We start from the raw sequence: 230,686 nt of genomic DNA, 5'->3' as shown, positions 1-230,686 counted from the left end.
ATACCAATGAAACGCTTTTTTACCGGTTAGTTTCCAACCATATTACCGAAATGATGCCCATCATCTATACTCCGACGGTAGGCGCAGCCTGTGAGAACTTCTCCAATATCTATCGCCGAGGCCGCGGGCTTTTCATTTCTTATCCTAACCGCGATCGCATTGATGATGTACTTAATAACGCCTCTCGTCATAACGTCAAAGTGATTGTTGTCACCGATGGGGAGCGTATTCTCGGACTCGGCGATCAGGGAATTGGCGGCATGGGCATCCCGATTGGTAAGCTGTCGCTTTACACAGCTTGTGGTGGGATCAGTCCAGCCTACACACTCCCTATTGTGTTGGATGTCGGTACCAATAACCCACAACGCCTTTCTGATCCCATGTATATGGGCTGGCGTCACACCCGCATCAGCGGACAAGAATACGATGCCTTTATTGAAGAGTTTATCCAAGCGGTTCAACGCCGCTGGCCAGATGCCTTGATTCAATTTGAAGACTTTGCACAAAAAAATGCTATGCCGATCCTGGAGCGATATAAGGATAGAGTCTGCTGCTTTAATGACGATATTCAAGGTACTGCCGCGGTGACTGTTGGCTCTTTGATTGCAGCGTGTAAAGCCGCAGGTACTAAGCTCTCCGAGCAACGCATCACATTTTTGGGCGCTGGGTCAGCCGGTTGTGGTATTGCCGAAGCGATCATCGCGCAAATGGTATCTGAAGGTATCTCCGATCAAGAGGCGCGCGCACGTGTCTACATGGTCGACCGTTGGGGGCTATTAATCGATGCCATGCCTAACTTACTCGACTTTCAGCAACGGCTGGTGCAAAAGAGCGAGGCGCTCAACCACTGGCAGTTAGAAGACAGTAACATTTCGTTGCTCGATGTCGTGCGGAATGCGAAACCGACCGTATTGGTCGGCGTCTCTGGCGCACCTGGATTATTTACCGAGGATGTGGTGAAAGAAATGCATGCCAATTGCCCACGTCCTATCGTTTTCCCTCTCTCTAACCCTACCAGCCGTGTGGAGGCAACGCCCTTTGATATTTTGCGCTGGACTGACGGCCAAGCGCTGGTTGCCACAGGGAGTCCGTTCGAGCCTGTTCGTTTAGACAATGGCAAGACCTTTCCTATTGCACAGTGTAATAACAGCTATATTTTCCCAGGCATTGGGCTGGGCGTGTTAGCGGTTGCTGCATCCCGGGTGACAGATGGCATGCTGATGGCCTCATCGCGCGCTTTAGCTGAGTGCTCGCCATTAGCCAAGCGTGGCACAGGCGCCCTGCTACCGTCGTTAGCACAATTTTAGAGACCAATGATGAATGGATTCGCTCACGCACAGGTATTGAAGCGCGCCGAGTGAGTCATGTAGAAACCTCAGAGCTCGCCACCGTTGCCGCTCAACGCGCATTAGCGGCGGCAGGCATTGAGGCAAGCCAGCTTGATCTGTTGATTGTAGCGACCTGCTCACCAGACACGCTGATCCCCAATATTGCCTCCAAAGTGCAAGGCAACTTAGGTGCACTTCGTGCCGCTGCATTTGATATGAATGCCGCTTGTACCGGGTTTTTATACGGATTAGAAACCGCAACCAAGATGCTCCAAGCTGGCCACTATCAGCATGCACTCATTATCGGCGCAGAGCATTTAACCTGGTATTTGGATTGGAGCAAACGCGATACCGCCGTGCTATTTGGTGATGGTGCCGGCGCGGTCGTGGTGAGCAAAAGCGAACAGGAAGTGGGGCTACTTGACGCGCAACTTGGTTGTGATCCAGCAGGCCGTGATGTACTCGCGATCCCTGCCTTTGGCACCGCAATGGATCGCTTCGACCCGGACAATGGCTATTTTGCGTTTGATTTTATCGGCCGTGACATTTTTAAACGCGCGGTTAAAGGCATGGGATCAGCGGCGAATCAGGTGTTAACACGGAATCAGCTCAATGCTGACGGTATTGATCTGGTCGTGCCACACCAAGCCAACAAACGGATTATCGAAACCTTATGTGAGCACGCTGGCATCGAGTTAGATAAGGCGTTTATTAATATCCAGCGCTATGGCAATACCTCAGCAGCCACGATTCCCATCGCTTTGTGCGAAGCAGTTGAGCAAGGGGCGGTCAAGCCACATAGCCAGCTACTCACCGCGGCATTTGGCGCTGGCCTGACTTGGGGCGCAGGCTTAATCCGTTGGGGCGAGCGTACAACGCCAATCGCTGAGTCTGACGCAGCGTTACCGCCAACCGATAAAACGGCACTTGAATTACTCGACAACGCCATTCGCCATTGTCAGCATAAAAAACCAGAATAAAATGTCTCACCACAAAGCCGACTTGCGTCGGCTTTGTTATTGGCATCAGGTTAGGTGTAGGAAGGCAGCGCCACGCACCCCTCCCGCATCACCGTGCTGCGCTTTGACAATATCAGGGGCGTTAGCCGCAGACAGTAGGTGTGCCGGTAAGCGTTCAGGAATCGCTTGATACAGCTCATCAAAGTTAGATAGACCGCCACCAAGCACGACCATGTCTGGATCAAACGCGGTTAATACGCCTCCCAGAGCCATGGCTAACACATCAAAGAAGCAGTCAACAAATGCCACCGCATCCGGTTCACCTTGGCGATACTGTTCGATGATTTCGATCGCTGACAACGGCTGATAAAAGTGAGCATAAAGCTGTTCAAACCCACGCCCAGATAAATAATTGTCCAAGCAACCTTTATTCCCACAACCACACGCAAACATCGGCGGGTTATCACCCAACCTTAGCCAGGCATCAATCGGCATGCGCATATGCCCGACTTCACCCGCCATTTGGTTTTTGCCATTAATGACTTTGCCATTGATCACCAAACCACCACCAAAGCCTGTGCCCAAGATTAGCCCTAACACGGTTTTCGCCGATTGCGCTTGCGCATCCCATGCTTCTGACAACGCAAAACAATTGGCGTCATTGCTAATACGCACTTCGCGCCCGACGCGTGCTTGTAGATCAGCCCGTAGCGACTGTCCATTTGCCGCGGGCACATTGACGGTCAGCACCGTTCCATCTTCTGCTTGAGAGCCTGGAATACCAATACCAATGGTTCCTTTTTGCCCTAACTCCGCATCATACTTTTCCACCAACCGCACCAATGTGTCGATTAATGCGGGGTAATCTTGCGTTGGTGTTGGGTGACGCTCGGTCGCAACACGATTGAGTTGTTTATCGAAGGCGCCAAATTCAATTTTTGTGCCGCCCACATCAAAGCCGTAATACATGGCTAAGCCACCTTAAATTGTCGTTATTTAACCAGATTATTCAGCAAACCAAGGCAAAAGTCCGTGATTAGCCCCAAGTTTCGTTGTTTTCCAACCAGACTTTTCACTCAGGGGTCGGCATCATTCACAAGGGGTCGGTCATCAAGAAAGCGCGTCAACGCATTGTCTTCCGCAAGGTGTTTTTGTCGTTTGCCTGCGAGGTATCGCTCACGAAAGACATCGAACCATTGGTTTAAGTAATCTGCCGCCTTGTGCTCTTGATTGACAGCAAGCACTTCCGCAGCCACTTCTGCTGTCGCCAGTTGGTTTTCACCGTGAGCATCGCGCACGCGATACCGAGATAATGCCTGAGGTTCAATACTTAAAACCGGAAAGTGATCAAGCCAAGGGCTTTTACGAAAGATTTTTTTCGCCTCCCGCCAAGTGCCGTCAATGATGATAAATAACGGCCGCTTCGCGCTGTCATGGATACGTGCTGGCGCCGTCATACGCGTCGGGGTTGTGTACTGAGCAGGAAAGACAATATAGGGTTGAAACGCTGAGCGGGATAACAACGCCAACATATCAGGATCAGGTTGCGTACGTGACCAGATAAACGCGTAGGTATCCGCGACGCAGTCAGCAATCAAACGTCCTGTATTACTGGGTTTTAGCACCTCATCATCGTACATGAGTAACATGAACGCGGCATGGGTCTGGCACGCTGCTCGGTACTCACACACACAGAAATGACGAACTAACATGCATGATGGGCAGCGGTCTACACCGGCGCCACGTGCGAGATAGGGACGCGTTGCACGAGCCAAACGGGCGGAATAAAGCGCATGAATAGCGTGACGCGGGGCGGATTGGCACATGGTAAAATCTGAGGTTGTAAATGGACCGCCTAGTATACCGAACTGAGGTTTGCTGTCAGTATCGCGCGGCCAAGATCACAAAAGCAGAGGAAGACAGGCATTAAACGGTAACCGTCAGGGCTTGTCACTAGCGCAGCTCGACCATGGCACCATCAAAAAGGTTTTTTACCAAGGCAACGTACTCTTCGAGAAAGCCTACCTGCTCTGCGGTCACTGGTTGCTCCCACCGACCCGCCAGCACTTCTTCCATATCTTCAACCACACGGTCAGCCTCTCGTAATATGGTGAAGCGCAATGCAGACGAAAGCCCAGGATTTTGCTCGCAAATGGTCATAATATTAGAGGCGACCAGATCGTGCACAATATCGGCAATGGTATCATCGCCAATGGCTTCACCCGGTTTTTCAAACACAGAGAGATTAAACGCAAAATGTTCGATCAGTGCTTGATACCCGTCTGAGTCTACTACCATGATTACTTGTCCTTAGACTATTCAACTATCGCTATTGTACCGTGCCCGTCGGCTATTTGCGCCTCTTGAAGGCGAAATTAGAAAGCGAGTCACGCTTCGCAGTGCTTAGTGCACTGTATACTATAAACTGATCATCGTTCTATGACATGGTGTCTGCTCACATCGTCCTCTTCCCTTTCAGTCTGGCTCGAATAAAGGGGCCGAGTGGCAACGTCAAATCATACAAACGACTGACGCCAGTCTCCTTGCAGTATAGTCTGGCTTCACTGTGATGAAAGCAAACAACACAACGCGCAATTTAACACGGATCACGCCCAAATCAATCGTTGACAAGGATGTAGGAATCGTCATGAAGGTAAATCACCCTCGCCCATTTGGTAAGAGTATCGTCAGCAAGATTGGGTTGATCATGACCTTCATCACCTTGATGGTGCTGGGCCTGTCAGTCTCGAGCTACATCATGCAGGAGCGCGTCAACCGCGATGTTGGCCGCGCTACTCATCAAGAAATCCCGAGTGCAATTATCACCATGCGCATGCAGCGTGCCGCCAGTGATATGAATGCCAGCATGCTCAAATATGTCATGGGCCGTCATGAATCGCTCGCGGTTTTTCTAGAAAGTCAGCAAGATTTTGAACAATTACTGGCTCGCCTGCGTGAGGTAAAACCCGACGCAGAGCAGCGACTTTCATTGATCAGCCAGCTTTATGAGCGCTTTCAACGTATCGCTCATCAAAAAGTCTTAACAGAGTTTGATCCGGTCGCTGAGCAATGGGCACGTAAACAGGTAATGCGACTATCCATTGATGTGGTGCGACCGATTGATAACTTGATTGCCGAATTAAAGGCCTCACAATCGCTCACACAGCCCGATAACCTGGCCGTGTTGCAATACCTTGATGAGCTGGTCGATGAAAATGGCGATATGCTGACTGAGCTTAACCAATATCTAGATGGGCGAGAAAGTAGCCGACAACGCTTTATGGAAGATATGGCAACATTCGAGCGCTATCTTTCCTTGGCGCAGTTCGAGCTCAACGACCCTGCCTCACTGAAAAAACTGTCCAACATCCGCCACCATTTCACCAGTTTAAAGCGCAGTGGTATCGCCATTTTTAATAACTATCAGCCCAGTGCCAAAGTCGGTGCCATGACCGCAGTGCGAACCTTGAGTGATCAAGAATACCAAGCGCTTGAGGATGCGCTCTCAACGTTCGCACAACAGACAGGAAAAGTGGTTACCCGCTCAATGGTTGATTTGCGTTCAATACTCCACTCAAATCAGCTCAACCTTGGCTATTTACTGATTTTTATCTTGTTCGTCAGTGGCGCGATGTACTTTTATATTTACCGCACATTCACTCAGCCGATTGCCAAACTCGCCGATTCCATGCAGCGCCTGGTGGCTGGCGATATGACCCCACCGGCCAGTAATTTTCAAGATCGGACGGATGAAGTTGGTAAGATCGCCCATGGTCTGGTGATATTTCGTGCGCATATCATTTCTCGTAATCAGGCTCGAGAGCAATTAATGGCCGAAAAAGAGCGCGCAGAAAGTGCCTCTCGCGCCAAAGCGCAATTTCTCGCCACCATGAGTCATGAAATCCGCACGCCAATGAATGGTGTGATTGGGATGCTCGATATGCTTCGTCGCTCGTCGTTAACGCCCTCTCAGCAAAGCCTGATTAGCACGGTGCGCGAATCCGCTCTTTCTTTGCTCTCCATCATTAACGACATCCTCGACTTTTCACGCACCGAGGCCGGAAAGCTGCAATTTGAACGTGTCACCTTTTCTTTGTCCGATACCGTAGAGCAAGTGATGGACACCGTCAGCCATCATGCCAATAAGCGAAAGGTGACACTGTCACTATTCATTAACCCTCACCTCCCCGATCAACTGGTGGGCGATCCCAACCGATTAAAACAGGTGCTGTTTAATCTGGTTGGTAATGCGATTAAGTTCTCTGGTGGCCAGCACCGTCAGCCTGGTTTTGTAACAGTTAATATTGACGCGATAGATAACCCACAGGCGCAAAAAGCACAGCTGGTGTTTACCATCACCGATAACGGGATCGGCATTGCACCAGATAAACTCGACACTATCTTCCAGCCATTCAGCCAAGCGGAGTCGTCTACCACCCGAGAGTTTGGAGGCTCAGGGCTCGGCTTAGCCATTTGTAAGAATATTATCGATCTCCTCGGCGGTGAGATTGACATTGAGAGTGAGCAGGGAAACGGCACACGATTTACCGTGCGTATCGATTATACGGTAAACCCATTGGCAGAACCTGCAGAGCGACCGATTAGTCGCGAGCATGCGCAACAATTATCGGTTGCAGTGGATATTCCTCAAGACGCACTCAATCACGCGGTGTGCCGCTATCTGGAGCACTTGCATATCGCTTATCACCATGATTCATCGCCGTCGAAAGTGGACAAGCAACTGGCCACACACCGGTTATTGATTACCACCCACGCCGAGCCAAGTACATTAATCGCTGAACGCGCGGTCGATCATGTGATTGCGCTCAAACATACCTTATCGCTGGCAACCCACCCTGATAAACGCATCGTAGAGCTGTTTGCCTCACCATTAACCTATCGTCGTCTGGTCCACGGTCTACGTGTATGCCTTGGGCTTGAAAGTCCCGATATCAGTATGTTGGCGGAATCTGACGCTATGTTGCCTCTTCCCGACGAGGCAGAAGCCAAAGCACGCGATCCCGAACGCACTCGCGGGTGTATTTTAGTCGCAGAGGATAACCCCACGAACCAACAGGTACTCACCCAGCAACTCCATTATCTTGGCTATGAGGTGGTGATGGCGGATGATGGTGACCAGGCACTCACAGCGTATCAACACCATCAGGTGGATCTTGTCCTGACCGACTGCCATATGCCCAACAAGGATGGCTATGCACTCACCGCGGCTTTACGCGAGATCCAAGGGGCATCGGGTTGGGTGCCTATTATCGCCATTACCGCCAATGCGCTCAGTGGTGAAGAAACACGGTGTTTTGAAGCAGGCATGGACGATTACATTACCAAGCCCATTGAGCTGGATCCGCTTGACGAACGCTTAACCTATTGGATTAACCGTCCACACGCGACGACGCGACCGACGCCACCCCCTGTGACAGCCAGCGCCGACGCGCCATCTATACTCGATCCAACGGTGGTTGATCGCTTATATGGCGGACAGCAACACGCCTATCAAGACATTGTGAATGTTTTCCTCAAACGTAGCGTCCCTGGCCTACGCGCCCTCGCGCAATCGCAAACGCCTTTTGAACACTGGCAAGCATTAAAAGAGGCGGCACACAAACAGAAATCTGCCGCAGGCAGCATTGGTGCGACAGCGCTTCACCAAGCCTGTCTTGAGGCCGAACAAGCCGCTAACAATCAGCAAACAGAAGCACTTGTTCAGGCATTAACCCGTATCAACACGGTACTTGATCATTTGCTGGAGGTATTACCGCGTGATCCTCAATGACCCAATATACGCGGTCACAGACAGATGAATGTGATCCCTTATCCGGATATCCGGAAAATCGGTGTACAAATCGCGCAATCCAGTGCCACACTGACAGTAAGTTTTATCAACCATGACGGTAGTGAATAATGAGAAAAACCAAAGTAGTCACCTCCGAGGACATTCTGCTCAAACTGTGTCAGTCCGCCACGGCAGTATTAACCAAAGCGACTGACTCTCCCGTACACCATGCTGCTATGGTACAAAAGATTGCCAAAACCAGCCTCAAGCCTGACCTCGGCTGTTTTGTACTGTTTGATGGTGGCTTCTCTGGCCTTGTTGTGATCAACTTCTCCTCCGCCGCGGCGTTAGAAATTTACCGCAATTACATGCAGCATATGGGGATCCCCGAAGAAGAGTTAGCCAGCTTACACACCGCAGATGAAGTGGGCGATGTGCTCGGTGAGCTCATGAACCAGATTATTGGCGATTTCACCGGTAAGATTAAGCGTTCAATCCAAACCTCTATCACCCAAAACCAGCCGAAGATGATGGCGGTTAACAAAAATATTACGGTGTCAGTCGATAGCAACATCGACAAGCCACAGGCGCGCCGCGTGAGCTTTACCACTGAGCACAACAATATCTTCTATCTTGAGCTTGCCATGGAGCGTACCGAGTTTATTCAGCTTCAGGACTTTGAAGAAGGGGAAGAGGTTGATCCTGATTCCATTCTGGAAGCAGAAACAGTACGCCAACTAGAAGAAAAGTCTAACGACAAAAGCGACAAAAAAGACAGCGGTAGTAATGACTTACTTGACGAACTAGGGATTTAAACCTCTCTCCTCTTACTGTCGCTAAGACATAAACACAAGTTGCTATCGATTTGTAACGCTTCGCTGCAAAGGCGCGTGTAACTTGTGTTTTTTTCTTCTTTGCTTACTTTTTTCTTGACGATTATTAAGGCAATTCAACGGACACAGCACTTCACAGTTATAAGTGCCCAATTTGATTTGTTTCATATGAGTTACAATCTTGATCACATTTGATAGATATTGTGGTCGTCGTTTCCCCACCTCTCGCCCTCATAAGTCTTTATCTCTGCCCACTTTTTTTTAGTAGGTGAATAATTCCGCATCATTTAGACTGCGCGGCAAAATCAAAAGGCTGGCGACGATCAGCCAAATACCCTACTGGGCACCCTGCCCACCCACTATCATTCGTGAAAAAGGTCGATTCATGAGTCCAGAAAGCTACCTACTCGATTGGCAAACCAGTCAAACTCACTCTGAAACCATGTATCCGCTGCTTAGCCAGCTTTACCGCCAAAAAGGCGTTGAAATTCAACTGTTCGGTCGTCAACTGATCAACGCTAGCACCATTGATATCATTAAGGCACACCGCGTTGCGCGCCGCTATACGGGGGGCACCTTATCGCCCAGCCAAACGTTGCCGTTGATCGAGGTGATGGCTGAATTAGATCTTGCTCCCAGTAAAATCGATATCGGTCAGCTCGCATGGACCTACTGGCAACAGCATGACAGTGAGAACGGCATTCCTGATTTTCTACATCACCAATTGGGGCATTTATTGGGAACGGGTAATCGAGTCGACCCTAAAGACGTAGTACTTTATGGCTTTGGTCGTATCGGTCGCTTACTCGCGCGCTTACTGATTGAAAAAAGCGGTCCCGGCTATCCCTTGCGTTTACGCGCTATCGTGGTGCGTGGCGGAAAAGAAGGCGACCTGGAAAAGCGCGCCAGCCTGCTGCGTCGCGACTCTGTACACGGCCCATTCAATGGCAGCATTACCGTTGATGAATCACGCAATGCGTTGATCGCCAATGGTAATTTTATCCAAGTCATTTATGCCAATAACCCAACAGAAGTCGATTACACCCAATTCGGTATTCATGATGCACTGGTGGTCGATAACACAGGCATGTGGCGTGATGAACAAGGCTTGCGTCAACACCTTGACAGCAAAGGCGCCAAGAAAGTGCTACTCACCGCGCCGGGCAAAGGCGAGCTTAAAAATGTCGTATTCGGTGTTAATCATGACGTGATTAACGAAGATGATCGAATTATTTCTGCCGCTAGCTGTACCACCAATGCAATCACACCCGTGCTCAAAGCCATGCACGATAAATTTGGTATTGATGGCGGACACATTGAGACAGTTCACTCGTTTACCAATGATCAAAACCTCATTGATAATTACCACAAGGGCGATCGCCGTGGTCGTTCTGCCTCATTGAATATGGTTCTCACGTCCACCGGTGCCGCCAGTGCGGTCGCGAAAGCTTTGCCCGCGCTAAAAGGTAAGTTAACGGGGAACTCTGTACGTGTGCCCACGCCAAATGTCTCCATGGCTATCGCCAACCTGAATTTAGATAACCCAACTCACAAAGACGAAATCAACGCCTATTTGCAAGATGTGGCCTTGTACTCACCACTCTCTGGGCAAATAGACTTTACCCAGTCGACGGAGTTGGTATCAAGTGACTTGGTGGGATCGCGCTTTGCCGGCGTGGTAGACAGCCAAGCGACGATCGCCGAGGGAAACCGTTGTGTGCTATACATCTGGTATGACAACGAATTTGGCTACAGCTGCCAGGTTGTTCACTGCATGGAACAAATGATGGGAGTACGCTATCCGATGGTTCCCGAGCCAGAAGCGCTTTCTTAACCCGTTTTACCGCCATAAAAAAGGCCCTGATGGGCCTTTTTTATTACGTGTCCGCCACTCAATGTAAGGTTAAGATTGTTCAGCCGCCGTCAAGGGTGACGGTTGGCTGACGGGCTTAAGCACCGCATAAACCAAACCAGTTACCAGCGTACCTGCGGCAATGGCGGCTAAATACATCAACACCGGACTGATTGCATTCGGGATCAACAGCACAAAGAGGCCACCGTGTGGCGCCATCAGTTTTGCACCAATTAGCATAGATATCGCACCTGTCAGTGCACCACCTGCGATGCACGATGGGATCACTCGCATTGGGTCTTTGGCCGCAAATGGAATCGCCCCCTCCGAGATAAAACACAGCCCAAGCACAAACGATGCTTTACCCGCCTCTTGCTCTGCATCATTAAATTTACGCTTGGCTAAGAACGTCGATAGCCCCATCCCTAGCGCCGGCACCATACCTGCCGCCATGATCGCTGCCATCGGCATATAGGTACCACTCTCAATCAGGCCGACGCCAAAGGTATACGCGGCTTTGTTGACGGGACCGCCAAGGTCAAAGCACATCATCGCGCCCAAAACGACGCCAAGGATCACCGCATTGGTCGAGTTCATACCCTGCAAGAAGCTGGTAAGACTTTCCATGGCAACAGAGACAGGCCCGCCCACGACATAGATCATCACCAAACCGGTAAACAAACTGGCTAATAAAGGGATCACGAGAATGGGTTTAAGGGCTTCCATTGAGGCCGGCAAACTGACTTTGTCTGCCACAAATTTAGCACTGTAACCGGCGATAAAACCTGCCAGTATCCCCCCTAAGAACCCAGCACCGGTAGACGCGGCAAGCATACCACCAATCAAGCCGGGCGCCAGACCAGGGCGATCTGCAATTGAGAAGGCTATAAACCCGGCCAATACCGGTACCATCAGCGCGAACGCACTGCCGCCACCAATTTGCATTAATGCCGCCGCAAGCGTCCCTTCTTCTTTGAACGCCTCGATGCCAAAGACGAACGAGAGCGCGATAGCCAACCCGCCGGCGACGACCAGAGGGAGCATGTGTGATACGCCTGTCATCAAGTGCTTATAGACACCGGTACGTTCACCTTGGTTAGCACTGCTGTTCGATGAACTCGCTTGCGTTGTTTGATAGACCTCTGCGTTAGCAAGCGCATCATCGATCGTCTGCGACGCTTTTTTCAACGCCGTCCCCGTACTGGTTTTGTATAAACGTTTACCCGCAAACCGGCTCAAGTCGACCTCAATATCCGCCGCGATAAAGACGAGATCCGCCGCTTCAATTTCCTGATCTGTTAATGCATTTTTCGCACCTACCGAGCCACGTGTCTCAATTTTGACCTGATAACCTTTCGCTTTAGCCGCTTCTTCAACCGCTTCTGCCGCCATAAAGGTATGCGCAACACCGGTAGGACACGCCGTAATACCCACAATGCTGACGGTGCTGCTTTCACTTTGCGTCTGCGCGTAATACGGCTGTGCATGATTCGCGGCGGCATCCAATACCGCTTGGGTATCGGCCATCACCTCATTCAAGCTTGCTTGATAGACAGGCTTGCCGTTAAAGCGAGCCGACTCTTTTGGCTCCCCCACTAAGAGAACACGGTCAGCGTTTTCAATATCAGTTGTCGATACCGCCTGGGTTGGTTGTACACTGGACTGACACTCGATCTGTGCCGTCCATCCTTTTAACATCACGGCCTTTTCTAACAGCCCAGCCGCGATAACGGTATTGGCGACGCCACTTGGGCACGCCGTCACAATCACCAGATTCATACCTTTTACCCCACTCATGGATTGGTTTTATTACGCGTGCACTGACAGCTCAACAGGCGACACGCTGATTTTTTCGATTAATTGGTTCACGTCTTTACGATTGCGCACACCGACCCCCACTTGGGTGACAGCAAGCGCAGAGATAGCGACCGCGCGACACAGCGCCGCCTCTTTGCTTAGGCCTGCCTGGCATCCTGATACCAGCCCTGCCACTAAAGAATCCCCCGCCCCAACGGTACTCACCACTGATTGCGCAGGCGCCACAGCCTTAAGCCAGCCTTCCTTATCGCGCCAAAGCACCCCATCGACGCCGCGAGAAATCACCACATTCGCGATCCCCTGGTTAAACAATTGCTCACCGCGTGCCAGCAACACGGCTTGCTCATTACTGATGGGCGCGTTGAGGCATTGAGCCAGTTCAGCTTCATTAGGCTTAACCAACCAAGGGGTTGCCTCAACGGCTGCGCGTAAGGCATGCTGGCTGGTATCGACAACCACTTTTTTCCCTGCATCGCGCAAGGTGGTTATCCAAGCGGTCAACTGCTCGGTCGAGACACCGGGAGGTAAACTGCCCGCAAGCACGATCCACTCATGGTGCTCAGCCAGACTAAGTAAGCGCGCCGTCAATGCCTCAATATCGGCCTGTTCAACCGCCATACCAGGAAAATTCAAATCAGTGACACGTCCCGCTTTTTCAACCAGCTTGACGTTGGTGCGGCTAACGCCCGGCACACGCAAAAAGTGATCGGCAATGCCGTGCTCGGTAAAAAGGTGGGCAAACGGGTCTTGGTTATCTGCGCCAAGAAAACCTGACGCTGCGACCGTCGCGCCCAAATCCGTTAAGACACGTGCGACATTGACGCCTTTTCCCGCCGGGTGCAGTGTATAGTTTTGCACCAAATTGACATCACCAGGCTGCAACGCACTCACTGAGCCTGTCATGTCGAGTGCGGGATTGAAGGTTACGGTCAGAATGGCACTCATGCGTTCTCTCCCAACCCATCTTTAATGGCATCACCCAGTGCCGCAATCGCTTGTTCGGCGTCGCTTCCTTGGGCGGAAAACTGTAACTGGTGCCCATGTTTCACCCCAAGCGCGATCACTTTCATCAAGCTTTTTGCGTTAACCGGCGCCGACTGGGTGGAAGCGTTGGCAACCTGTATATCAGCACTGAATTTTTTCGCCGTATTGACCAACATCGCCCCAGGACGAGCGTGCAAACCATGCGCATTCGTCACCGTATACAGCCCTGTTGGCCCCTCTGCGGTGGGCGCTTCAGACGGCGCCGCTGTATGAGGTTGTGCGGGGGCGGGTTCAGCAGACAACGCATCAACCAGCGCTTGTGGCGAGTAACGGCCAGATTCCGCCAGTTGTTTATCAAGCTTCCATTGCATCAAGGTATTGAGCACAGGAAGATGCGCACGGTTGTTGGCTGCGACACACCAAAGCGCACTGACCGACAGGGATTGGTGAGACAATGACGTCGCAGGCATCACCAACGACAATCCGCTCTGCAGTACACCGTCTCCCACACCGAGCAACCAATGCCCTTCACCAAGGTGCACCGGCTGGCCAGCGACGGCTTGGCTTACGCCATCGCTATCTAAACAGTGATGATTTTTGAGCAATCCCGCGCCCACGGCTTGCAAGGTGGTGATATCTGACGCTGGAAAGCCAGTTAACACCATGTCGCTGCTAAACGTGAAGGTCTGAGTATCCGCCGTTTGCCCATTGAGCAAAGCAACCAGTTGCTCTGCCGCCGACGCCGTTTTTAGTTGTTGCTCTATGCCGTCTTGTGACAGCACACGCGTCAACTGACGTAAGATACTCAAGTGTTCATCTGATTTAGCGGCGATACCAATGGCCACGTAAGCGAGGTTTCCCTCTCCCCAGTCAACACCCTGGGGAAAATGAAACACTTGTACCCCTGTTTGTTTAACTTGATCGCGGGTATCTGTGGTGCCATGCGGGATGGCAATACCGTTGCCCAGATAGGTACTGGTTTGGGCTTCTCGCGCCAGCATACCGTCTTGATAGCCCGCGTCGACTAGCCCTTTTTGGGTGAGTGCTGCGGCCATGGCTTTGATAGCCTCGTGCTTAGACGCCGCGTGTTGCTGCATATGAATATCGTGTACGTTAAGTGCCAACATGAGGTCGTTCCTCTTTTTTCAGTGCCGCGGCACGGGTTGATGTTGTCGTCGGCCATATCAGTATCACTGAGACATGGCGGACATATTGGTTGGTCGCAAGTCACCGGTCATTGGCCGTGTTCGCGTTTGACTTGCCACATTCGCTTTACCTAAAAACTGAAACGATTCAGCTTTTAGGTAAAGCGATAGACATTGCTCCCAGCGTTTGGTCAATCTCTTCCACTTATAAGCGCCGGAAGAGATAAGCCGCATCGTCTTTCCAGCATCTTGAGATCAGCCGCCAATAATTGACACAAGCTGAAACCTTTCAGCTTTAAGGCTGAATCGTTTTAGCTTATAATGCAAATAAATTATGGATCTGAAGTGCGTAAACTTTGATCGCATTCACAAAGCCATCAGTAACGATCGGCCTACTTAAGGATCGCTTTATGAAGCTTGATGAAATTGCCCGTCTTGCCGGTGTATCACGCACAACGGCAAGTTATGTGATTAATGGCAAAGCCGACCGTTATCGGATCAGTGAAAAAACGCGAGCACGCGTGATGGCTGTGGTCGAACAACACAATTATCAGCCGAACCGCGCCGCCACAGCCTTGCGTGCAGGCACCACACAAACGCTTGGTTTAGTCGTTCCTGACTTGGCGAACACCAGTTACGCCACGTTGGCAAAACTCTTTGAACGAAAAGCCCACGATCAGGGCTATCAGGTTATTATCACGGGCTCTGATGACGACCCAGAACGAGAAAAAATAGTGGCTGAGACCCTCGTCTCCAGGAAAATTGATGCGTTGATCGTCGCCTCTTGTTTGCCTGCAGATAATACCTTCTACCCCAAATTACAACAGCAAGGCACTCCCATCGTTGCCATTGACCGTGGGCTGGATGCCAACCAATTCGCGAATGTGCTGAGTGATGATGAAAAAGGCGCTTACCAGCTCACCGAGATGTTAATTGCCCCAACGGATGTCTATCAAGCAGGGCTGATTGGGGCCGTCCCATCGCTGGCCATCTCACAAGACAGGGAGAACGGCTTTCGTGGTGCATTAGCGGCACAAGGCGTAGATGGACAAGTGCGTTACGGCCAAGCTTTTAGCCGTGCTGAGGGACAAAGGCTCATGACAGAGTGGATTGAAGCCGGTGACTTACCCGATGCTTTGCTCACCACGTCCTTCACGCTGTGTGAAGGGGTGCTGGACGCCATTAGGCAAACAGGTATCGCCCCTACTGCACTGTATTTTGCCACCTTTGGTGATAGCCGAATCCTCGATTTTCTTCCTTTCGGCGTGCAGTCTCTCCCTCAACAATTTGAAGCAATTAGCGACGCGGCGCTCAGTCTCGCGGTGTCGGCCGCGCAAGGAGACAACCATCCTGGGGTTATCACGGTTGAACGCCAACCGATTTGGCGCCCCCATCAAACACAAGCCTGGGTCGGGCTGGGTTAATAGCCTGTCGCTTCCATAAAGCCTCGGCCTGTGGCACTGCCACGCACTTCCACAGGCCCTTCCCAATAGGGAAAACTCAAGTCCATCCAGCTCTGTGGATTAAGTGGTTGAGTGATAAGGCTAATATCCTCACTGGGCACTTTGATCTGCCAACGAATCGGCAAGTTAGCGCCCTCCGCCATCTTGGCATGACTGACCGGCAGCATACGAATATCATCCTGGCTCAGCGTCACGACTTGGCCATCAGGAAACAGTAACGATCCAAACATAAACGGCTCGGTGCCGCGTATTTGGGTAACCATTAACGCACGGCCATCATCTAAGTTAAGCCCAAACCAATCCCATCCCGTTTGTTCGGCGGCCATCGCGCCACTCGACCACTCCTTATCAAACCAACCTTTTCCTGTCACGGGAATGGTTTCACCCGCAATGGTTAGCACACCCTTGACGGTTAGCTGTGGCAAAGAAAAATAATACGAAGCCGACGGCTGGCTGGCATGACGGACACTATATCCCTCTTCACCGTGCTTGACCTGTTGTCCATTTTCGCGCACCTCCAACGTGAAGCCTACTTGCTTACCTTGCGCAGGCCACATTGCACGCACATTGGCAGGAAAAGGTTGTTTACCGCCCTGCCATTGCCAATCGTCTAACCAAGCCTCAAAAGGTGACAGCGTCACTCCTGCTTGATCAATCCCACCACGGGCAAAGCGCTCCGACTCCCATTGTTTATCATCGCTCGTGATAGCGACGTGCGCCATATACAGCTGCTGACTCGCCCATCCTTCTTTACGATCCGGTGCTAATGCGCGGCGAAACAATGTCCATTGCACGCCATACGCTTGTCCACTAGCGTCGGTTAAGGTCGCGGTCAAATACCACCATTCAGTGGCAAAGTCTGAGTGTGCCGCCATGTCTTGGGGATAGGAAGGCGTATGGTCTGGGGTGACAGGGGTAAAGCCACTTTGCGAATCAAAAACGGCAAAATTTCCACTGGTATCAGGAGACGATGCAGGCTGCTGACCCCACCATACCAGCGCGCCGAGCGCGATGATCACTCCGCCTCCTAACAATGAACGTATCATTTTCCGCTTCCATCGCTGAATCACTTCACTGCCTCTTTTTTACTGCGCATCACGCAACGACGCCGCCGCGGTGCGTTTTAGCATGCGATAAACAGGCCAAGCCCCTGCGACCATAAGCGCCAACATGGATAGCCCGATCGTGGTGGCATAGCTGATCGGGAAGACGCTCATGGTCATGGTCCACCCAAACGATGCTTTCAGGACAACATGGATCAACATGCCCGCCAGCACAAGCCCCAACGGGATAGCAATCAGCGCACTGGTGAGACCAAGCAACACTAACTGTCCTCCCCCGAGCGCAATGAGCTCACGCCCTGACAGGCCAAGGTAACGTAGCAAGCTGTATTGCCGTTGGCGCGATAGCTCGGTCGCCAAGGTCGAAAAGAACAACCCACATATCGCGACCACCAACATCAGTGCACACAAGCTTTCGGTCACAGTAAACGTACGATCAAAGATACGCATTGCATAACGCATGATATCCGCCTGGTTTTGCACCTGCCCGGTGGTCAGCGAAAAACGGTGATTGATGCGATCAACGAATTGCTCTGTTTGCGTGTCCTGATTCAAGACCACCGCCAGTGATGATCGGCCTTGCTTTAGCCATTGTCCCGCATCACTGCGTGTAGACACCACAAGCTGGCCGTAGGGGTTGCCATAATCGTAATAGATCCCAGCGACCTGCCAGCGCTCGCCCATCGGCGCGGGAAGGTTGATGGTCTCCCCCACGCCCACGCCAAATTTAGCCGCTAATGCCTCGCTGAGTAATACGGCACGTTCTTGGTGCACTTGTGCCCAATAATCAGGCTGAGCCGCCTTCATCGCCAACGTTTGTTTCTCAGACGGACGGTTTCCTACCGACAGCACTTCAAGCCGCCCTTGGTTTGCCGTCAGCTCCCGCCGGTAGCTGGTCCAAAATTGCGCCACGTCTTCATTGTTGACCAACCATGTTTCCATCTCATCGAGAGCGGCATGACTCGGCCGAACATAAACGTCCGCAGCCAAGCGCTGCTGTAGCCAAGTTTCAGTGCTGGTGCGAAAGCTACCGACCATGGTTTCCATACCAATATGCGCCGAAATCGCGAGCATAAATGCCATCGCCGCCACACCACGGTAACTTAAACTTGCCGCCGCATCGGTGAAAAACCATCGCCATCGCGCGCCCGTATAGGCTGCTGCGCTGGCATGAAACAGCCAGCCACACAAATAAGGCAGCGCTAAAGCAGCACTTAACATGGTAAAGGCAATCAAGGTAAAGCCTTGCCATTGGCTGGTCTCCCAATACGATACGCCCCACGCCGCCACGCCAAGCAACGCCGCTAAGATCGCCTGCACGGCATACTCTCGATGTGTGCCACGCATCAAGGTCATCCGTTGCGATAAGCGCCCTGGTGAGGTGTTGACTAAGCGCACCAGCGGCCAAGCGGATGCCATCGCCGCCCCCAAAATAGCGAGGAGTAAACTGTAGAGTCCCCATTGCCACTGCCAATGCATGACTAAAGTGATATCTGCGCCGTACAAATCAGACAAGGTCGTAGCAACCGCGGGGAGTAATTGGTTGGCAAGCAACATACCCAACACATTGCCACTAACCACGCCAAGTAGCACCCAAAGTAATAACTCTGTCGCCATAACACCAGAAAGCTGGCGTCCATCAACGCCTAGCTGCCGAAGGGTACCGACCAAGGGCTGACGCTGGGTCATGGAAAGGGAAATCGCCTGATAAAAAATAAACAGCCCCACCACAAAGGCCAATAATCCCATCGCAAGCAAATTTAAGTGAAAAGCGCGGGTCAGTGGGCCTAGTTGGGTTGATTGGGTTTTGGTCAGCGTCAAGGCTGAAGGTAAATTGTCACGAATCGTTTGTCGTTCCGCTTGAGACAAATCCCCGCATAACACCTCGGTAAACCCAGTACGAGGCGAAAGCTTACGCAGTAGCGCCATATCCGCCACCAAGTAGGTGCCCATACTCAGCGCATCATTATCGATAATACGCAAAGGGCCGATCGGCGGGTAATCCAGCAAATCGATCATTTGCCCCTCTTCCCAGCCTTTGTGCTCAGCCATGGCTTCGCCTACATAGACAGGATAAGGCACTGAAATGGCATCCATGGGAGACAATGAGGGGGCGTCATCTGTACGCTGATTCGCGATAAATGGCAGCATCGCGATCGCATCCACTCCCATCAGATGAATATCGCTAAGTGACGGTGTCACAACGTCGAGACGATCAATCGGCACACATTGCGTCAAGCCTTGACGGCGCAAGCCAATGTAAAAAGCATGCGGCACGCGCTGTGTTCGCTCGGTATGATGAATGCTAAACGGGTACGGATTACTAAAAAGCTGTGCACCTTGGCGATAGCTTTGCTGCGCATGCTGGTTTATCGATAACACGCCAACCAGCAAAGAGACACCCAGGGTTAACCCAAGCCAGACGAGAAAGACTTGAAACGGATGGCGGCGATAATGCCCCCATAAAGCGCTAGCGACGGGCCCGAACACTGAGCACGCCTCCTTGTAGCCCCACACTACCTTGCAAGTAGCTGGCCACGGTATCACTGTGTGTCACCAATAGCAGCCCAGCTTCCTGCTGACCGGTTAGCGTGATAAGCAGGCGCATCACCGCGTCCGCATTACGCTCATCCAAACTTCCCGTTGGCTCATCGGCAAGTAGCAGTTTGGGCGACATATATAACGCGCGTGCGATGGCGGCGCGCTGCTGTTGACCACCAGACACTTCTTCTGGGTAACGATTGAGCAATGGCATCAAATCAAGCTGAGAGACAATTTGTCGCCACAGACAACCGTCTTCTTTCAAACCTTTTAATTGGCGACAAAAGCGAATGTTATCCGCAATAGAGAGGGTGGGAAGCAGGTTAAATTGTTGGAAGATCAAGCCGATGTTTTGACGTCGAAACTGCGTGCGTGCCGCCTCGCTCAATCGGTGAAGGGGGGTATCGTCAAACCAGATCTCGCCACTGTCGGGCTTATCCAGTCCCGCAATCAAATTTAACAAGGTACTTTTACCCGACCCACTTTCGCCCATCAACGCCAATTGGCTAGTCGACGACAGCGACATCGCGGCGCCTTGTAGCACAGGGTGGAAATCGCTCCCATCCTGATAACCTTTACACAGCCCTTTAATTGCTAACATGCCAATGCACACCCTTATAGTGTCTTAAAAACAGCAATAAACGAGAACTAGGTCACACTGTTTGATTAATTTGGCAATGTACCCCAATTAAGAGGCTGAGAAAAGCGTTAAAACCGATGGGCAGCTTCCCAATTTATATTTCGTTTATCCTTAGCCATCATTAACAAGATTATTTAGCCAAACGCCTGACTTCACCCGAATCAAGGACCCTATCCATTTGACCACTTCTTCCACTCCCAGCAGCACATACACCCAATAAACCGGCCACTCAAAAACCGCCGCGGCGGCCAATACGACAGGAATGCCGATGAGCCACTGTGCAACAAAATCTTGCCCCAAGCAGTAGCGCACATCACCACCAGCACGCAGTACCCCAACAATCATCGCCATGGGGATCGTTTTCACCACAATCAACGCACACATCGCCCAATAAAAATAAGCCGTGATCTGTGCGGTCTCACCCGTTAATGCAGGGAAGAAACTTAACACCCAGGGCTGAATCATCAACATCAAACAGGCAATTGCCACGCCGGCAATAAAATTAAACACCGCCACCTGCCAGGCTTGATGGTAAGCGGTGTCCGTTTGTTGCGCCCCAAGGTTATTGCCGACCAAAACGGCGGCAGCATTGGCGGTGCCAATCAAAAACGACAGTGAAAGTGACTCGACGGGCGTGATAACCGCAATAGCCGCCAAGCCTGCTTCGTTAACGTGACCGATAATCGCGTGGTAAACGAACAAGCCTGACGACCACATTAAAAAATTAAATGCCGTCGGTAACGAAAGTGATAAAAAACGCTTTACGGCGAGTAGCGTTAATGACGCACGCCAATCAGCCAAAGAGAAGGCAACCAAGTGTTGACGGCGATACAAGTAGACATACAAGGCAACAACCTCAACCATACCGCTAAGTACAGTCGCCACCGCTGCCCCTTTCGAGCCCAGTTCAGGCGCGCCCAGATTACCGAAGATAAATACCCAGTTGAGCACCACGTTGACACTGATCCCGACCCCACTAAAAAAGGTGCTGATCCCTGGCTTGTGCATGGCACGAAGCCCGGCAGCCAACCCGGATACACTGGCCAGACAAAACAGGGATAAACCCGCAATTTGCAAGTAGTCTTGGCCCAGCGCAATAACGGTGGGATTATCACTGGCAAACCCCACAATGACATCTGCATAAGCCCAAAAGACAAACGCACTTAACGCCGCCGTGGCATTGGTTAAAGTCACAGTCAGCGCCGTTTTTTCACGAAAGCCTTGCCGATCACCCGCGCCCCAATATTGTGCCACCAGCATAGAGCCGCCGGTCATGGCGCCGAGAATCAGTAAGGAGGAGACAAACATCGCTTTACCGGCAATACCAATGGCGGCGACATCCGCTTCACTCAACTGTCCCACCATCAGGATATCGACCAAACTGCGGCTCGAAAACATCATGGTTTGCAGCGCAATCGGTACCGCAATTAAAAGTAAGCGTTTTAAAAACACAGGATCAAAGAAAGGACGGGAAAGTACGGTCACACACGACTCCAACCTATAGGTAACTTGGTTAGTTTACGTGCCTTTAAAACAGAAAAAAACGCCCGAGGGCGTTTTCTTATCTGCGAAGACATTCCGATTAATGTGGCATCACCATTAAGCCATCGGCTTGATTGTTCGGCCAAATACGGTACTCAGCATGGTATTTGACGATCGATTTATAGGCAGTCACTCTCGTCGGTGCTATCCATGCCTGATGCGCCCAGGCTACTACCGCTTGCTCAGGCCCCCGGACATAAACGCTCAGTGGTGAGACCAAGCGCTGCTCATCATCAAAAGCCGATTGCATCGCGTCTGGACACACGGCCATTGAATGCTGCCCACCTGATATGATTTTCACTTTTCGGTCAATCGTATCTTGTGTATGCACGCACCAACCCGCTTCAACCGCACAATCAATCCACTGCTGTAATTGCGATTTGTGGACAGGCTTGGCAGGTTCGCCAACCGGAAACCACTCGGCATACACTGTTTGGATTTGAGCAAATTCAGCGCCGAGACCCGCCTGCGTGCCGGCACTGCGGGCACGTTGAGTCCAACGTTGTAAGTCCGCTTTAACGCTGTGATGAAAACGTTGTTGCTTCACCGCTTGCGCCACCCAACGACCAAGAAACGCCTCACGCGCATGGGGCGCATCGGCCACTTTTTTGGCGGCGATCGCTGCCGCGAGATCGTCAAAGGCGGCGGCCATCACAGTTTGAATTTCGGTGACATAACTCATGGTTCTTTGCTTGCCATTAGCCAATAGAAAGCGGCAGAGAGTATCGCACAAAGGGCGATCGCGCCAACCATCCCCCAAGGCGTACCGTCTGAAGCAACGGCAACCCCTGCACCAACCAACGAGCCGATACCAAACCGCATTGTCCCCGCTAAAGAAGACGCGGTGCCTGCCATTTGCGGATAGCAGGCCAACAAGCAAGCCATGCTGTTGCTGCCGATGGTTGAAATTACCCCAACATACATCATCACTGGAATCACAGTGCCCCAAAGCCCAATATCTAACCATTGGAACACGGCAATGGCTATCCCCGCAGCCAGCTGCAACCCCAGCCCTAAGCGCAGCATCCAATGCGAGCCCATTTTGCGCACCAAACGGCCATTAATAAAGGTCATCACAATCAGACAGACAATGTTTAACGCGAACAAGTAGCCAAACATCTTCGCGCTCACACCGTAATAATCAATGTAAACAAATGAGCCTGCGGTTAAGAAAGAGAACATCCCAGCAAAGGAAAACCCTGAGCAGAAGATCATTCCTACGGCAAACGGTGTTTTGAGCATGCGGGCATAGTTACGCAATGACGCGCCAATACGCATAGGCGGACGATTGTGTTTAGGTAAGGTTTCAGGGATCCGGACAATGATGCAAAGCATCACAAAACACGCCCAACCGGCCAGTACCCAAAAGATCGCGCGCCAATCAAACCAAGTGAGCAAATAGCCACCAATCATCGGTGCCGCTAAAGGCGCAATCGTCATCACCAAGGTAATAAAAGACATGGTGCGCGCAAACTCTTCGCGCTCAAACATATCACGCACCAAGGCTTGAATAATCACCGCGGCAGCGGCCCCCGCAAATCCTTGCGTTGCACGCACAACAGTGAGTACGTCGATATCTTGGGCCATCGCACTGACCACTGCACAAACGAAAAAAAGTGCCACACCGGCCAGCATCACTGGTTTGCGACCATAACTGTCAGAAATCGGACCATGAAAAAGCTGTCCAATGGCAAAGCCGGCCGTGTACGCAACCAAGGTTGATTTCACCGCACTGCTTGGTGCATTTAAATCCGCGGCAATCGCTGGCATCGCCGGGAGGTACATGTCGATCGCTAACGGTGTCAACGCAGCAATCGCACCAAGCACCAAGATCAAAAGCCAGCTTAATTGAGTCGGGGACGACGTGACAGCCGATGATTGCGACATAACTCTCCTTAACGTAAAAGACAGGACAAAGGGAAATAACGTGAGCGTGGTCAAAGTGTAACAATTTATTGTGTCGCCGTGGGAAAGAATGTCTTTCTTTTGGTCACGTTGTCGTAACACATGCCTCTCGATGAGCAATAAAAAAGCACAGCCCATGCTGTGCTTACCGTTACTCACCGAGCGCCAACAATGACGGGGCTAACCAGTCACCTGCGTTAACCCAGTAACCCGATCTCTTCGTCTGTTAATGGACGATATTCACCAGGCTCTAAGTGTTCGTCTAAGACCAAGTCACCGATTGACTCTCGATGCAACGCATCGACTTTATTGCCCACTGCCGCAAACATACGTTTTACTTGATGATACTTGCCCTCTTGAATAGTGAGCAGTGCCTCATAATCATCAACTTTCTCGAGGGTTGCCGGTAGCGTGGGTTGCTTCTCGCCTCGTAGCATCACCCCTTCTTCAAAGGCTTTTGCCGTCTCCGCGCTGATCGGATCAGCCAGCCACACACGGTAGGTTTTGGTGCACTGATGTTTAGGAGATGTAATACGATGTGACCACTGACCGTCATCGGTAAACAACAGCAGTCCCGTTGTGTCCGCATCCAAGCGCCCAGCAATGTGTAACTTTTCCGCATTGACTTCATCGAGCAATACAAAGACCGTCGGATTAAACGCATCCTCATGCGAGCACACCACGCCAGCAGGCTTGTGCATCATAAAATAGCGCGGGCCTGACAACGTAAGGGCACGTCCCTCAAACGCCACTTCCACTTGATCGCTCACTTTGACGGCACCCGACTTGATCACCTCACCATCAACCGTCACCAGCTCGCTTTTAAGCACACGCCCTGCTTGCTTTCGTGTCACCCCTAAGGTTTCACATAAAAATTTATCTAATCGCATATTACCGCTTATTACACCTTTGTTTGCCGCGGATTATACGTCACATTGCGGCTCAGACACAGATCAAGTTTTACGAGATCTGACGGAAAAGCACGCCGTGATAGGATAAACTGATTGTCATCGTCCACGTGATGGACATATGACAATGCAAGCAAAACAAAACGCTTTTTGCTGAGACGCCGAGTCTGTCACAACCTGCCAATCAAAATATTGTTGGTGATTGAGCATGCCAATTTGGCGAGTATGATACGGTCGTCTTGACCAATCAGTGATAAAGAAGGAAACACCATGATTGTCTCTCTTCGCCGCCCCGACGCCGATGCCTTTGAAACCTTATTGACGCTGTCACACGAACAGCACGACCACGAAGCGCTGCCCTTTGATCGTACTCCCGTCGCGGCCACTTTCAACACCTTGCTCTCACAACCCGAGCGTGGTGATGTTTTTCTGATTGATGTTGAGCATGAGGGAGAAACCGAAACGATTGGCTTTTTAGTCGTCGCTTACAGCTTCAGCGTGGAAAACGGCGGTAGCGTCGGTGTGATAGACCAATTCTTTATCCAACAAAGATGGCGACGGCAAGGCGTGGGGTCGCAAGTGATCCCACACGTTGAAGCGCGAGCCAAAGAAAAAGAGTGTGTGGCCGTCATCCTTGAGGTCAATATTGGCAACAAAGGCGCTCGACTTTTCTATGAGCAGTTCGATTACCAGCCTCGCCGCCAGCACTGTATTATGACTAAACGACTTTAATTCTGTACCTGACGTCACAAGTCAGTAAACTAAACGGCCTCACTTAGGCCGTTTTTTCGTTATGTATACCCTACGCCCCTATCAATCTGACGCGGTTAAAGCCGTGCTGCATTATTTTCGCCGCCATACGTCTCCTGCTGTCGCCGTGTTACCGACCGGTGCGGGAAAAAGTTTGGTGATCGCAGAGCTCGCACGTATCGCCAAAGGTCGAGTACTGGTGCTCGCTCATGTGAAAGAACTTGTCGAGCAAAACCATGCCAAATATGAAGGCTATGGATTAACGGGCGGGATCTTTTCCGCTGGACTCGGCCGCAAAGACTCTGACGACAAAGTGGTTTTTGCGTCAGTTCAGTCAGTGGTAAGAAACTTGGATGCCTTTGCAGACCAGTTTTCCTTACTGGTGATAGATGAGTGTCACCGTGTTCCTGACAACCAAGACAGTAGTTATCGCCGCGTCATTGCGCATCTGCAAACGGTCAACCCTGGCCTCAAAGTGTTGGGACTCACTGCCACCCCTTATCGACTCGGACAAGGCTGGATTTATCAATACCATACCAGTGGCAAAGTGCGCACGACTGCTTCCCGGTTTTTCCGTGACTGTGTTTTTGAGCTGCCGATTAGTCACTTACTTGATGAAGGCTTCCTTACCCCTGCCCATGTTCTGGATGCACCGCTACTTAGCTATGACTTTTCCCAAGTATCACGCACCGCGAACGGTTATTATCGGGAAGCGGATCTCGAGAAGGTGGTTGCCAATGCCCCTCGCGCGACACCGCAAATTGTCGAACAAATTATTGCATATGCACAAGAACGCCAAGGGGTGATGATCTTTGCCGCCACGGTCAATCATGCGCAGGAAGTTCTCTCTTATTTGCCGGACGGTTCCGCCGCGTTGATCGTGGGTGACACGCCTGGTATCGAGCGAGATCGCTTGATCAGTGCTTTCAAACAAAAAGCGCTCAAATACTTAGTGAACGTATCGGTACTCACGACCGGCTTTGATGCGCCTCATGTGGACTTGATCGCGATTTTACGCCCCACGGAATCGGTCAGTCTCTATCAACAAATTGCCGGGCGTGGTCTTCGCCTCGCGCCAGGAAAGCAAGATTGTTTGATTCTCGACTACGCCGGGAATGTCTACGACTTGTACCAACCAGAAATAGGCATGCCCAAACCTGATAGTGACAGCGAGCTGGTGACGATTCCCTGCCCCGCATGCGGGTTTAATAACAGCTTTTGGGGAAAACTGGACGACAATGGCTTTTTGATTGAACACTATGGCCGCCAGTGCCAAGGCTATTTTGAGGATGAAGATGGCGAACGCGAGATCTGTGGTTACCGCTTTCGCGCCAAGTTTTGCGATGAGTGTGGCGCCGATAACGATATTGCCGCACGTCGCTGTCACCAATGTGACGCCCCCTTAATTGATCCAGACAAAACACTCCGTGAAGCACTCAAGCTCAAGGATGCACTCGTGGTCGCATGCACCGACATGACCCTCACCGCGGGCAAAAACCGCTATCAAAAACCACAACTTAAAGTGACCTATCACACCCACGAGGGCAACGATTTACACGAGGTGTGGCCGCTGGCCAGCAAAAAACAAAAACAAGACTTCCTGGCACGATTTGTCCGACCACACCTGGTCGATCGGCACCGCCCCTTCGACGCCACCGCCCCGACCAAAGTGGCCGCGTCACAGCACCGATTTCGTCCGCCCGACTTTGTGATTGCACGTAAACAAGGCCGATTCTGGCATCTGCGTCAGAAAATCTTTGATGTGGAGCGCTTTATTGGCCAAGACAGGCTAACGGCCATGTTAGCGCAAAGCCGAGGGCAAGCCTTCGCAGAATCCGACGCGAGTTGAAAGCACTAAGGGTCCATTCAAAGACGCCTCCACGAGCAAAAGGCACCGTGTGGGCGGCTTGGGCGGTGATGAATCCCGCCTATAAAGCTTGTTTTAGTGGTCAAGCAGTGCTAATATCCGCGCTCGTTTTTGGGTACTGAGTTAGGTCGCTACGCTCAGTACTGTGTTTTCACTCTAAAGAGAGTTATTAATTATGTTTAAGTTCGAAGCTGAAGTACGTACAGAAAAGGGTAAAGGTGCGAGCCGCCGCCTACGTCATCAGAAGAAATTCCCTGCGATCGTTTACGGTGGCAACCAAGAGCCTGTATCAATCGCACTTGACCACCCAGTGGTTGTTAACCAAATGGACAAGCCTGAGTTCTACGAAGGCATCATCCTGGTTATCGATGGCCAAGAAGTAAAAGTTAAGCCACAAGACATCCAGCGCCACGCGTTCAAGCCAAAAGTTGAGCACATGGACTTCATCCGCATCTAATCGCATTTGCGATCATGATGAGATGAGAGAAGGCGCCTTCGCGGCGCCTTTTTCATTGTGAGTTCTTCCTCTGCTTTTCCTTCCCTACCTCGTCATCTTCTTCACGAACACCACCACAAAGAGCGCCATGGTAAAGCTCCCCAGAAATGCCTCAAAAGCAGCAATAAAGCGAGCAAAGCCAGACGGTGTAATATCGCCATATCCTAGGGTGGTAAAGGTCACCACACTGAAATACAGCGCATTCAGCAACTCATAAAAGCGGGCTTCGACGCCAGTCAGATCCGGATAAATCGGGTTGGCTTGTGTGGTACCCAGCGCAAAATACGCCAGCGCACAAGACGCAATCACTAATACGGAAAAAATCACTACCCGTAACGGATCCTCACCGTAACCACAAAACAAATCGACCGTCTTCGATAGTGCGCGCTGAAAGCCGAGCTTCGGCATCTGATAACGGCGAAACCGCATTTCCTTTTTGAAAAAATATCCCGCTACATCAAACAGCCCTTGTTTTTCACATTGTTTGCGGATGTTGCGGCATACCTCTTCCGATTCCTGGAACAAAGATTGACGCCGAGACGGATCCTTTTCCAAAAAAGCCAACCGCTCTTGCTTAAGTTGCGCTCCCCAATCGACATTTTCGAGCCCCGTGCGCGCCATATCCGCCCCCAATAAATTGCTACCATCGAGACGGGTACAATTAAGGTTGGCGCGCAGTAAATTGGCTTTCATCAGGGATGCATTGCGTAAGTCCAGGCCAAAGCAATGCGCTTCGGTTAAATTCGCACGATAAAAATCCGCACCTTGGCACGAGTAACCTTGCTTGTTACCACGATTGACCAAATGAATGTCAGTCAAGTTGGTGCGCGCCAGCTGAAAACCATCCAGTGGCCGGCCCGAAGCTGCCCACGCTTCTACATCCGCTTTTACGTCATGGTGTCGCTTGTCAATGTTAGGATCATGCCACTAGCAAAGACCGGACTCACCCGCTTGCTGATCACATTGCCACCCATTACGCGCTTTAAACCCACATACTTTACCGCTCATCGCTCGCCCTCCTATTTCTATTTTAGAAAGGACGTGCCAACTCGCCAGCGAACATGCCGTTCAATCAAGGGAGAGGGAAAACAAATAACTAAGACGAGGAGTCGTCGTTTAGTTCATCGAACAAAGAAGGTTGGTAAGGCAGGGGCTCTGCGTCTAAAGCCGCGTCTTGCGCCTGTTTTCTTTTCGCGCGCAAGATGCGCAGGTAGCGCTGATGGCAAAGGCGGACGACATTGCGTTTTTGCTCGTTGGTAAACGCATACCAGTGAACACGCTCGTCGCGGCTGCGAAAGCATCCTTTGCAATAGCCTTTGTTGTTGACCTGACAGATGCCTTTACACGGGTTCGGCACCTCGAAAAAATCGAGCTGTTCCACGTCGACCTCCCTGCTGATTCTTTCATTCAAGCGGGTGGGCAACGAAATTGCAAATTTAGATTAAAACAACCCCAGTTGCGGCAGCGCCAACGTATCAAACTCTTTGCCGATAAAGGGCAAAATGCCGTCAGCAATCGGTTTTAACTGTTTATCAATATAATGATGGTAATCAATCGGGCTACGCAAATAATCGCAGGGTTCCGGGCCATTTACCGTGATCACGTATTCTATCCAGCCACCCCGCTGGTATTGCTCGGGACGCCCAAGTTTACGGTTTTCACTTTCTGCCATCCGCGCCGCGCGCACGTGCGGTGGCACATTTTTTTGATACTCTGCCAATGGTCGGCGCAGCCGTTTGCGATAGACCAATGCATCGTCATGCTCACCCTGGTTGGTACGCTCTACGATGTCGCGAATAAACCCGTCTACTTCGTCACCATCAAACACACGTTGGTACAACTGTTTTTGGAAGGTTTGTGCCAACGGGGTCCAATCGGTACGAACGGTTTCTAACCCCTTAAACACCAGTGTTGCCTCGCCAGACTGTCTGTCTACTACGCGGCCGGCGTAGCGCTTTTTACTACCCGTTTCTTGACCCCGAATGGTGGGCATGAGAAAGCGTTGGTAATGGGTTTCGTATTCGATTTCTAAGGCCGAGTCTAATCCATATGTGTCGCGTAAATGGCTTTGCCACCACCGATTGATTTCACTCACTAATTGCTGACCAATACGGTCCGCTTGTTCGCTCGATTGCTCACCGCCCAAGGACACAAACGTCGAGTCCGTATCGCCATATATGACCTCAAAGCCCTGCGCCTCAATCAATTCACGGGTGGTTTTCATGATTTCATGGCCACGCATGGTAATCGACGATGCCAAACGATGATCAAAAAACCGACACCCTTGTGAGCCCAGCACCCCATAAAAGGAATTCATTATGATTTTTATCGCTTGTGAAAAGGCTTTTTCACCGGCTTTTTTTGCTCGGTCGCGAGCTTGCCACAAATCATCAATCAAGGCGGGGAGGTAATGTTTTTCACGATGAAAGACGCCGCCTCGAAAGCCTGGCACCGTGTCCGCGTCCTGCCCTGCCTCTTGCGCTCTACGTCCTTCGATAAGCCCCAAGGGATCGATAAGGAAGGTGCGGATAATAGAGGGATACAGCGATTTGAAGTCCAAGACCAACACCGAGTGGTACAACCCAGGCTTTGAGTCCATCACATAACCGCCGGGGCTTGCTATCCACCCTTCACTGGCAAGGTTAGGCGCCACATATCCCGATCGGTGCAGGCGTGGTAAAAACAAGTTGGTAAAGGCCGCTACCGAGCCCCCTACACGGTCAAGCTCCACCCCGGTTAACCGCGATCGTTCAATGAGAAAGTCGAGTAAATGGGTGTGATCAAATATACGGTTGACTAAAACACAGTCTTGTAAGTTGTAGGTGGCCAGTGCGACTTTGTCGTGATGAAACATGCGATTGATGGAGGCCATGCGATCATGGGGATTATCAATCGCTTTTCCCTCTCCCAATAACGTTTGTGCAACCGCCTCTAGCGCCCATGAACGAAACCCATAAGTCGCGGTTTTTAGTGCGTCGATACCATCAATCACCACCCGCCCCGACAAACTGATAAAGCCAGGTTTATTGCTCCCCCCATCCCGCCAATAAGCTCGCTCTCCGCCGCGCCCAAGACGTAGATCACGTTGATAGATGTGGGCGCGCTTCACAAGCAAGCGAAAGTCAAAATCAATCACATTCCAACCCACCACAACGTCAGGATCGTAATAGGCAAACCATCTTTCTAGCGCGCTCAGTAATGCTTCTTCGTCATCGACCCACTCTATCCAATCAGGGGCATTGTCTTGCGGGCTGCCCACCATGATCACTCGGCTGTCTTTTTCACTCGCGAGCCCCACTGAATAAAGTTGCCCTTTTTGTGAGCATTCAATATCCAAAGACACATGATGCAATGCGGGGGTGTAGTCTGCTTGTTTCGCTTTGCCTTGCGTCACCTCTAGGTAACCTTGACGTTGACGTGCTTGACCGGTGAACAACAAGCTGCCACAAATGTACCGCTCCATTAAATAGCGGTCGGCGAGCCTAATATCCCCTTCATACAAAGGAATAGCCGCCCCGCTTATCACCCTCTGTCCCTCTTGCGCGCGCTTCACACTACTGAAATAACAAGCCGCCACGGGGGTGTGTTGAAAGGTGGATAATGACACCGCTTTACAGTAAGCGTGAGGATCAACCGATGGGAGTAAAGCATCCACTCGCGCTTTTTCTTCTTGAGGCACAAAAAACACGCTTTGCTGATCATCAATACACAGCTTTACGGGACCATCTGGCGTCGATAGCCACAGTACAATCGACGTGGTTTGGCCGCGATCACGCTGTTGGCGCGTGATCACGAAGCCTTGCTGCATGTAGGACGAAGAGAGTGAGGGCACAGGCGTTATCACGGTTGCATTGTGTAGGTCATGCGTTCAGTGTAACAAACCCCACCAACCACTGTATAGATAAACAGCCCTAAGTAAGTTGGTCGGGATCCTCAGCGCGCCCGGCAACGCCAATGACAACTACCCCAACCACCACGACCACAGCCGCGCTAGTGAGTCGCATATTCATCATGCTACTTTGATCCCAAGCCACCAGACCCATTAAGGCGAGCAAGACGGCCACCCAAATGAGCTGTTGTGCCAACAATCTCTGGGTTGACGCCATCATGCGCCAAAATACCCCAGCAGCGAACACAAACAATGCACCAGCAAGGACAGCAAACCCAACACCGCGCAGCGAAAGAAAACCATTGGGTAAGGTAAAGATGATTAGGGGCAACACCAACAATAAACTCATCCGTAAACTGGTCGCCACGATAACGTCGGCTTGATGAGCACCTTGGGTCACTTGCAGCCAAAAACTCGCCCATGCAGCACCACTAATCAGCCCTAGCACCATGCCTAACGGACTGGGGGCATACATGCCCGGCGCGAGTAAATATCCCAGTCCTGCGAAAATCAACATTAACCCCATCCACAACCAATGTTGATGCGTTGAACGGGATACCAGCCCCAAGACACCTTGCACACTCGCCACCACGACCAATCCCAAGGTGGCGATATCAAGTAATCGGCAGGCGAATACCGCGCTGGTCACCGCCAGGAAAAGCAAGCCTGCAAGGCGCCATGTGGTAAAAGGCGGCATTTGACGCGAGGCGAGAGCTTCCCCTTGCCAACGGTTGGCCACGTCCTTTAGCGGAGAAAATCGCTGCCCTACCAACGCCATGACGGCGGCAGATAACAACCAAAGGCCAATGTAACTGGCCGGATCAATCCATTGATTAATCACACGGCGGCCCACCTCGGCATTGATCACCGCAACCACAACCACCACTAACGCGCCAATGACACGATTCGCTCTTTTCATTCGTCCTCATACCTTATTACTGATTCTTTCAACAAGACCGAACGCAGCCACCCATTCTTTCAACCCTTTGTTGTCTCTTGCGGACGCGATACAATACGCGTTTGTTCGTTTCCGGGAAGTATGCATGTCAGATCCGAAAAGCAAAGCGCTCAAAAAAATTGCTAAGTGTCTCGAGCTCAGCAATTCCGCCAATGTGAATGAGGCAGCGCAGGCGATCAAAATGGCCGAGCGGCTGATGCGTAAGCATGGTCTCGACCAGGACGACATTGACTTCATCAGCATGGGCAAAACGCGCTCAGAAAAGCTATTACCCGCTTCAATTGGCCAATCGATCTTAAAAATCATTCGCGGTATCAATAGCCGGTTTGGGGTGGAGTGTGTGCTCGTCAATCACAAGGGGCTAAAGCAGGCCGAGTTTATTGGTGATGCAGACCGTGCCATCTTTGCGGCCTTTGCCTTCGATGTGGTCTATCGTGATATGAATGAACATATCGGCCAGTTTCGCAATAGCTTTGCAGGCACTGGCACCAGTACGCAAGAGGTGACGCGGCGCGTACAGTCATTTACCACAGGCTGGCTTGAGGGCGCGCTCGATAAACTTCCTCAGCTTGACGCGCGTGATAGCGACGACAAAATCAAAAGCTATATCGATAAAGAGTTCGCCAATATTGACCGCGAGACCTTTAAGCAGCAACTGAAAGAAGCCATGGCGGCCATGACCGATGATTACGAGCGTGGAATGAAAAAGGGCCGTGAAATCTCAGTCAGTCGTCCCGTAAGTGGTCAAGGCCCTCAAAAGCGTCTGACGGGAACCCGCAAGTCATAATCTTGTGGAGTGACAGGCCGGCTTATGTCCGGCCTGTGTCAACACTTTCCCATCGATAAGACACCTGTGTTAAACCTCGTCAAATCAAGGTTAAATCCCTTTTCTCCGGTTGAGTTACACTGCGCTGGCGTCTAGCCTAGGATCAGTGTCACGTTATCAATGGCTATTGGCGCTGCCCGCTGGCAGTCCAGTTGCTATGAGCTAATGTGAGCCTATAACAAGCAGCAAATGCGTAAAATAATTCTTCATATCCTTACTGAGGAGACAGTGGCATGAAAAAAATAGTGACAAGCCTAGGGTTATTAATCGCGGTGGCACCTACCGCCTATGCACAGCAAGACAGTGGCCTATATATGGGTGGCCGCATTGGTCCTTCGTTTTTAGAAGATAGCTGTGTGACTGACACCGATTGCGGAGATTCAGAGCTCGGCGCGGGGATAATCACCGGGTATGATTTCAACGATTGGTTTGCGCTCGAAGGCACCTATGATTACTTAGGCCGCTTTGATACCGCATTTGACCAATCAGGTACCACTGTTGGCGCCTCGGGCGATCTGACTGCGTTGACACTTGCGCCCAAGTTTTCTTATCACTTCAAACCTGATACGGCGCTTTACGGTAAGCTTGGTGGCGCCATGTGGGACTTTAATAGCAACGCCGGCGATCGTGATGATGTGTCACTGATGGGGGCGTTAGGTGTCGATCACCAAGCGACTGAAAAACTTAACGTTCGCCTTGAATATCAGCACATCAACGATATGGATGATGGCTACTTCTCAAGCGTCGATAACAATTTGGTCACTGTCGGTATGACGTATCACTTTGGACGCACTAACCACGAGCCAATGCCAGAGCCGATGGTTGAAGAGCCAGTGATGGAAGAGCCAGAGCCTGCACCAGAGCCACAACCCGTGGCTGAACCACAATCAATAGTGCTCTCGGAAGCCGGCGAAACCGAAATGTTTGGTTTTGATAAAGCCACACTCTCTGAACAAGCAGCGGCATCGTTACAGCCCTTAGTTGATCGCTTGCTTCGCCACGAAGAAGCCACCGCGACGATTGTGGGTCACACGGATAGCAAAGGCCCTGCGGCTTATAACCAGAAGCTGTCTGTTGAGCGCGCGCAAGCGGTGGCCGATGTGTTCTTGGATGCGGGTATCGATGCGAGCCGCCTCACCGTCGAAGGCAAAGGCGAAGCCGATCCCATCGCCAGTAACAACACGCCGGAAGGACGCGCACAAAACCGCCGCGTTGAGGTTACCTCGCCCGAGATCGTGTACGTGGAAGTCAATTAACGCCACCCGCGCTTAAAATGACTTAAACGCCCAACAGGCCACCGTTTGAGCGGTGGCCTGTTTTATTGTGCTCGCGAGATTAAAAATTGACGGAGGGCGCGACAACACCTTGTAAATGGTTCTGCATCAAACGGTCTATTTCGATTCTGTCTTGATCACTCACGCCCGCCACCCGCGGGTATCTTGGCGCTGAGCGATCGTTATGATAAGCGCCTTCCCATCCCTGAGTGGTGGTTAAAAAGGCGCGAGCAAAGTCCGTCGAATAGCGCAAACACCCTGCCATTACCGTATCCACATAGGATTGCGCAATCGGCTTATCTGCATCTGGGGCACGCCGTGCATCAGCAACGTATACATACACGGGACCATCCAGGATAACGTCTTCGGGCAAAACAATGTTTGATTCGGCTAACTGTAAACGCTGATAACCCGCTTCGCGCCGATCAAAATCGGGCAGTGATCCTGGGTCAATGTTTACCAATACCCCGTTGCATTCACCCTCCCCTTCAAGCACCACCAGCGGTGAGATAAATGCCTCACTCACATTGCTCCAGTGGCGGCTAAGTCCACTGACAGTCACCGGACAGGCCCACCCTGAGTCGCCTGTCAGCGCCCGTGAGGCTGGATTCATCAAACTCCCGTACCCAAATAGATACATGACGTTACAAACTCCTTTATTGCATTCGCTGGCAGAACCAGAGGCGCTGCCTTGCTTTTCTCACTGAAATTGCCAGAATATCCGGCAATGTTGTCAACAAGGAAGTGATAATGGAACCACTCGATAAGCTGGAAGCACATTTTAAGCGCCTTTCGCATTTTCAGCACCTTGCCGCAATCTGCGGTTGGGATCAAGCAACCATGATGCCAGAAGGCGGCAACAAGGCTCGCGCCGAAGCCATGGCAGAGCTCGCGCTGTATTGTCATCACCAACAGACACAACCCGAGCTGGGTGATTGGTTTGCAGATGTGGACGCAAAATCCTCGTCACTGACGACGACGCAAAACGTCAGTCTAGAAGAGATGAAGCGCGAGTGGCAGCAGGCCAGCGTGTTACCCGACACCTTGGTCAAAGCGAAGTCTTTGGCTGGGGCTAAATGCGAGCATGCTTGGCGCCAGCAGCGCCAAGACAACGATTGGCAAGGCTTCGCCAAAAACTTGAAAGAGGTGGTTGCGCTCGCGCGTGAAGAAGCTCATATTCGTGCCGATCAAAAGCTTTGCTCGCCTTATGATGCGCTGCTTGATTTGTATGAGCCGGGGATGACGGCAGAGCGTATTGATGAAGTGTTTGGTGCACTCAAACAATGGCTGCCGGAAACTATCCAAGCCGTGGTCGACAAGCAAGCCAAGCAGCCAGCCATCACGCCTAATGGCCCCTTCCCGCAAGCGCAACAAAAAGCCCTAGGTGAGCAAATCATGAAGCAGCTTGGGTTTAGTTTTGCCCATGGTCGCCTTGATGTCAGCACCCACCCATTCTGCGGCGGCGTGCCCTCCGATATACGGATTACCACCCGCTATGATGAGCAAGATTTTACCTCCGCCTTGATGGGTGTGATTCATGAAACCGGCCATGCGCGTTATGAGCAAGGACTACCTAAAGACCTAGCCGGTTTACCGGTTGGCCAAGCACGCTCAATGGGCGTACACGAAAGTCAAAGCCTATTTTTTGAAATGCAGCTCGCCCGCAGCGAACCCTTCGCAACATTAATCTGTCAGCAAGCCAAGCAGGCCTTTAACCGCCAAGACGATCCCGCGTTTCAGGTCGAAAACCTCCACCGCGTGCTCACTCAGGTATCACCTGGCTATATCCGCGTCGACGCCGACGAGGTCACCTACCCCGCGCACATTATGCTGCGCTATGACATTGAACGCGATCTGATCAGTGGCAAGATGGAGGTCGAGCATATCCCTGAGCGCTGGGACAACGCAATGCAGCAATACCTTGGCCTCAGCACCGCCGGGAATTTCAAAAACGGCTGCATGCAAGATATCCACTGGACCGATGGCAGCTTTGGCTACTTCCCAACCTATACGCTGGGGGCCCTCTATGCCGCACAATTGATGCAAGCGATGCGCCAGCAGTTGGACGTGGATGGCATTATCGCCAGCGGCAATCTGTCACCGATTTTTGATTGGCTGTCCCAACATATCTGGCAACGCGCCAGCACCACCTCAACCGATAACCTACTCAAAGACGCCACCGGCGAAGCCCTTAACCCCGCCCACTTTCGCGACTACATTCAAGGGCGGTATTTGTAAGCCTCTCTACATTCCCCACGCCAGCCCAGCTGGCTTGGGTTTCTTCAGGTTAATCTGTTAATTCCATCACATTTCTGTACAATGCGCGCTCAGTCATATTTATCTTTACACCCTCCTCGCTGGGCCGTGAATTTATCGCTTGTCATAAACGATACGGGCCTTGGTTGAGTACAGTCGCTAGGAAACTCTTTTGATTTCAATCGCCAATATCACCATGCAATTTGGTGCCGAGCCGCTATTCGAAAACATCTCTGCCAAATTTGGTAACGGAAACCGCTACGGGTTAATCGGTGCCAATGGTTGTGGCAAATCAACCCTGATGAAAATCATGAGTGGTGCCCTCACGCCTACCGCAGGCAATGTGTCCGTCACCCCAGGACAAACCTTGGGCGAGCTCAGCCAGGACCAATTTGCCTATGAGCAGTATTCAGTGATTGATACGGTGATGATGGGTGACCGCAAGCTGTGGGAAATCAAGCAAGAGCGAGAGCGCATTTATTCTCTGCCGGAAATGAGCGAAGAAGACGGTATGGCCGTGGCTGAACTAGAAAGCCAGTTCGCCGAAATGGACGGTTACACCGCCGAGAGCCGCGCGGGCGACATTCTGCTACAAGCGGGTATTGCCGAAGAGCTGCATTTTGGCTTGATGTCGCAAGTCGCACCGGGCTGGAAGCTACGCGTGCTGCTCGCGCAAGCGCTGTTCGCCAACCCTGATATTTTGCTGTTGGATGAGCCGACCAACAACTTGGATATTCACACCATCAACTGGTTGGCCGGTGAGCTTCAGCAGCGCCAGTGCACCATGATTATCATTTCTCACGATCGTCATTTCCTTAACGCCACGTGCACACACATGGCCGATATCGATTTTGGTGAGCTTCGTGTTTACCCCGGCAACTACGATGACTTTGTCGCAGCATCTAGCTTGGCACGCGAGCAATTACTGGCCAGCAATGCCAAAAAAGAAGCCGAACTGAGTGAGCTGCAAGACTTTGTGAACCGTTTTGGGGCCAATGCCTCCAAAGCCAAACAGGCCAGCTCTCGCGCGAAACGCATGGAAAAAATCCAACTTGATGAAGTCAAAGCATCCAGTCGCGTGCACCCGTATATCCAATTTACGGAAAGTAAAAAGCTGCATCGTCAAGCGGTCGAATTGCGCGAGGTAGGCCATGCCTTTGACGATTCTCCCCTGTTCCGCGGTGGCCACTTCTTACTGGAAGCCGGCTCGCGTCTCGCCATTATTGGCGAAAACGGGGTGGGTAAATCAACGCTGCTACGCTGTTTGGTCGGTGAGCTTGCGCAAAGCGAGGGCACGATCAAATGGTCAGAGAACGCATCCATTGGTTACTGTGCGCAAGATAACAGCGCTGAGTTTGATAACGATCTCACCGTGTTTGAGTGGATGTCGCAGTGGCGTACGGCCAAGCACGATGATTTGATGGTTCGTGGCATTTTAGGCCGATTACTGTTTTCGGCTGATGATGTGAATAAAAAAGCCAAAAGCTGTTCAGGGGGCGAGAAAAACCGCCTGATGTTTGGCAAATTGATGATGCAAGATATCAATGTGATTGTGATGGATGAGCCGACTAACCACATGGATATGGAAGCCATCGAATCTCTCAACAAAGGGCTAGAGCAATTCCCTGGCACCTTAATTTTTGTCAGCCACGACCGTGAATTTGTTTCCTCACTGGCCACCGACATTATTGAGATAAAAGATCAGCAATTGATCCACTTTAATGGCAGTTACGATGAGTACCTCGCCCATTTAGAAAAAGTGCGTGCCGTGGCTTAACGCTGAGACTCGCCAACACTTTGCCGCTGAGGTGCTTTATTTCAGCGGCGATCCTCGCTATACCTAGATCACGGTTCTCTTTTCTGCTTAATGGATGATCATGATGAAATACGCGGCGACCTTTCTGACGCTCTCAAGTCTTATTTTCGCAACACCAAGCTACGCACTGTTCGGCCAAGGCGATAAAACGACCGATGTGATGACGCAAATGGCGACGCAATTCGCGGATGACCAGGCCAGCCAATCTCCCCTTGTCCAGTCGATTACCGACCAAGTGGATGTAAGCTCAACGCAAGCCGCCGGCGGCGCCAGTGCATTGTTAGCGATGGCAGCTAATAACCTCACCGGTAACAACCAACAAGAGCTTGCCAATCTCCGCCCCGATTTAACATCACTGTCTTCGCTACTTGGCGGTTCAGGCGTCAGCAGCGGCATTGGCTCCATCAGTGCATTATACGACGTCACACAGCAGCTCGGGATTGACCCTGCAACGCTTCAACAATTTGTGCCCATTGTGCTTGAGTACCTTGGGCAACAAGGTGCCAGTCAAGGGTTGCTCAGTTCCCTTACCCAACTTTGGCCCTAACCTCACACTCGCTTTCCACACGCGGCCTTGAGGGTCGCGTGTTTATTTAACAAACCGGCAAGAAAAAAGCATCGAGACGCGTTATCATATCCGCCTTGTTGTTCAACGCCGTGTGATTATGCCTACCTTTTCTCTCTCTGCGATCCCCATCGGGATCCGCTATATGCTCCTCTCTGCACTCGGGTTCGCGCTCATGTCGGCCTGTGTGAAATATGTCAGCATCAACGGCATCCCAGTGTTTGAGATTGTGGCATCGCGAGCCTTGGTCTCGCTAATCATCAGTTATACCGATGTCAGACGCAAAGGCCTATCACCTTGGGGCAACAACAAACCGTTACTTTTATTGCGCGGCGTATTGGGAACCATGGCATTAATGTGTGTGTATTATGCGGTAACGACGCTGCCACTCGCCGAAGCCACCGTGTTGCAATACACCCACCCAGTATTTACCGCCATCCTAGGGCTCGTGCTGCTCAAAGAGCGTTTACAAGGGGCGACGTTAGTGTGTATCGCCCTGTGTTTAACCGGGCTCTATATTATGGTGCAACCTAACCTCAATGCATCCATTGACGATGCGCTTCCTACCTTTAGCGTGGTAGTGGCGTTAATGGGCGCATTCGGCAGCTCGATTGCCTATGTGATTGTGCGCAAACTCAGTCGCACCGAAGACAGCTCAGTGATCATCTTGTATTTCCCCATGATCGCCTTACCGGTTTCCACCGTGCTGATGTGGCCGTCTTTTGTACTGCCCAGCCTGTCACTGACCTTGCTGTTGGTGTTAGTCGGCGTCTTTACCCAAGTTGGCCAATACGGCTTAACTAAAGCGATGCAAACCCAACAAGCGGGACAAGCCTCTGCCTACGCCTATATTCAAATCGTCTTTTCGACATTAATTGGGGTATGGATATTTAACGAAGTGCCCTCGATCTGGACATATATCGGTGGGGGGCTAATTGTCTCTGGCGCGTTGTTCAATGCAATGGGGCATCGTCTCTTTAGAAGACGCGCGAGTGTTTAGTTTCGCGCCCGCTTAGAAATCAGATGACCGTGAGAGCGCGCTCTAAATAGACACCCGCTCCCTCGGGGTGAATGGCTGCTTGCCTGCCCCAGGCAAGCAGCCCAAAGTGCGGCTATTCCGTGCGAATATGTCGAATAGCGCCACTGAGCGAGTCAACATTCTCTTTCAAGTTAGAGACAATCGGGCCTAATTGCTCGATCGCCTCATTCATGTCACTCGACAAGTTCTTTATATTCGATAAGTTGCCAGAAATTTCGTCACTGACAGACAGCTGCTCTTCGGTCGCTGAGGCAATCGAGGTATTGAGACGATGTATTTCTATTGCCGACTCTTTGATTGTCCCCAAGGCGTCGTTCGCCGTGGTCATATTCTCACGTGTGGATGAGATCTTTTCAGCATTGATACGAATAGTTTGTGTCGACTGCTCGGCTTTACCTTGCAGACCACCGATCATTTCCTCTATTTCGCCAGCCGACTTTTGCGTGCGCTGTGCGAGTGATCTAACTTCATCCGCCACCACCGCAAAGCCGCGGCCTTGGTCACCTGCACGTGCCGCCTCAATAGCCGCATTAAGGGCCAACAAGTTTGTTTGCTCAGCGATGTCTTTAATCACGTCCAAAACATTACCAACATTGGTCGATTCATCAGCCAATTCTTGAATGACTTCCGAGGTTTTCTTGAACTCCGTTTCCAAGCTACCGAATTCTAGCATTGTTTTGTCAAACACCTCTTTACTCGAACCAGTTTCTTGCTCGGTATTGCCCGCATATTTTTCCGCCATCGACGTATTTTCCGCGACCGTTGATAATGCAGAGGTCATTTCTTCCATCGCGGTCGCAGCCATTTCCAATTCCTGATTCTGCTGGCTCGACACCTTAGCGTTTTTATCCGTGATGTTCACCAAGCTATCTGTGATCTGGGAAATCATATGGTTAACAGTATTGATTTTTTCAATGGTCGACGAATAGCTAGTGATAACTTTATTTACCGTGCTACCAATCGTGCCAATTTCATTATTTTTGCTATCATCAACACGCAACGTTAGATCTGAGTTGTCATCAACGCTTTTAAGGGTAGATGCCATTCTATCAATGGGGTTAACAACATTACGCTTGGTGACCACATAACCCAGTACAGCAATCACAACCACAACGGCCAACGAAATATTGCCAATGAGAACGGTTTTTTTCACGCTAGCCGCCGCCTGATTAAATTGCGCATTGGTTCGTGTTTCCAATGCCACAAAAAAACGCTCGATAGGCTTCATGATCTTTGCTTTTTCTTGGTGATATTGCGGGCTGTGTAACAAGTCGATCGCCATTTGCCTATCTGGCTCGCCACGAACGGTATAGTTACCGCTACTGTCCGGATAAAGCCCTTTGACCGCATTCATGGCTTTCACTTCCATATTCACCAATCCATCAGAGTTAGCCTGAGCTTTTTTAAGAAGATCAAACTCTTTCTCCGTAAAACCAAGCGCCTGCATACGCTGGTTTAACGCGATTTTCTCTCCATCAGGTTTTGGCTTTTGCCCATAATCTAATACTAAATCCCAATAAATGGTGTGATAATCTTCAGGGCGAGGTTTCTCTCCGTTGCGAATAGCGAGGATATCCATGTACATCTTTTCGTACTTTTCATCTCCCGTCACCACATACGTTCTACCCAAACGGGTTAAATCATCAGAGCTCTGCCTTAATTCATCGGCCGTTTGGTACGATTCATATCGCACCTGAGCCATTTCATCGACTTTATTCATCAGGCCGTTGAGTTGAATAATAGTTATAAAACTAACGACAATCCCTGCCCCAATAATAAAGAACACTAACTTCATGGTGTTATTGATGTTCATATCCAACTCCTGCCACTCAACAACAGACAACATCGACCAAAATGCCACTACCGTTTGATCGTAGAATAGATTCTCGCCATCAATTAAAAAAAGCTGGACAGAAAAAGTCTCGCTATCAATTAGTTTTTGATTACTCAATAGAAATAAACGCAACGATTAATGTAGGGCCATAAAGTTAAGTGGCTCAGAGATACATTAAACTAGTCATTTCAATGAAAAAGCCAGACAGGCAGCATCGCCAATGGCACCACCGACGTTAACGTTCACGTAGGTCGACAAGCGCCAGTATGATGTGAGTTATAGGTACCTGGCCGACGCGCACCCGTTGGCAATGTCCCCTATCCAACATAGTGCTGGGCTTGTGTCACCTACGCTGCCTATGCGGCAGTGAACACGGCGGAGATTAGCATTTACTTGGTCGGTCATTTCTAAGCTGCCTGTGCGGCAGTGAACCATCAAGCTGACCGCCGGATTAGACGGCGCAGTTTCTAAGCTGCCTATGCGTAGGTCGGACAAGCGCCAGTGCAATGTCAGCCATCTATTACCCAAGCGGACTACGCGCCTCCGACATCGGCGCCAACGATTAACCTCAACCGTGACAAGCGCGCGTTCATGAACGAATATCGGTGCTTTCTAAGCTGCCTGTGCGGCAGTGAACCAGCAGCGCACTGGTCATAACCTGATGAGCACTTTCTAAGCTGCCTGTGCGGCAGTGAACAATAGAATAACGTAATAATAGCTCGGAACAACAGGCTATTAGGATAAAAATGCTCTGTTACCCTTGTTTAAAATGGCCTTTCTTAACTAGCTGTATTTATTGTTTATTTTTAAATAGCCAAAAAATAAGGGTCATAAGGGGTTTAGGCATCCCCACTTATTGATCCGCGTTGCTCAACGTATACGTAATTATTAGTCCAATGCGAGGAGGAGACTATGCGACTGACTGAACCTGGTGACGTAGACCGGATTATTGAAATGGCGTGGGAAGATAGGACCCCGTTTGAGGCGATTGAAGCACTCTATGGGCTACGCCAAGATGATGTGATTGCTTTAATGCGACGTGAATTGAAACCGCGTAGTTTCAAAGTATGGCGTGCGCGTACACGTGGTCGCAAAACCAAGCACACTGCCCTGCGTTCAAAGAGCGTGATGCGTAGCCATTGCAAGACACAATACAAGCTTAAAGCCGCCAAAAAGTGACCATGTTGACGATAAGTGACAGCATCACCGCATCAGAATATGGGTGAATACAGTCTCTACGCGGTGTTAAACCAAAGTGACAGCCAATTTGTCACTTTCTTGTAACACTCACCTACCCCATCTCAAGCTCAACAGGTCCGTACTATAATCTTTATTTTCAATAATTTACCAAGTTAAACACCGACTAATCCAACCGGTTATCCACAGTTTCTGTTGATAGTAAACGCGGAACGATAAACTTAATTTTTACTTTATTATCAGAACTTTAAACACAAAAAACGGTTTTTTATAGAAAATTCTTGACGGCTGGGCGGATAAAGGTGCAATCCATACGGTTAATCGAGCCAACGGCGTGCTACTTCCATCAATAACTTATCTTTAAAAGGGTGAGCCAATAATGTCACGCCATAAGGTGTGTTTTGATGCTCAAATAACGGGATAGTGAGCTGGGGTAAGCCACATACATCCGCCAGCGCCATGAGTCGTCGCTGGGATAAGTTAAACGCATCACCGTCTGACGCATCCGCATCACGAGGTAAAATGGCGCCCGGTGTGGATGGGATCAGTAATACTTTATCACTTGGCCACATGGCACAAACGGTATCTCTCAACTGCTTGCGGGTTTTCTTCGCCTGATAATGCGCTTTGTAGGCGACAGCTTGTAAGCGGTCTAAATACTGTTGCGTTGAGGTGGGCAAATCAAGCTTGGCCTGTTTCAACCATGCGCCGTACATCAACAGAAATTCTTGGCTGGCAATTGACACCTGCGCATTTTCAAGCCGCGACAGCACCAGTTTGTTCATGGTCAACGTCGACTCTTGCGGTAAGCTTAAATGCTCAAGATGCTGATAAACCTGCGCCATCGCTTCATCACTGTAGAATAACGCAAAAACCGCTTCGGCGATGACCACGCCTTGGATATTCGTCACGGCGGAGGACGGCTTGGCCACCAGCTCTTGGAACTGACTTAGCGGGCCAAGCGCCGCGCTGCACACACCCACATTATCAAAGGTTTCTGCGACAGAGATGATCCCCTGGGTATCGATAAGGCTTGGCGTGGGACGATATCCGAACAGTCCACAGTGTGCAGCAGGGATCCGTACGCCGCCAAATGCATCGTTACCAATGCCCAAATCCGCCAGTTTTTTTGCCACCGCCACTGCGATACCTGCGTTTGCCCCTCCGACGCGGTATTGGCGGAAGTGAGGGTTGCGAAGCTCCGCATAAAACGGATTAAAACCGGTAATACTGAAGCCTAAAGGATCCATTTGCAGCTGCCCAATCAAGCTGGCGCCCTGGGCCATCATAGTTTTGACAACCGCAGCGTCTTGGCTGGCGGCGGTGCGTCCCTCAGACCATGAGGGGATCCCGATACCAGCGACATGTTCCTCAACAGACACCGAGTGGGACACTGCCAGTTTATAACGCCGAAATACCCCATTTAGGCTGTCTTGACGTGGTGGATCGAACGGGTGCGCAAACATCGCTTGATCGAGCATGTATACAGGCCTCATCAGTCACGCTTATTACTTATTGAACAGTGTAATACATGTGCGTGAAATCAGACGCTATTTCACGGTTTTCCGCTCTGATATCTTGAGCGTGTCCACTCGCGGTCTGCGATCTCGCTATCGATTTCCGTGCGAGGCAATGATTAAAGCGATGTGAGATGCGTGCCTAGTCACGATACTGTTTATAAGTTTACCGCGGTTAAACCTGGTACTTGTCGACAGGATTGTTCAAAAGCGCTGAGTTTGGGCGCCAAGTCAGCACTAACGAAGGTGTGTTCGAGTATTTGTACCTTACGTGCCAACTGCCAACTATCCACCGATGCCCCCTGCCCGTAAGGGATGGCATAAACATGAAAATGCTGACGCTGTGCCACGTAATCCAAGTTTGGTGGCACACGAAGCGGCTGATAGCCCTGATTAAGGTAGATATAAAACTCGCCCATACAATTCGCGACCACATATGACCCTTGCTCACTGCGTAAGGCCAAGTAAGGCCGTGCGGTCTCTGCATATTGATTGATATGCCACTGATTCGCGTCAGGGTTAAGCTGAATCATCGGGGCAACGGGTATCGCTGGTGCAGGCGCCGCCTGAGGCTGAGGCTCATTATTCGCTTGCGTGGGCTGAGACTCTGAGGGCGCTGGGTCGATAATACGTACACGTTGTGCGGTCTGGTCCTGATCTTGCCCCCAAAAGCGGTCAACCCATTGCTGCCATTGGCCCAATGGGCTTATCAGCAGCGCCATCATGGCCCAAGACACAAGCACCCAGCGCCAAGATAAACCAGGTTTGGCTGGCTTTAATGTCACTGGTGTCGCTTTGCGAGTGAGATCAGTTTCCAATTGCTCTGCGCGCGATAGCGCTTCTTTTAACTCACGGTTCACCTGTACCAGGTCTTTTTTACGTTGGTCCTGCTCGCGCTGTAACGCGTGATGCTGAGATTCCAATGAGTGATGCTGTCGCTCAAGCTTTTGGTATTGCTCGCGCCATTGGCGGTTATCAAATTCGAGTTTGGCAATTTTGGCTGTCAAGTGTGCGGGGATTTGAGTATTGGCTTGGCGAGACTTCAATGTCCGATTTTCTTGTTGTAGCGCCGCCAGTTCTTTTTGTAGATGCGCAATTTGGCTACGCAATGCTGCCTGACTGGCACCACTTAGCGACTGACCCAGCGCACTGCCCTCGCCTTTACCTGACTTAACCGCTTGATAGGCTTCACTGACCAGCTGCATTAGCCCCGTACTGCCTCCTTTATCTGGATGTACGCGGCTAGAAAGTCGCTTATAGCGCTGTTTTATTTGCTCGGCATTGTCGCCAGCGTTCACGCCTAAAAGTTCGTTCCACGTGGTCATGCTGCTGCTCGTTATCCTACTCGTTGCCTGTCCAGATTAGCCAATTTATCGGCCAATGTGGGAAAAAATTAACCCCTTTCATCTTGTTTTCAAGTTAACAAACTCGGCGAAGGCATACGTCGACATCTCTGTTGTTAGAAATAAATACTAAAAGTTTGTGTTTTTTGCCATTAAGAAAGAATTATTCCCCATTCACTGATTTTTGCATTGCATTCATATTTCTGTGATCTATCATACTTTCCGTCATAACGACGTTCCGATGAAGACAGCAGGAGAGAGGTGGCTGACGCCATCCGCCGAAGAAGTAAATCTTTCAGGCACTTAATTGTATGGACTGCTGTTGGAGGAGACTCTGGAGAGACCCGTTAGTTCGGGCGCCGAAGGAGCAAGCTTGTTTTCAAGTGAAACTCTCAGGCAAAAGGACAGAGGAGATACCCACCCCAATATGTAGCACTTTTGTTAATATTAGTGTGGTCTATCTCCTCCTTTGATGTTTAAAGGGGGAATGAATGCCATTTTTTTCGCAACTACCAGATATACAAACACTTCTAGCCACCATTGACGACTGGATATGGGGGCCACCGCTTCTTTTACTACTCACCGGTACGGGGCTCTTTTTTACAGTACGGTTAGGGCTACTCCAACTCCGTCGCCTGCCGTTTGCGCTCAAGCAAATCTTTAAGCCGTCGAACGCCAAAACCCAAGGGGATGTTTCAGGGTTTGCGGCACTGTGTACAGCCTTATCCGCAACCATAGGTACCGGAAATATCATCGGCGTGGCCACCGCCATTTCTCTTGGGGGCCCAGGGGCACTGTTTTGGATGTGGCTCGCCGCCTTTTTGGGCATGGCGACTAAGTACGCCGAGTGTCTACTCGCGGTGAAATACCGTGAGGTCGACCATAAAGGCAACATGCTTGGTGGACCCATGATGTACCTTTCTAAAGGTGCCGGTAAACCCATTCTCGCCAAGCTCTTTGCTTTATTTGGACTGGGAGTGGCATGCTTTGGCATAGGCACCTTCCCACAAGTGAACGCGATTAGCAGCGCGGCGACCCACCTATTTAATATCCCAACAGCCGTTGTCGCAGCTCTGTTAACCGTGCTCGTCGCCTCAGTTACCTTGGGTGGCGTCAAATCCATTTCCGCCGTCGCCGCCAAAATTGTGCCTGTTATGGCAGTGCTTTATGTAAGCGCGTGCTTATGGGTCCTCGTGGCAAACGCCGAACAACTACCACAAGCAGTCAGTCTGGTGTTTGAATCTGCTTTCAACGGCATGGCCGCAACTGGAGGCTTTGCGGGTGCCGGCATGATGCTTGCGATTCAATCGGGTATTGCACGTGGGGTATTCTCTAACGAATCTGGCCTCGGGAGTGCGCCCATCGCCGCGGCCGCAGCAAAAACAGACTCCTGTGTTGAGCAAGGCTTAGTATCAATGACTGGCACCTTTATCGATACGCTGGTGATTTGTACCATGACAGGACTGACCTTGATCCTAACGCAATCTTGGTCTGGGGAGCTCGCAGGCGCCGCCATGACCTCACATGCGTTTGCGGTAGGGATGGAAAGCAGTGTTGGTCCGGTGCTGGTCAACATTGGCCTATTGTTTTTTGCCTTCACCACCATTTTAGGTTGGCACTATTACGGCGAGCGCTGCGTCGCGTACCTGTTTGGCAAAAAAGCCATTTATATCTATAAGCTATTCTTTATCGGCTTAATTGCATCCGGTGCCTTTATTCAATTGAATACGATTTGGATACTGGCCGATATCGTCAACGGCTTAATGGCGATTCCTAACTTGATTGGTTTATTGCTGCTGCGCAAGGTGGTCATTGCGGAAACCCAAGCTTACTTTGCCACACTAGACAACCGGACTCGCGCAACCAATGTACCGAGCCAAGAAAACAACGCCGTTGTTGATGCACAGTGAAAGTGATTAGCGACTCGCTAAGAAGTTGAACAGCAAATAAAAAAGCCGACGTGTCAACACGTCGGCTTTTCTTTTCTGCTCATTGTTCGCGTTCACGCATTGCATCGCGTTTACGCATAAAACGGTTAGGCGTATTGACGCTGCGCTTCATCAATACCCAGTTTGCCTAAAATCGCACGCGGGTTGACGAAATTGCTCACACTTACGTCGTGTTCGACTTTATCGCCCACGGCGACAAATTCGTAATTTAGTGACTGCGTGGCTTGTTTATCCCACACCCCATCACCAAAATAAATGCGCCGTTCAAAATGGACACCGTAATCTTGTTTGGCGCGGAACGCAGCCAATGCCATCACTTCGCTACGACTCATCGCATCTGAACACGAAGAAAAAACAATGCCATCAATATTAAAACCAGCGGCTTTAAGCTTCATCCGTGCGGTTTCTTCCCAACCTCCTGTTGCTATCGCCAAGGCAACGGTCGGCATATGACGCATCTCATCAATAAATGCTACCGCACCTGGCAACGGCTTTAATCCGTGGTTAGCAATTGCGCTGGCCAGTTTATGCGTAAACACGCGCTTAATTTCTCGAAACAACATGATCTTTTCGCGCTGAAGATCATGACTATCAATCAGCTCTTCAATGATCCCCGCATCGGTGACATTGGTGTAGCCACCCCAATCATCCGGCACCGTTAAACCGGTAACTTCATAAACAGCTTGACTAAAACACTCGTGGTCCATTTGGCAGCTATCGACCAGCGTGCCATCCACGTCTAACATAAATAAATTTTTCACGCGCATTTCCTCAAACCCCGTTGCGTCCCACAAGCGACCGACTTGTGATTTGATCTGGCGCTTTGCCGTTCTTTGTCTTGGATCCCTAGCCAACACAACGGGCATTATAACATTATTTTTACATTTTGAACGACTATCGGCCGCTATCATACGCCCATGCTCACGCAGCGCAACTGACCACGCCACGTGCAGCGACATCAACAAAATTTTTGAACAAGTTTAACGAATCTGTACGCTGGTGTTCATTATGAAAGTCTCTAGACTACATCGAGTCAACAAAACAACCTCATGGGCAAAACGCCATAAACTGTAAGGAGAGACGCATGAAAGCGCTGGTACTGAAATCAAGTATTCTTGGCCCCTACTCAAGCTCAAACGCTGTGATTAACAGTGTGGTGGATGAGCTGTCTCCAGACACGCTGATTGAGCGCGATCTTGCTTCTACCCTATTGCCGGTTCTCACTGGGGACAATGTGGGCGGCCTACGCGGTACAGGTGAACTCACTGATGCCCAGCAGCAAGTTCAGCAAGCCTCAGATCAGTTGATTGAAGAAATTCAGCAAAGCGATACCCTAGTGATTGCTGCGCCTATGTACAACTTCACTATCCCCGTGCAACTCAAAGCTTGGATTGATCTCGTTGCCCGTGCGGGGGTGACTTTCCGTTACACTGAAAATGGTCCCGAAGGTCTACTGAAAGGCAAGCGTGCCATTGTGGTCACCACACGCGGTGGGATGCACAAAGGGGGCACGACCGACCATATCACGGGTTACATGCAGACCGTACTTGGCTTTATTGGGATCACCGACGTCGAGTTTGTTTACGCCGAGGGGCTGGCAATGGGCGAAGACACTGCAAGCCAAGCCATTGATGAGGCCAAGCAAACACTGAAACGCTTAGCGTCTTAGCGGCGGATAACGCATGCTTTTGGGTGTTCGCGCGACGTGAACGAACCGACCTTTCCACCTGCCTTATCACGATAGCCTGCCTGCGTGCAGGCTCTCATTATCGATCTTCACTGCTGACTGCCTGTTTTTATACGCACCAGCGCTTCAATATGGCGCCGGTTAGCTCAGGATTGGTGATACGCGATGCCAGTGTTACCATACTGGTTTATCGCAGGATTTTGCGCCTGCTTTCTTATTGACCAAGTTGGATTCGATTGTGACAGACGCCGACCAGCCAAGCTTTTTTTTCTACGATTTTGAAACATTCGGCACCCATCCAGGTAAAGACAGGCCTTGCCAATTTGCTGGCGTTCGTACCGACAGTGACTTTAATGTCATCGGTGAACCCTTAGTCCTGTACTGCCAACCACCCAATGACTACTTACCGGCTCCGGAAGCCTGTTTGGTCACCGGGATTACACCGCAGCTGGCACTGAAAAAAGGCTTATCCGAGCCGGAGTTCATCGCGCAGATCCATACAGCCTTCTCGCAACCCAATACCTGCATTGTCGGGTATAACAACGTGCGCTTTGATGATGAAGTCACGCGATACACGCTGTACCGCAACTTTTTTGACCCATACGGCTGGAGTTGGCAAAACGGTAATTCGCGCTGGGATTTGCTCGATGTAATGCGCGCCTGCTACGCACTGCGTCCGGATGGTATTGAATGGCCCCACGATGACAACGGTAAACCTAGCTTTAAACTAGAAAACCTTTCTGTTGCCAATGGTATAGAACATAGCGACGCACACGATGCGATGGCGGATGTGCACGCGACCATAGAGCTGGCGAAAAAGGTCAAGGCGGCACAGCCACGGCTATTTGATTATTTGTTAAAACATCGGAATAAAAACAAAATCAAGCACCTGATCGATGTGGTGAATATGACACCTCTCGTGCATGTCTCTGGCATGTTCGGCACCGAGCGAGGCAACACCAGCTGGATTGTGCCCGTTGCTTGGCATCCTGATAACCCTAATGCCGTGATTACTGTCGATCTGGCCCGTGACCCGGCCCCTTTGTTTGAATTGGACGCTGATACGTTACGCGAGCGCCTGTATACCCCGCACCAAGACCTCACGGAAGGACAGTTACCGGCACCACTTAAACTGGTGCATATCAATAAATGCCCCGTTCTCGCCGATGCAAAAACATTACGACCAGAGGATGCTGCCCGACTCGGTGTGGATCGCGAAGCGTGCTTACAACACCTAAAAGCATTGAAAGCCGCACCAGAATTACGCGAAAAGCTCGTTGCCGTGTTTGCCGATACCAAGCCTTTCAACGATCAGGACGTGGATACGGCCCTGTATGCGGGCTTTTTCTCGAAAAGCGACCGCAGTGCGATGGACATCATCCGTGCACGCGATCCTGAGAATCTTGCAGCCCTGGATCTCAGTGTTGATGACTGGCGCATTAAGCCGCTGTTATTCCGTTATCGCGCGCGCAATTACCCGTGGACACTCACCGAAGCCGAGCAGCAAAAATGGTTTATGCATCGACGTGATTACTTTGAAACACACCTTCCTGCTTATATGGATAACCTGCAGCATCTCGCTGAACAGCACCAAGCTGAGGAGGATAAAGTTCGCGTTTTAAAAGCGATTTACCACTATGTGGAATCACTGGTTGGCTAACACTGGCACGGTTGCTAAAGACGCATCGCGAATACACCGTCCGGTCAGTAAGGCGACCGACCATCACTCCGACCTTAGTCTACCTATCAGGTAGCGGTGGTGGACAGGTTTGGTCGCCTTTTATTTTTAACGTCATGTTTTTTAAGTTATTAACTAGCAATGCTGACACACTGCCCACTTTGTCCTACCAAAAAAAAGATAGCTTGACCAGTTGCAGTTCTGTGATTTGAGTCCACACTTTTAAAAAGGATGTTGTTTGGAGTGTGGGCAATGATGACAACAAAAGTAGATACGCGCTGTTACCGCTTTCCCGAGGTTGATTTTGAACCAGAAAGCCGTACGTTATATTGGGCCGATGACACGATGACGGTTCTCTCTTACGAAGAGTCTCGTTTACTCGAGATGCTTTGCTACTATGCCGGAGAGGTACTCTCTAGCCGCACCTTATTCAAACAAGTGGCCTTGCCCGACAGCTCATTTGCCCAGCATCAAAGTGTGGTGACATCATTAATGGCCAAATCCTACCGCAACGGCAAAAAATGCCTTCCCTTTGAAGTAGTCGGTGAATTTGGTTTTCGTGTGTCGCTTCCGCAGCAAACACTTGCCAAGCGTCCAGGACGAGCAGCAAACGCTGCATCGCAGACACCTCCACCGTCTTTAACGCACTCAACGACCATTGAAGAGTCGTCGTTTAGTATCGCTAAACCACTCACGATCCTGGTCACGGCAGCGGCGGTCATTATTGGCATGACAGCATTATTGACTCAAGCTTAGCGTGTTTGATGCCCGTGGTGCGCCACGGGCGTGTCGTGTTAGGTCGTCGTTTTTGCTTTGTCCATTGGCTTTAAAATCTGAGAGAGAGATAATGCCACGCCGCTATTTACCGCTTCTGTTGTTTATCACGCTGCTCAGCCTCTCCACCCCTACCCGAGCCACCATTGAACAAACCTATGTCGCACACCTTGGCGAACTACCTGGCTTGATCAATTTGGATGGTAGCGGCGCGTTTGTCGATTTCGTCCGCTACCTTGATGAGCAAGACCCTAGCACCAAGATTATTATCGAGGTTTTCCCTATTCATCGCGCGATAAACAGTGTCGCACAAGGGCGAGCCGACTTTGGTTTACCCGCGGTGCGTCCGACGCGGGAAGTGTCCACCTTGCCTTTCGACTTTAGCGAGGTGTCATTTGGCCAGGTCACACATGTCCTTTACACCAATAAAGCGCTCCCGCTCTCGGTCAAAGCGCTGTGGGCAACCCCCTCGCGCTATACCATTGAAGCCGTCCCCTACTATATGCCTTTTAAGGTGCAACGCTCGCACAGTATTAAACAATCTTTGTTGCGCTTGGCCGCGGGGAGAATTGATGGTTTCGTTTGGGCGCAAGAGGAAGCTGACATGGCACTTAAAGAGCTAGGTTTAACCATGATCAAACGCGCACACTTTGCTGACTTCCACGATGTCTTCATCATTCCTAAGGGCGAAGCGGGCCGAGAAATCGATGCGTATCTCACACGACTGATTACTCGCTTGCGTGACCAGGGCGATCTCGCGCGTGAGTATCGTAAGGTACATCGCCCCTATGTCGATTGGCAGCCATAATGCATCAACCGTCTTTCGGCTCGCGGACGTGTCTGCCTACGCACGTCGTCATGATGGCCACATTAAAAGGCATAAAAATATTGATGTCACTCTAACTTTCAGCAACAAATCCGCTCTTGCAAAACATGCGTGACATTACTCACACAATTATTGAAAAGGCTTCTCTACACTGTCCTCCCGTTAACGATAAAGAAGAGATGCTATGCGAACCGCACTAACTGACGCACTGACACAATTACCCGACGCCCTACAAAGCGTTGTCTCTGATTGGATAAATGACGCAAACTTTGGTGCTACCTTCACACCAGAGCAGGTGGCGCAGATGGAATCCGCCAGTGGCCTTAACGGCGCCGCACTGCGTCTTGCTTTATTGCCTTTGGCGGCGGCCTATGCGGTTACCCCCATTTCTCAGTTTAATGTTGGTGCTATTGTCCGTGATGAAAGTGGCACCCTGTATTTAGGCGCAAACATTGAATTCACCGGGGTGCAGCTAGGGCAGACAGTGCATGCCGAGCAATGCGCTATCAGCCATGCTTGGACAAAAGGGGCAAAACGCCTCACCGATATTACGATCAATTACAGCCCATGTGGTCACTGTCGGCAGTTCATGAATGAGCTCAATGGCGCTGAGTCCTTGATCATCCAGCTGCCACAATCCGATCCGAAAGATTTGCACACCTATCTACCCGAGCCGTTTGGTCCTGCCGATTTGGGGATTGACTCTCGTTTATTGACTGACGAGTCCAATCAATTATCAACGGATGATATCGATATCCCATTGCTAAAAGCCGCCGCTGACGCCGCTAACCGCAGTCACGCGCCCTACTCAGGTAACTATAGCGGGGCAGCGGTTGAAACCAATGATGGCGAATTTTTCTCTGGCATGTATGCCGAGAACGCGGCTTTTAACCCAAGTCTTCCGCCTCTTCAGGTTGCATTAATTGCGGTCAATATGGCGGGCTACCATTGGACAGACATTCGCTCTGTTGCGTTGGCCGAAATGGCAACGAGTACAGTCAGTCACCTAGCCGATACCCAGGCAACACTGGATGCCATTGACCCAGATATTCCCTTAGTGTATTCAACCCGCTAAGCGCGCTCCTTATTTGTCCGGCCCTCAGGGGATTTCAGGTCGCCCTGAGGTCGGATTTGCGCTACTATCCGTGCGTCTTTTTTCGGATAGTCACGGCAATGAAACAGATTCATAATCCACTCCAAGGTGCGGCCTGGATGCTGACCGCAGGCCTGTGTTTTGCCCTCGTTAACAGCCTGTCTCAGTACGTTAGTTTTAAAATGGGCTTACCCTCTACCACGGTTGCCTTCATTCAATACGCCATCGCCTTGGTTGCGATGATCCCCTGGTTGAAGCAACTCGGGATCCGTCAAGCACTCAAAACCCAACACCTTGGTCAGCATTGTCTGCGAGTGTTTATCTCCGTGATTGGCATTCAACTGTGGCTGTGGGCGCTGGCCTACCCAGTGCCCATTTGGCAAGGGATTGCGCTATTAATGACCTCACCGCTATTCGCAACGGTAGGCTCTGGGCTGTTTTTACGAGAGCGAGTGGGGATCGCGCGCGGTCTTGCGACGCTCGCTGGGTTTTGCGGCGCCATGATTATCCTCGAGCCTTGGTCAAATGCGTTCACTTGGGCAACGTTATTGCCTGTTGGTGCGGCGTTTTTCTGGGCCACCTACTCGCTGATGGTGAAACGTTTATCCGTTTATGACCCTCCCACCACCATGGTGGTATATCTACTTTTGTTGATCACGCCCTTTAATTTGCTACTCGCCGTGCCTGATTGGACGCTCCCTCAGACATCCACTGCTTGGTGGATGTTATTTGGCGCCGGCATACTGACCGCCCTCGCACAGTGGGCCATTGCCAAGGCATATGCTGTTTCCGATGCCTCTTTTGTGCAGCCTTTTGATCACGCTAAACTCCCTCTTAACGTCCTCTTTGGTTGGCTGGTGTTTAGTTGGGTTCCACCCGGCCGACTGTGGTTAGGGGCAGGTATTATTATTGCAGCGGTCTTTTTTATTACTCACTGGGAATCACGCCAATACACGCAGGCACAAAATAAGCTCGCATAGTCGGTTTGCCAGTTTCCACGCTTTCTTGCCCACTAAGACGGCTGCTTACGCCGTCAAAGAGCGTGCGACGTCAAAGAAAAGGGGCCGTCATGGCCCCTTGACACATTCTCACCCACATCGGCCACTACGACGCCGCTGCTTTGATTAACCACACTTGTTCACCACGCTCGCCGTCGGGTTCCGTGTGTGTCTCGAGCAAACTGATGTCTAAGCCTTGGAACGCCTCTTCTACCACCGACGCATCAATGGAAAATGGCGGCGTGTCATCCGTTTGCGGATAAAATAAGGTAATCAGCAGCAAACGCCCTCCAGGTGCCAGCAAGGTTCGAATATGGCTGACATACTGCGCACGCATAGCAGGCGGCATGGCCACCAAGGCGGCGCGATCATAAATCAATGGCATAGGACTCAGGCGCGCGGTAAAGAAATCGCCATTGATCAGCTCCAGTTCATCAAAACAATAGTGCATATGCCCTGACGGTGCGCGATAAACCTGAGGGGTATATAAGTTTTCCGAGAAAAACGCACGCACTGCGATCTCACTAAGCTCGACGCCAATCACATGCTGATGTTTTTCAGCAAGCCAGTTGAGATCGATCGACTTTCCGCAAAGGGGCACCAAAACCGTTTCGTCACTTTGTGGGGCCAGTGATGACCAGTGGCGGATAAGCATCGGGTGTACCGTATCGCGATGAAAGCCTATTTGGTTTTCAGCCCAGCGCTGATGCCAGAACGCTTGTTCCATGCTCTCTCCAACGTGATGAAAACGGTGATTTTAGCAAGTTATTTCCCCAAACTCACTAACGTCGAGACTCAGGCGCGTTAGACGCTATTATCGATCTTGATCACAAACTAGCCACTAAGTGACTTGCGAGTGACGCCACAAAACATTACTGTTTAAACATACAGTATTGATTATATATACAGGTTTTTTATGTACGTGACGTCTAATGTGTCAAATCAAGCTAAGGTTCAGTCTCCCGCGCGTGTCACGCCATCATCTTGCTATCATGCTGCTTTTACCGCCGCCACACAGGTAAACGCACACTGGCAAGCGACCTTACGCGCGATTGCACTGCAAGCACGCCAGCCCAAGTGGGTCACGATCATTAATCCACCTCGCGCTTTAAATGCGGCACAGCTTAGCCTCTGGGGCATTAATGCGAATCAAGTACGAGTGGTCCATCGCCAAGCAGGGTACGATGATGAAGCGCTTATTGATGCGGCGTTAGCGGCTGACACCTCATGTGCCATTATCGCCTTTACCCCAACAGACAAGCCGTTCAATTACTGTGAGCAAAACAAACAAGGGATCGCGCGCGTCGATCCCGCCTTTATCCAGCGTCACTAATTCACGCAGTATCAATAAGTTGGGATCATGGCTGGTTAGGATTGAGGATTAAGACCTGAGGGTAGCGTTAGACGAACCCATTCACGGTTCTCATTGCTGTACTCAATTTGCGCATCGGTTTGCTGGCTAATCGCCTCCATTTGTCGATATTCAAGGGCATAAGGCATTAAAATCGTTAGCTCTTCAATGCCTTGTTGACGCGCAAGACGTGCCAGCTGCACCAAATTGGCCGTATCGGTGTTACGCACCGACATCACGCGAGTGGCTTGCTGGTATAGCTGCTCTTGTGCAGAAAGCGGAGACGCTCCATCACTGGCTTGATGTTCAAGCACAGTCGTAAAGATGGGTAATAAACTGCGAAAAATATCGGTAAACGTCCAGTTTGGTTGCTGACTCTCACACAAAAAGTGGGTGTAGTCGAAAACGACTTCTGTGGGCGCTTTCAGCTGGGTTGACAGCACATCCATGGCTTACCTCCAGACAGAAAATGAAATAGACACTCCCACTATAGGCAGTTTTAAACGTATGTCTGGAAGATCGTACAGTATTTTGCGCTTGATCATGCTTTAGCTAAGGGAATGCGCAATAAAGACAAACTTTATTAACACAATAAAAACAAATAGTTGATAATAGAAAAGTTTGTTTACCCTAGCATCACAATGCGGGGAGAAAATCAGACAAGAATATTGGTGAGTCGAGTGAACATCCGCTTACGTATCAAATACCATCATCAAACACGTAAGCGGATGCGCAAAGGGATCAACAAGCTTTGTAAATCACCTTGTTGGCGGCGACTTGAACACGCTCAACGGCGCCTTCTTCAGTCAATTTTTTCAATGCGCCTGTCGCCCAAGAAGCCGCTTTCGTGTCTTCTTGACCAGCCGCAAGGCCAATCCCTTTTGGATTAATGCCGTCAGGGTTTGCTTGAACAATCTCGAGTACTTGCTGTTGCTTTGGCGTCAATGAAGAGGCTGAGCTCGCCACCGGTGCCTTAGCGGCTGGTTTTGCTGCTGGTTTCGCAGCGGCAACCGGTTTTGATTTAACCGGACGCTGACGTGCTGGCGATGATGCCTTAACACGCTTGTTGAGTTTAAGTTGTACCTTACGCTTGTGAGAGATTTTCATTCAATCATCCTACTCCGACGCACTACGTTCAGGCTTGCTGAATGCAGCGGGTGAAAAACAAAGCGCGTGTTATACCAAATTTCCAGCCACTTTTGTAGGTAACCGCCCCCTAATAGGCGCAAAGATCGTGATATTCAGCGATAAATGTTTACCAATCCAGTGATTCTTAGGCAAACTAATCAGACACTATGCGCGTATATTTAACGGGTAGTTTGTAAAAAAGACGGGGCGGTTTTGCCACCTCTTGCGAAGAATGGATGATCATGGATGCTTTAAAGACGATCAAAATCTATCCTCCTCAATTTGAAGCGGCGCGCTGGAGCATGTTAGCCGCCATGGCGGTGGCGTTTCTTTTGATCTGCTTTTTCCTCGTCCAACCGACGCTCTCGCTTGGCCAGGGCTTATTGGGCTTGGCGGCCATAATTGCCATTTTTTATGCCGTTAACCAGTTGCTTCAACGTGTTCAGCTCTCTTTTTCATTGTCATTTATGCACTTACAGCACCATAGTTTTCGTGGTGGCTGGGCGCTTAAGTGGCGAAACATTGAAGCCATTGGCATCCCGCACCTCCACCGGCAAGGATTAGGTGAACCGCTTCCATGGGTTGGAATAAAAATTAAGCGTTACGATGCGCTCTTAGACAGTATCAGCTTGCGAATGGTAACCCACATTATTATGACGCAACGCGCATTACTCATCACTGCGTATCGGCGTGGAGACCATAAACCCAGTAAACCGCTAGAAGACATGATGTTTGATGACACGCCGTATCGGGGAAGCAACGGCGTGCTATACAAAGGGTTGATGGCCATGCTGGCAAACCGTATGCGCTATACCAGAGAGTTACTCGGGTACGATTTGTTTGTCAGCGAAGACTTGCTCGATAGACCCCTCGAGGACTTTGTTGGCGTCGCCCGGCGCTATTTGGCCGCTGCCAGCGGTGATGACTAAAGACTAGCCTTTAGCATCAGATAGCAGCAAAAGGCCGGCTGTTCTCAACGGTAGGTTAGAACGCTCCCGTTAAAAAGGGGTTCGTTTTCCGCTCGTGACCCAAGGTCGATGTAGGGCCATGGCCAGGGATAAAGGTCACATCATCCCCAACCGGCAGCAAGGTGTGTTTGATGGCGTTGATCAAGGTGGCGTGATCCCCTTTGGGAAAATCAGTTCGCCCGATACCACCGTTAAACAGCACATCTCCTACCCAAGCGGTTCGCCCTTCCAGATCGACAAACACAATGTGGCCAGGGGTATGTCCAGGGGCAAACAACACCGAGAGCGTACTATTACCCACGGACACGGTGTCACCTTGTTGTAGCCACTGATCAGGGTCAAACGGCTCAGCGTGCGCGAAACCAAACATTTGGGCTTGTGCCGGCAACGCTTGTAGCCAGAAAGCATCTTCCTTGTGCGGTCCCACCACAGGGACATTTAACGCGCTAGCAAGCTCAACAGTGCCGCCAACATGATCTAAATGGCCATGCGTTAGGAGGATTTTCGTCACCGTCACTTCGAGCGAATGAATGACTTGGCGAATTTTAGCAATATCCCCACCGGGATCCACGACAGCCGCCTGTTGCGTTTGGTCGCACCAAATAATGGAGCAATTTTGCTGAAATGCCGTGACTGGCACAATTTCATAATGCAACGCCATGGAGTTAACCTTCTCTTTGTCTGTTCAGTGACGCAATAACACGTAATCCGTGACACGCCCTCAGGTTTTGAATCGTCAATATGCGCCTCACTATGCCACGCTGTCATCAGTTTGCAACTATGCTGCCAAGGAGGTGTCACTTTTACTATCTAGGCTAACGTCAGGATATCTGGATAAATCAGATGCGCATTTTTGCATGCAGGGTTGCTTATGTTAGATGTTGATAAAGTTCTATCGTCTCATTATCCCCAACTAGAACAGCGTGACTGGCTAAAACGTCCCGTCAGTAGAACCCTTAAACGGTTACTTCATGAGCAGGAGTTTCAAGCCTTTGCTGAGCGGTATCCTCATCTGCAAGGGTTTGAGTTTGTTGAACAAGTGCTCGACTACTTTAACTTTAGCTATCGGGTGAGTGATCGCGAGAAAGAGCGGATTCCCGAATCAGGACGTGTCGTGATTATCGCCAATCACCCTATCGGCTCGCTGGATGGACTGGCGCTGTTAAAACTGGTGCGCTCTGTCCGACCGGACGTCAAAGTGATTGCTAACGATTTATTAATGCAGGTTAAACCGCTCCACGTTTGCTTGTTGCCCGTCAACAATATGGGGGGATATACCCCGAAACAGAACCTACAAAACATGACTCAGTGGCTGGAAAATGACGGAGCAATCATCATTTTCCCCGCCGGTGAAGTGTCACGGGTGGCGCCAACCGGGATCCGTGATGGCGCCTGGCACCCTGGCTTTTTACGCATGGCAACCAAATCAAAAGCGCCCATTCTCCCGATTCACGTCCAGGGCCGTAATTCAGCCCGTTTTTATGGCGCATCCATGGTATATAAGCCGCTCTCTACCCTGTTGCTCGTCGAGGAAATGTTTCGCCAAGAGAACAATACCATTGCTTTTACCGTCGGCGAATTAATCCCACACCACAGTTACAGTGCTACTGCCTCCCTGCCCGTCAAAACACGCGTTAAGTTATTCCATAAGCACTTGTATCGTATTGCCAAACGCAAGCCTGGCTTGTTTCCCACAGAGACAGCCATCGCCTCTCCCGAGCCTCGTTTAGCGCTTAAACAAGCCCTCAATGCTGGCCAGCAACTCGGACAAACACCGGATGGTAAACTGATTTACTTACTCGACTATCAAGCAGACTCCCCTGTCATGCGCGAGATTGGACGATTACGTGAAGTCGCTTTTCGTGCTGTGGGAGAAGGCACAGGTCAGCGACGTGATCTCGATAAATATGATCAGCATTACTGGCATTTGGTCCTTTGGGATCCCGCCGAACTCGATATTGTGGGCGCCTACCGCTTATGTGACACCCAAGCGACGCTCACCGCCCAAGGGATTGATGGGATCTATAGCGCGAGTTTATTCGATTTTGAGCAAGGCATGCAGCCGTATCTTGCACAGGGGCTGGAGCTGGGACGTAGTTTTGTGCAACCTAAATATTGGGGCAAACGGAGTTTGGACTATTTATGGCTTGGTATTGGCGCTCTGCTCGCGCAGAAGCCACAATACCGTTATCTGTTTGGTCCAGTCACCATCAGCAACGCCATGCCACAGGCGGCTAAAGAATTACTCATTTTCTTTTACCGTACCTACTTTACTGGCGAGAGCGAGTGTGCACGCTCTAAACGCCCCTTTGAACTGGCAGACAGTAAAGAAAGTGAGCTTCTGGGTCACTTCTGCGGGAACGATTACGCCAAAGACCTTAAACAACTTAAAATGCTACTCGATCACTTAGGCGTTGGGGTCCCCACCTTGTATAAACAGTATAGTGAGTTATGTGAACCAGGTGGTGTCCAGTTCCTGGACTTCGGCGTGGATCCTGACTTTGCCGATTGTATTGATGGTCTTGTTTTGGTCGATCTTAAGCGCTTAAAACCCAAACGCTATCAACGCTACATTGCCCCTCACCTGAGCCACCAGCCTAACGCTGATACATCTCGTTGAGCTAACGACAATGGCGTGACTCGCCTATACCGACATGAAGAGAGAGCCGCGGTTATACGCGGCTTCCTAGTGACTATTGCGCTTGCATCTGCACAGAATGACGCTGCTGGGTTAAATAACTAGGCTCTTGTGTGGTGATCTTACGTTTTGCAGGGACATCATAGGCATACACGTCATCACGAAAGGCCAATTCCCCTTCATCAGTGACCCAAGCCGTCTGGTAAATGGTCTGTACCGCTAAACGTTTTTTGAGCGGTACCCACTTGGTCTGGGTTTTATCAATATAGTACTGGTAGTCGGTCAGCTGCTTACCCGATAAATCCAATAATAAGTCCGCCAGTTGCTCCGCTTGCTCGACACGGATACAGCCGGAACTAAATGCACGCCGTGACCGGCTGAATAAACTTTGCGCTGGCGTATCATGCAAGTAGATAGCATTACGATTGGGCGTGTTGAATTTGTATTTTCCGAGGGCGTTGCCTCGACCTGGTGCCTGCTGAAGCCGGTAGGGAAATCCGTCGACTGACACTTTTTGCCAATCAATCGAGCTAGGGTCAATCTGGGTGTCACTTTGCCAATTGGGCAAAATACGATATTGATGTTGAGACAAATACTCGTGCCCATCAACCAGCTTGGGCAAGATATCTTTTTGCACTATGCTCCGAGGCACATTCCAGCTTGGATTGAGTACCACAGAGTCGAGTCGTGACGAGAACAGGGGCGTGCGTCTCGATTGGCGTCCGACCACCACTTTGCTCTCGAACACATTCTGATCGTTAGCCCACAGGCGCATACGATAATCCGGGATGTTGACCACAATGCGATCCGGTTGTTGCTGGGGCCATAACCGTAACCGCTCCGCATTAAGCGCCAGCAGCCGGATCCGCGCCGACGCATCTAAATTAAGCCATTTCAACGTTGACGGGCCAATGATGCCATCCACACTGAGTCCGTGTTGTGACTGAAACCGTTTAACGGCATCGAGTAGATCGCCACCATATTGCACCGTTTTACCATCCAGTGCCTCTAACCGTTGACTGTCCCCCCAATATCCCTGCACCCGCAGATTATCAACTAAGTTGAGCGCCAAGGGGATCGCTACCGCTTGGTCAGGGTAAATCAATCCATCGCTGGTCACGCTGGGCCACACTGAGCGGGCTTGACGTTGCAAGCGAACAATCTGCTTAATCAGCGCGGTATATTGCGGATGCTGAGGCCGAAGCTTGCGCAGAAAAGCGGGCAACGCCGGCCCCAAACCTGCTTGAAAAAAGGACGCTCGCTGAGACTCGGAGGGCTCGGGCAGTGGCGTGTGATGCAAAGAGCCAAAAAACCAACGCATACCTTTATCGGACACCGCATCCAGGTAACTCATCAAGGCATACGCGGTGTCGGTAGCAAAAATATCATACGCGGTGTCGCTACCCTGCTGGCGGAGTTGGCGAAGTTGCCACGCGCGCCACTCAAATTCCGGACTGAAGCTGGCTAATGAAATCACATTAACTTGCGTTGCAAGCTCGTCCCGCGCTGCATCCTGGGTCCAAAGCAAAGAAAAACCATTATCGAGATAGTCTTGAGTCAGCGCTGAGGGATAGGCCAAAACAGTGGCATCGGGGGCGGCCGACTCCAGCCAGTCGCGCGCATACTGATAGGCGCGTTGACGATGATCGTCAGCCGACAGGGTTTGCTCAACCGACGCCGCTTGATCTGAGGCCGAATGCGCCGAGGTGGATGGTGCCAGAAATCGCATGCCACCGGCCTCGATCGCCTCATTTGCCACAACGGGGTTTACCCAAAAACAATATCCTATCAGAAGGTTAGCCAACCAGGCACCGTGCCTTCTCACCATACGCCCCTCCTCATCCATGCTTTAATTATGGCAAATTTTGCCCCCGTCTCGACAAAATCATCGCCTGATTTTTTCTCGCCCCCCAACCCGCAATGAAACAAAAAGCGGCAGCCTCTCCAGACTACCGCTTTTCACGCTACCATGCTTTCATTACACCAGCGTTATCCAATGATTATCCCATCGTACTGGCGTCATCTGATAATCGGGATGATGTGCGCTATCAAGGGTCACCATTTTGCCGCCCCCTGAACTTAAGTTGATCACATCACCGTCACGACTGGCACCAGAGGCATCCACTAATGGATGCAAACCTATCATTTTTTTCGTGTCTAATGACCAGACACCGTAGCAATTGCCTCTGGGTGAGGTCGCCACCACCCAGCCATTGAGTGTCGCGATACTCGCCACATAGTTGTTAAATCGAGCCCATTGCTCAGGGGTAGCATTGAGCATTTTCATCGGCTCACCACGACGGTGAATGGCCACCAAGGGGGCATTATCCTGACCATGGTATTGCTGCCCCGTCACCACATAGCCTTCATCTGACACCATCAAATGACGAATACTCAGCTTTTTATTGGCTAATTCAGCACGCTCAACCACCTCACCCGTGTCGATGTCGATGTACACCAACGCCGGTGACATTGAATCGATGTTTAGCACGGTGCGGCCATCGGTATGCATGCCACCGACCCCCACCACCAGTGTGTTCGCATCCGCCAGCGCGATTTCATGAGGACCAATCCCAAAGCCGCTTATCTCACGCACTTTTTTCACCTGGCCGTGCTCGCTCAGTCGATAAACACCGACCACGCCCTCGCTGGTTTGACGTTTTCCTTCAGTGGTATATAACCATTGACCATCATCAGAAATCACGCCATGGCCGTAAAAGTAGCGTTCTGCGCTGGCCGTTACCTGTGACAACGTCACGCCACGTTGATAATCAAACACCTGCATGAAATGACCGGGCCGACGCGCAAATGCCACACCCAGTGTCCCAACCTCGCGACGTTGGGCGGCGACACCATGACCGCGCGCGGGTAAAGGAAGACGGAAGACGGGCTGTCCCATACGGTCAGCGCCGACAACCGCGAACGTTCCATCACTGCTCAGCGCGCAGCCGAGTAGCTCACAACGCGCTGACGTGCTGTTGCCACGACAACCACTCAACGCATTCACCACGGTAGGCAGCGCCGCTCCCATCAGTGCCGCTTTTAATAGACGGCGTCGCTTTAAACTAGTCTCCATCTGATGCATTAAACCCGACGATAATACCTAAATCTTGCGCGACCTGACCGCCAAGCACCAACTTGAGATATTCTAGATTGTTATAGACGGTGAGCATGTCTCGATACCCTGCGACGCTATTTAGCCTGTCAAATAAGGGTTCGCCATCTTGTGGCACGCTGTTATATGCCAACTGCCAATGCTCGCTGACACGATCCGCGACCTCATCATAACCTCGCTCACGGAGGGATTGTTCAATGCCACCCTCAGCGTGATATTGGGTTTGCATCGCTTTGATGCTTTGGCGTAACAATGTAAGAGAGTGCCGTGAGCGCCACGCTTCACCTTGATAAGGGTTAGGAAAGCCCGGTTTACCCAAAGGGCCAGACAGTTTCTTCAGCACATAATCCAGCTGATGGGTCAACGCACCGAGCTTTTCTGATACCGCCATCGAAGGCGGCATGCCATGCCAAGGATTTTGCTGCCAAGCCGCATTGAGCGCAGATGCCGTTTGTTGCAAGCGAGCACTGACCGCCATCGCCACTTCACAGTGTTTCGGTTGACTTAAATCAGCTTGCTGATCATAAAGCAACCACTCCATCGCGCCGACGCCTTGCACGGCCACACTTTGCTCGGCCAATGCCTCCGCGGTCCACTGTGTATCACTGGCCAGCAAGGCATTAATTTTTCGCCCTGTGGTATTTTTTTTGTCAGGATAAAACTGAATACGCCAACTTTGCGCCAAGGCGTCCTCAGACCCTTTTTCTACCCCTTGTAACGGCATCCAATTGGCCATCACCGTCTTCCACGCTTGGCGCGCATCCTCAATGGGCGTATCCTGAGTACAGACCGATTGCGTGGTCTTAGCCAGATCCGCGGTCGCAGAAAGGAACTGCTCACTTCGCTGCTTTTGTAGTTGCCATAGGCCGTGATTAGGCCCAGTCTCGGTTTGAGATAAACACCCACCGAGTAATACCGTGGCGCTCAGAGAGAGCGCGGCGATAGGATTGAGTCGAAAACGCATGCGACAAGACTCCAGCATATTGTTGTTATAATGAACGTAAAAACGCGATCAATGCGTCACGCTCAGCTTTCGGCATCGCCAGCACACGCTGTTTCGCACTGGCGGCTTCGCCATCATGCCATAAAATGGCTTCCATGAGGGTACGCGCGCGACCATCGTGTAGATAGGTGGCATCCGCATTCACTTCTTTGGTATACCCAATGCCCCATAGAGGCGGTGTGCGCCACTCTCTGCCGTTGGCGATAAACTCTCCACGATGATCCGCTAGCCCCGCTCCCATGTCATGCAAAAGCAAGTCTGTATAGGGGTGAATACGTTGCTCGCTGAGCGCCTGAAGCGCTGGACGCTTTGCAGTGGTAAAAGACGCCACATGACACGCATTGCAGCCGGCTTGAACGAAGGTATCTTGTCCCTTTTTCACTGCCGGATCCTGCATATTGCGACGTGCTGGCACAGCCAAATGACGGGCGTAAAACTCTACAAACCCGAGGATATTGTCGCTGACTTCTGGATCACCACCATTGGGCATCTCGTCGCACACAGACTGTGACGGCATACAATTGTGATGAGGAAACATGGAGGTGGTTAATCCCACATCGCCATTGAAGGCCGCGGCGTTTTGTTGGTTAACCGTGGGTAGCCCTGCTTTCCAACCAAACCGGCCAAGCGCAGTGCGTTGTTTTTCGATATCCCACACTTGATTTGGTCGTCCAGAGATCCCATCGCCATTGGCATCATCAGGATCAGCCAGGGCGTAAATGTCTTCCGCAGGAATGGATTCCAACAGCCCCAATCCAATCATCGGAGGCGCAATCCGCGCCGACATCTGAACATTTTCTGCCATCGGCCCATAATTAAGATCGGTGATCGTTAAATGTGGCTTACGCAGAGTGACAGTCTCACCATCGGCAAAGGTCACGGGGACCGCAGAATAGGTAATGGCGACCTTTCCTTCTGGCTTCGCGCCTGGCAGTGCAAAGTCTTGCAACTGACCCCCATAATTTGGCTCGGGAATATTGCCATATTGGATCAATTTCTGCCGCTCTGCTTCGCTCATTGCCGGCACACTCAATCGCACCAACATAGACACGGCGTTGGTATCGCCAGGAGAAGGCGGATGCCCACGGCCGTCTTTAATATGACAATTTTGACAGCCATTGGTATTGAACAAAGGGCCAAGCCCATCACGCGCATCGGTTGAAGCCGGCGAACTCACCCAGGGGTTACGAAAAAAACTGTTCCCGACACTGAAGTCGATGCGCTCGCTCATGGGTAGGTTAGCGGCAGGTTGGGAGAAAGCGTTGGCACCTTCTTTAATCACCGTGGTGCGGCCACCAGAGGTGCGTTCAAAAGCAACCGCTGAAGCGCTCACCAAGGCACTGATGCCGATTGCACCGAGGTAAACAATGACTTTGGACTTCATGTTGTATCCTGACAAAGCAAAAAGCCCCGCGGCACGGGGCTTAACATCATTAGCGGACAATTAGAATTGATGGTCCGCGGTATCTGGGTTGAGATTATCAATGCCGATGATCTGAGCGGCTTTCTCAATGTGTTTGGTTTGGTCAACCAGTGCGGTAATGGATGCATTGACGAGTTGGTTACCGTCATTGTTGCCCGCCGCTATCAATTGATCAAAATGCACATTGTCTTCTTCCGCTGACACAACCAGCGTTTTGACTTGCTCACGCGCTTGGTCAAAGCTTGTCTTGATCGCGCTTGCCGCGTCAGTATCTTTGTCTTTGACCAAGTCGAGCACTGATGGCCCGGTCAATTTGCTGCCATCAACACGCTGATAGGTTCCCATCATGACATTATAAATGCCTTGCTCGTTATAAAAATGCGAATTGTGGGTATTATCAGAGAAACAATCGTGTTCGTCTTCGGTCGAGTTGGCTTCCAATGCCACCTTCATGCGCTCGCCGGCCAACTCGCCCAACGAGAGTGACCCCATACCAAACAGCATCTTACGTAAACCGTTCTCGCTCGAATCCGCCAATAGCGTCGCGCGATAGTTATCTTTATTACCTTCCGCCCACTGGTCGCGCATCCAGGCTAAATCATCCACCAAAAGATCGGCGGCCGCTTTCAAGTACTCGCGGCGACGGTCGCAGTGGCCGTTCGTGCAGTCTTCCCCGTAAGCAAAGTCAGAGTATGGGCGCTCGCCCGCACCTGGGTTAGTGCCATTTAAGTCTTGCCCCCACAGCAAAAATTCAATCGCATGATAACCGGAAGCAACGTTGGCTTCTGACCCACCTACCTCATTGAGACTTGCCAACAGTTTTGGCGTAATGTCAGCCACGTCTAAATCGGTCGCACCAATTTGAATACTCTGGTTGGCAATAATGTTTGCTGTCGCACCGGCATTCCCCAGCTCTGCTTGGTAACCGTCTGCCACATAATCAATCAAACCTTCATCCAATGGCCACGCGTTCAGCTGTCCTTCCCAATCATCAACAATCGCGTTGCCAAAACGGAACACTTCTGACTGCTGATAAGGGACTCGCGCGTCTAACCATGCTTTTTTTGCTGCCTGAAAGGTTTTTTGAGAGGGGCTGGCAGTAAAAGCCTCAATAGCGTCATCGAGCGCGACCGCTGTCGCGTGGGAGTCTGCGAATACCGCATGCGCGATATCAGCGTAATGTTCAACAACGTCTTCTTGCGTCGCCGCATTAACACCCAGAGGTGCGGCAAATAAGGAAAGCGCGATAAGGTTACGCTTAAAAGGGGTCATTTCCATAGTACTTTGTCCTTCGCTTTGATATGAACAGTTATGAGAACTATTATCGTTTGTATGCGAGAGATTCTAAGCATTATGTTACTAAATGCAACAAAGAATTGAGGCTATTATCAAAGCTGTGATCTCCACACTCTAAGCATGGTTTAATGCAACTTGTTGCAACGCTGATCCGACCTCTTGACTGCTTAAATTGATGACTATGTGGCACTTTTTGCGCCTGCTCACTGAAACAGCTAAAAATAACAATAAATTAGATTTAATTTGAACTCTAAGGGTTATAATAGACTGAAAGCACATTGATTATTTGATAGTGAAAAAAACCATAAAAAGTCGATTTTTCTCTCGATGCCTTTGCACTCCAACCGCGGGTATTGTAAGTTTCGTTGGCGATTTTTTCTGGTGGAGGTGAGTAAATGGAAAAACACGAAGAAGTACTGGTTGCGCTGCGGCAAATCATCCGCGCAATAGACCTGCATTCACGAAAACTTAACAAAGTATCCGGGATCACTGGCCCCCAACTTGTCCTAATGCGTGCGATTAAAGAGCTGGGCCAAGTGACCATTCGTAAGCTCTCGACCCATACCAATATGAGTCAGGCAACGGCAACGACCATTCTTGATCGTCTCGAAAAGCGCGGGTTGATTTTGCGTGTTCGCAGTGAGCTTGATAAGCGTAAAGTGCATGCCCACTTGACCGAGCAAGGGGAAGCGGCGTTAGAACAAGCACCCAAGCCCCTACAAGAAAACTTTATTTCACGCTTTCAAAGTTTAGATGAGTGGGAGCAATCGTTATTGCTGTCATCGGTACAACGTATCTCTTCGATGATGAACGCCGATGATATTGATGCGGCACCGATGCTAGAAGTGTCTGCCCTCACCTCACATAATTCGCAATTCCAGGCAAAAAAATAATGGTCTCCGGCGGGTAAACAGGATGTCTCCACCGGTCCACCTGCCTACTACGGCGTAGTAAAAGAAAGTGGCGTATTAAAAGCAAAGGACGTTCGCTTTTTGTCGCCATCAGTCATGCACTGGCTCTGCATGCGACACCCAGCCGCACCATTTACCGTATAGCAGTTTCCACTCATCCGTTATCAATGCGCCATATTGCCCCTATTCCGTCCCCAGACAATCCACAAAAAAAGACGGCTAATAGCCGCCTTATGGATTGAGAGTCAGTCAGTTACACGCTGTTATTTAAGGTACATTGTGTCCTTTTGACGCTACCCATATCCGATACCATTGCTCGCGCGTGAGTTTGAGGTCGTAAGCCGCTTTGGCTGCTTTGACACGTTCAATATTGCCCGAGCCAATGATCGGCAAAGGTTGAGACGGATGACGCATCACCCAAGCATAAATAACCTGATCGATCGTCGCACCACCGAGCTCTTCGCCAATAGCATGCAAGGTATCACGTACCCGCACAGCCTGCTCAGACTCGCCGTTAAACATCTCACCGCCTGCAAGACAAGACCACGCCATCGGTTTAATACGCAAGCGCTGTAACTGATCCAGGGTCCCGTCATGGACCACATCAAAACGTAGCGGGTTGATTTCAACTTGGTTGGTGACCAAGGATTCATCCCAACGAGACTGAAGCAGGTCGAACTGTGCAGGCGTAAAGTTAGACACGCCAAAGTGAGCCACCTTGCCATGATGACGCAACGTGGTGAATGCTTCAGCCACTTCATCCGCATCCATCAACGCGTCAGGACGGTGGATCAGTAACACATCCAGTTTTTCCACGCCCAAACGAGACAATGAGTTATCTACCGACTCCAAAATATGCCGGTAACTGGTATCGTAATGGTTGATTTTGCGGTTTGGAGCCGCTTCACTGACCAACTTGATATCGCACTTCGACACCACTTGGATATCGTCCCTCACGCTGGGATCAAGCTTCAGCGCTTGGCCAAACAGTGTTTCACAGCGGTAGTCACCATAAATATCCGCATGGTCGACCGTCGTCACCCCCAAATCGATATGCGCCTTAAGAAAGCTTAAACGCTGCTGCGGCGTCATTTGCCAATCATCCAGTCGCCAGTAACCTTGCACCATGGGCGAGAAAAACGGACCGACCGGAGAAATAGATGTCGCTTTAAACTCTGACAAAACGGATCCTTTATGCCGAGAAGTGGAGCTATCATGCTAATCCTATCTCCCGCCACCCTCAATGCCTTATCGAGCATTTTGTTAGCCTAACAGTGCGTTCGTTTGTTTTCGCGCAAAGGACAGCACTGTTTGGGTGTTAAATGTACGACAAGTGTTTAATTTATCACCAACACTTGGCGAATGCGGTGAACTTCGTTATCTTATGTCGCGCAAAAAAAGCGAAAAGGAAGCGAAAATGCTTATTCGACGCATGGAATTGCGTGATTGTGACGCGATCAATACGATTTATAATTATTACATTACACACACTGCCATTACGTTTGACTTGTGCCCATGGCAATTAGCTGAACGTAAACAATGGTTCGCTCAGTTTGATCCGTCCTCCTGCTATCAAGCCTGGGTGGCAGAGCAAGACCAACAAATCCTTGGCTTTGCTTACAATACGCCTTTCAATCCCAAGCAGGCTTTCCACATCGCCTCAGAAATCACCATTTATGCGGCCCCCGATGCCGGTGGCCGTGGGGTTGGCTCGGCATTAATGCAAACCTTGCTCGACGGAATGCGCGATAAGGCCCTGCGCCGCGCCTATTCTCTCGTCACGCTACCCAATCCAGCGTCATTGGCATTGCATCGTCGCTTTGGCTTCCAACAAGTTGGACAGCTAAATGATGTCGGTGAAAAATTTGGCCAATACCACAGTGTGGCAATGCTAGAGTGCGACCTAACGGTTTGAGCATGTTATTTCCCTATCGAATAAGCCCCCACCTCCACTTTACGCCAGTAAGGTGCCTTGATTTGATGCCGTCATAACGACGTTTCAGGAGTTTAGTAGTATGAAAGTTCGCACCAAGGTTTCTGCGGCGATCATCTCCGCCTGTGTTATTTGTATTGTCGCCACCGCCGCGGTGTTGGCAAACCGAACCACCACACTGTTTGGCGATGAAATGCGAGAGCAGGCGATTAGCCAGCTTAAAGCCGTACGCGAAGCCAAGCACTCTGAATTAACCAGTTATTTTTCATTTATCGGCCAGCAATTAACCTCAATGGCCGACTCCACCATGACCGAAAACGCGGTGACGTCTTTTAGCCAAGCTTATCGACGCTACAGTCGTGAAGTCCGCACCGATAGAGCGGCCCGGCGCGCGCTGCAAGACTACTACACCGACACCTTCGGCGATGTTTACAAAGCGCGCAATGATACCAACGCCAATGCACGCTCCAACCTCGCAGCGCTTGCCCCTGCCACGCGGACACTGCAGCAATTTTATATCAGCGGCAGCCCCCATCCTTTGGGCGAGAAAGACAAGTTGGTGACAACCAATGATGGCTCCACGTATGACAAGGTGCACACTCAATATCACCCCAACTACCATCGCTTTGCCGAAACGTTTGGCTACCAAGACATCGTGTTAGCCGATGCCAATGGCCGTATCGTCTATTCAGTGGCCAAAGAGATTGACTTTGGAACCAGCTTATTTGCTGGCCCCTACGCTACCAGCGGCATGGGTGACGCCTTCTTAGAGGCGATTGATGCAAAAGCCGGCACCATCAGTTTTGTGGATTATCGCCCTTACTTTCCCAGCTACGATGAACCGGCCTCATTTATCGCCACCCCTATCGTCGAAAACGGCGAAACGCAGGGTGTACTTATCTTTAAATTGCCGATTCAGCGTTTAAGTGGCGTGATCAGCGGTCAAGGCCAATGGCAATCCGCAGGCTTTGGACAAAGCGGCGAAATGTTTATGGTGGGGCCTGATAAAGTCCTCCGCACCGAAGCACGCGCTTTACAAGAGGACAAATCTGAGTATTTACACTTGTTGCGCACCAATGGCGTCAAACCCGACTTGATTCGCCGCATTGAGTTCACCGATACCGCAGCGGGCCAAATGCCGATGGCATCCCAAAGCATTGCGCAAGCGCTGGCGGGCGAAACGGGCACTGGCAAAGAGCAGAGTTATCGCAACCAAACCGTCTATACCGCTTACTCACCGATTGATGTCTTCGGCAAGCGCTGGGCACTGGTCAATCAAATCAGTCAGCAAGAGGCGCTATCACAAGTCGCTGCCATGCAAGACACTATTTTAAAAGCGACGGTTATTACCTCGTTGGTACTTGTTGGCGTGGCGATCGTAATTGCCTATATTCTCGGTGGCAATATTGCCAAACCAATGATTGCGGTCACTACACGGATCAAAACCATTGCAGAAAATAAAGATTTAACCCAACGCTTACCTGATAGCGGTAAAGACGAAATGGCACTGCTCGGCCGCTCGCTCAATGACATGTTCGCCAGTTTCCAACAGGTGATTCAAGAGGCGCACCAAGCTTCTGGGTTACTCGGCCAAGCCTCTAACGACATTAATCAAGACGTGGTCACTATGCGCGATAGGGTCGCCGACCAGGTCAAGCATACCCATCAAGTTGCCTCGGCAGCGACAGAAATGGCCACCTCCGTCACGGACGTTGCCCAATATGCAGACCAAGCCTCCACCGCGTCTGATGACATCACAGAAGCCGTCAACACGGGCTCAAAAATTGGTGACGACCTGGTTGAGCAAATCCGCACCTTGTCATCGAGCATGGATGCTGCAACAGCGACCATGGGTCGCTTATCGCAACAGAGCGAAGAAATCGGTACCGTACTGGATGTGATTCAAGCCATTGCCGAGCAAACCAACTTGTTGGCACTGAATGCGGCGATTGAAGCGGCGCGCGCGGGCGAGCAAGGCCGCGGGTTCAGCGTGGTCGCCGAAGAGGTGCGCACCCTCGCCTCACGTACCCAAGACTCGACCGAAAGTATCCGCGATAAAATTGCCGCATTACGTCAAGAGACGCAGTCAGCGGTGGCAGATATGGATACCACCAGCCAAACCGTCGACGCTTGTGTGGATTATTGTCAGCAAAATAACGCCGCACTGGTTGATATTGCCAACATGGTCACCGAAATCAATCAGATGACCTCACACATTGCCAATGCCACCCAGCAGCAAACGCAAGTGACAACAGAAATCAGCGAAAGCATCTCTGATATCGCGCAATCGGCTGAAACCGTCTCACAACGCACGCATGACACCGCAGAAACCGTCACCGGCTTAAGCCAACGGTCAGCACGTCTGGCTGATACTATCGGTCATTTCAAAACTGAGTAAATACTCACGCTACCTAGGGAGGTCATCGCACCTCCCTGCTTTTCTCGCTGTCTGTCTAGAAACCACCCATTACGACTGACTAGCTAGACACACGCTCACCATTTGTTCAAATTTTATCCCCTTTTCTACGCACTTTTTATCCGCCGTGACTAGATTCAAAACGTGAGGTAGGAAGGAGTGTCACGATGAGAATCAGTAATAAGATCACGCTCGCAATCGTTGCGGCATCATTAACCTGTGTTTTAACTATTGCGGCTATCTTAGCGTTTAGAACCATCGGCTTATCATCACAAGCACTTGATAAGAAAGTAAAATCGCAACTAACGGCGGTGAAAGCGTCGAAAAAGTCAGAAATAAGTAATTACTTCAAGTTCATTGGTGATCAAATTAATACGCTGTCAGACTCCACCATGACAGAAGATGCACTGGCACAATTGGCACAAGCGTTTAACACCATCGCCGCAGACACTGCCAACTCCCCTAGCCAAGAGAGCCAACTGGCCAGTTATTATCGCAATCAATTCGGCGCGACCTATCAAGAGATTAACGATACATCCACCGACGTAATGGGAAGGTACAATCAGTTACCTGATGTAGCTAAACGGCTGCAACACGCGTATATCAGCGGCAACCCCCATCCATTAGGAAGTAAAGATGCCATGGCGAAAGCCAACGACGGCAGTGTCTACAGTGAGATCCACAGCGTCTTTCATCCCAACTTTCAGCATTATTTAAAGACCTTCGGCTACTACGATATTTTCCTGGTCGATAATCAGGGCAATATTGTCTATAGCGTTTACAAAGAGCTGGATTACGCGACCAACCTGTTAACCGGCCCGTATTCAACCAGTGGCTTGGCTGATGCCTATAAAGCGGTACGCAAAGCGCCTCAGGGTGAGCTGGGCTTTATAGACTTTCGCCCTTACTATCCCTCCTACGACAGTCCAGCTTCATTTATCTCGAGTCCAGTTTATAAAAATGGTCAGCAGATCGGGGCGTTGATATTTCAAATGCCGATCGATCGTATCAGTGAGCTCATTAGTAATAATGGTCAATGGGCAGAGTCAGGGATGGGCACCAGTGGTGAAATATTATTAGTTGGTCCCGATAACCTATTACGCACGCAGCCACGTCTGTTGAGTGATGATAAAGACGCCTACCTCAGTGCACTAGAAAGCCAAGGGCTTAATGCCGATACCATTCACCGCATTGATTATCAAAACTCCGCCGCTGGTAACCAACCCCTCGATAACCCTGCGGTAAAAAGAGCGCTACGGGGAGAGCAAGGGTTTGTCACGCAAACGAGCTATCGTAATACTGAGGTACTGGCTTCTTATTCGCCCATTGACGTCTACGGGGTGACATGGGCGGTGATCAGTCAGCAAGACACCGATGAAGTCTTTACAGCCATTACCAAATTACGCACAGACATCGGCGTTGTGACCGCGTTTACGGCAGTGCTGCTAGGCAGTCTCGCCGCACTAGCAGCGTATTGGTTGGGTAAAAGCATTGGCGCGCCTATCTTAAAACTCGCCACCAATATCAAACAGGTGGCAGATAGTAAAGATTTGACGATCACGTTGCACCATACCAGTAAAGATGAGCTCTCTACGTTGGCTGACAGCCTCAACGAAATGTTCCAAAGCTTCCGAGACGTGATTCAAAAAACACACGACGCGTCAAAAACCTTGTTGTCATCAGCCAACGATATCAGTGATGACGTAGTGGCTGTACGTGGGCAAGTGGACGAGCAAGCCAAAAGCTCGAACCAGGTCGCTACCGCTGCCACACAGATGGCCGCCTCCATCAGCGAAGTATCAGAGCATGCGAGCAATGCCTCTGAAGCGTCTGACACGATTACCCAAACCGCCAATGAAGGCAGCCAAAAAGGCGAAGCCTTGGTCAGCCAAATGCAAACACTCAAAGATCATATGGACAAAGCCACCCGCTCGATGGAGAAGCTATCACACGAGAGTGAGTCCATTGGGTCGGTGTTGGATGTGATTCAAGAAATTGCCGAGCAAACCAATTTGTTAGCCCTCAATGCGGCGATTGAGGCGGCCCGTGCTGGTGAGCAAGGACGCGGATTTGCTGTGGTCGCTGACGAAGTGCGTTCTTTGGCGACACGAACCCAATCCTCTACGGAGGAAATTCGTGCCAAGGTCGACGCCTTGCAACAGGAGACGCGCGGTGCCGCCGATGGGATGACCCAAGCCAATGACGCGGTGACCCAAAGCGTTGAGCATTGTCACGAAAACAACGACAAGCTGGGGCAAATCAAAACCATGATTGAGCAAATCAACGAGATGAACATGCAAATTGCCACCGCAGCCAACCAGCAAACGCAGGTGACCGATGAAATCAGCCAAAATGTCAACACGATGGCACAATCGGCCGACCATGTTTCAGAGCGTACGCGCAACACTGAACAAACCGTCAACCACTTACGTGAGCATGCCCGTACCCTGGAAGCGCGGATCAGTCACTTTAAAACCGACTAAAACCCAAAGGGGTCGGCCTCAAGGCCGACCCCCTCGTTTTCGCCTTGTCTGACGATTATTCCATCACCGGCTCACGCTCTAGCTCCCGACGCTTCTCTTCACCAAACCCGCGCAAGCCCACAACATGAACGTGCTCGCGGTCATTGAAGATTTTACGGACCAGTTTATACGTCGTGCCTTGCTCTGGGCTGATGTTTTCTGGTGCCGCAATCAACAGCTGCATATCTAAACGATGACACAACTCAAACAAGGTCGAGATCGATTTGGCATCCAGACGGGCCGCCTCATCAAGGAAAAGTAAGCGACATGGGATCACATCTTTGCCACGCAGTCGGCGTGACTCCTCTTCCCAGCTTTGGATCACCATCAGCAAGATTGCTTGGCCGGTACCAATCGCTTCACCGGTCGACAACGCGCCGGATTCCGCTTTCAGCCAACCATCCGTTCCACGGTTGACTTCAATGCCCAAGTCCAGATAGTTACGGTAGTCCAATAGCTCTTCGCCCAGTGTCTGCGGGGCACGTTGTCCCATTTCAATATGCGGGTTCAAACGTTGGAACAACTTGGCCATCGCTTCTGAAAACGTGAGATTTGGATTGCCGAATAAATCTTGGTGCTGGTCAGCATGTTCAGCCAAGCCCATCAGCAACTGTGCATGGGTTTCACGGATAGACACATTGAGGCGCACGCCTTGCACTTGACCAAAGCCCACGTTCTGTAGCCCTTGGTTGAGCATACGGATCCGGTTTTGCTCGCGCTGAATGGTCTTGCGAATAATGTTGGCTACCGACTCGGAGCTGATCGCCAGACGTTGTTCACGCTGCGTGAGCTCTTCAGTGAGCCTTGCCAGCTCGACTTCCATTTCCTCAATCGCTTCGACCGGATCATCGGTGCGAATAATGTCGTGACGGATACGCTCGCGCAAATGCTGATACACAGCCACATAGAATAAGACTTTACGCTCAGGCCGTCCGACATCCTCCGACGCACGCAAGGCATCACGCAAGGTTTCATTGTCAGCGACCGCAAGGCGCAATGCCCCCAAGGATTTATCCGACAAAGAGCGAAGCTCGTCAGCTGACATGTATGCCATTTCTCGACGATGCAGTTGTTTTTCCACCCCGTTGTCGCGCGCAATACGCAGGACACTGCACCAACCCGCTTTGGCGTTGACCACAAACTGACGAAGCGCTTGGTACTGCTTGAGCAGTTTACGCAATTCCTTGGTGAGCGACTTGGTTTCCATGTCCAGTGACGTAATCCCACGCGAGAGTTCACTGTGACGCTGCCGGGCCTGATGCATTTGCTCGTACAAGGCATCACGGCGGCTTTGTGCACGCATTAAGGCATCTTCATCCGCTTGCACACCTAACTCACCGAGCTCTCGCTTAAACTCGTTCAGCGTCTCTTGCTTAGACTGATGGGCACTTTTGAGTGAGGCAAGCACCTGGTGATATTGACTCGTCTGCGACTGAATTTGCTTGAGCGATTCACGTTCACGTTGGCGCACCTGCTCGGCATCTTTCAGTTTGGCTTTAAGCTGTTCGTTAAGCTCACTGCTTTGCGTCAGCATATCTGACGCATCTTGATAGGCAAAATGCGGACGACGCTCCGCTAAATCGGCAACAGCAAACACTTGCTGCTTAATCGCCTGCAAGGTGTTATCCGCCTCTTGGTAGGCTTGCTCCAGCTTATCAAATTGCTCAGGGTCACTCTCGAGTGTTGCCAGGCTGGTTTCCAATGCTGCTAAGGTTTCTCCATGTTGCTGGATAAAGCCTTGTGCCTCTTTCGCCGTCTCTACGCGCGCCATAGCCGCTTGCAAGCGTGCCTCAAGATTATCCTCTGTGAGCGCCTCGGCACAGTAGCGAAGCTTATCGAGGATATGTAGCGCTTGCTGACAACGCGCCACCTCCGCCTCGTGTTGTGCCAACACTTGCTTGGCATCGGTTATCGCCCGCTGAGTCTGTGCGCGTTTTTCGCGGCAAGCGGCGATCGCCTGCTCAGGGTCGGGCTCAAACGCCACCGTGAGATGCTCGGCAATAAATTGGCTAAATGCGTGTGATAGGCGTTGCCACTTTTGTACATCAAAGGACGCTTTGGCGTGCTCTTCAACCAAGGCCTCCCGTTGCTCACGTAGCTGCTCAAGGCGGTGCTCACGCGCAGCACGACCAAACAGTGGCGTGGCCGGGAAGCGCGAATAACGCATTTGCCGATCGTTTAGATGTACACACACGGCACCCGACAGCTCTTGTGCATCAAACACGCTATCATCAAACGCGTCGGCATCCCCCTCAATGATGTATAAGTCATCAGGGCAAGCGTCCAAATCCGTGGGCTTATCCTTTACGCCTTTGAGATCGGGCACCACGATGGCATGCCGCGCCGGGCCATAGAGTGCGCTGAAGTAAGGGGCGTCATCTAGGGTGATATCATCATAAATTTCAGAGAGTAAGGTGCCACCAAGGGTATCGGCGAGACCTTGCAATTGTGCATCGTCGCTGCCACCAGGCTGCGCCAATTGCTCAATCGCTTGTTCAATGTCTGCTTTTTGTTTGCCCAGCTGATCTTGGTGCTGCGTGCGCGTGCGTACCGCCTCATGCGTGGCATGCATCGCCTCCATGACCGCTTGACTGTCCACCAAGCTTTTTTCAGTTTGGCTTTCCAGTTTGGTCAAGGCGTCATTGGCCGCAAACCAAGTCGGTGCTTTGAGCTCAAGATCGTGGATTTGTGCGTCCACCGCGTCCTGTGTCCGCGCGAGCTCACGCAGTTGTTCGGCTTGGGTGTCTTTTTCCTTTAGCAGCGCCTCACGTCGCGCTTGCTGCAGCGCCACGGCTTGCTCGACCGCTTCACTGTTAGCCAGCGTTTCGCCCGTTAACGTCTGATACTCCGACACTAACTGGCTCGCGTGCTGATACTGCTCAGCCCGTTGGCTCAATTCGCGCTGTTCATACTGGCGCTGCGTCAGGCTATCGGCCAGATAACGACGCTCTCTACCCTGTTCAACCCAACGCTTGGCGGCCTTGCCAGCCTCAGCACGGTGCACGGATGGATCAAGACGGTGCAAAAGACGCAAGCCCTGTTCAAACTGATTGGCCGTGGCCGAAGCAAGATCGCGTTTGTGTTTGAGGGACAAAACCCGATCCGTTTGTTCTGACTCTTGCGCTTTCAACGCGTGTAAGCGTGTCGTGGCCTCGTCTGCACTGAGGGTCTCATCGTCAGTGAGGCGACGGGCCGTCTCCAAGGCATTAACGGCTTGTTGGTACTGCAGGGAGCGCGTTTGTTGCGTGTTGAGCGCTTGTTGGTAGTCGGCAAGCTGAGTCTTCAGACTATCCACTTCCTCTTCACTCTGCGCCGCGCGCAATTCGGCGTCAGCAAGCTGCTCTGTGGCCTCTTCCACCACCATGATTTGCTCTTCGAGTCGCTCCGACAACTCGAGCAAATCTTCCTCATAACGCTCAATTTTTTCTTGTTGGCGCATCGCCGATTGCACCAACTGCAGATGATCGGCCGCCGCTTGGTGATCTTGCTCGAGATGATCTTGTCCGGCTTCCAGCTCGGCTAATTCTGCGCGCATGGTTTCCGCATGCTTCTGCTTTTGCTGCAATGTCTGTTGTGCGGCGTTCAGCTCCGCCCGCAACGACAGCGCTTGTTCCAGCTTGCTTCGGCGCTCATTGGCATGACGCATGTAGTCCGAGGCCACATAATGGGTCGCTTCCGTGATCAAATGCTTAAACAAGTCACGATCGCGCTGCGTCAGCTTAATCGCCTCAAGCGTCATACGGTTTTCTTTCAGCGCCACTTCCATATCTTGGAAGGCTTTTTTCACACCACCATTTTGTGGCAACAAATACTCGCGCAACGACTTGGTGATTGCGCTAGAAATGCCGCCGTAGAGTGACGCTTCAATTAATCGATAAAACTTGCCTCTATCTTGCTGGGTGCGCAGCTTTTTCGGTAGCACGCCAAATTCAAACATTTGCGCGTGATAGTCGGTGACCGAGTTAAAAGCTTTAAAGTGCGCGGTTTCATAGGCGCTCGCCGCCTCTTTTACCTCGTTCAGCTGGCGTACACGCGCTTGACCGTTATTTAAGGTCTCGACCAAGACATCGGTTGGGGCCACAGAAGAAGGCAAGCCTTGTAAAACGAACGGCTTGATATCCACCTTCTTATCACGCCCTGCCACTTGTTGAAGACGCACACCAAACAGCACCCGCTGTTGGCGTGAATTCACGACATCCAAGGCGGCATAGCAGGCACCTGGCTGCAATTTACCGTGCAACCCCTTATCACGAGAAGCACTTGAGCTGCCTGCCTCTGTGGTGTTACGGAAATGCAACAGGGTTTGGTCAGGGATCAACGAGGTGATAAACGCCGCCATGGTGGTCGACTTACCCGCGCCGTTCCCGCCTGATAAGGTGGTGACGAGGGAGTCAATATCAAAGGTTCGTGCAAAAAAGCCGTTCCAGTTCACCATGGTGAGTGAGTGATACTTACCGCGCTGGCTCATACTGTCGGCTCCTCTGTTGTCTCTGTATCGGCATTGTCTGCGTCTTCATCCGAGTGCTCATCGAGCAAGCTTGATTGAATGTGCGCTTGGCTATGCACCACGGCTTCCCCGTCACGAATCAGACGCAATTGGGCTTCTTGTGGATCGTCACCGCTTCGTACATCAGCACCAAAGCGGAACGTTGCTTCACTGACACGGAATTTACTTCCCTCACCAATGGGTAAGATCATCCCGAGACGACGCAAACGTCGCAGCGAGGTTTTCACTTTGTCGAAAAGCTTCTCACGGTCAAGATCTGAGCCTGTTGCGCGATGCGTGACCAACTTCATCAGTTTCTTCTCGTCAGCCAACGCTAATAGCTCATCAAAAAGCTCTTGGGTGGTAAAGATCCCCTCTTGTGCCAAGCGCTCTGGGCTTAAGTACAGAAAACAAAGGACTTTGCCAACCAGCATATCCAGTTCAGACAACACGCTACGCCTAATTAAACTGGTTGAGCGAGGACGAAGATAGAAAAAGCCCTCTGGCGCGCGGACCAATTCAGCGTTATAACGCTGGTAGAAAATATTCAGCTCTTGCTCAAATTCCATCAGCAAGGCGTGGTTATCCAGATCGTCGCTGGCAATATGGCGGCCAGCACGCAGTGCACTGTCCAACGCCGGGAACAAAGGGTTAGCAATGGCTTTGGCCAGCCCTTCTGGCATTGGCTGTTCAGTATTTATCGATGACATTCGCTTGTACCTTAGCTCCGAAGTCGTTAATCGCCTGCCAATCAGGCTGAATCGCGTTAAGATCAGATTGGGAGTAGCCCATGCGGACCGCTTGGTTAATCACTAAGCGCGCGAGATCAAAATGGCGAGCTTGTGGGTGCTCGGCTAAGTAATCTTTCAGGACACGACCTAAGTCGATCGCTTGTCCGGTTTCTCGATGGCGGTTGAGCATCTGTGACACTTTCTGTGAAAGGCCATCGTCAACCACACTTAATTGTTCGAACGCCACCTCTTCTGGCATCTCTCCGGTGACTTCATCGTCACGTAACACCAAGGCTTCATCTCGCGTATCACGCAGTCGCTCAGCATCGGCATACGTTAAAAACCATGGCGCGTCAAAGTAGTCCGATACCGACTGACGCAAACGCTGGCTGAATGCACGGTTTTTATCCATATCAATCGCGGTGCGAATAAATTTATGCACATGGCGGTCGTAACCTATCCATAGGTCAATCGCTTGCTGTCCCCAGTTCACGATACGATCCAGCTTCATCTGCAAGCTGTATACCATGCGATCGACGAACTCAAGATCATCACGCCCCCGCACCACTTCTTGAATCTCAAGCAGCTGACTCTGAAGCTCATCCCCCGCGGCCTGCAGCGTTTCTTGTAACTCTTGCAAAGTACTCGAGGTTTCGTTGAGCAAGTATTCACAGTTAGCGATTGCGGCTTGCCAGTCCTGGGTGAGGAGCGCAGCAATATCTTCCTTTACCTGTTGTTGCTGCTCATCCATCACGCGCTGATTAAGATCGATGCGGTCAAAAATCTCGGCGACCGAGTACTTCAACACACCATAGACGTTATGACGCCAAAAGGTCGCATCCCCATCTTCTTCCGCCGCACGGCGCGCCTTAGCGATTTCGTCAGCCACCATAGACAGTTGTACCGACAGCTTTAGCGTTGAGTATTCACGATGACGAGCGTAATAGTCCGCAATACCTAGCGCCAATGGCGTGAGGCGGTAAATGCTATCACCATCGGTCATTTCACTGGTAAACCGGCTTAGCAACCGTGCTTGCACCATTTCATTGATCGCATTGTTGGCGCGAAAAGCGACATTGCCAAGCGTGGCACCTTCACCGCTAACAAACTGCTCACTGACCAGTCGAAAGACATCCACGAGCTCATGCTCGCTCAGTTCGTCCTCCAACCGCTCTTGACTCATCACCGCCATTGCCAGCAAGAATGCCAAGCGCTCTGGCGGCAGGTTTAACCCTAAGTCACTTTGTTTTACCCAACTGACCAACTCAGGTACTGTCTGAGCGTCGTCTGTCCACGACTGGGAAGACTGAGCCTGATCACTCATCCGTTGTCCTTGTTTTTATCTTGATTGCTTGGGGCACTGTGCTGTCCCCATACATGGATATATCGCCCCAGAGACACAAATGGCTCTTGGCGGCAAAGCTGTTGCTCCAACGCCATGACCTGCTCAAAGGTAAAATCACCAATATTGGTATCACGCATGTAATCGTGAAAGGTGCGTACGCCTGTTTTACCTTTGAGGATAATGTCACTGTCTTGCATCCATCGATACACGCTTTCTGGTTGCAAGCCTTTAGGTGGTTGAAGCTTAAACCGCTTACGATGCGGCATACCTTCCTCAACATGCGTGAGGTTACCGCACACGAGGTTCTTAAAGAGCAACCCGGTTTGGTTATAGAACATCACCGATGCGATCCCCCCCGGGCGCAGTTGCTTAAGCAAGTCTTTCAACACCTGCTCTGGCTCCGCGGTCCACTCCAGTACCGCATGAAATAAAATCACATCCGGCGGATCGCTCAAATGGTCGCCAATCGTCTGCACCGACGAATGAACCAGCTGATACTGCGCAAGTAAGCCCTGTTGTTCAATCTCCTGACGGGCTAAGTCGAGCATTTGCGAAGAAAGATCACATAAAGTGACCCTGTGACCGCGCGCCGCCAAGTGCCGAGACATAGGGGCAACCCCACCGCCGGCATCTAAAATATGCAGGGTCTGCTCAGGCGGAAAACAGTGCAGGATCTGCTCGATGTCCTGCCAAACGACCGCCTGGCGGATTTCGCCTTTGCCCGATCCATAAATGTTTTTAACAAATTTGTGGGCAATGTCGTCGAAATTTTTATCCTCAGTCACAATGGCATTCGTTATCATTGAGTGGTAGAAAGGCATATTCTGTCACAAGCCTTACGTTAATAAAGGTTTATGGCATTATTTGTGCCTCGTTTGACTATATTTCGGGCGACATTGCATGTTTGAATTAAAAAAACTTATCTCAACCTTGATAATGCCCTTGCCCGCGCTGTTATTGTTGGGTCTTTTCGGGCTATGCCTGCTTTGGTTCTCTCAGCGTAAAAGGCTGGCATCTTTTGTTATCTTCGTTGCGTTTGCTGGGATTTTTCTCACTTCGTTTCAACCGGTCGCCTCTGGACTCCTTCGTCCACTTGAGCGTCAATACACCGCGTTTCTCCCCACGGAAAAGCCGGTAGACTTTGTAATGGTACTGGGCAACAGTCATGTCGTAGATGACGCCATACCCCCAACCTCAGAGCTTTCTCGTGCGGCGTTAATGCGCCTCGCAGAAGGCATCCGTATTCACCGAATGTACCCCACCTCCAAGCTAATTTTGTCGGGCTATGACCATGGTTATGAAGTCAGCCATGCGCGTATGTTGGCACGCGTCGCAATGGCGTTGGGTGTCAATAAAAACAGTATCCTGTTGCTTGAAACCGCCAAGGATACATGGGAGGAAGCCTACCAAGCCGCATCGGTGGTTGGCAGTAGTAACCTAGTGCTCGTCACATCCGCGGCACATATGGATCGTGCCGTCTACGAGTTTCAAAGCGCTGGACTCGACCCCATCCCGGCTCCCACTAACTTCATGGCGCAAAAGCAAATTAAGCAGCCATGGATAAAATACGGCCCACGTGCTCAATACCTCGAGCAGTTCGAACGCTATTGGCACGAGCGATTGGGACAAGCGTGGCAACGTCTCCGTGATTTTATCGCTCAGCCGGCCAATTAAGGTCCCACAGCACATCACCCACCAAAAAAGCCGCGATTGATTCGCGGCTTTGTTATTACCATTCGCAGTAGACGTAAAACCGCGCCTATGCGTTGCTATCTACGGCTAAATAAGCACGCACTGCCTCTAAGTCTGCTTGGGTATCGACGCCATGTGGGGGCGTCTGTGTGGCAACCGCCACATGGATTTTCTCGCCATGCCACAATACGCGCAGCTGCTCTAACGATTCAATCTTCTCCAACGGACTCGGTGTCCAGTGAATGTAACGGCTAATAAATCCCGCTCGATAACCATAAATACCAATGTGCCGCAACAATGCTTGTGGGATGTCGGGAGAGTCAGCCTCGAAATGGGTGCGATCCCAAGGGATGGTGGCGCGGCTGAAGTACAAGGCAAACCCTTTATGATCCGTCACTACCTTGACCACGTTGGGATTAAATACTTGCTCTTTGTCATCAATTGCAACTGCCAAGGTGGCCATCGGTGCCTGGTCATTCTGACTGAGGTTCTCCGCCACTTGACCAATCACCGCAGAGGGGATCAACGGCTCATCGCCTTGTACATTAACGATAATGTCATCTTCAGCAAAGCCATAGCGTTCAACCACTTCGGCTAAGCGCTCAGTGCCAGACTCATGGTCGGCACGTGTTAAACACACCTCACCGCCAAACGCCCGTACCGCCGCTTCAATACGTTGATCGTCCGTTGCGACAATCACCTGACTGGCACCGGCCGCTTGGGCGCGCTCATAAACGTGTTGGATCATCGGCTTGCCAGCAATATCAGCCAACGGTTTACCCGGCAAGCGGCTCGAGCCAAACCGCGCCGGGATCACCACATAAAACGGGCTCATCCCTGGACCTCTTCCAATGACATATCGCGAGCTTCTGATTCAAGCAGCACGGGAATACCATCAATGATCGGATAGGCAACACGATCAAACTTACAAACTAACTCATTGTTATCGCGTTGATAATAGAGTTTGCCCTGGCATGATGGGCAGGCCACAATTTCAAGCAGGCGGTGATCCATAGCGTTCCTTTATTTTTTATTCGCGTTTGTTTGCAAACGTTCTATCTTGGTGAATACGGCCTGAGCTACCTCGTCAGGCAGCCGTGCCTCTACCGGTAAATACCACCAGTTATCTTGTGCGATCCCTTGGTATTTTACCGCATCTTTTTCTGTCATCAGCAAATGTTGCCCCTTCTTGCTCAACCTGTCCAGCTCGTCGGCGTTGAGGGTTTGATGATCATTAATTCCTTGGCTGTGAACGGGTGTTACGCCCATTTGCTGCAAGGTATTAAAAAAGCGTGGTGGATGGCCAATCCCGGCGACTGCCACCACTTGCGGTAGCATTGAGGCTTGACAGCGTTGTCCCGTACGTAGATTAACGGCCAAGCCAGGCACCAGGTGCATCCCCCACTCTTGGCCTTGTGGTCTCCCACCGTTAGTGACCAACATATCGACGCTCTCAAGCCTATCGAGTGATTCGCGCAACGGCCCCAAAGGTAGATAATGACCGTTACCAAACCGGCGCTGGCCATCAATGATCACGATCTCTATGTCTCTTTCAAGCTGGTAGTGCTGGAGACCATCATCTGTGATCACAATATCGACACCTTCTTGCAGGATACGTTTAACCGCCTCGCTGCGGTTGGGGTCGACACAGACAGGAACTTGGGTGCGACGTGCTATCAAAACCGGCTCATCCCCCGCCGTGCGCGGTGGCGTGGTTTGGCTGAGTAAGAGTGGATAGTGCTCAGATTTACCGCCATACCCGCGTGACACCACCCCTGGACGGTAACCATGCGCTTTTAGTTGTTCCACCAACCAAATCACAAACGGGGTTTTGCCATTGCCGCCAATCATGATGTTCCCCACCACGATAACCGGCACTGGCGCCGAATAGCGCTGTGTTTTGCCGCGCAGATATTGACGCCGACGATGGCGCGCTATCATGCCAAACAACGCACTAAACGGTCTTAATAATACCGACCATAGCGGGCGTTGATGACCAAACCACAGTTGCTCTAGCATGCTCAGTCACCAAACTGAATACGGTGAAGCTGCGCATAGGCTCCCTCACGTTCAAGAAGCGCTTGATGACTGCCTCGCTCGACAATCTCACCTTCATCCACAACCAAAATTTGATCAGCATCTTCAATGGTCGACAGACGATGGGCGATCACCAACACGGTACGGTTTTTTTGCAATTCATCCAGCGCCGCCTGAATAGCGCGCTCCGACTCTGTATCCAGTGCCGACGTTGCCTCATCCAGGATCAAGACGGGCGCATTACGTAACAAGGCACGTGCGATGGCTAAACGTTGGCGTTGTCCGCCAGACAGGCTGACGCCGTTTTCACCAATCATGGTGTCATAGCCATGGTCGAGTCCGCGGATAAAATCATCGGCATAAGCAAGTTTCGCGGCGTGCTCGACTTGCTCACGGCTATACTTATCTTCTGCGGCATACGCGATGTTATTCGCGACCGTGTCATTAAACAGATGAACGTTTTGCGACACCACCGCGACATGCTGACGCAAATTACCTAGGGTATAGTCCTCAATCGGTACGCCATCGAGCGTAATCACACCACTGTCTAGTTCATAAAAACGGGTTAACAGGTTAGCAATGGTGCTTTTTCCTGACCCTGAACGCCCAACCAAGGCCAGCGTCTGCCCTGCTGGCAATTCAAAGCTCACATGGTTGAGGGCCGGCGCATCTCGAGTGGGATAGGTGAAGACCACATCCTCAACCTTAATGTCGCCACTCACTTGCTCCACCGCGTGTGTCCCGGTGTCTTTTTCGGTCTCCAGCTCCATCAGATTAAATAAACTGTGGCAAGCCGCCATCCCGCGTTGGAACTGAGAGGTCACGTTGGTCAAGGATTTAAGTGGGCGCATCAGACCAAACATGGCACCAAACACCACCGCAAAGGTACCTGCAGTTAGCTCAGAGCGAATCGCCTCTGTGTTGGCCAAAATCAACACCACCACCAATGCCATTGACGCAATCAACTGGATCACTGGGTTGGCAATCGCTTGTGCGGACACCAGCTTCATGGTCTGCTGACGCATACGGTTACTGACTTTCTCAAAACGTGTCTTTTCAACGTCTTGTCCACCGTAACTAAGCACCACTTTGTGCCCTTTGAGCATTTGCTCGGCGGAGCTAGTCACCGACCCCATTGCATCTTGCATATTGGAAGAAATGCGACGGAAGCGCTTAGAGACGATGCGGATAGAAATCGCGACCACCGGCGCAATCACCAGAAGAATGGCGGAGAGCTGCCAGCTTGACCAAAACATCAACGCCATCAAACCGATGATGGATGCCCCTTCGCGCACCAAACTGACCAACGCGCTACTGGTCGCTGACGCCACTTGTTCTGAGTCATACGTAATCCGAGAAAGCAGTGCCCCGGACGACTCTTGGTCAAAAAAGCTGACGGGCATTTTCATAAAGTGATTGAACATCCGGCGGCGCATGGTCATCACCACATGACCCGACACCCAAGATAAGCAATAAGCGGACACAAAGCTCGACAAGCCACGTATCACCATGAGTGCGACCAAATAGACAGGCATCCATTTGAGGAAATCGCCTTTGACATCATCATAGGTAAAGCCTTGATCAAGCAACGGCTTCAGCATTGAGAGCATCAGGGTGTCACTGGCGGCATTAATCACCAAGGCGATAATGGCAACAATGAGCCCTACTTTATAGTTGGCAATGTAGGGCCACAGCTGCTTAAACGTCTGCCAGGTCGTTTTATCTTGATATTCGCTCATTAAAATCGTTTAGATGTGTTAAACAGACGGGCATTCTACTCTTTTACAAGTCCGCGTCCAAATATACTGGCCGACGTTTAAACATCTGACGATACCAATAATCGCTGCGATCCTGCCGCCAACGTGTTAACTGCCAACCAGAGCCGACACTCTGCCAACGCACTTGGCCATTCGCCGCCGTATCAAGCCAGGTGATACCGGCGTTTTGATAGGCCAATTTCACCTCTGGTGACGGAAGCTGCCATGGATTAAGGAGCCCGGTTGACGCCACGCCCCAAACGGGATCAACGGCGCGAATAAACGCGGAGGAAGACGAAGACGTACTACCATGGTGGGGCACCAAAATGATGTCACTATCAAGTGCCTTCTTGTCGGTCAGAGACGCCAACAAATCAGCCTCCCCGCTGGCTTCTATATCGCCAGTGAGCAACACGCTACGCCCATCGCCAGACAATCGGATCACACAGGAATCATCATTATCAGCACGCTGCTTTTGTGCCGGAGGCCAGAGTACCGAAAAGGTGAGTCCTTGCCAGCGCCAACGCTCGCCGGCCACACAGGCTTGATACCCAACCCGACGCTCACTGGCGCGGCGCCACTGTGGTGAATAGGTATCAGACAAAAACGTCGCGCCACCATCATGATCACTGTCGCCATGACTGAGAATGAGGCCATCTAACTGTCTAATTTGCCGATGTGTCAGAATCGGCGCGATAACCGCCTGAGCAATGCCACCCACCTGCCAGCGGTTGCCAGTGTCATAGAGCACCGCGCGGTTATTCTTACTGATCAATACCGCCAACCCATGCCCGACGTCCAACACATCAATTTGCCAGTTGACTGGTTTAGGGTCTCGCCAAGCTACCACGGCTGCGACAAGGACCAGCATCACCGCCTTTAAACGATGCCAATGCCACCCGTAGAGTCCCCAAGCGAGCACCATCGCCGATATTGCCCAGCCTGCCGAGGTGACAGGGGCGGGTAACCAGGTGTCCGCCGCCTGATCGGCCAGTGCCATCACCGGTTGAAGGCTGGCATTTGCCCCGTCCCACACCCAATCTGCGACACGGGAAAGCGATAAACTCTCACTCAGCAGGCCGACAAAGACCAGCGGTACGGTCACCATACCCACCCAAGGCACCGCTACGAGGTTAATGGGCGTGGCAGCGGCGCTGATCCCTGCAAATAACCCTAGCTGCAAAGGAAGCATTCCTACCAATAGAATCAATTGTATGCCGATAAGCTGCTTGATAGGACGAAGCCAAGGCCGTGTTTGTTTTCGACCCTCAGTGGTGTGAGCAAGTGTGTAATGCGCCATGCATAAGGCCCCCACGGCGGCAAATGAGAGCCAAAAACTCATTGAGAAACCGGCGAAAGGGTCGCGGAGCAATACCAATAATAAGGTTAACTGCAACAGATTCAGCGGCGAAATCCGCGCTCCCAAGCGCTTACTGATCGAGACCAGCATCAAGGCAATGAGCGCCCGTTGAGTGGGCAGTGCAAACCCGGCTAATGCCGCATAGAGCGACGCCACCCCAACAGCAACGTACAAAGGCAACCATAAAAACAGGCGTCGTTCTGGGAGAAAGACGCGCGCCCAACGGCCGATTTGCCACCCTATTCCGTAGGCCAAACCAATATGCAACCCTGAAATAGCCATCAAATGCGCCAAACCACTGTGCGTCAGCGTATCCCAGTGCGCTGGGGTTAACCACCCTCGCTCGCCAAGGCTCAATGCCAATAAATGCGGCCCATAGGACAGTGTTGATAAAGCGGGACTAAGCGTATCGAGTAGTTGTTGACGCCAACTCACTTGCTCAGTCAATTGCGTTGCTTCTTTTAGCCGAGCTTTGGCATGTACTCGCCGTGCAACATAATATTTTTCAGCATCAAAACCTGCCTCGTTTAATCGCCCATAAGGCGGCTTAAACGTTACCACCAATTGCCAGCGCTCGCCTTGCTTAGGATACGGGGGAGATTGCCAATAAACACGCACTCGGGCTGAGCGAAAAGGCGGCAATCTTGTGTGATTAATTTTATCGGCGTCAAAAATAATCGCTTGCGCCCCCTTTTTTGCGCTGAAAAGGGTGCCCACTGTCCCACTGATTGTAGTATCCTCTTGGTGTGAAATGACGTGGATCACGTCGGCTTGATACAAGTTTGCGGACAATACAGTCCAAGTGAGTCCTAACGCGCTTCCAGCAAGCCACCACCAACGTCTTTTCCACCCAACAAAGAAGACGATCACTGTCATGATGCAGACCCAAATTGGCGGTAATATTGGCCACCAAGGTAGCGACAGCACGGCCAGTGCGGCAGTCAATGTAAAGGTCAGCGTCATTGCGTAATTTCCAGGTAATGTAAACAGGTATGCCTAAGAAGTTTTTCCAACGCTATATGCCCAAGCGTGAAACATTGCGCGACAATAAGGCACTCAGGGTGTTTGGTAGCCTGTTGCATGATCCCAACTTATGGTGCCTTAACCGCCGGTCGGCTTCCGGTGCCTTTGCCGTCGGCCTGTTTATGGCATTTGTCCCCCTACCAAGCCAAATGATCATGGCTGCCGGCCTAGCGATTCTGTTTGGGGTCAACCTGCCGCTTGCCGTCGCGTTAGTATGGGTAAGCAACCCCATCACCATGCCGGTGCTTTTTTATCTTGCTTATAAGCTCGGCACCTGGATGATGAACAGTCCCCCATACCCGTTCCACTTTGAACTATCGTGGCATTACTTGGCGGAGCAAATGAGCCACATCGGCCCACCGTTTTTATTAGGCTGCGCCACCAGCGGACTGGTGATGGCTGTCATCGGCTATTTCACCGTACGTGGCATCTGGCGCTATTCTGTGGTCAGAAGCTGGGAAAAACGTAAGTTACGCTTGCCTAAGAAAATTAAAGAAGTGTTGCCTAACCCAAACAAGCCCTCTTAAATCGTCCTGATTTAATCTACGCGAGGCATCAAACGCGTCCAAACGCCGTCAGGCAGAAGTGCGATTCAGGCGTCAGCGCCGCGTATACACATGATATTCCCTGCAGGGTTCAACGAGGCAGATCAAAAAGAGCCCATTGTCGGGCTCTTGGTTTTTATAAAATAAAGCGTATCAGTGACCAAAGCATACCAAGCGATATGGCCACTATTTGGCACTCAACACCGCGGCTGGCTCGAGCTGACAGGCTCTTCGGGCTGGATACCAAGCGGCAAGCAAACTAAGCAGTATGGCCGTGGTACTCACCAGTATGACATCGGCGGCATGCAGCTCACTGGGTAAGAAATTAATAAAGTACACATCCCCTGATAAAAAGCGATGCCCGAGCCACTGTTCGACCTGAGACAATATCGCCGTGAGGTGAGTGGCGAGGGTGACCCCCAATAGACTGCCCAACACACTGCCTAAGGCACCAGAAAAGAGCCCATACCAAATAAAGATGCGGCGGATCAGTCGATCGTCCGCCCCCATGGTGCGCAAAATAGCAATGTCAGCAGCTCGGTCTTTTACCGACATCATCAAGGTTGAAACCACATTAAAACAGGCCACGCCGATCACTAACACCATCACCAAATACATGATGGTTCGCACCAACTGAATATCCCGATATAAATAACCGAACTCACTCGTCCAGTCTTTTAGATACACATAAGTGGTTAGCGTTTGGCCGACTTCATGCACAATCTGACGGGCCTGCAACACCGGAGACACCTTTAGAGACACACCGGTCACTGACTGTCCTATTTGCATAATAGTTTGCGCGTCCTGAAGTCGCATCAGGGCCAATGAATGGTCGATTTGTCCACCGAGACGCAACAGTCCAGCCACTTGCATTCTCACTCGCTTCGGGGCGCGCAATGCAAGTTGGCTATCCGTCGCGGGAACCATGACCGTTAACCAATCGCCTTGACTGACGCCCAACTTCGCCGCCACGCCTTGTCCCAACACAATCTGCGACTGCCCAGCTGGCAAGCTCTCCCAGCCACCTTCAATATAATCACCAATGCGACTCACGGTTTGCTCATCATCCGGATCGACAGCGCGAATTTGCGCAGGTTGCAGTGCAGAGCCATGCTCCATCAACACCGTCATCTCAACATAGGGAGCCGCAGCCTCGACATTGGGATGCTGCTCAGTCTGACGTTTGACCTGTTGCCAGTTATCGATAGGGCCATTGACACCAAACACTTGTGCATGCGGTACCACAGACAGTACACGTTGATTCAGTTCACGCTCAAAGCCGTTCATCGCAGACAGACCCACAATGATCACCATCACCCCCACCGCAATCCCGATCACTGACGATAAGGAAATAAAAGAGACCAAGCGATTGCGTTGTCTGGCGCGACTAAAACGACGACCGATGGCCAACGATAAAGGCTTCATGCTCCCTCCTGCCCCAGCAACTGGCCGTCTTGCATGGTCAGTTGACGATCCAATTTTGCTGCCAGCTCACCGTCATGGGTTACCACTAAAAAGGCCGTGCCATGTTGGGCATTTAACTGGCGCATCAAATCGTAGATTTCGAGCGCAGTGGTATGATCCAAGTTGCCGGTTGGCTCATCGGCCAGTACCAACTTGGGTTCATTGACTAATGCACGTGCAATGGCCACACGCTGCCGTTCGCCACCTGATAGCTCTGCCGGGCGATGGCTGAGCCGGTGTCCGACCCCTACCGCGTTGAGCATGGCCGTCGCACGTTCAGACGCGGCGCTGTGGCTCATTTTGTTGATCAAAAGCGGCATCATCACATTTTCCAGCGCGGTGAAATCGGCGAGCAAATGGTGGAATTGATAAACAAACCCAAGCGTTTGATTGCGCAGCTTTGCTTGCTGCTTGGCCGTCATCGCATTGACCGCCTCACCCTCAATCCACACATCACCTTCCGAGGGCAAATCGAGTGTCCCTAAGGTGTGTAATAATGTACTTTTCCCCGAGCCAGAGGAGCCCACTATCGCCACCAGCTCTCCCGGGGCAATGGTCAAGGAAACATCGTTTAACACGCAGGTCGGCTGTCCGCCCTCTTGATACGTTTTACTGACGCGGTGACAGGACAACAAAGATTTACTCATAACGCAGTGCCTCAGCAGGGTGAACAGATGCCGCTTTAAACGCAGGAAATAGCGTGGCTAGCACACTTAGCACGACCGCTAAGCCTAATACCATCGCCACATGAAAAGGATTAATAACCACAGGTAACGCTAGGCCGTTACCCAGCAGACTCACACCAAAAATAGACATGATTTCATTGATGTATGCCGATAGGAGCACACCGAGCACGCCACCTACTGCAGCGCCCAGCACACCACTCAAACTGCCTTGGGCAATAAAGACAGCAACAATGTCTTTATCTTGCATCCCAAGAGTTTTTAAAATCGCGACCTCAGATTGTTTCTCCATGACCACCATGATCAGCGCGGAAATAATGTTAAACGCGGCGACAATCACAATCAGGCTGAGCATCAAGCTCATCATGTTCTTTTCCATTTTTACCGCTTGAAACAGCTCGCCGCGCCAAACACGCCAATCCGCCCACGTATCGGGATCGGCGTGTGTCTTTAATTGGGTAATGGCAAATGGATCATCTAAAAACAGGCGTAAATCGTTGGCTTGAGACGGTGATACCCCACTGAGTCTCGCCACATCGTCGATGTTAGCCAGCATTAATTGCCCGTCGACATCCGTCCCTGTGTGAAAGATACCCGCCACCGTAAATAAGCGCTGTGCGGGGATCCGACCTATCGGTGTAAAACGACTCGCACTGGTTACCATCACGCGGACAGCATCCCCGACGCGAAGTTGTAACTCAGAGGCCATGCTACGCCCAATGATCACTTGATAGCGCCCGGCTGCCAGTGCCGACAGTTCACCTTGTAATAGGTGGGAAGCCAAAGGCTCATGTGCACTGGGGTCGATGCCCTCTAACAAGCCGGCGCTTAAGCCTTTGCGGCTTTGAATCACGGCATCCGTGGTTTGTATCGGTGCCGTATCAATCACGTGAGGCCAACGCTCAATCGCGGTTTGATCTGGGTTTGCTTGCCCGTTGGCAATAATCGCGTGAGGCAACACGCCGAGAATTCGGCCTTTCAGCTGAGCTTCAAAGCCATTCATCACTGACGAGACGGTGATCAACGCCATCACGCCAATGGCAATGCCTGCCGTCGACATCGAGGAGACGAAGCGTCCAAAACGGTCGGCTGAGCGGCCGCGTAAGTATCGCAAGCCAATAAACACCGACAAGGGTTGAAACATAGCGCACCTAGCTTATTGTTTTGATTCGCTGCAAGCATACCTGTCCAATGGGGGGACGCCAAGCCGACCTTGTACGAAAGGCACCATTGTCACCCCAATTAACGCCTCACCGCCCCCAGAAACTGCGACTGATCTTTACCTCTTGCCAAGGGTGCGTGATAATCATTAATACAACTGCAATCTAAGGCACAGTGATGAGCCAAGACGAATATTTTTCTGTGCGAGCGGCGATTCGCATTAATGTTGAGCCTCTTGCTGACAATCAAGCCCAGCCAGATGCGCAGGCTTTTACCGCCGAAATCCCGGCACCTTTTCGCCTGGCGAGTCAATGCGGCCAGCTCGATAGCGACGTAGAAAAAGATCTTAAAGCGATCGATCCGGAGGATGCCTCTGCGTTATTCCGGGTGCTGCAGGCGCAAAACGAAAAAATGACACTGATGATGGGCTATATGCTCAGCCACGAAGATCAGCCCGACCATCGCTTTGTGACACACGCCTTTGGGGCGAGCAGTTTTTCTTATCATAGTCATTCGCCGCTTAAAAAAGGCGTGCACGCGCGGGTGAAGTTGTTTCTCGATTATCCGCCGACGGCCATCTATTGCTACGGCGTCGTGACGAGATGCGAGCCTCACACCGACAGCGATCAAGAAAACCCTGACTATGTGATCCAAATTCAGTACACGCGTTTATTGGAAGAAGACCGCGACACGCTCATTCGTGCGGCGCTGCATCATCAGCAAAAACTACTAAAAAAGCGTGCACGAAACCGAAAACAATCAAGCAGTTAAACTCATGACCCAACAACCGCTCTATGCTTTTACCCTGCCCTCAGGGCCAGGCGACGTCAAACATCTTGGTAATTTATCAGGGGCTGCGTTACCGCTAGCCATTGCGACGCTCACCCAGCAACACGCCGGTCCGGTGTTCCTTTTGGTGCCCGACAACCAGACTGCGGTGCGTTTGCAGCCCGCCATTCGTCAATTTACCCAGGGTAACTGCGACCTCCTGCCTGATTGGGAAACCCTGCCTTACGACAGTTTTTCTCCCCATCAGGATATTATTTCCGCGCGTTTGTCTTGCCTGTATCAGCTTCCTCATCAACAAGACGGGGTACTCATTGCGCCCGCGAGCACCGCATTACAGCGCGTGACGCCGCGACATTTTCTCCATCAACATGCCTTAATGGTGAAAAAAGGCGATATCTTATCGCTTGAGAAGTTGCGTGATCAGCTGACAGACGCCGGCTACCGCCACGTTGACCAAGTGATGGAGCATGGCGAGTTTGCGAGCAGAGGCTCGATTCTCGACTTGTTCCCAATGGGCAGTGACGAACCTTACCGGATCGATTTTTTCGATGATGAAGTCGATACCATTCGCCAATTTGATCCAGAAAACCAACGCTCCACGGGTGAGCTAGAACAGATCCAGCTATTACCCGCGCATGAATTCCCCACCGATGACGCGGCAGTGGAATATTTCCGAGGCCGTTTTCGCGAGCATTTTGAGGCGCGCCGAGAGCCAGAATCTATTTACCAACAAGTGAGTAAAAAAACCTGGCCGGCTGGGATTGAATACTGGCTGCCACTGTTTTTTGAACACACCGAAACCTTGTTCGATTACTTACCGAACAACACCTTGGTTTTATCGGTCGGGGATATTGACAGTGCGATTGACCATTTCCAAGCCGACGTGGCAACCCGCTATGATCAACGACGTGTCGACCCGCTTCGCCCACTGTTACCCCCCGAGGCGTTGTGGCTCAGTAAAGAGCGCTTACACACCACCTTAAAGCAGTACCCTCGCTTAAAGCTAGAAAGTGACAGCGTCACAGAAAAAGCGGGGCGAGAAAACCTCGACATTGCGCCGCTGCCAACGTTGACGGTCAATCACCAAGCCAAGGAGCCCCTCGCGGCGCTACGCCAATTTAGTGAGCAATTTAGCGGCACCCTGGTTTTCTCAGTCGAATCGGAAGGACGACGCGAGGCCCTGCTGGATCTTCTCGCCCAAGCCAAAATTCGTCCCATGGTGGCCGACGGCTTGCAAGAAGCTTTGTCGCAACCCGGCCGATTTGGCTTAATCATCGGCCCGGTTGACCAAGGCTTTATTGATAACACCCGACAATTTGCCCTAATTTGTGAAAGCGACATGTTTGGTGAGCGCGCGGTGCAGCAGCGCCGGCGCGATAAACGCAAGCAAAGTGTCAGCAGCGATGCGGTGATCAGAAGCTTGGCGGAGCTAAAACCCGGCCAGCCCGTTGTCCATCTCGAGCATGGTATTGGTCGCTACCAAGGCTTACAAACTCTGGAAGCGGGTGGGCTCAAAACAGAGTACATGACGCTCGAATACCAGCAAGGCGCCAAGTTATATGTTCCGGTTGGCGCCTTACACCTGATTAGTCGCTATTCTGGCGGCGCAGAAGATGCCGCTCCCGTACATAAGCTTGGCGGAGAAGCCTGGGAGAAAGCACGCCGCCGCGCCGCAGAGAAAGTGCGTGATGTCGCCGCTGAGCTACTCGATGTGTATGCCAAACGAGAGACCAAGCCTGGCTTTGCGTTTAGCCATGACAAAGACGCCTATCGCGCTTTCCGGGCGACTTTCCCGTTTGAAGAAACCAGTGATCAATCACAAGCGATCAACGCGGTGCTTTCCGATATGTGTCGCCCCATTGCCATGGATCGCTTGGTATGTGGCGATGTCGGCTTTGGTAAAACCGAAGTGGCCATGCGTGCCGCCTTCTTAGCGGTCAATAACAGCAAGCAAGTTGCCGTGTTAGTCCCCACCACCTTGCTGGCGCAACAGCATTTCGAGAATTTCCGCGACCGCTTTGCTAACCTTCCCGTCCGGGTGGAGGTGTTGTCACGCTTTAAGTCTGCAAAAGAGCAAAAAGCAATTTTGGCCGATTGTGAAGCGGGTAAGGTCGATATTCTGATTGGCACCCATAAGTTACTGCAATCGGATGTGAAGCTACGCGACCTCGGTTTATTGATTGTTGATGAGGAGCACCGGTTTGGGGTTCGCCAGAAAGAGAAAATTAAGGCGATGCGAGCCAACGTAGATATTCTCACATTAACCGCCACGCCGATCCCCAGAACACTGAATATGGCGATGAGTGGCATGCGCGATCTCTCGATTATCGCCACCCCACCGTCACGCCGCCTCGCGGTGAAAACCTTTGTCCGTGAACGCGAAGATACCCTAATTAAAGAGTCATTGCTGCGTGAGATTATGCGCGGTGGCCAGGTATACTTTTTACACAATGATATCGAGACCATAGAAAAAACGGCGAATGAAATCAGTGAAATGATCCCAGAAGCACGCGTGACCGTGGCCCATGGCCAAATGCGCGAACGTGAGCTAGAAAAGATCATGAGCGATTTCTACCATCAACGATACAACGTGCTGGTATGTACCACTATTATCGAAACCGGTATCGATATTCCCTCAGCCAACACCATTATTATTGATCGCGCCGATCACTTTGGCCTCGCACAACTCCACCAGCTGCGTGGCCGTGTCGGTCGCTCGCACCACCAGGCCTATGCGTATCTGCTGACCCCCCATCCAAAACGGATGACCAAAGATGCGGTGAAACGACTGGACGCCATTGCCTCGCTCGAAGACCTTGGCGCTGGCTTTACCCTCGCGACCCAAGATCTAGAAATACGCGGCGCCGGCGAGCTACTCGGTGACGAGCAAAGTGGTCAAATCCAATCGGTCGGTTTCACCCTGTACATGGATATGCTTGAGCAAGCCGTCGAGGCACTAAAAGAAGGCAAAGAGCCGAGCTTAGATGTATTGCTGAATGAACAAACAGACATTGAGCTGCGTTTGCCTGCGCTGTTACCGGATGATTATATTCCCGATATCAATATGCGTTTATCGATGTATAAACGCATTGCCAGCGCTAAGTCCAACGATGATATTAATGAGCTGCAAGTTGAGCTGATAGACCGCTTTGGTCTGCTGCCTGACGCCACCAAAAACCTTCTTCATATCCAGCAGCTCAAGATACGCGCCGCGGCATTAGGGGTGAAAAAGATCGAAGCCAGTGATCGTGGCGGCATGGTCGAGTTTCATGAGGACGCGCAAATTGATCCCGGATTCTTGGTCGGGCTGTTACAATCGCGGCCAGACAAGTATAAATTTGACGGGCCAACCAAAATTAAGTTTATCGAAAGTCTCACCGATCGACGGGAGCGGATGAACTTTATTGATGAGCTGTTGACTCAATTTGCAAGTCACCAACTGGTCGCATAATGGCTTGCCAAAGAAAACGGAGTAACCTGTGAAAAATCATTCATGTCACCCACCAGGCTGGCTAGTACGCTATACCAAGCAGAGCCTTTGGGCGTTGCTACTGATCTCACTTAGCCAACCGGTTTTAGCTAAGCGACTTTATGATGTCGAATTGATTGTGTTTAAGCGCAACCAAGACCCTGCTAGCGTGGAGGAAAGCTGGCCAGCACAAACCGATATGGGATCGGTACGTCGTGCAACGCCTGTGACGAACAACAGCGCACTACAAAATGCAGGACTGACCCCACTACCTCGTAGTCAATGGCAGCTGACAAATGCCTACAATAAACTGTCTAACCATGCGGGCTTTACGCCCATGGTGCATGTTGCATGGCGTCAAGATGACAGTGGCCGCGCTGCCCTGCCTTTGCTGCGTGTCAGTGCCGGAAAAGACTATCGCGACCGTTTTAATCCAGACGGTACGCCAGTGACAGCGCAAGCCACCCCGTCAAGCAATACAGCGTCAGATAGCGAACAAGCGTGGGATGAGCAGGCGCTTGAAACCGCGCCCCCTCCGCCCCCTCGCCAGCCCCTCTATGAGCTAGATGGCACACTGCGCGTCTACGTCCAGCATTACTTGTTCGTCGAGGCCGACATGGTGCTACGAGAGCCAAGCGAGCGGCGCGCACTGGTGGAAGACGTGGTCAATATGCCACTGCAAACCACAGATGCGCAGCAAGGGGCCTCATCAAACACGAATAACGTGCAAGTCGCGGGCCTAGAAAAGGTGAAGAAGCAGTACCACATCGAGCGCTTTTTGCAGCCCTATGCATTCACGCACAAACGACGGATGCGCAGTGGCGAAATTCACTATTTGGATAACCCCATGATGGGAATGATTATTCAAGTACGCAAAGCGAACTAGCCTGCTCACCAGATATCCGCTCACGCCTTGTCATCACTCACGATGACAAGGCGCTTTTCTATTCGTCACTTTCATGTAAAAGATAAAGATATCAATTTCATCAATTGTGGCTATTGATGCCACATTCAATTAAAAAGCCTTTATTGCTATTTATAATCGCCGCCCGGCAGCCACACTCATTGATTAAGTCTCATTTATCGGTGAATTGGCCTATGAATATGTGTTTCCCGCCTGCTCTCGTTCAATACCGCAATACAGTCACTTTGGTTGCGCTTCTTATCTTAGCTGGCTGCACGTCCCAACCCTCTCAGCAACTGGTCAAAGACTATGCGCAACAGTCCATCAAGGTGCATCACACCGTTGAATCTGTCTACGTTAGCGCGAAACAGGCGCGTGTTGACGCGATTCTATCGCGTGCAGTGCGCGATGGGCTTCCGGCTTCCAAACTCAAGATCACACCAATTGCCGATACCGGACAACAACAAGCCCTCGCCGATCTCGTCCGCTACAGCCAGCTTCTCTCCGCACTCGCCACCGAGGATCACAATGCGCGAATCGACCAGGCATCTGAGCAACTACATGACACCCTGAGCTCTCTTCGCGACAATCCTTTTGTTCACGACATTAAGTCGGTGGAAGACGCTGATATCGCGATTGTCTCGACCGGTATCAATGCACTCGGCCGCGCAATGAGCGATACAACGCGTCATCGACAATTGCTGGCCGTAATGGACGCAGGACAACCCGTGATACAGCAAACTATTGCGCGTCTTCGTCAAGATCTCCCCCATTGGCAAATGGCAACCCGGGTCGCTTTAAATCAAGCCCTATCGATTCGTATGCAACTGCTAAACAACCCGAATCGCTGCCAGCAACGTCGCGAGACGCGCTGCATCACCTTCCATACGTCTTATGATCAGCGGCTTAAAGCCTACCGCCATGCTTATCACACCAAACAAAAGCTACTGGGACTGAATGCCTACTTTGCACGCTTAGATCGTACCTTATCGGACTATGTGGCCATGCATAACGCAATCATTGATTCACTCCGTCTAGATAATACCGCCTCTTTGCAAGGCGCCCGCCGTGCGATTGAGATCACCAAGCACCACCTTGATGCGCTTAACGACTTTCAACAGCAGCTAGAGGAGTGACCATGAGCCCCAACGAAACAAGCTATCACCTACTGAAATCGAATTACGACAGCCTCGACCGGTTTTTGAGTCAAACATTGATTGGGCCACAACTGGAACCATTGCAACGAAAAAGAGAACAGCTAGGCGAGCAACTTTATCACTATCATACCAGCATGATTGCCTTGCATAGCGACCAGTTTGAGCAGGATGCGCACGCGCTGGATCGCCTTATCACCCATGCACGCCAAGCACAAAAAGTGATTGATGAGGCAGAAGAGACCATAGAGCACGTGGCAAAAATCGGTAACGCCATTGATAAGGTATTGGCGCAGTTGGCTAAGGTAATCTAAAACAAAAAAAACCGGCCAACAGCCGGTTTTCTCATTAATCTTCAGCAAAAAGGTACCGCATTATGCGCTGTTTTTCGTACCCTTTGGTCGCGCACGACGGGGTTTGTTAGCCGAATTGGCCTCACCGCGCGCTCGCGACGTATTACCCGCCACTGGCTTACCGCCGCTTGGTTTGTCGGTATGGCGACGATTTTTCCCTACCGGCTTGTGGCCACGTGCATTGTCACCAGAGCGTTGACCGTCCTGACGCGGTTTATTCTTTTTCGGCTTCTTGGGCTTGATCGGACGCGTGTCGAGTTTAGACTCTGGCACTGGATTCGCCACCGGAAAGTCCGCCAAGCTATGGCGCGGGAGAACCTGTTTAATCAAACGTTCAATGGCAAACAAATCTTTGGCTTCATCAGCGCACACCAAAGACACGGCATTGCCTACCGCCCCCGCGCGACCGGTGCGACCAATACGGTGAACATAATCTTCCGCCACATGAGGTAAATCGAAGTTCACCACTTGTGGCAATTGGGCAATATCAATACCACGCGCTGCGATATCCGTTGCCACCAACACTCGCACGTCACCGGTTTTGAATTGTTCAAGTGCTTTGGTGCGTGCGCCTTGGCTCTTGTTACCATGAATGGCGGCGGCACTTACGCCGTACTCATCCAGATAACGCGACAAGCGGTTGGCGCCGTGCTTGGTTTTGCTAAACACCAGCACCTGTTGCCAGTTATTGTCAGCAATCAAAGAAAGCAGCATCGCGGGCTTTTTCTTTTTATCAACCGGATAAATGCACTGCTCCACCCCTGTCGCGGTTTGGTTCGCAGGGCTCACCGAGATCTCAACCGGATTATTCACCAGCTCTTTCGCTAGCTGGCGGATGTCAGCCGAGAAAGTGGCAGAGAACAGCAAGTTTTGACGCTTGGCTGGCAACAGTCCCAAGATCTTACGAATATCACGAATAAACCCCATGTCTAGCATGCGATCAGCTTCATCCAGCACCAGCACTTCCAGCTGAGAAAAACGCACCGCATTTTGCTGATACAGATCCAATAAACGCCCTGGCGTCGCCACCAGCACATCAGCGCCTTTGCGAAGCTTCATCATCTGCGGGTTTATCTTCACCCCGCCAAATACCACCATAGAGCTCAGCGATGTATGCTGGCTGTACTGCTCAACATTTTTATGCACTTGGGCGGCAAGCTCACGCGTTGGGGTCAGAATCAGGGTGCGAACGTGGTTAGGTCGCGCGCGTTTACCTGCTTGTAAACGCTCTAAAATAGGCAAAGTAAAGCCTGCGGTTTTGCCCGTCCCGGTTTGCGCGGCCGCCATCACGTCTTGCCCTTCAATCACCGCTGGAATCGCTTTTTCCTGAATCGGTGAGGGTGTGGTATAGCCTTGCTCTTCTACGGCTTTTAATAGTGGTGCAGATAGTCCTAAAGAGGAGAAACTCATCAATTGATCTCAATAAATTAAAAATGTCGTCACAGGCCGCATGGCCCATCACTTAGGGTCATGAATATCAATATCGTGGTATGAGAAAAACTCGGCGTCAGGAGGGTTGCTCTAGAAGTGATATCAATAATCTTGATTGCGGGGCTATTGTGACGCCTTTCATGTCAGGCGGCAACCACTATCATGCAAAATGCCAGCTCATTCCAGTGCTAACCGGCACGAGCTGGCAACATCACTTAATCGTCAAACGGCTGAGGCACTGGGGTATCAGCGTTGGAAGGTGGAAGTGTCGGCAAGTCAAAGCTCGGCTGATCGCCAGTCAATGTGAGCAAGAACGCCACAATCTTCGCATTTTCATCATCGGTAAACTTACGACCTAATTGCAGACGTCCCATAATGTCGACCGCCTCTGTTAACGTTTGCGCTTCACCGTCATGGAAATACGGATAGGTTAATTCCACATTACGTAGCGTCGGCACCTTGAACATAAAGCGATCCGCGTCTTTACCCGTCACCGCAATACGCCCTTCGACGGGATTCTCAGTTTGATAAGGTTCAAGCAAGCCCATTTTCTGGAACGAGGTACCACCTAACGCACTGCCGTTATGGCATGCCACGCACCCTGACTCGACAAACAGACGATAACCCGCCAACTCATAATCACTGATCGCAGAATCATCCCCCATTAACCACTGATCGAAAGGAGAGTTGGGCGTGACCAAGGTACGCTCAAACTCGGCAATAGCATCCGTCACGTGCTCAATCGTGATCTCCGTGACACCAAACACTTGATTGAATTCACGCACATATTGCGGAATGGACTGCAGAACATCGATGGCGAGTACATGGTTCGACGCCATCTCTCCTGGATTCGCGATCGGCCCGCCGGCCTGCTCTTGCAAATCAGACGCGCGACCGTCCCAAAATTGAGCAATAGACAAGCTAGAGTTCAAAACGGTAGGCGAATTAATCGGGCCTTGTTGCCAATTATGACCAATCGACGTTTTTAGGTTATCACTGCCACCCATGCTGAGGTTATGGCAGGAATTACACGAAATGAAGCCAGACTTAGATAGCCGTGGATCAAAAAACAGTTTCTTACCAAGCTCGGCTTTTCCGATATGGATCTCTTCTGGCGGGGTAATCGGCGAGACGGGTTCGTTGCGGGGTAATGCTGATGCAACCTGACTCGCTATAAGTCCGGTAGCGACAATAACCGTCTTAATGATTGAACGCATTGCTCCTCCTGATGATATTTTTTTATTTAGTCACCACTAATGTAAAATAGTCACCCATCAAGACTTGTGCGAGTATAATGTCTACCTTTATTGACTACGATCAATAAAGACCGAGGCATGCCCCGGTCTTATCGTTTAATGTCGCGGTGCCTGATTCAGGCGCAACGTTTAGTGCAACTTTAGACTCGGACGCAACACGCGGTTAATCCGCCCAACCAGCATCATCAAACCGGTTTTGACATAACCGTGCAACGCAATTTGGTGCATCCGGTATAGGGAGATATAAACCATGCGAGCAATCCGGCCCTCAATCATCATCGAGCCTTTGGTCAGGTTACCCATCAAGCTACCCACGGTAGAAAAGCGGCTGAGTGAGACTAACGAACCGTGGTCTTTAAACACATACGGCTTCAGTTCACGCCCATTCAACTTCGCCACAATGTTACTAAAACAGCGACTGGCCATCTGATGCGCAGATTGTGCACGCGGCGGTACTTTGCTGCCGTCTTCTTGCGTGCACGCCGCACAGTCACCGATCACAAAGATATCGTCATCACGGGTAGTCTGCAGGGTATTTTTCACTTCCAACTGATTGATACGGTTTGTTTCTAAACCGGCGATCTCTTTCAAAAAGTCAGGCGCTTTAATGCCAGCGGCCCACACCATAATATCAGCATGAATGCGCTCGCCTTCTTTGGTTTCTAGCCCTTCTTCATCGGCCTTGGTGACAAAGGTATTGGTTTTCACCTTCACACCTAACTTTAATAATTCTTGATGTGCGGCACTAGAAATGCGTGGCGGCAATGCGGGTAATATCCGCTCACCAGCTTCAACCAAGGTCACGTTCAGTTTCGAGTTATCTAAATCACGGAAGCCATAATTCCGCAGTTCTTTAATCGCGTTGTGTAGTTCGGCAGACAGCTCCACCCCGGTGGCACCGGCCCCGACAATGGCGATATCGACACTGCCTTGGCCGTGTTTGGCGTGCAATCGCATGAATTCGTTGTTCATCTCACGACGGAAACGATGCGCCTGCTTAGGGTTATCGAGGAAAATGCAATTGTCCCGTACCCCTGGCGTATTGAAATCATTCGACGTTGAGCCAATCGCCATCACCAAGATGTCGTAATCCAACTCACGCTCAGGCATCAACAGTTCGTTGTTTTCATCATACATGGGCGCTAGCGTGATCACTTTCTGGTCACGATCAATGTCCCACAGCGTGCCCATTTGAAAGTCAAAACCATGGTTTTTAGCATGCGCACGGTAACTGAGCGCATCGACGCCTTCGTCCATCGACCCTGTCGCGACTTCGTGTAACAACGGCTTCCAAAGGTGGCTGCTATTTTTGTCCACCAAGGTAATCTCTGCTCGGCGCTTGCGGCCTAACGTGCGGCCCAGCTTGGTTGCAAGCTCAAGCCCGCCTGCACCGCCACCGACAACGATAATTTTGGTCACTTCTACATCCTTACCTAACTAAAAAAATACACGCTAGCCGCCCATCGGCGACTGGCTAAAACTGGCACTCATTGGCATTTTGTCAGTAACTAACAACATCTGTTGCGTATTCTGCGTTCTTTTTTATTGGATTGTTCGTCAACGCAAGGCTCTATTTTGCCGTAAAACGACAATTACTTCGAGCCTTGTCTGCGCTTAATTAATGGATTACATGTAGGAAAATTACACCAAATGCTCGCAACACTGTGGTTACGAGCATGGCATTAGGCCGATTGTTTAAACTCGGCAATGGCTTGTAGGTGGGCGGAGAGATTTTTAAATTTGTGGCTTTGTTTTTCATCCCAACGTACGGGATAAAACGGAGACAGCAGATGGTAGCTACGTTGACTGTCTAACACATCATCTTCTCGCGACAAAATGACCAACGCGCGCTGCTGATTACGTTGGCGAAAATCGGTAACGCATTTCGTGGCAATGTCTTCATACTCTTCCGGACGGTCGATTTTGCCCTGCATGTTTTCATAAGGATGAAGGTTGGGGTTAATGATCACCTGCTTAATGCCACACAGAAAGCCAATGCGCTCAGACCAATAAGCACCAAGCCCCACGCCGCAAATCAAAGGGGCTGGATCACTGCTTGCTTCAATTTGCGTCTGAACTTGTTTCAGCAGGTGTTGCATATCGTGCTTGGGGTGCATGGTGCTGTAGTTGATGGTGCGCACATCGTCATCGACAAATTGAAGCTGCAGCACCTTTTCATGGTTGCCTGGGCTCGTGGCATCGAAACCGTGAAGATATATGATCATGTAAAGCCATCCTTGGTTGTCGCAAAGCTGTGACCCTTATCAATAGCATAGCCCTCCGGACAGAAAAATGAGCAAGATCACCCTAGAAATAATCAGGGTATTTGACCCGCCACGATGTCACACCTCGTCCCGATAATAAGATAGCACGACCCACTCCAGCAGACATTGCGCTAGGCAAGGCTCAACGGCTCATGTCACTAAGGCGCGTTTGCCACTCATTAAGACTTTCCACTAAGCGGTTGCGTTGTTCGTCATCCAGGCTGCGATCCAGGCGCAGCAGCCAATCCAGCCGCCGAGAACGATAGATTGCCATTTCGGTTTCCGTCTCTGGCCCGGCTCGCCACGCCACCACATCATTCACCCATTGCGACAACGCCGCTTCGGTATCAATCGATTGTCTGTTATTGATAATGTTAAACAGGCGGCTGACTAACCGTTCACGTACTTGACGGAATGTCGGCATCGCCGCTTGTTGGTATTGCGCCATTTCGGTGAAGAGCGGCTGCTGATCGCGGTCGGTATCACCCACCCACTCTTCGGTATCTTCTTCCAAGTCATCCCGTTGATAGGCAAATTGCTCGTCCTCAGAACGCTTAGCGCGGCGCTGGGTGGCTTGTTCAATTTCCTCTTCCATCCACTGCGTCAGTGCTTGCGCTTGCTCATCGTCAAAACTATCAAGTAAACGTGCGGTGGCGGGCACAAAAGCCTGTAACGTCGCGCGAATTCTCTCTTTCACCGCGTCTTGATGCGCGCGTAATTGCGCCATCGTTTGCCGCTCGGTACTTTGTGTGGCGATCAGTCCTAAGCGCTCAGCAATCGCCGGTAATTCGTGAGTGCGGTGCCATTGTTGAATCTTATCGAGATCGGCTTTGACTTGGCGGGACTGTTCGGGGCGCAAATTGACAATATCGTCAATGTAGTAATGAATCCAAAACGGCAAGGTGTTATAGGCCAGCTCTGTGGTACAGCCTACCAGCAAAAGCAAACAGCCAACTACCCACCCTGTTCGACAACCTTGTTTGACCATCCCTTCCTGCGTGTTCAATTAGCCTCGCCTTTGTGCCGCCAGCTGTTCAAAAAGCTGATTAGCCGCCTCTTTATAGGCCGGTAGCCGATACAAGTTCGCACCTACCTCATACCAGCATAGCGCCAAATAGTCAGCAAACGGCAACCACGCCAAGACGCGCCTGCGCACCGCCTCCGTCGCTTTTATCTGTTGCTGCGCACAATAGGTTTCAATCACCGCATCAGGCTGTAGGGCATTGGCACGACAAAACAGCGCAATATCAAGGTGCGCATCGGCCGTACGTGCATATTCCCAATCAAGCACGACAGCGCCACGATGGGGCGTCATCACAACGTTGTAAGCGCCCAGATCCATGTGACACAGCACCGGAATATCGCCCTCTTCGGCAGGTCGCTGCGCGATTGCCCAGGCTTTAATATCCGCTAGACGATGCACGTTGGCGGCTGATAGCTGCCGCTCGTAATGCTGGCATTGTGCATCAACCGAGGCGGTTTCAATTTCAACCGGTAATTGGTGTATACGAACCAACAGGTCGATTAAGATCGCTGCGTGATCATCGTTACATTGATCAAGCGGCTGACCTGGCACCCAGGGCACCAGTAAGCCTTCGGCCAACAGCGCAATCGGCTGAGGTGCCAACCCATGATTGGCGGCCAAGGATTGTGCGTTTGCTTCGCGCGCCCGATCGATGTCAAACGCCCTGACGGCTTGGCTATTAGGACGCCATACACTCTGTCCACCTTGTGAATCGGTAACGCGCCAACAACGATTGGTCAAACCGGCGGCCAGTGGCTCAGTGTGGATTATCTCTGTCGGCTTGGCGTAAAAGCGGCTCAGTGCCGTGTTAATTGGCGCGTCGAGTGCCGGAGACCAATCATTCACTGACAAACGTCTCAACCCCTTGCCACGCAATCACACCAGAGTGTAAGTCCATCAGTTGCAAGCGCAGATGATAGGGGCTCCCCGCTGTTATTTTGCCACTCAGCTGGTACTCAGCCCCGAGCATTCGACCATATTGAACAATGGTAGACGGGTCGACCAATGCTTGATTTTGCGCCAGCCCAAGTGACTGACGCACCGCTTGCACTCTCGCCTCAGGCACTGGCGTAATGCGGCCAGCAGTGACTAACCCCGCTTTAAGCTGCTCGGAATAAGTTTGTGTCGGAAAGTAGTGGTTACTCAGGTTTTGAATGGGCTGCACCAGGGTGACGGGTGACGATTGCAACGGCTGGCTGTCAAGTAGTCCACTTACCGCCGCGTGCATTGCCTGATCTAAGCTCGGATGAGGCCGACGAGAGGGAGTCGTTGTCGATGGGCTCTGCGCACCCGGTTGATAAACCGGTTGTGTGCGTGGCGCACAGCCAATCATGGTCAGTAAGAAAAACGCCATGAGCAGAGTGGTAAGCAGTGAAGGCTGTCGCAGCGAACGCTGTCGCAGTGAATACTGTCGCCCCGCCGACGGCATGGGTAAAGAAGCAAAGCGGACAAGTGCCATTGTTATTTCCTCAAGGATAAGTATGAGCCTGGCTGTTGATCTCGACGTAAGGAGGCACGCTAGTGGACAATCACCATGCGGTACTGGGTCGCGCTCGCGGTCGGCACCCGAGTATTAATACGTTTAGAGGCCTTCGCAGGCAACGAAATACGCTGCCACTCAGACGGCGAGGCCTCCACTTGCAGCCCTTGTTTGTCGTACCAATAAAAGCGGTAACGCATCCACTGGGAGTGCTGGCTACGATTAATAAGCGTTAAACAGGTTTGTTGCATGGTCTTCGCACCGGCACACGCCCGCCGTTTAACGTCGAGTACCTGCGCCAGTGTATTATCCGAATAAACCACAGATTGTCCTGGCGTGATCGAAAGAGATGGCTTGCCGGTGGCACATCCAGCCAACAGGCTCAGGGTTGCCAGTAAACACAACCATTTACCCATACTCTTACCCTCTTAACGCTTGTCTCGACTAGCCAACCACCATTGGCCCCAACGCCCGGCCACCCACTAGATGCATGTGAATGTGGTAAACCTCTTGCCCACCATGCTGATTACAATTCATGATCAAGCGGTAACCGTCTTCGGCAATCCCTTCGTCAGCGGCTAATTTTTTCGCCACCGTAATCATACGTCCCAGCGCAAGCTCATCATCGGTATCCACATCGTTAGTGGTCGGAATCAACTTATTGGGCACGACTAAGATATGCACAGGGGCACGCGGGTTGATATCGCGAAAGGCGGTCACGAGTTCATCCTGATACAAAACATCCGCAGGGATTTCTTTACGAATGATTTTGCTAAAAATTGTTTCTTCCGCCATGGTTCACTCCCTTTTATTGTTGTTTACCGCGCCAAGTATGCGGCAGCCCTACTTGAAGGGCAATACGCTGACGGTGCTAATGTACAACAATTGCGTCAACATCCGGTTAAAACTTGGTTAATCTCCCTAAACAATCAGGGGCTGAATCAAGTAATCGATTGCGTTACCATAGCGACAATGCCTTGACATGTAAGGATCACAGCATGACCACCCTATTATTTAAGAATGTCTCCGTTGTCAACGAAGGACAAGTTGTTGAAACGGACGTCCTCATTGAGCATGGCCGAATCAGCCAAGTCGCCCAAGATATCAGCGCGCCCGCCGCGGCCGATTGCCGCGTGATTGATGCCACTGGCAAGCACCTTCTCCCTGGGATGATTGACGACCAAGTGCACTTTCGTGAACCCGGTTTTCCGAAAAAAGGTACCATCGCCACCGAATCCAAAGCGGCGGTCGCGGGAGGCATTACCACCTACATGGAAATGCCTAACGTCAACCCACCCACCACGACGCTAGACGCGCTGGAAGAAAAATACCAACGCGCCGCGCAATCCAGCCATGCTAACTACGCATTTTACCTCGGCGCGACCAACGACAATATTGACGAAATTCGTCGTTTAGACCCCAATAGCGCCTGCGGGGTAAAAGTGTTTATGGGCGCCTCCACCGGCAATATGCTGGTGAATGATCCAGAGACACTCAACGCCATTTTCGCTGATTGTCCCACGCTTATCGCCACCCACTGCGAAGACACTCCCATGATCAGCGAACTCGAGAGCATCTATCGCGAGAAATATGGTGAAGACGTGCCGATTGATGCCCACGCGCACATTCGCTCTAAAGAAGCATGTCTTAAATCATCCCAGCTGGCGGTTAACCTCGCTAAAAAGCACGGCACCCGTTTGCATGTGCTGCACTTGACCACCGAAGATGAGCTGTATCAGTTTGAGCCAGCCAAAACGCTCGAAGCCCTGCAGCAAAAGCAGATCACTGCTGAAGCCTGTGTCCATCACCTGTTTTTCAACCGAGATGATTACGCGACAAAAGGCACGTTGATCAAATGTAACCCAGCGATCAAAGAAGCTCACCATCAGCAGGCACTGATTCAAGCGGTCAAAGACGGCGTGATTGATGTGATTGCCACCGATCATGCCCCCCATACGTTTGAAGAAAAGCAAAACAGCTACTTCAACGCGCCGGCTGGCCTGCCACTTGTGCAACATGCGTTACAAGTGGCCTTAGAGTTTTATCATCGTGGTATCTTCGATTTGCCTTTGGTGGTGCAAAAAGTGGCACACGCCCCTGCAGTTCGCTATCAGGTGAAAGATCGTGGCTTTATCCGTGAAGGGTATTGGGCCGATTTAGTGCTGGTGGATCTCAACCAAACCCAGACGGTTGGTCAAGATAACCTCTTCTACCAATGCCAATGGTCACCGTTTGACGGCCACACTTTCGGCTCTAGCATTGATATGACTATCGTCAATGGCCAAATTGCCTTTGAGCACGGTCAACACAGCGACGAACGCTATTCAACGCGCCTTGAGTTCGACCGTCAGTAAGTCATTGCATAGGCGCGCGACTATGTGTCGCGCGCACAAGACAGATATTTCACTGTATAACGCGTCAACAAGGGTGTTTTTGTCTGACAGGTCAAACTCTGGCATCACAAACCTTGCGCGCAATAACGATTTGCTTTTATATCCGAATCGTATATTGTGTGGGTGATATATGGATATTCACGCTGCTTGGTTTCAACACCGGATGATGTTGAAAAGCTGTGTTCGCAAGGAGAGGTAACCTTAAGCGTCTTTCGGTTATCGCGACACTCGTATCCTACCTCTTCCACTGGCGCAAGCTGTTCATCATGCCTGTTTTGGCCTTTGATGAAACGCTCCAGCTGGCTGATATCCGCATCAGGGCGTGCATTGTGGCTCCGGCCAACAATGACCAACCCAACACGAATGACGGGCGTTTGCGCATAAATCGCAGGCGACCATCCAAATCATCGAGTATCTGCCGTGCCAACGATACTGAGCGCATTCAGCGTCTATGGCTATTGGTGAACTCGTGACGTCGAATAATCAACCAGTGAGGTGATGATGTCTTCATCTGCTTCTAAGCCACTTCTCAGTGTCGAAAACCTGAGTGTGTCATTTACGACCAACGACGGCATGGTCGATGCCGTTAAAAATGTTAGTTTTGACATCATGCCCGGTGAAACCGTGGCAATCGTTGGTGAATCAGGGTCAGGAAAATCGGTTTCTAGTAGCGCCGTGATGGGGCTGCTCCCCAATAACGCATTAGTTAAGCCGGCCTCTAAAGTGACCTTTAATGACACCAATGTCTTGACGCTGTCCACCAAGCAAATTCAGAAGATGCGCGGCGATCGTGTCGCCATGATCTTCCAAGAGCCGATGACTTCGCTTAACCCTTACATGCGTGTTGGCGAGCAGTTAACCGAAGCGATTCAGTGTCACCACCGCACCACAGCTGAGAAGGCAAAACAGCGCATCATCGACTTGTTAAACCTGGTTCACTTGCCTAACCCTACCAGCGCGTTAGAGAAGTATCCGCACGAGTTTTCTGGCGGTCAGCTTCAGCGCATCATGATTGCCATGGCACTGGTTAACGAACCGGATTTGTTGATTGCCGACGAGCCAACCACCGCCCTTGACGTCACGGTGCAAGCGGAAGTGCTTAATCTGATTGGCGAGCTCCAGCAAAAAATGGGCATGGCCATCATGTTTATCTCGCACGACCTCGGCGTGGTGAAACACCTGGCCGATCGTGTGGTGGTCATGTGCAAGGGTGAAGTGGTCGAGACCAACGACACCCAAGCCCTGTTCGAAAATCCACAAAAAGATTACACCAAGATGCTGATCGACGCCGTGCCGCGTGGCCGCAAAGAAGCCCCGCAGGACGATGCAGAAAACTTGCTGACCGTGGATAACGTCACCATCAAGTACTTCTTGGGGGCAGACTTCTTTGGTGGCAACAAACGCTATTTCGAGGCGGTCAGCGATATCAGCTTATCACTGCGACGCGGTGAGACATTGGGCATTGTCGGTGAGTCTGGCTCAGGGAAATCGACCCTAGGCCGCGCCATTATGCGCCTGTTACCCGTCGCTGAAGGTCGCGTTTGTTTTAAAGGCCAAGATATTCACGGGATCAAAAACAGCGAGAACAAAGCGCTTTGCCGCGATATGCAGATGGTGTTCCAAGACCCATTTGGCTCTTTGTCGCCACGCATGACAGTCGGTGAAATTGTTGCCGAAGGCTTGCGCACGCATTTCCCCGAGTTGAGCAAAAAAGAACGTCTCGAGCGGGTGAAAGATGCACTGTATGAGGTACGTCTAGATACCTCAGCGATCAACCGTTATCCGCACGAGTTCTCCGGCGGTCAGCGTCAGCGTATCGCGATAGCACGTGCGTTGATTTTGAACCCTGCGTTTATCTTGCTGGATGAGCCAACTTCGGCACTGGACCGCTCCGTGCAGCTGACGGTCATCGACTTGCTGAAAGATATCCAAAAACGCCATAACATCGGTTATCTGTTTATCAGCCACGATTTGAGTGTGGTTCGTGCCCTCTCCGATCGCGTGATGGTGATGCAAAAAGGGAAAGTCATGGAAGCCGGTACCCCAGAGGAAATCTTCCATCACCCACAAAACGAGTACACGCGTAACCTGATTGCTGCCTCGTTCGACCTTGCAGAAGAGGAAGTGGCCTAGCCCACGCAGTGATGCCCAAACGGGCAACATCGTTAAACAAAAAATGCGCCAATTTGGCGCATTTTTTTATGGTTTCTATCCACTTATACGCTGCCCGACTCAACGCCTTCTTGTTAACGCAAGCAGGCGTTAAGCCAAACAGGCACCATTAACGGATTAGTCATCCATTTCGGCTATCTTCACCTTCCAGGTGTCTGGGCCAATCTGATGCGCATTTTGTCCTTGCGCGTCGACGGCCACCGTGACCGGCATGTCTTCGACATCAAATTCGTAGATGGCTTCCATCCCCAAATCTTCAAACGCCACCACACGTGCGTGCTTAATCGCTTTTGAAACCAAATAGGCCGCGCCGCCAACCGCCATCAAGTACACGGCTTTGTGGTTTTTGATTGACTCGACCGCCGCCGGGCCACGCTCGGCTTTACCAATCATGCCCATCAAGCCGGTTTCGGCGAGCATCATATCGGTAAACTTATCCATACGGGTCGACGTGGTAGGGCCTGCAGGGCCAACCACTTCATCGCCTACCGCATCAACAGGACCCACGTAATAGATAAAGCGACCGTTAAAGTCGACGCCTTCGGGAAGGCCTTCGCCATTGCGCAGCATTTCTTGCAAGCGTTTGTGTGCGGCGTCGCGTCCAGTCAGAATCTTGCCTGATAAAAGCACGGTTTCACCGGTTTGCCAGCTTTGCACGTCTTCTTTGGTGACCGTATCCAGGTTGACACGACGTACATTCTCGCCGACTTCCCAAGTGACTTGCGGCCACTCTTCCAGTTTTGGTGGTGCCAACTCGGCAGGCCCGGTACCATCAAGTGTAAAATGAACATGACGTGTGGCGGCACAGTTCGGAATTAAGCACACAGGTTTAGACGCCGCATGGGTCGGAGCCGTTTTCACTTTGACATCCACCACCGTGGTTAAACCGCCCAGCCCTTGGGCACCGATGCCCAGCTTGTTCACACGATTGAAAATATCGAGGCGCAGCGCTTCATCGGCATTGCTTGGACCACGCTCGATAAGCGCTTGAATGTCAATGTGCTCCATCAGTGACTCTTTGGCTAACACCGCGGCTTTTTCTGCCGTGCCGCCAATGCCGATACCCAGCATGCCCGGTGGACACCAACCCGCGCCCATTGCAGGCAAGGTTTTTTCTACCCACTCGGCAACATCATCCGATGGGTTAAGCATCACCATTTTGGTTTTGTTTTCAGAGCCTCCGCCCTTCGCGGCGATTTGAATATCCACGGTGTCGCCTGGCACCATATCAATGTGCACCACCGCAGGGCTGTTATCACGGGTGTTTTGGCGTTTACCTGCCGGATCAGCCACCACAGAGGCACGCAACGGGTTGTCAGGATTGGTGTACGCACGTCGCACCCCTTCATCCACCATTTGCTGTACCGTCATATCGTGGCGGTCCCACTGCACCGCCATCCCTACTTTGACAAAACAGGTGACAATACCCGTGTCTTGGCAAATCGGGCGCTTGCCCTCGGCCGACATTCGCGAGTTAATCAAAATTTGCGCGATGGCATCTTTCGCCGCTTGGCTTTGCTCCTTGTTGTAGGCTTTTTCAAGGGCTTGAACAAAATCAAGAGGGTGGTAGTAAGAGATATATTGCAGGGCATCTGCAACGCTTTCGATCACGTCTTGCTGTTTAATAGTGGTCATCATTGCCTCTGGTGTCATTTGCAGGACCCAAAGCGGGTATCCAGTGTTGGGGAGGCCTTCCCCTCGTTATTATCGTTTGGCTAGGCAGTTTTACTGCTCTGTGATGAGAGAAGTCGATGGTTGACAGCAACCTCGCTTCGTCTTTTATTGTTGCTCGTGCCGGAAAAGGCCTAGCTATGATACGCTTAGCGCTATCTGCGCGCCACACGGCGTCTTAACCGTGATCACAAAAAGAAGAATGCAACCACAAAACGCCATGAAGCTCACTACCACGCCAATCGACTACGCCCCGGATCTTGCGTTGACCCTGTTTGATAAGATAGCTCATCAGCCCTGGGCGATGTTGCTCCACTCGGCCACACGGACGCACCCAGATAGTCGCTTCGATATCCTGGTCGCCGATCCCATCGCCACGGTGACCGCACGCCACAACCAAGTGACCACGCGTTATCCCGATGGGCACACCACCACTGACGATCACGATCCCTTTCACTGGGTCGCACAATTACAAGCACAGCTGTTACCGGCGGTTTCTGAAATCGCCCCCTGGCCGTTTGCCGGCGGTGCCCTTGGATATTTTGGTTATGACTTAGGGCGCTATGTTGAAACCCTACCCACGCGGGCTAAAGACGAGCTCAATGTCCCTGACATGGCGGTTGGCCTCTACGACTGGGCAGTGGTGATTGATCATCACCAGCATCAAGCGGTGGTGATTGCCCCTGATAGCGATCAGCGCTGGCAATGGCTCACTCATCAAGCTGCACCGTCCCGTCCATCGTTTGCACTCACCGAACGCTGGCGCGCGAACATGACCGAGGCACAATACCAGCAAAAATTTGCTCAAGTGCAAGCCTATTTACATGCCGGGGATTGCTACCAAATCAACTTAGCTCAACGCTTTTCCGCCCACTATCAAGGGGATGAATGGCACGCCTATCGTAAACTGGCCACCCGCAATGGTGCCCCCTTCTCTGGCTTTATCCGCTTGGCAGACAGCGCCATCTTATCGGTCTCGCCCGAGCGCTTTCTCTTGCTACACAACCAACAGATTGAAACCAAACCTATCAAGGGCACGCGCCCTCGCTATGCCGATCCGCAACAAGATGCAGACAGCGCTCAGGCACTGAAATCGGCGGAAAAAGATCGTGCTGAAAACTTGATGATTGTCGATTTGCTCAGGAACGATATTGGCCGAGTTGCCTCGCCAGGTTCGGTTTCTGTGCCTAAACTCTTTGATATAGAGAGTTTTCCTGCCGTGCACCATATGGTGAGTACGGTCACAGGTAGGCTCCCCGAAGACAAAACTGGCCTCGATCTGCTTCGCGCGGCGTTTCCCGGTGGCTCGATTACCGGGGCACCCAAAGTACGCGCAATGGAAATAATTGAAGAGCTTGAGCCACACCGTCGCCATATTTATTGCGGCAGTTTTGCCTACCTCAGCCGCTGTGGTCGCATGGATTCAAGTATTACCATTCGCACCCTGGTCGGTCATCAAGGTCAACTGCATGTGTGGGCCGGCGGTGGCTTGGTTGCTGATAGCAAGGCAGATGCCGAGTACCAAGAGACGCTCGACAAAGTCAGCCACATTCTCCCCGTGCTGGCAGACGATGACAGCTTGGCTGCCCCTTTAACTGATTTAACGGAGTCACGATGACGCTAATCGCCGAAGAGCATGCTTATTTCACGCCTATCCGCTGTACGTTACGCGCGAAAGCCGCCTCTTGGTCTGCGTCCTCGACTCATCCTCAACCCATCTGCGACGCGCCAGGCCACCCCTTATCGCCCGCGGATGTCACCCGGGCTTTTTCGTTAACCCCGCTGGCGCGCCACGACAGTCGCATTTTAAACCGCGTTCGCCTCTCACCCAGGATATTGGGAGGCGCCGATTTTCAACCTGCCGCGGTATTGATTGGCTTAGTGCCACGCGAAAACGGGATTCAACTGGTGTTAACCCAGCGCGCGAGTCACCTAAAACATCATCCTGGCCAAGTCAGTTTCCCTGGCGGCAAGCGAGAGCCATCCGATAAAGATAATACCGACACCGCCACGCGGGAAATGTGGGAAGAAACCGGGATTCGCGTTGCCCCTGACGCGATTATTGGCCACCTGTGCCCGCTTCCCACCGTCACCGGCTACTACATTCACCCGGTCCTCGCGTGGGTAGCACCGGATTACCAACCTTATATTGATGACAATGAAGTCGCTGCCTGCTTTGAAGTGCCGTTAGATACCCTTTGCCGTCCCGGGCATATTCGCGAACAGTCTTTCCTACTATATGGCCAGTGGCACCCTGTGTGTGCGTTTTATCACCAAGACAGACTGGTTTGGGGTGCCACTGCGCAATTACTTCGCGCATTAATCAGCCAGCTAACATTGTTTTCACCCTCGGGTAACCACTCGTCAACCCGCTCATAACCATGTAATCAATAGGGACTTAGACGCACTTTGATGCATATTTATCCAACAAATATCTATACATTCATGCCTATATAGAAGCGCAATCCGCTCTCCGTTATTGATAGTCATCACATTTTGGTGCAATAGTCTGCGCACTGCTTTTCATATAGCGATCTAGCTCTTGGTTTTCTCTGTGGAAATCGCCAGAATTCGCCTTCCCTGATTCCCGTTCCCTACAATGTGAGTAGTATTGTTATGCAAACAACCTCGACGACTGGTACCAGTGCAACGTCGCGCCCGCGCTGGACCAAACAAGATACAACCTGGGCGCTTTCCCTTTTTGGCACCGCGGTTGGCGCGGGTATTCTTTTCCTTCCGATCAACGCAGGCATGAGCGGCTTTTGGCCTCTCGTGGTCATGACCTTGCTTGTTGGCCCAATGACCTTCTTTGCCCACCGCGGCCTCTCTCGTTTTGTTTTATCTTCTAAAAATGCAGGCAGCGACATTACCGAAGTGGTTGAAGAGCACTTTGGTGTTGGCGCGGGCAAACTGATCACCTTGCTGTACTTCTTTGCAATCTATCCGATTGTGTTGATCTACGGCGTCGGGATCACCAACACCGTCGACTCCTTCTTGGTCAACCAGCTTGGCATGGCGTCGCCACCACGTGCGATCCTCTCGCTAGCGCTTATTCTCGGCATGATGTCGGTGATGCTACTGGGCGAAAAAATGATGCTGCGTGTCACTCAGTTTTTGGTCTATCCGCTGGTTGGTATTTTGGTCTTTATGTCCATCTACCTGATCCCAGAGTGGAACACCGCGGCGCTATCGCAAGTGCCATCTGCCGGTGACTTTGCCATTACCCTTTGGATTTCGATCCCGGTACTGGTTTTTGCGTTTAACCACAGCCCGGCCATTTCGTCTTTCTCATTGGCACAGCGTCGTGACCATGGCGACGAAGCGGAATACAAGTCTGGTCAAATCTTGATGCGCTCGGCCGCCATGTTGGTCGGTTTCGTGATGCTGTTTGTCTTCTCTTGCGTGCTGTCCCTCACGCCAGCAGATCTGGCAGCGGCAAAAGCGGAAAACATCGCAATCCTTTCTTATTTGGCCAACAAGCATGAAAGCCCGTTCATTTCCTTCTTGGGTCCATTGGTGGCCTTTGTCGCGATTGTGTCCTCGTTCTTTGGTCACTACCTAGGCGCACGTGAAGGCCTGAACGGAATTGCCACCAAAGCGCTGCGCAGCATGGGGAAACCCGTTGATCGCAAAAAAATCGACGTGTTCACCGTGGTATTCATGATCCTGACCATTTGGTTAGTCGCCACCCTAAATCCAAGCATTTTGGGGATGATTGAATCACTTGGCGGCCCAATCATTGCCACCATCCTGTTTATTATGCCAATGTATGCCGTGAAAAACGTGCCAGCAATGCAGAAATATTCAGGTACAATCAGCAACGCCTTTGTTCTGATTATGGGGCTGGTGGCAATTTCCGCAATTACGTACAGCATGATCTCTTAATCACTAACGATTCTGAATCAGCCGTTTTGCTAAATCGAACACAGCGCGCGCAGCAGGCGCTATAGGACTGCTGCGTTGGGCTCTATGCCCACCGCATCCATCGATGTTTGCGGATAACAAGGAGCAGTGAAGGCTGCTCCTTTTCATTATGGCGAGCGTGCGCTTGCCATCACAGTCAATACCATGGACGGATGGCGTAAACACTAAATCCATTGCCCTTAGGGCATTGACTGAGGTAGACACATGATCAGTGTTTTTGACATTTTTAAGATTGGCGTTGGCCCATCCAGTTCTCATACGGTTGGCCCAATGAAAGCGGGCAAGTGCTTTGTTGATGAGCTAACCGCCAGTCAGCGTTTAACCGACGTCGATCGCGTCACGGTTGACGTATACGGCTCATTGTCACTCACCGGTAAAGGCCATCACACCGACATCGCCACGATTATGGGCTTAGCAGGCAACAGCCCTGAAACCGTTGATATCGATTCGATTCCCAGCTTTATTAAGCGGGTAGAAGAGACAGAGCAATTGCCACTGGGTGAGCAACAGCACGCCGTCGCCTTCCCGCGTGATGGAGGGATGAACTTTCATACCTCTAACCTCTCACTGCACGAGAACGGCATGCAAATCCATGCCTGGCAAGGCGATGAGTGTGTACTGAGTAAAACCTATTACTCGATTGGCGGTGGCTTTATTGTTGAAGAAGCCGAATTTGGTCAGCCTGCCATGCAAGCGGTGCAAGTCCCTTACGACTTCAATAGCGCTGACGGCCTACTGGCACTCACCCAAGAAACCGGTTTTTCGATCAGCGGCTTGGTGATGGCCAACATGCGCAGCATGCACAGCCAGGACGAGATTGATACCTACTTCGCTGACATTTGGAAAACCATGCAGGCGTGTATGGCGCGCGGGATGGAAAACGAAGGCGTATTACCTGGCCCGCTGCGTGTGCCGCGCCGTGCTGCCGCCTTACGTCATCAACTAAAGACCAGCGAAAAATATAACATTGATCCCATGGCCGTGGTCGATTGGGTGAACATGTTTGCCTTTGCCGTTAACGAAGAAAACGCTGCCGGTGGCCGCGTGGTGACCGCGCCCACCAATGGCGCATGTGGCATTATTCCTGCGGTGCTGGCCTACTACGACAAATTTATCGAGCCGGTTGATAAGTCAATCTACACCCGATTTTTTGCCGCCTCCGGCGCGATTGGTGGTTTGTACAAGCAAAACGCCTCTATCTCAGGTGCCGAAGTCGGTTGCCAAGGCGAAGTGGGCGTCGCCTGCTCTATGGCCGCCGCTGGCCTCGCTGAGCTGATGGGCGGTAGCCCGCACCAAGTTTGTATGGCGGCCGAAATCGCTATGGAGCACAACTTAGGCCTCACTTGTGACCCGGTTGCCGGGCAAGTACAGGTGCCTTGCATTGAGCGCAACGGCATTGCGGCGGTGAAATCCATTAATGCCTCACGCATGGCACTTCAGCGTTCGTCCGAGCCGCGTGTATCACTGGATAAAGTGATTGAAACCATGATGGAAACCGGCAAAGACATGAACGCCAAATACCGCGAAACCTCACAAGGTGGGTTGGCCGTTAAAGTGATGTGTTAACCCTTCACTGTCAGGCTTAATCGCGGATAAAAAAAGCTCGGCCTCTGATGGCCGAGCTTTTTTAGATCTCAACAATGTACCAGGCGTTTAGTATCAGACGTTTACGCCGTTTGCGGCGCTAGCGTTGCTTTTTGCTCACCAACGGGCAACACAGTACGGCCGTACTCTTCGTTAAGCACCTGCGCCATCGCGAAGTAAATCGCACTCAAACCACACACAATGCCCTCAAAGCCTGCAATGGTGCCAATCAGTGCACTACCGGTAAAATCGCGCGCTGCTAGCAAGAAGAAAAGTACGGTCAAGCTAGCAAAGACAAACTGCTTAGCCAGGCAGTAACGGCGTGAACCGATGTACATAAAGCCGGTAAACACACCCCACATCACCAAGTACCAACCCATAAAGCCCGCTGGGCTCGGTTGAGCAATCCCCATTTCTGGCATGACGATTAGCCCTACTAGCGTCAGCCAAAACAGGCCATAAGAGGTGAATGCCGTGGTACCAAAGGTATTGCCCTTTTTGAATTCCATGATGCCGACAATCACTTGCGCCAAGCCACCATAAAAAATGCCCATCGCCAAGATCATGCTATCGATAGGGAAAAAACCCGCATTATGAATGTTCAATAATACCGTGGTCATTCCGAAACCCATCAACCCCAAAGGGGCAGGATTTGCCAGTTTGTTTTCCATCAGAGCCCTACTTCGTATAAAAACAATTTAATGTTGAAAATGAGCGCGGATAGTGTCAGATAAAAGTGATTATCACGCGCAAAAACGCGGCAATATTACGGTTTACAGGACAGATGTAAATAGGTTTTAGCGCTTAGAGGCAGGATTAGACAATAAATCCATCAAATCAGATAGCAAACTGGACAAACTGAGGCGATAAATAATAAAAAAGCAGCAAAACGCTGCTTTTTTATCCATCACGTTTAGGCGCTTTTTTAACGGGTGCTAAACCCTTTGCTGTGCAGAAAGTCTTTCATAAACGGACGCGCTTCTTTTTCTAGCGTGGCGGAGATCTGCTCGCTCCAACTCATGTCTTTATTGCCGCCCGTGCGCGTTTGATAATACTCGCGCACTTGGTTGTCATAGTCGCTTAGCGCCGCCTCATCGATGGCTTGATAGCTGTTCTCGTGCACCAAAAGCTGTGCAGGTAATTTAGGCTTGGTTTCTGGGTCTTGCGCCGGCACACCCAAGCACATACCAAACAAAGGCATCACGTGATTCGGCATCGCCAACAACTCGGCCACCTTTTCCGGCTGATTGCGTAAGCCACCGATATATACGCCGCCAAGGCCCATCGATTCCGCTGCCACCATCGCATTTTGCGCCATAATCGCGCCATCAATCGCACCGATAAGCGTCTGCTCGGTAAAGCCCAATTTGGCATTAGGGTTGATTTGCTCGTGACGATGGAAGTCCGCACACCACACTAAGAACTCGGCACAATCGGCCACATACGCTTGGTTGCCCGCGTATTCTGCCAATAAGCGTCGTTTTTCTTTGTCCGTCACACGAATAATGCTGGTGCACTGCAAGAAACTTGAGCTGGATACCGCGCGTGCCGCATCAATAATCTGGGTTAATTGCTCGGGAGAAATGGCATCTTGAGTAAATTTGCGAATAGAGCGGTGAGAAAGAAGTGTCTCAATCGTTGGATTCATTGTGCTTCCTTATTTGACGTTGAGCCGTAAAAGCGGGACTTGATGGTTTTACACCTTTATACTCAACGAAGCAATCACCCTGCTCTCGCGCTTTATGTCCCACTCACCCCACAAGCACGTGACCCCACGCACTGGCACGCCTTGACGCTTATCATCGGTTTTTCCTATTGGTGCGAGAGGGAAATTCATCTTTTCTAACGCGCGCCCATCAGGCATAGTAAGACTATTAACGCTAAAGGAGATGAATATGTTCGTCGTGATTTTTGGTCGCCCCGGCTGCCCATTCTGTGTTCGCGCTAAAGACCTCGCGGAAGATCTAAAAACAAACCGTGACGATTTCAACTACCGTTATGTTGATATCCACGCAGAAGGCATCAGCAAAGCCGATCTAGAAAAAACCGTCGGCAAGCCGGTTGAAACCGTGCCACAAATCTTTGTTGACCAAGAGCACGTTGGCGGCTTTACCGAATTTGAAGCCTACGCCAAAGAAAACCTCGGCCTTTTCCAAGACTAATTTGCCGAGTGACCGATTTAAAAAAACCAGCTCATTGGCTGGTTTTTTTGTGTTCTGTGTTCGTGACGACCTTGCACATATGCACCAGTCAGCCCGTCATTGGTGATCAATAAAGCGGATAATCGCGTTCATAATCAATCTATGCGCCTCTTCTCGGGATTGTTGCGCTGACGTTTGGCAAAGATGGCCTTCCCCTTCCAATGCTAATATCTGCACACCTTTTGCCGTACACCGACTAAAGGCACTAAAAATGGTGGTATGCGACGTTGTCATTAGCGCCATATTCGGAATCGCGGCAATAGACTCAGCGACCTCCAATTCCGGCAGCGCAGAATGACGGCTACGAATATCCATTACTTTCACAGGCACCTTGATGTCACCAAGGCTCTGCGCATCCAATGTTTTGGTTAATTCAGGATTAATCGCCACAATGGCTTTGACACGATCATCGTGATTGGTGCGGCTAAGCATGGACTCAGACACCTTGCTCAAATCCACCTTGTTTTTCTGGAGCCAGCGACAATCAATATTCACCCCTTCCTGTGTGCAAGATTGCTTGTAAAGCGCCGGATCAAACTTCGCCCCCGCCAGTGACAGCATGGACGTGCCGCCTAAGAAAAAACCAACCCCATACACATGGTCAGTATCGATAGCCTGCTCAAACGGCGCGGTATTCATAAGATGCGTCAAACTGATTGATAGATCGCTCGGCCGCAACCACAACTCACTTGGTGCCGACGTAACATTCGCGGCCGAAAACCCAAGTTGCTGCGGCACCACCACGATAAATCCCGCTTTGGCCAAACCGGACGCCACCCACCCCGCGTGGAAGGGCGATGCACGCATGCCGCCATGTGCCAACAGCACAACAGGGTGTTTGCCCGACGCAACCGGCGCATTCCGGTTGGTTTTCGTCCCCACAAATACTTTGTTTTTGCCGAACTCAAAACTGGTTGAATCCAATGTGGTGGGATACCAAATATCCACCTCGATCGTCGATTCACGCTCGGGGTTAAACACCGTCTGTGAAGCCAAACCACTGGCTGCAAATTCCTTGGCACTCACAGTGAAGGACAATGCCAGCCAAGCCATTACCATCAACCATCGTTTTATGTTCATCGCACGTCCTTACGCTGTGAGCCAGAAAAATAATAGGCCGGGGGATGTCCCATTGCCTTTTTAAACATGGCGATAAAATTACTGGGGGTCGCGTAGCCTAACGCAAAGGCCACATCGCCCACCCGTTCACCTTGCGCCAATAGTGCTAATGCGTGATTCAACTGCGCTTGGTTTCGCCATTGCACAAAGGTCAGGCCGGTTTCGGCCGGCATTAAACGTCGCAGTGTTCGGGCTGACAATGCCCCCACTTCAGCCCACTGCTCCGCAGTATTTTTGCTATCTGGGTGACGTAAAATCGCCTCGGCAACGCGCACTAATCGCGGATCAGTTGGCATCGGTAGATAAAGCGCTTCAGCCTCTGCAGTGCGGATTTCATCAATGATCACATCAGCAATGCGTCGGTTCTCCGCAGTGAGCTGCGCTTGATCCCATCCCGCGCTTCGCACCACCATCGACTCCAGCATTTGATTCAACCCGACCACTTGGGGGCGATTCGGCAACGACTGGCATACGGCAGGTAAAAGTAACACCGAATAGCCGCTCACCGCATTACAAAAAAGCACGCTGTGTTTCGCGTTGGGAGGGATCCAGCCAGCGCGAGACGGTGGTAACACCCATGTGCCCTCAGCCGTTTTTATCTGCACCAGTCCCGATTGCACACATAAAAGCTGCCCTCTATGGTGCGTGTGCCAGTGATACCGCTTTGTGTCTCTTTTACCAGTATCAGCCTCACGTGACCACGAACAGGTGATCAGCGCCGCGCCTGACGCTCTTTCACTTGTCTCCCAAACGCCCATACCGCTCTCCCTACTTGGCCATATTTCATTATTATTAGGCCAAAGCGCATTAACATGCCAATACAATAACACCCTACAGTGAAGTCTTGTGGTTAGCAAAAGAAAGGAACGGTCGATGATCGACGTAACATTCGCCATTTATTACGCGTTATTAGGGATGGGAGTTGGCTTTATTGCCGGTTTAGTGGGTGTTGGAGGAGGTGGGTTAACGGTGCCAGCCTTTACCTTATTGTTTGCGGCGCAAGGGATTGGCGACCAACACGTCGTCCATATGGCGCTCGGGAGCTCAATGGCCGCGATGGTGTTCACCACCTTCAGTAGTATGCGTGCCCATTATGCCAAAGGCCATGTCCATACATCACTTGCCACTAACATGGCGATCGGTGTGATGGCCGGCACCTTTATCGCCACCACCATAGCCGCGGCTGTCAACGGTGTGGCGCTCGCTCTCTTTTTTAGTCTGTTTATGCTTTATGTGGCTTACAAAATGTTCCAACCCAAACGCCCACAAGCCAACTTAACGCCACACAAACCGGCAGGCAATGTCGCGGTCGGTACACTGATTGGTACCATTTCTGCCCTCGTCTCAGTCAGCGGCGCCGGCATGATCGTCCCTTATTTAATCGGCCAAAACTTAGCAGTAAAAAACGCGGTTGGCACCTCGGCAGCGATTGGGTTTCCACTCGCCATCACGGGCACCTTGGGGTATTTGCTCAACGGCTGGGAAAACACCACACCGGAGCAACTCACATTTGGCTATATTTACCTTCCCGCGGTGGTGCTGTTCTCGCTCGCCAGTTACTTCTCGGCACCACTGGGTGTCGCCTGTGCCGCACGCTTGCCCGCCGATAAACTGAAAAAGACATTGGGCGTGTTATCCCTCTTGCTCAGCATCAAAATGCTCATGCATGTTTTGCAGGGTTAACGTCACACCGATAAACGACTCACAAACCAAAAAGCCAGCAATGTGCTGGCTTTTTGCTTAATACACAAAGTTGCGTATCGTTTTTTACGCCGCCGCGTTGGCCGCTACCTGCGCAAATGCGGTTTCCAACACTGCTTTGGGTGGTTGCAATAAAAACACCTCGTGAACCAGCTGAGTTAATGCCTCGACGCTATCGATGCTTTTATCGGTGACAATTTCCCCTGCCGCATTCCACACCAAAAACTGCTGATTACGGATCAAATAGCGGTGTGAAGCGGTGATCAACGACACCACTAAATTTTTGACGAAAACCGCATCAGGATGTTGATGAGAATAGAAATGCGCCACTTCAAAGTCGGCTTCTACCACATCATAAAGCTCAACCTCGTACAGTGTTAGTGGCGGTTGCTCGGGCTCGTGTAATACCACCGTCACTACATCGCCATTGCGCGTGATTTGATAAGTATCGTGCCCGATGGTGCAGGTGCGCTGGTTGATATTGAGTAACCCGCGCGGGGTTTTATTGCCAAAACCAACGTCCACCAGATACGTTTCACCATCGAGCTCAAGCACATTCATACGGTGAGTGCGGGGATTGGTAGGTTTACCATTAAGCATCACCCGCGCCAGCACACTGCGTACATCAAACCCCAAATGTTTCAGGGCAAGGTAGGCAATTTTATTGTGCTCAAAGCAATAGCCGCCTTGTTGGTTCACCACCAATCGCTCAAACAAGGCATCCGTCTGTAAAGAAAGCGGCTGCCCTGCCAAGGCATTGAGGCTAGAAAACGCATACCGCGCCAAGTGCTTTTCAATAAGCTCAGTGACCAGTGCCACGCCCTTCGCCTCACTCAAAGCGAGGCGATGTAAATACTGTTCAATCATGGGTGCTGATGTCATCGTCGACTCCTTATGTGAATGGCACCAGATTAATCCCTCAAGTTGGGTTGAGGTAAAGCGTTAATCGGATGATAAGAGCGACTTTTCCATACGTAGCAATACCCATGACTCACCGCGAAATGAACGCATACCGCTTTCTCGAGAAGTGACCACAAAACCCCAATGACTCATAGCACCGTTTAGCCGCGGTGTTGTGCTCAAACACCGCGAGCGATAACGCGTTAGCACGATATTCTGACGTGGCCAATTGGATAAGCTGGCAGAGCATTTGATTGGCGATGCCTTGACCGCGAAACGGCTTAGCGATAAAAACACGACAAATACGAAAGTGATCCTCACTGGTTTTGACCAACTCTGCGTATCCCGCGCTCTCCCCCGAGACAGAAAACATGAAAGGCCACACGTCAGGTTGTGCACAATGCTGGCTGATCTGGTGCGCATTTAACGGAAAATCAAAGGTTGGGCCGCCCCATTGGTAATTTAATTCGTCTGAGTCGATCCAGTTTATCAATCGCTCGTAGTCAGATCGGGTGAAGGCTCTGAGTGCCATTTATTGAGACTCCAATATGCATGATTACGTCAGTAATAGCGCGACAATTTTCTTTATCAAAGGGCTGAGTCCCGCGCACCTAGCAATAACACACTTACTCTAGCGCCTTGTGTGTCACGACTCACGCAGGATTGCGGCTAAAGGCGGAGCGCAGCAATCCTAATCCTGCCAGTACAAAGATCCCAGACACTACCCGCTCAACCCAATGCGCCACCTTCTGGTAGACGTTCATCACGCCGTTGATTGAAAACAACAGGGAGTACATCCCATTCACCAAAAAGCCGACCAGCATACAAGTCAGCACCGCCGTGACAAGAAACAACCCATCACTGCTTGAACCCATTCCAACCGACAAAGCCGCCATCCATGCCACCACGGTTTTAGGATTAGAGGAATTTAAAACCACGCCACGAACAAACCATTTTCGGTATCCCACTTCTTGGTTATCGTTTGTGGATACCGTCGCGGCGGCGTTAAAGGATGATTTAAAAGAAAGATAAGCCAGCCATAGAAGATAAACGCCACCCACGATTTTTAGCAGCATGAGTAAATACACCGACCCTTGCAGCACCACACCCAAGCCACTGGCGGCGACAATGCCCCAAAACAGCAGCCCAATGGACAACCCTGCGCCGTAAACAAGGCTGACTTTTCGGCCCTTACTCATGGCGATGGTTGCATTGGAGATATTCGCCGGCCCCGGGGAGACCGCGACAACAAAAAATGCGAACCCTATTGAAACGAGTGATAAAACGTCAGTCATCCTTGCTCCTTATTATCGATGTTGTGTTTAGAGTGGTTTTTCTTGTTTTAGATTTTAGAGAAGCTGCCGTACTCATCTTCCTGAGCCTTCGACGGCTAGCTGCTAATACACCACGAGTGGTAGGTGTTACTTATTACCTGTACCAAGGTTACGTTTTTTCATATACGCCGCCAAGGCGATATCATTTGGATGCGTGCTGTCACTGAGTGCGGCGAACACGCCTGTTTGATCGTCCGATTTTCGATGTTGGCCCAGCTTTTCCTTTGCATGAATGTCGTCAACAACAATTTTAAAGCCCACGACTGACTGGCGCAGTTTCGCTTGATAATCGCTTGGCATCGTTTCCGGTGCATCAAGCAGACCAGGTTCATACTTCGCGACAAGCTGCTTCATTGCCCATTCGTTTTCTTTGTCACTCAAAAGCTTTAAGACACCGTAACAATGCACAGCCGCATAATTCCATGTCGGCACGGCGGGCTTTGTCTTATACCACGATGGTGATACATACGAATGCGGCCCATTAAAGATAACCACAACACGCTGATTTTCCGTTACTTTCCAATGTGCGTTAGCCTTGCCAAAGTGCCCATAAAGACAGCCTAACGCCCCTTCCTCTGCTTCATAGACTAAGGGTAAGTGTGTTGCATTCAAATCATTAGAAACGAGAACGCCAAAGCCATAATCGGAAATGAACGCCTTAATTGCGCCCTCGCCAGTCATTTCCATATTCTTGGGTATGTGCATATTCTCCTTCTTGTGTAAGCCTGCTTTTCCGCGAGTGCGAACATGTTTTAAACTTTTTAACTCGTTCCCACGCTCCTGCGTGGGAATGTATATGGATTTTGAATCATAAACAGGCTTCGCCACATGCTCACCGAACTGCACTTGACCTCTTTTCTAACACTAGCGGACAGCGTCAATACCTTTAGCGAGCAAGCCAGTTCAATGCTCTAGGTAGCATAATGTTACACTGGTTATGGTGCTGTTTGTGTTTGAATAATAGCAAGAGCTAGATATGCATTCCCACGCTGGAGCGTGGGAGCGATAAAATACGGTCGAATACTGTAGTATTTACAAAGTAGTATATATAATCTTTCTACTCGACATCATTTAACTTAATTGAAAGTTCAGACCAATCATCAAAATTTGTTTTTTTAGGAATATCCCAATTACCATCACCATAACAGCATATATTATTTATGCCAATATTATGAATGGATGAGCAGGCTTCAAATAATGAGGGTAAAACGTCCCAAAGAGCCTCAATCACGCAAAAATCAGGAACAGTACCGTCATGAACTAAATCATTACGTGTAGTACGAGCAGTAGAAAGAGTCTTATGGCATCTTTTGGTAATTATTTTTGAGAGCCTCAACATCTGCTGCTTAGCCCAAATATTTTTTAGTTGCCTTTTCTGAGCTAAATGACTATGGCAACGTTGTAGTCTCGGTGACCAAGCATTCATCTTTAGGTACTGTTCTTTCCATAGGAAATCAGTAAGCTGTTCTACAACTATCCAAAGATTATTTAATGCATCACTATTATTCCGATGGATCAATGCTGTGTAAGCATTTAAAAGGAAAAATGGCGAAAAGTTGTAAATTTCCTTAATGATTTTTTGCCCTTGACAAAATGCCTTCTTAATATCTTCCACAAACAACACTCGAGGGTTTAACAAGTTTTTTCGTTCACTAACTGACGACCAATTTAATCTTAGTTGTGTATGAATAGATGGTGTGTAAGAAAAAAGTCTAACTTTATCCTGTAAAAATCCAATTGAAAGTGCATTCGAGTGAAGCACCTCTGTATGGATACCACCTAATAAAAGACTACACTGAATTTCATTAAGCTTTTCAATTCCATCAGATTTAGTCGGAAAGTCATCACATTGAGGTACAGCTATTGCTCCATCATAACTAATCAATGCAGAAATTCCCATTGATGAATCGATAGGAATTTTAGCAACAATCTCCCCTAACTTGTTACCATCATAAGAATTATTATTTATATCATCTAAAGAGATGCCTAATCCAGAATTTTTATTACGATAAATAAAAGAATATGGTGATATATAAGCCATCCAAGCAGGGTTATAAGAAGGAACACTGGAAGTAGGTTGTTCATATTTCATAAGCGAGCTTTCCCTTTTTATCCAATCTCATTGATACCAAACATGCGAATCATCAGGCTTGAAAAATACTTTATCAGATAAGGTCTTAGGAATATTTCTATTGCCAATATCTTGAGCATTTATTTTATTATCAAACGTATAAATTTGACCTGCCTCTGTATTTTGATAATATTTCATTTTCCTCCAAAATTCATCGCTAACATTAATATACATGAGCACACAGATAGTGGTCAGACCGTATAACGCCTTGCTAACAAGCGACAACGCGATGCCACTTAACTTAAATATTGTGCCATAAACACAGAGTTGAAATTGGGACTTAAGTCGCCAAGCGTTAGGAGTCTTTGTTAAGCAATTTGTTATATTTTTTCACGCACTAAGTTAGCTACATCAACTGCAGCGCCACCTGATTTGAAACTGCGACCTAGATCGTATGCCATGTTCTCTAATGGCGCATTGTCATAGCCGTGTTCATTGATTTCTTGAACGTACCGCTTCAAAAAGCCTTCTCCACCTAGCTGCTCCCATTGAATTGTGTGCATGAGTTCGTGAATATGAATTTCTAAGTTTTCTTGATGCTGGGGTTTCATAAAGTACATGTGTTTGTAGGTGATTGCCCCACAATCCATATCAAGAAAATCACCTAAACCAATATGGCGTAGTTCGGGAATGTCAGGCTTCGGGATTACGTCCGTTACAACAAACTTGCATTTAGCTAAGTATTCTGGAGAGTAGTAGCCTAAGAAAACATCTGAAAACTTACTGCAGCATTGAGCTTCAATTTCGTATTTAGAAACGATGCTATCAATCCACTTATCAAACTGCTTGATTGGCATATTACCCCCGTAAAATATAACGCCTTTATATGCATTGGTTGAGGTAGAAATTGAAATCAATTACATGTGAATCGAACACATTTTGTGACATATATATAATTTTGCTAGCTTCTTCTAATACTTGTTCAGCTTGGTTACCACTAGGACGTAGTGCCTGTTTATGTGCTATTTTATTTCTAATTCTATGAATTTCCGTATTGTAAAGAGCGGTTGCTAAACCCTTGTAAGCATCGATGGAGTTAGTAATAGCTTCTTTTTTACACGTACTCTGTTTTTCTGGCAACGATGAAACATAATTTAATGAATCTTCTAATGTAAGTGGTTTCGAATCGAGCAACATATAATTGATTAGAAAATTTACCTGACACTGGAATCCATACTTTTTCGTACGCTTAGCATAAATCTCAATCAACTCATTTAACTTGTTTAGTTCATTTGGATTTGTAAATTTCTTGTAAGCCAGTTCAAGCAACAGAAGCTGACTAATATGATTCTCCACCGCCTGTACGGATACTATAACACTAAGCATATAGGATTTTATATCAATCAGCCTCTCAGCTTCCATAAGAAGCATTTCACTGGGAGAATTGATTAAATCGTTACCAATTTCAAACTCCAATCTGCATTCGGAGTTTTGACATGTAACTTGCATCCGAGAGATTCGATTAAAAGTCTTTAGATCATCTCTACGATTAAAAATATTTGAATGCTGACAAACAGGACAATCAGCATAGAAGTTTTCGTAATTTGTTTCCATTAACTTAGATTTCATAACAACCCCAAGATCTCTGAATGCATATAACGCCGCCAGCAGAGGCGCAGCTACGCTGCGTCCTGCTGACTGGCCTTGTTAAGTTGCGGGAAGTAAACATCTACATCATTAATGTACAATCTTAAAATATCTCCTCGCCTAACCTTAGTATGTTTGTGACCAAGATCTTTGCGGATAGCAAATAGAAAGTCTTCTACTGTAGCTAGCATTCCAGCAGTATCACCATTTTCAGCTAAAGTACCCAGCATTTCTTTAAAGTCACCAAATGCTTTGATAATGTCTTTTGAACCCCAGATAACCAAATCGCGAGTAGTATCAGCAAAAAATGCGATCATTTCTTTTTCTGTGGGTTGCGCTTTACCTAACTTTTCAGAAAAGGTTATTAAGAATATGAACTCTATGATATTTTCGTAAATTGGTATTTTCTTTTCTCTTAGTTGGTTTTCAATATCTACTTTGTGTTCTTGCTTCTTTGAAAAAAGTACCGAAACTACTGATACCAATACAGTTGCAGAAGCCGCAAGCATTCCCGCCCCTAACTTGGGGTCAACGGATTTAAACAATAAAGCAACTGCTACTAGTAATTCATAGCCGCCCCAAACAAGGAGCCCTAGGATTACCAGTCCGAAAATTGGTTGCATTACTTTTATAAAATTTTTCATAATTCCCTATTTAGCAACTTAACGCCGCCTTAAGCAGACAAAAATAGTTGGCTACACTTGTGAGGCACGAAACAAAGCCAACTGTTTTTGTTCCGTTTAAAGGCCTTGTTAGCTGTGTGGTTACGGGATATCAAATATTGCTTGCCAGTCACAAGGACTACCGCCATGGTAAATACTTTCATCATCTTCAAATTCTTCGTCGTTGTCCCAAGCTCCAATATAGTCTTCGGTTTGCCCTTCTGTCATTGTACACCTGAGGTTTGAAGGGTAAGGACCTTTGCGCCTTATGTAATCAAGGCGATAAGAATCATAACGGTCGTAGAACTCGATTCCTTCGATGTTAACATTAACAATTTTATCTATATCAGAGTGATGAACAATAAAGTCTTTGGGATCTGCATTTTTCTTAACTGACGCCTCCAATAAAACCGAATTAAAATGAGCTAGTTCAACTAATATTGTACAAATTTTATTTACATCGTAACTATTTTCTAGGTTTGCATCCCCACTTGCAGGTGCTCTGTATGAAATTAATTCCCTTTGTGCTTTAAGAAGCTTACATAAGTCTTTTAGCTCTTGAGCTTCAGATTTATTAAAAAGGGCTAGCCAGTCGCTAGCTAAATTAATTGCCTTAGTGTGGGAGATTTCAATCAACTTCCCATCATCCCAGTTTTGACTTGGTAATGTGTAAACGACACATCACAACAATGATAAAACCGCATAATATTCAATATATGGCTTTACAATTCTCATGTTCTTTTCTTCTGCGTACTCTGCATTCTTTAGAAGAACCGTAGCATTTAAGATCATGTTTGTTGCAAAGTACGTTCGACAAGTCCACTCTGAATTTAGATCTTTATTCCAACCTTTAGTTACATCTGCATATTGCTTTAATATACGGTTGGATATCTTATCCAGTTTTTTAACATCAGCAATTTCTTCTAACTCTCTAAAAGAGTAAAACCATTCTCTATTTTGAAAACTCATCAATACTCCATGAAACGGCTAACATTGTATTAGCGCGCGCACTCACTTCCCCAAAACCGTTATACGCGCCTTTTCTTTCTTAAGTTACTGTTATTAATAGTATCTATCGCTTTTACTGTCTGTGTCTTCCCCGCGAAAGCGTGCATCCTCTTTGGCTTTCTACTCGATAAGCGGGTTAACTATCCAGCCTTTCCCACGCTACCGCCCGCCGGTTTTGGGCACCCGATAGGCCATTTCCCTTTTTGTAGTAAGGATTAGCCTAACAGAGGCGTGATAACGTTTTCATTCCCTAATGTCCAAAATGTTAGCTAGCGCTAATTCTGTGAGATTGCTTCGAGGATTTGGCCGAGATCTTGCGGGCGTGTTGGTTGGGTCTAAAAAGCCAGTCGGGGCTGCCATTTTTTGTGGATGCTTCCAAAAAACGTGCAACTGGTGTTTTTTTACGCAAAATTAATCTTTATTTCACTAAATTTGTACAACAAAGTGTGATTAAGGTTGGTATAATTTTCACCACATTAACCCCCTGCACGCTCTGTCGGACATTTGTGCTGTGAATATAGACGTCAATAACCTCCTGCTCCAAAACGATATTTTACTCCTTTTTGTGGTTCTCGCCCTCGGCCTCGCGGTCGGAAAGATCAAAATTGGTAGTGTGCAACTCGGCGGATCCATCGGCGTGTTGTTCACCGCGATCATTTTTGGCAACGCGGGGTTCACCTTCTCGCCTGATACCCTCAGCATCGGCTTTATGCTGTTTATCTACTGCGTGGGCATTGAGGCGGGGCCGAACTTTTTTGGCGTCTTTTTCCGTGACGGAAAATCATACCTATTGCTTGCCTTGGCGGTGTTACTCAGTGCCATTGGCTTAACCCTGTTCTTCCAAAACCATTTGGGGCTGGATATCAGCATTGCCACCGGGATGATGGCCGGCGCGCTCACTGCCACCCCGGTATTGGTGGGCGCGAAAGATGCACTTAACTCCGGCTTAACCGGCGCGGAAGGCGAACAGCTGGGGATGATGATTGATAACCTCAGTGTCGGCTATGCCATGGCTTACCTCACTGGCCTGGTGAGCTTGATTGTGCTGGCCAAATTGATGCCGAAGTTGCAGCGCCATAATCTTGAGCACTCCGCCCAACAGATTGCGATTGAGCGCGGCTTGGGCAGCGAATCACAGCGTAAGGTCTATTTACCCATTATTCGTGCGTATCGGGTCGGGCCTGAATTGATCGATTGGATTGATGGCCGCAACCTGCGTGAGCTGGGTATTTATCGCCAAACCGGCTGTTATATCGAGCGTATTCGCCGTAACGGCATTTTGGCTAACCCCGATGGGGATGCCATTTTGCAGCAAGGCGACGAGATTGCCTTAGTAGGCTACCCCGACAGCCATGCGCGGCTGGACCCTAGCTTCCGTAACGGTAAAGAAGTGTTTGACCGCGATCTGCTCGACTTGCGCATTGTCGAGGAAGAAATCGTGGTGAAAAATGACAGCGTGGCGCAGAAAAAGCTGTCGGATTTAAACTTGTCGGAATACGGCTGCTTTTTAAACCGAGTGGTGCGCGCTCAGGTTGAGATGCCGATGGACCAAGGAATTATCCTCAACAAAGGCGATGTGCTGCAAATCAGTGGTGAGAAAAGCCGCGTAAAAGGCTTGGCCGACCGCATCGGCTTTATTTCGATTCATAGCCAGATGTCGGATTTGCTCGCCTTTTGCTGCTTCTTTATTTTGGGGCTGGGCTTAGGGATGATCACCCTCACCTTCGGCCAAGTGACCTTTGGCCTGGGTAATGCCGCTGGCTTGCTGTTGGCGGGGATCAGCCTCGGCTTTTTACGTGCCAACCACCCCACTTTCGGCTATGTGCCCCAAGGGGCGCTGAATATGGTGAAAGATCTTGGCCTCATGACCTTTATGGCTGGCATTGGACTGAGCGCCGGTAGCCGGCTATTTGATTATATCGCGGACATGGGCTTTTCGGTGATCTTGGCCAGCATTGTGATCAGTGTTATCCCAGTGATTGTCGCCTATTTGATTGGCGCGTATGTGCTGAAGATGAACCGCGCGCTCTTGTTTGGCGCGATCATCGGGGCAAGAACCTGTGCGCCGGCGATGGATATGATCAATGAGCATGCCCGCAGTACTATTCCTGCCTTGGGCTACGCGGGCACTTATGCGATTGCCAACGTTATTTTGACCTTAGCCGGCACCTTGATGATTATTTTGGTGTAACGTCACGCTGGAGACGGTCGCTGAGTCAGCCAAAATTCAGTTTATTAAACCTATAATAAAGGCGTCCACCTCGGGCGCTTTTTTGTTTTACAGGGGCTTTTATGCAGGTTCTTATTATTGAAGATGACTCGATTTTAAGTCATCACCTGAACACCGAACTCAGTGAACTCGGCCACCATGTTCGCTGCGCCAGCACTGCCAGCGAAGGGCTTTATTACGCTGACCAATACCCCAATGATATTGCCATTGTTGACCTTGGTTTGCCCGATCAAGATGGGATTAGCCTGATTCGTGATATTCGCGCCAAAGGGCTGCGCCTGCCGATTTTGGTGCTCACGGCGCGCGCCAATTGGCAAGATAAAGTCACGGGGTTAGATGCCGGCGCGGATGATTATTTGGTAAAGCCGTTTCAAAAGCCGGAACTGGTGGCGCGATTAAACGCATTGGTGCGTCGCAGTGCCGGTTTTGTTAAGCCCACTATCACCGCTGGCGATATTGAGTTAGATTTGTTGGCGAAATCGGTCACCGTCAACGGGCAAGCGCTAGAGCTCACCGCCTTTGAGTATGATTTGTTTGAGTACCTGATTCGTCACAGTCGCGAAGTGATCTCCAAGCAACGCTTGCTCGATGTGCTGTATCATGACCAAGATGGCGACCCTAACACCATTGAGGTGATGATCAGTCGTCTACGTAAAAAGCTGATCCAAACCGGACACGACAACCCCATCTCGACCGTGCGTGGCCAAGGCTACCTGTTCGAGATCCAAGCTGAGTAAACCATGAAACTAGGCCAACTTACCCTTTGCCAATGTCGCCCCCGACTGCGCACCCGCGTACTCGCCACCTCCATTGGCATTATTCTCCTTTTCTCGATTGCGCTCGCGGCCTTGATTAATAAGCTGTATCAGCAAAATTCAATGGCGGCTTACTCGCGCGATCTGGCCTCACAAATTCCGATGGTGATGGCGCAGCTCAGTAAAGACGGGCTGATCCGCGCTGACCAGCTGACAGCTTGGATTCAATCGCTTGACCCGTCCAGCAGCGATTATATGTCGGTGCTATGTACACCCGATAACCACACGCTATGGACCTCGCGCGATGTGCAAGCGTTTAATATCGACGATATCTGTACACATATTCCCAACGAAGCGAAAAAGCCGCAGTACCTTTCCATTGCTGGCTTTAACGTGGTGGCGCAACGGCTTTCATCAGAAAAACAACCCGGTGATAGCGAAAATCGGCTGTTTGTGCTGCGCAACGTCGACAAACAAAAACAACAGTTAGCCGATTTAGAAGCAGAGACGTGGTTTTACATCAGCCTGCTGTTTGTCTCGGCGTCGGCACTCGTGGTCGCCGCCTGTCATTGGAGCTTTTCTCCACTGCGCCGCTTGGCCAGAGAGCTGATCGCGATTACTGAATCACGCCAGCAAACACTGGATAACGATTACCCTGATGAGCTGCAAGATGTCACCCAAGCGCTTAACCGGATGATCACCCAGCGGGAAAAGCAAAAATCCCGTTATCGCCACGCCATGGATGATTTGGCACACAGCTTAAAAACGCGTTTATCCGCCACCAATGCCCTGCTCGATGATAATCATCTGTCGCGCGAGCAGCTGAATAAGCGGATTTTGGAGCAGGTCAGCCAGATGGATGACATGGTGCAATATCAGCTCAAACGCGCATTGGTGGGGCAATGTGGACTGAAACGCGAAGATAGCCCACTGACCGCACCGATTGATAGCCTGACCGGCATGTTAGATAAAGCCTATCGCGATAAACCCGTGAAAGTAGTGCGAGCGTTTGATGAAAGTGCCTCTTTGCCGGTGCACCGCAGTGATTTGATGGAGTTACTCGGTAACTTGCTGGAAAACGCCTATCGCTTTTGCCTTGAAACGGTTCAAATCCGGCTCGACGATCACGGCGAAGTGTGGCAATTGGCGATTGAAGACGATGGCCCCGGGGTACCAGAGCAATATCGGGAAAGCATATTCCAGCGTGGGGTGCGTGCCGATCAGCTCAATCCTGGCACTGGCATTGGATTAGCAGTGTGCGATGAAATCATTGCCAGTTACGATGGCAACATCCACGCCAGCGACTCCCCGCTGCAAGGAGCGGCCTTTGTGCTGACCATTCCTAAGCGCTAAGCCAGACGGTCAGCTTAAGCGCGACGCCAACAAACAAGCCGGTGCTTTCGCGCTGCCACCAGCAGCAACCAAAAAACGCAGCCCAAATTGTGGCTGCGTTTTTATGAGTAGGTAATAGGCGTGAATGCGTTTGCTCAGTGCCCGTTTTATTCTTCTTCCGGGTCGGCGAGCAAGTCGTCTTTGGCCGCCATCATGTACTGATACATCGACCAATAGGTTAGGCCTGCCGCGGCGTACAGCGCAATGTAACCTAACCATTCAATCCAAGGCGCGCCATGCCAAAGCAGCATGGTCAATGCAAACATTTGCGAGCCGGTTTTAAATTTCCCCACCCATGAGACCGCGACGCTGGCACGTTTGCCGATTTCTGCCATCCACTCGCGCAGGGCTGAAATAATCACCTCACGCGCAATCATGGTTGCCGCCGGAATCGTGATCCAAATAGAGGCGTAGTGCTCAACAATCAGCACCATGGCTATCGCCACCATCACTTTGTCGGCGACGGGATCGAGAAAGGCACCAAAACGGGTCGATTGCTTTAAGCGACGCGCTAAATAGCCATCCAGCCAATCGGTGGCGCCAGCAATCACAAAAATCAATGCTGCCGCAAATGGCGCCCAAGCATAAGGTAGATAGTAGGCAACAACAAAGACCGGAATAAGCGCAATGCGCAAAAAGGTCAAAATGGTAGGTATATTTAGACGCATGCTCAGCTTTTTATTTTAGGATTAACTGGGTTATGGTGCCCCATTGCCACTAACCTTGCAATGAGGAATGAATTTTCTCTGCCAATGTGGCGCTGATCCCGGGCACCTTGGCGATTTCTTCAACACTGGCGTTTTTCAGCTCTTGAATACCGCCCAAGTATTTCAGCAAGGCCTGGCGACGTTTAGGGCCTACGCCATCAATTTGGGTGAGCACACTTTGCTTGCGCGCTTTGCCCCGTGCCGCGCGGTGTCCGGCAATGGCATGATCGTGACTTTCATCTCGAATATGTTGGATAAGGTGCAGCGCCGGTGAGTCGGCGGGCAGCGAAAACTCCTCGCCCGAGACCTTAATCAAGGTTTCAAGCCCCGGCTTACGGCTAGTGCCTTTGGCCACCCCTAAAATGAGCGGGTTAATCGGCCAATCAGCAATCAGCGGCTTAAGCACCTCCCAAGCACGGCTAAGCTGGCCCTTACCCCCGTCAATCACAATGATATCGGGGATTTTTTCTGGCTCGACTTGTTTGCTATAACGGCGCGTCAGTACCTGAGCCATCGCGGCATAATCATCGCCGCCGGTGATCCCTTCAATGTTGTAACGGCGATACTCTTTTTTCAGCGGCCCATCTTGGTTGAACACCACGCAGGAGGCGACCGTTTTCTCGCCCATGGTGTGGCTGATATCAAAGCACTCCATCCGCTTAACCGGCTCTAAGCCCAGGGTTTCTTGCAGCGCTTGGTAACGATTCTGGATGGTCATCCGATGGTTGATCTTGCTGGTCAAAGCAGTGCGGGCATTGGTGTTGGCCAGCTTCAAAAAGCGGGCTCTGGCCCCGCGCGGGCGGCTTTGTAGGCGCACATTGCGACCGGCTATTTCACTCAAGGTATTCGATAGCCAACCCAGATCATCACCGATATCGTCAGAAATCAGAATATGGCTGGGAATGGTGCACCCTTCCGCTTGCGCCAGGTAAAACTGGCTGACAAAACTTGAAACCACTTCACCAGGGTCGGTTTCTGCCGGCATCTTAGGAAAGTGGCTTCGACTGCCCAGCACTTTGCCTTGGCGCAGGAAGAGCACATGAATGCACGCCACCCCGTTTTCTAATGCAAAGCCGATAACGTCGATATCATCATCGCTGTCTTGCGAGACAAACTGCTGCTCTTGTACGCGGCGCAACGCTTGGATTTGGTCACGATATTCCGCCGCTTTTTCAAATTGCAGCTGTTGGCTGGCGGTTTCCATTTTGGCGACCAAGCTGTCGATCACTTCGCGGTCTTTGCCTTGTAAAAACATACGGGCAAAATTGACTTGCTCGGCGTAGTCATCATCACTAATCAGCCCTGGCACACAAGGGCCAGAGCAGCGACCAATTTGATACATCAAGCAAGGCCGGCTGCGGTTGGCATACACCGAGTCTTCACACTGGCGAACCGGGAATATTTTCTGCAATAGGTGCAGGCTTTTGCGCACTGCATTGGCATCAGGAAAGGGACCAAAGTATTCGCCCTTTTTCTTTTTCGCGCCGCGGTGGATCGCTAGCCGCGGATGCTCGTGAGCACTGAGGTAGATATAGGGATAAGATTTATCGTCTCGCAGCAACACATTGTATTTGGGGCGATGCTGCTTAATCAGGTTGTGCTCAAGGATCAGCGCTTCGGTTTCGGTGTGGGTCACCGTCACCTCTACATCGGCGATGTTACGCACCAAGGCTTTGGTTTTCTCACTGGAAACCTGGACCCGAAAGTAGCTGGCTAGGCGTTTGCTGAGATCTTTGGCCTTACCCACATAGATAATCTCACCCGCGGCGTTCATCATGCGATAAACGCCGGGCTGGTGAGGAACGGTTTTCAGAAAATTTTTGGCATCGAAGGTGTTCGGCACTGCGCGGTCTCGTACTACATTACTTCGCGTTACAAGGTTTCGGTATCTAACATGCCGTGCCTGATGGCAAGGTGGGTCAATTCCACATCACCATTAATGCCCAACTTGCTGAATAAGCGATAACGGTAGCTGTTCACCGTTTTCGGGCTCAGGCTAAGCTGCTCGGATATGTCGGTGACTTTTTGCCCTTTGGTGATCATTAGCATGATCTGCAATTCACGCTCTGACAGCTCTTTGAAAGGATTATCTGAAGAGGCAGAGAACTGACTAAGCGCCATTTGCTGGGCAATGTCCGGTGAGATATAACGCTGGCCACTGTTGACCATGCGGATCGCATTCACCACTTCATCGGCACCGGCGCCTTTGGTCAAATAACCCGCGGCTCCCGCTTGCATGACCTTGGTGGGGAATGGGTTTTCTGTATGGATCGTGAGCACGATAATCTTGGCGTCCGGCGAGTAACGAAGCAACTTGCGTGTCGCTTCCAACCCACCGATGCCTGGCATATTCATGTCCATCAGGACAATATCGGCGTGATTTTGCCGGCACCACTTGAGTGCAGCTTCACCGCTGTCGGCTTCCCCTACCACTTTTATGCCACGAACGTCTTCTAAAAGACGTCGAATCCCTGTGCGAACCAGCTCGTGATCATCTACAAGGAACACATTGATCAATCTTGTATCTCCACTTGGTTTGGTTCGCCAACATGCTGCCACAAGGCAACGGTTGGACTTCTCTTACGCATAGTACTTGAGTTTTACCACGGATGAAAAGCCAACAACAGAGCGGATGTGGGCAAATGCAAATATTCATACACTAAGCCGCCAAAAAACAGTCAACCTGACTGAATTATCACCAATTTGGTGACGTTCGAGGCAAGTTGACTGCAATAAACAGCGTAAAACCCGCTTTACGTGTCAGTAATTTTTAACACTTAGCGGTTTAAACCGTTCAGGTTACGGCAGACCCAAACACAAGTACTTCATTTCTAGGTATTCATCGAGTCCCCAGTGTGAGCCCTCACGGCCAAGGCCCGATTGCTTCACCCCACCAAAGGGCGCGACCGCGGTCGAAATCAAGCCAGTGTTGATCCCTACCATGCCGTATTCCAGTGCTTCGGCCACACGGTGCACCCGGCTAATGTCTTTGGCATAAAAGTAAGACGCTAACCCAAATTCGGTGTCATTGGCCATGGCGATGGCGTCCGCTTCTTCTTCAAAAGAAAACAGCGGTGCCACGGGGCCGAAGGTCTCTTCTTTGGCTATCCGCATCGCTGGGGTCGCGTATTTAATCACCGCCGGTTGGGTGTAGTTTTCTCCCAGCTCAGGGCACGCGCCACCCAGCTCAATCGCGGCGCCTTTTTGCTTGGCATCGTCCAGGTGGGCATTCACTTTGTCCATTGCCCCCTTATTGATGAGTGGGCCGATGTCCACACCGTCGTCGGTGCCTTTACCCACCTGCAATTGACTCACCGCCTGGATAAACTTTTCTGCAAAGGCTTCATACACGCCCGATTGCACGTAGATGCGGTTCACACAGACACAGGTTTGCCCTGCGTTACGAAACTTCGCCGCAATGGCCCCTTCAACCGCGGCATCAATATCGGCGTCATTAAACACAATGAAAGGCGCATTGCCGCCCAGCTCCAGCGAGAGCTTTTTAATGGTTGGGGCGCATTTTTCCATCAACTGTGCGCCGATTTCGGTCGAGCCGGTAAACGAGAGCTTACGGACACGTCTGTCAGCACATAAGGTATCACCGATGGGGCCCGACGCTCCGGTCACCACACTGATCACTCCAGCTGGCAGCCCGGCTCGTAACGCGAGCTCACCGAGGGCCAGGGCCGATAGCGGCGTGTCACTGGCAGGCTTCACCACCATGGTACAACCCGCCGCCAATGCTGCGGCCGCTTTACGGGTAATCATCGCCGCTGGAAAGTTCCACGGGGTAATCGCCGCGGTCACGCCAATCGGCTGCTTGATCACTGAAATACGCTTATCCGCTTGCTCCGCGGGAATGGTCGCGCCATACACTCGCTTCGCTTCTTCTGAAAACCACTGTAAAAACGACGCGGCGTATTGGATCTCGCCCGCGGCTTCTTTTAGCGGCTTGCCTTGCTCAGCCGTCATGATTGCGGCTAAATCATCTTTGTGCTCAAGCATCAGCTCGTACCAGCGATAAAGCACGTCAGCCCGCGCTTTGGCGGTTAAATCTCGCCATTCGGGTAGCGCAGCATCCGCGGCATCAATGGCGCGGCTAGTTTCCTCCGCCCCCATATTAGGTACCGTCGCCAAGTGCTCTCCGTTCGCAGGATTGGTCACTGCGCGGGTTTGTTGGCTGTCGGCATCGACCCACTTCCCATTGATCAGTGCCTGTGTTTTTAAAAGCTCAGGATCCTGCAAATGCATAGTGGCTCCTTATTGGTTGAGGAAAAGATAATCTTTGAGGAAAAAGATGGTCATAGCGTGATAAGGGCACCTTGCCAGCTAAGACACAGTACGACAAGATAAGGCGCAATACTGTTAATAATAAGCCAGTAAAGCCATCTTGCCTACGTGATTAGTCAGTGGCGAGCTCGTCAGTGAAGACAATGAGTAACTCGGTTCGTTGCTAATCAGACAGTCACGCTCGGTTTTACAACATAAGGCTTACCTTCAGGTGCAAACACAGCTGGCCTCTCAAACCGATAAAGGATGCTCTATGCGTATTTTTAGCCAGTTCGACAGCGGGAATATTCGCGTTGTTAACGATGACGACATCAACAACATTCAACTTGCCATTCACCACGACAATCAGTCTGAGTTTTATCAGTGGTTCCACTTTCGCTTAGAGGCGCAAGTGAATCAGGCTCACACACTGCATATTCAGCAACTGGCAGGCTCGGCCTACCCTGAAGGCTGGAAAGATTATCAGGCGGTCGCCTCTTACGATCGCGATACCTGGTTCCGCGTCCCCACCGAATTTGACGGCGATACACTGACCATTAACGTAACGCCGCAACATGGCTCGATGTATTTCGCCTACTTCGCGCCGTATAGCTATGAGCGCCACCTGGATTTAATTCACCAAGCGCAGACCTATCCACAATGTCAGCTAGAAACCCTCGGCCAAACCTTAGATGGGCGCGATATTAGCCTACTGAAAATCCGTGCCGATTTAGGTGAATCCGTCCAACCGAAAACACCGATTTGGCTGATTGCTCGCCAACACCCAGGCGAAACCATGGCGGAATGGTTTATCGAGGGGCTGCTCGACCGATTGCTTGACGACACCGACACCACTGCCCGTGCGCTGTTGGAAAAGGCCGACGTTTACGTGGTGCCCAATATGAACCCCGACGGCAGCGTGCGCGGCCACTTGCGTACCAATGCGGTGGGCGCCAACTTGAACCGAGAATGGCAAGCCCCTACGCTTGAGCGCAGCCCCGAGGTGTATCATGTTCGTGCGCGTATGGAGCAAACAGGGGTGAAAATGTGCCTCGATATCCACGGTGATGAGGCCATCCCATATAACTTTGTTGCCGGTTGCGAGGGGATCCCGTCTTACGATGCGCGTATGGCGGATTTAGAGGACAGGTTTAAGCGTGCCCTGCTCACCGTGACGCCAGAGTTCCAAGACGAGCACGGCTATGACAAAGACGCACCTGGCAAGGCCAATCTGACCGTGGGCTCAAACTGGATTGGTGAGCGTTTTAAATGCTTGTCGTACACAGTTGAAATGCCATTTAAAGATCATAACGACCAACCGGACCCGGATTTTGGTTGGTCACCTGCGCGCAGCCAAGCCTTCGGTCGCGATATGCTCAGTGCCATCCTCAATGTGGTGGATGCACTCTAGCGCGCACTGAATCAATAACACCTCATGAAAGCCGGTGCCGTGTCATCGGCTTTTTCTATTTGAGTGATTGATAAATTCAACTTGGGCGAGCGACGTCACCCGCTTATATTAGACACAAATAATTCAACGAGGAAACCCAATGACAACCTTGACCTCACGCTGCCCTCACTGCCAAGCCATGAACCGCATTCCAAACGAGCGGGTGAATGACGCGCCCAAATGCGGCAAGTGTCAGTCTGATGTGCTGGACGGTAAACCGATTGAGGGCACCAGCGAAAACTTTAACGCGTTGCTAAATAGCGATGTGCCTGTCGTGGTCGATTTTTGGGCCCCGTGGTGTGGCCCATGCCAAAGCTTCGCGCCTGCCTTTGCAGCAGTGGCCGAGCAAGAAGAAGGCCGCGCACGTTTTGTTAAAATCGATACCGAAGCGCAGCAAGCATTGGCGGCGCAATATCGAATTCGTAGCATTCCGACGCTAATGGTATTTAAAAACGGCGAGCGCGTTGACGTACTCAACGGTGCCCTGCCTCAAAATGCCTTTAGTGACTGGCTAAGCCAGCACCTTAGCTAATCGCTATTCGCTATTCGCTATTCGCTATTCGCTAACCACTATTTCACATTAATAGCGCGGCGCTACACCTTCAGCGCCGCGCTCTGTTTTACCGCGCGGATCGCCACATTGGTATTGATGTCTTTGACCATCGCCAAGGTTTGTAGCTGGCGCATAAAGGCTTCATAGTGCGGTAAATCTCGCGTCACCACTTCCAATAAATAGTCATATGTACCTGAGATCACGTGGCCGTTGATGACTTCATCCATTTCCACCAGTGCGTGCTCGAAGGTAACAATCGCCTCTTCTCGGTGATTGCTCAAACTCACGTTGACAAAAAAGGTCATGTTAAGCCCAATTCGCTGGCGATCGAGCGTAACCTGATAGGACGCTATCACCCCATCGGCTTCCAGCTTTTTAATTCGTCTTGCACAAGGCGAAAACGACAACCCAACGGCATCAGCGATTTCCGCCGTGGTGCGGCGCGCATCGTCTTGTAACAGCGCCAGAATGGCTTTGTCTTTACTATCCAAACCCCCTCCTTGGTAATTTTCATCAATTATTTACTACTAACCGATGATAACCACTAATAGGGGATGAAACTACCCGTTAATTTGCCACCAATCCCTCCCTTGACGCTGCCACACTAACTGCATCCATTATCAAGGAAGTGATCAACCATGCCTGCCACCTCTCAACGTTTATTAGGCCTCGCCGCCATGCTTGTCACCGTGACCATTTGGGCGAGCCTGTTTATCTCCTTGCGTCAGGCCAGCCAGTCGGTGTTAACCAGTGGCGATATTGCCCTACTGCGCTTTTTGCCTGCGGCGCTGCTATTTGGTTGGCTGAGCCGTCATCGTGTGCGCCATATTTTTGCCGTGCGCAAACGTTATCTGTTTGCGATTGCCTTCGGGGCGGGTTTACCGTTTTATCTGCTCGCCGCCATAGGTATGCAGTTTGCCCCTGTGGCCGATGGCGCCTCGTTAATTCCTGGAATCTTGCCACTGTTTGTCTCCGCCATTGCTTGGGGCGTTTATGGCGAGTCGCTCTCGGTGGGACGACGATTAGGGATTGGGTTGATCGTGATCGGCATTGGCGCATTTTTGTGGCATTCGCTGTTCTTCTCACCGTGGAGCGTCACCCAAGGTCATTTGATTTTACTCGCAGCCAGCATCAGTTGGGCGTGGTTTACCATTGGCGTACGTGTCACGGGCTTAAATGCCGCAGAAGCCGGCGCGGTATTAGCGATGTCAGCCGTCTTGCTGCTGCCCGTGGGCGCGATGAGCGGGCTTATCTCGTTTAATCTGCTCCAAGCCCCTCTCGGTGAGCTGGGCTACCATGTACTGGCGCAAGGCTTGGGCGTGGGGATCATTGCCAATTACAGCTATGCGTTTGCGATTCGCCGTTTGGGCGCAGAAATGAGTGCCGCAATAGGCGCATTCACGCCCGTGGTGGCCGCACTGATCGCGATTCCCGTGTTCTCGGAAACCGTCAGTGCGCTTACCGTGGTAGCGATGGCGTTGATTGTATTGGGTGCGGTGCTCGCCAGTGAGGGGATAAAGTGGCGTCGCACACAAACAAAAAGCGGCCCGCAGGCCGCTTAATCGATGACTCGGCGTAAACGCTATCCGATTATAGATAGTCGCCACGACGCAAGGCATCGATACGTTTTTCTAGCGGTGGGTGAGTCATAAATAGCTCACTCAGCGTTTTCTTACCGTTGATGCCAAATGCCATCATTGAGCCTTCTAGTTTCGGCTCGTGGCTGACTTTCAAACGCTCCAGCGCCGCAATCATTTTCTGCTTGCCTACCAGCTGCGCCGAGCCTGCATCCGCGCGGAACTCGCGATGACGGCTAAACCACATGGTGAGAATGCTAGCCAGAATACCAAACACGATTTCTAGCACTGACGAGACGAGGAAATACATCATCCAGTTGCCGCCGCCTTCACCTTCTTCATCACTGTTCATGCCGCTCACCGCACCGGCGATAACGCGGGCAATAAAGATCACGAAGGTGTTCACCACCCCTTGCATCAAGGTCATGGTGACCATGTCGCCATTGGCAATGTGGCTGATTTCGTGCGCCAGCACGGCTTCGGCCTCATCACGGGTCATGTTTTGCAGCAGGCCACTTGATACCGCCACCACAGAATCGTTGCGTTTCGCCCCCGTCGCAAAGGCGTTGATGTCAGGCGAGTTATATACCGCCACGGTTGGCATACCAATGCCAGCGCGCTGCGCCTGTTGACTGACAGTATTCATTAGCCAGTGCTCGGTTTCATTGCGTGGATGCTCAATCACTTGCGCCCCCACCGAGCGCAATGCCATTGATTTTGACATCAGCAACGATATAAACGAGCCGCCAAAACCAAATACCGCTGCCAGTACCAGCAACCCAGATAAGCTCCCCGGTTGCATGCCTGTCACGGCATAAATGATATTCAGCACAATGCTAAATACGACCAGTACCGCAAGGTTGGTAGCGAGAAATAATCCTAAGCGTTTCATGGTGTGTCTCCGTCGCTTAAACCCAGTGTTTAGCGCTTATTTGTTTTAATGATAAAAATAGTATGGGCATTAATGATAAAAACAATCCTTTGATGCAATTTGTTACGAATAAATCCCAGTCGTCGCTTGTGGCGCCCGTACCATCCAGCTCTCTGCACCGACCAGTTAGTGTGGCACGTTATTTCGATCTGATCTAAACAAATTGTGATATCGCGCAACTCTTAATTTTTAACAATCCATTCAAACATTTAACAAGCATCGAGGCAGAAAAGCCCAATAAAAAAGACAAAAACAACCCAATATAGACTTTGGTCGAGTTGTCATCGCGGTTTACTCAGGCTAATTTATGCGCAGCTGTTTAAAACTATGACGCCGATGCACTGCGTAAGACAACAAAGTAATGGGCAGTCGGCGGTCATATCAACCATTAAGTTTATAACCACCCAGTGTGGACAACCTAACCTTAACAACGCAACGCGTTATCAATGGAGTGAGACCATGGCAGAGCAAGAAAACTACCGAGTCGCTATCGACATCTTAACCTGTCATCTCGGCATGAGCTTCGATGAAGCCTGCTCAGAGCTTGGGTTAGCGTCGGATGACGCGACAGCGGCGCGCCAAATGGCCGAGGTTCAGCAAAGCCTAATGGGTGTTCGAGACGACCAGAAGTAATTGTCTACCCGCATTGACTACCTGAATAGACAAAAAGCCAGCACAGCGCTGGCTTTTTTGATCGCTACATTCTCGCAATATGTTTACAACGGCTCAATATCTAAGTGGCTCGCGCATTGTGCTGGCGAGGCATCGGCAGCAAACGGCAAGTGCCCCAGACAGGGTGCATCTAAATGCGCATCAAGATAACGCACCATTTCGTCACTGTGCTGCGCCTTGGGATCAACGGCGTTTGCCACCCATCCGGCTAACCTAAGCCCGCGTGCGCGAATGGCCTCTGCGGTGAGTAAAGCATGGTTTAAACAGCCAAGTTTAATCCCCACCACCATGATCACTGGCAGTTGGTGGGCAACCACCCAATCGGCCAGCGTTTCAGTCTCACTGAGTGGCACTTGCCAGCCTCCAGCCCCTTCGACCAATACCGGACTAGCCTGCTGTTTTAAATGCGAGAGCCCATCGCTCAGCACCTGGGTATCGATGGGCTTGTTCGCTAACACGGCCGCCCAGTGCGGCGAGCACGGCGTTTCTAACAACACTGGATTGATCGCGGCATACGGCAATGCGAACGCACTGGCGTGCTGCAAAGTGACAGCGTCACTATTTAGTTGGTAATCAGGCGCTAAATCGGCACCAGCAGCGACAGGTTTATAGCCCACCGCTTGATAACCTTGTTTGATAAAAGCGTGCAACAGCGCCGCCGTGGTATAGGTTTTCCCCACTTCCGTGTCGGTGCCGGTAATAAAATAACTGTCATGCATGGTGGTTAATCACTATGTAGCCAATCTGATAGGTCGCCGGTAAGGTGTTGGCGGCGAGTGCAAAACGCTGATACGCCTTTTCTACCGCGCTAAACTGCGCTCTTGTCGCCAGCCCTTGTTGCCCCGCACCGTGCGGGCGATAGGTGGCACCAATGCCTTTTAAGCTTTTCATCACTGCATGGGCATTGGCAAAGGTCAGCTGTTCGCTTTCTTGCAACACGGTTGCGTGCACCAGCCCGGCGCGTTGGGTCGCCTGCTGTAACCCAGATAACGTGATAAAGCGGTTCACCCGTGATGTTCCGCATGCTTGTTTCCACGCGCTGTCGAGTTCACACAGTGATCCGGTGAGCAGTGTCGAGACAAGAATTTTCCCGCCGGGTTTAACGACCCGACTCAGCTCCGCCAATGGCACATGCAAATCGTCACACCATTGCAGCGCTAACGAGCTAAATGCCAGATCGACACTGTTGTCGGCCAGCGGCAAATGCTCCGCATCTGCTTGTACGCCTAGCATGGCATCGCCGCAGCGCGCTTTTGCCGTCGCAAGCATAGGGGCACTGAGATCCAGTCCAATCACTGTCTTAGCGTGAGTCATCCACTGCTGAGTGAAATAGCCGGTGCCACAGCCGACATCTAAGACGGTACCGAGACGAACAGACTTTTGCTCTGACTCAGCCAATGCCATCAACCGATGGCCGACACGGCGTTGCAGCGTGGCACTGTCATCATAATGGGGCGCGGCTCGGCCAAACGCTCTGGCAATCGCTTGTTTATCGACGACGGTCATTCTGTCATCCCACACGCTTTGTCGCTTGCTAATACCGGCTTAAGCGCCTCGATCAGTGCGGTGATATCTGTTTTTTGATGCTGTGCCGACAAGCTGATCCGCAGACGTGCAGTGTTAGCGGGGACAGTCGGTGGCCGAATCGCCCCGACCCGAATATGAGCCTTCATCAAAGCCTGATTTACCTGCTGTAACGATGCCAAATCGCCGATAATCAGCGGCTTGATCGGGCTAGGCGTCGCGAGCAGTTGCGGGAAGGGCTGCCTATTACCAGCGTGCGGTTCGAAAGCAGACGTCGTCTCTAACCAGTCGTGGAGCCCTTGCATTAACTGTTCGGCATGAGCGCTGAGTGTTTCTCGCCGCCAGTGCTCTGTTCGTGCCAACCTAATCGCATCCTCGATGAGTGCCGCTTGCGCGGGTGGCATGGCGGTCGAATACACATAATGGCGCGCGAACTGACGCAAATAATCAATAATGGTGGGAGAAGCCAGCACTGCCGCCCCCGCGACGCCCAAGGCTTTTCCAAACGTCACGACTAAAATATCCGGCCGCGCACCACGACTGATGCTGCCCTCACCTTCTTGCCCTAACACGCCAATCCCATGCGCATCATCCAGTGCCCAGAGCGCGCCCGATTGGTTGGCAATCGCGGCAAGGCTTTCGGTTGGCGACACATCGCCATCCATGCTGAATACCCCTTCTGAGACAATCAGCGATGCGGACGGCTGGGTTTGTTTCGCGAGCAGTTGGCGAAGGTGTGCCATGTCGTTATGACGAAAACGCCGCTGCGTGGCAGGGCTCAATAAACCCGCCTCAATCAAGGAGGCATGGTTGAGCTTGTCTTGAAACAAGGCATCGTCTTTACCTAACAGCGTAAAGAGCAAGGCTTGGTTGGCGGCAAAACCACTGTTAAACAGTAACGCTTGCGGATAACCGAGCCAGTCACACAGCTGATCGCAAAGGGATTGATGCGCCGCGGTAAAACCGGATACCACCGGCGAGGCCGTTGCACCCACACCCCAGCGTTCAAGGTGCTGCTGCGCCCTTTTCACCAGTCGCGGGTCTTGCGCAAGGCCCAAGTAATCATTTCCCGCAAAGTTGCGCCATGACTCGGCGACGGCATTGTCACCACTTTGCCGCCATAAGCCTTGTTGCTGGCGTGCGGCCAGCTCGCCTTGGTAACGACGGGTCAGCGCTGATGTTGTATCAGTCATGGGGACTTAGACACTGGCATCGTAGAACAAATCGCCCTCTTGCGGGCGCGCTGCCACTCGCTCGGCCACTTGCTCAAGTAAGTCGTGCTCAGTGACTTGATCGGGCTTTTGGCTGACCGCTTCGCGATTAATACCCAGCTTTTTAAATAGCTGCATATCCGCATCTTCGTCAGGGTTTGGTGTGGTCAACAGCTTGCAGCCGTAGAATATCGAGTTGGCGCCAGCCATAAAGCACAAGGTTTGCATTTGCTCGTTCATGTCTTCGCGCCCGGCAGACAGTCGCACTGCCGATTTGGGCATCATGATCCGCGCCACCGCAATAATGCGGACAAAATCGAACGGGTCGACGTCATCGACGTCCTCAAGTGGTGTGCCTTTTACTTTGACCAGCATGTTGATTGGCACGCTTTCTGGGTGAGCCGGCATGTTGGCGAGTTCAACCAGCAAACCCGCGCGATCGCGAGCACTTTCACCCAAGCCAATAATGCCGCCGGAACACACCTTCATTCCCGCGTCTCGCACGTTGGATAAGGTATCGAGGCGTTCTTGATACGTCCGCGTGGTAATAATATTGCCGTAAAACTCAGGTGAGGTATCGAGATTGTGATTGTAGTAATCCAAACCCGCCTCGGACAAGGTCTTGGCTTGCTCCGCATCCAACATGCCCAGAGTCATACAGGTTTCCAACCCTAATCCTTTGACGCCTTGGATCATATCAAGCAAATACGGCATATCGCGTTGCTTGGGGTTTTTCCAGGCGGCCCCCATGCAAAAGCGCGTCGCGCCTGAAGCTTTAGCTTTTTCTGCCGCTTCGAGCACGCGTTCCACTTCCATTAACCGCTCTTTCTCAACATCGGTGCGATACCGCGCACTTTGCGGACAATACTTGCAATCTTCTGGACACGCGCCGGTTTTGATCGATAACAGTGTGCTGACTTGCACTTGGTTGGCAGGATGGTATTCACGATGCACTTGCTGCGCTTCAAACAGCAAATCCATGAAGGGTTTATCGAACAATGCTTGCACTTCCTGTGCGGTCCAGTTGTGTCTTATTTCCACGCGGTTTTCCCCGTTGTTGTCGTTTTAATGCTTGGCTAGTCTACCCACAGACGTTAACCTGTCAACACAACAAGATAACACTGGTTTACATCTGGTTCATTTATGAGCATAAACACACATTTTGACCGCGAGCATATCTGGCATCCCTACACTTCAACGCTCGATCCTTTGCCTTGCTTGCCCGTCTCACACGCAAGCGGCGCCGAGCTCCATCTTGAAGATGGCACTGTTCTGATTGATGGCATGTCATCATGGTGGGCAGCCATTCACGGCTACAACCACCCTGCTTTGAACACCGCAGCGCATCAGCAAATCGATAAAATGTCGCATGTGATGTTTGGCGGTCTTACCCACCAGCCTGCGGTATCGCTTTGTGAGCGCTTGGTCGCGCATTCACCCGCCCCGCTCACGCAAGTGTTTTTGGCCGATTCAGGATCTGTGTCAGTAGAAGTCGCGCTTAAAATGGCGATGCAATATTGGCAGGGACGCGGCGAATCGCGCGCACAGTTTTTGACCTTGCGTCATGGCTATCATGGCGACACGTTCGCTGCCATGTCGGTGACGGATCCTGATAATTCGATGCACAAACTCTACAAAGGGTTTCTGCCCCAGCATCATTTTGTGCCTTCCCCACAAAGCCGCTTTGACGGTGAGTGGGACCCTAGCGATATACGCCCTATGCGCGAAGCACTCACCGCGCATCACGGCCAACTGGCCGCCGTGATCTTAGAGCCCATCGTGCAAGGCGCAGGCGGTATGCGTTTTTATCACCCTGAATACCTGCGTCAAGTGCGCGCTCTGTGCGATGAGTTTGATGTGCTGCTGATTGTGGATGAAATTGCGACTGGCTTTGGCCGAACAGGAAAACTATTTGCCTGCGACCACGCAGGGATCAGCCCAGATATACTCTGCGTCGGCAAGGCACTGACCGGTGGATACATGACCTTGGCCGCCACGCTAACCACCCGCCATGTGGCCGATACGGTTTGTAGCGGTGATGCAGGCTGTTTTATGCACGGCCCCACTTTTATGGGCAATCCACTCGCCTGTGCCGTGGCCTGCGCCAGCATTGATACCTTGCTGGAAAGTGACTGGCCGCAGACCGTCGCGCACATCGAGAAGCAGCTAAAAACCGGCTTAGCGCCTGCTCGCGCCCTCGAGTGTGTGGCGGACGTGCGTGTGCTTGGCGCAATTGGCGTGATAGAGCTGACCGATCCGGTGAATCTGGCCGATATTCAGCCCTTAATGACCGCCCAAGGCATTTGGGTCCGCCCCTTCGGTAAACTGGTGTATGTGATGCCACCCTATTGCATCCGCGACGACCAACTCCACCAACTCACCCAAGGCATGATCACCGCAATCAAGCAGTTTTTTGGTGAGTAGAGAGTCGATGACGCACACACTGCCCCGTTGAGTAAGGGGCGGTGCTTCTCTTTGGGAAAGCGAGCAGTGCGGCTTTGTGCGTTACTCGTAGAGATACCTTTCTTCCGGTTTGTCGGATGAGTAAGCGACCAATTCCCACTCAAAACCGGCTTTATCATAGAAGTACATCCGCTTGCGGTGGGTTTCGTGCGCCATTGAACCATTGGGTTGATAACCTTTTTCAAGCAAGCGTTCGCGGATGGTATCGATGTCATCAATGATCAGCCCAATATGGTTCACGCCTTGAGATTTATAGGTACTACGTGGCTGTATGCTGGGCTCTGAGCTTGGGTTGGGCTCTTGCAGCGCAAAATAGCAGTGCTCATTGCCCACATGTACCCAACGATATCCTTTTGGCGACTGAGCATCTTGGCGAATTTTAAAATCGGGGACAGCCACCGCCAAAAACGCTAACGCCGCCTCCATGTCCACCACAGTAATATTGACGTGTTCGATTGTTGTCATCATTCATTCCCTTTATCCGTGCTATCGAAAACTGAGCTTGGAAAGCTAAACATCGAAGGCAAGGATAAAACCTCAATATAACTTGAGGTCAACGAACAAAACAAAATCAGTGATCTGGGGAAAACATTTAAATCATGCTGCGGTATAGGTGTAGATCCAGTCGTCGTAAAACACTCCGCCGATAGAGAAGGCATCGGGTTCAATCCGGCTGAGTTGAAACCCTACCTTTTCTAGCACGCGCGCAGAGGAAAGATTACCGGCGGTTACCGTCGCGTTGATGATTCGCGCATCACCATGATGGATGGCAAAATCGGTGACGGCCTGCAAAGACTCTGTCCCATAACCACGCCCGTGATAAGGGGGCAACAGTAAATAGCCGACTTCAGCGACACCCTGCTCAAGTAAAAAACCGGTGACGCCGATTGGCGTTTGCGTCGCCGTCTCTACGATTACCAAACACAACCAGTGCTTAGCGTCAGGAGACCAGGGCGTAAGCCGTTGCTCAAATCGGGTTTCAATCTCATCCAGTGGCATCGGGTCAAAACATTGCGCAATCACGGCATTGTCTGTGTGTAGGCGGTGGAACAGCGGCCAGTCCGCTTTGACCATTGGCCGCATGCTCAGGCGTGGGGTTGTCAGCGGAAACAGGCCCGTTTCCAATGTTGTATTTGTCATGATGCCTCACTCGGGGTACTGGCCACGTTGACTTTCGGTGCCGCAAAACCGCGGAAGATATTGTGCACGGAGAGCAGCGCGCACACACCCACTACCACACCAAGGTGCCATGCTTCGCTAACGCCCAAGCTCAATAGCGCCATACTCATCAACGCAGAAATAATCATCTGTCCACCACCGGAGAGCGCAGCGACGGTGCCGGCTTGGTTAGAGTAAGGTTGCATCACCTGCGATTGGGCGCACGGCAGCGCAATCCCGTTGCCAAACACCATAAAGAACTGCCCAATCATCAGCAGTAACGGGTCCATCGGGGTGAGCCATAACCAAACCGCAGAAATGAGCTGCATCACGGGTGCCATCAACAGCATGCGCTTGGTGCCTAAACGCGGACGAATGCGCGAAACTAGCGCACTCCCCAACAATAAGCCACATGTCGGAATAAGCGCCCACAGCGCATATTGATCCGAGGTCATACCGATGCGCTCTTGCATTAAAAATGGCATCAGCGACACCGTGGTGATCACCAAGGTAAAATTCACCCAGCTAATACTGGCGAAATAGAGAAAATACGGTGTTTTTAACAATGCACCATAACGGCCGAGAATCACCTTCACATTGGGCAACGGTGAACGAGTATGCATGCTTTCTTTAAACAGGAAAAACAGTACGCACCACACCAAGCTGGTGTACACCATCAGCAAAATAAAGATCGCCAGCCAGCCTAGATTGTGGTTAACGAACCCGCCAATAACGGGCGCCACAATCGGGGTCAACGACGCCACCATAATCAAATATGACATGGCTTGCGGTAGTTGATCCCCGGAATAAGAGTCACGGGTAAAGGCACGCGAGAGCACGGCACAGCAGCCGGTCCCCATTCCTTGGATGCAGCGGCCAATGACCAAGCCAGTGAAGCTGGCGCTAAAACTCACCATCACGGTTAAGCCAATCAGTGAAAGCAACACACCGGCTAACAACACGCGGCGACGGCCAAGCGCATCTGAGATAGGCCCATAGATAAACTGTGATGGTCCAAAACCAAGTAGATAGGCAGAGATAAGCAGTTGGACATTGTCCATACTGAGGTTGAAATCTCGGGCGATCCAGGGCAAAGACGGAAATACTAAGCCCATGCTGAATTGCCCAATGCTGACGGTCAGGCATGCCAGCAATACGGGCGACCAATTAAATGGGCGACTAGCCGATTGCATCCAGTTTCCTATGCGTTTTATTGATGTGGGGAGGTAGACGTCGCGATCCTAGCACATTGTGGATCACCGACAGATCACTATGGTAACAGTAATAACTGTATGAGTGGTAAACAAATAGTGACGTTTGGCCATCGGCCAGCGTTGCACTGGCCGATTTCACTGGGTGACAATAAATTAAAACGCAGGCTCTATGGTGCCATTAAACGTATCTTGCAAAAACTGACGTGTTTTGTTGGACTGGAATAACGCGAGTAATCGCTGATACGTCGGGTTATCTTGATCGTCTTTGCGTGCGGCCACCACCATAACGGCGAGAGGCGCATCTTTAGATTCCAAGAAAATGCCCTGCTCGCTTGGATCAAGCCCTGATGACATCACATAATTCATGGTGATCGCCGCGGCATCGACATCTTGCAAACTGCGAGGCAGCTGTGCCGCTTCTACTTCCACAAATTCGAGCTGTTTAGGGTTGGATTGAACATCTTGCAGCGTGGCTTTAAAGCCAACATTGTCAGCCAACGTAATCAATCCTGCGTCTTCCAGCAATAACAGCGCGCGACCCGCATTTGTGGGATCATTGGGGATCGCAATTTGTGCGCCATTCGCTAACGCCTCGACCTTGTCGACTTTGTCAGAATAAATCCCCATCCGCATTAAGATTGAGCGACCAATCGCTACCAACTCGCTATCGTGGTTTTGGTTGAAATTGTCGAGAAACGGCTGATGCTGATAACTGTTTAAATCCAAACTACCATCCGCTAACCCTGCATTAGGCGAGATGTAATCAGAGAACTCTACGACTTCAATATCAATCCCTTCTTCTTTCGCTTGCTCAGCCACCGATTCAACCACTTGCGCGTGGGGACCGACCGTTGCGCCAATTTTAATGGTTTCAGTTTGGTCGGAACACCCTGAGAGGAATACCGCCGCGAGAAGTATCGCGAGACTTGCGCTGAGTTGTTTTATCTTCATTCCCTTTACCTTGCTAATTGGCCATTTAGACATCCAGAATGCCATATGGATAATTAATGTCAATATGATTAGCTTGATACAAGGGCCGGCTTGATCGCATCCATTGTCCTACGCGTAATGGAGGACATGTTAAATCGATAGAAGGAGGCATGAGTATGACTAAGCTGTTTCCTTTGCCCCTGTTTTTGTTACCGGGAGGCAGAGCCAAACTGCGCATTTTTGAACCTCGTTATTTACGCCTCGTCCGTGAGTGCTCAGCGAATCAAGAAGGATTTGTGCTGGCAATGATGCAGGGAAAGCGTCTCTACAAGTACGGCACCTTAGTCGACATCGTCGATTTCGAAACACTGCCCGACGGCTTGCTAGGGATCACGATCGCCGGTCGCCAGCGGGTAGAAATTATGTCGACGGACCAAGAAGCGGACAAACTTTGGGTAGGCGATGTGCGCGCACTCAATGATTGGCCTCATGATGAGCATTTGGGTGAGGCGCAAGCCGACGACAAAGCGCGTATCGCCTCAGGGCTCAAACACGTCTTTGCCGCTCACCCTGAACACGCAGAACAGTATGAAGCGCCTCATTTCGAAGATTTAACCTGGAGCTGTCAGCGCTGGCTCGAAATTTTGCCGCTTTCTAATGCGCAAAAACAATGGTTTATTGCTCAAGAGTCAGCAGAAGAAGCGAAACAATTTATCAGTCAGCTGCTCGAAGAGGAAGTCGAGTGATCCAATCACTGCTACCCACGTACTGGTAGCCAAATGGACGGCTACGACAGATAGGACTCAACTATGACTGCGCCACAAACCATGTATACTGAGACCACCATTTCCAGACGGGACACGCGTGCCAACATGACTGACGTGACGAAGGAAGAGTTGTCTGCATTATTATTGAAAGTCTCGGAAGACCGTGACCGTGTTGCCTTCGAGCGCCTGTTCCGGTTTTTTGGCCCTAAGATTCGCTCTTACGGCTCTAAGCATCTCCGTGCTGATGGGCAAGCGATGGAGCTTGTGCAGGAAACCATGTTGGTTGTGTGGCGAAAAGCGCATTTGTACAACGCCGATAAAGGCGCAGCGACGACGTGGGTCTTTACCATCATGCGTAACATTAGCTTCGATATGTTGCGTAAGGTGCAATCGAACCGGGAAGACAACTTCAGTGATGATATTTGGCCCGTGCTCGAATCTGGCCAGCAGGACAATGAGTCGGATGCTGGTGCGCAATATATGATGGATCAAGAGTTGCTGTCGTTCATTGATGAGTTACCCGACGTGCAACAACAAGTGGTGAGAGGCGTGTATCTTAAACAGCTTACCCACCAAGAGTTGTCAGAACAGTTAAACGTGCCGTTGGGCACCGTAAAATCCCGATTGCGTTTAGGTCTGGAAAAGCTCCGCAATCACCTGGAGGTTAAACAATGATTAAATATCACCCATCGACCGACTTACTTGACGCGTTTGCCGCTGGCAAACTGCCCACCTCGATGGCGATTGCGTTGTCAGCACATGTTGAGCTCTGCCAGGAATGCCAGGCATATGTCGCCGCTGCAGAAGCCTCGCTTGCAGATTCAGCGTTCGACGAGGAAGAAATAATCGTTGCTGATTGGGATTATGCGGCTGAAGACGAAATGCTTGCTGCCATTTTCGAAGATGCAGCGGCCAATGATGGTGCCGTCGATGCGCAAACACCAGTCCGTGCAACACAAATAAGTGTGAGTAACAAGACCTACACGTTGCCACGCGCGCTACAGCGCTTTAGTGATTCTAACTGGTCATCTTTTGGCAAAGTACAGCGCGCCCGGTTGAACCTTGATGAAGGGGCAACACGTGCCAGTTTCCTCCATATTGATGAGGGCGGCTCGGTGCCTGCGCACACGCACAAAGGCTATGAGTTAACCCTTTTGCTTGATGGTACGTTCGAGGATGAAAGTGGCGAATACGTACCGGGTGATTTTATTTTGCTCGATAGTCGCCATCATCATACGCCATTCACCAAACAAGGGTGTTTGTGCTACACGGTGGCAGATGCACCGCTTTATTTCACCAAAGGTGTGAGCAAATTACTCAATACCGTGGGACATGCGATTTACTAAAAAATTCTGTGTTAGTTGTTATCCTTCTGGCGGCTGCGAAGCCGCCTTTTTTTATGCTAAAGAGGCAACGGAATGCGTGCTTTTGCTCGGCGATGCTCTCCATTATCGCCATTAATCTCGTGGCGGTAACAGAATAATTACACCTGGTAAACCTTTACTTAATGACAACTCTCCGGCTCAGTCCTACATAACTAGTGCAAAGTAGTAATTTTCCCTTTACATCGGGTGAATCAAACTGGTTTAATTCGTCACTTCTAACGATTCATTAACAGCCATTGATAATAAACACAGTGAAGTGAGAGTCACATGAGTCAAACACAACTCGCCAGTGTCAGCCGAGGCAACTCGTTGGTACTTCAAATCCTTGTCGGTATTCTTGCCGGTGGTGTCCTTGCATACCTGTCTCCTGAGTGGGCAGCGAATGCAGGACTGTTCGGACAACTCTTTGTCAGCGCGTTGAAAGCCGTTGCCCCCATTTTGGTCTTCGTTTTAGTGGCGGCTTCTATTGCTAACCAAAAACAAGGGCAGCGCGCCAATATGCGCCCTATTATTGGTCTGTACCTTGTCGGTACGCTTGCTGCCTCGCTGACGGCAGTCACCATGAGCTTCTTGTTCCCCACGACCCTGGAATTTGCGACCACAGATGCCAGCATCACACCACCTGAAGGGATTGGCCAGGTATTGAATACGCTGCTTTTCAATATCGTGGATAATCCCGTTAGCGCATTGATGAACGGCAACTATATCGGGATCCTAGCCTGGGCGATTGGTTTAGGGATTGCCCTACACCATGCATCAAACGAAACCAAACGCGTGTTTTCCGACGTGTCAGAAGGCGTGTCGATGATCGTGCGCTTTGTGATCCGTTTTGCACCTTTGGGTATCTTCGGCTTGGTCGCGAGCACACTGGCTAAAAGTGGTTTTGATGCCCTCGCGGGCTATGTTCACCTTCTCGGTGTGCTATTGGGTAGTATGTTCACCATCGCACTCGTGGTTAACCCAGCGATTGTGTACTTCAAAACAGGTCAAAACCCATACCCACTGGTTTTAAAATGCCTACGTGAAAGTGGCATAACCGCCTTCTTTACCCGTAGTTCAGCGGCTAACATCCCGGTGAATATGCAATTGTGCCGCCGCCTTGATTTGGATGAAGACACCTACTCAGTGTCTATTCCACTGGGTGCAACCATCAACATGGGCGGTGCGGCGATCACCATTACGGTATTAACGTTAGCGGCGGTTCATACGCTGGGCATTGAGGTGGACATCGCTACTGCGGTGCTACTAAGTATTGTCGCGGCGGTATCGGCCTGTGGTGCATCCGGTGTGGCCGGCGGCTCACTGCTGCTGATCCCACTGGCCTGTAACTTGTTTGGGATCCCACAAGAGATTGCCATGCAAGTCGTGGGAATTGGCTTTACCATTGGCGTCTTGCAAGATTCCGCAGAAACAGGGCTCAACAGCTCAACGGATGTGGTATTTACCGCGGCAGCTTGCATGGCCGAAGAAAGAAAAAATAGTTAACATGGCTATTTAAAGAAACACTTTCAAAAAAGCAGGTGCACGTCACCTGCTTTTTTTTATCGCTGACCCAGGCGCTTAGGCCGTCATTGACTGTCGTCTTTCCAGTGTGTCACACCGCGCGACACTACCCCTCCAGAACCTTCATCAGTAAGTTGCCATCGTACATGGCTTGTTTGACCATCGCGGCGCCCGGCATGGTGGCCTGGGTATAAAAATAGCTTTCTTCCAACACGAGGTGCTTACTGTACAGTGGGATGGTTTGCGTCTTTAAGCACTCCATAATCGCCGGATAAAGCACGCTCTTGGCACGATTAAACTCGCCGCCGAAGAGTATTTTTTCTGGGTTGAATAAATTCACCACAATCGCGATAGCCGTACCCAGATGATGCCCCAACTCCGTGATCACCTGATGCGCGAGTCCATCGCCTGCCACTGCCGCATCACAGATTGCTTCTATGGTTAACGGTTTCCCCTGTAACTGGCTCGCGTGCCCCTCATCGAGCAGCGTCTGTACCTGTTCATACACGGCAGAAAGACTGGCGACCGTTTCCAGGCAACCATAGTTACCGCAAAAACAGCGTTTACCAAAAGGCTTAACCTGAATATGACCAAGCTCGCCCACATTGCCAACACGCCCCTGGAGTACCTTTCCCTCCAGCATGATCCCCGCGCCGACGCCATTGTGAACCGCGACTAGTACCGCGCTATCGGATTCTTTTGCGTTGCCAAATAACTTCTCTGCCAATGCCCACGAGCGTGTATCATTGCCCACAAATACGGGCAGCCCAGTCTCACGATGCAACACGGGCCCCAGCGGCATATGGTCAACCTCAAAATGCGGCATTTGGATCACTGTACCTTGGGCGCTGTTCACCAAGCCCGGGAGCGAGACCGCAATGCTGGTAACACGATCAACCGTTTGTTGGTGGCGTGAGAAAAAGGCTTTTACGTATTCAACCACCGTGGAAAGCAAGGCATCCTGTGCAATGACATCAATTTCATGGCGTTCTTGAATAAGGATTTCACTACTCAGTGAGTGCAATGCCATGGTGAGATAACCACGGCCAAGGCGCATCGATAAGAACTGCCAGCCTTCATTGTCCAGCACCAGACCAACAGCGGGCCGGCCACGCATGCTGGTGCCCTGTATTTGTGTTTCTTTGACCAAGTGCGCATCCATCAACTCCCGGACAATTTTGGTAATACTGGCAGGCGCCAATTGACTGCGCTTCGAAAGCTCAATCCGAGAAATCGGCGCAAAGCGGTCGATTAAATTATAAATCGTGCCCGCATTTTTACGCTTAATGTGATCGATATGTCCCGGCTGCCCAATAATCATGCCTTGTCCTATAACTGCTTGGCCATGGTGATACCCCTGATATCACCTATCTCCGTGAATTTTTTTACTTCGCGAACTAATTGTGAAGCAGCAAGCTGCTACCCCGTGATGTGGGTCACTTTAGATCGATGAAATCGCGTACAAACTCACAAAACCCGCTTAAACAGTAACGCTGTTCAAAGGCTAATCACGCGTGAAAAAACAAGATCTCAGTCGTATTCATTGGCATAATGTGGCGCTTTATATCTATCGCTATAAACCATCATGTACCGAGTCAACGAAATATTTGAAACCATTCAGGGTGAAGGCACGTTTACAGGGGTTCCCTCTGTCTTTGTTCGCTTACAAGGGTGTCCTGTCGGTTGCGCCTGGTGCGATACCAAGCAAACTTGGGAAACCGATGAGAAAGATCAGAAAGACAAAATTTTTATTATTGATAAATCTGAGGATTCTCCCGCTTGGTGCTGGCTTGATGGCAATGCGATTACCGCCGACATTTTAAGCCGCTACCACGCGCGCCATATTGTGATTACCGGTGGCGAACCTTGTCTTTATGACTTAAGGCCGTTAACCCATGCGCTAGAAGCGGCAGGGTGCCAATGCCAAATAGAAACGAGCGGCACCTACCCTATCCACGCATCCGCCAATACGTGGGTCACTGTGTCTCCGAAAATCCATATGCGAGGGAAGTTGCCAGTGCTTAAGGAAGCGATGGCGCGGGCGAATGAGGTAAAGCACCCGGTCGGCACAGAAAAAGACATCGATCAGCTTGATGCGCTACTCGCCACCTGCCCACCGGCTGATACAGCAACGATTGCATTACAGCCCGTGAGCCAAAAAGCGCGCGCGACCCAGCTGTGCATTGATACTTGCATTCAACGAGGCTGGCGCCTATCGATACAGACACATAAGTATCTGTCGATTGCCTGAGCATGGAGAGCAACGGCTTGGGTCGCCGTTACTCAAAACCGCGTGACTCGCGCAGCGCCACGACACTCAGTCACCGTAATAGGTACAGCCGGCGGTGCAGGTCTCTTTCACCATCACTTTACTGAGTAAGGGTAAATTTGGCTTAACTTGTTGCCAAATCCACTGTGCGAGTACTTCGCTGGTCGGATTCTCTAGCCCTTCAATCTCATTGAGATAATAATGATCAAGGCGGTTATAGATAGGCTTAAACGCCGCTTTGATTTCCGCAAAATCAATTACCCAACCTGTGTGAGGATCCACCTCACCTTCTACGTACAAACGCACGATAAAAGAGTGTCCATGTAAGCGACCACACTTATGTCCCTCAGGGACATTAGGAAGGTGGTGTGCCGCTTCAAAGGTGAACTCTTTAAACAACTCGGTGGTCATTTTATCTCTTCCAACAACAATAAGAGGCCGCATGCTACTCAAATTAGCCGGATGACTCAATCGCATTCCTCACTGGCTAAGCGCACGCAACATTCCAACCTAGCATTCAGCCAACAATGCGGGCTCGTGTCTCACTAACGGGACGATTTACGTCGATGAAATCACACATTTTATATGGGGACTCCCTTACTTGCGCACTCTGGGTTTAACATAGTGGCTACAGGCTATAACTGATAACTCTATAACTTAATAACAAATGGTTGACTCATGCGCATGACCCTTGCGAGCAAAATTCTTCTTGCTCTTTTTCTTGTTTTCGCTCTGGTGCTCGTCACGTCCTTGGCCTACCAATCTCATCAGCAAAAGGCACTGATGACTTCGATTGTTAGTCAGCAAACGCTCGATAAAGCCTCTAACTACTTTGATAGCCTTAACATGTTGATGTTGACGGGCACCATTAGCCAACGAAATACCTTGCGAGAAAAAATGCTTTCTCATGAAGGTATTGAAGAAGCGCGTGTGATCCGCTCCGACGCTATTACTCGCTTTTTTGGTCCCGGTAACCCCGAACAATCGCCGCAAGATGCGATTGATCAGCGTGCCCTAGACGGTGAAACCATCGTTGAAACCGTCGACAGCAATGGCGAAAAAGGACTCGTGGTTGCCCTACCAATGAAAGCAAGCAGCGACTACCGCGGTACTAACTGTCTGCAGTGCCACGTGGCGGAAGAAGGGACGGTGCTGGGGGTGATTCGCCTTGAGTACGATCTCGAGCCGCTTTACGGCACCATAGATAAAGAAATGCTCATTACTGCCGGGATCATGGGAAGCATTGCTGTGATCGGTTTTCTGATCTCATTAACGGTGATCCGTCGGTGGGTAGTGTCTCCGCTCAAGCGGGTCTCTGCGTTCATGAAACGTACCAGCCATGATAAAAATCTGGCCGAGCGTCTCAACGATACCCGAGGCGATGAAATCGGTGAGCTATGTGATAGCTGTGATCAGTTGCTTGATAACTTCTCTGCCAGCTTGCAACAAGTTCAGCGCACCTCTGAAACGCTGTCAGCCGAGGCGATGAACTTGATTCGCGTCTCTAGCCATACCGACCAATTAGCGGATAGCCAGCGTCATGAAACCAATGATATGTCATCGGCGATCGATAATGTTCAACAACACCAACATGATATTCAAAACCGCACCCAAGAAGCGGCGCAACTGAGTGAATCAGCGGCCACCAGCGCCAACCAAGGCAGTGATCTCGCTAACGTTGCCGCCAATGATATTCGCAAGTTAGTCGAAGATATAAGCCAGGTGCGCAGCCAAATTTTGGATGTGAATCAACAAAGCCAGCAAGTGACCACTATTCTGGGGGTGATTCGTGAAATTGCCGAACAAACCAACTTGCTCGCGTTAAATGCCGCTATCGAAGCCGCGCGTGCTGGCGAACAAGGCCGTGGTTTTGCGGTGGTTGCTGAAGAAGTGCGTAACCTTGCCAGCCGCAGCCACGACGCAACCGGAGAAATCCAGACCATTATCGAAAACCTATGTGCAGGTAGCGAAGCCTCAGCACAAGCGGTGGAAGCGACCAGTGACAGTGCTAATCAGCGAGGCGAAACCGTTATGGCTCTCTCTGAGGCGCTGGGCAATATCGCCGAGCAAGTCACCACCGTGAATAACAACGCGGACGATATTAGCCAACAAAGCGAACACCAAGCGCAAATGACCGATGCCCTACTCTCTCAAGTTGGCCGAATCCAAAGCCATGCTAACGATACCGCCAGCAATGCCAATGAGGTCAAAGCTATCAGCGCGAATCTTGAGCAACTGGTTGAGCAGTTAGAGGGATTAATTGGCCAATTTAAGCTCTCAGACTCGCTCAAGTCTTGAAGCTATACAGGATACAGGTAAACTTGCTAGCCTAACTTGCAAAATGACTGATGCGGTTGTCACTGAATAACCGCGTTACCCTAAACGGAGATAGAAGCGAATTATGACATACGCGCCTGTAGTAGACGTCCTGCGCGGCAAGGCGGCAGTCGACACTGAAGTGACTGTGCGTGGATGGGTCCGGTCACGCCGAGATTCCAAAGCCGGTATTTCTTTTCTTGCCATTTACGATGGCTCTTGTTTTGACCCTATTCAGGCCGTGGTCCCTAATGAGCTGGATAATTATCAGCAAGACGTTCTTCGCTTGACCGCTGGCTGCTCAGTTGAAGTCACGGGTAACGTGGTAGAGTCGCCAGGAAAAGGCCAAGCCTATGAGCTGCAAGCCACAGCCGTAAAAGTCGTCGGTTGGGTAGACGACCCTGATACCTATCCAATGGCGAAAACACGTCATTCTATCGAATACTTGCGTGAAGTGGCCCATTTGCGCCCACGCTCAAACGTGATTGGTGCGGTGGCGCGGGTTCGCCACACCTTGTCACAAGCGATCCACCGCTTTTTCCATGAGCAAGGCTATTACTGGATGTCTGCGCCATTGATCACCGCCTCAGACTGTGAAGGTGCTGGCGAGATGTTCCGCGTCTCTACCTTAGACTTGGCCAATGTGCCCAAAACCGAGCAAGGCGACGTCGACTTTGACCAAGACTTTTTTGGCAAAGAAGCCTTCTTGACCGTATCGGGTCAGTTAAACGCTGAAACCTATGCCTGTGCGTTGAGCAAAGTCTACACCTTCGGTCCAACCTTCCGCGCGGAGAACTCAAACACCAGCCGTCACTTGGCGGAGTTTTGGATGGTTGAGCCAGAAGTGGCCTTTGCCGACCTGGATGATTCGGCGGCCTTGGCAGAAGCCATGCTTAAGTACGTGTTCAAAGCCGTGCTTGAAGAGCGCCAAGACGACATGAAATTCTTTGAGCAACGCATTAACAAAGACGTGCTCACGCGTCTGGAAAAATTTGTTAATGCAGATTTTGCCCAAGTGGATTACACCGATGCGGTCACCATCTTGCAAAACAGCGGCCAAACATTCGAATTCCCAGTTGAATGGGGAATCGATTTAGCGTCTGAACACGAGCGTTATCTTGCAGAAGAGCACTTTAATGCGCCGGTGGTCGTTAAAAACTACCCGAAAGACATTAAAGCCTTCTACATGCGCATGAACGATGACGGCAAAACCGTTGCCGCGATGGACGTGTTAGCACCGGGTATTGGCGAAATTATCGGTGGCTCTCAACGTGAAGAGCGTCTTGATGTACTTGACCAACGCTTAGAAGAAATGGGCCTTGAGAAAGAAGATTTCTGGTGGTACCGCGATCTGCGCCGCTATGGCACAGTCCCTCATTCAGGCTTTGGTTTGGGCTTTGAGCGCCTCGTTTCCTACGTAACCGGAATGAGCAACATTCGCGATGTGATCCCTTTCCCTCGCTCACCACGCAATGCCAACTTCTAAATCGGTTTGCTATTCAAAAGGCTGCATATTGCAGCCTTTTTCTTGTGTTTTTTCCGCGTAAAAACTGCTTTTACAGCATAAACCAATACAAAACACATGACTGGTCCGCTTGTCCTTCGGTTTCTATTCTTCTCGACAAGTGTTATAAAAAAGCCAGTTTGACTTTCATTCATCATAACCATGGACGACACCAATGTTTGAGAAAATCTCTGCCGCTCCCGCTGATCCTATTCTAGGACTGACTGAAGAATATAAAGCTGACCCCCGTGAAGACAAAATCAATCTCGGGGTAGGCGTCTACAAAAACGAGCATGGCGAAACGCCGGTACTCCCTTCTGTCAAAAAAGCCGAAGCGTTACTTCTCGACAGAGAAAGCACCAAGTCTTACTTAAGCATTCCTGGCACGGCCGAATATGGCCTCGCGGTGCAACAACTGCTGTTCGGTGAGCAAGCTGACGTTATCAACGACAAACGCGCGCAAACCGCACACTCACCAGGTGGAACCGGTGCGCTTCGCTTGGCTGGCGAGTTTATTAAACGTCATCTTGGCGATGTCACGGTTTGGATCAGCAATCCAACTTGGGCAAATCATAAGGGCGTATTTACTGCCGCTGGCCTTCCTTTAGCTGAATACAGCTATTACGATGCGGCGAAAAACGATAAAGACTTTGCAGCCATGGTCTCTGACCTTGAGAAAGCAAGCTCAGGTGATGTTGTTCTCCTTCATGGCTGCTGCCATAACCCGACTGGCATCGACCCTACCGAGCAAGAGTGGCAAACCCTCGCTGAACTCTGTCAGCGTAAAGGCCTGCTGCCGATGTTCGACTTTGCTTATCAAGGCTTTGCCACTGGCGTCGAAGAAGATGCTGCCGGCTTACGTATTTTTACTCAGGTATGTCCTGAGCTGCTTATCGCGAGCTCATTTTCGAAAAACTTTGGTTTGTATAATGAGCGAGTGGGCGCCTTTACGCTCGTTGGCCGTAATCAAGAAGAAGCCACCAAAGCGTTTAGTCAGGTGAAAACCATTGCCCGCGTTATTTACTCTAACCCACCCGCTCACGGCGCCGCCGTAGTGACCACCATCTTGAACGACGCGACGCTCAAGGCGCAGTGGTTGCAAGAGCTAGCAGACATGCGCGATCGCATCAAAACCATGCGTACCGAATTTGTCAAAACATTGAAAGCGCAAGGTGTGTCGCGTGACTTTAGCTTTATCGAGCAGCAAAACGGCATGTTCTCGTTCTCTGGGCTCAATAAAGACCAAGTCAATGCACTAAAAGCCGATCATGGCGTGTATATCGTCGGCTCAGGCCGTTTAAATGTGGCAGGCATGACGCACACCAACATGGTGCCACTTTGCACTGCCATCGCAAAGGTTTTAGACTAAGCACCGCTGTCTTAAAACTGAAACAAAAGGGCCGCAAGGCCCTTTTTTTATGGGCTCCGTCCAGAAAGAAACAATTTAGTAACATAATTATTAATAGAAAGCCTGAAACCACTACACTAAAACCAACAAGGCTTTTATCAACTGTGACCAAAAAAGATAAAGACTATGAGCAATAATGAAGTTGTATTTGGTGACGATGAGCGCCTCGTCTCGACCACTGATAAACGCGGGGTGATTACCTACTGTAACCCGGAGTTTATTCGGATCGCTGGCTACGATGAAGAGGACCTGACGGGCGCTCCTCACAATATTATTCGTCACGCCGATATGCCCAAAGCGGCATTTGCGGATATGTGGCGAGCTTTAAAAGCTAACCAACCTTGGCGAGGTATCGTCAAAAACCGCTGTAAAAACGGCGATTATTATTGGGTAGACGCGTATGTCACCCCCATTTACGACCGAGGCCAAGTCACCGGCTATCAGTCCGTCAGGGTGAAGCCTGACCCTGCCGTCAAACATCGCGCCGCGCAAATCTACCAAACCCTGTGTCGGGCAGAGAAAAACGGCAAGTCGATGAAGCAGTTGTCGGTTGCCGATATTCCTGCGGCATTGAAGTACACATTAATGGGGTTGGGATTGGTCGCCGCACCTGTGTCGCTTATTTTCGATAGCGCCATATCGGGCTGGGATGTGGCGGGCGCCATTGCGATGCCTTTGGTGCTTGGTACCCTCTTCCGTGACGAGCTCTTTACCTTGCCAACCCTCGCGCGCGGCGTGCAAGCCAATTACGACAGTATCAGCCGCTATATTTACTCGGGGACTGGGCTCAGTTCGGTGGTTGACTACAAGGTGAAAATGCTCAATGCCCGCATACGCACTATTCTTGGACGTATGCTCGATGCTTCACTGTCACTGAATCAATTTTCGGATGAGTTGAGTGCATTATCAACACGCGTGTCTAATGCTATCAATAAGCAAAGCCACCAGATTTCCTCGATTGCCAGTAACATTGATCATGCCTCTGAATCGGCAAACAGGGTATCTGATAACGCCCAGCAAAGTGTTGAACTATTGCACTCGGTCCAGCAGCAAAGCAAAGAAACCGAATCCTTGTTACAGCAGACAGGCGAGCAATTAAAAAGCCTCTCTCAACAATCTGAAAACTCCCTCACCGCGACGCAACAGCTGTCTGCCACCGCAGATCGAGTGACCGAGTCAATGAGTGAGATCAGTGGGATTGCCGAGCAGACTAACTTGCTAGCGCTGAATGCGGCAATTGAAGCGGCACGCGCTGGAGAGCAAGGCCGAGGCTTCGCCGTTGTTGCCGATGAAGTGCGGGCGCTTTCCAGTCGGACGCAAACAGCCACGGAGCAAATCCAGTCTTCAATCCAAGACATGCACAACACTATTTCGCATTGGCAAAACCAGATTCACGAAAGCCACGAACAAACACAAGCGTGTGTTGATACCACGGACCACAGTATTACGAGCCTGCACTCGGTCAGAAATGCGATAGAGGATGTGGTCGGCCGCACGAATGAAACACACCACTCTGCCCAAGCGCAATTAGAGAGTTTCACCGCCGTTAGCAAAGAGATCCATGATATCGAATCGGTTTCTCAGCAAAACCTCAACGAGGTCAATGATGTTTCCGAGGCAAGCCGTCAGCTGCGAGATAAAGTGCGTCAGTTCCACGATATTGCGAGGCAGTTTGAGTAAACCAAACCGCTAACGCCTCCACGCTAACCGCCCTAAAAAAGCCCCAGTCTGTTACCAGAGTGGGGCTTTTTGAACATCTGCCGTCTGAGCATGGGCGTTATTGAATCCCGTGCAAAAACTCAGCCCGTGTTGCGGCATTCTTCTTAAACAAGCCACCGAGTGCGGTGGTGGTCGTCTCACTGTTGGCATCCATGACACCACGAGATTTCACGCAATAATGCGTCGCTTCGATACGCACCGCGACGTCCTCGGTTTCCAGCAGCGTTTGCAATGCCACCAACACCTGACGTGTTAGTCGCTCTTGCACTTGCGGACGTTGAGAGAAGAAACGCACAATCCGGTTTATCTTGGACAGACCAAGCACTTTGTGGTTAGGAAGGTAGGCGACGGTTGCCCGACCATCAATGGTAACAAGGTGATGCTCGCAGGTGCTGGTCACTGAAATGTCCTTAACGCGCACCATCTCATCGCAACCCATCTTGTTCTCAATCATGGTGACTTTGGGGAATTGCGCGTAATCCAAGCCTGAGAAAATCTCATCGACATACATCTTCGCAATTCGCGCCGGTGTCTCGGCCAAACTATCATCGGTAAGGTCTAAATCGATCGACTGCAGAATTTCACGCATATGAAATTCAATTTTTTCTTTTCGTTCTTCAGAAGACATCGGAGATGTCGCCGTCATTGGGGTTTCAATACCGCGAGCAACCAACGCTTCCTGAACTTTCTTTGCAGCATCGCTCAATGCCATGATGGATTCCTTTTTGGGTCTGCCCTAGCCGTTCTTCTACTTACACACTGTAGCCAGTGTCGGATCAGTGCTGTCACTAAATAGAAGCATAACGTTAATATCCAAAAAATACACCTCGCGAATGCTGTGGTTTTACTGCCTGATGCCTTAGTGGACAGCCTCAATGGCAAAATTGTCAAGGAAAATGAACATCTTCGCTCAGAAATGATGTCGTCATGTGCGACCTACGCTGTCGCCAAGATGTCATCCTTCGTTATCTCGTCTTCTGAGTGAAACTAAACTGTCATTTTTATTTGGTAATCTCATCAGTTGATTTCCTGCGACTAACCAACCGTGGCGTCAGCCATACTCGCTCAGTGAATTGTGCTGGTGCAATAAACACCACCAAGACAAGATTTCAATAATAATAAGACACGCGATGGTATATCTTGCCCCCTCTACCGGGGGCTTTTTTTATCGCCCAACATAAAAGACATTGGCTTGACATAAACTCACATTTTTATTGGCATACTTGTTACTAACTTGGCTACGCTTGAATTGAAACCCACTGTTAGTGACTAAGGAGTCATTATGAAAAAACACGTGTTGATGGCAGTCATGCTCACTGCCGGGGTGACCGCTTGTAGTAACGGCCAGTATGCCGGCGGTGACGATGGCAGCGTGACAAGCTCTGGCGTTGCCCAGCAATGGCAACTGACCATGGTCGATCAACAGGCTATCAGTGCGGAAGGAACCCCAACGCTTACCATTAATAAGGACATGGGTGTCAACGGCTTTAGTGGCTGTAACCGTTATTTTGGTAACGCTGAACTGAATAGTAATCGCTTCAAAGTGGCGCCAATGGCCAGTACTAAGATGGCGTGTTCGTCCAGTGCGATGGAACTCGAACAAACCATGAGTCAGGTTCTAAGCCAATGGAGTGATGCAACAATACGTGATAATCATCTTATGCTCAGTAACGAGGCGCATACGTTATTATTCACCGCGGCTAACACGCAAAACCCTGAGGAAGATCCCCTACTCAAAAGCCCTGTGGTTGATTCCCGCTTCAATAAAGGTGAAGAGTACTAACCTCGCGTCAGCGTTTATACCTTAGAAGCACATAAGGGCGGTGCATCTGTACCGCTCTGGTTTTTTAAGGGTCAATACTTTTATTGTCCTGCACCGGCGCGCTGATTTCCATCCAGTGCCACCCAGTATCATTGTCCGCTTTCGCACGGGTCAAGCCAATTTCACCATAAGCATGTAATCGCGAGGCAGTCATTTCTTTTTGATCGCTGACCGTTACCCCGCCAACAAATACCCTGACCCGATCTTCCGGCTCTCCTTCAAACTCTACCTTTAATCGTTTCACCGCTTTTACACACTCATCAGCCAATCGCTCTGCGCCTTCTGTGCGCGGCAAGATGGCAACAAACTGGCTACCGGTAAATCGACATACCAAATCACCGGGCCGTTTAAGCATCTCATCCAGTACCTGTGCAATTTGTCGGATCAACTGATCACCGGCAATGCGTCCATACTGGTTGTTGTAATTAGACAGGTGTTGGATCTCTACCACCATCAGGCTCAAAGGCGCTTCATCACGAAGTGCACGCTGGATCTCACGTTCGAGCTCCTGCTCAAACTGGGTGCGATTATGTAATCCTGTCAACCCATCACACTTGGTCATCGACTCCAGTCGACTATTGGCTTCTTTCAATGCGTGTGTTTTTTGATCAACTTGTACCTGAACACTGTAGGCGCGAGACTGCAGGCGATAAAGCAGATAGCAAATCACCAAAAATATGCCACTGCCAATGAGAAACGTCCACAACGGCACCCAGCTTTGCCTTGCCTGCATGTAGCTGACGGTCGGATAGCCAATCAGTTCCCACTCGCGACCCGCGAAGAAAATAGGCTTGGCGGGCTGTTGCGCCAGTGAGTCTTTCATTTGTGCCAATTCCACCCGCTGCGTATGAAGTACTTGGCGATGACTCGGGTCGGTCGCATCAATCAGGGTATAATTAATCCCATCATTAATGACGGTGTCGATCGCCAAATTGACCAAGGTATTCACATCAATCACCGCCACCAGAAACCCGCGTAAATCTCGCGTGTCTTCTCCACCCAGCTGCTCTGGATCTAATAAGATAGGCATGATCAACAAAAAGCCGCGTACATTGCCATAGGCGCGCTCGATAGTGGTAGCAGGGGTGGCGACAGGCACGCCGGTATTAAAGCTGGTTTTCAATGCCTGACGGGTGACTGGCGTGGAACCAAGATCGTAACCAATAACAGACGCTTCGCTGTTCTCGCCAGAGGTGAATCTCAGCGGAAAATACATGTCACGCCGCTTAGCAGGGATCAGCTGATTGTTTGGGCTTAGTTCGACAATATTAAACCCTGACGACGGGTCACCCCTTTCTTCCATTCCCTGAACATAATGCCGACGCTGATGGTGCATCACGATATCCACCCACTCTATCGACTTAAAGCTTGGGTGGCGTTTCAGTACACCGGATGTCAGCGGCTGAAAATTACGCGCGTCCAGTCGGTGACCCGCGTCAAAATGATTCTTGACCGCGTAGAGCAATTCAAGGCCAAGATTGACCTCGCGCGCCAACGCCATTGCGGCATTATTCACGTCTTTATGCAGCTCTTTACGAATCGCCTCTTGCTCTTTTTGATACAATAAATGGGCGGTTAAGGCTGCAAATCCCACACCGATCAGTGCGGTTAATACAATTACGCTCCATGCTCTTCGCGGCATCAGTGTCGTCCTTATAAAGAATAATCCACGTGATAAAACAGAAGGTTCACTGACTCTCTCCCTCTATAAGCGTAGTGGGCAGACTAATAAACGATCAAATTTTTAACAAAATGGCAGGACGTGTCGCGGGTCTGTCAAAAGGCGGCAAGAAATGCGACTCACTGTGTGCAGTGAGTCGCAGCCTAGACGTTATTTAAGCTTTAATTGGTTGGTGAGTGGGTCGTACTCACAACCAATATCATCAAATTTACTTTGCAACTGATCGTGGTCGAGGTCTAAATGCGCCATCAGTGCTTCCAAACTATCACACTCTAGACGCAGTCTTTCATTCACAATGCCATAGAAGATAGCACCATCTAATCGGCTGATATTGTGGATATCCATACCCTCTCCTTGCACTAAACTCACGCACTTTGAGTATAGATCCTCGACGAAAAACTGCCCAATCAAGCAATGACGAGCCGTGTCAAACTGATATTGGCCAACAGCATAAATCCAAAACCAACACTCACGCGCCAAAACACAGGCGATGTTTGTTTAAGCAGGTGCCAAATCTGTGCGGCCACCCCAAGCAAACCTAGGCCTGCACCAGCCATAATGGCATTGATGTCACTCGCTGCCGATGGGCTAACCGCTGACAACAGCGCGGCCATCATCATCACGCCCATAAAGGCTAATACACTGCTCACAGGGAGCAAGCGATCAAAAGCTTGCAATCGCGAGCGCGCACGCACTAACAAACTATGGCCAAGGCTCGCCCCAAGAATCACTAGTTGCAAGGCTCCCATCATCAGCATCCCGCCACCGTGCGTGGCAAGTATGACAATCCATGCAACAAAACCCAATAAGTTTGCGACATGAAGCAAAGGGATGGGACCGGAGTGACGTGTTTTGCCTGTTTTTGATCGAAACGCAAAGATCCCTAACAACAAAAAGGGTAAACTGGCGAACAATGTAAATGGAACTAAGATCAACCACGCAAAAACAGGCACCCAGAAAGCACGATGGAATCGGCCCCGCTGGCCTGGGCATATTTCTCCTTTCAATAGCGCCAGTGAGAGCACCAGCTGTGCCCCTAGAATTGCCGAGGCAACCGCAGGAGCAAGTAACGTATACATAGTGAAAAGCACCTTACGTATCTCAATAAAAAATGGTCAATTATTCGTTTCATTGCATTAAAAAGTTGGCTAGATCACATTGAATGCAAGAAACACAGTCAAAACAAACAACAAACTGGCATGTTTGCACGCTTATACCAACCTTTATGACAGAAAAAAATAACATGACCGCGCAGCAGGATAATACCAAAGCGGCGGACGCAACTGGAACCTTTGCACAGGCGGGAACAACAATGGGTGCAATGATGAGTGAAACCTTAGGCCATATTATCTACAAGCTGCAAATATCGTTCCTTGAGCTGTGGAGTGCTAAAAAGCACGCAAACAGCTTTAATAATACACGCAGCACTTATCTGCGCAGCCGCTTGTGCGTGTTGTGTTACGTATGGGCCGCCCTGACCATTGCATGGTCACCCGCTGATTTTTTGTTCCTCGCTGACAAAGCGGCCGCGGCGCAGCTCTCGCTACAACGCCTTTTGTTAGCGGGTATGCTTATTACCATTGGTTACGCGGTCAATCGCGCTAATAATCTCAAATCAGCGAAACTTGGCTTGGTCGCCATGGTGCTTGCTACCAACGCCTTTTATTTATCCGCCAGCCACACTTTAGGCTTTCCCACCGACAACGCGGCATTCTCTTACAGCTACACCTTGCTGCCCATTATTCAGATTGTCATGCTGACCATCTTCCCGCTCACAATGCGGGAAAGCATACTCTTGATGTCGATTACCCTGATTTGCCACTTATGGGTTGATTCATTCAGTGGCACCATGACCAGTCCAGATAATATTGCTTCGTATTGGCTACAAACCGTCATTGCGTTCATGGTGGTATGGTCACAGCTTTCTCAACTCCACATGATTTTGCGCCTTTACCGGCAGGCGACGCTGGACCCATTAACCGGTATCTATAACCGCCGAATGCTATTACAGCTGGCCATGCGCGCTCTGGCCGTTAGCGAAGAGAGGCACTCGCCATTCTCCGTCTTGCTGCTCGATTTGGATAAGTTCAAGAGAATTAATGACAAGTGGGGTCACTACGCAGGCGATGTGGTCTTGCAATCATTTACTCGCACCGTACAAGAGCGCTTGAGAAAGGCAGATATTTTCGGTCGCTTTGGTGGCGAGGAATTTATTGTCTTCCTCCCTAAATGTAATGGCGAGATCACCGCACAAATCGCCGAGCGTTTGCTGGGTGAAATTAGAGAGATGGATGTCTATATTGATGAAAGCCGTACTCCGTTGAAAGTCACCGCGTCGATAGGCCTTTCCACGCTACAACCAGGCGATACGCTTTCATCCTTGATAGAGCGCGCCGACAGTGCTCTCTACCAAGCAAAAGCCGAAGGGCGAAATTGCATACGTACTTACCAGCCAGGCAAACAGACGGGGTTTGACGCCAGAAACTCTGTCAGCCGTGACAATATCGATATGCCCACCGAAACATCGCTTTAGCGAAGCATTCGGTCGCAAAAAGACAATCAGAGACAGACAGGAGAAAGTACAGTCATCGCGAGACGCTCTCTTGGGTGGGCGTTGGACGGCGCCTTTTTCTCCGCGCCGAGTTAACGCTTAGGATGCCACCACAGACGTTTGGCGCTGGCTTTCGCGACGTCGGCGCATGACACGAGAAAGGCCAAATACCAGTCCCAATAAAATCGTGATAAGCACTAGGGCCGCGATCACCACGCCAGGCCATGCAAAGTGTTGCCAAGCTGCGATAAGGTAAAACCCACCGAGACTACCACCAATATAATAATGCACCAGATACAAGGCTGTTGCCGTTGCTTTACCCTGCGCGGCTTGACGGCTTACCCATCCATAAGCGAGTGAGTGAGTAAAGAACGCGCCACCGCTTACAATTAATAACCCCACCACCATCCAAAGCACCTGACTGCTCAAGGTCACTAAAACCCCCAGCATGGCCACCCCTGTTCCAAAAGCCATACCTTTGATCGCGCCAAAATGCAGCACCCAGCGCCCGCTCAATCGTGATGTCACCGTGCCGGCGAGGTAACAAACAAACACCGAAGACACCAAACTGACTGGCAATTGGTAAGGCGCAGCCACCAAGCGAAACGCCATCACCGAAAACAAATTCACGAATAACGCAAAATTGACACCGCCAATCAGCATCGCCAGCCACAATTTGGGTGTGCGAAGATGCGTGAGCACCCCGCGAGAATGGGTCAGTAAGGAGGTATTGCCAGGCGAAAAATAACGCTGACGAGGCAAAAGTTTACTCACGATGGCCACACCTACCAAGGAGAGCACGGCCATCGCCATCACCGCGCCGTGCCAGCCCCACCAATCTGTCATCATCCCACCGAATACACGACCCGAGATCCCCCCCAGTGAGTTAGCACTGATATAGCTACCCACGGCAATTGCCAGCGCCTCCGGTGAAAATTCTTCTGCCATATACGCGACCGCGACTGCGGCAAACCCACCCAGCGCAATGCCGACTAAAGCCCGTAAACCGACGATGATCCAAAAAGAAGAGGTGCTGGCGATCATAAGGCCTATCACGGGAAGCATCCAAAGGCTCACCAGCATCACTGGACGCCGACCAATTCGCTCCGACAGCACGGCCCAAGGCACCAGTGAAAAAGAAAGACCTAAAGTGGTGGCCGCAAGTAGCCAGTTCGCCCGTGTTTCACTGATCCCATCGGCCGCGGCAAAGACAGGTAACATAGGTTGAAACAAGTAAAGGTTACAAAAAATCAAAAACGAGCCGAACGCGAGCGCAAACGCCGTCAGTCGGTAACGTGGTGAGCCAAGCTCTATCATGAAAACCTCACCAGTGGGCTAAGATGTGATCATGCTAACAACCGCTTTGCAATTAATAAAATATATTAAATATATCCTCTTCATATATTTTATTTATATTCATGGACGTCAAACAGCTCCGCCAAGTGATTGCTGTCGCTGAGACTAAAAGCTTTACGCTCGCCGCCCAGCGTCTGCATATCGCGCAACCAGCGCTCAGTATTGCGATTAAAAAGCTTGAGAATCAATTGGGTATGCCGATTTTTATCCGCAATGAAAAGCACATTCAGCTTACGCAAGAAGGGCAAGTATTACTGCAGCATGCCTATCGCGTCGTACAGCAAATGCAAGATGCAGCCACAGCCATGGATGAGCTTAAAGGATTGCAAAAAGGCGAGGTACGTATCGGTGTACCGGGTATGCTCGGATCTTATTTTTTTCCTGAGTTGCTGATGGGGTTCCGCCGTCGCTATCCCGCGCTAAAACTCACGGTGGTAGAGGCTGGCACTCACTCCCTGCGGCAAATGCTGCTCGACGGTGAGCTGGATCTCGCCGTGATTAACGATAGAGAGGTGCCCGATTCGTTAGAAACCACGCATTTGATTTCCTCGCAGATGGTCGCCGTTGTCGCGACCGATCATACGCTCGCCACACATCATACGCTCGATTACCACACCTTTTTCGACCATGAGTTGATCATGTTCCGTCCGGGATACTTCCACCGTGATTACCTTGACCAGGTCTGCGATACGCATGCAATAACCCCCAAACTTTCATTAGAAACCAATTTACTGGCAATGATTTTGAATATCGTCCGTCATGGGTTTGCGATCAGTGCACTGCTCGATATGGTCACCGAACATGAAAGGGGGATTGTCGGGATCCCCTTTACACAACCGATCAAGCTCGATATTGCGATTGCCTGGCGTAAACACGGTTACTTGTCCCTCGCCGATCGCGCCTTCATTGATTATGTGCAACAACATAATCCGTCTGCCAAGCCTTCTATGACATCCTGAGCCACCTTTCCCCAGATTTACCCCTATACTCGATGCAGGATTATCGCTAAAATCGCTGGCTAATTTATCGCCCGCCCTGGCGCACGATGCGCGTATCGTTGAATCGCCTGTCCTCATTGCAATGGGCTGACCAAGAGACCATAACGTGACACCGACTGCTATATACGATTACACCCCTTATTGGGCGGCCTGCTTTGGCCCCGCGCCTTTTTTGCCCACCAGCCGTGAAGAGATGGATATCTTAGGTTGGGATAGCTGCGATATCATCATCGTAACCGGTGATGCCTATGTCGATCATCCTAGCTTTGGCATGGCGGTGATTGGCCGCACATTGGAAGCACAAGGGTTTCGTGTTGGCATCATCTCGCAGCCTAACTGGCACAATAAAGATGATTTTATGGCATTAGGCGAGCCTAACCTATTCTTTGGCGTGACGGCTGGCAACATGGACTCGATGATCAACCGCTACACCGCAGACCGAAAACTGCGCCATGATGATGCCTATACGCCCAATAACGAGGGAGGTAAACGCCCTGATCGTGCGGTTTTGGTCTATTCTCAACGTTGTCGAGAGGCGTATAAGCAAACGCCGATCGTACTGGGCGGGATAGAGGCCAGCTTGCGCCGTTTAGCACACTACGACTATTGGTCAGACAAAGTCCGTCGCTCTGTGTTATGTGACGCGAAAGCAGACATATTGCTATTTGGCAACGCAGAACGCGCCTTGATAGAAGTGGCACATCGTTTATCTCGCGGTGACACCTTAGCCGATATGACTCGCATCGCGGGCACCGCAGTGATGATGAAAACACCGCCCGAAGGTATGGCAGAAGTCGATTCCACCCGCATTGATAAACCGGGAAAGAGCATGACCATGCCCAACCCCTATGCAACAGAAACCCAATGCGAAACCAGCAAAAAAGCAGAGCCGGATGCCGCGAAACCAATCACCATTCGCCCTTCTAGGCATGATGCGAAAAACACCTTTGTTCGCCTGCCCTCGTTTGAAAAACTCAGAAACGATCGGATTTTGTATGCCCATGCAAGCCGGGTGATGCATTTGGAAGCCAACCCCTACTCCGCGCGGGCGTTGGGTCAGCAACATGGCGATCAACTCCTTTGGATTAATCCGCCTCCGGTGCCGCTCACCACCGAAGAAATGGACTATGTGTTTGGCCTCCCCTATGCGCGAGTACCTCATCCAAAGTACGGTAAAGCCAAGATCCCTGCCTACGACATGATTAAAACCTCGGTGAACATTATGCGTGGCTGTTTCGGCGGTTGTTCATTTTGTTCAATTACCGAGCACGAAGGGCGGATCATCCAAAACCGCTCACAAGCGTCGATCATTGAAGAGCTCAATGATATTCGCGATAAAGTGCCTGGTTTTACTGGCACGATTTCAGACTTGGGTGGCCCAACCGCTAACATGTATCGACTCGGCTGTGCCGATCCTAAAGCGGAGCGTAACTGTCGTCGCCCCTCTTGTGTATTTCCAAAGATTTGTGACAAGCTCAATACCGATCATCGCCATACCATTGATCTTTACCGTAAAGCACGCCAGGTAGAGGGAATCAAAAAAGTCCTGATTGCCTCGGGAGTGCGGTACGATCTGGCGATTGAGTCACCGGAATATGTGAAAGAGTTGGTCACTCACCATGTCGGTGGCTATTTAAAAATCGCCCCAGAACATACTGAGAAAAATACGCTGGATTTAATGATGAAGCCCGGTATGGGTGCGTATGATCGCTTCAAGGCTCTATTTGAAAAATACAGTAAAGAAGCGGGCAAAAAACAGTATTTGATCCCCTACTTCATTGCCGCGCATCCAGGGTGTACGGATGAAGATATGGTGCATCTGGCATGCTGGCTGAAAGAGAATGCCTTTGAGTGCGACCAAGTGCAAAACTTTTACCCATCACCCATGTGTAATGCGACTGCCATGTACCATTCAGAAACCAACCCACTGAAGCGGGTACGCTATAAAAAGCGCGAAACACTGACAGTGGCAAAAGGAGAGCGCCAGCGACGCTTACACAAAGCGCTACTGCGTTACCATGATCCCGCTAACTGGCCACTGATCCGTGAAGCCTTGGTACGTATGGGGAAACAGCATTTGATTGGTAACGGGCCCAAGTGCCTGATCCCAAAAGAAGATGCCCCCGAAAAAACAGGCCGGCAGCGCCGCTCAGGCCGCCATGGCACCCAGCGCTTTGCCACTAAGCACCCCAAACAACCCGATATACGCCGGCCAAATAACAAAGGGCGAGGCAATAACCAGCGTGGAAAACGCGCATAAGTGCCTGCTTTAAAAGGATGAAATAAAAAACGCCCGTCGTGGTACACCCCGTTGAGGGCATCTTACTACGGGCGTTTCACTACGAGCGTTTCACTACGAGCGTTTCACTACGAGCGCGGCGTGTTTGTTGGCGTTACTTTATCATCGTAACCATCGCGCGTCGGATACGCCCACCACTAACGGAAAAGCTCAACACCAATCACACCAAGCGCCAGGACACCGGCGATGGCTCCGATCACCCACGCAATTTTCTTTTGCGTCCCCTCGTCCAAGTACTGGGCTGCCGTAATCCCGAGTAAAACCAGCAAGATGATAACAATCGTTTTAAGCATTTGTTTTACCTTAGCTTTCAGCTCTTTATTTTACTGTATGACAAAGCCACCCAGATGCAAGCTTTATAGTGATACGTTATCGACACGCGCACGATCAATTCGCGTACACGCTAGCCGCAACAAGATTTGCAAAGGATGTTGTAACTGCGTCTTACTAAACCGCTTCACTTGGCTACGGCACGAGTAACCGGTTGCGAGCACTCTCTCGCTAGGTAGGTTGGCCAACTGTGGCGACCAACTTAAATCATAGATCGCAGCTGACGTTTCACGTTTGTCTGCTTCATGGCCATAAGTGCCCGCCATACCACAACAACCGACAGAAATCGGTTTAAGCGTCGCACCAAAGTGCGCAAATAAAGCCACCCATTGTTGCTCAGCATGAGGCAACTGTGTTTTCTCGGTACAGTGGCCGAACAGATACCAGGGGTCAGCATCACGGCTCGTCACGACCGGCATGTCAGGCACAACACTGCTCAGCCACTCATGACTCAGCATCACATTAAAGTTACCTCGGTGCTTACCTAGCGCTTCTTGATACTCATCGCGATAACAAAGCACCAGCGCCGGATCAACGCCCACCATGGGTATATTCAACGCCGCCAGCTGGTTTAAAAAGCCAGCGGTGTTACGCGCCGTCTGGGCGAAACGACGGAGGAAACCTTTTACATGCTGGGCTTTCCCGTTGGGTTTAAAGGGTACCAGCATGGGCACCTTCCCGAGTTGTCGCGCCAGTTTGATCAAATCGTGGATCAGGGGCGCTTCATAAAAACTGGTAAAAGGGTCCTGCACGATCAACACATAGTGCTCACGCTCTTGCGCGGATAGAGCCTGCAGCCATGCTAAGTCAAACTTAAGCGCATGATCGCCCGCTAGAGACTGAGCCAGCGTCGGCACCGACAACGCCGGTGTGTCTGTGTAGCCAATTAGCTTCGCAGTGAGCCCTTGGGCCCATTGAGGCTGAGTCGCCGCATTCACCCATTTTGGTGCTTTGGCCATCAGCGGGAGCAAGGTTTCAATGTTAGCGACTAAGTGGTCTTTCACCGGGCGCGGATAGCGGCTGTAATAGAGCTGCATAAAGCGCGAGCGGAAACTCGGCACATCCACTTTGATCGGACACTGACTAGCACAAGCCTTACACGCCAAGCAACCGCTCATGGCTTCCATGACTTCATGGCTAAAATCATCTGCTTCTCTGCGGCGAGTAAAATAGCGTCCGAATTTGGCCATCACTTCACGGACTGACGGCGACTGGGTCATCAATGCCTGCTCAACCGCCAAGGGGTCGACACCTTGCTCAGACAGTAAACGCAACCATTCCCGCACGATCCCAGCGCGACCTTTTGGCGAATGGCGACGGTCATAACTGACCTTCATCGAAGGACACATGGGTGAGGCGGTGTCATAGTTAAAGCACAGCCCGTTGCCATTACACTCCATTGCCCCTTTAAAGCTATCACGCACTTCTACGGGGATTTGACGGTCATAAAAGCCACGCTTAGTGTCATCAACCTTCACCAAGGCATCTTGGCTGTTAATCGGTGTGCAGATTTTTCCTGGATTCATCCGATTTTGCGGATCAAATGCCGCCTTGATATGGCGAAGCTGCGCAAACAAGGTCTCACCAAAAAACGCTGGGCCGTACTCTGAACGATAGCCTTTACCATGTTCTCCCCACATCAAGCCGCCATACTTGGCAACCAAAGCAACCACTTGGTCCGAGAGGGTTTTCATTACGCGTTCTTGGTCAGGGTCACACAAATCCAGCGCTGGACGCACATGCAGTACCCCCGCATCGACATGACCAAACATGCCATAGTGCAAATGGTGGCTGTCGAGCAATGCTCTAAATTCACTGATAAAGTCAGCAAGGTGTTCCGGCGGTACACAAGTGTCTTCGGCAAAGGCGACGGGCTTGGCTTTACCTTTTGTGGCACCTAGCAGTCCGACCGCCTTTTTACGCATCGCGTAAATTTTGTTGATTGACGCGAGATCCCGACAAATCTGATAGCCAATCACCCCTTTTTGCTTGTGAGCAATCAAGCTATCCAGTTGCTGACAAAGTGCCGTAATCTGCTGCTCTATCTCACCCGGATCATTCCCCGCAAACTCCACCATATTAATGCCGTGCATGGTTTTGCCGGGCACCGCTTGCAACAGATCACTCACCGTATGCCAAACAATGTCATTACGCGCTAAATCAAGCACTTTGGCATCAATGGTTTCAACCGACAAGGCATTAGCGTCTACCATCATCGGTGCATTACGCAATGCTGAGTCAAAGCTGTCGTATTTAATATTTACCAAAGTCCGCACGGTCGGGATCGGGGTGATATTGAGCTTGGCTTCGGCAATAAACGCTAAGGACCCTTCAGCGCCACACAGCACGCGACCAATGTCGAAGGCTGTGAGTGTGTCATCATAAACATGTTTAAGGTCATAGCCGGTTAAAAAGCGATTTAACGGTGGAAAGGTCTCGGTAATCAAGTCACGGTGCTCACGACAGACTGAGGACACCGTTTGCAGCGCCCGGCCACTGAGATCATCGCGCGACATCGCTTGCTGAAGCTGATCCGCATTGAGAGGCTGTGTATCGAGGACGCTACCATCGACGAGCACTGCTTTTAAACCCAGTACATGATCGGAGGTCTTGCCGTAACGTAGCGAGCCTTGACCGGAGGCATCGGTATTGATCATCCCGCCAATCGTGGCACGATTACTGGTCGATAAGTCAGGTGAGAAAAAATAACCATACGGGCGCAAGACATCATTGAGTTGATCTTTAACCACGCCTGCTTGCACACGTACCCAGCCTTGCTCCGGGTTCACTTCCAGCACCTGCTGCATATGACGCGACACATCCACCACCACATGCTGGGTCAACGACTGGCCATTGGTGCCAGTGCCGCCACCACGGGGAGAAAACTTAATCTCACTAAAAGCTGGGGCTTGGACGGTCTGACCAATAAGCTGAAGATCATCAACTGATGCGGGAAAGAGGACGGCTTGTGGTAAGGCCTGATAAACACTGTTATCAGTGGCCACCGCAAGGCGGCTCGCATAGGTCGATTCAATGTCGCCTTGAAAACCTGCTGTTTGCAAAGCGGTGATAAAATCAACAACGGCGGACGACAGGCCCGCCTCTGGATGGATTGCCGGTATCATTGCTGTTCCTGTGCGCTATCTCACCATGCCTGGTGCAATTTTTGTTGTACTGTCACTTTACCTTAACTCTTGGCACAGCCAAAGCGATCACCTAGCAAATCCTTATCACCACTCGCGCCAACCTAGCCGCTTACCCGACCATTTAGCAAGCTCTGGGCTGGCAATCAGTACCCAAGGGCCCAAACTCCATGCCGCCATTGACACGACAATAAGCACAATCCAGCTTAGGCCTGTCAGCTGTGCCACTCCCCAGGCGGCGCCAACAATGGCGGCGATACCGAAAAAAATCCACGCCAGCGTTAACAGTTTGCCATTGAGCTGGCTGGCCGGTTTATGGCTAGGAAAGAGCTTATGCCAAACCTGACCGGTATAGACACCCGCTGCTAACGCTGACAGATACACCAAATTGGGTAATTTAAGCGCCAGCGCCAACAGCGCCATGATAAGGCACGCTAAAAACCAGATCCGGCCTGTGACCAACATGGGTCTATCATTACCCACTGTCACGGCATCCAGCTTGACGGTCGCCCAAGCAACACTGGCGCCGACCAAAGCGCCAATGACCACATCACTGGCAAAATGCACCCCAAGGTACATTCGGTTCAGCCCCATAAGCACGATCACCAACAACGCCACCGCAAGCGCGCCAAACGCGGGTGGGTGGGTGACTCGACGTTTTAGATACCAAGCAGTCATCACTGCCGCTGCAAGCAATGTATGTCCACTGGGTACGGTAAAACCGCTTGCCTGGCCGATTTGTAACTCTGGCCACAAATAAAACGGCCTTGGCATGGCAAAGCCACTTTTTAGCGTCGTCGACACTGCCGCCGCGCTTATTAACAAAAAGAGAAGTGATAATGCGGATTTATGGCCACGAAAGACCAAAAATAGCGGCAGCAGTGCAATGTAAAAAGCGGTCTCGCCCAGCGTATTGACCAATCTAAATACCGCGGTCACGGTCGAGCTCGCCACCTCGCTCATTTGCTGTACCGCGGTTTGTATCCCCGCGACCCATCGATATTGACTGACATAAAACACAGGCGCTAAGGCACTAAAATCGGCCAAGGCACTGACATCGCTGCTTGGCGTTCTCGCCGCTAGCGACCACAAAAGATCACGACGGTCGCGAAAACGATAGCGATAATCCTGCGCATGGGCGCGCGGTACCAGCCGTGCTTGCTCGACTTCAGAGGCAAAATGGGGCGCGCGCCAAGCCGGCAAAAGACCCACTCCCTCCGCCGTAGAGACAACGGGCAATGGTGCCTGGCTTTGACAAGCAAATAACACACCGCGCTCATCTTGATGATAGACATTACCGACCGTGACGCGAATAGCCGTTTCTTCAAACACTTCTCGCGCTAGCGCTCTACTCGGTGATTCGGCCAAATTAACCCGCCCACCGGGCAAACCATACCGTCCGGTCACTGTGTCTTTCACTAGCAAGAGCCGTCCGGCTGGATCGCTAATAATGCATGCGACCCCAGCGATCCCTTGCTCGGTGGAGAACGTAGTTTCATTCTCAGCCAAGGCATAGCTCGACACTAATCCGCTAAAGACTGACAATAGTACAGCGATAATCCGTTTCATGCGGCGGCTCCTGAATGCACGTGTCCTGATGAAAGATAAGGAAAAGAATGACGCAGCCAGACCCTCTTAGTCCCTATTATTACCATCATAACTTTCAAAACTTGATGGATTTAGTCTGCGAACGTGACTGGGATCTTCTCACGCACAAAGAACGACATTGGCTGACGACCTTTCAACAGCTTAGCTTCAAAGCACAGTGTTTGCTGGTGCGTTTACTGATGCGCCGTCACGACTGGTTTTTGGCCGGCTCGCTGCACTACGATGAGCTGGGTGAAACGCTGCCGCTGCTCGACACCTTGGCTGAACATCAGTTTATTAGTCTTACCCATACTGCCCCGGCAGAGGTGGTATTCAAATTACTCACCAAAACACAACTTATGGCGGCTTTTCCTGATACAGGGCTCGCCAAAAGTGCGCCTAAAAGCCAGTGGCAGCAGGCGATAGAGGCTCTCTACGGCAATACACTCGACAGCCCTTATGAATTGGTGGTCTGCCACCAGCCAGACATCTTACCGGTATTAAACCTGCTGTATTTTGGCAATTCACGCCAGGATTTGAGCCAGTTCGTGGTGGCCGAGCTGGGTATCCAACACTTTGAGCCCTATCCCATTCGGCAAGCCGATCGCTTATTTGAGCATCGGTCCCAAATAAATGACTGGCTGCACTTATCCGCATTAAACGAGATCGTGTGGCAAGCGCGCAAAAACAAGCAACCTAAAGAAGTCTTGGCGTTAGCACCCTGTTTGCCAGCCCCTTTTGACTGGGCACCGCTCGAGCGCAAGCGGCAGCGCTTGGTTAATCGCATTGCACGCGAATTTGAGCGCCAGGATGATTTATCGACCGCATTGTCGCTGTATCAAACCACCACTCAGCCACCCAGCCAAGAACGACGCGCACGTATCTTGATAAAGCAAGGTGACATTAAAGCGGCTGCAACCATCATCGCAACCATGCTCCAAGCCCCACACGATGAAGAAGAGCTTGACGTCGCTTATCGCTTGGCGAAACAAAAACCGGTTCGCGCACTCGGCAGCTTGGTTCCCTCAGCGCGTGCTAAACCGGCGACATTACCCACCGAGACGTTAGCTTTACCGCTGAATCAGCGCGTCGAAAATGAGGTTGCTGATTATTATCGTCAGCAAGGCTGGGAAGTATGGTTCAGCGAGAACAGCTTGCTTAACGCGTTGTTTGGGCTGTTTTTTTGGGATGTTTTGTTTTTGCCGGTCCGTGGCGCCTTTCTTAACCCTTTTCAACGTGGGCCGCGCGATCTCCACAGCGACGACTTTGTCGCTAAACGGCAGACACTGATTGATCAGCGCCTCGCCGAGATTGATCGAGCACGCGATTGGGTAGCGCAACACTATCAGCAAAAGCACGGCATCACTAACGAGTGGGTAAATTGGTCGGTGATAGAGTGGCCGCTGCTTGAGGCTGCGTTAGTCATGCTTACAGACACGCAGCTTCGCGCCTGTTTTCAACGTATTTTGTTCGACCGTCGTCATAACCGCCGCGGCCATCCTGACTTGTTTATGTGCCGAGGCGCATCCTACCAATGGGTGGAAGTAAAGGGGCCGGGCGATACGCTACAGCCTCACCAAACACGCTGGCTACAGTTTTTTCAACAGCATGAGATCCCAGCGAAAGTGACGTATGTGACGCCAGACGAATAATGCACGCACTGAAACATGTCTATCACCGGCTCTCAATCTCGCGACAGCCATCGCGTCTTTAAAGTGACGTTGTCACTCTTTTTCTTCTACATGTGGGTTAAAAATATAATAGGAACCATCGTAAACCAGCCGTTTAATCAACGCCTCGCAATGTTTGAGACCGCTGCGGTCAAACGACACGCCATAGCGTTGCATGCCCCATTTTTGTTGGCGGTTCTCTATTTGCCCACTCAAGATAAAACACTCGTCACTGTTTGGTGCTTGGATTTGAATCGCCATTTGGTGGTGTTTTTCAAATACAGGCGCAATGGCGTCAAAACTAAACCCACAACCGCCTGCAGAAATATCGGTAAGATTAACGGGCAAACGACGATGATCGAGCGGAATTTCCCCTTTGACGTTTAACTCATAACGATTATCTTTGCGCTGTTGTATCAGTTTGGCTTGTTGCGGTAACTCGACCATGACCAAATTAATGGGTGTTTTGAGCACGGTTGAGATCTTAGAGGCAAACCGCACTTTAGCCCCCTCGCCCTCATCAGATACTGCATCAACCGCCAAGCGATAACCTTCAATAAAAAACTGATTAACTTGATTAAGGTTTTCTGTCGGTAGCGAAAAGAATAAGCGCTTTTCACCATCAAAACCGATAAAGGTACATTCACACCGGTACGTTTGTCCCACTGGGGTCTTTATTTGTACTTGCGTCGTGGTGCCATGCTTCATAAATGCCACGGCACGTAACCCTATGACGGTCTCTTCTCTCACCGTTTTGTATTTTTTGGCCTTAAGTTCAGGCAAGGACTGCATCATCGTTCGCTTTTATTGTGATGGATAACTAAGGGCACCGACGTCTCAAGTCAGTGCCCATGCGGCATTTACATCAGCATAAACATGACAAACTGTACCAGCGGTACGGCAGAGCCATCAGAGGTGATGATTTGGTTTCCCTCAATTTTGGCAGACAGCACAGTATTTTTATCTGTTTGTGTGACAAAACCCGCTTTGGTCAGATCCTGTACTTTTGCTTGCCACGGTGACTGTGTCAACACCCCATTGGGTACCGAAACATCAAGATCACCGCTTACCTGATTGACCAGTTGCTGCAAATTAAACACGCCAGTTGGCTCACTGCCTTTCACATCGACGTGCATGTCGACACTGATATCGCCTTCTGGCACGGTTAAGCTGGCGGGCGACAAATCAATCGATAACCCCGATTGCAACAATTGCACCAAAGCTTGGTCAAAGGCCTCCATACTCACTGGTGCGCTACCTTCTTGCCACTGCGACGAGAGTAACGCGATTTGGGACATGGCACTGTAGTCAAGATGATTGGCATCGAGTGCCACTACCAAGTTACGCCACTGCGTGTTGTTCGGTAACGCAATCGTTCCCACCGTCAGTTGGTTGGTGTTATTTAGCTCGCGGGTTGACGTTGACTCAGACGTAATCAACTTGTTCCCTATCTCAAGCTTGACGTCGCCCAGCTTTAAAGATTGACCGCTCACATCACTGAAGTGCGCTTGCTCGAGCGATAAAGACTGTTCACCAATCCACAGACCATCTTGCAAATAGCCGCTTCCTGACCCCGACACGCTATCCACTTTCAGTTGCTGCCCACTATCGTCGTTGAAGGCCAGCGCGGGTAAAGAAAAGGTTGCGTTCACATGTCCTTTGCGGTCGATCTCGCCTTGTAGGCTTAACTCACTCGCGGTCAGGTTACTGCTCGCCTCTGATAGCGAAAAAGGTGCGACGGTAAGGTGATAATCGGATGCCCCTGTCATCAAGGTATCTAGCTCTAAACGAACTGGGGTTGGGTTACCTGGCCACGCTTTTTGGGTGATCGCTTGTAGCTCAGGCGTCATCACTAACGTGTTGCTTGACGAGACGCCAAACACGCCATGGGAGATCTCTGAGGCGATTTCGTAGCTAACGGGTAAGCCCGACTGCGCAAGCATCGCTTTGGTTTCACCCTGAAATGAGAGATGTGTGACCGCCTGCGAGCTTAAATACCCGCGATCGTAGGTCTGCTGCTCAAGCGTGAATTCTGCCGTTGAGCGCTGATCGACTTCTCGCTCATACATCGACTGTGCGATTTGGCCAGTCGCAAACGGCCAACACGCAACAATCGCAAGGCCACCTGCGATGGCACCATACTTTCCTAAAAACATGTTTTCTTTGCCTCAGGCATGCGAAAAATCATAGTGTAACTAAAATTAGGCGCTGAAGATAACGCGTTATACTGTGAAGGCAAACTGTTATGGAAGCCATCGCACAGGTCAATAGACAATGAATAATAAGAAGGAACTTTCTCACTAATGAGGCAAGGGCGTGTATCACAGTACCGCCATGCAGAATACGGTGTATTTATTCGTGAATGTCGACCATTTCGCATCATTGCCGCGGATAAATGCATACAATCAAAGCATATTTGCAATAGATCGACAGAGTGTATGAATCCCTACGTTATATTGTGCATTGACCAAGACCCTTTCGTGGTAGAGCAGTTGTCTCACGACCTCGCGCCGTTTCGTGATGTGTTTGATCTTTGCAGTGCAGAGACCCCAGACGACGCCTATACCATGCTCGACGACTTTAAGGCTAACGAGCAACAGGTGGCATTACTGATCTGCCATAACGGGTCGGACGATAATCGCGGTATCGATCTATTAGTCAATGTCGACAACCACTCTGCCAGTCAAGGCGCACGGACTGTTTTGCTCAGTGAGGCACCGCAATACGATATTATTTTGCAGGCGGTGAATGAAGGCCGACTCAATTATTGTATGCACAAGCCTTGGCGAGCCGAGGAGATGCAGCGTGTTGCCGAAAAAGAACTCACTACCTACGTGTTGCGCTATTGCCAACATGATTTGCTGCGTTATACCGAAGTGTTAGATCACCGCACCTTATTAGATGCTCAAGTTGAGCGCGAGATAAGCCAATTTCAAGCGCAATTGTTAGCGCCAGGCGAAACCGACAAAGCAGCGGTCGCCGATCGCGTCATTGCCGGTTTGTATGCGTTTTTTGAAGGCAACGATGAAAGCCGTGCGTGCCGCACCTACAGTGCCAACCATGTGCTTACCAAAGAAAATCAAGATAATGCTTTTTTGTGGTTTATCACCGATGGTGACGTTGGGCTGTATAAAACAGATGACGAAGGGCAAGAGCACCATGTTTCCACCCTTTCTTCCGGCAGCTTGATTGGCAGTATGTCGTTCGTGACGGGAGACGTTTCTTTCTCTACGGGGCGCACCCTCACTCGGACGCAGGTGATCAAAATCGATCATGCGTTATTTAGCAAAATAATGACCAGTCGCTCTGAGCTACTGCCATTGTTTATTCAATACCTGTTGTTGCACTTTAACCAACGTTTAAAGCGCAGTATCGATACCGAAATCCAGCTGCAGCAAACGCTCGCCTCACTGGACGAAGCCAACCGCCAGTTATTAGAAAAAGAAAAAATGGCACTACTGGGGCAACTCGTGGCGGGCGTCGCTCACGAACTCAATAATCCAGTGTCAGCGATTTTACGCAACAGTGACGCACTTGCAGACGCCCTAGAGGAAGTGGCAAAAACCCCGTTGACCTCAGCCAGCCGCGAACAAGCCCTGTCGCTTTTACAGACAAACCGCGAGAGTACCCCCCTATCAACCGCCACGGCTCGAACCTATACCCGCACCCTAAGCGACCTCACCGGGGATAAACGGATCGCGCGCGATTTAGTCAACATTGGGTTGTATCAGCCTGAAAACATCAAAGAATGGCAACAACGTCTGGGTGAGGGCTTTAATCACGAACTTGCTACCTGGAAGCAATACGCCCGCTGTGGGCGGTTATTGCGCTCTAATCATGTCTGCGCGGCGCGTATTGCCGATCTCGTCAAAAGCTTACGCACCTATGCCCGTCAAGACAGCGAACAACGCCAACGCACCCGTATTATTGAAAACATTGATGATACCCTTACCTTATTTGAGCATCGACTCAAGCCTCATCAATTGGAAAAACGCTACGACTGGGTGCCCGATATTATTGCTCAGCCCTCGGCCTTAGCGCAGGTATGGACAAACCTCATTGCCAATGCCTTAGATGCGATGCAAACACCAGGCACACTGACAGTGACAGTAAAAACACTCAATGACCAAGCCTCTGGCACGATAGAAGTGTCGGTCAGTGATACCGGTATAGGCATGACCCCTGAGCAGCAAGCAAAAATGTTTGCGTTAAATTACACCACCAAACGCGAAGGTCATTTTGGTCTAGGTATTGGCCTGACCATGTGCCAAACCATTATCCATGAGCAAGGGGGCGATATTCAGGTACACTCGCAGCCAGCTGTCGGTACCACAATGACAGTGACGTTACCTATTGAACTCCCCGCCTCTGCCAGTAAGGAGCCCCAACCATGAGCCAATACTTAGTCCTATGTGTTGATGATGAGCGTGATGTGCTCGATAGCGTGATCGATGACTTGCAAGGCTTTACCGATCACTTCGAGGTGGAAGCGGCAGAGTCAGTCGCAGAAGCACGAGAAGTGATTGCGGACATGGCCACAGAAGGTACCAAGCTGGCATTGATTCTGTGTGATCATATTATGCCCGGCGAGCTCGGGGTGGAATTTTTGATTGAGTTAGCCAATCAGCCAGAGACAGCGTCGACGCGCAAAGTGTTACTGACCGGCCAAGCAGGCTTGGAAGATACGGTCTCTGCGGTTAATCACGCCAGTTTACACTATTACCTTGCCAAACCTTGGCAAAAAGAGACCTTGGTCAGTGTCGTCACCGATCAGCTCACCAGCTATGTCATCGCGCACGAAGCCAATTTATTGCCGTGGACCAGTGTACTGGACACCCCTAGGATTGTAGAAGCCATCAACCGCAACAAATGGGATATGGGCGCAGAGTAGTCCCCAAAGCAGTTCGTACACGCCGATAGGTCAAAAATCGGTAAAAAAGCCTGACTCACGGGCGGATGTGCTTGTTTCTGCGCGCAATCGTCTTATAGAATGATTTGAACACCAATAACAAGTGGAATTGATAATGCGTAAATCTCTTTTAGCCAGCGCGATTGTCGCTTTGGCTTCATTCAGCGCCGTGGCCAATGAAGAAGACGCCAACCTCACCACCATGAGTAACTTCAGTTACGACTATCTGGAAGGACGCATCGGTGTTAGCCCACTCACCTATGGTGCAGGATTTAGCATGTCTATCCATCCCAACGCGCACGTACGCGTAGAAGCGGATACCGAATTTGATTCCGATTGGGACACGGCTGCTGGGATTGGCTTTCATGCGCCGATTAACAACTGGGCAGACTTAACCGGTGAGCTACTCGCGCGTGGCGTCAACAAAGACAACTTTGATAGTGATGTCGGCTTAGAGGTCAACCTAGGCGTGCGTCAGTGGCTTGGGCCACAAGTTGAAGTTGGCGGCGAAATCGGCCTGCTAACAGTGGATGATGAAGAAGATACCTTTGGATCTGCCTACGGGCGATTCCATGCCACTGAGCTATTCTCACTCGGTGCAGCCTATCGTGTTAACGAGTGGTACGGCGATCAGTTTATGTTTACCACGCGTTTTAAATACTGATAAGTCCACTCGGTAATGCATTGCCATCAAGCAATGGCGTATTGCCGCCAGACGTTGAAAGTCAGATCAAAAAAACCCGCATCGCTGCGGGTTTTTATGTATGCACTCATGCACAACTAACGGATCAATAGCATAGGCACGGTCGATTCAACCAACAACTTAGTGGTATTACTCCCTACAAAGAATTGACGCAGTTTTGAGTGCCCGTAGGCACCCATCACGATCATGCCCACTTGATTATCAGTTTGATACGCTAAAATCGCGCGGTGCACGTCACCGGTTAACTGAGCCTCAACCACATCGACACCCGCCGTTTTCAAGCGCTCTGCCGCGCGTTTAAACGCTGCCAGCTTTTCTTGCGAGTCTTCCACCATCACTAAATGACAGGTCATCCCTGCCAACAGCGGTGTGCTCAGTGCTTTTTCCACTAGCTTTTCGCTGATGTCACTGCCATCGAATGCTAATAAGTAGCTTTCAGGTGTTGAAAACTCACCGTTAGCAACCAAGGTATGCGCTTTAATCGAGCGCACCACGCTTTCAAGCTGCGAACCAATCGCCTTGGCGTCGTTTTGGTGTAGTTCACCTGATTTACCTAATACTAATACCCGCGTCTGTGGCTCGATATCCAGTAAGGTCTCCACCAAATTGCCATGGCGCTGCAACTTGCGCACATCGCTCAGCCCTTTGGCTTTAGCGTCTTCTTCCAGCTCAGACAGCAAGGCTTTGCCGTGCTTCATGGCTAGCTTGGCGCGCTGCTCATCCAGCTCCACCAGCTCTTGTAGCAGTTGTTCACGGCTACCCACGCCCAAGTTGCCTGATAGTTCAGGCTCCGCTTGGTGTGAGGACTTATCCAGCACATGCAAAAGTGTCAAAGGGACAGACAAGCGCTTGGCAGCCCAAACGCTCAAATCTGCCACTTGCTTTGAATAATGCGGGCCATCTACGCACGCGGTAATTTGTTCCATGGTCGGTCTCCTTAGTGGCCACCCATCATTTTTTCTACTTCTTCTGGTTTATCGTGCACGCCGAACTTATCGACAATGGTCGCCGTGGCATCATTCATTCCCACGATATTCACCTCGGTACCCTCACGGCGGAACTTAATGACCACCTTATCAAGCACAGACACGGAGGTGATATCCCAGAAGTGCGCTGCCGAGAGATCGATGGTGACACGCTCCAACGCCTCTTTGAAGTCAAACGATGATAAAAATTGATCTGACGAGGCAAAAAAGACTTGGCCAACAACACGATAAGTACGCGCATCGCCATTGTCTTCAGGCTCGCTTTTGACCACCATAAAGCGACCAATTTTATTGGCAAAGAACAAGGCTGCCAGTAGCACCCCAACCAATACACCGATCGCGAGGTTGTGGGTGAAGACCACGACCACCACGGTCGAGACCATCACGATATTAGTCGATAGTGGGTGTGATTTCAGGTTAACCACTGACTCCCAAGAGAAGGTACCGATAGACACCATGATCATTACCGCCACCAGCGCGGCCATCGGGATTTGGCTGATCCAATCACTGAGGAACACCACCATAATCAGCAATAGCACACCGGCGAACAAGGTAGAGAGACGTCCACGTCCACCGGATTTAATGTTAATGACCGACTGACCAATCATCGCACAACCGGCCATACCGCCTAAGAAACCGGTGGCAATATTGGCAATACCTTGACCTTTACACTCACGGTTTTTCTCACTGTCTGTGTCGGTCAAGTCATCGACAATGGTGGCGGTCATCATTGACTCAAGCAAACCCACTACAGCCAGTGCTGCAGAATAAGGGAAGATAATCGCCAGGGTTTCAACGTTTAGCGGCACATCCGGCCATAAGAACACTGGCAAGGTATCAGGCAGTTCACCCATGTCACCCACGGTACGCAAGTCGAGGTTATACGCCATTGCAATACCGGTTAGGATAAGAATACACATCAAAGGTGATGGCACCATTTTACCAATACGAGGAATGTGAGGGAAAAGATAGATGATCGCCAAACCGGCGGCCGTCATTGGATACACATGCCACATAATCTCGCCCATAAGAGTGATTTGTGGATAGTAAAGTCCAATACCAGAATCGGTCACCGCGAGCGCTTCCCATGTCACCTTTAGACCCTGGATGATTTCCGGACCAATGAGCTCTGGCAACTGCGCCATAAAGATCAGGATCGCGAGCGCGTTGACAAACCCGGTTACCACTGAGCGAGAAACAAAACGCATCAGGTTACCGAGTTTTAAATAACCGGCCGCTATTTGCAGTATCCCAGTTAGCACAGTGGCCGCCAATAGGTACTCAAGCCCATGCTCTTTCACCAAGGTCACCATCAACAGCGCCATCGCACCCGTTGCGGCGGAAATCATGCCTGGACGGCCACCCACAAAGGCAATGATCACTGCGATACTGAAGGAGGCGTAAAGCCCGACTTTCGGATCCACACCGGCAATAATCGAGAAGGCAATCGCTTCTGGGATCAAGGCCAATGCCACAACGATACCCGCAAGAATATCGCCACGTACATTGGAGAACCAATCACGCTGAATTCTATCTATCATGAACGTCTCTACAAAATTGGGTTAAAAAAGGTGTCGCGCTCATTTCAGGCTTGATTTCACCTGAAAATCAAAACGCGTGATCCTAGTCACTTATTGACCAAGCGTCAACTCCCCTTTTTTTGTCCAATAACGACTTAATGCCTATAAATCAGATGCTTAATTTGTAATTGTGATATTTTTAGCACAGATTTATTTCATTCTTTTCTCCAACCCCCTTTTTCGCTTATTTTTACCATCAGGCAAGGTTGCCTTCGCACATTAGGCTTAGCGCTGTATCTTATATACGTGGATACACAGGCACCAACAGCACGGTAAAGGAAAGAATCAATCCAATGAGTGCATAAATCAGTTGGTTAAGCGTCCAGCCAATATCGATAACGATACCGAACACCCAAGGTGCCAATGCGGTGGAGAGGATCATCATGCCAGTCACCAAAGACCGAATGGCACCAATATGCGAGACCCCATACATTTCCGCCCATAAGGTATTAATCACAGGATTGGTTGCACCAATCGCTAAACCGAAAAGGCACATAAAAAGCGGTGCCGCAAGGGTATGATCAATGTTAGCTATCACCATTAGCCCAAGTAGCAGTGGAATGGGAATTAAGATAAGTACATTTCGCGAACGATATTTATCAATCAAGCTGCCTGATATCACTGAGCTTAGCCAATGCACGGCCCCGTAAAATACGAAACTGCCCGCTAATACGCCCGGCGTCCACCTTTTCGCTTCCAGGATAAAGTCCTGTTGGATAAAGACGCCGGTCACCAAAAACGGCGTCACCAAAGCTATCGGTATGATCATCCAAAACCGCCAGTCGCGAACAACTTGACGCCGACTCGCATCGCTGGCGTGGTTTTGATTATCTGCGTCAATACGGGTCCGCTTAAGGTCTGCTTTTCTGACTAGCCATAACACCAGTGGTAAAAACACCACTAACAGGGTGGCACCAATGAATAACCAGCTTTCTCGCCAGCCCAAAAACGCGATTAAGCCAATGACAATTGAGGGTAAAACCACCTCGCCAATGGCAACACCACTGCCGACCAAGCTAATGGCTTTGCCTTTATCTTGCTGTGCACGCTTAATCACAGTGGCCTGCGCGATGTGAGGCAAAAAACCTTGTCCACAAAAACGCAGTAAGAAGAAAACCAGCAGCAAGCCCACCACACTATCAACGGAATACATCAACGCACACGCGACCATCAGTAACGTGGCAAAGAAGATCAGTAGTTTGTCGACCCGCACCCGATCCACCACACCACCAAAGCTAATCACCAACACGCTGCTGGTCATGGTCGCAATGGCGTAAATCCCGCCGTAGGTTGCATCACTCAACAACAGCGCATCTTTAATACTGCTGCCATACCAACTGATGAAAAACGATTGACCAATGTTGCCAAAAAAGATCGATAGAAAGCCAAAAGCAATTAACGGCCATTGGTGCCTGATTAATGTCACATACGATCGCGCTAGCATACGCCTCCATTGCCCCCTGTCATTTCATTTTGAAACGTCATATATCAACACGCCTTCAAGGGTTTACTTAATGCATGAGGTGAAAGCTGACTATGACATGCCTGCACGGAAGAAGAAATGAAACCCGACCTGCTTACGTCGGTTTTGTGATGCCTTTTAATCCATATTGGCGATGGATCAATCGCTTATTCATGTTTTCACCGCTTACTGACACACAAACGGGCCGAGATGCGCTAGGCTTTGCGCCCTCTCAATATCACAGACAATAACAACAATATGAATCCAGTCATGTCAGCGCCAACCAAGATGGCGTTACGCTTCCCCAAAGGGCGATTCGCCATGTTGAGTGTGTACAGCTTTACCGGTGCCGCCATTGTGGCTTCTACCATTTTTTCCCTGCTGCTTTTCTTATCCCTTGACGACAACCCGCTGATGCAATGGTTGTTCGGGGCACTGGCAGTGATTTTTGAAGCGGGTAAGTTTTACGCATGGTACGAGTTTGGTGAGCGCCGAGCGCACGGCAACTATGTGGGTGCCTTATCAGCCTTGGCTTTTTATCTCATTTTGGCCTTAATCTCGATTGGCGGCAGTATTGGCGGCATCAATAGTGCCACCAATGCCGCGCAAAGTGAGCAGCGCCAAGCCCAAGCGCAGATTGACGCTTATAACCGGCAAATCGATGCTATCGAGCAACAAATCACCTTGAATAATCAAGCCGCCGAGCGTTATATCGAACTGGATAGAATTGCGACTGGCGTAGCGCGATTACAAAAAGAAAACAACCAATTACGCAAAGAGCAACAGCAACTCGCGTTAGAGCGCGATAGTTTACCCGCGGTGGCACAGGGCTCCATCTTGGGATTGATTAGCAACCTTGCGAACACATTAGGCGTCAGCGCCGATCAAGCCCAATCTTGGCTGGTAATTTTTCTCTCTGTGTTGCTAGATTTGTTCACCGCTTTCTTTGTCGGCGTGATTGGTGAAGAGCAGCGTTTCCGCCATTGGTATCGTCACCCACATGCCACGCCCCCTACGCCTTTGAACAACAAGGCCTCTCCTCGTGCCAATGATATCAACACGGAATCCACCACGCCGGATTCAGCGTCTCCTCACGAGGATACGGATGCGCCTTATGCAGATATCAAAGCCGCGCTAGCCGCCAAAACGCTGCGTTGTAGCAAAAAAGCCGTGATGGCGGAATATGCACTCAGCCAAGAGGCCGTCGATACCCTATTTACCCACTTACAACAGCAGGGATTGGTGGCCAAAAAGCCGAACCACCATTATCACTGGGTGGGTTAAACCACCAGCATCAATATACCGCTGAGTATCATGGCGGGAAGCCCACTTAACTATCCCGTTCTTTGCGACTGTGTAGCGATGTGGTACAAACATCTTGTAAGTTTGTTAATCAGTACGTTACCTGACCTTTTAGCACCTTACCGATAAAAACAATTTATAACCAAGCAAATACAACAAAAAGGTGATCTATGCATAAGGCTGCACAAGAGGTGCATGCGCCTGAGGCATCAGTATGGCGCGCATTAGGCGATGTCAGTCCGTTGTGCCTCGCCGTCCTGCCTTGGGGGATACTCTGCGGGTCATTAGGGCTGCAAATGGGGTTCAGTGCACTGCAAACACAAGCCATGTCATTACTGGTTTTTGCCGGGGCGGTGCAATTGTCGGGCACCATGATGGTGGGCAATGCGGCGGGCTTACCAGCGGTACTCGGTTCCACACTGGTGATTAGCGCACGGCACCTTCTCTATGGTGCTCACTTTCGACAGTACATCACTCCCTTGCCACTTAAATGGCGTCTCGGCCTCGGCTTTTTACTGACCGATGAAATGTATGCGCTTTCAACCGCACACACCAGCAAGCAGGGAAGATTTTCTAAACACTACGCCCTGTATACGGGCGCCGCGTTTTACGTGGGTTGGAATCTTGCGACCTTGGCGGGGATTCTAGCTGGTTCTCAGCTGAAAGCCTTGGAAGCGATCGGCCTCGATTTTGCCATTGCAGCCACCTTTATCGCACTGACCGTTCCCAGTATAAAAACCCGCCCCGTACTGCTTTGCGCCTTGGCAAGCGGTGTCAGTATGCTGCTATTCACCTATTACCACATCCCCAATGCGTTAATCATTGCAACCGGCGTAGGTATGGTCGCGGGGCTAATGGCTGAGTCGCTACCGACACGGAGGGCGTCAACATGAGTTATTGGTTAATCATCGTCGCCATGGCGCTGATCACCTTCTCGGTGCGCTATCTGCTACTGGCACGGAGTATCCCTGTGCGCATTGGGCCGCGATTGCAACGACTCCTGACCTACTCTGCACCGGCGGTCCTGACCGCGCTATGGGTACCGATTGTCTTCTTTCCCGAGGATCAGCTGGCTATCTCTACCACCAATCCTTATTTACTCGGCGCCTTGGTCGCTATCGGTTTAGCCTGTACCCGTCTATCGACCTTATTAGTGGTCGGGCTATCGATTGGTTTTTTCGTTACCCTTCAGCTTTGGGTCCTGGGATAAATAACGACGATAAGCCAGTCAGTGCGATGCCACGATAGCAAGAGGCAGGGTCATCACCCTACCTCTTTAATTTATTTGGTGGTTGTCTCAGTCACCCGTTCTTATCACGACACATGCTGTTTTTCCGCCTCGAGGACAGGCTTTTTACTGCGCAGCTGCAATTCATCAAGATCTTGGTTTAAAGACTCTGACAAGTCGCTAATTTTCACCATATCTTGTTTGTTTTCTTCCGATATTTCCGCTGCCTCCGCGCCAGATTCGGTCAAACGGTTGATGTTTGCGGCAATATCGGTCGACACCGTTCTTTGCTGTTCAATCGCACTGGCTAAGGAATTGATGCGATCACTGATAGTAGAAAAGTTATCAAGTACCCCCTCAATCGACTGGGACGTATCAGAGGCTTGAGATGAGGCACTTTGCGCCAGCTTCTCGGTGCGATCCGATAGCTCTGATGATTGCTTGAGACTCCGGAACAACTCTTTGGTCATATCATTGATCTCACTCGCCGACGCTTGTGTCCGGCTCGCCAGTTGACGTACTTCATCGGCAACCACGGCAAAGCCTCGTCCTTGCTCGCCCGCACGCGCCGCTTCGATTGCGGCATTTAACGCCAACAAGTTCGTCTGCTCAGCCACATCGGTGATCACCGAGAGAAAATGCTCAATTTGACTCGCACTGTGCTCAACTTTGTCAAACATCTCGGCTGACACTTTAATCGCCGACACTAGCTCATCGAGCTCACTCATCATATCGGTAAGCTCTTGTTGCGACTGACGCGAGCTCGAATCAATCTTGCCCGCTTCTTCCGATATGGCTTGAACATCTTCAGAGAGCGAACCCACCGTGGTGGTCATCTCTTCGATGGCGGTGGCAATACTGTCTATTTTCTCGCTCTGCGCGTCATTAATTGCAGCGCCTTTCTTCGCACGTTTTTCCGAGGCATCGGTAAAGCTATCCAAGGTATCGGCGGCTTTCTCAATATTGCGTACCGTGCGGCGCAGCTTTTCAACCGCATGGTTAAGCGAGGTGGCCACCTCCGCAAACTCATCACCGTCTCGCGTATCAATCGCCGCCGTTAAGTCACCTCGCGCTAACGACTTAGCGAATCGATTCACTTTTGCAAGCCCAGCTTTAAAACGTCGGTCAATAAAAACAGCCGCCGAGCCTGCAACCAATACATTTAACCCCAGCACTACGTACTCGTTAAGCCAGGGCAAGTGGATAATTAGTGAGGCAGTAAACCCCACCATGATGACATAACTCCCAATTGTCACCGCACGAATCGATACCTTTGGCATTGCTTATCCTCCTGTGATTTTAGCTGAGGCACGCCCAGCATTGCAGACAGAAATCAAGATAAGTGCCAAGTATTCGTCACGGCGGGAGAAAGTTAGGCAGGTAGCCAATTACGCTTTTAGATCAACGGTTTGGAAAATGAGATATTTAACTAGTTCGATAGGATGAATAAAGTCGTAGGCCAACGCTTGTCCCGCTATTGCAATTCGCACAAAAAAAGCAGTCCAAGGGAAGGTTACCCGTAAAGCTGCTTTTAAAATAACCACTTAAAATAGCGGTAATGCGTTGCAATTTGCTAATTCATTGAATAACAGTGGGTTATGCCGTTTCCTGCGCCCTTTGTTGTACGCGAGAAACATGGACTAGGCCCATCAATTTGATACTCGGTTTGAGTAACAGTTGCGCACTCCCTACGATAAACAGCCAAGTCCCGCTTTCCATTAACGCATCGTTGAGAAAAAAGAAGCTACCGATCAAAAACCAAATCGCAATGAGCAAATCATTAAATGCCCCCAACGCTTCATAGCGACGCTGGATCACTAAGTGCTTATTACCAATATCAATATCCAGCTCAGGGCCATTGCGCTGTATCATCTTGCCTCCTCTGGACCTTGGTATTAACAATGAATAGCCAAATCATGGCATTAACAATCAAGGTGTTGCCGTTTAATGCCCAGCATGGTTCTCACCATGTTGACCACAAACGTGACCGCACTCAATCCTAAAAACAACCAAGCTAGCGGGATGAATGCGAAAGGTTCGTTGAGACTGCCGTTAGCAGCAACATGTGGCGTGGAAAGGTTGAAGGCGAGCAGGCAACCCGTGCCGATGAGGAAGAGGATAAACGAGGTACGAAAATGTCGCAGTAGGGTTAACATAAAACCTATATTCGTTGCTTCAGTACTCTCTGAGACTGACCACAACACTAAAAGTTCCATGTCTCTCACATTTTTTTCAAAAAAACCGCTACCTTGCATGATGCTTAGGTAGCGGCCGATTCATTTAGCGTGTTGGTTGTGCGCCCTTCAAAGCTTGTATGTCGACACCTTGTCGCTCAGCTGTGTCGCTTGGTTACGCAGGTTGTCCGCCTCTTGCGAGGTATCGTTGGCACTGCTTACAAGGTGCTCAGAGACATCTTTGATGGATGTGATGTTTTGTGTGATCTCACTCGTCACATGGGTTTGCTCTTCTGCCGCTGTCGCGATCTGCGTCGCCATATCACTGATCTGATTGACCGCTGCATCAATTTCACTCAACGCGGCAGTGGCTTTATCCACATCAGAAACAGAATCACCTGCCAACGCTGAGCTGCTCTCCATGGTCGATACCGCGCTTGCCGTCGTCGTTTGCAACGTCTCAATCGTGGATTTAATTTCTTCTGTCGAGGCATGCGTTCGCTGCGACAAAATACGTACCTCATCCGCGACCACGGCAAAGCCTCGTCCTTGCTCACCTGCGCGGGCTGCCTCAATGGCTGCGTTTAGCGCAAGTAAGTTGGTTTGCTCAGCAATTCCTTGAATCGTCGATAGTACCGTCGAAATCTCCTGCGAGTGCTTATCTAGCTCGGCAACGATAGTGCTAGCCTGTTTCAGCTCATCCGACAAACGGGTGATCGATGTTTTGGTATTTTCGACCACCGCACGTCCGTTATCGGTACTAGCGGTGGATTCTTGCGCCGTATTCGCGGTATGTTCAGCATGAGAGGCGATCTCTTGTGTCGCAGACGCCAACTCGGTGACGGCGGTTGCTACCATGGTCACTTCTTGCTGCTGCTGATTAATATCATCCACGTTGCGGCGCGCACGTTCCGTACTGCTATCCGATTGTGATGTCAGCTGTTGTGCTTGCTCGCGAATGTGGCTAATCAACTGATGCATACTGCCAACAAAGGTGTTGAAGTTTTTCGCCAGTTGCCCCACTTCATCTTCACTTTCAACGTCAATACGTTGAGTGAGATCGCCACTACCATGAGCGATTTGCTCGAGGGCATTAGAGACATTAGTCAGCGGTCTAAATAGAATATTCACCAGTAGATTAAAGAGCAGCGTACACGCAATCACCACGGCAATTGTTACTGCAATTTGCCCCCACACCGCATCAAACAGTGGCGCGACTAAGGAGTCATAGTTAATAACGGTGACAGTGATTAATCCGGTATCTTTAATGGGTTTGGCATATACCACACTTTCTGCCCCGCCCACGTCGGCCATCACACTCTCACCCGAATTCATGGCAGACTTCACCGTGCTGAAAGACAAGCCTAGCTGGTTAATTGGCTCGTTAAGTAGCTCGGTATTGGCGTGAGTAAAAATATTGCCTTCACTGTTGGCGATAAACATATAGCCATTACCTGGCAAAATCACCTTCTCGAGACCTTCGATAATGTCGCCAATTTCAACATCCGCCCCAAGCACCAAGGTATCGCCGTTGAACTGGAGCGCTTTACCTAACGACACCACATTGGCGCCGGTTGCCGCAGCAACCGTCGGATTATCCATAAACACACTCGATGGGTCCGCTTTGGCGTTGATATACCAACCCCACTTGCGCGGGTCGTCATTGCCCGGCGGTAGCACAACACCATTTGCGTTATCCTGACTGCCATCTGGGTAGGCAAGAAAAACATTGTCAAAGCCACCTGCATCACGTACTTGCTTGAGATGAGTGACCATATTGTTCTCATCGGCCTCACTGGTGAGTGAGGTCATCGCACGCTCTTTTGACGCGACCCAATCAGAGACATATTGATTGTATGATGCAGTGGTACTTTCCAATCGCTGTGCCACTTCGGTGTCCAGCCGGGAGAGTGATGCGCGAAACGATAACGCTTCAACGAGCAAACCACCGATAATGATGGCTACACTTGCCGACAGCGCGAGCTTGTGTTTGAGGGAGAGTTTTTTAAACATAACGGCCTTGTTCGTCTGTCATAATGTTTTAATAATGATTTTTAGTAAAACAGCGTTCTTTGCCACCCGCAAAATAAGCGCCATACAACTGATAGGTATATCACAACAATGGTGCAAGACAATTACTCAAGCTGTTGTCAGAAGGCGATAAATTGACCAATTTCATGCAACATACCTGAGTTCAAGCCTCGAGACCATCGCTTGTCTACTCCAAGGCTAGCAGCCCAATTAGCACACATACTGCGCCAGATCAGAGAAATGTAACAAACCCAAAACCAAGGAAAGTGACTTAAGTATCAATCACTCGCCCTCTCCTCGCAACTTTGAAAGTCCTAAACTACGCTTTAACTAACTGAGATAAACGCGAATAGGGGCGAAGTGAATGGACTTGTTTGCAGATCAACGTGACGGCGCATCTCCCAAGTCTAATGAGACCAATTCAGCATCTGATGCAGCGCCATGGCGGATACTGCTGATTGATGACGATGATCTGATGCATGAGGTAACACGGCTCGCGCTAACGGGATTCACGTTTCAAGGACGCCCTTTAGAGATATTGTCTGCCCTCTCTGGGCAGGAAGCACGAGAAGTGTTGGAGAAAGAGTCAGATATCGCGTTGGCACTCGTTGATGTGGTAATGGAAACCGAGCACGCAGGTTTGGATTTGGTACGGCATATTCGAGATGAAATGAATAACCACCTGATCCGCCTAGTATTGCGTACCGGACAAGCCGGTCAAGCACCGGAAGACCGGGTGATCCGTGAATATGATATTGACGACTACAAAGAGAAAACGGAGCTCACCACACAAAAACTCAAAACTCTACTATATTCCATGCTGCGTTCTTACCGCGACCTCTGCATGATTGAAGAGCAGAAAGAAGGGTTGCGGCGTGTGATTGAAGCATCGGCCAACGTGCAAAACACAACCAATCTTCAACACTACGCCACCGCGGTGCTCGAGCAACTCACATCCCTTCTCTATATCCACGACTCTGCGTTTTATTGTGTGGTTCAACCTCGCCCGGGAGCAGAAGAATCCCGCGCACTCACCCTGGCGGCGACCGGGGAGTATGTAAACTGCTACACCGAATGCGCCTTTGATAAACTCCCTAGCAATGTTTCAAACCGTTGCAAGCAAGCGCTTGAAGCACAGAAAAGTATCCAATTCGACGACGGATTTGTGCTTTTCCACCGCGATGATGAAGATGTCGAGTTTTTGCTGTATGTCAATCATGACAAAGCTCTATCAGAGCTCGATCAGCACTTGCTAAAAATTTACATGCAGAACATTGGACTGACGTTTGAGAACTTAAGCTTAATGGTCGATTTGCGTGAGACCTCCAAAGAGCTGGTTTACAACTTAGCAAACGCGGTGGAAGCAAGGAGTAAAGAAACCGGAGCGCATGTACAACGGGTATCTTTATTCTGTGAAAAGTTAGGGCAGCTCTATGGTTTGGACGAACACAAAACCATGCTGCTGAAACATGGCTCCCCCCTCCATGATGTCGGTAAAGTCGCTATCCCAGACGCGATTTTACACAAACCGGGCAAACTCGATGCGGAGGAATGGGAGACGATGAAAAAGCATGTCGAGTATGGGGTAGAAATTCTGAGCCACTCCAAGCGGCGCCTGATCGTCGAAGCCAAAGAGATTGCAGCCACCCATCACGAAAAATGGGACGGAACAGGCTACCCCAATCAGCTCGCCGGCGAGGCCATTCCGATCAGTGGTCGAATTTCAGCATTGGCAGATGTATTCGACGCCCTAGGTTCGAAGCGCTCGTACAAACAAGCGTGGAGTGATGATGACATCCGCCACGAGCTCGTGGCTCAACGTGGCAAGCATTTCGAGCCCAAGCTGGTCGACTTGCTGCTTGAGCATTGGGACGACTTTATTGCTATCCGCGCCGCGTATCCAGATTAAGTAGAACAGTGACGCCTTGGGTCTTAATCACGATATATAACAGATCAAACTGTCTATGAGCCGAAGCCACAAATTTGATGACAGCATCCGTAATCCGTTCTTCAGCTTAGTAGGAAGACGGATTTTGCTGATCATGATTTTGCTCAGTGGCTTTTTTACCATTCTCACCACCTTGCTACAAACCTATTGGGATTACGATGAAGCGTTCGATCTGGTGGACAGCCGACACTACGAAATTGAACACATTCATGCCGACTTACTCGCCAGCTCGCTTTGGATCTATGACTTAACCAGTGTCCAAGAGCGCATTGATGGGTTAATCAATTTGCCACATGTTGATTATTTAGCCGTGCGCTCAGAGAACTACCTCTTTGAAGCGGGATCCCCCTTAGACGTGAGTAAAATGGTCAATGAGTATCCGCTCCAGTATGACGACCCCGATACGGGGAAAATCCAACGGATTGGTACTATCTACGTCGAGTCCAACACGAACGCTATCTACAATGATCTGATACAACACTTTTTTATCACACTGCTATTGAACGCAATAAAAACACTCATTGTTTGCTACCTCATTTTGTTGGTGTTTCACCATACCGTCAGCCAACGCGTGTTTAAAGTGGCGCAGTTTTTACGTCAGTACAATCCGCTTGATCCCAACGAAGAAAAGCTGACCTTGCCCCGCAAACGCTACATCATGGAAAAAGAAGACGAGCTCGACTGGCTAGCAGCCGAAACCAATAAAATCACCCAGAATATGTCAACGCTCTATCGCAATATTATGCTAGAACGGGAGCGCTTGTCTGACTTTACCCATGTCTCTTCAGATTGGCTGTGGGAAACCGACGCCGATCTCAAGCTGACCTTTTGCTCCGATCCGATGCGGTTGGCGTTTGACCTTAATCCCAACCAGTATCCGCACCTTGACAAGTTGCTTTCTGCTGTCGGTTGTCACCAATTCATGGCCAATCTTCATCGACAGCAGGACTTTTCGATGTGTGAGGAAATCGTACCCGTTGAGGGTGAAAGCCGGTATTTTGTCTTTCAGGCGCTTGCCCATCACGGTATTGATGGTTTTCGCGGTTTCAGAGGCACGGGCATCGATATCACCGCGCTGAAAACGGCCCAGTTTGAACTGGAAACATTAAACCATAACCTAGAAGAAACCGTTGATGAGCGAACCCGTGAACTCCAAGAGAATATGGAGCACTTAAAAGCGGCACAAGAACAGTTGGTCGAGTCGGAAAAGCTCGCGGCACTGGGGAGTCTAGTGGCAGGTGTTGCGCATGAGGTCAACACCCCTTTAGGCATCGCCGTCACCGCATCATCCGTGATTAAAGATATCACCCACACGCTCAATCAAGCGTTTGAGGAACAAACGTTGACCAGCACGCAGTTTGCTTCATTGATTAAGCAGGTGAACGACAGCGTGATCATGCTGGAGAACAACCTCAAGCGTGCGACACATCTTATTCGTGACTTTAAACAGACCGCGGTTGATCAAGTATCAGAAGCGCTCACCGAATTTGATGTCAAACAGACAATAGACGCACTCGTCGCCAGCTTACACCCAGAAACCCGTAAAATCCCGGTGACTCCCGAGGTCAGTGGCGAGCCTGACATAGTCATGTATAGCTTACCCGGCGTCATCACCCAGGTCGTCTCTAACCTCGTGATGAATAGCATCAACCATGCCTTTGACGAGACCGATAACCCTAAAATAACGATCGAATTTGAAAGACAAGGAGACCACCTTTACCTCTGTTACCAAGACAATGGCTGCGGTGTCGAGCAGTCCCTTCACCATCGAATTTTTGAACCGTTTTATACCAGCAAACGCGGGCGAGGAGGCTCAGGGCTTGGCCTCAATCTGGTCTTTAACCTCGTCAAACAAAAGCTAGGCGGCGAGCTGCAATTTGAATCAGCACCCGGGCAAGGCGTGAAGTTTATGTTTCTGATCCCCCTAAGCTTATCAAGCCAAATAGCCCGCTACGCGAGTGAAAGCAAAGAGTAAGGTGATGCGCATAGAATGGAAAAGCTAGAAAGGTTTGAACAAGGTCTCAAGCACCCACTTTTTAGTATTGTTGGCCGCCGAATCATTCTGCTGATGGTCCTACTCAGTGGTTTTTTTACCATATTAACCACGCTACTGCAGCTATCATGGGATTACGAGGAAGCCTTTGACCATGTTGACCGCCGCCATGCGGAAATTCAAAACGTCCACGCCGACTTAATTGCGTCGTCTTTATGGGTGTTTGACCTTGTGAGTGCGCAAAATCGACTGGATGGCCTAGTCAACCTTCCCTATATCGACTATCTCTCGATTGAGTTTGATGGCGTGGTGTTGGATGCAGGAAAACCACTTTCCAGCAGTAATGTGGTCAGCCAGACGGAGCTCAATTATTTCCACCCCGACACCAATCGCCGCATTAATCTGGGCACCTTACGCGTCGAATCTGACGCGCAAAAAATCTATGACCTCTTGTTACAGCAATTTCTCGTTACGCTCGTTTTGAACGGGATAAAAACCCTGATTGTCTGCTCGCTGATTTTATGGGTCTTCCACCAAAGCGTCAGCCAACGTGTATTTGCTATCACCAAGCACTTGGCTAGCTTTGATCCTCTCGAACCTGTCCACGAACCTTTGCGGTTGACACATCGTAAGTTCATTATGGAAAAAAGTGATGAACTCGATTGGCTGGCGGACGAAACCAATAAAATCACCTTGCGGATGACCAACCTATATCAAAATATCGCACTAGAGCAGGAGCGGCTCACCGATTTTACCCGCGCAGCCTCTGACTGGCTTTGGGAAACTGATGCCACGCAGCGACTAACGTTTTGTTCTGAGGCGATGCAGTTAGCACTTGCCATTCCGATTGAAAGCAGTCCAAAAGTGAAGTCGTTACCTGCTTTGCATCACTGTGCATCACTTTTAGATAACCTGGATGCTTGCGCTGATTTCACCATGTGTGAAGAAAAAATCACCTTAGGCAAACACACCTATTATTTTGTTTTCCGAGGAATAGCACATTTCACCGAACACGGCTTCACGGGCTTTCGCGGAACCGCGATTGATATCACCGAGCTTAAAACGACCCAGTTGGAACTCGAGCAACTGAACCAGAGTTTAGAAGCGACCGTTGAAGCACGAACCCAGGATCTCGCGCAGAGTATGGAAAACCTTAAAGCCGCACAAAATCAACTGGTAGAATCCGAAAAGCTCGCCGCGCTGGGTAGCTTGGTAGCGGGCGTTGCCCACGAGGTGAACACGCCCCTAGGTATCGCGGTAACGGCTAATTCAGTGATCAAAGACGCGGTTTCCACACTTAACCGCGCATTCGAGCAAAAAACCTTGACCAGTGAGCAGTATGCCACCGTGATGAAACAGGTCACGGATGGCACGCATATGCTAGAAAACAACCTCAATCGTGCCGCACGATTAATTCGGGATTTCAAACAAACAGCGGTCGACCAAGTCTCTGAAAATCGAAGTCAATTCCGTCCCGTGCAAACACTTGAAGCATTAATGGGAAGTTTGCGCCCCGAAACCAAGAAAGTACCAGTTGTGCCTATCGTCGAGGGCGACGCTAAGCTTGTTATGAGCAGCCTGCCCGGAGTACTTACCCAAGTTATTTCCAACTTGGTCATGAACAGTGTCCGCCATGCCTTTGACACAATTAATGATCCTCGTATTCACATTCGTATTGCCGATAAAGGTGAGATCGTGGAAATCCGCTATACCGATAATGGTGTCGGGGTTGCGCCCGAACTTCACCAACGTATTTTTGAGCCCTTCTACACCAGCACACGCGGCAAAGGGGGGTCGGGACTCGGCCTCAATCTCGTTTTCAATCTGGTGCACCAAAAACTGCAAGGAAAACTTCATTTCGATTCCAATATCAATCAGGGGGTTACCGTGGTGCTCAGCCTGCCTAAGTTTTTGACAGAAACATCTGCGCCACAAACTGAAAGTTCTACTGAATAACCGATTCAGCCATAAGAACACGGAACCAAGGAAAAGATAATGAGCAAGAGCCAGCACAAGACTGGCTCTTGTCGTTAACGCGTACACGGGGATTTAGACAAGCGCCGCGTCTTTTTCCGGTGCCGGAGTATGGTCAGGCAGATAGCGGTAGTATTCCGCATCTTTCGCTGGTGAAAGAGTGTGCCCCATGATCATGTCCGCTGCTTTTTCCGCCACCATAATCGTCGGCGCGTACAAGTTGCCATTGGTGATCGCGGGGAACACGGAGGCATCGACCACACGCAGGTTATTGACGCCATGTACCTTGAGTGACTCATCGACCACCGCCATTTCATCGCTCGCCAAGCCCATTTTACAGGTACAGCTTGGGTGATACGCACTTTCCCCTTCGCGTGCCACAAAATCGAGGATCTCCTGATCTGTTTGCGCCGCGCTCCCGGGCGAGAGTTCTTTGCCACGTAGATGATCAAAGGCCGGCTGGGCGATAATATCTCGCGACACGCGTATCGCTTCGACCCACTCTTTACGCTCTTGTGGCGTGGAGAGATAGTTAAAGAAGATCTCTGGCTTCTCATCCGGGTTCGTGCTGCGAATTTTAACATGGCCACGCACATCCGTATTCATTGGTCCGACATGCAACTGGAAACCATGTCCTTTGTTCGGTGCCGAGCCATCATAACGGATCGCCAGTGGCAAAAAGTGGAACTGCAAGTTCGGATACGCCACCTCATCATTACCTCGCACAAAACCACCCGCTTCAAAGTGGTTGGTGGCCGCTGCGCCTTTACGACGGAATAGCCAATCAAAACCAATTTTCGGTTGATTGTGGAACTTAAGCGCGGGATACATGCTGACCGGTTCTTTACATTCATACTGCACGTAGAGTTCAAGATGGTCTTGCAAGTTCTCTCCCACCCCAGGCAAATGATGAACAGGCTTAACACCCAAATTCTTCAACATGGTCTCATCGCCAATGCCTGAAAGCTGCAATAGCTTCGGTGAGTTGATTGCACCACCACAGCTGATGATCTCGGCGCCATACGCGGTTTTCGTCCGTCCCCATTTACGGTATTCCACACCCATCGCGGTTTTGTTTTCGAACAGCACTTTGTCTGTTGTCGCGCCGGTGATCACTGTAAGGTTCTTACGGTTCATCACCGGGTGTAAGTACGCCCTAGCCGCGCTGTGGCGACGACCTCGATAGATATTTTGATCGAAAATACCAAAGCCCTCTTGCTGGTAACCGTTCACATCGTCCGTCAACGGATAACCCGCTTGCTGCGTCGCATCAAAAAAAGCACTGAACAAAGGGTTATCACACTTCGCGGTGGTGACGGCCAGCGGGCCATTATTACCGTGATAATCATTTTGACCGGCCAAACGTGTTTCGCATTTACGGAAATACGGTAAACAATGGGCATAATCCCACGTTTTAAGTCCATGTTCGTTGGCCCACTTTTCATAATCCAACGCGTTGCCGCGAATATAAATCATGCCATTAATGCTACTACTACCACCGAGCACTTTACCGCGAGGCTGTGCAATACGACGATTGTGCATATTTGGCTCGGGCTCAGATTCATACAGCCAGTTGTAAGTGCTATCGGTAAGCAAATAAGTTAATGCGGCAGGCATGTGGATGCGAAAATCCAACCGATAGTCTGGCCGCCCTGCCTCGAGTAGCAATACGTTGTTATCTGGGTTAGCACTTAGACGGTTCGCCAGAACACAGCCTGCCGAGCCTGCACCGACAATGATATAGTCGTAATTTTGTTGCTGTCCCATAAAACCTCCAAATTTTGTCCTTCCCGTGTGCAGGGCATTAGCCCGGAACAGTCGCAACACAGGTAATGGGTATGATTGTGTAGAGGTTTCCTTTTTGAAATTTTATAATTAGCTTGATGTTTGTTCATCAATGCATTGTTGTAGCAACCGATAGTGGTGGCTAATCGTTGCCTGCGCCTTAAACGGCTCGGCAGCGATAATGTGGTTAACGGTCTGTTGCCAGTTTTCCACGGTTTGGCGACGATATTTTGCCGCCTGATAAAGGGCGTAATCGTGCGAACTAAACCCTTGCTGGATAGCATGCATCACCCATTCAAAAATCGGGTTGCCTGACATCGCAGCAATCAGCAGGTTCAGTGCGCGATCGAGCTCTCCTAAGCGATCCAAATCCGGATTCTCTTCAGCGGCGAGTGCCGCAAGCTCTGTGACGCTTTCACTGAGCTGTTGTTTTTGCGAGTCGGTACCACGGCTAATGGCGAGCAACACCAGGCTTTGATCAACGGTTTCACGAAACTCCGCCACCTTGTCTGCTTGTACATGGCTTTGCTTGAGAAATAGCGCCAGTGATTCACTAATGTTATGCACATCAACCTGACGTACTACCGCACCACCTTTTTGGCCTTTACGGATTTCAATCAAGCCTTTTTGCTTGAGTGACTGAATGGCTTCTCGCACCACACCACGGCCAGTACCAAATTGTTGCTGCAGTTCACGCTCACTGGGCAATTTATCCCCCGGCTTTAACGCCTCAGACAAAATCGCCGACTCGATTTGCAATGCTACATCTTCACTCGCTCGGCCCATTTGGACCGGGTGAAACAGGCTACTGGTGGATGTCGTCATGGTTACCCCTTTGATTTGGTAATACCAAACTAGCAATTTTTGCATTATAAAGTCAAATGCCCTCTAGCGACTCTTCTTTTGGTACGACCATTAAATATCACAGGAAAGACCAGTATGGTATTGATATAATTGATAAAAACAAAAAATCCCGCTTGGCTTTCACCGAAGCGGGATTTTTACATGATATAAACGGCAACTAACTTTGGTAAACCATTCGCCACTCTCGTTCACCCGTATGGGGATCGGTTTGCTCGCGGTCGACCACAAATCCATGACGCTGATAAAAGGCATAACTAGCTTTGTTTTTCTGGTAAACGGTCAAATCAATGACGGTTTTTTGTTGCTTAGCATGCATCAACAACTGACTGCCCACACCTTGTCCCTGCTTGTTAGGTGACACAAAAATCGCCGCTAATGTATGGTCATGAAGCGCATAAAAACCCTCAATAAGCCCTTCTCGCTCAGCGACCCATACTTCCGCCATCGGTAAATAGGCTGATCGCATCGCCTCGCGCTGTTGGTACCAAAAGTCCTCGCTGATAAAGTCATGCGCGGTTAATGACGCGTTTAACCAGATATCAAGCACGACATCTGTGTCCGCTGGTCGCATACGACGTAAACGAAGTGACGTCTCGGAAGTCGATACCATGGTTCCTCCTGATTATCGGCCTGACAGCAGTGCAGGGTTGATCACGAGATTCCTTACACCGTGGGCATGATGCTCATCAAATACATTCGCGTGGCACCAGCGCTGCACACTAGCAATATCAACTTTCTTGACGTGTGGACGGACACGCCATGTAACTTGGAAAGGAGAGCCTTTTTGGTTATAGCCTGGTCCTGTAGTTGAGCCTAAGTAAGTGACGGGGTGACCGCTATCTTCTGGTAAATTGATCGCTTGGTAACGCCCTTTACGTTGAGCCACTTTAGCAAGCTGAGCAAAGTCACTCGCATTGGGATCATTAACCACAACCAACACTTGTGCCTCAACACGTAACTGCGGGTTATGGGTCGCCTCACTCAGGCACGCGCCAAGTGTTGGTCCAGGCGCCACAGAGGCGGAACTGTAGACGTAATGCAGCTCCAGCGTGTCCCCAACGCTGACAGATTGATGCTGGCTTGCACAGACGGGCTGGTCGTAAGACGCGCGTTCACTGTCCGATAAAGCACCTGAATACAGGTAGCCACTGTGATAGCCGTGACCGTCCCCAGCCCCTGCGAAACGCGTGAACTCCCCGCCTTTGTGCTCTGCATTTTTATGGAAGTGGATATTACAGAGATTCATCGATTGCGCTGGCGGTGCATAGCTAAATTGCTGCGGGTTGGTACCGTGAATGGCATCAATATCACGCGGCGATTGGGGGCCAAACCCTTTATCTTGAATCGCGTGCGCAAGCGCATTACGCTGTTTGGTGATTTCGTCGCTCGTATCGGACACTGCTAATGATGTAGAGGTAACGAGTATGCCTAGCGACAAGGAGGCAAGAGAAAGTAACGTTTTCATAGGCCTTTTTATATCAGTCAAAACCCGCGAGTCTATTCGCACTGAACGCTAGTATATTGATCTCTCTCGTAAAAAAGTGTGTAACGGTCAGGTTAAAGAACGATTTTGGAATCGCTATCACTGAAAAATGCAGAAAACCATAGACTTGCGAGTAACGGTGAGAGGTCACTGCGCCTTTGACAACGAATAAGCCCGCCCCTCTTGGCTTCTAAAGCCAAGATTAACTCAGTGCGTCAATCAACTAAGCGGTTTGGTCATAAAGTGTAAGGCGTGATTCAACGGGTAGTCATCCAATGTCATCTGACATTGATAGCCATGCTTTTCGTAGAAAGGTTTGGCTTGGAAGCTTAAGGTATCAACAAACGCCATTTTGCAGCCCGACGCCTTGGCGTACTCTTCCAAATTACTCAATAAATGGCTCCCCACGTGGCGATGACGGAAGGCGTCATCGACCCAAAGGTATTTAATCAATAGCCATTGCCCCCATGTATTCGCCACAACCCCGCCGATGCGTTCATCGTTATCATTGTAAGCATAACCGGCAAGAGAGCCTTCAGAAAGGCCAGCCAAAAAAGGGGCGTTGCTTTGCTGTAGCTGCTGTTGAATGGCAGCGACATCGTCGTCACTCGGGCTCGCATCCATGCGGTATTTCATTGGCTTAGCTATCCATACTGTTCAACACACGGCATATTATGCCCTGTGTAGTAGGGACAATCTGTGCCCATGCGCACCCTATTGGCGCTTACTCGTGCTCTATTGGCTTCGCAGCCACAGAACACTGAGTAGTGACTGTAAGTTTGGGCCAATGCGTTAACCATTGTTTATCATCAAGGCGCTGCTGAAACACTTGCCATGGGCGGGCAGGATTATGGCTAAGCTTCAATTCAAACAAAGATTGAACCCCAAAGGCAGCGATGACTTCGCAGCGTTGGTTCATATCAAGGCGAACAGCAATCGCGGTTTCTTTCTCTGGCCAAAAGCGCATCGCATCCAGTGTACTTGCATAAGGAGGATCTTGGTGTTTCTCGTGCATTCGCGCCTGGTTACGTACCTGCCAAGTCATTTCTGGCATGGTCTTTTGCAGTAGCTGCTCTAAATATTGTTCGCGTTCTGTACTGGTATCTTCAGGATCGTAGAAGACAACATCAATATCGTTAAGTGTACTCGACGAGTACTTGTGAAGCGCATCCCACACCAAATTACGGATAAATCCAGCGGCAATATAACACTGAGGGAGGTTTAAGGCTTGAACACAGCGAAGTGCACGCATCCTAACAAGATCTGCCTCAATCAAGTCAATCAAGGCGCGTCGGTATGTCTTCTGGCATAAAAAGAACTGGTGCTGATGACGTTTACGGATCCGACGACGCTTCATGGGTTAACCACCGCGGCGGATGTCTTCAAATATTTCACGTGATACATGGTAGTTGTACTGCCTGGCAATCTTCTGGGCAAAAAACAGCTGTGGTAATTCAAATAGCACTAAACCCGCCAAAATCAAACCAAAATAAGGCTGATTCAGTACTAAGCCGATAATGGCGATGACCAACAGCGTACATTCTACGACAAACAACCCATACTTTCGCAAGTAAAGATGATGTATCCCCCCTAAGAATCCCCAATTCAGCGCCGCGTAAGTATCGGGATCTTTAAGCTGTCTTGATTGCTCGGCAAAAAAGCGTTTTTTCTGGCTTTGAGTTAAGCCATTTACCTGTTGCTTAAGTTCGACCTCTTGTGCTTCTAGCGCTTCTATTGGTTGGGTAAAACGCATTAAGGCACCTCATCGTAAATTTTTTCTAGCGCATTGGGGTTATTGCAGCGGCGAATGCGCGCCAAACCAAGTTGCCAGCCACGGATTGCGCCGTATTTTTCGATGGCTTGGCGTGTATACTCCGAGCACGTCGGCTCGAAGTTACACTCAATATTAAACAGTTTCTTTGATCCACCGTTTGCTTGATAGCGGTGGATCAAAGAGAGCGACAAATACTTGAGCATTAGCGACCCAAAGTCACAATCACCGCTTCACGTTGCCAGAATAGCATATAACGTTTCTTTTCAATAACTTGAAAAACAACCTGCCAGCCGTCTTGTGCATACTGGTTTAGCTCTGCTTCTAAGCGTTGCAACGGTAATCCACTTGAGCCCAGTAGCAAGGTGCCGCAGCCACCTTCAACAATATGAACGACTTTATACTCGGTAAACTTACTCATCTATTTTCCTCACCTTGAATGGCATACCTGTCCAGATAACAGTTGCCGTCATCTTTTGGACGGATCTGGGTATTCTCGGAGAAAAACGGCTTCGATTCAAAATCGTTATTTCTCGTCAGCAAAAATTTTGAAGCAATTCCACATTCGTGTATCACGTGATCCATTATTCAACCAAAGGATTGAGTTTCGCGGTTAGCACATGGTCTTGCCAACGGCCGTTGATTTTGAGGTAACGGCGAGCATAGCCTTCGCGCTCAAACCCCAGCTTGGTAAGTAGCCGTTCACTACGCGTATTGTCGGGTATATAGTTGGCCATCACACGGTGCAACCCAACCTGCTCAAACACAAAACGGATGCCTGCTTGGATGGCTTCGTGCATGTAGCCCTGGCCTTGATAATGCTTGTCAGCGGCATAACCTAAAAGACACGCTTGAAAGGCGCCGTGAATCACGTTGGTGAAATTGCACACCCCTATTACATCGTCCCGTTCATGATGCAAAATCACAAACTTGAAGGCTTGCTGCTGTTGAAACAAGTCTTTCGCCTCTTGCAGCGCACGCTGCCAATAGTCTTCGCGGTAAAATGCAGCAGGACGTATGGGCTCCCATGGGGAAAGGTGAGCACGATTTCGCTGATAAAACTGCGCCATCAGGTCGGCTTTTTCTGGGGGAAGTAAAACTAATTTCGTCCTTGGCGTGCTTAGCACTTGTGCCTCCTTGCATCGATTGGCGCGACGGACAGTACTAAATTCTATAAAAAATGCCGCCTTGGAGGCGGCATCAGAGACTACCAGATATTCACCCGCTGATCTTCGGGTAAATACATGCCATCCCCTTCTTTAATATCAAAGGCTTCATAGAACGCAGGCACATTACGCGGCGCACCGAGCACTCGATACTTTGGTGGCGCATGCGGGCCCAGTGACACGCGCTCACGCAGCGCATCTTCACGCATTTTCATTTTCCATATCTGCCCCCAGCTGAGGAAGAATCGCTGCTCGCCGGTATACCCGTCCATCACAGGAGACGGTTCACCGTGCAACGATTTTTGATAAGCGCGGAAGGCGGTGGTCAAACCGACTAAATCACCAATGTTCTCGCCCAAGGACACTTTGCCGTCAATGAACAAGCCCGGCAAAGGCTCAAACTGGCTAAATTGCTCAGCGAGCTTTTGGGTGCGAGCATCAAAGCGCGCGCGATCCTCATCTGTCCACCAATTTGCAAGGTTACCATCCCCATCATAACGCGAGCCCTGATCATCAAAACCGTGCCCCATTTCATGACCAATCACTGCACCGATACCGCCATAGTTCACGGCGTCATCCGCATTCATATCAAAAAACGGCGGTTGTAAAATCCCGGCGGGGAACACAATCTCGTTGGCGGTTGGGCTGTAATAGGCGTTGACCGTTTGCGAGGTCATGCCCCACTCTTTGCGATCAACCGGCGCACCAATCCGCGACAGCATATCTTGATAGCCCCAGCGTGCGGCACGTTTGCTATTGCCAATCAAGTCATCGGCGTTGATGGTCAGCGCGCTGTAATCTTCCCATTGCTCTGGGTAGCCGATTTTGGGCGTGAATTTACTCAGCTTATCCAACGCTTTCGCTTTGGTTTCATCACTCATCCAGGTTAACGATTCAATCGAGTCTTTAAACGCAGCACGCAGGTTATCAATCATGGTTTCCATACGCGCTTTGGCTTGCGGTGGAAAGTAGCGCGCGACATATTCTTGGCCGAGCGCTTCACCCAACACCCCTTCGGTGGCTTGTACTCCCCGCTTCCAGCGGTCACGCTGTTCAGGAATACCATTGAGGGTTTTGGAGTAGAACGCAAATTGACGTTCAACCAGCTCATGGTTAAGGCGCGGTGCAAAGGCATTGAGGGTACGAATGGTGAGATAATCTTGCCACGCTTGCAGGCTGGTTTGCTCAAACACCTGCCCTAGCGCCTCAAAATAAGATGGCATGCGCACCACAACCTCATCGGCTTTGTCGATACCCGCGCGTTTGGCAAAACGTGCATAATCAAACCCGCCCATCAACTGATTGAGCGCCTCAATCGGCATTTTGTTATAGGTTGCTTGCGCGTCACGACGTTTAGCGCGTGTCCAGTGGTGTTCTGCCAGCGTTTTTTCTAACTGATAAATACGGGCAGCGCGTTGCTTGGCCTGATCGTAACCCGCTAAGCGCAGCATGTCTTCGAGATAGCGTTTATAAGCGGTGCGAATACGCTCAGCATCCTCGGTGTCGCGGAAATAATAGTCTCTATCCGGCAACCCCAACCCGCTTTGGCTCAGATACAGGGCGTTATAGTCCGGATTTTTCGCATCGGCCCACGCATAAAAACTAAACGGGATCCCAACGCCAACTTGTCGCAAATCGGCCATCGCATAAATCAGCGCAGGCTTCGAGGAAATCGCGGCAATACGATCGAGCTCAGGTTTGATTGGCGTCATCCCCAAGGCATCAATTTTATCTTGGTCCATATAGCTAAGATAAAAATCACGTAGCTTTTGCTCGTTGGAGCCAGGCTTGAGATCATCACGCGCCACCAGCTCATCAATGATCCCTTTCAATCGCTTTTCATTTTCTTCAGCCAAGATACGGAACGCACCGTAGCTGGACATATCACTGGGAATTTGGGTTTGATCGTACCAAGTGCCATTGACGTGACGAAACAAGTTATCTTGCGGGCGAACCGAACGATCAAAGTCTTGTAGATACAGACCTGATTCGCGCTGCACTTCAGCGTGTGTGGTGTCAGCAGCGTACACCTGGCCAGGCACCAAGCTCATCACACCTAGTGCAAGCGCGACACCCATCGCGGCGCGTTTTAATCGCACTCGATTGACTGTTTTTTTGTTCATCATTCGTTTACCTAATTCCTTCCATAACATGGCTTAAGCGACGTAATCTTGTCGATTCCCGAAAAGACATGCGCTGTTCACGACATAAGGTCTCGATAGAGCACCACACAGTGATAATCACGCCCCTCGTCTTGCTCGGGTTCAAAATGGGTGATACGACAAAACCCTTGCTGATACCAGAATCGAAACGCGCGAATGTTTTCGGCATAAACATTCACCCCCATGCGTCGATAGTCCCCATAAGCTTGCACGGTTTCAATCACGCTCGCAACCGCTTCGCTGCCATAGCCATGTTTTTGATATCTTGGAGAAATAGTGAGCATGGGCAGCCAAACACTCTGTGTGTCAGGTGCATTGAGCGAGATTTGCAAATAGCCGATATCTTTACCGTCCTGGGTCTGAATACGACGAAGATAAAACGCCTCTTCCACATCAGGCGCTTTTTTCTCCGCACTGTCGGCAATCAATGATTGGTAGGTGGATAACGACCAAGGTTTAAACGTGGGATCTTGATATTGCAGATGCTGATTTTGCTCAAACATCGCTTTGACACGCTTTGCATCGCAATATTCAAACGGACTAAAACACAAACGCTTAGAGCGCCATGTGGCTGGGAACATGCTCAATTCCTATTCTATCAGCGCATACAGTGATTATTATCGCGCTACGTACCTTATCCAAACTGCATACTACTCGTTTCGCTGCCAGTGGTAATCCATTTGCTTGGCAACGCGCAAGGCTAAATCTTCGCTGTGCAGATCAGCCACCAACTGCAAACTCATATCAATACCCGCAGATATGCCCGCGGAGGTAAGATATTTTCCATCCCTCACCCAGCGCTTACCTGATACCACACTTAATGGCGGATAAGCACGGCTGAGGTCGTCCATGTCTTCCCAATGCGTGATCACTTTTCGACCATCGAGTAGCCCGGCCTTTGCCAGTATGAACGCCCCCGTACAGACAGAAGCCGTGCATCGAGTGATTGCATCTTGTTGCTTCACCCAATCGATCACCGACGGGTTAGTAACTTGCTCATGGTGAACGCCGCCGACAACCAGCAGCACATCAAGCGTGGGATGGTTGGCGAGATGATAATCCGGCACGATACGCAAGCCGCCGCGCGCTAGCAAAGGTATGTCTTGTTCAGCAACCAGTCCAACCTGCCAACTGTCCGCTCCCAAACGTTTTGCGGTGCTAAACACCTCAAAGGGGCCAGCAAAATCGAGCACCTCTGCGTGCTCATACACATAAATACCAATATTCATCGTTTGCTCTTACATCCATGTAAGTTTAAGATTCTACTAAGCGCTCTGTTTTAAGTACTTCTTCACCTTTTTTAAGGCCATTTGTCGTTTTAATGGCGAGAGATAATCGATAAAAAGGTTTCCAGATAAGTGGTCGATTTCATGCTGCATAACAATGGCAAGAAAATCATCGCGCTCTATCGTGATCGATTGACCATTGCGATCAAGGGCCGACACCACAACAGACGAGTATCGCTCGACATCTGCATAATAGCCGGGCACGGATAAACAACCCTCCTGACCCATGGCTTTGTCAACGCCAGATACAACCACCGGGTTAATGAGCACTAAAGGGTCATCCCGGCGTTCAGAAATATCGATGACGACAATCGCCTCTTTACGACCCACTTGCGTGGCAGCCAATCCAATACCGTTGTCAGTGGCATATAACGTCTCAAGCATATCATCAATTAACGTCTGTACGGCGGTAATATCCGAGACTGGCTCTGCTTTTATGGCCAGCCTTGGGTCTGGCGCGGTAATGATTTCTAACATACGGGCTATCTATTTCACAGGTTAAGGATGATGAGGAATAAACTTATCAAAGCGGCTCTCCATACAGGCACTGATATCGGTAGTGATAAACTCGCCCTGATAATACAAACTGAAAATGGTGGCCGGTGAAGGACATGCTTGTGCTTGGCTCAATGTCTCTAAATGATGTACTTCAAGCGGGATACCGCGCTGCGCACAGCTTTGTTGTAACGAGTTCAGCACATGGTATTCCGCATAAGGACAACGATGGGAGTAATACGCCACACACCCTTCGGTTGATACCTTAGCGGTATGAACGGATGCCCGAAACTGCGGTATTTCAGCCGCGTCATTCAACGGATAATACAACAGCACAAAGCCATTAGGAGCTTCATCTGCCACGTTGAAGCCTTGGCCTTTTAACCATTTTGTATCGCTCATAAAGTGGTATTTCTTTTTACCGACCACAGCGACTAGGCCTTGCTTGTTTTGCTGCTTAGCCGCTTCAATGGCGTCAGCTAACAGTTGCTTGCCGTGTCCATGTCCTTTGTATTTCCCAGAGACCCAAAAGCAACCCAATGCCAGATAACCATCCGCTTGTATGGGCTGCCAAGCGGTCTCTGCTGGGCCATATTCGATGAAGACTTTGGCGCGTTCATCCAAACGGCGAAAACGGTATCCGTGCTGATGCTCCTGCTTTAGCCACTGCTTTTTCGCCTGATAACTGGCTTGGCATTTTTTATCCGAGAACGCACAGCAGATATGCGCATCATCCAAGGTTTCTGGGGTTAAGGTTAGGTAGGCCATATTCACCTCCACACAGGTGTATTGATGGTATACCTTTTAACCTACCGTAACCGCATGGGTGATGACTCCAACTTGGTCACAAAGCCATCAATTTTATGACAGCCTAATCGCCAAGCTTGCTTTTTATCTCTCTAAAACGCGAGTAAAAGAGGCAAATACGTGGCTTGGACCTTTCTGTTTTTCGAAAAAATAAAGTCTTTAATATGGTGGCTACGTTTCGGCCTCTCCAGAGACACATCGATGGATGATAACGCTCGGCAATTACTTGACCATCTATGCCAAGGCTATGACCGATTAGCCCAACGTCACCAAACGCGCGCTTTTCCAGAGCTCTCCACCGCTATCAAGCACCCACTCGGCTATTGTCTGGTTCACTGTCCGATCGGAAGTCAGCGATTATCGATTGTTTCGCTACAATTTGCCCCCAGCGTGCGCGGCCAAGGGGTACTGACGGCGTTTATCGATTATATTCAAGCGCATCCGCATCACTACCGCGGCATTGAAGTCGCCACCATCCAAAACCTTTGCCTAGCGAGGCGATTGCTCACACTCGGTTGGCAATATAAATCTGTTCTGACCAAGCTATTTCGCGCCAATACCCCTACCTTGGTGCATGATTTCTAATAAAAATACGGAAGTGTTCGCGAAGATGGGTTCCTATTAATGATGATTCTCCATTGCACCACAGGTGTTGCGGCAGCAAACGCACAGCGTACTGCATTCTAGGCGTTTTGAGGCGTAAATGCTGCTTTTTCTTACAGCCGCCATGACAGTGGCTCTTACCTCTACTACCTTTTTAGGCGGTAATGCCTAAAAAGCATCTTTATAGGTGCTTTTGGGTAGGCTAGGCCTAATACGAATAAGCATAATAGGGGGAAGCAACATGAAAGAGAGAGTCTCCTCAGGGATTCCTGGACTGGATCAAGTCTTGAATGGCGGCTTCCTCCCCTCAACGGCGGTATTGGTGAGAGGTGGGCCAGGTTTAGGTAAAACAACCACAGGCTTACAGTTTCTCTCTGCGGCGTCACGAGAAGGCGAGAGTTTGTTTATTGGCTTTCAAGAGGCAGAGGATCAGCTCAAAACCAACGCGACAGCGATTGGCATTGACGTTGCGAACATCACCTTTCTTAGCTTGGCGCCAGACGAAACGTTTTTTAAGGAGAACGAATCTTATGACATATTCGCCTCCAACGACGTAGAGCATGAGCCTGTCACCAAGGCCATCGTCGAAACGGTGGAAACACTCAAACCGACTCGAGTCTTTGTCGACTCCTTTACCCACTTGCGCTTTCTCACCGCAGATGTTTTTCAGTATCGTAAAGAGGTACTGTCGTTTATCCATTATCTCACCGAACGTGGCGCCACCGTTTTGTTCACGTCAGAACACAGTGACTCCTCGCCCGATGACGACTTACGCTTTTTATCCGATGGCGTGATCTCACTGAGTCAAACCCCGATGGGGCAAGAACTCTGTGTAGAAAAATTCCGTGGGTCTGATTTTTTGAAGGGCTGTCATCAGATGCGCAATGGCGCTCACGGGGTTGAAGTGTTCCCACGGCCACTTCCTCCTAACGAAGAACTGGTACCAGGACGATTTGAACCCACCTCGACGGGCATTGCATCTATCGACAATCTGCTTGGCGGTGGACTAGAGATGGGGACAGTGACGATGATCACCGGCCCATCTGGCATTGGAAAGTCGACCTTAAGCAGCTGTATTGCCGAGCAATATAGCCATAGTCTAGGTCACGTAAATATCTACCTATTCGAGGAAGAAATCTCCTCATACCTTCACCGGGCACGACAACTCAACATCACACTGCAACACCAAGCGGAGGCAGGATGTTTAACCATCGAACAGATCGAGCCTTTGCAATATTTAGCCGATGAGTTTGCAGCCAAGGTGTACAAGGATGTTGTTCAAAATAACACTCGCCTGGTGGTGCTTGATAGTACAGCCGGTTTTAAACTGACCTTGCGCGAGGAATCGATTCAAAACCGTTTGCATGCCCTCGCAAAAGGCTTATCGAGAATCAATGTTTCGGTGATCCTGGTAAACGAAACGTTTGCGCTTTACGGCGAAGACAGCATTTCTGAAAAAGGCATCAGCTACTTGTCGGATACGATTATTTCCCTGTCTTACTATGCGGACGATACCACGCATTCACAGATTTCGGTGATGAAGAAACGATTGAGTGATTTTGATCGCAAGCCTTATCAGTACCTGATCGGCCCCGATAAAGTGCAAGCCGTAGCTGTTTGAATTTGGACAAGAGGTAAGCGAGGTGACGAATAAAAACGCGGCGTCATTAACGGTTTTTTTGTGCGTGAAATCATCGGGTAACCGAAAAGTGTTGGCCGATTCTCTTGAAGAGGCGGGTTATCATTGTCGACCTTTGAATAGCGAAGCCGATATGCAAGCTGCAGCGGCGATTAGCGGTAAAAAGCTTGCCCTAGTCGACACCAGCGGATTTGGCGCTAACGTGTGGCGATTATGCGAAAAGCTACAACAGATGAACACCGCGTTTATTGTTCTCTCACCACAGGAAATGCTGACAAGTTCCAGCCAAGCCTCCCAATATGGCGCAGTTAGCATCATGCAAAAACCCGTCGCCAAAAAGGCCTTGATGCAGCTCGTTGCTGGTTTCACGGGTGAGGAGTAACGATGACCAGTACGGTTAGAACCTTACCAATAATGGTAAACCCCGAACAAAAAGCAGAGCGCAAAGACGATGGATTACAGCGTATTCAGGGTGCCAACGTTTTATTGGCTATCCATAACCCCAACAACTTGACGCTACTGCGCGAACAACTGAGCAGCGACTTCCGAATTTATGAAAACCCAAGTGATATAGACAATATCGAGTTTGACCTTGCGATCATCGATATCCCCTCTCTCGAGCAGTATAAAGACGCATTGCAAGACAAAAAGACCCGATGCGAGCCCACACTTTTACCTGTGATGCTCATGCTCTCTAAGCGCGACCTCAAACACAAACTTCGCCCTTACCTGGCACTGGTGGATGAATTTATTACCATGCCCGTTGATAAAGTAGAGTTTATGGAACGCGTGGTGATGCTACTTAGAGCACGTTTTTTAGCTATTAGCCAACGCGATAAGCTTTATTATCTTGCTACCCATGACAGGGTGACCGGTCTCCCCAACGAGCAGCGGTGTATAGAGCATGTCACCGACACCATCCTCTCGGCGTCAGTATTAAATCAACCTGTTTACGTGATTGTTTTTTCCATTAATCTCGATCAGGTTTTTAAGTCATTCGGCCATTCCGGGCTCGATCAAGCGGCGGTGATATGCTCTCAACGAGCCGTCAGCGCGATTATCGATAACGATAAGCTCTTTCGCCTCACGACGGATACTTGGTGCTTGGTTAACCCACCCGGCCAAAACAGCTTGAATCACACTTTATCTGTCTGCCAACAACTGATCAGTGCCCTTAGTGTCCCTGTTAGCATTGAGCATGACCTGATTCATCTTGATATCGCTATCGGCGTGAGTCATTACCCCGATGATGCTGTCAATACTCGCCGTATACTGGATGCAGCTATTAACGCAATCAACACTAAGGCCCCCAACACCCCTCACTTCTATTCAAAGCGACTTCAACAGGATGCGCTGCGCTATATTCGGACTGAGACATTGCTACGACAAGCCATCACCAAACAGCAATTTGAGCTTTGGTACCAACCGCAAATAGACTTTGCAACGGGTAAAGTGATCAGTGTCGAGGCCTTGGTGCGATGGCGGTTACCGAATGGTAACCTCGTCTCACCGGGTGACTTTATTCCAATAGCAGAGAAAACGGGGCTCATTACACAAATTGACAGATGGGTGATCATTCAGGCATGTGAAACCATGGCACGGTGGCAAGAGCAGGCATTATGCATTGAGCGCGTGGCGGTTAATGTGACGGCATGCGATGTGGAAGAGGATGACTTTGTTAGCTTTATTGATGATATTTTAAAGAAGAATCACATCCCTCCTCCCAACTTAGAGCTAGAAATCACAGAAGGCGTGTTCTTTCATTCTAAATCAAAGAACCTTGAGAAACTCAGCCAACTACGTAAGCGTGGCCTCAGTATTGCTGTCGACGACTTTGGTACGGGCTACTCCTCGCTGAGTTACCTACACACGTTGCCGATTTCCACGCTTAAAATCGATCGCTCATTCATCAACAGCATCTTAACCAGCGAAAATGATATCGCGATCACTGAAAGCATTATTTGGCTGGCCAAAACATTCAAACTACAAACCATTGCCGAAGGTGTCGAAACCGCGGATCAAGCCAGTTATTTGAAAAAGTTAGGCGTTAACATTGCCCAAGGCTTTTATTACGCCAAGCCCATGCCGGAAGAGCAGCTAATAGCGTGGCTACAACAACAAACCAACGTTAAGCCAATAGAACAACGGCAAAGCCAATAGAACAACGGCAAAGCCAAATGTCTTAGTTGAAACAACAGTGGCGGCTCTTGAAAATCAGCACGCTCTCAATAACAACGCCTCAGCAAGCCTTTTTAGGTTTAGGGAGCGATCACATCCGCCATTGGTTTAACGTGTATTAATGATAGGAAAGCAATTTTGTTCAATACCTACCAGCCCGTTTTGCTACACACTTTTGGGCGATGTTTATACTCAAAGGACTGTAACAATGGCAGATATTTTAGTGGTACCCATGATGGCATTTGCGCTCGCGGCTTCTATCTCTCCAGGCCCCGTGAACTTGGTTTGTTTGAGTAGCGGTACGCGCTACTCCCTACCTAAAGGCTTAGTCTTTGCAACTGGCGCAACACTGGGATTCATTTCCTTATTTCTCGCTATAGGGCTTGGCCTATACTCATTTCTCTCTGTTTTTTCTGGCTTTAAACAATTATTGAGCTGGGCAGGTATCCTATTCTTACTCTATCTAAGTCTTCGATTATTCTTGGATAGCGGAGAACTAGGCACAGATGAGGCCCCGGAAGCACCCAGTTTTATGACTGGCGCCGCTATGCAGTGGCTTAACCCAAAAGCCTGGCTCGCCTCGGTGTCTGGTATTAGCGCGTATACCAACAGCGAAAACCTTATCGAACTGGTTATTTTTGCCTCACTGTATATGCCGATATGTTGGCTTTCTCTGGGCTGTTGGGTTTACGCTGGCGCTACACTGCGAAGATACACCCGTCAACCGAAAGTGATCGTCGCCCTCAACCGAACACTATCCATTTTAATTGCTGCTAGCTGTGTCTTTATCGTGATGGACTAGTGACCGTCGATATTGATTTGGCGTCGCAGCCAATAGCTTTTTAAATGTCCGCTGAAAGTGTGATTGATCCGAAAAACCCACATCAACCGCAGTATCTGCGATTGATTCACCTCGTTTTAGCGCTCTCTGACCCTGCTGAACTCGGCAATTAAGTAGGTAAGCGTGTGGGGTCAGACCAAACTGCTTTTTAAAAGACCGGATAAGGTGGCCAGGGCTATATCCGGCCAAATTACACAGGCTATCGAGTGATACATCCTCACAAGCCTGAGCCCTCAGATAATCCGCTACCTTTTGCAAAGGGGCTGGTGTTTCTCGAGATAGATTGAGCTGACCGGAAAACAAGGTCATGATGTTGGTGAGAAACTCTACCAAAATTGATTGTTTTTCAAGCAGCGTTCGCGTGCTGTCGAGTAAGCATGCCGCCATGTCGCAATAGCCGACATACCATTTCTCGTCTTTAATTGTGGCTGTCATTATGTCTTGCCAAAGCGGAGCTTCAAGCAGACCCGCCTCATAGCGCAGCTGCGTTAACCAATCTTTATCCACATAGAGCATCGTGTATGCCCAGGGTTGATTATCAATTGGATTGCATGCATGGACCCAATGTGGGTTCATCAACACCAAGGTGCCAGCATTCACCCGATATGCGTCATCACGGTAGGCAAATGTGCTTTCCCCATTAATGATCGCACCCATTGACCACTCAACATGGCTATGCGGCGCATAACACACTTTACGACCATCCTGGACCACACGAAGCTCAACATATGGCATACGCCCATCACGCCAAAAAAGCGGTTGATCTGGTGGCCCGATACGCGCGTTTTGCTCCATGGATAACGTCCTGATCAAATAATCCCTGATTGTGCCCTAACCATACAGGCAAGAGAACAAAAAGACACGAGCCGTCAAAAGTTAGGCTTATATTCAAACCCTGCTGAGGCCTCGCTATCATAAAATACCGTAATAGCCTGCTTGTTATTCACCCACTTGTTTACCAAAGAGTTGGGAAAGACTTGAATACTTGTATTAAAGCTTTCCACATTTTGATTAAAAATACGAAGTGCCGCACCCACTTGTTCTTGCTGCTCTGAAATCTCATCCATCAATTTTAAATATGTATCAGAGGCCTTCAGCTCCGGATATGCCTCGGCCGTTACGCGTAACCCTGATAAAAAATTACTGGTCTGCTTTTCGGCCTCCTCTAAAAGCTCGGTATCTACTTGAGCGTCAGAAAGCTGATCGAGTGATGTTCGCAACTTCGTAATCTCAGTAAACAAAGAAGTCTCATGTAGTTTGTAGTCTTCTACCAACTGTTCCACATAGGGAATAATTTTATTCTTCTGTCGCTCCTGAGTCAGCACCGACGCCCACGCTCGTTCAACCCCATTATAATTACTGATAATAGTGTTGTTAATCCTAATAGCCCAAATAGCTAGTAGGATTAATGTGAATAGTATTAGGAGTATAATGGTACCCATTTATCATTTACCTTACCATTGTTGTTAGCTTTTCTATTTCATCAAGATCGTCAAACGACACTTCTCTTACATTGTAATCTGGGAAAAAATGGGCCGTTTCACCACTAAAGTTGCTGTCCGTTAGTTTCATCGTCTCGTGAATGATCGCTAACAGGCTATTCAGTTTTTCAAGGTTAGCATGGGCGGTGATTTCATCAGCAAATGCCCCGGGGTTTTCTAGGTCGTATTGCCACTCCGTTTTAAGAATGTCGCCATCGTCAAAAGCCAGACAAAGCTCGTTGTCATTACTCACAGCCAACACAGGCTTTTCGACTATATCGTTGAGATCACTCAATGTCTCAACCATTGCGGGCGACAAAAACCGAGCTGCACTCAATTCATCGTTAGCGTTAATTATAAACTGACGGTTAAAAGCCGGAGAAGCCGTTTTGTATTCTCCACCTCCACCTGAAACTGCACCGTCACCGCTAATAGTCACGTCCTCAGCAAAAGGAAATGGTACTAACAAACCATAGCGGTAGTAAGAGCAGCGAGCGTCCCGAGAGGTAGTATTACCACTAGAATCGTTGCGCGTCTCTGACTTTCTAATCACATACACAAAGCGATAAACTTGATAATCAAACTCGTGTACCTCCCCTTTGTAATGTCCTTGGTACAAGCTGTCTAGGCCGCGATAATCGTTACCTCGGCCAAACTCTGCAAATTGAGAAGCCACTTGCTCATAACGGATACCGCAAGCTCTTCTGAGATCTTTTAAGTTATTATCGAACAACGTGCCCATAGACATAATATGCTCTGACATATAACGACGCCAGTTCGGCCGCCTTCTTAAAAAGAACCAGTAAAATAAGATAACCCCAGCACAGAATAAAAAGAAGCCAACAAGTTCGCCACTGGTTCGGTAAGAGGAAAACGAGGAACCAATAAAAGACATGAAGTTCCAATAGGCGGTTTGTAATTTCGATGAAATGCTCATAGAAATGAAGGTGGCTAAAAAGGCAAAAGCAAAGCGATGATCAGGGTTAGGCAACAGTTTATCGAGCCCGAACTCTTTACAAGTCCACTTATCCAGACGCTTAGCCAAATAACAATTAATAGTGGCAGGCACCCATGCAGAGCTATAGAAAACGACAGTCTGCAAAACATCGTCAATATATGGAAGGTCAAAGACTAACTTAAAAGGAGCGGGCGCCCCGAATAAAAATATCGTATAGATAAGCAGCAATACCCAGGCACCGAGAAAAACACGAATGGGCCGATCATCATAATCAAGCGGTCCAGGGTGACTTTCTACCTTACGAATAAATGTAACTAAGTCTTCCTGGCTCTTAGCAGCGTTTAGCTCTGCTTCGAGCTCTTTGATATTCTCCGAAACTTTCCTATTGTGGCGCATCCGATTTCCTCTTGGACGACTAACGTGACCATCATATATGCCGATTAGATTTGAGCAGGCTGTAGTTAATAGCGTTTCTAGCCATGAAGCAACTGACTGCCTGCTAAAGCGTGCAACACTTTGGAGAAAGATCACGATAAATTAGCGTACTAGTCGCATGTCAATACGGGCACGGATCTGATACCCGAGAGCAATCACACCCGTAGAGGTAAAAGGATGTCACAACACATCTAACCAATGCAGTATGTATTAGTGAGCAACCGACAAGAGCTAAGCTGGCGCATTAAAGCACAGTTACTTGAAGCAAACTTCCGCCCAACGCGCTAAGCCTGCGGTGACTGAGCCAAAGTAGTCGCCACTCACCACAGGAATGTTTGGTAGCTCTGCCTGTACAGCTTCCCGCAAGAAAGGCGAGCGTGCCGAGCCGCCTGTCATAAAAATCACGTCAGGCTTTACACCGGCCTGCGCGACCACATCGTGAACTAAGGCGATCATCTTACGTTTGGGCGCTTCAATCGCATCAATCATGTCATCGCGCGATACATCAACGTCCACGCGCTCGGAGAACAGCTTAATACCCGCTCGGTATGCGGCTTGATCCGACAACGCAATCTTTGCCTCTTCCGCACGACGGACAATGTTGTAACCCAGCGACTCGTGATAGACCTCAAGCAAACGGGCCAGTTTATGTGGCTCTTGCGCTTGCTTGTGCAGCCCTTTGAGCACGGCCAAATTTTCAAACGCATAGAAATCGTTTTGTGCTTGCACGTTGTTAATCGCGATAGGGTTGGAAAACTGCGTAATCGGCATCTCAATGCCAGATTCCATTTTGCTGCCCATCCCAAACGGGAACATCATTTGTTTGAATGCCAACGCAATATCTAAGTCATTGCCGCCAATACGCTGGCCTTTGTGCGCTAATAAACTTGCACTACGATCGCGACTACCGCGCCATGATGGCCCCATCTCAATCAACGAACAGTCTGTGGTTCCCCCACCGATATCGACCACCAGAACAATTTGGTCTTCGCTCAGTGTCGCTTCATAGTCCAGACCGGCAGCGACCGGTTCAAACTGAAATTCAATCTGTTTAAAACCCGCCCGCTTAGCCGCATTGAGCAAAATACCCTCGGCTTGGCGGTTTGCCGTCTCGCCTCCACGACCTTGAAAATTGATCGGCCGACCGATCACTGCATCAGTGATACTCTGTTGGGTTTGGTGGTCGGCTTGGGTTTTGATGTTATCCATCATTGCGCATACGAGATCTTCAAAAAAGCGCAGTTGAGCATCACGTAAACCTGATGCGCCAAGGAAAGATTTAGGGGATTTCACGTAGTACATATCGCGCGGATCATCGAGATAGCGATCGAGCGCCGCTTGACCAAACGCCATGTCCTCCACCTCAAGTTCAATACTTTCCTCTCGATTTACATGGTTCGCGCGGCGCAACATCTGCTCGCCAATCGTATCTAGCGGCTTGATGCCCCGATGACGAAACAGATACTCAGACACCGATTCGCGCGTAGGTGCGGCAAGGGAGGAAGGAATAAACGTGCTATCCCCTTCTAGGCGTAACAGCGTCGGCTGACCATTTTCAATCTTTGCCACCGAACAATTGGCTGTACCATAGTCAAAGCCGATATACATAAATGCCTCTCACCGCTGAAAAAGTCGGCAATGCTACCTCAACCGTCGCGGGATTTCTAACATCAGAGCGACGAAGCCAGTCTGGCTGTCTGGGCCTGTGCCCCGCTACCCAGTGCCATCCTTGTGAACCTGAATTACACCTTGTCGGCAAAATAGGCCATGATTTCCGCAGCCGTCATAAATTATTTTTGATCATCTCTTTGATGACTCGTGCCTTAACAAAATGATCTAACTGATGGGTCTGTATCCACCATGTTGCAGCTTCCATCAACTGCTCTGGATCGTCATTTTTATTTTTGAAGAACGCATAAAATGACACGCTGACATTCTCGCCTTTCGCTTTGATTTTTTGGTCACATACTGCCAGGATTTTCGCTCTCAGCTCCGCTCTCATACGCCCCTACTCTATCCTTAAATGAATAAGTTCTGCTCTAGTTCTAAAAGGCGCTTTTTCAGTGACAAACCGCCACCATAGCCAATGAGCTCCCCTTGGGTGCCGATAACCCTGTGACAAGGAATGATGATCGCCAACGCATTTGCGCCATTAGCATTGCCAACCGCGCGCACTGCGGCTTCATTACCAATCGAT

At 50.4% G+C, this 230,686-nt stretch carries 201 protein-coding genes, 3 pseudogenes and 1 riboswitch (1 of these 205 cut by a window edge); of the genes and pseudogenes, 81 read left to right on the top strand and 123 right to left on the bottom strand.

What is annotated here, in order from left to right; all coding sequences use genetic code 11:
* Together WN56_RS01015 and WN56_RS01010 are read left to right on the top strand one after the other, a co-directional pair.
* A pseudogene (locus WN56_RS01015) lies at positions 1 to 1,301 on the top strand (NAD-dependent malic enzyme) (its annotated part extends 235 nt beyond the left edge of the window); the annotation flags it as partial.
* Positions 1,247 to 2,308: a ketoacyl-ACP synthase III gene (locus WN56_RS01010; RefSeq protein WP_046073199.1), complete on the top strand. Its 1,062-nt coding sequence runs from the start codon at positions 1,247 to 1,249 to the stop codon at positions 2,306 to 2,308. The pseudogene WN56_RS01015 and the gene WN56_RS01010, both read left to right, overlap by 55 nt.
* A 45-nt stretch (positions 2,309 to 2,353) precedes the next feature.
* Here the strand turns inward: WN56_RS01010 and nagK are convergent, their stop codons facing one another.
* The 3 genes from nagK to WN56_RS00995 all read right to left on the bottom strand — a co-directional run bounded on the left by nagK (position 2,354) and on the right by WN56_RS00995 (position 4,585).
* Positions 2,354 to 3,256, bottom strand: a complete 903-nt coding sequence (gene nagK, locus WN56_RS01005) for an N-acetylglucosamine kinase (RefSeq protein WP_046073198.1) — start codon at positions 3,254 to 3,256, stop codon at positions 2,354 to 2,356.
* Between the two features lie 107 nt (positions 3,257 to 3,363).
* A complete protein-coding gene (locus WN56_RS01000; RefSeq protein WP_046073197.1) occupies positions 3,364 to 4,113 on the bottom strand; it encodes a tRNA-uridine aminocarboxypropyltransferase in 750 nt (249 codons plus the stop codon).
* Between the two features lie 127 nt (positions 4,114 to 4,240).
* A complete protein-coding gene (locus WN56_RS00995; RefSeq protein WP_046073196.1) occupies positions 4,241 to 4,585 on the bottom strand; it encodes a DUF3802 family protein in 345 nt (114 codons plus the stop codon).
* Between the two features lie 349 nt (positions 4,586 to 4,934).
* On the opposite strand from WN56_RS00995, the gene WN56_RS00990 reads away from it, so the two are divergent.
* From WN56_RS00990 to WN56_RS00980, 3 genes are all read left to right on the top strand, one after another.
* Entirely contained in the window at positions 4,935 to 8,078 is a 3,144-nt protein-coding gene (locus WN56_RS00990; RefSeq protein ID WP_052707985.1) for an ATP-binding protein, read from the top strand.
* A gap of 128 nt (positions 8,079 to 8,206) precedes the next feature.
* The gene (locus WN56_RS00985) at positions 8,207 to 8,893 is read left to right on the top strand and encodes a DUF3334 family protein (RefSeq protein WP_046073195.1); all 687 of its coding nucleotides are present in this window, start codon (positions 8,207 to 8,209) and stop codon (positions 8,891 to 8,893) included.
* Between the two features lie 403 nt (positions 8,894 to 9,296).
* Positions 9,297 to 10,745 (top strand): glyceraldehyde-3-phosphate dehydrogenase, encoded by a 1,449-nt coding sequence (locus tag WN56_RS00980; RefSeq protein WP_046073194.1) that lies wholly within the window; start codon positions 9,297 to 9,299, stop codon positions 10,743 to 10,745.
* 69 nt (positions 10,746 to 10,814) lie between these two features.
* Here the strand turns inward: WN56_RS00980 and fruA are convergent, their stop codons facing one another.
* From fruA to fruB, 3 genes are read right to left on the bottom strand one after another with little or no spacing between them, the layout of a single operon-like run.
* Positions 10,815 to 12,542, bottom strand: coding sequence for a PTS fructose transporter subunit IIBC (fruA, locus tag WN56_RS00975; protein WP_046073193.1), 1,728 nt, complete (start codon positions 12,540 to 12,542; stop codon positions 10,815 to 10,817).
* Positions 12,543 to 12,572: 30 nt separating this feature from the next.
* The gene (gene pfkB, locus WN56_RS00970; RefSeq protein WP_046073192.1) at positions 12,573 to 13,526 is read right to left on the bottom strand and encodes a 1-phosphofructokinase; all 954 of its coding nucleotides are present in this window, start codon (positions 13,524 to 13,526) and stop codon (positions 12,573 to 12,575) included.
* Entirely contained in the window at positions 13,523 to 14,692 is a 1,170-nt protein-coding gene (gene fruB / locus WN56_RS00965) for a fused PTS fructose transporter subunit IIA/HPr protein (protein ID WP_046073191.1), read from the bottom strand. The genes pfkB and fruB overlap by 4 nt, the downstream gene beginning before the upstream one ends.
* 428 nt (positions 14,693 to 15,120) lie before the next feature.
* Between fruB and cra the strand changes: the two genes are divergently transcribed.
* Positions 15,121 to 16,134, top strand: coding sequence for a catabolite repressor/activator (gene cra, locus WN56_RS00960; RefSeq protein ID WP_046073190.1), 1,014 nt, complete (start codon positions 15,121 to 15,123; stop codon positions 16,132 to 16,134).
* Here cra and WN56_RS00955 read toward each other — a convergent pair.
* The 7 genes from WN56_RS00955 to rsuA all read right to left on the bottom strand — a co-directional run bounded on the left by WN56_RS00955 (position 16,131) and on the right by rsuA (position 24,752).
* Positions 16,131 to 17,219 carry a lipocalin-like domain-containing protein gene (locus tag WN56_RS00955; RefSeq protein ID WP_082084404.1) on the bottom strand — a complete coding sequence of 363 codons (1,089 nt, stop codon included), beginning with the start codon at positions 17,217 to 17,219 and terminating at the stop codon, positions 16,131 to 16,133. The two genes, cra and WN56_RS00955, sit on opposite strands and share 4 nt — an antisense overlap.
* Before the next feature lie 39 nt (positions 17,220 to 17,258).
* Positions 17,259 to 19,724, bottom strand: coding sequence for an FtsX-like permease family protein (locus WN56_RS00950; RefSeq protein WP_046073189.1), 2,466 nt, complete (start codon positions 19,722 to 19,724; stop codon positions 17,259 to 17,261).
* Positions 19,705 to 20,376, bottom strand: coding sequence for an ABC transporter ATP-binding protein (locus WN56_RS00945; RefSeq protein ID WP_046073188.1), 672 nt, complete (start codon positions 20,374 to 20,376; stop codon positions 19,705 to 19,707). The genes WN56_RS00950 and WN56_RS00945 overlap by 20 nt, the downstream gene beginning before the upstream one ends.
* Positions 20,377 to 20,526: 150 nt before the next feature.
* Positions 20,527 to 21,900 carry an MATE family efflux transporter gene (locus WN56_RS00940; protein WP_231637374.1) on the bottom strand — a complete coding sequence of 458 codons (1,374 nt, stop codon included), beginning with the start codon at positions 21,898 to 21,900 and terminating at the stop codon, positions 20,527 to 20,529.
* A gap of 97 nt (positions 21,901 to 21,997) precedes the next feature.
* On the bottom strand, positions 21,998 to 22,639 hold the full coding sequence (locus WN56_RS00935) for a DUF2913 family protein (protein WP_046073186.1): 642 nt from the start codon (positions 22,637 to 22,639) through the stop codon (positions 21,998 to 22,000).
* Positions 22,636 to 23,844 (bottom strand): Bcr/CflA family multidrug efflux MFS transporter, encoded by a 1,209-nt coding sequence (locus WN56_RS00930; protein ID WP_046073185.1) that lies wholly within the window; start codon positions 23,842 to 23,844, stop codon positions 22,636 to 22,638. The genes WN56_RS00935 and WN56_RS00930 overlap by 4 nt, the downstream gene beginning before the upstream one ends.
* A gap of 215 nt (positions 23,845 to 24,059) precedes the next feature.
* Positions 24,060 to 24,752: a 16S rRNA pseudouridine(516) synthase RsuA gene (gene rsuA / locus WN56_RS00925; protein ID WP_046073184.1), complete on the bottom strand. Its 693-nt coding sequence runs from the start codon at positions 24,750 to 24,752 to the stop codon at positions 24,060 to 24,062.
* A gap of 288 nt (positions 24,753 to 25,040) precedes the next feature.
* Here rsuA and WN56_RS00920 point away from each other — a divergent pair, with 288 nt between their 5' ends.
* The 3 genes from WN56_RS00920 (at position 25,041) to rplY (ending at position 27,844) form a co-directional block, all read left to right on the top strand.
* Positions 25,041 to 25,502: a GNAT family N-acetyltransferase gene (locus WN56_RS00920; RefSeq protein WP_046073183.1), complete on the top strand. Its 462-nt coding sequence runs from the start codon at positions 25,041 to 25,043 to the stop codon at positions 25,500 to 25,502.
* A gap of 61 nt (positions 25,503 to 25,563) precedes the next feature.
* Complete coding sequence (locus tag WN56_RS00915) at positions 25,564 to 27,369, top strand: DEAD/DEAH box helicase (protein ID WP_046073182.1); 1,806 nt, start codon at positions 25,564 to 25,566, stop codon at positions 27,367 to 27,369.
* A gap of 193 nt (positions 27,370 to 27,562) precedes the next feature.
* Positions 27,563 to 27,844 (top strand): 50S ribosomal protein L25, encoded by a 282-nt coding sequence (rplY, locus tag WN56_RS00910; protein ID WP_046073181.1) that lies wholly within the window; start codon positions 27,563 to 27,565, stop codon positions 27,842 to 27,844.
* 84 nt (positions 27,845 to 27,928) lie between these two features.
* Here the strand turns inward: rplY and WN56_RS00905 are convergent.
* From WN56_RS00905 to WN56_RS00890, 4 genes and pseudogenes are all read right to left on the bottom strand, one after another.
* A pseudogene (locus tag WN56_RS00905) lies at positions 27,929 to 28,891 on the bottom strand (ion channel).
* 88 nt (positions 28,892 to 28,979) lie between these two features.
* The gene (locus WN56_RS00900) at positions 28,980 to 29,264 is read right to left on the bottom strand and encodes a DUF1289 domain-containing protein (RefSeq protein WP_046073180.1); all 285 of its coding nucleotides are present in this window, start codon (positions 29,262 to 29,264) and stop codon (positions 28,980 to 28,982) included.
* A gap of 60 nt (positions 29,265 to 29,324) precedes the next feature.
* Positions 29,325 to 31,691 (bottom strand): DNA polymerase II, encoded by a 2,367-nt coding sequence (locus WN56_RS00895; protein WP_046073179.1) that lies wholly within the window; start codon positions 31,689 to 31,691, stop codon positions 29,325 to 29,327.
* 103 nt (positions 31,692 to 31,794) lie between these two features.
* Positions 31,795 to 32,691: a hypothetical protein gene (locus tag WN56_RS00890; protein WP_046073178.1), complete on the bottom strand. Its 897-nt coding sequence runs from the start codon at positions 32,689 to 32,691 to the stop codon at positions 31,795 to 31,797.
* A 124-nt stretch (positions 32,692 to 32,815) separates the two neighbouring features.
* Here WN56_RS00890 and WN56_RS00885 point away from each other — a divergent pair, with 124 nt between their 5' ends.
* Both WN56_RS00885 and WN56_RS00880 read left to right on the top strand, forming a co-directional pair.
* Positions 32,816 to 33,517 carry a DUF2786 domain-containing protein gene (locus WN56_RS00885; RefSeq protein ID WP_046073177.1) on the top strand — a complete coding sequence of 234 codons (702 nt, stop codon included), beginning with the start codon at positions 32,816 to 32,818 and terminating at the stop codon, positions 33,515 to 33,517.
* Positions 33,518 to 33,789: 272 nt separating this feature from the next.
* Positions 33,790 to 34,812, top strand: coding sequence for an OmpA family protein (locus WN56_RS00880; protein ID WP_046073176.1), 1,023 nt, complete (start codon positions 33,790 to 33,792; stop codon positions 34,810 to 34,812).
* Positions 34,813 to 34,891: 79 nt separating this feature from the next.
* Here WN56_RS00880 and WN56_RS00875 read toward each other — a convergent pair whose 3' ends face one another.
* Positions 34,892 to 35,470, bottom strand: coding sequence for a gamma-glutamylcyclotransferase family protein (locus tag WN56_RS00875; protein WP_046073175.1), 579 nt, complete (start codon positions 35,468 to 35,470; stop codon positions 34,892 to 34,894).
* A gap of 110 nt (positions 35,471 to 35,580) precedes the next feature.
* Here WN56_RS00875 and WN56_RS00870 point away from each other — a divergent pair, with 110 nt between their 5' ends.
* The 4 genes from WN56_RS00870 (at position 35,581) to WN56_RS00855 (ending at position 40,467) form a co-directional block, all read left to right on the top strand.
* Positions 35,581 to 37,068: a carboxypeptidase M32 gene (locus WN56_RS00870; RefSeq protein ID WP_046073174.1), complete on the top strand. Its 1,488-nt coding sequence runs from the start codon at positions 35,581 to 35,583 to the stop codon at positions 37,066 to 37,068.
* 190 nt (positions 37,069 to 37,258) lie between these two features.
* Complete coding sequence (locus WN56_RS00865) at positions 37,259 to 38,863, top strand: ABC-F family ATPase (RefSeq protein ID WP_077577774.1); 1,605 nt, start codon at positions 37,259 to 37,261, stop codon at positions 38,861 to 38,863.
* 100 nt (positions 38,864 to 38,963) lie between these two features.
* Positions 38,964 to 39,449, top strand: a complete 486-nt coding sequence (locus WN56_RS00860) for a DUF2780 domain-containing protein (protein WP_231637371.1) — start codon at positions 38,964 to 38,966, stop codon at positions 39,447 to 39,449.
* Positions 39,450 to 39,567: 118 nt separating this feature from the next.
* Positions 39,568 to 40,467 (top strand): DMT family transporter, encoded by a 900-nt coding sequence (locus WN56_RS00855; protein ID WP_082084403.1) that lies wholly within the window; start codon positions 39,568 to 39,570, stop codon positions 40,465 to 40,467.
* Positions 40,468 to 40,579: 112 nt separating this feature from the next.
* Here the strand turns inward: WN56_RS00855 and WN56_RS00850 are convergent, their stop codons facing one another.
* Positions 40,580 to 42,319 carry a methyl-accepting chemotaxis protein gene (locus WN56_RS00850; protein WP_046073171.1) on the bottom strand — a complete coding sequence of 580 codons (1,740 nt, stop codon included), beginning with the start codon at positions 42,317 to 42,319 and terminating at the stop codon, positions 40,580 to 40,582.
* A 933-nt stretch (positions 42,320 to 43,252) separates the two neighbouring features.
* Here WN56_RS00850 and WN56_RS00845 point away from each other — a divergent pair.
* Positions 43,253 to 43,519, top strand: a complete 267-nt coding sequence (locus WN56_RS00845) for a TIGR03643 family protein (RefSeq protein ID WP_046073170.1) — start codon at positions 43,253 to 43,255, stop codon at positions 43,517 to 43,519.
* Between the two features lie 335 nt (positions 43,520 to 43,854).
* Here the strand turns inward: WN56_RS00845 and WN56_RS16515 are convergent, their stop codons facing one another.
* Together WN56_RS16515 and WN56_RS00835 are read right to left on the bottom strand one after the other, a co-directional pair.
* Positions 43,855 to 45,033, bottom strand: a complete 1,179-nt coding sequence (locus WN56_RS16515; RefSeq protein WP_082084402.1) for an amidase family protein — start codon at positions 45,031 to 45,033, stop codon at positions 43,855 to 43,857.
* Between the two features lie 179 nt (positions 45,034 to 45,212).
* A complete protein-coding gene (locus WN56_RS00835) occupies positions 45,213 to 46,379 on the bottom strand; it encodes a J domain-containing protein (protein ID WP_046073169.1) in 1,167 nt (388 codons plus the stop codon).
* Positions 46,380 to 46,721: 342 nt separating this feature from the next.
* Positions 46,722 to 46,815: riboswitch (glycine riboswitch) on the top strand.
* 73 nt (positions 46,816 to 46,888) lie between these two features.
* On the opposite strand from WN56_RS00835, the gene WN56_RS00830 reads away from it, so the two are divergent.
* Complete coding sequence (locus WN56_RS00830) at positions 46,889 to 48,307, top strand: sodium:alanine symporter family protein (protein ID WP_046073168.1); 1,419 nt, start codon at positions 46,889 to 46,891, stop codon at positions 48,305 to 48,307.
* 125 nt (positions 48,308 to 48,432) lie between these two features.
* On the opposite strand, the gene WN56_RS00825 is transcribed toward WN56_RS00830, so the two are convergent.
* Complete coding sequence (locus WN56_RS00825; RefSeq protein ID WP_231637370.1) at positions 48,433 to 49,107, bottom strand: HAD family hydrolase; 675 nt, start codon at positions 49,105 to 49,107, stop codon at positions 48,433 to 48,435.
* 323 nt (positions 49,108 to 49,430) lie between these two features.
* Between WN56_RS00825 and WN56_RS00820 the strand changes: the two genes are divergently transcribed.
* The 6 genes from WN56_RS00820 (at position 49,431) to WN56_RS00795 (ending at position 55,384) form a co-directional block, all read left to right on the top strand.
* The gene (locus WN56_RS00820; RefSeq protein WP_046073166.1) at positions 49,431 to 50,015 is read left to right on the top strand and encodes an FMN-dependent NADH-azoreductase; all 585 of its coding nucleotides are present in this window, start codon (positions 49,431 to 49,433) and stop codon (positions 50,013 to 50,015) included.
* Positions 50,016 to 50,271: 256 nt separating this feature from the next.
* Positions 50,272 to 51,693 carry an exodeoxyribonuclease I gene (gene sbcB / locus WN56_RS00815; protein ID WP_046073165.1) on the top strand — a complete coding sequence of 474 codons (1,422 nt, stop codon included), beginning with the start codon at positions 50,272 to 50,274 and terminating at the stop codon, positions 51,691 to 51,693.
* 270 nt (positions 51,694 to 51,963) lie between these two features.
* Complete coding sequence (locus WN56_RS00810) at positions 51,964 to 52,467, top strand: hypothetical protein (protein ID WP_052707982.1); 504 nt, start codon at positions 51,964 to 51,966, stop codon at positions 52,465 to 52,467.
* Between the two features lie 91 nt (positions 52,468 to 52,558).
* Positions 52,559 to 53,293 carry an ABC transporter substrate-binding protein gene (locus WN56_RS00805; RefSeq protein ID WP_046073164.1) on the top strand — a complete coding sequence of 245 codons (735 nt, stop codon included), beginning with the start codon at positions 52,559 to 52,561 and terminating at the stop codon, positions 53,291 to 53,293.
* 202 nt (positions 53,294 to 53,495) lie between these two features.
* The gene (cdd, locus tag WN56_RS00800) at positions 53,496 to 54,386 is read left to right on the top strand and encodes a cytidine deaminase (RefSeq protein ID WP_046073163.1); all 891 of its coding nucleotides are present in this window, start codon (positions 53,496 to 53,498) and stop codon (positions 54,384 to 54,386) included.
* A 98-nt stretch (positions 54,387 to 54,484) separates the two neighbouring features.
* Entirely contained in the window at positions 54,485 to 55,384 is a 900-nt protein-coding gene (locus WN56_RS00795; RefSeq protein WP_197075718.1) for a DMT family transporter, read from the top strand.
* Between the two features lie 124 nt (positions 55,385 to 55,508).
* Here the strand turns inward: WN56_RS00795 and WN56_RS00790 are convergent, their stop codons facing one another.
* Positions 55,509 to 56,129, bottom strand: a complete 621-nt coding sequence (locus tag WN56_RS00790; protein ID WP_046073162.1) for a thiopurine S-methyltransferase — start codon at positions 56,127 to 56,129, stop codon at positions 55,509 to 55,511.
* A gap of 189 nt (positions 56,130 to 56,318) precedes the next feature.
* Here WN56_RS00790 and WN56_RS00785 point away from each other — a divergent pair, with 189 nt between their 5' ends.
* Entirely contained in the window at positions 56,319 to 56,735 is a 417-nt protein-coding gene (locus WN56_RS00785) for a hypothetical protein (RefSeq protein ID WP_046073161.1), read from the top strand.
* A 35-nt stretch (positions 56,736 to 56,770) separates the two neighbouring features.
* Here the strand turns inward: WN56_RS00785 and WN56_RS00780 are convergent, their stop codons facing one another.
* Positions 56,771 to 57,202, bottom strand: a complete 432-nt coding sequence (locus tag WN56_RS00780) for a hypothetical protein (RefSeq protein ID WP_046073160.1) — start codon at positions 57,200 to 57,202, stop codon at positions 56,771 to 56,773.
* 292 nt (positions 57,203 to 57,494) lie between these two features.
* Positions 57,495 to 57,860 (bottom strand): hypothetical protein, encoded by a 366-nt coding sequence (locus WN56_RS00775; RefSeq protein ID WP_046073159.1) that lies wholly within the window; start codon positions 57,858 to 57,860, stop codon positions 57,495 to 57,497.
* A gap of 263 nt (positions 57,861 to 58,123) precedes the next feature.
* On the opposite strand from WN56_RS00775, the gene WN56_RS00770 reads away from it, so the two are divergent.
* A complete protein-coding gene (locus tag WN56_RS00770; protein ID WP_046073158.1) occupies positions 58,124 to 58,810 on the top strand; it encodes a DUF2982 domain-containing protein in 687 nt (228 codons plus the stop codon).
* A gap of 55 nt (positions 58,811 to 58,865) precedes the next feature.
* On the opposite strand, the gene WN56_RS00765 is transcribed toward WN56_RS00770, so the two are convergent.
* On the bottom strand, positions 58,866 to 59,510 hold the full coding sequence (locus WN56_RS00765; RefSeq protein ID WP_046073157.1) for an MBL fold metallo-hydrolase: 645 nt from the start codon (positions 59,508 to 59,510) through the stop codon (positions 58,866 to 58,868).
* A gap of 210 nt (positions 59,511 to 59,720) precedes the next feature.
* Here WN56_RS00765 and WN56_RS00760 point away from each other — a divergent pair, with 210 nt between their 5' ends.
* Positions 59,721 to 61,469 (top strand): GNAT family N-acyltransferase, encoded by a 1,749-nt coding sequence (locus tag WN56_RS00760; protein WP_046073156.1) that lies wholly within the window; start codon positions 59,721 to 59,723, stop codon positions 61,467 to 61,469.
* A 73-nt stretch (positions 61,470 to 61,542) separates the two neighbouring features.
* Here the strand turns inward: WN56_RS00760 and WN56_RS00755 are convergent, their stop codons facing one another.
* From WN56_RS00755 to WN56_RS00735, 5 genes are all read right to left on the bottom strand, one after another.
* Entirely contained in the window at positions 61,543 to 63,315 is a 1,773-nt protein-coding gene (locus WN56_RS00755) for a murein L,D-transpeptidase (RefSeq protein WP_197075717.1), read from the bottom strand.
* 150 nt (positions 63,316 to 63,465) lie between these two features.
* Positions 63,466 to 64,563, bottom strand: a complete 1,098-nt coding sequence (locus tag WN56_RS00750; RefSeq protein ID WP_046073155.1) for a DUF1513 domain-containing protein — start codon at positions 64,561 to 64,563, stop codon at positions 63,466 to 63,468.
* The gene (locus WN56_RS00745) at positions 64,553 to 65,566 is read right to left on the bottom strand and encodes an imelysin family protein (protein ID WP_046073154.1); all 1,014 of its coding nucleotides are present in this window, start codon (positions 65,564 to 65,566) and stop codon (positions 64,553 to 64,555) included. Before WN56_RS00745 ends, WN56_RS00750 begins: the two co-directional genes overlap by 11 nt.
* A gap of 25 nt (positions 65,567 to 65,591) precedes the next feature.
* Entirely contained in the window at positions 65,592 to 66,989 is a 1,398-nt protein-coding gene (locus WN56_RS00740) for a di-heme oxidoredictase family protein (RefSeq protein WP_046073153.1), read from the bottom strand.
* 60 nt (positions 66,990 to 67,049) lie between these two features.
* On the bottom strand, positions 67,050 to 68,306 hold the full coding sequence (locus WN56_RS00735; RefSeq protein WP_046073152.1) for an imelysin family protein: 1,257 nt from the start codon (positions 68,304 to 68,306) through the stop codon (positions 67,050 to 67,052).
* A 413-nt stretch (positions 68,307 to 68,719) separates the two neighbouring features.
* Here WN56_RS00735 and WN56_RS00730 point away from each other — a divergent pair, with 413 nt between their 5' ends.
* Complete coding sequence (locus WN56_RS00730) at positions 68,720 to 69,217, top strand: MarR family winged helix-turn-helix transcriptional regulator (RefSeq protein WP_046073151.1); 498 nt, start codon at positions 68,720 to 68,722, stop codon at positions 69,215 to 69,217.
* A gap of 285 nt (positions 69,218 to 69,502) precedes the next feature.
* On the opposite strand, the gene WN56_RS00725 is transcribed toward WN56_RS00730, so the two are convergent.
* Positions 69,503 to 70,363: an aldo/keto reductase family oxidoreductase gene (locus WN56_RS00725; protein ID WP_046073798.1), complete on the bottom strand. Its 861-nt coding sequence runs from the start codon at positions 70,361 to 70,363 to the stop codon at positions 69,503 to 69,505.
* Positions 70,364 to 70,652: 289 nt separating this feature from the next.
* Between WN56_RS00725 and WN56_RS00720 the strand changes: the two genes are divergently transcribed.
* From WN56_RS00720 to WN56_RS00710, 3 genes are all read left to right on the top strand, one after another.
* Positions 70,653 to 71,150: a GNAT family N-acetyltransferase gene (locus WN56_RS00720; RefSeq protein ID WP_046073797.1), complete on the top strand. Its 498-nt coding sequence runs from the start codon at positions 70,653 to 70,655 to the stop codon at positions 71,148 to 71,150.
* Positions 71,151 to 71,250: 100 nt separating this feature from the next.
* Positions 71,251 to 73,566 (top strand): methyl-accepting chemotaxis protein, encoded by a 2,316-nt coding sequence (locus tag WN56_RS00715; protein ID WP_046073150.1) that lies wholly within the window; start codon positions 71,251 to 71,253, stop codon positions 73,564 to 73,566.
* Positions 73,567 to 73,751: 185 nt separating this feature from the next.
* Positions 73,752 to 76,067, top strand: a complete 2,316-nt coding sequence (locus WN56_RS00710; protein WP_046073149.1) for a methyl-accepting chemotaxis protein — start codon at positions 73,752 to 73,754, stop codon at positions 76,065 to 76,067.
* Between the two features lie 55 nt (positions 76,068 to 76,122).
* Here WN56_RS00710 and mukB read toward each other — a convergent pair whose 3' ends face one another.
* From mukB to cmoM, 4 genes are read right to left on the bottom strand one after another with little or no spacing between them, the layout of a single operon-like run.
* A complete protein-coding gene (gene mukB / locus WN56_RS00705; RefSeq protein ID WP_046073148.1) occupies positions 76,123 to 80,574 on the bottom strand; it encodes a chromosome partition protein MukB in 4,452 nt (1,483 codons plus the stop codon).
* Positions 80,571 to 81,302, bottom strand: a complete 732-nt coding sequence (gene mukE / locus WN56_RS00700) for a chromosome partition protein MukE (RefSeq protein WP_046073147.1) — start codon at positions 81,300 to 81,302, stop codon at positions 80,571 to 80,573. The genes mukB and mukE overlap by 4 nt, the downstream gene beginning before the upstream one ends.
* Positions 81,283 to 82,647, bottom strand: a complete 1,365-nt coding sequence (gene mukF / locus WN56_RS00695) for a chromosome partition protein MukF (protein ID WP_046073146.1) — start codon at positions 82,645 to 82,647, stop codon at positions 81,283 to 81,285. Before mukF ends, mukE begins: the two co-directional genes overlap by 20 nt.
* Complete coding sequence (cmoM, locus tag WN56_RS00690; protein ID WP_046073796.1) at positions 82,644 to 83,453, bottom strand: tRNA uridine 5-oxyacetic acid(34) methyltransferase CmoM; 810 nt, start codon at positions 83,451 to 83,453, stop codon at positions 82,644 to 82,646. Before cmoM ends, mukF begins: the two co-directional genes overlap by 4 nt.
* A 115-nt stretch (positions 83,454 to 83,568) precedes the next feature.
* Between cmoM and elyC the strand changes: the two genes are divergently transcribed.
* Positions 83,569 to 84,342, top strand: coding sequence for an envelope biogenesis factor ElyC (gene elyC, locus WN56_RS00685; RefSeq protein ID WP_046073145.1), 774 nt, complete (start codon positions 83,569 to 83,571; stop codon positions 84,340 to 84,342).
* Positions 84,343 to 84,427: 85 nt separating this feature from the next.
* Here elyC and kdsB read toward each other — a convergent pair whose 3' ends face one another.
* From kdsB to WN56_RS00660, 5 genes are read right to left on the bottom strand one after another with little or no spacing between them, the layout of a single operon-like run.
* Positions 84,428 to 85,195, bottom strand: a complete 768-nt coding sequence (kdsB, locus tag WN56_RS00680; protein ID WP_046073144.1) for a 3-deoxy-manno-octulosonate cytidylyltransferase — start codon at positions 85,193 to 85,195, stop codon at positions 84,428 to 84,430.
* A complete protein-coding gene (locus WN56_RS00675) occupies positions 85,192 to 85,374 on the bottom strand; it encodes a Trm112 family protein (RefSeq protein WP_046073143.1) in 183 nt (60 codons plus the stop codon). Before WN56_RS00675 ends, kdsB begins: the two co-directional genes overlap by 4 nt.
* 9 nt (positions 85,375 to 85,383) lie before the next feature.
* Positions 85,384 to 86,379, bottom strand: coding sequence for a tetraacyldisaccharide 4'-kinase (lpxK, locus tag WN56_RS00670; protein ID WP_082084400.1), 996 nt, complete (start codon positions 86,377 to 86,379; stop codon positions 85,384 to 85,386).
* Positions 86,380 to 86,381: 2 nt separating this feature from the next.
* The gene (gene msbA, locus WN56_RS00665; protein ID WP_046073142.1) at positions 86,382 to 88,136 is read right to left on the bottom strand and encodes a lipid A ABC transporter ATP-binding protein/permease MsbA; all 1,755 of its coding nucleotides are present in this window, start codon (positions 88,134 to 88,136) and stop codon (positions 86,382 to 86,384) included.
* Positions 88,137 to 88,179: 43 nt separating this feature from the next.
* On the bottom strand, positions 88,180 to 90,390 hold the full coding sequence (locus WN56_RS00660) for a DNA internalization-related competence protein ComEC/Rec2 (protein WP_052707979.1): 2,211 nt from the start codon (positions 90,388 to 90,390) through the stop codon (positions 88,180 to 88,182).
* Positions 90,391 to 90,506: 116 nt separating this feature from the next.
* Here WN56_RS00660 and WN56_RS00655 point away from each other — a divergent pair, with 116 nt between their 5' ends.
* The gene (locus tag WN56_RS00655) at positions 90,507 to 91,064 is read left to right on the top strand and encodes a DUF2062 domain-containing protein (protein WP_046073140.1); all 558 of its coding nucleotides are present in this window, start codon (positions 90,507 to 90,509) and stop codon (positions 91,062 to 91,064) included.
* 204 nt (positions 91,065 to 91,268) lie between these two features.
* Here the strand turns inward: WN56_RS00655 and lolE are convergent, their stop codons facing one another.
* From lolE to WN56_RS00640, 3 genes are read right to left on the bottom strand one after another with little or no spacing between them, the layout of a single operon-like run.
* Positions 91,269 to 92,507 (bottom strand): lipoprotein-releasing ABC transporter permease subunit LolE, encoded by a 1,239-nt coding sequence (gene lolE, locus WN56_RS00650; RefSeq protein WP_046073139.1) that lies wholly within the window; start codon positions 92,505 to 92,507, stop codon positions 91,269 to 91,271.
* A complete protein-coding gene (gene lolD, locus WN56_RS00645; RefSeq protein ID WP_046073138.1) occupies positions 92,504 to 93,193 on the bottom strand; it encodes a lipoprotein-releasing ABC transporter ATP-binding protein LolD in 690 nt (229 codons plus the stop codon). The genes lolE and lolD overlap by 4 nt, the downstream gene beginning before the upstream one ends.
* Complete coding sequence (locus WN56_RS00640) at positions 93,186 to 94,373, bottom strand: lipoprotein-releasing ABC transporter permease subunit (RefSeq protein WP_046073137.1); 1,188 nt, start codon at positions 94,371 to 94,373, stop codon at positions 93,186 to 93,188. Before WN56_RS00640 ends, lolD begins: the two co-directional genes overlap by 8 nt.
* A 194-nt stretch (positions 94,374 to 94,567) precedes the next feature.
* Between WN56_RS00640 and WN56_RS00635 the strand changes: the two genes are divergently transcribed.
* The 5 genes from WN56_RS00635 to WN56_RS00615 all read left to right on the top strand — a co-directional run bounded on the left by WN56_RS00635 (position 94,568) and on the right by WN56_RS00615 (position 101,020).
* A complete protein-coding gene (locus tag WN56_RS00635; RefSeq protein ID WP_046073136.1) occupies positions 94,568 to 95,161 on the top strand; it encodes a hypothetical protein in 594 nt (197 codons plus the stop codon).
* Positions 95,162 to 95,165: 4 nt separating this feature from the next.
* Positions 95,166 to 98,630: a transcription-repair coupling factor gene (mfd, locus tag WN56_RS00630; RefSeq protein WP_046073135.1), complete on the top strand. Its 3,465-nt coding sequence runs from the start codon at positions 95,166 to 95,168 to the stop codon at positions 98,628 to 98,630.
* Between the two features lie 28 nt (positions 98,631 to 98,658).
* The gene (locus tag WN56_RS00625; protein WP_046073134.1) at positions 98,659 to 99,534 is read left to right on the top strand and encodes a peptidoglycan binding protein CsiV; all 876 of its coding nucleotides are present in this window, start codon (positions 98,659 to 98,661) and stop codon (positions 99,532 to 99,534) included.
* A 212-nt stretch (positions 99,535 to 99,746) separates the two neighbouring features.
* Positions 99,747 to 100,688, top strand: a complete 942-nt coding sequence (locus tag WN56_RS00620; protein ID WP_156146646.1) for a hypothetical protein — start codon at positions 99,747 to 99,749, stop codon at positions 100,686 to 100,688.
* A gap of 2 nt (positions 100,689 to 100,690) precedes the next feature.
* A complete protein-coding gene (locus WN56_RS00615; RefSeq protein WP_046073132.1) occupies positions 100,691 to 101,020 on the top strand; it encodes a hypothetical protein in 330 nt (109 codons plus the stop codon).
* 60 nt (positions 101,021 to 101,080) lie between these two features.
* Here WN56_RS00615 and WN56_RS00610 read toward each other — a convergent pair whose 3' ends face one another.
* The 9 genes from WN56_RS00610 to hinT form a co-directional block, all read right to left on the bottom strand.
* Complete coding sequence (locus WN56_RS00610) at positions 101,081 to 102,469, bottom strand: DEAD/DEAH box helicase (protein ID WP_046073131.1); 1,389 nt, start codon at positions 102,467 to 102,469, stop codon at positions 101,081 to 101,083.
* 236 nt (positions 102,470 to 102,705) lie between these two features.
* Positions 102,706 to 103,695, bottom strand: a complete 990-nt coding sequence (locus WN56_RS00605; protein WP_369795683.1) for a cytochrome-c peroxidase — start codon at positions 103,693 to 103,695, stop codon at positions 102,706 to 102,708.
* Between the two features lie 180 nt (positions 103,696 to 103,875).
* Positions 103,876 to 105,165, bottom strand: a complete 1,290-nt coding sequence (locus WN56_RS00600; protein WP_046073129.1) for an NAD(P)/FAD-dependent oxidoreductase — start codon at positions 105,163 to 105,165, stop codon at positions 103,876 to 103,878.
* A gap of 263 nt (positions 105,166 to 105,428) precedes the next feature.
* Entirely contained in the window at positions 105,429 to 105,971 is a 543-nt protein-coding gene (gene ycfP, locus WN56_RS00595) for an alpha/beta hydrolase YcfP (RefSeq protein ID WP_046073128.1), read from the bottom strand.
* 181 nt (positions 105,972 to 106,152) lie between these two features.
* Positions 106,153 to 107,016 carry a DUF6279 family lipoprotein gene (locus WN56_RS00590; protein WP_046073127.1) on the bottom strand — a complete coding sequence of 288 codons (864 nt, stop codon included), beginning with the start codon at positions 107,014 to 107,016 and terminating at the stop codon, positions 106,153 to 106,155.
* Positions 107,017 to 107,880: a phosphotransferase gene (locus WN56_RS00585; RefSeq protein ID WP_046073126.1), complete on the bottom strand. Its 864-nt coding sequence runs from the start codon at positions 107,878 to 107,880 to the stop codon at positions 107,017 to 107,019.
* Positions 107,873 to 108,493, bottom strand: coding sequence for a hypothetical protein (locus WN56_RS00580; RefSeq protein WP_046073125.1), 621 nt, complete (start codon positions 108,491 to 108,493; stop codon positions 107,873 to 107,875). Before WN56_RS00580 ends, WN56_RS00585 begins: the two co-directional genes overlap by 8 nt.
* 59 nt (positions 108,494 to 108,552) lie before the next feature.
* Entirely contained in the window at positions 108,553 to 108,930 is a 378-nt protein-coding gene (locus WN56_RS00575) for a YcfL family protein (RefSeq protein WP_046073124.1), read from the bottom strand.
* Positions 108,931 to 108,958: 28 nt separating this feature from the next.
* Positions 108,959 to 109,309 (bottom strand): purine nucleoside phosphoramidase, encoded by a 351-nt coding sequence (gene hinT / locus WN56_RS00570; protein ID WP_046073123.1) that lies wholly within the window; start codon positions 109,307 to 109,309, stop codon positions 108,959 to 108,961.
* Positions 109,310 to 109,512: 203 nt separating this feature from the next.
* On the opposite strand from hinT, the gene WN56_RS00565 reads away from it, so the two are divergent.
* Both WN56_RS00565 and WN56_RS00560 read left to right on the top strand, forming a co-directional pair.
* A complete protein-coding gene (locus tag WN56_RS00565; protein WP_046073122.1) occupies positions 109,513 to 110,868 on the top strand; it encodes a dihydroorotase in 1,356 nt (451 codons plus the stop codon).
* A 540-nt stretch (positions 110,869 to 111,408) separates the two neighbouring features.
* Entirely contained in the window at positions 111,409 to 113,040 is a 1,632-nt protein-coding gene (locus WN56_RS00560; protein ID WP_046073121.1) for an ABC transporter ATP-binding protein, read from the top strand.
* Between the two features lie 156 nt (positions 113,041 to 113,196).
* Here the strand turns inward: WN56_RS00560 and WN56_RS00555 are convergent, their stop codons facing one another.
* Positions 113,197 to 114,714 carry a fumarate hydratase gene (locus WN56_RS00555; protein ID WP_046073795.1) on the bottom strand — a complete coding sequence of 506 codons (1,518 nt, stop codon included), beginning with the start codon at positions 114,712 to 114,714 and terminating at the stop codon, positions 113,197 to 113,199.
* A 256-nt stretch (positions 114,715 to 114,970) separates the two neighbouring features.
* Here WN56_RS00555 and pabB point away from each other — a divergent pair, with 256 nt between their 5' ends.
* The 4 genes from pabB (at position 114,971) to WN56_RS00535 (ending at position 120,240) form a co-directional block, all read left to right on the top strand.
* Positions 114,971 to 116,368: an aminodeoxychorismate synthase component 1 gene (pabB, locus tag WN56_RS00550; RefSeq protein ID WP_046073794.1), complete on the top strand. Its 1,398-nt coding sequence runs from the start codon at positions 114,971 to 114,973 to the stop codon at positions 116,366 to 116,368.
* A complete protein-coding gene (locus WN56_RS00545; RefSeq protein ID WP_052707978.1) occupies positions 116,365 to 117,129 on the top strand; it encodes a CoA pyrophosphatase in 765 nt (254 codons plus the stop codon). The genes pabB and WN56_RS00545 overlap by 4 nt, the downstream gene beginning before the upstream one ends.
* A 237-nt stretch (positions 117,130 to 117,366) precedes the next feature.
* Positions 117,367 to 118,635, top strand: coding sequence for a serine/threonine transporter (locus WN56_RS00540; RefSeq protein ID WP_046073120.1), 1,269 nt, complete (start codon positions 117,367 to 117,369; stop codon positions 118,633 to 118,635).
* 243 nt (positions 118,636 to 118,878) lie between these two features.
* Entirely contained in the window at positions 118,879 to 120,240 is a 1,362-nt protein-coding gene (locus tag WN56_RS00535) for an L-serine ammonia-lyase (RefSeq protein ID WP_046073119.1), read from the top strand.
* A 101-nt stretch (positions 120,241 to 120,341) separates the two neighbouring features.
* Here WN56_RS00535 and WN56_RS00530 read toward each other — a convergent pair whose 3' ends face one another.
* Together WN56_RS00530 and nfsA are read right to left on the bottom strand one after the other, a co-directional pair.
* The gene (locus WN56_RS00530; protein WP_046073118.1) at positions 120,342 to 120,929 is read right to left on the bottom strand and encodes a GPR1/FUN34/YaaH family transporter; all 588 of its coding nucleotides are present in this window, start codon (positions 120,927 to 120,929) and stop codon (positions 120,342 to 120,344) included.
* A gap of 254 nt (positions 120,930 to 121,183) precedes the next feature.
* On the bottom strand, positions 121,184 to 121,906 hold the full coding sequence (nfsA, locus tag WN56_RS00525; protein ID WP_046073117.1) for an oxygen-insensitive NADPH nitroreductase: 723 nt from the start codon (positions 121,904 to 121,906) through the stop codon (positions 121,184 to 121,186).
* 247 nt (positions 121,907 to 122,153) lie between these two features.
* On the opposite strand from nfsA, the gene WN56_RS00520 reads away from it, so the two are divergent.
* A complete protein-coding gene (locus WN56_RS00520; RefSeq protein WP_046073116.1) occupies positions 122,154 to 122,420 on the top strand; it encodes a GrxA family glutaredoxin in 267 nt (88 codons plus the stop codon).
* 96 nt (positions 122,421 to 122,516) lie between these two features.
* Here the strand turns inward: WN56_RS00520 and WN56_RS00515 are convergent, their stop codons facing one another.
* Positions 122,517 to 123,539 (bottom strand): hypothetical protein, encoded by a 1,023-nt coding sequence (locus tag WN56_RS00515; RefSeq protein WP_052707977.1) that lies wholly within the window; start codon positions 123,537 to 123,539, stop codon positions 122,517 to 122,519.
* Entirely contained in the window at positions 123,536 to 124,198 is a 663-nt protein-coding gene (locus WN56_RS00510; protein ID WP_231637369.1) for an AraC family transcriptional regulator, read from the bottom strand. Before WN56_RS00510 ends, WN56_RS00515 begins: the two co-directional genes overlap by 4 nt.
* Before the next feature lie 253 nt (positions 124,199 to 124,451).
* On the opposite strand from WN56_RS00510, the gene WN56_RS00505 reads away from it, so the two are divergent.
* A complete protein-coding gene (locus WN56_RS00505) occupies positions 124,452 to 125,261 on the top strand; it encodes a sulfite exporter TauE/SafE family protein (protein WP_046073114.1) in 810 nt (269 codons plus the stop codon).
* A gap of 84 nt (positions 125,262 to 125,345) precedes the next feature.
* Here the strand turns inward: WN56_RS00505 and WN56_RS00500 are convergent, their stop codons facing one another.
* The 11 genes and pseudogenes from WN56_RS00500 to WN56_RS00455 form a co-directional block, all read right to left on the bottom strand.
* Positions 125,346 to 126,161 carry an arylamine N-acetyltransferase gene (locus tag WN56_RS00500; RefSeq protein ID WP_046073113.1) on the bottom strand — a complete coding sequence of 272 codons (816 nt, stop codon included), beginning with the start codon at positions 126,159 to 126,161 and terminating at the stop codon, positions 125,346 to 125,348.
* Between the two features lie 60 nt (positions 126,162 to 126,221).
* Positions 126,222 to 126,711 (bottom strand): annotated as a pseudogene (locus WN56_RS00495) (GNAT family N-acetyltransferase).
* A 121-nt stretch (positions 126,712 to 126,832) separates the two neighbouring features.
* On the bottom strand, positions 126,833 to 127,474 hold the full coding sequence (locus WN56_RS00490) for a LysE family translocator (protein ID WP_046073112.1): 642 nt from the start codon (positions 127,472 to 127,474) through the stop codon (positions 126,833 to 126,835).
* Positions 127,475 to 127,600: 126 nt separating this feature from the next.
* A complete protein-coding gene (locus WN56_RS00485; protein ID WP_197075716.1) occupies positions 127,601 to 128,359 on the bottom strand; it encodes an FMN-binding negative transcriptional regulator in 759 nt (252 codons plus the stop codon).
* Positions 128,360 to 128,570: 211 nt separating this feature from the next.
* A complete protein-coding gene (locus tag WN56_RS00480; RefSeq protein ID WP_046073111.1) occupies positions 128,571 to 129,605 on the bottom strand; it encodes a hypothetical protein in 1,035 nt (344 codons plus the stop codon).
* Positions 129,606 to 129,632: 27 nt separating this feature from the next.
* Positions 129,633 to 129,782: a hypothetical protein gene (locus WN56_RS16825; protein ID WP_156146645.1), complete on the bottom strand. Its 150-nt coding sequence runs from the start codon at positions 129,780 to 129,782 to the stop codon at positions 129,633 to 129,635.
* A gap of 182 nt (positions 129,783 to 129,964) precedes the next feature.
* Entirely contained in the window at positions 129,965 to 130,441 is a 477-nt protein-coding gene (locus WN56_RS00475; RefSeq protein WP_046073110.1) for a hypothetical protein, read from the bottom strand.
* A 25-nt stretch (positions 130,442 to 130,466) separates the two neighbouring features.
* Positions 130,467 to 131,213: a hypothetical protein gene (locus WN56_RS00470; protein ID WP_156146644.1), complete on the bottom strand. Its 747-nt coding sequence runs from the start codon at positions 131,211 to 131,213 to the stop codon at positions 130,467 to 130,469.
* Between the two features lie 50 nt (positions 131,214 to 131,263).
* Complete coding sequence (locus tag WN56_RS00465) at positions 131,264 to 131,875, bottom strand: hypothetical protein (protein ID WP_046073108.1); 612 nt, start codon at positions 131,873 to 131,875, stop codon at positions 131,264 to 131,266.
* A gap of 120 nt (positions 131,876 to 131,995) precedes the next feature.
* Positions 131,996 to 132,529, bottom strand: coding sequence for a hypothetical protein (locus WN56_RS00460; RefSeq protein WP_046073107.1), 534 nt, complete (start codon positions 132,527 to 132,529; stop codon positions 131,996 to 131,998).
* Between the two features lie 45 nt (positions 132,530 to 132,574).
* Positions 132,575 to 132,862 carry a hypothetical protein gene (locus tag WN56_RS00455; protein WP_046073106.1) on the bottom strand — a complete coding sequence of 96 codons (288 nt, stop codon included), beginning with the start codon at positions 132,860 to 132,862 and terminating at the stop codon, positions 132,575 to 132,577.
* A 550-nt stretch (positions 132,863 to 133,412) separates the two neighbouring features.
* Between WN56_RS00455 and WN56_RS00450 the strand changes: the two genes are divergently transcribed.
* The 3 genes from WN56_RS00450 (at position 133,413) to WN56_RS00440 (ending at position 137,239) form a co-directional block, all read left to right on the top strand.
* Complete coding sequence (locus tag WN56_RS00450; protein ID WP_046073105.1) at positions 133,413 to 135,092, top strand: aspartate:alanine antiporter; 1,680 nt, start codon at positions 133,413 to 133,415, stop codon at positions 135,090 to 135,092.
* Positions 135,093 to 135,193: 101 nt separating this feature from the next.
* Positions 135,194 to 135,868, top strand: a complete 675-nt coding sequence (locus tag WN56_RS00445) for a response regulator (RefSeq protein WP_046073104.1) — start codon at positions 135,194 to 135,196, stop codon at positions 135,866 to 135,868.
* Between the two features lie 3 nt (positions 135,869 to 135,871).
* The gene (locus tag WN56_RS00440; RefSeq protein ID WP_046073103.1) at positions 135,872 to 137,239 is read left to right on the top strand and encodes an ATP-binding protein; all 1,368 of its coding nucleotides are present in this window, start codon (positions 135,872 to 135,874) and stop codon (positions 137,237 to 137,239) included.
* Between the two features lie 146 nt (positions 137,240 to 137,385).
* Here WN56_RS00440 and pgsA read toward each other — a convergent pair whose 3' ends face one another.
* From pgsA to WN56_RS00420, 4 genes are all read right to left on the bottom strand, one after another.
* A complete protein-coding gene (gene pgsA / locus WN56_RS00435) occupies positions 137,386 to 137,946 on the bottom strand; it encodes a CDP-diacylglycerol--glycerol-3-phosphate 3-phosphatidyltransferase (RefSeq protein WP_046073102.1) in 561 nt (186 codons plus the stop codon).
* Between the two features lie 49 nt (positions 137,947 to 137,995).
* On the bottom strand, positions 137,996 to 139,762 hold the full coding sequence (uvrC, locus tag WN56_RS00430) for an excinuclease ABC subunit UvrC (protein ID WP_046073790.1): 1,767 nt from the start codon (positions 139,760 to 139,762) through the stop codon (positions 137,996 to 137,998).
* A 95-nt stretch (positions 139,763 to 139,857) separates the two neighbouring features.
* Positions 139,858 to 140,502 carry a UvrY/SirA/GacA family response regulator transcription factor gene (gene uvrY / locus WN56_RS00425; RefSeq protein WP_046073101.1) on the bottom strand — a complete coding sequence of 215 codons (645 nt, stop codon included), beginning with the start codon at positions 140,500 to 140,502 and terminating at the stop codon, positions 139,858 to 139,860.
* A 282-nt stretch (positions 140,503 to 140,784) separates the two neighbouring features.
* Positions 140,785 to 142,236 (bottom strand): NAD-dependent succinate-semialdehyde dehydrogenase, encoded by a 1,452-nt coding sequence (locus WN56_RS00420; protein WP_046073100.1) that lies wholly within the window; start codon positions 142,234 to 142,236, stop codon positions 140,785 to 140,787.
* A gap of 292 nt (positions 142,237 to 142,528) precedes the next feature.
* Here WN56_RS00420 and WN56_RS00415 point away from each other — a divergent pair, with 292 nt between their 5' ends.
* Both WN56_RS00415 and trxC read left to right on the top strand, forming a co-directional pair.
* Positions 142,529 to 143,665: a M14-type cytosolic carboxypeptidase gene (locus WN56_RS00415; protein WP_046073099.1), complete on the top strand. Its 1,137-nt coding sequence runs from the start codon at positions 142,529 to 142,531 to the stop codon at positions 143,663 to 143,665.
* 139 nt (positions 143,666 to 143,804) lie between these two features.
* Positions 143,805 to 144,236 (top strand): thioredoxin TrxC, encoded by a 432-nt coding sequence (trxC, locus tag WN56_RS00410; protein WP_046073098.1) that lies wholly within the window; start codon positions 143,805 to 143,807, stop codon positions 144,234 to 144,236.
* 62 nt (positions 144,237 to 144,298) lie between these two features.
* Here the strand turns inward: trxC and WN56_RS00405 are convergent, their stop codons facing one another.
* Complete coding sequence (locus tag WN56_RS00405) at positions 144,299 to 144,748, bottom strand: Lrp/AsnC family transcriptional regulator (protein ID WP_046073097.1); 450 nt, start codon at positions 144,746 to 144,748, stop codon at positions 144,299 to 144,301.
* 147 nt (positions 144,749 to 144,895) lie between these two features.
* Here WN56_RS00405 and WN56_RS00400 point away from each other — a divergent pair, with 147 nt between their 5' ends.
* Positions 144,896 to 145,819, top strand: a complete 924-nt coding sequence (locus tag WN56_RS00400; protein WP_046073096.1) for a DMT family transporter — start codon at positions 144,896 to 144,898, stop codon at positions 145,817 to 145,819.
* A 28-nt stretch (positions 145,820 to 145,847) separates the two neighbouring features.
* On the opposite strand, the gene htpX is transcribed toward WN56_RS00400, so the two are convergent.
* The gene (gene htpX / locus WN56_RS00395) at positions 145,848 to 146,726 is read right to left on the bottom strand and encodes a protease HtpX (RefSeq protein ID WP_046073095.1); all 879 of its coding nucleotides are present in this window, start codon (positions 146,724 to 146,726) and stop codon (positions 145,848 to 145,850) included.
* A 498-nt stretch (positions 146,727 to 147,224) separates the two neighbouring features.
* On the opposite strand from htpX, the gene WN56_RS16935 reads away from it, so the two are divergent.
* Entirely contained in the window at positions 147,225 to 147,398 is a 174-nt protein-coding gene (locus WN56_RS16935) for a hypothetical protein (RefSeq protein ID WP_046073094.1), read from the top strand.
* An 83-nt stretch (positions 147,399 to 147,481) separates the two neighbouring features.
* Here the strand turns inward: WN56_RS16935 and bioD are convergent, their stop codons facing one another.
* From bioD to bioB, 4 genes are read right to left on the bottom strand one after another with little or no spacing between them, the layout of a single operon-like run.
* A complete protein-coding gene (gene bioD / locus WN56_RS00385) occupies positions 147,482 to 148,156 on the bottom strand; it encodes a dethiobiotin synthase (RefSeq protein WP_046073093.1) in 675 nt (224 codons plus the stop codon).
* Positions 148,149 to 148,943, bottom strand: coding sequence for a malonyl-ACP O-methyltransferase BioC (gene bioC, locus WN56_RS00380; RefSeq protein WP_046073092.1), 795 nt, complete (start codon positions 148,941 to 148,943; stop codon positions 148,149 to 148,151). The genes bioD and bioC overlap by 8 nt, the downstream gene beginning before the upstream one ends.
* Positions 148,940 to 150,154, bottom strand: a complete 1,215-nt coding sequence (locus WN56_RS00375) for an 8-amino-7-oxononanoate synthase (protein ID WP_052707976.1) — start codon at positions 150,152 to 150,154, stop codon at positions 148,940 to 148,942. Before WN56_RS00375 ends, bioC begins: the two co-directional genes overlap by 4 nt.
* Positions 150,155 to 150,160: 6 nt before the next feature.
* Entirely contained in the window at positions 150,161 to 151,213 is a 1,053-nt protein-coding gene (bioB, locus tag WN56_RS00370) for a biotin synthase BioB (protein WP_046073091.1), read from the bottom strand.
* 108 nt (positions 151,214 to 151,321) lie between these two features.
* On the opposite strand from bioB, the gene bioA reads away from it, so the two are divergent.
* The gene (bioA, locus tag WN56_RS00365; protein WP_197075732.1) at positions 151,322 to 152,596 is read left to right on the top strand and encodes an adenosylmethionine--8-amino-7-oxononanoate transaminase; all 1,275 of its coding nucleotides are present in this window, start codon (positions 151,322 to 151,324) and stop codon (positions 152,594 to 152,596) included.
* A gap of 81 nt (positions 152,597 to 152,677) precedes the next feature.
* Here bioA and WN56_RS00360 read toward each other — a convergent pair whose 3' ends face one another.
* The 4 genes from WN56_RS00360 to WN56_RS00345 form a co-directional block, all read right to left on the bottom strand.
* Entirely contained in the window at positions 152,678 to 153,103 is a 426-nt protein-coding gene (locus tag WN56_RS00360; protein ID WP_231637368.1) for a VOC family protein, read from the bottom strand.
* A 129-nt stretch (positions 153,104 to 153,232) separates the two neighbouring features.
* The gene (locus tag WN56_RS00355; protein WP_046073088.1) at positions 153,233 to 153,775 is read right to left on the bottom strand and encodes a GNAT family N-acetyltransferase; all 543 of its coding nucleotides are present in this window, start codon (positions 153,773 to 153,775) and stop codon (positions 153,233 to 153,235) included.
* Positions 153,772 to 154,986, bottom strand: coding sequence for a multidrug effflux MFS transporter (locus tag WN56_RS00350; protein WP_046073087.1), 1,215 nt, complete (start codon positions 154,984 to 154,986; stop codon positions 153,772 to 153,774). The genes WN56_RS00355 and WN56_RS00350 overlap by 4 nt, the downstream gene beginning before the upstream one ends.
* A 174-nt stretch (positions 154,987 to 155,160) precedes the next feature.
* A complete protein-coding gene (locus WN56_RS00345) occupies positions 155,161 to 155,958 on the bottom strand; it encodes a MetQ/NlpA family ABC transporter substrate-binding protein (protein ID WP_046073086.1) in 798 nt (265 codons plus the stop codon).
* Positions 155,959 to 156,113: 155 nt separating this feature from the next.
* Here WN56_RS00345 and WN56_RS00340 point away from each other — a divergent pair, with 155 nt between their 5' ends.
* From WN56_RS00340 to sstT, 4 genes are all read left to right on the top strand, one after another.
* On the top strand, positions 156,114 to 156,683 hold the full coding sequence (locus WN56_RS00340; RefSeq protein WP_046073085.1) for an LON peptidase substrate-binding domain-containing protein: 570 nt from the start codon (positions 156,114 to 156,116) through the stop codon (positions 156,681 to 156,683).
* A gap of 126 nt (positions 156,684 to 156,809) precedes the next feature.
* Positions 156,810 to 157,379: a sigma-70 family RNA polymerase sigma factor gene (locus WN56_RS00335; protein WP_108743076.1), complete on the top strand. Its 570-nt coding sequence runs from the start codon at positions 156,810 to 156,812 to the stop codon at positions 157,377 to 157,379.
* Positions 157,376 to 158,050 carry a ChrR family anti-sigma-E factor gene (locus WN56_RS00330; RefSeq protein WP_046073083.1) on the top strand — a complete coding sequence of 225 codons (675 nt, stop codon included), beginning with the start codon at positions 157,376 to 157,378 and terminating at the stop codon, positions 158,048 to 158,050. The genes WN56_RS00335 and WN56_RS00330 overlap by 4 nt, the downstream gene beginning before the upstream one ends.
* A 306-nt stretch (positions 158,051 to 158,356) precedes the next feature.
* On the top strand, positions 158,357 to 159,574 hold the full coding sequence (sstT, locus tag WN56_RS00325) for a serine/threonine transporter SstT (RefSeq protein WP_046073082.1): 1,218 nt from the start codon (positions 158,357 to 158,359) through the stop codon (positions 159,572 to 159,574).
* A 124-nt stretch (positions 159,575 to 159,698) separates the two neighbouring features.
* Here sstT and WN56_RS00320 read toward each other — a convergent pair whose 3' ends face one another.
* Positions 159,699 to 160,913, bottom strand: coding sequence for an ROK family transcriptional regulator (locus WN56_RS00320; protein ID WP_046073081.1), 1,215 nt, complete (start codon positions 160,911 to 160,913; stop codon positions 159,699 to 159,701).
* A gap of 264 nt (positions 160,914 to 161,177) precedes the next feature.
* Here WN56_RS00320 and queE point away from each other — a divergent pair, with 264 nt between their 5' ends.
* On the top strand, positions 161,178 to 161,843 hold the full coding sequence (queE, locus tag WN56_RS00315) for a 7-carboxy-7-deazaguanine synthase QueE (RefSeq protein WP_046073080.1): 666 nt from the start codon (positions 161,178 to 161,180) through the stop codon (positions 161,841 to 161,843).
* 66 nt (positions 161,844 to 161,909) lie between these two features.
* Here queE and queD read toward each other — a convergent pair whose 3' ends face one another.
* Entirely contained in the window at positions 161,910 to 162,272 is a 363-nt protein-coding gene (gene queD, locus WN56_RS00310; protein WP_046073079.1) for a 6-carboxytetrahydropterin synthase QueD, read from the bottom strand.
* Between the two features lie 372 nt (positions 162,273 to 162,644).
* Between queD and WN56_RS00305 the strand changes: the two genes are divergently transcribed.
* The 4 genes from WN56_RS00305 to WN56_RS00285 all read left to right on the top strand — a co-directional run bounded on the left by WN56_RS00305 (position 162,645) and on the right by WN56_RS00285 (position 168,769).
* Entirely contained in the window at positions 162,645 to 164,159 is a 1,515-nt protein-coding gene (locus WN56_RS00305) for a methyl-accepting chemotaxis protein (protein ID WP_231637367.1), read from the top strand.
* A gap of 103 nt (positions 164,160 to 164,262) precedes the next feature.
* A complete protein-coding gene (gene asnS, locus WN56_RS00300) occupies positions 164,263 to 165,663 on the top strand; it encodes an asparagine--tRNA ligase (protein ID WP_046073077.1) in 1,401 nt (466 codons plus the stop codon).
* 193 nt (positions 165,664 to 165,856) lie between these two features.
* A complete protein-coding gene (locus tag WN56_RS00290) occupies positions 165,857 to 167,050 on the top strand; it encodes an amino acid aminotransferase (protein ID WP_046073075.1) in 1,194 nt (397 codons plus the stop codon).
* Positions 167,051 to 167,215: 165 nt separating this feature from the next.
* A complete protein-coding gene (locus WN56_RS00285) occupies positions 167,216 to 168,769 on the top strand; it encodes a PAS domain-containing methyl-accepting chemotaxis protein (RefSeq protein WP_046073074.1) in 1,554 nt (517 codons plus the stop codon).
* A 97-nt stretch (positions 168,770 to 168,866) separates the two neighbouring features.
* Here the strand turns inward: WN56_RS00285 and folE are convergent, their stop codons facing one another.
* Positions 168,867 to 169,523, bottom strand: a complete 657-nt coding sequence (gene folE / locus WN56_RS00280; RefSeq protein WP_046073073.1) for a GTP cyclohydrolase I FolE — start codon at positions 169,521 to 169,523, stop codon at positions 168,867 to 168,869.
* 567 nt (positions 169,524 to 170,090) lie between these two features.
* Between folE and WN56_RS00275 the strand changes: the two genes are divergently transcribed.
* Positions 170,091 to 170,591, top strand: coding sequence for an META domain-containing protein (locus WN56_RS00275; RefSeq protein WP_052707975.1), 501 nt, complete (start codon positions 170,091 to 170,093; stop codon positions 170,589 to 170,591).
* Between the two features lie 64 nt (positions 170,592 to 170,655).
* On the opposite strand, the gene WN56_RS00270 is transcribed toward WN56_RS00275, so the two are convergent.
* From WN56_RS00270 to WN56_RS00260, 3 genes are all read right to left on the bottom strand, one after another.
* On the bottom strand, positions 170,656 to 172,272 hold the full coding sequence (locus WN56_RS00270) for a diguanylate cyclase domain-containing protein (protein ID WP_046073072.1): 1,617 nt from the start codon (positions 172,270 to 172,272) through the stop codon (positions 170,656 to 170,658).
* Positions 172,273 to 172,461: 189 nt separating this feature from the next.
* Positions 172,462 to 172,656 (bottom strand): DUF4250 domain-containing protein, encoded by a 195-nt coding sequence (locus tag WN56_RS00265; RefSeq protein WP_046073071.1) that lies wholly within the window; start codon positions 172,654 to 172,656, stop codon positions 172,462 to 172,464.
* 62 nt (positions 172,657 to 172,718) lie between these two features.
* On the bottom strand, positions 172,719 to 173,390 hold the full coding sequence (locus WN56_RS00260; RefSeq protein ID WP_046073070.1) for a hypothetical protein: 672 nt from the start codon (positions 173,388 to 173,390) through the stop codon (positions 172,719 to 172,721).
* 146 nt (positions 173,391 to 173,536) lie between these two features.
* Between WN56_RS00260 and WN56_RS00255 the strand changes: the two genes are divergently transcribed.
* The gene (locus WN56_RS00255; protein ID WP_158075484.1) at positions 173,537 to 174,844 is read left to right on the top strand and encodes a GGDEF domain-containing protein; all 1,308 of its coding nucleotides are present in this window, start codon (positions 173,537 to 173,539) and stop codon (positions 174,842 to 174,844) included.
* A 117-nt stretch (positions 174,845 to 174,961) separates the two neighbouring features.
* Here WN56_RS00255 and WN56_RS00250 read toward each other — a convergent pair whose 3' ends face one another.
* The gene (locus WN56_RS00250; protein ID WP_046073069.1) at positions 174,962 to 176,179 is read right to left on the bottom strand and encodes an MFS transporter; all 1,218 of its coding nucleotides are present in this window, start codon (positions 176,177 to 176,179) and stop codon (positions 174,962 to 174,964) included.
* 101 nt (positions 176,180 to 176,280) lie between these two features.
* Here WN56_RS00250 and WN56_RS00245 point away from each other — a divergent pair, with 101 nt between their 5' ends.
* Complete coding sequence (locus WN56_RS00245) at positions 176,281 to 177,177, top strand: LysR family transcriptional regulator (RefSeq protein ID WP_046073068.1); 897 nt, start codon at positions 176,281 to 176,283, stop codon at positions 177,175 to 177,177.
* A gap of 145 nt (positions 177,178 to 177,322) precedes the next feature.
* A complete protein-coding gene (locus WN56_RS00240; RefSeq protein ID WP_077579044.1) occupies positions 177,323 to 179,476 on the top strand; it encodes a YgiQ family radical SAM protein in 2,154 nt (717 codons plus the stop codon).
* A gap of 176 nt (positions 179,477 to 179,652) precedes the next feature.
* Here WN56_RS00240 and WN56_RS16820 read toward each other — a convergent pair whose 3' ends face one another.
* The 3 genes from WN56_RS16820 to WN56_RS00230 form a co-directional block, all read right to left on the bottom strand.
* Positions 179,653 to 179,808, bottom strand: a complete 156-nt coding sequence (locus tag WN56_RS16820) for a hypothetical protein (RefSeq protein ID WP_156146643.1) — start codon at positions 179,806 to 179,808, stop codon at positions 179,653 to 179,655.
* Between the two features lie 63 nt (positions 179,809 to 179,871).
* Positions 179,872 to 182,970, bottom strand: a complete 3,099-nt coding sequence (locus WN56_RS00235; protein WP_046073067.1) for an FAD-binding and (Fe-S)-binding domain-containing protein — start codon at positions 182,968 to 182,970, stop codon at positions 179,872 to 179,874.
* Positions 182,971 to 183,075: 105 nt separating this feature from the next.
* Entirely contained in the window at positions 183,076 to 184,557 is a 1,482-nt protein-coding gene (locus tag WN56_RS00230; protein ID WP_046073066.1) for a phosphatase PAP2 family protein, read from the bottom strand.
* Between the two features lie 47 nt (positions 184,558 to 184,604).
* On the opposite strand from WN56_RS00230, the gene WN56_RS00225 reads away from it, so the two are divergent.
* Positions 184,605 to 186,227, top strand: a complete 1,623-nt coding sequence (locus WN56_RS00225; RefSeq protein WP_046073065.1) for a VRR-NUC domain-containing protein — start codon at positions 184,605 to 184,607, stop codon at positions 186,225 to 186,227.
* A 72-nt stretch (positions 186,228 to 186,299) separates the two neighbouring features.
* On the opposite strand, the gene WN56_RS00220 is transcribed toward WN56_RS00225, so the two are convergent.
* Together WN56_RS00220 and WN56_RS00215 are read right to left on the bottom strand one after the other, a co-directional pair.
* Positions 186,300 to 187,040 carry a PilZ domain-containing protein gene (locus tag WN56_RS00220; RefSeq protein WP_077666836.1) on the bottom strand — a complete coding sequence of 247 codons (741 nt, stop codon included), beginning with the start codon at positions 187,038 to 187,040 and terminating at the stop codon, positions 186,300 to 186,302.
* A 65-nt stretch (positions 187,041 to 187,105) separates the two neighbouring features.
* Entirely contained in the window at positions 187,106 to 188,401 is a 1,296-nt protein-coding gene (locus WN56_RS00215; RefSeq protein ID WP_046073063.1) for a DUF945 family protein, read from the bottom strand.
* Between the two features lie 282 nt (positions 188,402 to 188,683).
* Here WN56_RS00215 and WN56_RS00210 point away from each other — a divergent pair, with 282 nt between their 5' ends.
* The 3 genes from WN56_RS00210 to WN56_RS00200 all read left to right on the top strand — a co-directional run bounded on the left by WN56_RS00210 (position 188,684) and on the right by WN56_RS00200 (position 191,818).
* A complete protein-coding gene (locus WN56_RS00210) occupies positions 188,684 to 190,639 on the top strand; it encodes an ATP-binding protein (RefSeq protein WP_046073062.1) in 1,956 nt (651 codons plus the stop codon).
* On the top strand, positions 190,636 to 191,136 hold the full coding sequence (locus tag WN56_RS00205) for a response regulator (RefSeq protein ID WP_046073061.1): 501 nt from the start codon (positions 190,636 to 190,638) through the stop codon (positions 191,134 to 191,136). The genes WN56_RS00210 and WN56_RS00205 overlap by 4 nt, the downstream gene beginning before the upstream one ends.
* A gap of 133 nt (positions 191,137 to 191,269) precedes the next feature.
* On the top strand, positions 191,270 to 191,818 hold the full coding sequence (locus WN56_RS00200; RefSeq protein ID WP_046073060.1) for a hypothetical protein: 549 nt from the start codon (positions 191,270 to 191,272) through the stop codon (positions 191,816 to 191,818).
* 116 nt (positions 191,819 to 191,934) lie between these two features.
* Here the strand turns inward: WN56_RS00200 and WN56_RS00195 are convergent, their stop codons facing one another.
* From WN56_RS00195 to WN56_RS00185, 3 genes are all read right to left on the bottom strand, one after another.
* The gene (locus WN56_RS00195) at positions 191,935 to 192,783 is read right to left on the bottom strand and encodes a universal stress protein (protein WP_046073059.1); all 849 of its coding nucleotides are present in this window, start codon (positions 192,781 to 192,783) and stop codon (positions 191,935 to 191,937) included.
* An 11-nt stretch (positions 192,784 to 192,794) separates the two neighbouring features.
* A complete protein-coding gene (locus WN56_RS00190; protein WP_046073058.1) occupies positions 192,795 to 194,384 on the bottom strand; it encodes a SulP family inorganic anion transporter in 1,590 nt (529 codons plus the stop codon).
* A 277-nt stretch (positions 194,385 to 194,661) separates the two neighbouring features.
* Positions 194,662 to 195,867, bottom strand: coding sequence for an MFS transporter (locus WN56_RS00185; RefSeq protein ID WP_046073057.1), 1,206 nt, complete (start codon positions 195,865 to 195,867; stop codon positions 194,662 to 194,664).
* Between the two features lie 288 nt (positions 195,868 to 196,155).
* Between WN56_RS00185 and WN56_RS00180 the strand changes: the two genes are divergently transcribed.
* The 3 genes from WN56_RS00180 (at position 196,156) to WN56_RS00170 (ending at position 198,397) form a co-directional block, all read left to right on the top strand.
* The gene (locus WN56_RS00180; protein WP_046073056.1) at positions 196,156 to 197,169 is read left to right on the top strand and encodes a bZIP transcription factor; all 1,014 of its coding nucleotides are present in this window, start codon (positions 196,156 to 196,158) and stop codon (positions 197,167 to 197,169) included.
* Between the two features lie 188 nt (positions 197,170 to 197,357).
* On the top strand, positions 197,358 to 198,080 hold the full coding sequence (locus WN56_RS00175) for an AzlC family ABC transporter permease (RefSeq protein WP_046073055.1): 723 nt from the start codon (positions 197,358 to 197,360) through the stop codon (positions 198,078 to 198,080).
* The gene (locus WN56_RS00170) at positions 198,077 to 198,397 is read left to right on the top strand and encodes an AzlD domain-containing protein (RefSeq protein WP_046073054.1); all 321 of its coding nucleotides are present in this window, start codon (positions 198,077 to 198,079) and stop codon (positions 198,395 to 198,397) included. Before WN56_RS00175 ends, WN56_RS00170 begins: the two co-directional genes overlap by 4 nt.
* Positions 198,398 to 198,501: 104 nt before the next feature.
* Here WN56_RS00170 and WN56_RS00165 read toward each other — a convergent pair whose 3' ends face one another.
* The 4 genes from WN56_RS00165 to WN56_RS00150 all read right to left on the bottom strand — a co-directional run bounded on the left by WN56_RS00165 (position 198,502) and on the right by WN56_RS00150 (position 202,602).
* On the bottom strand, positions 198,502 to 199,695 hold the full coding sequence (locus WN56_RS00165) for a methyl-accepting chemotaxis protein (protein WP_046073053.1): 1,194 nt from the start codon (positions 199,693 to 199,695) through the stop codon (positions 198,502 to 198,504).
* A 316-nt stretch (positions 199,696 to 200,011) separates the two neighbouring features.
* A complete protein-coding gene (locus tag WN56_RS00160; RefSeq protein WP_046073052.1) occupies positions 200,012 to 200,287 on the bottom strand; it encodes a YrhK family protein in 276 nt (91 codons plus the stop codon).
* 50 nt (positions 200,288 to 200,337) lie between these two features.
* Positions 200,338 to 200,631, bottom strand: coding sequence for a DUF3955 domain-containing protein (locus WN56_RS00155; protein WP_158010032.1), 294 nt, complete (start codon positions 200,629 to 200,631; stop codon positions 200,338 to 200,340).
* Positions 200,632 to 200,718: 87 nt separating this feature from the next.
* Positions 200,719 to 202,602 (bottom strand): methyl-accepting chemotaxis protein, encoded by a 1,884-nt coding sequence (locus WN56_RS00150; protein WP_046073051.1) that lies wholly within the window; start codon positions 202,600 to 202,602, stop codon positions 200,719 to 200,721.
* Positions 202,603 to 202,984: 382 nt separating this feature from the next.
* On the opposite strand from WN56_RS00150, the gene WN56_RS00145 reads away from it, so the two are divergent.
* From WN56_RS00145 to WN56_RS00135, 3 genes are read left to right on the top strand one after another with little or no spacing between them, the layout of a single operon-like run.
* Positions 202,985 to 204,529, top strand: coding sequence for a response regulator (locus WN56_RS00145; RefSeq protein ID WP_046073050.1), 1,545 nt, complete (start codon positions 202,985 to 202,987; stop codon positions 204,527 to 204,529).
* Positions 204,530 to 204,584: 55 nt separating this feature from the next.
* The gene (locus WN56_RS00140; RefSeq protein ID WP_046073049.1) at positions 204,585 to 206,543 is read left to right on the top strand and encodes an ATP-binding protein; all 1,959 of its coding nucleotides are present in this window, start codon (positions 204,585 to 204,587) and stop codon (positions 206,541 to 206,543) included.
* Positions 206,544 to 206,558: 15 nt separating this feature from the next.
* Positions 206,559 to 208,517 carry an ATP-binding protein gene (locus tag WN56_RS00135; RefSeq protein ID WP_046073048.1) on the top strand — a complete coding sequence of 653 codons (1,959 nt, stop codon included), beginning with the start codon at positions 206,559 to 206,561 and terminating at the stop codon, positions 208,515 to 208,517.
* A gap of 93 nt (positions 208,518 to 208,610) precedes the next feature.
* Here the strand turns inward: WN56_RS00135 and betA are convergent, their stop codons facing one another.
* The 15 genes from betA to WN56_RS00060 all read right to left on the bottom strand — a co-directional run bounded on the left by betA (position 208,611) and on the right by WN56_RS00060 (position 220,315).
* Positions 208,611 to 210,302: a choline dehydrogenase gene (gene betA, locus WN56_RS00130; protein ID WP_046073047.1), complete on the bottom strand. Its 1,692-nt coding sequence runs from the start codon at positions 210,300 to 210,302 to the stop codon at positions 208,611 to 208,613.
* A 108-nt stretch (positions 210,303 to 210,410) separates the two neighbouring features.
* Positions 210,411 to 211,145 (bottom strand): FadR/GntR family transcriptional regulator, encoded by a 735-nt coding sequence (locus tag WN56_RS00125; protein ID WP_046073785.1) that lies wholly within the window; start codon positions 211,143 to 211,145, stop codon positions 210,411 to 210,413.
* Positions 211,146 to 211,341: 196 nt separating this feature from the next.
* Positions 211,342 to 211,794: a GNAT family N-acetyltransferase gene (locus WN56_RS00120; RefSeq protein ID WP_046073046.1), complete on the bottom strand. Its 453-nt coding sequence runs from the start codon at positions 211,792 to 211,794 to the stop codon at positions 211,342 to 211,344.
* Between the two features lie 12 nt (positions 211,795 to 211,806).
* Positions 211,807 to 212,649 (bottom strand): delta-class carbonic anhydrase, encoded by an 843-nt coding sequence (locus WN56_RS00115; protein WP_046073045.1) that lies wholly within the window; start codon positions 212,647 to 212,649, stop codon positions 211,807 to 211,809.
* Positions 212,650 to 212,886: 237 nt separating this feature from the next.
* Positions 212,887 to 213,291 (bottom strand): GNAT family N-acetyltransferase, encoded by a 405-nt coding sequence (locus WN56_RS00110; RefSeq protein ID WP_369795653.1) that lies wholly within the window; start codon positions 213,289 to 213,291, stop codon positions 212,887 to 212,889.
* Between the two features lie 100 nt (positions 213,292 to 213,391).
* Entirely contained in the window at positions 213,392 to 213,919 is a 528-nt protein-coding gene (locus WN56_RS00105; RefSeq protein WP_046073043.1) for a nucleotidyltransferase family protein, read from the bottom strand.
* A gap of 108 nt (positions 213,920 to 214,027) precedes the next feature.
* Positions 214,028 to 214,420 carry a hypothetical protein gene (locus WN56_RS00100; protein ID WP_046073042.1) on the bottom strand — a complete coding sequence of 131 codons (393 nt, stop codon included), beginning with the start codon at positions 214,418 to 214,420 and terminating at the stop codon, positions 214,028 to 214,030.
* Positions 214,420 to 214,644 carry a membrane protein insertion efficiency factor YidD gene (gene yidD / locus WN56_RS00095; RefSeq protein WP_046073041.1) on the bottom strand — a complete coding sequence of 75 codons (225 nt, stop codon included), beginning with the start codon at positions 214,642 to 214,644 and terminating at the stop codon, positions 214,420 to 214,422. The genes WN56_RS00100 and yidD overlap by 1 nt, the downstream gene beginning before the upstream one ends.
* Positions 214,644 to 214,859, bottom strand: coding sequence for a DUF4177 domain-containing protein (locus WN56_RS00090; RefSeq protein WP_021022754.1), 216 nt, complete (start codon positions 214,857 to 214,859; stop codon positions 214,644 to 214,646). Before WN56_RS00090 ends, yidD begins: the two co-directional genes overlap by 1 nt.
* A gap of 163 nt (positions 214,860 to 215,022) precedes the next feature.
* Positions 215,023 to 215,565 (bottom strand): ribosomal protein S5-alanine N-acetyltransferase, encoded by a 543-nt coding sequence (rimJ, locus tag WN56_RS00085; RefSeq protein ID WP_046073040.1) that lies wholly within the window; start codon positions 215,563 to 215,565, stop codon positions 215,023 to 215,025.
* An 80-nt stretch (positions 215,566 to 215,645) separates the two neighbouring features.
* On the bottom strand, positions 215,646 to 217,730 hold the full coding sequence (locus WN56_RS00080) for a M13 family metallopeptidase (protein WP_197075715.1): 2,085 nt from the start codon (positions 217,728 to 217,730) through the stop codon (positions 215,646 to 215,648).
* A 74-nt stretch (positions 217,731 to 217,804) separates the two neighbouring features.
* Positions 217,805 to 218,347, bottom strand: coding sequence for a GNAT family N-acetyltransferase (locus tag WN56_RS00075; RefSeq protein ID WP_046073039.1), 543 nt, complete (start codon positions 218,345 to 218,347; stop codon positions 217,805 to 217,807).
* Between the two features lie 69 nt (positions 218,348 to 218,416).
* Positions 218,417 to 218,995, bottom strand: coding sequence for a DJ-1/PfpI family protein (locus WN56_RS00070; RefSeq protein ID WP_046073038.1), 579 nt, complete (start codon positions 218,993 to 218,995; stop codon positions 218,417 to 218,419).
* 36 nt (positions 218,996 to 219,031) lie between these two features.
* The gene (gene def / locus WN56_RS00065) at positions 219,032 to 219,529 is read right to left on the bottom strand and encodes a peptide deformylase (protein WP_046073037.1); all 498 of its coding nucleotides are present in this window, start codon (positions 219,527 to 219,529) and stop codon (positions 219,032 to 219,034) included.
* A gap of 21 nt (positions 219,530 to 219,550) precedes the next feature.
* Positions 219,551 to 220,315 carry an N-acetyltransferase gene (locus WN56_RS00060; RefSeq protein WP_046073036.1) on the bottom strand — a complete coding sequence of 255 codons (765 nt, stop codon included), beginning with the start codon at positions 220,313 to 220,315 and terminating at the stop codon, positions 219,551 to 219,553.
* Between the two features lie 240 nt (positions 220,316 to 220,555).
* Here WN56_RS00060 and WN56_RS00055 point away from each other — a divergent pair, with 240 nt between their 5' ends.
* The 5 genes from WN56_RS00055 to WN56_RS00035 all read left to right on the top strand — a co-directional run bounded on the left by WN56_RS00055 (position 220,556) and on the right by WN56_RS00035 (position 225,576).
* Positions 220,556 to 220,939, top strand: coding sequence for a hypothetical protein (locus WN56_RS00055; protein ID WP_046073035.1), 384 nt, complete (start codon positions 220,556 to 220,558; stop codon positions 220,937 to 220,939).
* Between the two features lie 259 nt (positions 220,940 to 221,198).
* Positions 221,199 to 222,578 carry an ATPase domain-containing protein gene (locus WN56_RS00050; protein WP_046073034.1) on the top strand — a complete coding sequence of 460 codons (1,380 nt, stop codon included), beginning with the start codon at positions 221,199 to 221,201 and terminating at the stop codon, positions 222,576 to 222,578.
* A gap of 22 nt (positions 222,579 to 222,600) precedes the next feature.
* The gene (locus tag WN56_RS00045) at positions 222,601 to 222,978 is read left to right on the top strand and encodes a response regulator (RefSeq protein ID WP_046073033.1); all 378 of its coding nucleotides are present in this window, start codon (positions 222,601 to 222,603) and stop codon (positions 222,976 to 222,978) included.
* 2 nt (positions 222,979 to 222,980) lie between these two features.
* Positions 222,981 to 224,756, top strand: a complete 1,776-nt coding sequence (locus WN56_RS00040) for an EAL domain-containing protein (RefSeq protein WP_052707972.1) — start codon at positions 222,981 to 222,983, stop codon at positions 224,754 to 224,756.
* A gap of 226 nt (positions 224,757 to 224,982) precedes the next feature.
* A complete protein-coding gene (locus WN56_RS00035) occupies positions 224,983 to 225,576 on the top strand; it encodes a LysE family translocator (protein ID WP_046073032.1) in 594 nt (197 codons plus the stop codon).
* Here the strand turns inward: WN56_RS00035 and WN56_RS00030 are convergent.
* From WN56_RS00030 to WN56_RS00005, 6 genes are all read right to left on the bottom strand, one after another.
* Positions 225,538 to 226,410 (bottom strand): AraC family transcriptional regulator, encoded by an 873-nt coding sequence (locus WN56_RS00030; protein WP_046073031.1) that lies wholly within the window; start codon positions 226,408 to 226,410, stop codon positions 225,538 to 225,540. The genes WN56_RS00035 and WN56_RS00030 overlap by 39 nt on opposite strands.
* A 74-nt stretch (positions 226,411 to 226,484) precedes the next feature.
* On the bottom strand, positions 226,485 to 227,057 hold the full coding sequence (locus tag WN56_RS00025) for a LemA family protein (protein ID WP_046073030.1): 573 nt from the start codon (positions 227,055 to 227,057) through the stop codon (positions 226,485 to 226,487).
* Between the two features lie 7 nt (positions 227,058 to 227,064).
* Complete coding sequence (locus tag WN56_RS00020; protein WP_046073029.1) at positions 227,065 to 228,450, bottom strand: DUF3137 domain-containing protein; 1,386 nt, start codon at positions 228,448 to 228,450, stop codon at positions 227,065 to 227,067.
* 294 nt (positions 228,451 to 228,744) lie between these two features.
* Positions 228,745 to 230,097, bottom strand: a complete 1,353-nt coding sequence (gene yegD / locus WN56_RS00015) for a molecular chaperone (RefSeq protein WP_046073028.1) — start codon at positions 230,095 to 230,097, stop codon at positions 228,745 to 228,747.
* Positions 230,098 to 230,272: 175 nt separating this feature from the next.
* Positions 230,273 to 230,491, bottom strand: coding sequence for a DUF6500 family protein (locus WN56_RS00010; protein ID WP_046073027.1), 219 nt, complete (start codon positions 230,489 to 230,491; stop codon positions 230,273 to 230,275).
* Positions 230,492 to 230,508: 17 nt separating this feature from the next.
* A partial coding sequence (locus WN56_RS00005) for a methylated-DNA--[protein]-cysteine S-methyltransferase (RefSeq protein WP_046073026.1) occupies positions 230,509 to 230,686 on the bottom strand: 178 nt, incomplete at its 5' end.

This window comes from Salinivibrio sp. KP-1, from assembly GCF_000968645.1.
GTDB lineage: Bacteria > Pseudomonadota > Gammaproteobacteria > Enterobacterales > Vibrionaceae > Salinivibrio > Salinivibrio siamensis.
This window is presented reverse-complemented; position numbering and strand designations above follow the sequence as displayed.

Excerpts from the sequence above, each read along its gene's own strand:
- WN56_RS00275 (WP_052707975.1), top strand. The coding sequence starts at position 170,091 with ATGAAAAAACACGTGTTGATGGCAGTCATGCTCACTGCCGGGGTGACC.
- nagK (WP_046073198.1), bottom strand. The coding sequence starts at position 3,256 with ATGTATTACGGCTTTGATGTGGGCGGCACAAAAATTGAATTTGGCGCC.
- WN56_RS00860 (WP_231637371.1), top strand. The coding sequence starts at position 38,964 with ATGATGAAATACGCGGCGACCTTTCTGACGCTCTCAAGTCTTATTTTC.
- WN56_RS00880 (WP_046073176.1), top strand. The coding sequence starts at position 33,790 with ATGAAAAAAATAGTGACAAGCCTAGGGTTATTAATCGCGGTGGCACCT.
- WN56_RS00265 (WP_046073071.1), bottom strand. The coding sequence starts at position 172,656 with ATGGATATCCACAATATCAGCCGATTAGATGGTGCTATCTTCTATGGC.
- WN56_RS00305 (WP_231637367.1), top strand. The coding sequence starts at position 162,645 with ATGACTTCGATTGTTAGTCAGCAAACGCTCGATAAAGCCTCTAACTAC.
- WN56_RS00915 (WP_046073182.1), top strand. The coding sequence starts at position 25,564 with ATGTATACCCTACGCCCCTATCAATCTGACGCGGTTAAAGCCGTGCTG.
- WN56_RS00020 (WP_046073029.1), bottom strand. The coding sequence starts at position 228,450 with ATGCGCCACAATAGGAAAGTTTCGGAGAATATCAAAGAGCTCGAAGCA.
- WN56_RS00035 (WP_046073032.1), top strand. The coding sequence starts at position 224,983 with ATGGCAGATATTTTAGTGGTACCCATGATGGCATTTGCGCTCGCGGCT.
- WN56_RS00070 (WP_046073038.1), bottom strand. The coding sequence starts at position 218,995 with ATGAATATTGGTATTTATGTGTATGAGCACGCAGAGGTGCTCGATTTT.
- mukB (WP_046073148.1), bottom strand. The coding sequence starts at position 80,574 with ATGAGCCAGCGCGGTAAGTATCACTCACTCACCATGGTGAACTGGAAC.
- WN56_RS00170 (WP_046073054.1), top strand. The coding sequence starts at position 198,077 with ATGAGTTATTGGTTAATCATCGTCGCCATGGCGCTGATCACCTTCTCG.
- WN56_RS00215 (WP_046073063.1), bottom strand. The coding sequence starts at position 188,401 with ATGTTTTTAGGAAAGTATGGTGCCATCGCAGGTGGCCTTGCGATTGTT.
- ycfP (WP_046073128.1), bottom strand. The coding sequence starts at position 105,971 with ATGATCATATATCTTCACGGTTTCGATGCCACGAGCCCAGGCAACCAT.
- WN56_RS00050 (WP_046073034.1), top strand. The coding sequence starts at position 221,199 with ATGAAAGAGAGAGTCTCCTCAGGGATTCCTGGACTGGATCAAGTCTTG.
- WN56_RS00455 (WP_046073106.1), bottom strand. The coding sequence starts at position 132,862 with ATGAGTTTTCAAAATAGAGAATGGTTTTACTCTTTTAGAGAGTTAGAA.
- WN56_RS00530 (WP_046073118.1), bottom strand. The coding sequence starts at position 120,929 with ATGGAAAACAAACTGGCAAATCCTGCCCCTTTGGGGTTGATGGGTTTC.
- WN56_RS00235 (WP_046073067.1), bottom strand. The coding sequence starts at position 182,970 with ATGATACCGGCAATCCATCCAGAGGCGGGCCTGTCGTCCGCCGTTGTT.
- queD (WP_046073079.1), bottom strand. The coding sequence starts at position 162,272 with ATGACCACCGAGTTGTTTAAAGAGTTCACCTTTGAAGCGGCACACCAC.
- WN56_RS00870 (WP_046073174.1), top strand. The coding sequence starts at position 35,581 with ATGGAACCACTCGATAAGCTGGAAGCACATTTTAAGCGCCTTTCGCAT.
- WN56_RS16820 (WP_156146643.1), bottom strand. The coding sequence starts at position 179,808 with ATGCTTAAAACGATTGTTATCATCTTGCTGGTTTTACTCGGGATTACG.
- WN56_RS00350 (WP_046073087.1), bottom strand. The coding sequence starts at position 154,986 with ATGCAATCGGCTAGTCGCCCATTTAATTGGTCGCCCGTATTGCTGGCA.
- lolE (WP_046073139.1), bottom strand. The coding sequence starts at position 92,507 with ATGAAGCCTTTATCGTTGGCCATCGGTCGTCGTTTTAGTCGCGCCAGA.
- WN56_RS00920 (WP_046073183.1), top strand. The coding sequence starts at position 25,041 with ATGATTGTCTCTCTTCGCCGCCCCGACGCCGATGCCTTTGAAACCTTA.
- WN56_RS00780 (WP_046073160.1), bottom strand. The coding sequence starts at position 57,202 with ATGGATGTGCTGTCAACCCAGCTGAAAGCGCCCACAGAAGTCGTTTTC.
- WN56_RS00165 (WP_046073053.1), bottom strand. The coding sequence starts at position 199,695 with ATGCCAAAGGTATCGATTCGTGCGGTGACAATTGGGAGTTATGTCATC.
- WN56_RS00360 (WP_231637368.1), bottom strand. The coding sequence starts at position 153,103 with ATGATGACAACAATCGAACACGTCAATATTACTGTGGTGGACATGGAG.
- kdsB (WP_046073144.1), bottom strand. The coding sequence starts at position 85,195 with ATGAGCCCGTTTTATGTGGTGATCCCGGCGCGGTTTGGCTCGAGCCGC.
- cdd (WP_046073163.1), top strand. The coding sequence starts at position 53,496 with ATGCGAACCGCACTAACTGACGCACTGACACAATTACCCGACGCCCTA.
- WN56_RS00345 (WP_046073086.1), bottom strand. The coding sequence starts at position 155,958 with ATGAAGATAAAACAACTCAGCGCAAGTCTCGCGATACTTCTCGCGGCG.
- rplY (WP_046073181.1), top strand. The coding sequence starts at position 27,563 with ATGTTTAAGTTCGAAGCTGAAGTACGTACAGAAAAGGGTAAAGGTGCG.
- WN56_RS00185 (WP_046073057.1), bottom strand. The coding sequence starts at position 195,867 with ATGCTAGCGCGATCGTATGTGACATTAATCAGGCACCAATGGCCGTTA.
- WN56_RS00875 (WP_046073175.1), bottom strand. The coding sequence starts at position 35,470 with ATGTATCTATTTGGGTACGGGAGTTTGATGAATCCAGCCTCACGGGCG.
- WN56_RS00640 (WP_046073137.1), bottom strand. The coding sequence starts at position 94,373 with ATGTTTCAACCCTTGTCGGTGTTTATTGGCTTGCGATACTTACGCGGC.
- WN56_RS00290 (WP_046073075.1), top strand. The coding sequence starts at position 165,857 with ATGTTTGAGAAAATCTCTGCCGCTCCCGCTGATCCTATTCTAGGACTG.
- WN56_RS00540 (WP_046073120.1), top strand. The coding sequence starts at position 117,367 with ATGCAAACAACCTCGACGACTGGTACCAGTGCAACGTCGCGCCCGCGC.
- fruA (WP_046073193.1), bottom strand. The coding sequence starts at position 12,542 with ATGAATCTGGTGATTGTGACGGCGTGCCCAAGTGGCGTCGCCAATACC.
- pabB (WP_046073794.1), top strand. The coding sequence starts at position 114,971 with ATGAAGCTCACTACCACGCCAATCGACTACGCCCCGGATCTTGCGTTG.
- WN56_RS00895 (WP_046073179.1), bottom strand. The coding sequence starts at position 31,691 with ATGCAGCAAGGCTTCGTGATCACGCGCCAACAGCGTGATCGCGGCCAA.
- mukF (WP_046073146.1), bottom strand. The coding sequence starts at position 82,647 with ATGAGTGATCAGGCTCAGTCTTCCCAGTCGTGGACAGACGACGCTCAG.
- WN56_RS00500 (WP_046073113.1), bottom strand. The coding sequence starts at position 126,161 with ATGACATCAGCACCCATGATTGAACAGTATTTACATCGCCTCGCTTTG.
- WN56_RS00555 (WP_046073795.1), bottom strand. The coding sequence starts at position 114,714 with ATGACCACTATTAAACAGCAAGACGTGATCGAAAGCGTTGCAGATGCC.
- WN56_RS00025 (WP_046073030.1), bottom strand. The coding sequence starts at position 227,057 with ATGGGTACCATTATACTCCTAATACTATTCACATTAATCCTACTAGCT.
- fruB (WP_046073191.1), bottom strand. The coding sequence starts at position 14,692 with ATGTTGGCACTTAACGTACACGATATTCATATGCAGCAACACGCGGCG.
- WN56_RS00505 (WP_046073114.1), top strand. The coding sequence starts at position 124,452 with ATGATCGACGTAACATTCGCCATTTATTACGCGTTATTAGGGATGGGA.
- bioD (WP_046073093.1), bottom strand. The coding sequence starts at position 148,156 with ATGCATGACAGTTATTTTATTACCGGCACCGACACGGAAGTGGGGAAA.
- WN56_RS00565 (WP_046073122.1), top strand. The coding sequence starts at position 109,513 with ATGACCACCCTATTATTTAAGAATGTCTCCGTTGTCAACGAAGGACAA.
- WN56_RS00575 (WP_046073124.1), bottom strand. The coding sequence starts at position 108,930 with ATGGGTAAATGGTTGTGTTTACTGGCAACCCTGAGCCTGTTGGCTGGA.
- WN56_RS00790 (WP_046073162.1), bottom strand. The coding sequence starts at position 56,129 with ATGGAACAAGCGTTCTGGCATCAGCGCTGGGCTGAAAACCAAATAGGC.
- WN56_RS00980 (WP_046073194.1), top strand. The coding sequence starts at position 9,297 with ATGAGTCCAGAAAGCTACCTACTCGATTGGCAAACCAGTCAAACTCAC.
- WN56_RS16515 (WP_082084402.1), bottom strand. The coding sequence starts at position 45,033 with ATGAGGCCTGTATACATGCTCGATCAAGCGATGTTTGCGCACCCGTTC.
- WN56_RS16935 (WP_046073094.1), top strand. The coding sequence starts at position 147,225 with ATGGCAGAGCAAGAAAACTACCGAGTCGCTATCGACATCTTAACCTGT.
- nfsA (WP_046073117.1), bottom strand. The coding sequence starts at position 121,906 with ATGAATCCAACGATTGAGACACTTCTTTCTCACCGCTCTATTCGCAAA.
- WN56_RS00675 (WP_046073143.1), bottom strand. The coding sequence starts at position 85,374 with ATGGATCACCGCCTGCTTGAAATTGTGGCCTGCCCATCATGCCAGGGC.
- yidD (WP_046073041.1), bottom strand. The coding sequence starts at position 214,644 with ATGCTCAAGTATTTGTCGCTCTCTTTGATCCACCGCTATCAAGCAAAC.
- WN56_RS00475 (WP_046073110.1), bottom strand. The coding sequence starts at position 130,441 with ATGCCAATCAAGCAGTTTGATAAGTGGATTGATAGCATCGTTTCTAAA.
- WN56_RS00270 (WP_046073072.1), bottom strand. The coding sequence starts at position 172,272 with ATGCCGCGAAGAGCATGGAGCGTAATTGTATTAACCGCACTGATCGGT.
- WN56_RS00030 (WP_046073031.1), bottom strand. The coding sequence starts at position 226,410 with ATGGAGCAAAACGCGCGTATCGGGCCACCAGATCAACCGCTTTTTTGG.
- pfkB (WP_046073192.1), bottom strand. The coding sequence starts at position 13,526 with ATGAGTGCCATTCTGACCGTAACCTTCAATCCCGCACTCGACATGACA.
- WN56_RS00220 (WP_077666836.1), bottom strand. The coding sequence starts at position 187,040 with ATGATGCAGTCCTTGCCTGAACTTAAGGCCAAAAAATACAAAACGGTG.
- pgsA (WP_046073102.1), bottom strand. The coding sequence starts at position 137,946 with ATGCGTCTAAATATACCTACCATTTTGACCTTTTTGCGCATTGCGCTT.
- WN56_RS00745 (WP_046073154.1), bottom strand. The coding sequence starts at position 65,566 with ATGCGTTTTCGACTCAATCCTATCGCCGCGCTCTCTCTGAGCGCCACG.
- hinT (WP_046073123.1), bottom strand. The coding sequence starts at position 109,309 with ATGGCGGAAGAAACAATTTTTAGCAAAATCATTCGTAAAGAAATCCCT.
- mfd (WP_046073135.1), top strand. The coding sequence starts at position 95,166 with ATGACCCAACAACCGCTCTATGCTTTTACCCTGCCCTCAGGGCCAGGC.
- WN56_RS00955 (WP_082084404.1), bottom strand. The coding sequence starts at position 17,219 with ATGATACGTTCATTGTTAGGAGGCGGAGTGATCATCGCGCTCGGCGCG.
- WN56_RS00075 (WP_046073039.1), bottom strand. The coding sequence starts at position 218,347 with ATGTTCCCAGCCACATGGCGCTCTAAGCGTTTGTGTTTTAGTCCGTTT.
- WN56_RS00985 (WP_046073195.1), top strand. The coding sequence starts at position 8,207 with ATGAGAAAAACCAAAGTAGTCACCTCCGAGGACATTCTGCTCAAACTG.
- WN56_RS00440 (WP_046073103.1), top strand. The coding sequence starts at position 135,872 with ATGAAACTAGGCCAACTTACCCTTTGCCAATGTCGCCCCCGACTGCGC.
- WN56_RS00415 (WP_046073099.1), top strand. The coding sequence starts at position 142,529 with ATGCGTATTTTTAGCCAGTTCGACAGCGGGAATATTCGCGTTGTTAAC.
- WN56_RS00520 (WP_046073116.1), top strand. The coding sequence starts at position 122,154 with ATGTTCGTCGTGATTTTTGGTCGCCCCGGCTGCCCATTCTGTGTTCGC.
- WN56_RS00060 (WP_046073036.1), bottom strand. The coding sequence starts at position 220,315 with ATGGCCTACCTAACCTTAACCCCAGAAACCTTGGATGATGCGCATATC.
- msbA (WP_046073142.1), bottom strand. The coding sequence starts at position 88,136 with ATGAGCGAATATCAAGATAAAACGACCTGGCAGACGTTTAAGCAGCTG.
- WN56_RS00135 (WP_046073048.1), top strand. The coding sequence starts at position 206,559 with ATGGAAAAGCTAGAAAGGTTTGAACAAGGTCTCAAGCACCCACTTTTT.
- WN56_RS00730 (WP_046073151.1), top strand. The coding sequence starts at position 68,720 with ATGGAAAAACACGAAGAAGTACTGGTTGCGCTGCGGCAAATCATCCGC.
- WN56_RS00150 (WP_046073051.1), bottom strand. The coding sequence starts at position 202,602 with ATGTTTAAAAAACTCTCCCTCAAACACAAGCTCGCGCTGTCGGCAAGT.
- asnS (WP_046073077.1), top strand. The coding sequence starts at position 164,263 with ATGACATACGCGCCTGTAGTAGACGTCCTGCGCGGCAAGGCGGCAGTC.
- WN56_RS00250 (WP_046073069.1), bottom strand. The coding sequence starts at position 176,179 with ATGATAGAGCTTGGCTCACCACGTTACCGACTGACGGCGTTTGCGCTC.
- WN56_RS00470 (WP_156146644.1), bottom strand. The coding sequence starts at position 131,213 with ATGAAATCTAAGTTAATGGAAACAAATTACGAAAACTTCTATGCTGAT.
- WN56_RS00480 (WP_046073111.1), bottom strand. The coding sequence starts at position 129,605 with ATGAAATATGAACAACCTACTTCCAGTGTTCCTTCTTATAACCCTGCT.
- WN56_RS00195 (WP_046073059.1), bottom strand. The coding sequence starts at position 192,783 with ATGGAACAAATTACCGCGTGCGTAGATGGCCCGCATTATTCAAAGCAA.
- WN56_RS00420 (WP_046073100.1), bottom strand. The coding sequence starts at position 142,236 with ATGCATTTGCAGGATCCTGAGCTTTTAAAAACACAGGCACTGATCAAT.
- WN56_RS00175 (WP_046073055.1), top strand. The coding sequence starts at position 197,358 with ATGCATAAGGCTGCACAAGAGGTGCATGCGCCTGAGGCATCAGTATGG.
- WN56_RS00620 (WP_156146646.1), top strand. The coding sequence starts at position 99,747 with ATGAATATGTGTTTCCCGCCTGCTCTCGTTCAATACCGCAATACAGTC.
- WN56_RS00140 (WP_046073049.1), top strand. The coding sequence starts at position 204,585 with ATGAGCCGAAGCCACAAATTTGATGACAGCATCCGTAATCCGTTCTTC.
- WN56_RS00090 (WP_021022754.1), bottom strand. The coding sequence starts at position 214,859 with ATGAGTAAGTTTACCGAGTATAAAGTCGTTCATATTGTTGAAGGTGGC.
- WN56_RS00535 (WP_046073119.1), top strand. The coding sequence starts at position 118,879 with ATGATCAGTGTTTTTGACATTTTTAAGATTGGCGTTGGCCCATCCAGT.
- WN56_RS00580 (WP_046073125.1), bottom strand. The coding sequence starts at position 108,493 with ATGGCACTTGTCCGCTTTGCTTCTTTACCCATGCCGTCGGCGGGGCGA.
- WN56_RS00785 (WP_046073161.1), top strand. The coding sequence starts at position 56,319 with ATGTACGTGACGTCTAATGTGTCAAATCAAGCTAAGGTTCAGTCTCCC.
- WN56_RS00720 (WP_046073797.1), top strand. The coding sequence starts at position 70,653 with ATGCTTATTCGACGCATGGAATTGCGTGATTGTGACGCGATCAATACG.
- yegD (WP_046073028.1), bottom strand. The coding sequence starts at position 230,097 with ATGTATATCGGCTTTGACTATGGTACAGCCAATTGTTCGGTGGCAAAG.
- WN56_RS00655 (WP_046073140.1), top strand. The coding sequence starts at position 90,507 with ATGCCTAAGAAGTTTTTCCAACGCTATATGCCCAAGCGTGAAACATTG.
- WN56_RS00100 (WP_046073042.1), bottom strand. The coding sequence starts at position 214,420 with ATGCGTTTTACCCAACCAATAGAAGCGCTAGAAGCACAAGAGGTCGAA.
- mukE (WP_046073147.1), bottom strand. The coding sequence starts at position 81,302 with ATGTCATCGATAAATACTGAACAGCCAATGCCAGAAGGGCTGGCCAAA.
- sstT (WP_046073082.1), top strand. The coding sequence starts at position 158,357 with ATGAGTCAAACACAACTCGCCAGTGTCAGCCGAGGCAACTCGTTGGTA.
- WN56_RS00560 (WP_046073121.1), top strand. The coding sequence starts at position 111,409 with ATGTCTTCATCTGCTTCTAAGCCACTTCTCAGTGTCGAAAACCTGAGT.
- WN56_RS00110 (WP_369795653.1), bottom strand. The coding sequence starts at position 213,291 with ATGGATGCGAGCCCGAGTGACGACGATGTCGCTGCCATTCAACAGCAG.
- WN56_RS00055 (WP_046073035.1), top strand. The coding sequence starts at position 220,556 with ATGGATGATAACGCTCGGCAATTACTTGACCATCTATGCCAAGGCTAT.
- WN56_RS00740 (WP_046073153.1), bottom strand. The coding sequence starts at position 66,989 with ATGAAGTCCAAAGTCATTGTTTACCTCGGTGCAATCGGCATCAGTGCC.
- WN56_RS00205 (WP_046073061.1), top strand. The coding sequence starts at position 190,636 with ATGAGCCAATACTTAGTCCTATGTGTTGATGATGAGCGTGATGTGCTC.
- WN56_RS00200 (WP_046073060.1), top strand. The coding sequence starts at position 191,270 with ATGCGTAAATCTCTTTTAGCCAGCGCGATTGTCGCTTTGGCTTCATTC.
- WN56_RS00765 (WP_046073157.1), bottom strand. The coding sequence starts at position 59,510 with ATGGCGTTGCATTATGAAATTGTGCCAGTCACGGCATTTCAGCAAAAT.
- WN56_RS00445 (WP_046073104.1), top strand. The coding sequence starts at position 135,194 with ATGCAGGTTCTTATTATTGAAGATGACTCGATTTTAAGTCATCACCTG.
- WN56_RS00770 (WP_046073158.1), top strand. The coding sequence starts at position 58,124 with ATGGATGCTTTAAAGACGATCAAAATCTATCCTCCTCAATTTGAAGCG.
- WN56_RS00120 (WP_046073046.1), bottom strand. The coding sequence starts at position 211,794 with ATGGTATCGACTTCCGAGACGTCACTTCGTTTACGTCGTATGCGACCA.
- WN56_RS00340 (WP_046073085.1), top strand. The coding sequence starts at position 156,114 with ATGACTAAGCTGTTTCCTTTGCCCCTGTTTTTGTTACCGGGAGGCAGA.
- WN56_RS00260 (WP_046073070.1), bottom strand. The coding sequence starts at position 173,390 with ATGTATACGTTACTTGCTCCTGCGGTTGCCTCGGCAATTCTAGGGGCA.
- def (WP_046073037.1), bottom strand. The coding sequence starts at position 219,529 with ATGTTAGAAATCATTACCGCGCCAGACCCAAGGCTGGCCATAAAAGCA.
- WN56_RS00180 (WP_046073056.1), top strand. The coding sequence starts at position 196,156 with ATGTCAGCGCCAACCAAGATGGCGTTACGCTTCCCCAAAGGGCGATTC.
- queE (WP_046073080.1), top strand. The coding sequence starts at position 161,178 with ATGTACCGAGTCAACGAAATATTTGAAACCATTCAGGGTGAAGGCACG.
- WN56_RS00105 (WP_046073043.1), bottom strand. The coding sequence starts at position 213,919 with ATGCGTGCACTTCGCTGTGTTCAAGCCTTAAACCTCCCTCAGTGTTAT.
- WN56_RS00400 (WP_046073096.1), top strand. The coding sequence starts at position 144,896 with ATGCCTGCCACCTCTCAACGTTTATTAGGCCTCGCCGCCATGCTTGTC.
- WN56_RS00040 (WP_052707972.1), top strand. The coding sequence starts at position 222,981 with ATGACCAGTACGGTTAGAACCTTACCAATAATGGTAAACCCCGAACAA.
- lolD (WP_046073138.1), bottom strand. The coding sequence starts at position 93,193 with ATGAGTAAATCTTTGTTGTCCTGTCACCGCGTCAGTAAAACGTATCAA.
- WN56_RS00935 (WP_046073186.1), bottom strand. The coding sequence starts at position 22,639 with ATGAGTTATGTCACCGAAATTCAAACTGTGATGGCCGCCGCCTTTGAC.
- WN56_RS00010 (WP_046073027.1), bottom strand. The coding sequence starts at position 230,491 with ATGAGAGCGGAGCTGAGAGCGAAAATCCTGGCAGTATGTGACCAAAAA.
- WN56_RS00660 (WP_052707979.1), bottom strand. The coding sequence starts at position 90,390 with ATGACAGTGATCGTCTTCTTTGTTGGGTGGAAAAGACGTTGGTGGTGG.
- WN56_RS00210 (WP_046073062.1), top strand. The coding sequence starts at position 188,684 with ATGAATCCCTACGTTATATTGTGCATTGACCAAGACCCTTTCGTGGTA.
- WN56_RS00995 (WP_046073196.1), bottom strand. The coding sequence starts at position 4,585 with ATGGTAGTAGACTCAGACGGGTATCAAGCACTGATCGAACATTTTGCG.
- WN56_RS00820 (WP_046073166.1), top strand. The coding sequence starts at position 49,431 with ATGAAAGCGCTGGTACTGAAATCAAGTATTCTTGGCCCCTACTCAAGC.
- WN56_RS00610 (WP_046073131.1), bottom strand. The coding sequence starts at position 102,469 with ATGAGTTTCTCCTCTTTAGGACTATCTGCACCACTATTAAAAGCCGTA.
- lpxK (WP_082084400.1), bottom strand. The coding sequence starts at position 86,379 with ATGCTAGAGCAACTGTGGTTTGGTCATCAACGCCCGCTATGGTCGGTA.
- WN56_RS00125 (WP_046073785.1), bottom strand. The coding sequence starts at position 211,145 with ATGACGACATCCACCAGTAGCCTGTTTCACCCGGTCCAAATGGGCCGA.
- WN56_RS00255 (WP_158075484.1), top strand. The coding sequence starts at position 173,537 with ATGACAGAAAAAAATAACATGACCGCGCAGCAGGATAATACCAAAGCG.
- WN56_RS00355 (WP_046073088.1), bottom strand. The coding sequence starts at position 153,775 with ATGACAAATACAACATTGGAAACGGGCCTGTTTCCGCTGACAACCCCA.
- WN56_RS00490 (WP_046073112.1), bottom strand. The coding sequence starts at position 127,474 with ATGACTGACGTTTTATCACTCGTTTCAATAGGGTTCGCATTTTTTGTT.
- WN56_RS00795 (WP_197075718.1), top strand. The coding sequence starts at position 54,485 with ATGAAACAGATTCATAATCCACTCCAAGGTGCGGCCTGGATGCTGACC.
- WN56_RS00160 (WP_046073052.1), bottom strand. The coding sequence starts at position 200,287 with ATGATACAGCGCAATGGCCCTGAGCTGGATATTGATATTGGTAATAAG.
- WN56_RS00855 (WP_082084403.1), top strand. The coding sequence starts at position 39,568 with ATGCCTACCTTTTCTCTCTCTGCGATCCCCATCGGGATCCGCTATATG.
- WN56_RS00830 (WP_046073168.1), top strand. The coding sequence starts at position 46,889 with ATGCCATTTTTTTCGCAACTACCAGATATACAAACACTTCTAGCCACC.
- WN56_RS00115 (WP_046073045.1), bottom strand. The coding sequence starts at position 212,649 with ATGAAAACGTTACTTTCTCTTGCCTCCTTGTCGCTAGGCATACTCGTT.
- WN56_RS00710 (WP_046073149.1), top strand. The coding sequence starts at position 73,752 with ATGAGAATCAGTAATAAGATCACGCTCGCAATCGTTGCGGCATCATTA.
- WN56_RS00735 (WP_046073152.1), bottom strand. The coding sequence starts at position 68,306 with ATGGAAATGACCCCTTTTAAGCGTAACCTTATCGCGCTTTCCTTATTT.
- WN56_RS01000 (WP_046073197.1), bottom strand. The coding sequence starts at position 4,113 with ATGTGCCAATCCGCCCCGCGTCACGCTATTCATGCGCTTTATTCCGCC.
- WN56_RS00760 (WP_046073156.1), top strand. The coding sequence starts at position 59,721 with ATGTTAGATGTTGATAAAGTTCTATCGTCTCATTATCCCCAACTAGAA.
- WN56_RS00320 (WP_046073081.1), bottom strand. The coding sequence starts at position 160,913 with ATGATTATTGGGCAGCCGGGACATATCGATCACATTAAGCGTAAAAAT.
- WN56_RS00375 (WP_052707976.1), bottom strand. The coding sequence starts at position 150,154 with ATGACTGATACAACATCAGCGCTGACCCGTCGTTACCAAGGCGAGCTG.
- cra (WP_046073190.1), top strand. The coding sequence starts at position 15,121 with ATGAAGCTTGATGAAATTGCCCGTCTTGCCGGTGTATCACGCACAACG.
- WN56_RS00945 (WP_046073188.1), bottom strand. The coding sequence starts at position 20,376 with ATGTTAGCAATTAAAGGGCTGTGTAAAGGTTATCAGGATGGGAGCGAT.
- WN56_RS00155 (WP_158010032.1), bottom strand. The coding sequence starts at position 200,631 with ATGGAACTTTTAGTGTTGTGGTCAGTCTCAGAGAGTACTGAAGCAACG.
- bioC (WP_046073092.1), bottom strand. The coding sequence starts at position 148,943 with ATGACCGTCGTCGATAAACAAGCGATTGCCAGAGCGTTTGGCCGAGCC.
- WN56_RS00515 (WP_052707977.1), bottom strand. The coding sequence starts at position 123,539 with ATGAACATAAAACGATGGTTGATGGTAATGGCTTGGCTGGCATTGTCC.
- WN56_RS00545 (WP_052707978.1), top strand. The coding sequence starts at position 116,365 with ATGACGCTAATCGCCGAAGAGCATGCTTATTTCACGCCTATCCGCTGT.
- uvrC (WP_046073790.1), bottom strand. The coding sequence starts at position 139,762 with ATGATGAACGCCGCGGGTGAGATTATCTATGTGGGTAAGGCCAAAGAT.
- WN56_RS00835 (WP_046073169.1), bottom strand. The coding sequence starts at position 46,379 with ATGACCACGTGGAACGAACTTTTAGGCGTGAACGCTGGCGACAATGCC.
- WN56_RS00930 (WP_046073185.1), bottom strand. The coding sequence starts at position 23,844 with ATGTCGCAATCATCGGCTGTCACGTCGTCCCCGACTCAATTAAGCTGG.
- WN56_RS00775 (WP_046073159.1), bottom strand. The coding sequence starts at position 57,860 with ATGAAAATCTCTCACAAGCGTAAGGTACAACTTAAACTCAACAAGCGT.
- WN56_RS00190 (WP_046073058.1), bottom strand. The coding sequence starts at position 194,384 with ATGATAGATAGAATTCAGCGTGATTGGTTCTCCAATGTACGTGGCGAT.
- WN56_RS00885 (WP_046073177.1), top strand. The coding sequence starts at position 32,816 with ATGTCAGATCCGAAAAGCAAAGCGCTCAAAAAAATTGCTAAGTGTCTC.
- elyC (WP_046073145.1), top strand. The coding sequence starts at position 83,569 with ATGTTTGAATTAAAAAAACTTATCTCAACCTTGATAATGCCCTTGCCC.
- WN56_RS00750 (WP_046073155.1), bottom strand. The coding sequence starts at position 64,563 with ATGGAGACTAGTTTAAAGCGACGCCGTCTATTAAAAGCGGCACTGATG.
- betA (WP_046073047.1), bottom strand. The coding sequence starts at position 210,302 with ATGGGACAGCAACAAAATTACGACTATATCATTGTCGGTGCAGGCTCG.
- WN56_RS00635 (WP_046073136.1), top strand. The coding sequence starts at position 94,568 with ATGAGCCAAGACGAATATTTTTCTGTGCGAGCGGCGATTCGCATTAAT.
- WN56_RS00890 (WP_046073178.1), bottom strand. The coding sequence starts at position 32,691 with ATGAAAAGAGCGAATCGTGTCATTGGCGCGTTAGTGGTGGTTGTGGTT.
- WN56_RS00335 (WP_108743076.1), top strand. The coding sequence starts at position 156,810 with ATGACTGACGTGACGAAGGAAGAGTTGTCTGCATTATTATTGAAAGTC.
- WN56_RS00725 (WP_046073798.1), bottom strand. The coding sequence starts at position 70,363 with ATGGTGCAAGGTTACTGGCGACTGGATGATTGGCAAATGACGCCGCAG.
- WN56_RS00715 (WP_046073150.1), top strand. The coding sequence starts at position 71,251 with ATGAAAGTTCGCACCAAGGTTTCTGCGGCGATCATCTCCGCCTGTGTT.
- WN56_RS00230 (WP_046073066.1), bottom strand. The coding sequence starts at position 184,557 with ATGAAACGGATTATCGCTGTACTATTGTCAGTCTTTAGCGGATTAGTG.
- WN56_RS00810 (WP_052707982.1), top strand. The coding sequence starts at position 51,964 with ATGATGACAACAAAAGTAGATACGCGCTGTTACCGCTTTCCCGAGGTT.
- WN56_RS00850 (WP_046073171.1), bottom strand. The coding sequence starts at position 42,319 with ATGAACATCAATAACACCATGAAGTTAGTGTTCTTTATTATTGGGGCA.
- WN56_RS00615 (WP_046073132.1), top strand. The coding sequence starts at position 100,691 with ATGAGCCCCAACGAAACAAGCTATCACCTACTGAAATCGAATTACGAC.
- WN56_RS00285 (WP_046073074.1), top strand. The coding sequence starts at position 167,216 with ATGAGCAATAATGAAGTTGTATTTGGTGACGATGAGCGCCTCGTCTCG.
- WN56_RS00225 (WP_046073065.1), top strand. The coding sequence starts at position 184,605 with ATGACGCAGCCAGACCCTCTTAGTCCCTATTATTACCATCATAACTTT.
- WN56_RS00805 (WP_046073164.1), top strand. The coding sequence starts at position 52,559 with ATGCCACGCCGCTATTTACCGCTTCTGTTGTTTATCACGCTGCTCAGC.
- WN56_RS00330 (WP_046073083.1), top strand. The coding sequence starts at position 157,376 with ATGATTAAATATCACCCATCGACCGACTTACTTGACGCGTTTGCCGCT.
- WN56_RS00145 (WP_046073050.1), top strand. The coding sequence starts at position 202,985 with ATGGACTTGTTTGCAGATCAACGTGACGGCGCATCTCCCAAGTCTAAT.
- WN56_RS00990 (WP_052707985.1), top strand. The coding sequence starts at position 4,935 with ATGAAGGTAAATCACCCTCGCCCATTTGGTAAGAGTATCGTCAGCAAG.
- trxC (WP_046073098.1), top strand. The coding sequence starts at position 143,805 with ATGACAACCTTGACCTCACGCTGCCCTCACTGCCAAGCCATGAACCGC.
- WN56_RS00755 (WP_197075717.1), bottom strand. The coding sequence starts at position 63,315 with ATGGTGAGAAGGCACGGTGCCTGGTTGGCTAACCTTCTGATAGGATAT.
- rsuA (WP_046073184.1), bottom strand. The coding sequence starts at position 24,752 with ATGCGATTAGATAAATTTTTATGTGAAACCTTAGGGGTGACACGAAAG.
- WN56_RS00465 (WP_046073108.1), bottom strand. The coding sequence starts at position 131,875 with ATGAAAAATTTTATAAAAGTAATGCAACCAATTTTCGGACTGGTAATC.
- WN56_RS00845 (WP_046073170.1), top strand. The coding sequence starts at position 43,253 with ATGCGACTGACTGAACCTGGTGACGTAGACCGGATTATTGAAATGGCG.
- WN56_RS16825 (WP_156146645.1), bottom strand. The coding sequence starts at position 129,782 with ATGAAATATTATCAAAATACAGAGGCAGGTCAAATTTATACGTTTGAT.
- WN56_RS00080 (WP_197075715.1), bottom strand. The coding sequence starts at position 217,730 with ATGATGAACAAAAAAACAGTCAATCGAGTGCGATTAAAACGCGCCGCG.
- WN56_RS00245 (WP_046073068.1), top strand. The coding sequence starts at position 176,281 with ATGGACGTCAAACAGCTCCGCCAAGTGATTGCTGTCGCTGAGACTAAA.
- htpX (WP_046073095.1), bottom strand. The coding sequence starts at position 146,726 with ATGAAACGCTTAGGATTATTTCTCGCTACCAACCTTGCGGTACTGGTC.